This window comes from Streptomyces sp. NPDC001858, from assembly GCF_053594615.1.
In genome coordinates this window covers 1-223,404 of sequence record NZ_JBSFEV010000001.1, presented here as the reverse complement: position 1 = coordinate 223,404, position 223,404 = coordinate 1, and the positions used below count along the sequence as shown (strand labels likewise).

219 protein-coding genes, 4 tRNA genes, 1 rRNA gene, 4 pseudogenes and 1 riboswitch (1 of these 229 only partly in view) are annotated in these 223,404 nt (G+C 70.5%); of the genes and pseudogenes, 92 read left to right on the top strand and 136 right to left on the bottom strand.

What is annotated here, in order from left to right; all coding sequences use genetic code 11:
* The 10 genes from rpoB to ACWCPF_RS01095 form a co-directional block, all read right to left on the bottom strand.
* Positions 1–1,953 carry the 5' portion of a DNA-directed RNA polymerase subunit beta gene (gene rpoB, locus ACWCPF_RS01140; RefSeq protein ID WP_451042864.1) on the bottom strand. The gene continues 1,533 nt to the left of window position 1, outside the view, so the window shows 1,953 of its 3,486 coding nt (coding positions 1–1,953); it begins with the start codon at positions 1,951–1,953; its stop codon lies off the left edge, out of view.
* A 576-nt stretch (positions 1,954–2,529) separates the two neighbouring features.
* The gene (gene rplL, locus ACWCPF_RS01135; RefSeq protein WP_451043108.1) at positions 2,530–2,913 is read right to left on the bottom strand and encodes a 50S ribosomal protein L7/L12; all 384 of its coding nucleotides are present in this window, start codon (positions 2,911–2,913) and stop codon (positions 2,530–2,532) included.
* A 108-nt stretch (positions 2,914–3,021) separates the two neighbouring features.
* Entirely contained in the window at positions 3,022–3,552 is a 531-nt protein-coding gene (gene rplJ, locus ACWCPF_RS01130) for a 50S ribosomal protein L10 (protein ID WP_450946110.1), read from the bottom strand.
* 281 nt (positions 3,553–3,833) lie between these two features.
* Positions 3,834–4,865 carry a hypothetical protein gene (locus tag ACWCPF_RS01125; RefSeq protein ID WP_451042863.1) on the bottom strand — a complete coding sequence of 344 codons (1,032 nt, stop codon included), beginning with the start codon at positions 4,863–4,865 and terminating at the stop codon, positions 3,834–3,836.
* A 129-nt stretch (positions 4,866–4,994) separates the two neighbouring features.
* Positions 4,995–5,900 (bottom strand): hypothetical protein, encoded by a 906-nt coding sequence (locus ACWCPF_RS01120; RefSeq protein WP_451042862.1) that lies wholly within the window; start codon positions 5,898–5,900, stop codon positions 4,995–4,997.
* A 164-nt stretch (positions 5,901–6,064) separates the two neighbouring features.
* Positions 6,065–6,790 carry a 50S ribosomal protein L1 gene (gene rplA / locus ACWCPF_RS01115; protein WP_451042861.1) on the bottom strand — a complete coding sequence of 242 codons (726 nt, stop codon included), beginning with the start codon at positions 6,788–6,790 and terminating at the stop codon, positions 6,065–6,067.
* 89 nt (positions 6,791–6,879) lie between these two features.
* Positions 6,880–7,314 carry a 50S ribosomal protein L11 gene (gene rplK / locus ACWCPF_RS01110; RefSeq protein ID WP_019072313.1) on the bottom strand — a complete coding sequence of 145 codons (435 nt, stop codon included), beginning with the start codon at positions 7,312–7,314 and terminating at the stop codon, positions 6,880–6,882.
* 170 nt (positions 7,315–7,484) lie between these two features.
* Positions 7,485–8,330, bottom strand: coding sequence for a transcription termination/antitermination protein NusG (gene nusG, locus ACWCPF_RS01105; RefSeq protein ID WP_351903908.1), 846 nt, complete (start codon positions 8,328–8,330; stop codon positions 7,485–7,487).
* A gap of 80 nt (positions 8,331–8,410) precedes the next feature.
* A complete protein-coding gene (gene secE, locus ACWCPF_RS01100) occupies positions 8,411–8,698 on the bottom strand; it encodes a preprotein translocase subunit SecE (RefSeq protein ID WP_451042860.1) in 288 nt (95 codons plus the stop codon).
* 113 nt (positions 8,699–8,811) lie between these two features.
* Positions 8,812–8,884: transfer RNA gene (locus ACWCPF_RS01095), tRNA-Trp, on the bottom strand.
* Between the two features lie 272 nt (positions 8,885–9,156).
* Between ACWCPF_RS01095 and ACWCPF_RS01090 the strand changes: the two genes are divergently transcribed.
* Both ACWCPF_RS01090 and ACWCPF_RS01085 read left to right on the top strand, forming a co-directional pair.
* A complete protein-coding gene (locus tag ACWCPF_RS01090; protein ID WP_451042859.1) occupies positions 9,157–10,383 on the top strand; it encodes a pyridoxal phosphate-dependent aminotransferase in 1,227 nt (408 codons plus the stop codon).
* 123 nt (positions 10,384–10,506) lie between these two features.
* Positions 10,507–11,538 carry an adenosine deaminase gene (locus tag ACWCPF_RS01085; RefSeq protein WP_451042858.1) on the top strand — a complete coding sequence of 344 codons (1,032 nt, stop codon included), beginning with the start codon at positions 10,507–10,509 and terminating at the stop codon, positions 11,536–11,538.
* Position 11,539: 1 nt separating this feature from the next.
* On the opposite strand, the gene ACWCPF_RS01080 is transcribed toward ACWCPF_RS01085, so the two are convergent.
* On the bottom strand, positions 11,540–12,130 hold the full coding sequence (locus ACWCPF_RS01080) for a TetR/AcrR family transcriptional regulator (protein ID WP_451042857.1): 591 nt from the start codon (positions 12,128–12,130) through the stop codon (positions 11,540–11,542).
* A 99-nt stretch (positions 12,131–12,229) separates the two neighbouring features.
* On the opposite strand from ACWCPF_RS01080, the gene ACWCPF_RS01075 reads away from it, so the two are divergent.
* The gene (locus ACWCPF_RS01075) at positions 12,230–12,862 is read left to right on the top strand and encodes an NAD(P)-dependent oxidoreductase (protein ID WP_451042856.1); all 633 of its coding nucleotides are present in this window, start codon (positions 12,230–12,232) and stop codon (positions 12,860–12,862) included.
* A 107-nt stretch (positions 12,863–12,969) separates the two neighbouring features.
* Here ACWCPF_RS01075 and ACWCPF_RS01070 read toward each other — a convergent pair whose 3' ends face one another.
* The 8 genes from ACWCPF_RS01070 to ACWCPF_RS01035 form a co-directional block, all read right to left on the bottom strand.
* On the bottom strand, positions 12,970–14,025 hold the full coding sequence (locus ACWCPF_RS01070) for a UDP-N-acetylmuramate dehydrogenase (protein WP_451042855.1): 1,056 nt from the start codon (positions 14,023–14,025) through the stop codon (positions 12,970–12,972).
* A 128-nt stretch (positions 14,026–14,153) separates the two neighbouring features.
* Positions 14,154–15,659: a DHA2 family efflux MFS transporter permease subunit gene (locus tag ACWCPF_RS01065; RefSeq protein ID WP_451042854.1), complete on the bottom strand. Its 1,506-nt coding sequence runs from the start codon at positions 15,657–15,659 to the stop codon at positions 14,154–14,156.
* Positions 15,660–15,773: 114 nt separating this feature from the next.
* Positions 15,774–16,343: a TetR/AcrR family transcriptional regulator gene (locus ACWCPF_RS01060; protein ID WP_451042853.1), complete on the bottom strand. Its 570-nt coding sequence runs from the start codon at positions 16,341–16,343 to the stop codon at positions 15,774–15,776.
* 124 nt (positions 16,344–16,467) lie between these two features.
* A complete protein-coding gene (locus ACWCPF_RS01055; RefSeq protein ID WP_451042852.1) occupies positions 16,468–16,896 on the bottom strand; it encodes a MaoC family dehydratase in 429 nt (142 codons plus the stop codon).
* Between the two features lie 7 nt (positions 16,897–16,903).
* Complete coding sequence (locus ACWCPF_RS01050; protein WP_451042851.1) at positions 16,904–17,374, bottom strand: FAS1-like dehydratase domain-containing protein; 471 nt, start codon at positions 17,372–17,374, stop codon at positions 16,904–16,906.
* A 128-nt stretch (positions 17,375–17,502) separates the two neighbouring features.
* A complete protein-coding gene (rpmG, locus tag ACWCPF_RS01045) occupies positions 17,503–17,667 on the bottom strand; it encodes a 50S ribosomal protein L33 (protein WP_018834916.1) in 165 nt (54 codons plus the stop codon).
* Between the two features lie 88 nt (positions 17,668–17,755).
* Positions 17,756–17,828: transfer RNA gene (locus tag ACWCPF_RS01040), tRNA-Met, on the bottom strand.
* Between the two features lie 46 nt (positions 17,829–17,874).
* Positions 17,875–17,947: transfer RNA gene (locus ACWCPF_RS01035), tRNA-Thr, on the bottom strand.
* A gap of 267 nt (positions 17,948–18,214) precedes the next feature.
* On the opposite strand from ACWCPF_RS01035, the gene ACWCPF_RS01030 reads away from it, so the two are divergent.
* Both ACWCPF_RS01030 and ACWCPF_RS01025 read left to right on the top strand, forming a co-directional pair.
* Complete coding sequence (locus ACWCPF_RS01030; RefSeq protein WP_451042850.1) at positions 18,215–19,570, top strand: hydrolase; 1,356 nt, start codon at positions 18,215–18,217, stop codon at positions 19,568–19,570.
* Positions 19,571–19,702: 132 nt separating this feature from the next.
* Positions 19,703–20,359 carry an SDR family oxidoreductase gene (locus tag ACWCPF_RS01025; RefSeq protein WP_451042849.1) on the top strand — a complete coding sequence of 219 codons (657 nt, stop codon included), beginning with the start codon at positions 19,703–19,705 and terminating at the stop codon, positions 20,357–20,359.
* Positions 20,360–20,426: 67 nt separating this feature from the next.
* Here the strand turns inward: ACWCPF_RS01025 and ACWCPF_RS01020 are convergent, their stop codons facing one another.
* A complete protein-coding gene (locus ACWCPF_RS01020) occupies positions 20,427–20,648 on the bottom strand; it encodes a hypothetical protein (RefSeq protein ID WP_451042848.1) in 222 nt (73 codons plus the stop codon).
* 98 nt (positions 20,649–20,746) lie between these two features.
* On the opposite strand from ACWCPF_RS01020, the gene ACWCPF_RS01015 reads away from it, so the two are divergent.
* Both ACWCPF_RS01015 and ACWCPF_RS01010 read left to right on the top strand, forming a co-directional pair.
* Positions 20,747–21,025: a hypothetical protein gene (locus ACWCPF_RS01015; protein WP_358800749.1), complete on the top strand. Its 279-nt coding sequence runs from the start codon at positions 20,747–20,749 to the stop codon at positions 21,023–21,025.
* 266 nt (positions 21,026–21,291) lie between these two features.
* Positions 21,292–22,077, top strand: coding sequence for an NUDIX domain-containing protein (locus ACWCPF_RS01010; protein WP_451042847.1), 786 nt, complete (start codon positions 21,292–21,294; stop codon positions 22,075–22,077).
* Here the strand turns inward: ACWCPF_RS01010 and ACWCPF_RS01005 are convergent.
* Positions 22,061–23,068, bottom strand: coding sequence for an XRE family transcriptional regulator (locus tag ACWCPF_RS01005; protein ID WP_451043107.1), 1,008 nt, complete (start codon positions 23,066–23,068; stop codon positions 22,061–22,063). The two genes, ACWCPF_RS01010 and ACWCPF_RS01005, sit on opposite strands and share 17 nt — an antisense overlap.
* A 1,176-nt stretch (positions 23,069–24,244) precedes the next feature.
* On the opposite strand from ACWCPF_RS01005, the gene ACWCPF_RS01000 reads away from it, so the two are divergent.
* From ACWCPF_RS01000 to ACWCPF_RS00975, 6 genes and pseudogenes are all read left to right on the top strand, one after another.
* Entirely contained in the window at positions 24,245–24,502 is a 258-nt protein-coding gene (locus tag ACWCPF_RS01000; protein ID WP_451042846.1) for a DUF6284 family protein, read from the top strand.
* A complete protein-coding gene (locus ACWCPF_RS00995; RefSeq protein ID WP_451042845.1) occupies positions 24,499–25,098 on the top strand; it encodes a hypothetical protein in 600 nt (199 codons plus the stop codon). Before ACWCPF_RS01000 ends, ACWCPF_RS00995 begins: the two co-directional genes overlap by 4 nt.
* Entirely contained in the window at positions 25,095–25,406 is a 312-nt protein-coding gene (locus tag ACWCPF_RS00990; RefSeq protein WP_451042844.1) for a hypothetical protein, read from the top strand. The genes ACWCPF_RS00995 and ACWCPF_RS00990 overlap by 4 nt, the downstream gene beginning before the upstream one ends.
* Entirely contained in the window at positions 25,403–26,434 is a 1,032-nt protein-coding gene (locus ACWCPF_RS00985; protein ID WP_451042843.1) for a DUF2637 domain-containing protein, read from the top strand. Before ACWCPF_RS00990 ends, ACWCPF_RS00985 begins: the two co-directional genes overlap by 4 nt.
* Positions 26,431–27,081, top strand: a complete 651-nt coding sequence (locus ACWCPF_RS00980; RefSeq protein WP_451042842.1) for a GGDEF domain-containing protein — start codon at positions 26,431–26,433, stop codon at positions 27,079–27,081. The genes ACWCPF_RS00985 and ACWCPF_RS00980 overlap by 4 nt, the downstream gene beginning before the upstream one ends.
* Before the next feature lie 47 nt (positions 27,082–27,128).
* A pseudogene (locus ACWCPF_RS00975) lies at positions 27,129–27,503 on the top strand (DNA cytosine methyltransferase); the annotation flags it as partial.
* On the opposite strand, the gene ACWCPF_RS00970 reads toward ACWCPF_RS00975, so the two are convergent.
* Complete coding sequence (locus tag ACWCPF_RS00970; protein ID WP_451043125.1) at positions 27,387–27,662, bottom strand: hypothetical protein; 276 nt, start codon at positions 27,660–27,662, stop codon at positions 27,387–27,389. The pseudogene ACWCPF_RS00975 and the gene ACWCPF_RS00970 sit on opposite strands and share 117 nt — an antisense overlap.
* Positions 27,663–27,690: 28 nt before the next feature.
* Between ACWCPF_RS00970 and ACWCPF_RS00965 the strand changes: the two genes are divergently transcribed.
* From ACWCPF_RS00965 to ACWCPF_RS00915, 11 genes are all read left to right on the top strand, one after another.
* Entirely contained in the window at positions 27,691–27,969 is a 279-nt protein-coding gene (locus ACWCPF_RS00965; protein WP_451043124.1) for a hypothetical protein, read from the top strand.
* A 23-nt stretch (positions 27,970–27,992) separates the two neighbouring features.
* The gene (locus ACWCPF_RS00960; protein WP_451043123.1) at positions 27,993–28,154 is read left to right on the top strand and encodes a hypothetical protein; all 162 of its coding nucleotides are present in this window, start codon (positions 27,993–27,995) and stop codon (positions 28,152–28,154) included.
* Complete coding sequence (locus ACWCPF_RS00955; protein ID WP_451042841.1) at positions 28,151–28,486, top strand: hypothetical protein; 336 nt, start codon at positions 28,151–28,153, stop codon at positions 28,484–28,486. The genes ACWCPF_RS00960 and ACWCPF_RS00955 overlap by 4 nt, the downstream gene beginning before the upstream one ends.
* 156 nt (positions 28,487–28,642) lie before the next feature.
* The gene (locus ACWCPF_RS00950; RefSeq protein WP_451042840.1) at positions 28,643–30,871 is read left to right on the top strand and encodes a cell division protein FtsK; all 2,229 of its coding nucleotides are present in this window, start codon (positions 28,643–28,645) and stop codon (positions 30,869–30,871) included.
* 141 nt (positions 30,872–31,012) lie between these two features.
* Positions 31,013–31,294 (top strand): hypothetical protein, encoded by a 282-nt coding sequence (locus ACWCPF_RS00945; RefSeq protein WP_451042839.1) that lies wholly within the window; start codon positions 31,013–31,015, stop codon positions 31,292–31,294.
* A complete protein-coding gene (locus ACWCPF_RS00940) occupies positions 31,291–31,485 on the top strand; it encodes a hypothetical protein (RefSeq protein ID WP_361704448.1) in 195 nt (64 codons plus the stop codon). Before ACWCPF_RS00945 ends, ACWCPF_RS00940 begins: the two co-directional genes overlap by 4 nt.
* A 15-nt stretch (positions 31,486–31,500) precedes the next feature.
* Positions 31,501–31,968 carry a hypothetical protein gene (locus ACWCPF_RS00935; RefSeq protein ID WP_451042838.1) on the top strand — a complete coding sequence of 156 codons (468 nt, stop codon included), beginning with the start codon at positions 31,501–31,503 and terminating at the stop codon, positions 31,966–31,968.
* Between the two features lie 18 nt (positions 31,969–31,986).
* Complete coding sequence (locus ACWCPF_RS00930; protein WP_451042837.1) at positions 31,987–32,280, top strand: hypothetical protein; 294 nt, start codon at positions 31,987–31,989, stop codon at positions 32,278–32,280.
* Positions 32,281–32,367: 87 nt separating this feature from the next.
* Positions 32,368–33,273 carry a bifunctional DNA primase/polymerase gene (locus tag ACWCPF_RS00925; RefSeq protein WP_451042836.1) on the top strand — a complete coding sequence of 302 codons (906 nt, stop codon included), beginning with the start codon at positions 32,368–32,370 and terminating at the stop codon, positions 33,271–33,273.
* Positions 33,270–34,781: a DNA primase family protein gene (locus ACWCPF_RS00920; protein ID WP_451042835.1), complete on the top strand. Its 1,512-nt coding sequence runs from the start codon at positions 33,270–33,272 to the stop codon at positions 34,779–34,781. The genes ACWCPF_RS00925 and ACWCPF_RS00920 overlap by 4 nt, the downstream gene beginning before the upstream one ends.
* 451 nt (positions 34,782–35,232) lie before the next feature.
* A complete protein-coding gene (locus ACWCPF_RS00915) occupies positions 35,233–36,597 on the top strand; it encodes a tyrosine-type recombinase/integrase (protein ID WP_451042834.1) in 1,365 nt (454 codons plus the stop codon).
* Positions 36,598–36,751: 154 nt separating this feature from the next.
* Here ACWCPF_RS00915 and ACWCPF_RS00910 read toward each other — a convergent pair.
* Positions 36,752–36,833, bottom strand: a tRNA-Tyr gene (locus tag ACWCPF_RS00910).
* A gap of 225 nt (positions 36,834–37,058) precedes the next feature.
* On the opposite strand from ACWCPF_RS00910, the gene ACWCPF_RS00905 reads away from it, so the two are divergent.
* A complete protein-coding gene (locus ACWCPF_RS00905; protein ID WP_451042833.1) occupies positions 37,059–37,547 on the top strand; it encodes a YajQ family cyclic di-GMP-binding protein in 489 nt (162 codons plus the stop codon).
* 46 nt (positions 37,548–37,593) lie between these two features.
* Here the strand turns inward: ACWCPF_RS00905 and ACWCPF_RS00900 are convergent, their stop codons facing one another.
* Positions 37,594–37,860 carry a GlsB/YeaQ/YmgE family stress response membrane protein gene (locus ACWCPF_RS00900; RefSeq protein WP_363168845.1) on the bottom strand — a complete coding sequence of 89 codons (267 nt, stop codon included), beginning with the start codon at positions 37,858–37,860 and terminating at the stop codon, positions 37,594–37,596.
* Between the two features lie 130 nt (positions 37,861–37,990).
* Entirely contained in the window at positions 37,991–38,563 is a 573-nt protein-coding gene (locus tag ACWCPF_RS00895; RefSeq protein ID WP_451042832.1) for an SMI1/KNR4 family protein, read from the bottom strand.
* A 283-nt stretch (positions 38,564–38,846) separates the two neighbouring features.
* On the opposite strand from ACWCPF_RS00895, the gene ACWCPF_RS00890 reads away from it, so the two are divergent.
* On the top strand, positions 38,847–39,248 hold the full coding sequence (locus tag ACWCPF_RS00890; protein WP_451042831.1) for a YccF domain-containing protein: 402 nt from the start codon (positions 38,847–38,849) through the stop codon (positions 39,246–39,248).
* A 128-nt stretch (positions 39,249–39,376) separates the two neighbouring features.
* Here the strand turns inward: ACWCPF_RS00890 and ACWCPF_RS00885 are convergent, their stop codons facing one another.
* The 4 genes from ACWCPF_RS00885 to ACWCPF_RS00870 all read right to left on the bottom strand — a co-directional run bounded on the left by ACWCPF_RS00885 (position 39,377) and on the right by ACWCPF_RS00870 (position 42,903).
* Positions 39,377–40,513: a transglycosylase family protein gene (locus tag ACWCPF_RS00885; RefSeq protein WP_451042830.1), complete on the bottom strand. Its 1,137-nt coding sequence runs from the start codon at positions 40,511–40,513 to the stop codon at positions 39,377–39,379.
* Positions 40,514–40,619: 106 nt separating this feature from the next.
* Positions 40,620–42,029 (bottom strand): FG-GAP repeat domain-containing protein, encoded by a 1,410-nt coding sequence (locus ACWCPF_RS00880; RefSeq protein ID WP_451042829.1) that lies wholly within the window; start codon positions 42,027–42,029, stop codon positions 40,620–40,622.
* 217 nt (positions 42,030–42,246) lie between these two features.
* Positions 42,247–42,444: a hypothetical protein gene (locus tag ACWCPF_RS00875; protein WP_451042828.1), complete on the bottom strand. Its 198-nt coding sequence runs from the start codon at positions 42,442–42,444 to the stop codon at positions 42,247–42,249.
* Between the two features lie 111 nt (positions 42,445–42,555).
* A complete protein-coding gene (locus ACWCPF_RS00870) occupies positions 42,556–42,903 on the bottom strand; it encodes a hypothetical protein (protein ID WP_451042827.1) in 348 nt (115 codons plus the stop codon).
* Positions 42,904–43,058: 155 nt separating this feature from the next.
* Here ACWCPF_RS00870 and ACWCPF_RS00865 point away from each other — a divergent pair, with 155 nt between their 5' ends.
* A complete protein-coding gene (locus ACWCPF_RS00865; RefSeq protein WP_451042826.1) occupies positions 43,059–44,045 on the top strand; it encodes a helix-turn-helix domain-containing protein in 987 nt (328 codons plus the stop codon).
* A 231-nt stretch (positions 44,046–44,276) separates the two neighbouring features.
* On the opposite strand, the gene htpX is transcribed toward ACWCPF_RS00865, so the two are convergent.
* The 11 genes from htpX to ACWCPF_RS00810 all read right to left on the bottom strand — a co-directional run bounded on the left by htpX (position 44,277) and on the right by ACWCPF_RS00810 (position 55,468).
* The gene (gene htpX / locus ACWCPF_RS00860; RefSeq protein ID WP_451042825.1) at positions 44,277–45,140 is read right to left on the bottom strand and encodes a zinc metalloprotease HtpX; all 864 of its coding nucleotides are present in this window, start codon (positions 45,138–45,140) and stop codon (positions 44,277–44,279) included.
* Positions 45,141–45,342: 202 nt separating this feature from the next.
* Entirely contained in the window at positions 45,343–46,890 is a 1,548-nt protein-coding gene (locus ACWCPF_RS00855; protein WP_451042824.1) for an NADH-quinone oxidoreductase subunit N, read from the bottom strand.
* A complete protein-coding gene (locus tag ACWCPF_RS00850; RefSeq protein ID WP_451042823.1) occupies positions 46,887–48,461 on the bottom strand; it encodes an NADH-quinone oxidoreductase subunit M in 1,575 nt (524 codons plus the stop codon). The genes ACWCPF_RS00855 and ACWCPF_RS00850 overlap by 4 nt, the downstream gene beginning before the upstream one ends.
* Positions 48,462–48,467: 6 nt before the next feature.
* The gene (locus ACWCPF_RS00845; RefSeq protein ID WP_451042822.1) at positions 48,468–50,462 is read right to left on the bottom strand and encodes an NADH-quinone oxidoreductase subunit 5 family protein; all 1,995 of its coding nucleotides are present in this window, start codon (positions 50,460–50,462) and stop codon (positions 48,468–48,470) included.
* Entirely contained in the window at positions 50,459–50,860 is a 402-nt protein-coding gene (nuoK, locus tag ACWCPF_RS00840) for an NADH-quinone oxidoreductase subunit NuoK (RefSeq protein ID WP_451042821.1), read from the bottom strand. Before nuoK (ACWCPF_RS00840) ends, ACWCPF_RS00845 begins: the two co-directional genes overlap by 4 nt.
* Positions 50,860–51,573 carry an NADH-quinone oxidoreductase subunit J family protein gene (locus ACWCPF_RS00835; protein WP_451042820.1) on the bottom strand — a complete coding sequence of 238 codons (714 nt, stop codon included), beginning with the start codon at positions 51,571–51,573 and terminating at the stop codon, positions 50,860–50,862. The genes nuoK (ACWCPF_RS00840) and ACWCPF_RS00835 overlap by 1 nt, the downstream gene beginning before the upstream one ends.
* Positions 51,570–52,142 carry a NuoI/complex I 23 kDa subunit family protein gene (locus tag ACWCPF_RS00830; RefSeq protein ID WP_451042819.1) on the bottom strand — a complete coding sequence of 191 codons (573 nt, stop codon included), beginning with the start codon at positions 52,140–52,142 and terminating at the stop codon, positions 51,570–51,572. Before ACWCPF_RS00830 ends, ACWCPF_RS00835 begins: the two co-directional genes overlap by 4 nt.
* A gap of 2 nt (positions 52,143–52,144) precedes the next feature.
* A complete protein-coding gene (locus ACWCPF_RS00825) occupies positions 52,145–53,113 on the bottom strand; it encodes a complex I subunit 1/NuoH family protein (protein ID WP_451042818.1) in 969 nt (322 codons plus the stop codon).
* A complete protein-coding gene (locus tag ACWCPF_RS00820) occupies positions 53,110–54,459 on the bottom strand; it encodes an NADH-quinone oxidoreductase subunit C (RefSeq protein WP_451042817.1) in 1,350 nt (449 codons plus the stop codon). The genes ACWCPF_RS00825 and ACWCPF_RS00820 overlap by 4 nt, the downstream gene beginning before the upstream one ends.
* Positions 54,456–55,064 carry an NADH-quinone oxidoreductase subunit B gene (locus ACWCPF_RS00815; protein ID WP_451042816.1) on the bottom strand — a complete coding sequence of 203 codons (609 nt, stop codon included), beginning with the start codon at positions 55,062–55,064 and terminating at the stop codon, positions 54,456–54,458. The genes ACWCPF_RS00820 and ACWCPF_RS00815 overlap by 4 nt, the downstream gene beginning before the upstream one ends.
* Complete coding sequence (locus ACWCPF_RS00810) at positions 55,055–55,468, bottom strand: NADH-quinone oxidoreductase subunit A (protein ID WP_451042815.1); 414 nt, start codon at positions 55,466–55,468, stop codon at positions 55,055–55,057. Before ACWCPF_RS00810 ends, ACWCPF_RS00815 begins: the two co-directional genes overlap by 10 nt.
* A 172-nt stretch (positions 55,469–55,640) precedes the next feature.
* On the opposite strand from ACWCPF_RS00810, the gene ACWCPF_RS00805 reads away from it, so the two are divergent.
* From ACWCPF_RS00805 to ACWCPF_RS00785, 5 genes are all read left to right on the top strand, one after another.
* A complete protein-coding gene (locus tag ACWCPF_RS00805; RefSeq protein ID WP_451042814.1) occupies positions 55,641–56,846 on the top strand; it encodes a sensor histidine kinase in 1,206 nt (401 codons plus the stop codon).
* Between the two features lie 134 nt (positions 56,847–56,980).
* The gene (locus ACWCPF_RS00800) at positions 56,981–58,375 is read left to right on the top strand and encodes a sensor histidine kinase (protein ID WP_451042813.1); all 1,395 of its coding nucleotides are present in this window, start codon (positions 56,981–56,983) and stop codon (positions 58,373–58,375) included.
* A 197-nt stretch (positions 58,376–58,572) separates the two neighbouring features.
* Positions 58,573–59,244, top strand: a complete 672-nt coding sequence (locus ACWCPF_RS00795) for a LuxR C-terminal-related transcriptional regulator (RefSeq protein WP_451042812.1) — start codon at positions 58,573–58,575, stop codon at positions 59,242–59,244.
* 251 nt (positions 59,245–59,495) lie between these two features.
* Positions 59,496–61,445, top strand: coding sequence for a 2-oxoacid:acceptor oxidoreductase subunit alpha (locus tag ACWCPF_RS00790; protein WP_451042811.1), 1,950 nt, complete (start codon positions 59,496–59,498; stop codon positions 61,443–61,445).
* Positions 61,438–62,499, top strand: coding sequence for a 2-oxoacid:ferredoxin oxidoreductase subunit beta (locus ACWCPF_RS00785; RefSeq protein WP_451042810.1), 1,062 nt, complete (start codon positions 61,438–61,440; stop codon positions 62,497–62,499). Before ACWCPF_RS00790 ends, ACWCPF_RS00785 begins: the two co-directional genes overlap by 8 nt.
* 31 nt (positions 62,500–62,530) lie before the next feature.
* Here the strand turns inward: ACWCPF_RS00785 and ACWCPF_RS00780 are convergent, their stop codons facing one another.
* On the bottom strand, positions 62,531–62,884 hold the full coding sequence (locus tag ACWCPF_RS00780) for a winged helix-turn-helix transcriptional regulator (protein WP_451043106.1): 354 nt from the start codon (positions 62,882–62,884) through the stop codon (positions 62,531–62,533).
* A 190-nt stretch (positions 62,885–63,074) separates the two neighbouring features.
* Here ACWCPF_RS00780 and ACWCPF_RS00775 point away from each other — a divergent pair, with 190 nt between their 5' ends.
* From ACWCPF_RS00775 to ACWCPF_RS00765, 3 genes are all read left to right on the top strand, one after another.
* A complete protein-coding gene (locus ACWCPF_RS00775) occupies positions 63,075–63,929 on the top strand; it encodes an SDR family oxidoreductase (protein WP_451042809.1) in 855 nt (284 codons plus the stop codon).
* Between the two features lie 158 nt (positions 63,930–64,087).
* The gene (gene rarD / locus ACWCPF_RS00770) at positions 64,088–65,092 is read left to right on the top strand and encodes an EamA family transporter RarD (RefSeq protein ID WP_451042808.1); all 1,005 of its coding nucleotides are present in this window, start codon (positions 64,088–64,090) and stop codon (positions 65,090–65,092) included.
* A 179-nt stretch (positions 65,093–65,271) separates the two neighbouring features.
* Entirely contained in the window at positions 65,272–66,240 is a 969-nt protein-coding gene (locus ACWCPF_RS00765; protein WP_451042807.1) for a M28 family metallopeptidase, read from the top strand.
* A gap of 61 nt (positions 66,241–66,301) precedes the next feature.
* Here the strand turns inward: ACWCPF_RS00765 and ACWCPF_RS00760 are convergent, their stop codons facing one another.
* The gene (locus ACWCPF_RS00760) at positions 66,302–67,684 is read right to left on the bottom strand and encodes a tetratricopeptide repeat protein (RefSeq protein ID WP_451042806.1); all 1,383 of its coding nucleotides are present in this window, start codon (positions 67,682–67,684) and stop codon (positions 66,302–66,304) included.
* A 215-nt stretch (positions 67,685–67,899) separates the two neighbouring features.
* Between ACWCPF_RS00760 and ACWCPF_RS00755 the strand changes: the two genes are divergently transcribed.
* From ACWCPF_RS00755 to ACWCPF_RS00745, 3 genes are all read left to right on the top strand, one after another.
* On the top strand, positions 67,900–68,445 hold the full coding sequence (locus ACWCPF_RS00755) for a DUF6668 family protein (RefSeq protein WP_451042805.1): 546 nt from the start codon (positions 67,900–67,902) through the stop codon (positions 68,443–68,445).
* 23 nt (positions 68,446–68,468) lie between these two features.
* Positions 68,469–69,659, top strand: coding sequence for an amidase family protein (locus ACWCPF_RS00750; RefSeq protein WP_451042804.1), 1,191 nt, complete (start codon positions 68,469–68,471; stop codon positions 69,657–69,659).
* A gap of 72 nt (positions 69,660–69,731) precedes the next feature.
* Entirely contained in the window at positions 69,732–70,322 is a 591-nt protein-coding gene (locus ACWCPF_RS00745; protein ID WP_451042803.1) for a flavodoxin family protein, read from the top strand.
* A gap of 9 nt (positions 70,323–70,331) precedes the next feature.
* Here the strand turns inward: ACWCPF_RS00745 and ACWCPF_RS00740 are convergent, their stop codons facing one another.
* The 4 genes from ACWCPF_RS00740 to ACWCPF_RS00725 form a co-directional block, all read right to left on the bottom strand.
* Entirely contained in the window at positions 70,332–71,267 is a 936-nt protein-coding gene (locus ACWCPF_RS00740; RefSeq protein ID WP_451042802.1) for an ABC transporter permease, read from the bottom strand.
* Positions 71,254–72,240, bottom strand: coding sequence for an ABC transporter ATP-binding protein (locus tag ACWCPF_RS00735; RefSeq protein WP_451042801.1), 987 nt, complete (start codon positions 72,238–72,240; stop codon positions 71,254–71,256). The genes ACWCPF_RS00740 and ACWCPF_RS00735 overlap by 14 nt, the downstream gene beginning before the upstream one ends.
* Positions 72,241–72,246: 6 nt before the next feature.
* Positions 72,247–73,581 (bottom strand): LolA family protein, encoded by a 1,335-nt coding sequence (locus ACWCPF_RS00730; protein WP_451042800.1) that lies wholly within the window; start codon positions 73,579–73,581, stop codon positions 72,247–72,249.
* A gap of 281 nt (positions 73,582–73,862) precedes the next feature.
* Positions 73,863–74,873: a polyprenyl synthetase family protein gene (locus tag ACWCPF_RS00725; protein ID WP_451042799.1), complete on the bottom strand. Its 1,011-nt coding sequence runs from the start codon at positions 74,871–74,873 to the stop codon at positions 73,863–73,865.
* A gap of 752 nt (positions 74,874–75,625) precedes the next feature.
* Positions 75,626–75,839: riboswitch (cyclic di-AMP (ydaO/yuaA leader) on the top strand.
* A 3-nt stretch (positions 75,840–75,842) separates the two neighbouring features.
* Here ACWCPF_RS00725 and ACWCPF_RS00720 point away from each other — a divergent pair.
* Positions 75,843–76,325, top strand: coding sequence for a transglycosylase SLT domain-containing protein (locus tag ACWCPF_RS00720; RefSeq protein WP_451042798.1), 483 nt, complete (start codon positions 75,843–75,845; stop codon positions 76,323–76,325).
* Positions 76,326–76,364: 39 nt separating this feature from the next.
* Here the strand turns inward: ACWCPF_RS00720 and ACWCPF_RS00715 are convergent, their stop codons facing one another.
* A complete protein-coding gene (locus tag ACWCPF_RS00715) occupies positions 76,365–77,198 on the bottom strand; it encodes an HAD family hydrolase (protein WP_451042797.1) in 834 nt (277 codons plus the stop codon).
* A 258-nt stretch (positions 77,199–77,456) separates the two neighbouring features.
* Between ACWCPF_RS00715 and ACWCPF_RS00710 the strand changes: the two genes are divergently transcribed.
* From ACWCPF_RS00710 to ACWCPF_RS00685, 6 genes are all read left to right on the top strand, one after another.
* Complete coding sequence (locus ACWCPF_RS00710; protein ID WP_451042796.1) at positions 77,457–78,521, top strand: GNAT family N-acetyltransferase; 1,065 nt, start codon at positions 77,457–77,459, stop codon at positions 78,519–78,521.
* A gap of 5 nt (positions 78,522–78,526) precedes the next feature.
* The gene (locus ACWCPF_RS00705; RefSeq protein ID WP_451042795.1) at positions 78,527–80,065 is read left to right on the top strand and encodes a glycosyltransferase; all 1,539 of its coding nucleotides are present in this window, start codon (positions 78,527–78,529) and stop codon (positions 80,063–80,065) included.
* Between the two features lie 137 nt (positions 80,066–80,202).
* The gene (locus ACWCPF_RS00700; RefSeq protein WP_451042794.1) at positions 80,203–80,958 is read left to right on the top strand and encodes a polysaccharide deacetylase family protein; all 756 of its coding nucleotides are present in this window, start codon (positions 80,203–80,205) and stop codon (positions 80,956–80,958) included.
* A 73-nt stretch (positions 80,959–81,031) separates the two neighbouring features.
* Positions 81,032–82,972 (top strand): hypothetical protein, encoded by a 1,941-nt coding sequence (locus ACWCPF_RS00695; RefSeq protein WP_451042793.1) that lies wholly within the window; start codon positions 81,032–81,034, stop codon positions 82,970–82,972.
* 141 nt (positions 82,973–83,113) lie between these two features.
* The gene (locus tag ACWCPF_RS00690; protein WP_451042792.1) at positions 83,114–83,530 is read left to right on the top strand and encodes a hypothetical protein; all 417 of its coding nucleotides are present in this window, start codon (positions 83,114–83,116) and stop codon (positions 83,528–83,530) included.
* 86 nt (positions 83,531–83,616) lie between these two features.
* Entirely contained in the window at positions 83,617–84,720 is a 1,104-nt protein-coding gene (locus ACWCPF_RS00685) for a glycoside hydrolase family 26 protein (RefSeq protein WP_451042791.1), read from the top strand.
* A gap of 27 nt (positions 84,721–84,747) precedes the next feature.
* Here ACWCPF_RS00685 and ACWCPF_RS00680 read toward each other — a convergent pair whose 3' ends face one another.
* Complete coding sequence (locus tag ACWCPF_RS00680) at positions 84,748–87,240, bottom strand: lipopolysaccharide biosynthesis protein (RefSeq protein ID WP_451042790.1); 2,493 nt, start codon at positions 87,238–87,240, stop codon at positions 84,748–84,750.
* Positions 87,233–88,486 (bottom strand): DegT/DnrJ/EryC1/StrS family aminotransferase, encoded by a 1,254-nt coding sequence (locus ACWCPF_RS00675; RefSeq protein WP_451042789.1) that lies wholly within the window; start codon positions 88,484–88,486, stop codon positions 87,233–87,235. Before ACWCPF_RS00675 ends, ACWCPF_RS00680 begins: the two co-directional genes overlap by 8 nt.
* Before the next feature lie 301 nt (positions 88,487–88,787).
* Here ACWCPF_RS00675 and fahA point away from each other — a divergent pair, with 301 nt between their 5' ends.
* The 8 genes from fahA to ACWCPF_RS00635 all read left to right on the top strand — a co-directional run bounded on the left by fahA (position 88,788) and on the right by ACWCPF_RS00635 (position 98,573).
* Complete coding sequence (fahA, locus tag ACWCPF_RS00670; RefSeq protein WP_451042788.1) at positions 88,788–89,999, top strand: fumarylacetoacetase; 1,212 nt, start codon at positions 88,788–88,790, stop codon at positions 89,997–89,999.
* 301 nt (positions 90,000–90,300) lie between these two features.
* Positions 90,301–91,239: a M56 family metallopeptidase gene (locus ACWCPF_RS00665; protein ID WP_451042787.1), complete on the top strand. Its 939-nt coding sequence runs from the start codon at positions 90,301–90,303 to the stop codon at positions 91,237–91,239.
* 122 nt (positions 91,240–91,361) lie between these two features.
* Positions 91,362–92,150, top strand: a complete 789-nt coding sequence (locus ACWCPF_RS00660) for a GntR family transcriptional regulator (RefSeq protein ID WP_451042786.1) — start codon at positions 91,362–91,364, stop codon at positions 92,148–92,150.
* A gap of 198 nt (positions 92,151–92,348) precedes the next feature.
* Entirely contained in the window at positions 92,349–92,576 is a 228-nt protein-coding gene (locus tag ACWCPF_RS00655; RefSeq protein ID WP_351904079.1) for a 4Fe-4S dicluster domain-containing protein, read from the top strand.
* A 70-nt stretch (positions 92,577–92,646) separates the two neighbouring features.
* A complete protein-coding gene (locus tag ACWCPF_RS00650) occupies positions 92,647–93,987 on the top strand; it encodes an ABC transporter substrate-binding protein (protein ID WP_451043105.1) in 1,341 nt (446 codons plus the stop codon).
* The gene (locus tag ACWCPF_RS00645; protein ID WP_451042785.1) at positions 93,984–94,865 is read left to right on the top strand and encodes an ABC transporter permease; all 882 of its coding nucleotides are present in this window, start codon (positions 93,984–93,986) and stop codon (positions 94,863–94,865) included. Before ACWCPF_RS00650 ends, ACWCPF_RS00645 begins: the two co-directional genes overlap by 4 nt.
* The gene (locus ACWCPF_RS00640) at positions 94,849–95,703 is read left to right on the top strand and encodes an ABC transporter ATP-binding protein (RefSeq protein ID WP_451042784.1); all 855 of its coding nucleotides are present in this window, start codon (positions 94,849–94,851) and stop codon (positions 95,701–95,703) included. Before ACWCPF_RS00645 ends, ACWCPF_RS00640 begins: the two co-directional genes overlap by 17 nt.
* 11 nt (positions 95,704–95,714) lie before the next feature.
* The gene (locus ACWCPF_RS00635; RefSeq protein ID WP_451042783.1) at positions 95,715–98,573 is read left to right on the top strand and encodes a fumarate reductase/succinate dehydrogenase flavoprotein subunit; all 2,859 of its coding nucleotides are present in this window, start codon (positions 95,715–95,717) and stop codon (positions 98,571–98,573) included.
* Positions 98,574–98,662: 89 nt separating this feature from the next.
* On the opposite strand, the gene recQ is transcribed toward ACWCPF_RS00635, so the two are convergent.
* From recQ to ACWCPF_RS00560, 15 genes are all read right to left on the bottom strand, one after another.
* Positions 98,663–100,726, bottom strand: coding sequence for a DNA helicase RecQ (gene recQ, locus ACWCPF_RS00630; protein WP_451043104.1), 2,064 nt, complete (start codon positions 100,724–100,726; stop codon positions 98,663–98,665).
* Between the two features lie 203 nt (positions 100,727–100,929).
* Positions 100,930–102,588, bottom strand: a complete 1,659-nt coding sequence (nuoN, locus tag ACWCPF_RS00625; RefSeq protein ID WP_451042782.1) for an NADH-quinone oxidoreductase subunit NuoN — start codon at positions 102,586–102,588, stop codon at positions 100,930–100,932.
* Positions 102,585–104,156, bottom strand: coding sequence for an NADH-quinone oxidoreductase subunit M (locus ACWCPF_RS00620; protein ID WP_451042781.1), 1,572 nt, complete (start codon positions 104,154–104,156; stop codon positions 102,585–102,587). The genes nuoN and ACWCPF_RS00620 overlap by 4 nt, the downstream gene beginning before the upstream one ends.
* Positions 104,157–104,161: 5 nt before the next feature.
* Positions 104,162–106,075, bottom strand: a complete 1,914-nt coding sequence (gene nuoL, locus ACWCPF_RS00615; RefSeq protein WP_451042780.1) for an NADH-quinone oxidoreductase subunit L — start codon at positions 106,073–106,075, stop codon at positions 104,162–104,164.
* A gap of 15 nt (positions 106,076–106,090) precedes the next feature.
* On the bottom strand, positions 106,091–106,390 hold the full coding sequence (gene nuoK / locus ACWCPF_RS00610) for an NADH-quinone oxidoreductase subunit NuoK (protein ID WP_020130147.1): 300 nt from the start codon (positions 106,388–106,390) through the stop codon (positions 106,091–106,093).
* Positions 106,387–107,241 (bottom strand): NADH-quinone oxidoreductase subunit J, encoded by an 855-nt coding sequence (locus tag ACWCPF_RS00605; RefSeq protein ID WP_451042779.1) that lies wholly within the window; start codon positions 107,239–107,241, stop codon positions 106,387–106,389. Before ACWCPF_RS00605 ends, nuoK (ACWCPF_RS00610) begins: the two co-directional genes overlap by 4 nt.
* Entirely contained in the window at positions 107,238–107,840 is a 603-nt protein-coding gene (nuoI, locus tag ACWCPF_RS00600) for an NADH-quinone oxidoreductase subunit NuoI (RefSeq protein ID WP_451042778.1), read from the bottom strand. Before nuoI ends, ACWCPF_RS00605 begins: the two co-directional genes overlap by 4 nt.
* A complete protein-coding gene (gene nuoH / locus ACWCPF_RS00595; protein ID WP_451042777.1) occupies positions 107,833–109,194 on the bottom strand; it encodes an NADH-quinone oxidoreductase subunit NuoH in 1,362 nt (453 codons plus the stop codon). Before nuoH ends, nuoI begins: the two co-directional genes overlap by 8 nt.
* The gene (locus ACWCPF_RS00590; RefSeq protein WP_451042776.1) at positions 109,191–111,695 is read right to left on the bottom strand and encodes an NADH-quinone oxidoreductase subunit G; all 2,505 of its coding nucleotides are present in this window, start codon (positions 111,693–111,695) and stop codon (positions 109,191–109,193) included. The genes nuoH and ACWCPF_RS00590 overlap by 4 nt, the downstream gene beginning before the upstream one ends.
* The gene (gene nuoF, locus ACWCPF_RS00585) at positions 111,692–113,044 is read right to left on the bottom strand and encodes an NADH-quinone oxidoreductase subunit NuoF (RefSeq protein WP_451042775.1); all 1,353 of its coding nucleotides are present in this window, start codon (positions 113,042–113,044) and stop codon (positions 111,692–111,694) included. The genes ACWCPF_RS00590 and nuoF overlap by 4 nt, the downstream gene beginning before the upstream one ends.
* On the bottom strand, positions 113,041–113,913 hold the full coding sequence (nuoE, locus tag ACWCPF_RS00580) for an NADH-quinone oxidoreductase subunit NuoE (protein ID WP_451042774.1): 873 nt from the start codon (positions 113,911–113,913) through the stop codon (positions 113,041–113,043). Before nuoE ends, nuoF begins: the two co-directional genes overlap by 4 nt.
* Positions 113,910–115,247: an NADH-quinone oxidoreductase subunit D gene (locus tag ACWCPF_RS00575; RefSeq protein WP_451042773.1), complete on the bottom strand. Its 1,338-nt coding sequence runs from the start codon at positions 115,245–115,247 to the stop codon at positions 113,910–113,912. Before ACWCPF_RS00575 ends, nuoE begins: the two co-directional genes overlap by 4 nt.
* A complete protein-coding gene (locus tag ACWCPF_RS00570) occupies positions 115,244–116,008 on the bottom strand; it encodes an NADH-quinone oxidoreductase subunit C (RefSeq protein ID WP_451042772.1) in 765 nt (254 codons plus the stop codon). The genes ACWCPF_RS00575 and ACWCPF_RS00570 overlap by 4 nt, the downstream gene beginning before the upstream one ends.
* Positions 116,005–116,559, bottom strand: coding sequence for a NuoB/complex I 20 kDa subunit family protein (locus ACWCPF_RS00565; protein ID WP_451042771.1), 555 nt, complete (start codon positions 116,557–116,559; stop codon positions 116,005–116,007). Before ACWCPF_RS00565 ends, ACWCPF_RS00570 begins: the two co-directional genes overlap by 4 nt.
* Positions 116,560–116,572: 13 nt before the next feature.
* Positions 116,573–116,932, bottom strand: coding sequence for an NADH-quinone oxidoreductase subunit A (locus ACWCPF_RS00560; RefSeq protein ID WP_129307483.1), 360 nt, complete (start codon positions 116,930–116,932; stop codon positions 116,573–116,575).
* Between the two features lie 743 nt (positions 116,933–117,675).
* Here ACWCPF_RS00560 and ACWCPF_RS00555 point away from each other — a divergent pair.
* Positions 117,676–118,485: a C40 family peptidase gene (locus ACWCPF_RS00555; protein ID WP_451042770.1), complete on the top strand. Its 810-nt coding sequence runs from the start codon at positions 117,676–117,678 to the stop codon at positions 118,483–118,485.
* 360 nt (positions 118,486–118,845) lie between these two features.
* Here the strand turns inward: ACWCPF_RS00555 and ACWCPF_RS00550 are convergent, their stop codons facing one another.
* Positions 118,846–120,153, bottom strand: coding sequence for a geranylgeranyl reductase family protein (locus ACWCPF_RS00550; protein WP_451042769.1), 1,308 nt, complete (start codon positions 120,151–120,153; stop codon positions 118,846–118,848).
* Between the two features lie 97 nt (positions 120,154–120,250).
* On the opposite strand from ACWCPF_RS00550, the gene ACWCPF_RS00545 reads away from it, so the two are divergent.
* Together ACWCPF_RS00545 and ACWCPF_RS00540 are read left to right on the top strand one after the other, a co-directional pair.
* Entirely contained in the window at positions 120,251–120,757 is a 507-nt protein-coding gene (locus ACWCPF_RS00545) for a GNAT family N-acetyltransferase (protein ID WP_451042768.1), read from the top strand.
* A 133-nt stretch (positions 120,758–120,890) separates the two neighbouring features.
* A complete protein-coding gene (locus ACWCPF_RS00540; RefSeq protein WP_451042767.1) occupies positions 120,891–121,214 on the top strand; it encodes a PASTA domain-containing protein in 324 nt (107 codons plus the stop codon).
* A 38-nt stretch (positions 121,215–121,252) separates the two neighbouring features.
* Here the strand turns inward: ACWCPF_RS00540 and ACWCPF_RS00535 are convergent, their stop codons facing one another.
* The 4 genes from ACWCPF_RS00535 to ACWCPF_RS00520 are packed head-to-tail and all read right to left on the bottom strand — an operon-like array spanning position 121,253 to position 126,339.
* The gene (locus ACWCPF_RS00535; RefSeq protein WP_451042766.1) at positions 121,253–121,948 is read right to left on the bottom strand and encodes a demethylmenaquinone methyltransferase; all 696 of its coding nucleotides are present in this window, start codon (positions 121,946–121,948) and stop codon (positions 121,253–121,255) included.
* Positions 121,949–121,980: 32 nt separating this feature from the next.
* The gene (locus ACWCPF_RS00530) at positions 121,981–123,519 is read right to left on the bottom strand and encodes an acyltransferase family protein (protein WP_451042765.1); all 1,539 of its coding nucleotides are present in this window, start codon (positions 123,517–123,519) and stop codon (positions 121,981–121,983) included.
* A complete protein-coding gene (locus tag ACWCPF_RS00525) occupies positions 123,519–125,990 on the bottom strand; it encodes a bifunctional polysaccharide deacetylase/glycosyltransferase family 2 protein (protein ID WP_451042764.1) in 2,472 nt (823 codons plus the stop codon). The genes ACWCPF_RS00530 and ACWCPF_RS00525 overlap by 1 nt, the downstream gene beginning before the upstream one ends.
* A gap of 19 nt (positions 125,991–126,009) precedes the next feature.
* Positions 126,010–126,339 carry a hypothetical protein gene (locus ACWCPF_RS00520; protein ID WP_451042763.1) on the bottom strand — a complete coding sequence of 110 codons (330 nt, stop codon included), beginning with the start codon at positions 126,337–126,339 and terminating at the stop codon, positions 126,010–126,012.
* 398 nt (positions 126,340–126,737) lie between these two features.
* Here ACWCPF_RS00520 and ACWCPF_RS00515 point away from each other — a divergent pair, with 398 nt between their 5' ends.
* On the top strand, positions 126,738–127,778 hold the full coding sequence (locus ACWCPF_RS00515; protein ID WP_451042762.1) for a chitinase: 1,041 nt from the start codon (positions 126,738–126,740) through the stop codon (positions 127,776–127,778).
* A 39-nt stretch (positions 127,779–127,817) separates the two neighbouring features.
* Here the strand turns inward: ACWCPF_RS00515 and ACWCPF_RS00510 are convergent, their stop codons facing one another.
* The 6 genes from ACWCPF_RS00510 to ACWCPF_RS00485 form a co-directional block, all read right to left on the bottom strand.
* Complete coding sequence (locus ACWCPF_RS00510; RefSeq protein ID WP_451042761.1) at positions 127,818–128,429, bottom strand: hypothetical protein; 612 nt, start codon at positions 128,427–128,429, stop codon at positions 127,818–127,820.
* Between the two features lie 46 nt (positions 128,430–128,475).
* The gene (gene mqnC, locus ACWCPF_RS00505) at positions 128,476–129,675 is read right to left on the bottom strand and encodes a cyclic dehypoxanthinyl futalosine synthase (protein WP_451042760.1); all 1,200 of its coding nucleotides are present in this window, start codon (positions 129,673–129,675) and stop codon (positions 128,476–128,478) included.
* A 126-nt stretch (positions 129,676–129,801) separates the two neighbouring features.
* The gene (locus tag ACWCPF_RS00500) at positions 129,802–130,617 is read right to left on the bottom strand and encodes a prepilin peptidase (protein ID WP_451042759.1); all 816 of its coding nucleotides are present in this window, start codon (positions 130,615–130,617) and stop codon (positions 129,802–129,804) included.
* The gene (locus ACWCPF_RS00495) at positions 130,614–131,219 is read right to left on the bottom strand and encodes a hypothetical protein (RefSeq protein ID WP_451042758.1); all 606 of its coding nucleotides are present in this window, start codon (positions 131,217–131,219) and stop codon (positions 130,614–130,616) included. The genes ACWCPF_RS00500 and ACWCPF_RS00495 overlap by 4 nt, the downstream gene beginning before the upstream one ends.
* Positions 131,220–131,224: 5 nt before the next feature.
* Entirely contained in the window at positions 131,225–133,150 is a 1,926-nt protein-coding gene (locus tag ACWCPF_RS00490) for a protein kinase domain-containing protein (protein ID WP_451042757.1), read from the bottom strand.
* A gap of 40 nt (positions 133,151–133,190) precedes the next feature.
* The gene (locus ACWCPF_RS00485) at positions 133,191–134,048 is read right to left on the bottom strand and encodes a menaquinone biosynthetic enzyme MqnA/MqnD family protein (protein ID WP_451042756.1); all 858 of its coding nucleotides are present in this window, start codon (positions 134,046–134,048) and stop codon (positions 133,191–133,193) included.
* Positions 134,049–134,407: 359 nt separating this feature from the next.
* Between ACWCPF_RS00485 and ACWCPF_RS00480 the strand changes: the two genes are divergently transcribed.
* Positions 134,408–134,611 carry a cold-shock protein gene (locus tag ACWCPF_RS00480; RefSeq protein ID WP_003974443.1) on the top strand — a complete coding sequence of 68 codons (204 nt, stop codon included), beginning with the start codon at positions 134,408–134,410 and terminating at the stop codon, positions 134,609–134,611.
* Positions 134,612–134,713: 102 nt separating this feature from the next.
* Here ACWCPF_RS00480 and ACWCPF_RS00475 read toward each other — a convergent pair whose 3' ends face one another.
* Complete coding sequence (locus ACWCPF_RS00475; protein WP_451043103.1) at positions 134,714–135,286, bottom strand: helix-turn-helix domain-containing protein; 573 nt, start codon at positions 135,284–135,286, stop codon at positions 134,714–134,716.
* Between the two features lie 68 nt (positions 135,287–135,354).
* On the opposite strand from ACWCPF_RS00475, the gene ACWCPF_RS00470 reads away from it, so the two are divergent.
* The 4 genes from ACWCPF_RS00470 to ACWCPF_RS00455 all read left to right on the top strand — a co-directional run bounded on the left by ACWCPF_RS00470 (position 135,355) and on the right by ACWCPF_RS00455 (position 138,492).
* Positions 135,355–136,122 (top strand): AzlC family ABC transporter permease, encoded by a 768-nt coding sequence (locus ACWCPF_RS00470; RefSeq protein ID WP_451042755.1) that lies wholly within the window; start codon positions 135,355–135,357, stop codon positions 136,120–136,122.
* On the top strand, positions 136,119–136,433 hold the full coding sequence (locus ACWCPF_RS00465; protein WP_451042754.1) for an AzlD domain-containing protein: 315 nt from the start codon (positions 136,119–136,121) through the stop codon (positions 136,431–136,433). The genes ACWCPF_RS00470 and ACWCPF_RS00465 overlap by 4 nt, the downstream gene beginning before the upstream one ends.
* A gap of 115 nt (positions 136,434–136,548) precedes the next feature.
* The gene (locus ACWCPF_RS00460) at positions 136,549–137,262 is read left to right on the top strand and encodes a class I SAM-dependent DNA methyltransferase (RefSeq protein ID WP_451042753.1); all 714 of its coding nucleotides are present in this window, start codon (positions 136,549–136,551) and stop codon (positions 137,260–137,262) included.
* Positions 137,263–137,466: 204 nt separating this feature from the next.
* The gene (locus tag ACWCPF_RS00455; RefSeq protein ID WP_451042752.1) at positions 137,467–138,492 is read left to right on the top strand and encodes a hypothetical protein; all 1,026 of its coding nucleotides are present in this window, start codon (positions 137,467–137,469) and stop codon (positions 138,490–138,492) included.
* 23 nt (positions 138,493–138,515) lie between these two features.
* Here the strand turns inward: ACWCPF_RS00455 and kstD are convergent, their stop codons facing one another.
* Positions 138,516–140,288, bottom strand: a complete 1,773-nt coding sequence (gene kstD, locus ACWCPF_RS00450; RefSeq protein ID WP_451042751.1) for a 3-oxosteroid 1-dehydrogenase — start codon at positions 140,286–140,288, stop codon at positions 138,516–138,518.
* A 135-nt stretch (positions 140,289–140,423) separates the two neighbouring features.
* Between kstD and ACWCPF_RS00445 the strand changes: the two genes are divergently transcribed.
* Positions 140,424–140,927: a hypothetical protein gene (locus ACWCPF_RS00445; RefSeq protein ID WP_451042750.1), complete on the top strand. Its 504-nt coding sequence runs from the start codon at positions 140,424–140,426 to the stop codon at positions 140,925–140,927.
* On the opposite strand, the gene ACWCPF_RS00440 is transcribed toward ACWCPF_RS00445, so the two are convergent.
* Both ACWCPF_RS00440 and ACWCPF_RS00435 read right to left on the bottom strand, forming a co-directional pair.
* A complete protein-coding gene (locus ACWCPF_RS00440; protein ID WP_451042749.1) occupies positions 140,924–142,861 on the bottom strand; it encodes an AMP-dependent synthetase/ligase in 1,938 nt (645 codons plus the stop codon). The genes ACWCPF_RS00445 and ACWCPF_RS00440 overlap by 4 nt on opposite strands.
* A gap of 211 nt (positions 142,862–143,072) precedes the next feature.
* On the bottom strand, positions 143,073–144,359 hold the full coding sequence (locus tag ACWCPF_RS00435; RefSeq protein ID WP_451043102.1) for an acetyl-CoA C-acetyltransferase: 1,287 nt from the start codon (positions 144,357–144,359) through the stop codon (positions 143,073–143,075).
* A 170-nt stretch (positions 144,360–144,529) separates the two neighbouring features.
* Here ACWCPF_RS00435 and ACWCPF_RS00430 point away from each other — a divergent pair, with 170 nt between their 5' ends.
* Entirely contained in the window at positions 144,530–145,849 is a 1,320-nt protein-coding gene (locus tag ACWCPF_RS00430) for a 3-oxoacyl-ACP reductase (protein ID WP_451042748.1), read from the top strand.
* Complete coding sequence (locus ACWCPF_RS00425) at positions 145,849–146,712, top strand: MaoC family dehydratase (protein WP_451043101.1); 864 nt, start codon at positions 145,849–145,851, stop codon at positions 146,710–146,712. The genes ACWCPF_RS00430 and ACWCPF_RS00425 overlap by 1 nt, the downstream gene beginning before the upstream one ends.
* Here ACWCPF_RS00425 and ACWCPF_RS00420 read toward each other — a convergent pair.
* The 8 genes from ACWCPF_RS00420 to ACWCPF_RS00385 form a co-directional block, all read right to left on the bottom strand.
* A complete protein-coding gene (locus ACWCPF_RS00420; RefSeq protein ID WP_451042747.1) occupies positions 146,709–147,365 on the bottom strand; it encodes a TetR/AcrR family transcriptional regulator in 657 nt (218 codons plus the stop codon). The two genes, ACWCPF_RS00425 and ACWCPF_RS00420, sit on opposite strands and share 4 nt — an antisense overlap.
* A 38-nt stretch (positions 147,366–147,403) precedes the next feature.
* Positions 147,404–147,703, bottom strand: coding sequence for a DUF4229 domain-containing protein (locus ACWCPF_RS00415; RefSeq protein ID WP_451042746.1), 300 nt, complete (start codon positions 147,701–147,703; stop codon positions 147,404–147,406).
* A gap of 76 nt (positions 147,704–147,779) precedes the next feature.
* Entirely contained in the window at positions 147,780–148,304 is a 525-nt protein-coding gene (locus ACWCPF_RS00410; protein ID WP_451042745.1) for an N-acetyltransferase family protein, read from the bottom strand.
* 81 nt (positions 148,305–148,385) lie between these two features.
* Positions 148,386–149,549 (bottom strand): aminofutalosine synthase MqnE, encoded by a 1,164-nt coding sequence (mqnE, locus tag ACWCPF_RS00405; protein ID WP_451042744.1) that lies wholly within the window; start codon positions 149,547–149,549, stop codon positions 148,386–148,388.
* A gap of 50 nt (positions 149,550–149,599) precedes the next feature.
* Complete coding sequence (locus tag ACWCPF_RS00400) at positions 149,600–150,055, bottom strand: Lrp/AsnC family transcriptional regulator (protein WP_319672767.1); 456 nt, start codon at positions 150,053–150,055, stop codon at positions 149,600–149,602.
* A 94-nt stretch (positions 150,056–150,149) separates the two neighbouring features.
* The gene (locus ACWCPF_RS00395) at positions 150,150–150,806 is read right to left on the bottom strand and encodes a UbiX family flavin prenyltransferase (RefSeq protein ID WP_451043100.1); all 657 of its coding nucleotides are present in this window, start codon (positions 150,804–150,806) and stop codon (positions 150,150–150,152) included.
* 225 nt (positions 150,807–151,031) lie between these two features.
* Positions 151,032–151,934, bottom strand: coding sequence for a menaquinone biosynthesis prenyltransferase MqnP (gene mqnP, locus ACWCPF_RS00390; protein WP_451042743.1), 903 nt, complete (start codon positions 151,932–151,934; stop codon positions 151,032–151,034).
* Positions 151,931–153,388: a menaquinone biosynthesis decarboxylase gene (locus tag ACWCPF_RS00385; RefSeq protein ID WP_451042742.1), complete on the bottom strand. Its 1,458-nt coding sequence runs from the start codon at positions 153,386–153,388 to the stop codon at positions 151,931–151,933. The genes mqnP and ACWCPF_RS00385 overlap by 4 nt, the downstream gene beginning before the upstream one ends.
* A gap of 88 nt (positions 153,389–153,476) precedes the next feature.
* On the opposite strand from ACWCPF_RS00385, the gene ACWCPF_RS00380 reads away from it, so the two are divergent.
* Positions 153,477–153,902 carry a PLD nuclease N-terminal domain-containing protein gene (locus ACWCPF_RS00380; RefSeq protein WP_451042741.1) on the top strand — a complete coding sequence of 142 codons (426 nt, stop codon included), beginning with the start codon at positions 153,477–153,479 and terminating at the stop codon, positions 153,900–153,902.
* 9 nt (positions 153,903–153,911) lie between these two features.
* Here ACWCPF_RS00380 and ACWCPF_RS00375 read toward each other — a convergent pair whose 3' ends face one another.
* Entirely contained in the window at positions 153,912–154,607 is a 696-nt protein-coding gene (locus ACWCPF_RS00375) for an LppU/SCO3897 family protein (RefSeq protein ID WP_451042740.1), read from the bottom strand.
* Positions 154,608–154,723: 116 nt separating this feature from the next.
* Here ACWCPF_RS00375 and ACWCPF_RS00370 point away from each other — a divergent pair, with 116 nt between their 5' ends.
* Positions 154,724–155,278 carry a TetR/AcrR family transcriptional regulator gene (locus ACWCPF_RS00370; RefSeq protein ID WP_451042739.1) on the top strand — a complete coding sequence of 185 codons (555 nt, stop codon included), beginning with the start codon at positions 154,724–154,726 and terminating at the stop codon, positions 155,276–155,278.
* Between the two features lie 10 nt (positions 155,279–155,288).
* Positions 155,289–156,062 (top strand): MerR family transcriptional regulator, encoded by a 774-nt coding sequence (locus ACWCPF_RS00365; protein WP_451042738.1) that lies wholly within the window; start codon positions 155,289–155,291, stop codon positions 156,060–156,062.
* On the opposite strand, the gene ACWCPF_RS00360 is transcribed toward ACWCPF_RS00365, so the two are convergent.
* Entirely contained in the window at positions 156,001–156,786 is a 786-nt protein-coding gene (locus ACWCPF_RS00360) for a CDP-alcohol phosphatidyltransferase family protein (protein WP_451042737.1), read from the bottom strand. The two genes, ACWCPF_RS00365 and ACWCPF_RS00360, sit on opposite strands and share 62 nt — an antisense overlap.
* Before the next feature lie 96 nt (positions 156,787–156,882).
* Here ACWCPF_RS00360 and ACWCPF_RS00355 point away from each other — a divergent pair, with 96 nt between their 5' ends.
* Positions 156,883–157,350 carry a nucleoside deaminase gene (locus tag ACWCPF_RS00355; RefSeq protein WP_451042736.1) on the top strand — a complete coding sequence of 156 codons (468 nt, stop codon included), beginning with the start codon at positions 156,883–156,885 and terminating at the stop codon, positions 157,348–157,350.
* Entirely contained in the window at positions 157,334–158,317 is a 984-nt protein-coding gene (locus ACWCPF_RS00350) for an isopenicillin N synthase family dioxygenase (RefSeq protein ID WP_451042735.1), read from the top strand. Before ACWCPF_RS00355 ends, ACWCPF_RS00350 begins: the two co-directional genes overlap by 17 nt.
* Here ACWCPF_RS00350 and ACWCPF_RS00345 read toward each other — a convergent pair whose 3' ends face one another.
* On the bottom strand, positions 158,318–158,710 hold the full coding sequence (locus ACWCPF_RS00345; RefSeq protein ID WP_451042734.1) for a hypothetical protein: 393 nt from the start codon (positions 158,708–158,710) through the stop codon (positions 158,318–158,320).
* 141 nt (positions 158,711–158,851) lie between these two features.
* Between ACWCPF_RS00345 and ACWCPF_RS00340 the strand changes: the two genes are divergently transcribed.
* The 4 genes and pseudogenes from ACWCPF_RS00340 to ACWCPF_RS00325 all read left to right on the top strand — a co-directional run bounded on the left by ACWCPF_RS00340 (position 158,852) and on the right by ACWCPF_RS00325 (position 160,527).
* Positions 158,852–159,766 carry a helix-turn-helix domain-containing protein gene (locus ACWCPF_RS00340; RefSeq protein ID WP_451043099.1) on the top strand — a complete coding sequence of 305 codons (915 nt, stop codon included), beginning with the start codon at positions 158,852–158,854 and terminating at the stop codon, positions 159,764–159,766.
* Positions 159,720–159,830 (top strand): annotated as a pseudogene (locus ACWCPF_RS00335) (DUF397 domain-containing protein); the annotation flags it as partial. The gene ACWCPF_RS00340 and the pseudogene ACWCPF_RS00335, both read left to right, overlap by 47 nt.
* A 59-nt stretch (positions 159,831–159,889) precedes the next feature.
* Positions 159,890–160,114, top strand: a complete 225-nt coding sequence (locus ACWCPF_RS00330; protein ID WP_451042733.1) for a type II toxin-antitoxin system VapB family antitoxin — start codon at positions 159,890–159,892, stop codon at positions 160,112–160,114.
* Positions 160,111–160,527: a PIN domain-containing protein gene (locus ACWCPF_RS00325; protein ID WP_451042732.1), complete on the top strand. Its 417-nt coding sequence runs from the start codon at positions 160,111–160,113 to the stop codon at positions 160,525–160,527. Before ACWCPF_RS00330 ends, ACWCPF_RS00325 begins: the two co-directional genes overlap by 4 nt.
* An 85-nt stretch (positions 160,528–160,612) precedes the next feature.
* On the opposite strand, the gene ACWCPF_RS00320 is transcribed toward ACWCPF_RS00325, so the two are convergent.
* The 12 genes from ACWCPF_RS00320 to hemL form a co-directional block, all read right to left on the bottom strand.
* Positions 160,613–161,629, bottom strand: coding sequence for a hypothetical protein (locus ACWCPF_RS00320; protein WP_451042731.1), 1,017 nt, complete (start codon positions 161,627–161,629; stop codon positions 160,613–160,615).
* A 134-nt stretch (positions 161,630–161,763) separates the two neighbouring features.
* Positions 161,764–162,126, bottom strand: a complete 363-nt coding sequence (locus ACWCPF_RS00315) for a hypothetical protein (RefSeq protein ID WP_451042730.1) — start codon at positions 162,124–162,126, stop codon at positions 161,764–161,766.
* Between the two features lie 306 nt (positions 162,127–162,432).
* The gene (locus tag ACWCPF_RS00310; RefSeq protein WP_451042729.1) at positions 162,433–162,867 is read right to left on the bottom strand and encodes an SRPBCC domain-containing protein; all 435 of its coding nucleotides are present in this window, start codon (positions 162,865–162,867) and stop codon (positions 162,433–162,435) included.
* A 37-nt stretch (positions 162,868–162,904) separates the two neighbouring features.
* Positions 162,905–163,852 carry a CU044_5270 family protein gene (locus ACWCPF_RS00305; RefSeq protein ID WP_451042728.1) on the bottom strand — a complete coding sequence of 316 codons (948 nt, stop codon included), beginning with the start codon at positions 163,850–163,852 and terminating at the stop codon, positions 162,905–162,907.
* Positions 163,849–164,460: an RNA polymerase sigma factor gene (locus tag ACWCPF_RS00300; RefSeq protein ID WP_451042727.1), complete on the bottom strand. Its 612-nt coding sequence runs from the start codon at positions 164,458–164,460 to the stop codon at positions 163,849–163,851. The genes ACWCPF_RS00305 and ACWCPF_RS00300 overlap by 4 nt, the downstream gene beginning before the upstream one ends.
* A gap of 86 nt (positions 164,461–164,546) precedes the next feature.
* A complete protein-coding gene (gene ccsB, locus ACWCPF_RS00295) occupies positions 164,547–165,647 on the bottom strand; it encodes a c-type cytochrome biogenesis protein CcsB (protein WP_451042726.1) in 1,101 nt (366 codons plus the stop codon).
* On the bottom strand, positions 165,644–167,428 hold the full coding sequence (gene resB, locus ACWCPF_RS00290) for a cytochrome c biogenesis protein ResB (protein WP_451042725.1): 1,785 nt from the start codon (positions 167,426–167,428) through the stop codon (positions 165,644–165,646). Before resB ends, ccsB begins: the two co-directional genes overlap by 4 nt.
* 3 nt (positions 167,429–167,431) lie before the next feature.
* On the bottom strand, positions 167,432–168,202 hold the full coding sequence (locus tag ACWCPF_RS00285; protein ID WP_451042724.1) for a cytochrome c biogenesis CcdA family protein: 771 nt from the start codon (positions 168,200–168,202) through the stop codon (positions 167,432–167,434).
* 1 nt (position 168,203) lies between these two features.
* The gene (locus tag ACWCPF_RS00280; protein WP_451042723.1) at positions 168,204–168,836 is read right to left on the bottom strand and encodes a TlpA family protein disulfide reductase; all 633 of its coding nucleotides are present in this window, start codon (positions 168,834–168,836) and stop codon (positions 168,204–168,206) included.
* Between the two features lie 66 nt (positions 168,837–168,902).
* Entirely contained in the window at positions 168,903–170,216 is a 1,314-nt protein-coding gene (locus ACWCPF_RS00275) for a hypothetical protein (RefSeq protein ID WP_451042722.1), read from the bottom strand.
* A gap of 253 nt (positions 170,217–170,469) precedes the next feature.
* Complete coding sequence (locus tag ACWCPF_RS00270) at positions 170,470–171,183, bottom strand: histidine phosphatase family protein (protein ID WP_451042721.1); 714 nt, start codon at positions 171,181–171,183, stop codon at positions 170,470–170,472.
* The gene (hemL, locus tag ACWCPF_RS00265; RefSeq protein WP_451042720.1) at positions 171,180–172,499 is read right to left on the bottom strand and encodes a glutamate-1-semialdehyde 2,1-aminomutase; all 1,320 of its coding nucleotides are present in this window, start codon (positions 172,497–172,499) and stop codon (positions 171,180–171,182) included. The genes ACWCPF_RS00270 and hemL overlap by 4 nt, the downstream gene beginning before the upstream one ends.
* A 545-nt stretch (positions 172,500–173,044) precedes the next feature.
* Between hemL and ACWCPF_RS00260 the strand changes: the two genes are divergently transcribed.
* Together ACWCPF_RS00260 and ACWCPF_RS00255 are read left to right on the top strand one after the other, a co-directional pair.
* Positions 173,045–173,482, top strand: a complete 438-nt coding sequence (locus ACWCPF_RS00260; protein WP_451042719.1) for a hypothetical protein — start codon at positions 173,045–173,047, stop codon at positions 173,480–173,482.
* Positions 173,483–173,640: 158 nt separating this feature from the next.
* Complete coding sequence (locus ACWCPF_RS00255) at positions 173,641–174,459, top strand: SAM-dependent methyltransferase (protein ID WP_451042718.1); 819 nt, start codon at positions 173,641–173,643, stop codon at positions 174,457–174,459.
* 45 nt (positions 174,460–174,504) lie between these two features.
* On the opposite strand, the gene ACWCPF_RS00250 is transcribed toward ACWCPF_RS00255, so the two are convergent.
* From ACWCPF_RS00250 to ACWCPF_RS00210, 9 genes and pseudogenes are all read right to left on the bottom strand, one after another.
* Entirely contained in the window at positions 174,505–175,113 is a 609-nt protein-coding gene (locus tag ACWCPF_RS00250; protein WP_451042717.1) for a sigma-70 family RNA polymerase sigma factor, read from the bottom strand.
* A gap of 156 nt (positions 175,114–175,269) precedes the next feature.
* Entirely contained in the window at positions 175,270–175,959 is a 690-nt protein-coding gene (locus tag ACWCPF_RS00245) for a hypothetical protein (protein WP_451042716.1), read from the bottom strand.
* 91 nt (positions 175,960–176,050) lie between these two features.
* Positions 176,051–177,316 carry an ArgE/DapE family deacylase gene (locus ACWCPF_RS00240; protein WP_451042715.1) on the bottom strand — a complete coding sequence of 422 codons (1,266 nt, stop codon included), beginning with the start codon at positions 177,314–177,316 and terminating at the stop codon, positions 176,051–176,053.
* A 613-nt stretch (positions 177,317–177,929) separates the two neighbouring features.
* The gene (locus ACWCPF_RS00235; RefSeq protein ID WP_451043098.1) at positions 177,930–179,357 is read right to left on the bottom strand and encodes a HAMP domain-containing sensor histidine kinase; all 1,428 of its coding nucleotides are present in this window, start codon (positions 179,355–179,357) and stop codon (positions 177,930–177,932) included.
* 51 nt (positions 179,358–179,408) lie between these two features.
* Positions 179,409–180,113, bottom strand: coding sequence for a response regulator transcription factor (locus ACWCPF_RS00230; protein ID WP_451043097.1), 705 nt, complete (start codon positions 180,111–180,113; stop codon positions 179,409–179,411).
* Positions 180,114–180,239: 126 nt separating this feature from the next.
* On the bottom strand, positions 180,240–180,827 hold the full coding sequence (locus ACWCPF_RS00225; protein WP_451042714.1) for an FMN reductase: 588 nt from the start codon (positions 180,825–180,827) through the stop codon (positions 180,240–180,242).
* On the bottom strand, positions 180,824–181,933 hold the full coding sequence (locus ACWCPF_RS00220; RefSeq protein ID WP_451042713.1) for an LLM class flavin-dependent oxidoreductase: 1,110 nt from the start codon (positions 181,931–181,933) through the stop codon (positions 180,824–180,826). The genes ACWCPF_RS00225 and ACWCPF_RS00220 overlap by 4 nt, the downstream gene beginning before the upstream one ends.
* A 95-nt stretch (positions 181,934–182,028) precedes the next feature.
* Positions 182,029–182,145, bottom strand: a pseudogene (locus tag ACWCPF_RS00215) (TIGR03086 family metal-binding protein); the annotation flags it as partial.
* 126 nt (positions 182,146–182,271) lie between these two features.
* Positions 182,272–182,835, bottom strand: a complete 564-nt coding sequence (locus tag ACWCPF_RS00210; RefSeq protein ID WP_451042712.1) for a TIGR03086 family metal-binding protein — start codon at positions 182,833–182,835, stop codon at positions 182,272–182,274.
* Between the two features lie 109 nt (positions 182,836–182,944).
* Between ACWCPF_RS00210 and ACWCPF_RS00205 the strand changes: the two are divergent.
* Positions 182,945–183,783, top strand: a pseudogene (locus ACWCPF_RS00205) (DUF6597 domain-containing transcriptional factor).
* Here ACWCPF_RS00205 and ACWCPF_RS00200 read toward each other — a convergent pair.
* The 4 genes from ACWCPF_RS00200 to ACWCPF_RS00185 all read right to left on the bottom strand — a co-directional run bounded on the left by ACWCPF_RS00200 (position 183,780) and on the right by ACWCPF_RS00185 (position 186,939).
* Positions 183,780–184,580, bottom strand: coding sequence for a TIGR03943 family putative permease subunit (locus tag ACWCPF_RS00200; RefSeq protein WP_451042711.1), 801 nt, complete (start codon positions 184,578–184,580; stop codon positions 183,780–183,782). The pseudogene ACWCPF_RS00205 and the gene ACWCPF_RS00200 overlap by 4 nt on opposite strands.
* A complete protein-coding gene (locus ACWCPF_RS00195; RefSeq protein ID WP_451042710.1) occupies positions 184,577–185,608 on the bottom strand; it encodes a permease in 1,032 nt (343 codons plus the stop codon). Before ACWCPF_RS00195 ends, ACWCPF_RS00200 begins: the two co-directional genes overlap by 4 nt.
* A gap of 242 nt (positions 185,609–185,850) precedes the next feature.
* On the bottom strand, positions 185,851–186,324 hold the full coding sequence (locus ACWCPF_RS00190) for a MarR family winged helix-turn-helix transcriptional regulator (RefSeq protein ID WP_451042709.1): 474 nt from the start codon (positions 186,322–186,324) through the stop codon (positions 185,851–185,853).
* 105 nt (positions 186,325–186,429) lie between these two features.
* Entirely contained in the window at positions 186,430–186,939 is a 510-nt protein-coding gene (locus ACWCPF_RS00185) for a hypothetical protein (protein WP_451042708.1), read from the bottom strand.
* 166 nt (positions 186,940–187,105) lie between these two features.
* Between ACWCPF_RS00185 and ACWCPF_RS00180 the strand changes: the two genes are divergently transcribed.
* Positions 187,106–187,441 carry a YnfA family protein gene (locus tag ACWCPF_RS00180; protein ID WP_451042707.1) on the top strand — a complete coding sequence of 112 codons (336 nt, stop codon included), beginning with the start codon at positions 187,106–187,108 and terminating at the stop codon, positions 187,439–187,441.
* 52 nt (positions 187,442–187,493) lie between these two features.
* A complete protein-coding gene (locus tag ACWCPF_RS00175; RefSeq protein WP_451042706.1) occupies positions 187,494–188,270 on the top strand; it encodes an SDR family NAD(P)-dependent oxidoreductase in 777 nt (258 codons plus the stop codon).
* A gap of 67 nt (positions 188,271–188,337) precedes the next feature.
* Here the strand turns inward: ACWCPF_RS00175 and ACWCPF_RS00170 are convergent, their stop codons facing one another.
* The gene (locus tag ACWCPF_RS00170; protein WP_451042705.1) at positions 188,338–189,531 is read right to left on the bottom strand and encodes an RtcB family protein; all 1,194 of its coding nucleotides are present in this window, start codon (positions 189,529–189,531) and stop codon (positions 188,338–188,340) included.
* 230 nt (positions 189,532–189,761) lie between these two features.
* Here ACWCPF_RS00170 and ACWCPF_RS00165 point away from each other — a divergent pair, with 230 nt between their 5' ends.
* The 3 genes from ACWCPF_RS00165 to ACWCPF_RS00155 all read left to right on the top strand — a co-directional run bounded on the left by ACWCPF_RS00165 (position 189,762) and on the right by ACWCPF_RS00155 (position 193,096).
* Positions 189,762–190,610: a DUF3558 domain-containing protein gene (locus ACWCPF_RS00165; protein ID WP_451042704.1), complete on the top strand. Its 849-nt coding sequence runs from the start codon at positions 189,762–189,764 to the stop codon at positions 190,608–190,610.
* 118 nt (positions 190,611–190,728) lie between these two features.
* The gene (locus tag ACWCPF_RS00160) at positions 190,729–191,691 is read left to right on the top strand and encodes a DUF3558 domain-containing protein (protein ID WP_451042703.1); all 963 of its coding nucleotides are present in this window, start codon (positions 190,729–190,731) and stop codon (positions 191,689–191,691) included.
* 76 nt (positions 191,692–191,767) lie between these two features.
* Positions 191,768–193,096, top strand: coding sequence for a DUF2637 domain-containing protein (locus ACWCPF_RS00155; RefSeq protein WP_451042702.1), 1,329 nt, complete (start codon positions 191,768–191,770; stop codon positions 193,094–193,096).
* A gap of 57 nt (positions 193,097–193,153) precedes the next feature.
* Here ACWCPF_RS00155 and lysS read toward each other — a convergent pair whose 3' ends face one another.
* Positions 193,154–194,902, bottom strand: a complete 1,749-nt coding sequence (gene lysS, locus ACWCPF_RS00150; protein ID WP_451042701.1) for a lysine--tRNA ligase — start codon at positions 194,900–194,902, stop codon at positions 193,154–193,156.
* Between the two features lie 249 nt (positions 194,903–195,151).
* On the opposite strand from lysS, the gene argS reads away from it, so the two are divergent.
* Positions 195,152–196,921: an arginine--tRNA ligase gene (argS, locus tag ACWCPF_RS00145; RefSeq protein WP_451042700.1), complete on the top strand. Its 1,770-nt coding sequence runs from the start codon at positions 195,152–195,154 to the stop codon at positions 196,919–196,921.
* A gap of 121 nt (positions 196,922–197,042) precedes the next feature.
* Here argS and ACWCPF_RS00140 read toward each other — a convergent pair whose 3' ends face one another.
* Entirely contained in the window at positions 197,043–197,483 is a 441-nt protein-coding gene (locus ACWCPF_RS00140; RefSeq protein ID WP_451042699.1) for a peptidoglycan-binding domain-containing protein, read from the bottom strand.
* Positions 197,484–197,873: 390 nt separating this feature from the next.
* Here ACWCPF_RS00140 and ACWCPF_RS00135 point away from each other — a divergent pair, with 390 nt between their 5' ends.
* From ACWCPF_RS00135 to ACWCPF_RS00125, 3 genes are read left to right on the top strand one after another with little or no spacing between them, the layout of a single operon-like run.
* Entirely contained in the window at positions 197,874–198,728 is an 855-nt protein-coding gene (locus tag ACWCPF_RS00135; protein ID WP_451042698.1) for a peptidoglycan-binding protein, read from the top strand.
* On the top strand, positions 198,725–199,687 hold the full coding sequence (locus tag ACWCPF_RS00130) for a DUF2690 domain-containing protein (protein WP_451042697.1): 963 nt from the start codon (positions 198,725–198,727) through the stop codon (positions 199,685–199,687). Before ACWCPF_RS00135 ends, ACWCPF_RS00130 begins: the two co-directional genes overlap by 4 nt.
* Positions 199,680–199,814: a hypothetical protein gene (locus tag ACWCPF_RS00125; protein WP_451042696.1), complete on the top strand. Its 135-nt coding sequence runs from the start codon at positions 199,680–199,682 to the stop codon at positions 199,812–199,814. Before ACWCPF_RS00130 ends, ACWCPF_RS00125 begins: the two co-directional genes overlap by 8 nt.
* Here the strand turns inward: ACWCPF_RS00125 and ACWCPF_RS00120 are convergent.
* Positions 199,804–200,121 (bottom strand): type II toxin-antitoxin system PemK/MazF family toxin, encoded by a 318-nt coding sequence (locus tag ACWCPF_RS00120; RefSeq protein WP_451042695.1) that lies wholly within the window; start codon positions 200,119–200,121, stop codon positions 199,804–199,806. The two genes, ACWCPF_RS00125 and ACWCPF_RS00120, sit on opposite strands and share 11 nt — an antisense overlap.
* Before the next feature lie 92 nt (positions 200,122–200,213).
* Here ACWCPF_RS00120 and ACWCPF_RS00115 point away from each other — a divergent pair, with 92 nt between their 5' ends.
* A complete protein-coding gene (locus ACWCPF_RS00115) occupies positions 200,214–200,999 on the top strand; it encodes a DUF4253 domain-containing protein (RefSeq protein ID WP_451042694.1) in 786 nt (261 codons plus the stop codon).
* Between the two features lie 100 nt (positions 201,000–201,099).
* Here the strand turns inward: ACWCPF_RS00115 and ACWCPF_RS00110 are convergent, their stop codons facing one another.
* Positions 201,100–202,311 carry a cytochrome P450 family protein gene (locus tag ACWCPF_RS00110; protein WP_451042693.1) on the bottom strand — a complete coding sequence of 404 codons (1,212 nt, stop codon included), beginning with the start codon at positions 202,309–202,311 and terminating at the stop codon, positions 201,100–201,102.
* Positions 202,312–202,711: 400 nt separating this feature from the next.
* Between ACWCPF_RS00110 and ACWCPF_RS00105 the strand changes: the two genes are divergently transcribed.
* Positions 202,712–202,981 (top strand): hypothetical protein, encoded by a 270-nt coding sequence (locus ACWCPF_RS00105; RefSeq protein ID WP_451042692.1) that lies wholly within the window; start codon positions 202,712–202,714, stop codon positions 202,979–202,981.
* Here ACWCPF_RS00105 and ACWCPF_RS00100 read toward each other — a convergent pair.
* The gene (locus ACWCPF_RS00100; RefSeq protein ID WP_451042691.1) at positions 202,921–204,141 is read right to left on the bottom strand and encodes a helix-turn-helix domain-containing protein; all 1,221 of its coding nucleotides are present in this window, start codon (positions 204,139–204,141) and stop codon (positions 202,921–202,923) included. The two genes, ACWCPF_RS00105 and ACWCPF_RS00100, sit on opposite strands and share 61 nt — an antisense overlap.
* Positions 204,142–204,328: 187 nt before the next feature.
* Here ACWCPF_RS00100 and ACWCPF_RS00095 point away from each other — a divergent pair, with 187 nt between their 5' ends.
* Complete coding sequence (locus ACWCPF_RS00095) at positions 204,329–205,093, top strand: DUF4232 domain-containing protein (protein ID WP_451042690.1); 765 nt, start codon at positions 204,329–204,331, stop codon at positions 205,091–205,093.
* 14 nt (positions 205,094–205,107) lie between these two features.
* On the opposite strand, the gene hemB is transcribed toward ACWCPF_RS00095, so the two are convergent.
* The 6 genes from hemB to ACWCPF_RS00065 all read right to left on the bottom strand — a co-directional run bounded on the left by hemB (position 205,108) and on the right by ACWCPF_RS00065 (position 211,967).
* Positions 205,108–206,100, bottom strand: a complete 993-nt coding sequence (gene hemB / locus ACWCPF_RS00090; protein WP_451042689.1) for a porphobilinogen synthase — start codon at positions 206,098–206,100, stop codon at positions 205,108–205,110.
* A 155-nt stretch (positions 206,101–206,255) separates the two neighbouring features.
* Positions 206,256–207,962, bottom strand: coding sequence for a uroporphyrinogen-III synthase (locus tag ACWCPF_RS00085; protein WP_451042688.1), 1,707 nt, complete (start codon positions 207,960–207,962; stop codon positions 206,256–206,258).
* Complete coding sequence (gene hemC, locus ACWCPF_RS00080; protein WP_451042687.1) at positions 207,959–208,915, bottom strand: hydroxymethylbilane synthase; 957 nt, start codon at positions 208,913–208,915, stop codon at positions 207,959–207,961. The genes ACWCPF_RS00085 and hemC overlap by 4 nt, the downstream gene beginning before the upstream one ends.
* A 5-nt stretch (positions 208,916–208,920) precedes the next feature.
* A complete protein-coding gene (locus ACWCPF_RS00075) occupies positions 208,921–210,669 on the bottom strand; it encodes a glutamyl-tRNA reductase (RefSeq protein WP_451042686.1) in 1,749 nt (582 codons plus the stop codon).
* Positions 210,666–211,433 (bottom strand): redox-sensing transcriptional repressor Rex, encoded by a 768-nt coding sequence (locus ACWCPF_RS00070; protein ID WP_451042685.1) that lies wholly within the window; start codon positions 211,431–211,433, stop codon positions 210,666–210,668. Before ACWCPF_RS00070 ends, ACWCPF_RS00075 begins: the two co-directional genes overlap by 4 nt.
* A 261-nt stretch (positions 211,434–211,694) precedes the next feature.
* Complete coding sequence (locus tag ACWCPF_RS00065) at positions 211,695–211,967, bottom strand: glutaredoxin family protein (protein WP_451042684.1); 273 nt, start codon at positions 211,965–211,967, stop codon at positions 211,695–211,697.
* 102 nt (positions 211,968–212,069) lie between these two features.
* Between ACWCPF_RS00065 and ACWCPF_RS00060 the strand changes: the two genes are divergently transcribed.
* The 3 genes from ACWCPF_RS00060 to ACWCPF_RS00050 all read left to right on the top strand — a co-directional run bounded on the left by ACWCPF_RS00060 (position 212,070) and on the right by ACWCPF_RS00050 (position 215,740).
* A complete protein-coding gene (locus ACWCPF_RS00060; protein WP_451042683.1) occupies positions 212,070–213,017 on the top strand; it encodes an HAD family hydrolase in 948 nt (315 codons plus the stop codon).
* 428 nt (positions 213,018–213,445) lie between these two features.
* Positions 213,446–214,222 (top strand): ECF subfamily RNA polymerase sigma factor, BldN family, encoded by a 777-nt coding sequence (locus ACWCPF_RS00055; RefSeq protein WP_358800607.1) that lies wholly within the window; start codon positions 213,446–213,448, stop codon positions 214,220–214,222.
* A 279-nt stretch (positions 214,223–214,501) separates the two neighbouring features.
* Entirely contained in the window at positions 214,502–215,740 is a 1,239-nt protein-coding gene (locus ACWCPF_RS00050; RefSeq protein WP_451042682.1) for a DUF5667 domain-containing protein, read from the top strand.
* A 153-nt stretch (positions 215,741–215,893) separates the two neighbouring features.
* On the opposite strand, the gene ACWCPF_RS00045 is transcribed toward ACWCPF_RS00050, so the two are convergent.
* The 9 genes from ACWCPF_RS00045 to rrf all read right to left on the bottom strand — a co-directional run bounded on the left by ACWCPF_RS00045 (position 215,894) and on the right by rrf (position 223,256).
* Positions 215,894–216,955: a lysophospholipid acyltransferase family protein gene (locus ACWCPF_RS00045; protein WP_451042681.1), complete on the bottom strand. Its 1,062-nt coding sequence runs from the start codon at positions 216,953–216,955 to the stop codon at positions 215,894–215,896.
* Between the two features lie 14 nt (positions 216,956–216,969).
* Entirely contained in the window at positions 216,970–218,061 is a 1,092-nt protein-coding gene (locus ACWCPF_RS00040) for an NAD-dependent epimerase/dehydratase family protein (protein WP_451042680.1), read from the bottom strand.
* A 284-nt stretch (positions 218,062–218,345) separates the two neighbouring features.
* A complete protein-coding gene (locus tag ACWCPF_RS00035) occupies positions 218,346–218,444 on the bottom strand; it encodes a 30S ribosomal protein bS22 (protein WP_003948845.1) in 99 nt (32 codons plus the stop codon).
* Between the two features lie 188 nt (positions 218,445–218,632).
* Positions 218,633–218,845 (bottom strand): helix-turn-helix domain-containing protein, encoded by a 213-nt coding sequence (locus ACWCPF_RS00030; RefSeq protein ID WP_004984898.1) that lies wholly within the window; start codon positions 218,843–218,845, stop codon positions 218,633–218,635.
* A 134-nt stretch (positions 218,846–218,979) separates the two neighbouring features.
* Positions 218,980–219,795, bottom strand: a complete 816-nt coding sequence (locus ACWCPF_RS00025) for a phosphatase (protein ID WP_451042679.1) — start codon at positions 219,793–219,795, stop codon at positions 218,980–218,982.
* A 179-nt stretch (positions 219,796–219,974) separates the two neighbouring features.
* Entirely contained in the window at positions 219,975–221,147 is a 1,173-nt protein-coding gene (locus ACWCPF_RS00020) for an acetoin utilization protein AcuC (protein ID WP_451042678.1), read from the bottom strand.
* Entirely contained in the window at positions 221,098–222,330 is a 1,233-nt protein-coding gene (locus tag ACWCPF_RS00015; protein ID WP_451042677.1) for an MFS transporter, read from the bottom strand. Before ACWCPF_RS00015 ends, ACWCPF_RS00020 begins: the two co-directional genes overlap by 50 nt.
* A 91-nt stretch (positions 222,331–222,421) precedes the next feature.
* Positions 222,422–223,066, bottom strand: coding sequence for an HAD family hydrolase (locus ACWCPF_RS00010; protein ID WP_451042676.1), 645 nt, complete (start codon positions 223,064–223,066; stop codon positions 222,422–222,424).
* Between the two features lie 73 nt (positions 223,067–223,139).
* A 5S ribosomal RNA gene (rrf, locus tag ACWCPF_RS00005) occupies positions 223,140–223,256 on the bottom strand.
* Positions 223,257–223,404: the final 148 nt, after the last annotated feature.

The following is a 223,404-nucleotide window of genomic DNA, read 5'->3' as shown; positions in this document are numbered from 1 at the left end:
GCCGTCGTCGTTCGTCGTGGTGATGTAGTCCGCGGAGACCTCCTGGACCACACCCGCCTTCTCGGCCTTGACCACGTCACCGGCGTCGGCTGCGGAGCGGTACTCCATGCCGGTGCCGACGAGCGGGGACTCGGACTTGATGAGGGGCACGGCCTGACGCATCATGTTCGCGCCCATGAGGGCGCGGTTGGCGTCGTCGTGCTCCAGGAACGGGATCATGGCGGTCGCGACCGACACCATCTGGCGCGGCGAGACGTCCATGTAGTCGACGTCGTCACCGGGGACGTAGTCGATCTCTCCGCCACGACGGCGGACCAGGACGCGGGACTCCTCGAAGCGGAACTCCTCGGAGAGCGGCGCGTTGGCCTGCGCGATGACGAAGCGGTCCTCCTCGTCGGCGGTCAGGTAGTCGACCTCGTCGGTGACCGTGCCCTCGACGACCTTGCGGTACGGCGTCTCGATGAAACCGAACGGGTTGATCCGGCCGTAGGAGGCGAGCGAGCCGATCAGACCGATGTTCGGGCCTTCCGGCGTCTCGATCGGGCACATGCGGCCGTAGTGCGACGGGTGGACGTCACGGACCTCGAAGCCGGCCCGCTCACGGGACAGACCACCCGGGCCGAGCGCGTTGAGACGACGCTTGTGCGTCAGACCCGACAGCGGGTTGTTCTGGTCCATGAACTGCGACAGCTGGCTGGTGCCGAAGAACTCCTTGATGGAGGCGACGACCGGCCGGATGTTGATCAGGGTCTGCGGCGTGATCGCCTCGACGTCCTGGGTCGTCATCCGCTCGCGGACAACGCGCTCCATACGAGCCAGACCCGTACGGACCTGGTTCTGGATCAGCTCGCCGACGCTGCGGATACGACGGTTGCCGAAGTGGTCGATGTCGTCGGTCTCGACCATGATCGAGCGACCCGACTCGGCCACCGTCTCGGTCTCACCGGCGTGCAGCTTCACCAGGTACTTGATCGTGGCGATGATGTCGTCGGTGGTGAGCACGCCGGCGTCCAGCGGCTCGTCCGCGCCGAGCTTCTTGTTCACCTTGTAGCGGCCGACCTTCGCGAGGTCGTAGCGCTTGGGGTTGAAGTAGAGGTTCTCGAGCAGCGTCTGCGCGGCCTCACGGGTCGGCGGCTCGCCCGGACGCAGCTTGCGGTAGATGTCGAGCAGCGCGTCGTCCTGGCCCTGGGTGTGGTCCTTCTCCAGGGTGGCGCGCATGGACTCGTACTCGCCGAACTCCTCCAGGATCTGCTCGGTCGTCCAACCGAGAGCCTTCAGGAGAACGGTGACGGACTGCTTGCGCTTGCGGTCGATGCGCACACCGACCATGTCGCGCTTGTCGATCTCCATCTCCAGCCAGGCGCCCCGGGACGGGATGATCTTGGCGGAGAAGATGTCCTTGTCGGACGTCTTGTCGATGGAGGAGTCGAAGTAGACACCCGGCGAACGGACCAGCTGCGACACCACGACACGCTCGGTGCCGTTGATGACGAAGGTGCCCTTGTTGGTCATGAGCGGGAAGTCGCCCATGAAGACCGTCTGGGACTTGATCTCGCCGGTCTCGTTGTTGGTGAACTCGGCCGTCACGAAGAGCGGGGCCGCGTACGTGAAGTCGCGGTCCTTGCACTCGTCGATGCTGTTCTTCGGCGGCTCGAAACGGTGGTCGCGGAAGGTCAGCGACATCGACCCGGAGAAGTCCTCGATCGGGGAGATCTCCTCGAAGATCTCCTCCAGACCGGACTTCGTGGGGACGTCCTGACCGGACTCCAGAGCCGCCTCGACCCGACTCTGCCAGGCGGTGTTCCCGAGCAGCCAGTCAAAGCTCTCGGTCTGCAACGCGAGCAGGTTGGGAACCTCGAGGGGCTCCTTGATCTTTGCAAAGGAGATGCGCAGCGGGGCGGTGCTGGCGCCGTTGTTCGTATTCGCGGTCGAGGCGTTGCGCGAGGCGGCCAAGAGGGGGTCCTTCCGAGGGCTCGGACTCACTACGCGCGTACCGGCCCCTCTCTCGCGCACAGAGACAGACATTCTCAATCTGGCAAAAGGCCAGGTGAGACGTGGTCTGATCGTCTGGGCTAAAGGGAGGGCATGCCCCTGGTGACGGGCAGGGGACAGCTAACAGGCAGCGCAAAGGGTCAGTGTAGCCACTTGGCACACTGATGTCCAGTGCGGGTTCTTCGAGACCCTCGTGGTTCTCAACGCCCTCGGTCCGGTTAGCCCTCAACGCACGGTCATACTGCCCACTTCGTCGTCGATCCATGCCTCGGATTCGGATCCTTGTGACGACGCGTCCTGAGAATTGCGCGCTGCGTGCGGTTCGTCAAGGCCCCCCTACGCCCACCAGGGCGCTCGGAGACACGACGAAGATCACCATACCCCCCGGTCAGGGGGGTGCAAGGCAACCGTGGCCGCGCTCCCAGGAACGCCGAAGAGCGACCACCCAGATGGATGATCGCTCTTCGGTGCGTGGGCGTTACAGCCCCGGAGGGACTCTTTCAGCCGACGCGTGCGGTCGTCGCCGACCGCGTGGTGTTACTTGACCTCGACGGAGGCGCCGGCGGCCTTGAGGGACTCGGCAGCCTTCTCCGCGGCCTCCTTGGCGACCTTCTCGAGAACGGGCTTCGGGGCGCCGTCCACGAGGTCCTTGGCCTCCTTGAGGCCCAGGGAGGTCAGCTCACGCACGACCTTGATGACCTGGATCTTCTTCTCGCCGGCGCCGGTGAGGACGACGTCGAACTCGTCCTGCTCCTCGACGGCCTCGGCGGCGGCGGCCGGACCGGCCGGACCGGCGACGGCGACGGCCGCGGCGGCGGTGACGTCGAACTTCTCCTCGAACGCCTTCACGAACTCGGAAAGCTGGATGAGGGTCATCGTCTCGAACTCGGCGAGCAGTTCGTCCTGGGTGAGAGCCACGATGGCTTCCCTTCACTAATTCGGCTGGTGCCGGGTGTGTACATGTCTGGCGGGCGTACGTTCGGCCCGCGACGACCGCTGCCTCAGGCGGCGGTCATTTCGGGAGCCGAATTACTCGGCACCGCCCTGCTCTTCGAGCTTGACGCGAAGCGCCTCCGCGGTGCGGACGAACTTCGACGGAAGCGCCTGGAACAGCGAAGCAGCCTGAGACTGCTTGCCCTTGAAGGCACCCGCCAGCTTGCTGAGCAGAACCTCGCGGGACTCGAGGTCCGCAAGCTTCTTGATCTCGTCGGCGGACAGCGCCTTGCCGTCAAGGACACCGCCCTTGATGACGAGGTTCGGGTTGTCCTTGGCGAAGTCACGAAGACCCTTCGCCGACTCCACCGGGTCACCGGTGATGAAGGCGACCGCCGTCGGACCGTTGAACAGGTCGTCGAGCGTAGAGATCCCGGCCTCGTTGGCCGCAATCTTGGTCAGCGTGTTCTTCACCACGGCGTACTGGGCGTTCTCACCGAGCGAACGACGCAGCGTCTTGAGCTGCGCCACGGTGAGACCCCGGTACTCGGTCAGCACAGCGGCGTTCGAGCTGCGGAACGCGTCCGTGAGCTCGGCTACCGCGGCAGCCTTGTCGGGCCTTGCCATAGAGCGTCGGCCTCCTTCCGGGTGATGAGGACCGCTCAGAAGGGGCTGGACAAACGAAACGCCCCGGCACAGGTGCACGGGGCGTAGCTCGACCGAACGAATTCCGTGAGCGGATTCCATCCGGGAGCAATTCCACAGTCACCTGCGCGGGTCGTCCGCCTGGCAGCGGATCCTTCGGCCACCGCGCTCTCCTATGAGGGCACGGCAACGACCAGCGGTCTTTGGCTTCCTGAGGAGACTACGTGAACGGGCCACCGCCAAGCAAATCCGCCCGTACGGGCTCAGACGGCGGGTGCCGAATCGAGGTCTTCGAGACCTTCGAGGTCTTCGAGACCATCGATGCCTTCGAGGTCTTCGAGGTCCAGGTCTGCCAGCTCGTCGGCCAGCTCCTCGTCCAGCTCCGGGTCGCCGGTGCTGCCGTCCTCGCCGAAGCCGCTCCGCGCGAGCTCCTTGAACATCTCGCCCATGTCGAAGGTCTCGGCCGCGGGCGGCACCTCGACCTCGGCCTTCGTGCCGTAGTCGGAGAACGTCATGCTCATCTTGAGGTCCCCCTCGGGAGTGTCCATCCCGACGTCCATACGCACCGGGAGGTCGTCCTCGTTGACCCAGACCTCGGTGTCGTAGCCCGTGATGCCGGCCTTCTCGATCCCCTTGAGGAGCTTGTCGCGCTCCTTGGGCTTGAGCACGTCCAGGGAGTTGCCGGAGTCCAGCATCTCCTTCACCGTGAGCGTGCCCTTGTAGTGCTCGGCCTGGGTGCCGTCGATCTTCTCGCTGCCGATGCGCTTCAGGTTGGGCGAGTCGAGCAGCAGGGCGAGTTGCTCGGTCGGGTCCTGGTTCATGCTCTCCAGGCCGGACGTCATCTGCTTCTGGAGCTCCGCGTCACCGCTGGCCTCCGCCAGGGCCGCGAAGTCCATCTTCATCCAGCGCTTGCCGTCCATCTCGGCCGGGCTGTCGGCGCCCATGTCCGTGTACATCACGTTGTCCCGGAGGATCATCCGCATGCGCTCCGGGGCGTCCGGATCCGCCGCGAGGGCGGAGCCCGACATCGTGACGTCCATGACGGTCGGGTCCCAGCCCATGATCCCGGTCATCTTCATGTCGCCGCCGTCTTCGAGGGCGGCCGGCATGGACATCGTCATGGTGACCCGGGCGGACTTGGCCTCGGCCGTCTTCTCGAAGGCGGCCGTGAGGACCTGGGCAGCGGACCGCGACACGTTGTCGGCCCCGCTCTTCCCGCTGTTTCCGCAGGCCACGGCGCCGGTCAGCAGCAGTGCCGTGGTCGCGGCCGCGGCGGTCTTGTGCGTTCTGTTCATATGTCCCCCCGGGACCTCGTGACGCGCCGCGACATGCTGTGACGCGTTGTGACGCGTTTCCCCCCGCGCCCCTGCCGAGGACCGACCATATCCTGAGACGCTCTTTGCCGTCCCGTGGGTTTCCGGGTCTCAGCCCGCCGACTGCTGCTTGACCAGCTCCGTGAAGTCCGCCGTGTCGCTCGGCGGCGGCACGTCCGCAACGACCTCGGTGCCGTAGTCGCTGTAGTAGGCGGTCTGCATGTACGCGCCCGCCGTCGTCTCGCCCTTCTCGACCTTCTTGACCAGGAGGTCCTGGTCGTCGACCCAGATGTCGACGGTCTCGGTGGTGACGCCCGCCTGCTCCAGCGTCTTCTTCAGGTCGTCGAGCTGGCTCTGGCTGAGGCTGGAGTTCTTCTCGGCGAGGTCGCTCACATCGACCGTCCCCGAGTAGTGCGTGGTCTGCCGGCCCCGCACCCGCTCCTCGCCGACCTCCCGCACATCCCCGGAGGCCAGCAGCAGCTTCACCGACTGGTTCGGGGTGGTGTTCTGCATCTGGTCCTTCAGATACGCGCCGGAGCTGCCGCCGAGGCTCTCCAGGTCGTCGTACGCGTACTTGATCCAGTGCTTGCCGCCGGCCTGCTCCGCGAAGGCGTCGCCCATCTTCGCGTAGTAGGCGTCGGGCAGATAGCGGGCCTCCATCGACGTGCTGCCGATCTGCCGCATCTGCTCGGCCATGGTGCCGCCGGTGTAGGTGATGGTGAGGGTGCCGGTGAGGCCGTCGCCCCAGCCGAGGGCGCCCTCGGCCGTCATCGACATCACGGTGCCCATGCTCGTGGTCGACTCGACCTTCGCGGAGTCGGCGCCATCGGTGGACTTCTCGGCGCTGAGCAGGGCGGCGACGGGGCTGAGCCGCGGGTTGTCGTCCCCACCCTTGCCGGAACCGCCGGTCCCGCCCGAGCCGCTGGAACCGCCGGACCCGCTGCAGGCGGTCACCCCCGCCACCAGCGTCAACGCACCGATCGACAGGCCTACGCGGCGCACAGTCACACGCTTCACTCGCCCCACCCCCAAGTTTTCTCCCGTGACTGCACGCTAACGCACAGCACTGACAACCGACCGAAGACAGCTGTACGAAAAAAGAGCCGTACGACAAAAAGGGACGAGCCCCGCACCTCAAAAGGTTGCGGGGCTCGTCGCCGACCGATGGCGAACCGTCAGGTTCAGACCGCGGCCGGGTCCTCCTCGACGAGAAGGTTCCGGGTGCGGTTGGGGTCGACCGGGATGCCGGGGCCGATCGTGGTGCTGATCGCGGCCTTCTTGATGTAGCGACCCTTGGCGGCGGACGGCTTCAGACGAAGGATCTCGTCCAGGGCCGCGCCGTAGTTCTCCACCAGCTTGGTGTCGTCGAAGGACGACTTGCCGATGATGAAGTGCAGGTTCGAGTGCTTGTCGACGCGGAACTCGATCTTGCCGCCCTTGATCTCCGTGACGGCCTTGGCCACGTCGGGGGTGACCGTGCCGGTCTTCGGGTTCGGCATCAGACCACGCGGACCGAGCACGCGGCCGAGGCGGCCGACCTTGCCCATGAGGTCCGGGGTGGCGACGACGGCGTCGAAGTCCAGACGGCCCTTCGCAACCTCGTCGATCAGTTCGTCGGAGCCGACGATGTCGGCGCCCGCGGCCTCTGCGGCCGCAGCACGGTCACCGGTCGCGAAGACCAGGACCCGGGCGGTCTTGCCGGTGCCGTGCGGCAGGTTCACGGTGCCACGGACCATCTGGTCGGCCTTGCGCGGGTCGACACCCAGGCGGAAGGCGACCTCGACGGTGCCGTCGAACTTGCTCGTGGAGGTCTCCTTGGCGAGACGCACGGCCTCGAGCGGGGCGTAGAGCTTGTCCCGGTCGACCTTGGCGTCCGCAGCGCGGAGAGACTTGCTGCGCTTGCTCACTACTGCTCCTGATGTTGTTCTGAGGAGTCGTGGTAACGGGCCGAGCAGGCCCTGCCACGTACTGCTGAAGGCTTATGCGGGGTTGGGGCTCAGCCCTCGACCGTGATGCCCATGGAACGGGCGGTGCCGGCGATGATCTTCGACGCGGCGTCCAGGTCGTTGGCGTTCAGGTCGGGCAGCTTGGTCGTGGCGATCTCGCGGACCTGCGCCTGCGTGATCTTGGCGACCTTGGTCTTGTGCGGCTCGCCCGAGCCCTTCTCGACACCCGCGGCCTTGAGGATCATCTTCGCGGCCGGCGGCGTCTTGGTGACGAAGGTGAAGGAACGGTCCTCGTAGACCGTGATCTCCACCGGGATCACCCAGCCACGCTGCGACTCGGTCGCGGCGTTGTAGGCCTTGCAGAACTCCATGATGTTGACGCCGTGCTGGCCGAGCGCGGGGCCGACCGGCGGTGCGGGGTTCGCCGCACCGGCGTTGATCTGGAGCTTGATGAGCCCCGTGACCTTCTTCTTCTTGGGAGGCATTGCTCTCTCCGGGTCCTAGTGAGAGTTTTTCAGCCTTCCCATCCGGATGATCCGGATGGAGGCATACCGCACAACAATAACGGGTATCTATGCGCGGCCAAAAACCGAGCAGGTCAGGCGAGCTGTGACAGCCCGCCTGACCTGGTCGGAGGCGTGTGTTCCAGAAGGAGCTAGTTCTTCTGGATCTGGTCGAAGCTCAGCTCGACCGGGGTCTCGCGGCCGAAGATCTCGACGAGGCCCTTGACCTTCTTCGAGTCGGCGTTGATCTCGTTGATCGTGGCCTGCAGCGTGGCGAACGGGCCGTCGGTGACGGTGACCGAGTCGCCCACCTCGAAGTCCAGCACCTGGACCTCGACCTTGCGGGCCGGAGCCGGCTTGCCCTCGGCCTCGGCGGCCTCACGGGCGGCCTTCTCCTCGGCCTCCGGGGCGAGCATCTTGACGATCTCGTCCAGGGTCAGCGGGTACGGGTCGTAGGCGTTGCCCACGAAGCCGGTGACGCCGGGGGTGTTGCGGACGACGCCCCAGGACTCGTTCGTCAGGTCCATGCGCACCAGCACATAGCCGGGGAGCTTGTTCTGACGGATGGTCTTGCGGTCGCCGTTCTTGATCTGGACGACCTCTTCCTGCGGCACCTCGGCCTGGAAGATGTAGTCCTCGACGTTCAACGAGACGGCGCGCTGCTCCAGGTTGGTCTTCACGCGGTTCTCGTAGCCGGCGTACGTGTGGATCACGTACCACTCGCCGGGGAGGGTGCGCAGTTCCTCGCGCAGGGCGACGACGGGGTCGACGGGCTCGGCCGGCTCTTCTTCCTCGGCCTCTTCGACGACGTCCTCGTCGGCTTCCTCGTCCGCGGCTTCCTCGTCCTCATCCTCGACGTGGAGTGCGGCTTCCTCGGCGGGCTCGCCCGCTTCGGCCTCGGCAGCCTCGAACTCGTCCAGGTCATCGTCCGCGCCCTCGACGATGTCGAGCTCGTCGTCCACGGACTCGACGTCCTCGTTCAGGTTCTGGTCAGACACGGTGGCTGCTTCTTCCTGGATACATAGGGGTGGAACATGCGAAAGGGGCGCCGGATACCTCGGCGCCCTTCGCTCTTGGTTCAGCCGAAGACGTACTTGGCGGCGTGGCTGAGTCCATAGTCAATCACGGTCACCAGGCCGATCATGATGACCACGAAGACGATCACCACGGTCGTGTACGTAGTCAGCTGGCCACGCGTGGGCCATACGACCTTGCGGAGCTCCGCGACGATCTGGCGGTAGAACAGCGCGAGTCGCTTCAGCGGGCCCTTCTTGGCGCGCTTGCCGCCCTTACGGGTCTTCTTCGCCGCCTCAGGCACTTCGTCCTGGGCATCAGGCGTATCGATGGAGCCCACGGCGTCCGCCATTCGTCCTCACCTGTTCCCGGGTCGTGGCCGTGCCGCGCCCGGTCTGAGCCGCACGGCGAGTGCATTGCTGTACGTACATGCGCTGCGCACACATCCTGGCAAGGTGTGTGTAGCAGGGCCGGAGGGACTTGAACCCCCAACCGCTGGTTTTGGAGACCAGTGCTCTACCAATTGAGCTACGACCCTTTGTGTCTTCCCCAACTTACCGCATCCGCGCGGGTGCTCGGTGTGCACCTGTCGCGGCGCGGCTGTTGAAGGCCAACGACGTGTGAGTGTACGTGGTCTTGAGCGCCTCGTCGAACGGAAAGTGCCCGTGGGGGCTTCGTCCGCGAAAGATCGTCCGGCGCGGACGGGGAGGGACCGGCGGATCCGGACGGATGTGCGGCGCGCTGCCCGTACATGTTCAGTAGATGAAACCCGTGTGCCGCGGTGGTTTCCGGTCTGAAACCATGGGCCCCATGAGCGCTGCAACCTCTCCCACCGAGCGCCGGGTCTCCGCCCGCGTCGGCGCGATCTCCGAGTCCGCCACTCTCGCCGTGGACGCCAAGGCCAAGGCCCTGAAGGCCGCCGGGCGGCCGGTGATCGGCTTCGGCGCCGGCGAGCCCGACTTCCCGACCCCGGCCTACGTGGTCGAAGCCGCCGTCGCGGCCTGCCAGGACCCCAAGTACCACCGCTACACGCCCGCCGGCGGTCTGCCCGAGCTGAAGGCCGCGGTCGCCGCGAAGACGCTGCGCGACTCCGGCTACGAGGTCGAGACCTCGCAGATCCTGATCACCAACGGCGGCAAGCAGGCCATCTACAACGCGTTCGCCGCGATCCTCGACCCGGGTGACGAGGTCATCGTCCCGGCGCCGTACTGGACCACGTACCCGGAGTCGATCCGGCTGGCCGGCGGTGTCCCGGTGGAGGTGGTCGCCGACGAGACGACCGGCTACCGGGTCTCCGTCGAGCAGCTGGAGGCCGCGCGCACCGAGAACACCAAGGTCGTGCTCTTCGTCTCCCCCTCCAACCCGACCGGCGCGGTCTACAGCGCCGAGGACACCGAGGCGATCGGCCGCTGGGCCGTCGAGCACGGCCTCTGGGTGATGACGGACGAGATCTACGAGCACCTCGTCTACGGCGACGCCACGTTCACCTCGCTGCCCGCGGTCGTGCCCGAGCTGCGCGACAAGTGCATCGTCGTCAACGGCGTCGCCAAGACGTATGCGATGACCGGCTGGCGGGTGGGCTGGATCATCGGCCCGAAGGACGTCGTCAAGGCCGCGACGAACCTCCAGTCGCACGCCACCTCGAACGTCTCCAACGTGGCGCAGGTCGCCGCGCTGGCCGCCGTCTCCGGTGACCTGTCGGCCGTCGAGGAGATGCGCGAGGCGTTCGACCGCCGCCGCAAGACGATCGTCCGGATGCTCAACGAGATCGACGGCGTGCTCTGCCCGGAGCCCGAGGGCGCCTTCTACGTGTACCCCTCGGTGAAGGCGCTGCTCGGCAAGGAGATCCGCGGCAAGCGCCCGCAGGACTCGGTCGAGCTGGCCGCGCTCATCCTGGAGGAGGTCGAGGTCGCGGTGGTGCCGGGCGAGGCCTTCGGCACCCCGGGCTATCTGCGTCTGTCGTACGCGCTGGGCGACGAGGACCTCGTCGAGGGCGTGAGCCGCATCCAGAAGCTGCTGGCGGAGGCCAGGGACTGACATCGGCTTTTTGAACGGGGGGTGGTCCCGAATTCGGGACCACCCCCCGTTGCTGTGTGCGAGCAAGACCACGTTCGGGGAAACGGCTACCGGGAGGACATCGACGTACGGCAGGATCGCTGAATGGAGCGTGTACGTGATGTCTCTGAACTGCCGAAAGCCCATCTGCACCTGCACTTCACCGGGTCGATGCGGGCCACCACCGTGCTGGAACTGGCCGAGAAGTACGGCGTGCGCCTGCCCGAAGCGCTGATCGAGGCGCTGACGAGCGGCGAGCCGCCGAAGCTGCGGGCCACGGACGAGCGGGGCTGGTTCCGCTTCCAGCGCCTCTACGACGCGGCACGCTCGTGCGTGCGGGAGCCCGAGGACATCCAGCGGCTGGTCCGGGAGGCCGCCGAGGAGGATCTGAAGGACGGCTCGGGCTGGCTGGAGATCCAGGTCGACCCGACGTCGTACGCGCCCCGGCTGGGCGGGCTGATCCCGGCGCTGGAGATCATCCTGGACGCCGTCGAGACGGCCTCGCGCGACACCGGGCTCGGGATGCGGGTACTGGTCGCGGCGAACCGGATGAAGCACCCGCTGGACGCCCGCACCCTGGCCCGGCTGGCCGTCCGGTACGCCGACCGCGGAGTGGTCGGGTTCGGCCTGTCGAACGACGAACGGCGGGGCATGGCGCGGGACTTCGACCGCGCGTTCGCGATCGCGCGGGACGGCGGGCTGCTGTCCGCCCCGCACGGCGGCGAGTTGACCGGCCCGGCCTCCGTCCGTGACTGCCTGGACGATCTGCACGCCAATCGGCTGGGCCACGGGGTGCGGGCGGCCGAGGACCCCAGGCTGCTGAAGCAGCTCGCCGACCGGGGCGTGACCTGCGAGGTGTGCCCGGCGTCGAACGTCGCCCTGGGCGTCTACGAGAAGCCGGAGGACGTCCCGCTGCGCACCCTGTTCGACGCGGGCGTGCCGATGGCCCTGGGCGCCGACGACCCGCTGCTGTTCGGCGCCCGCCTCGCGGCCCAGTACGACATCGCGCGCCGCCACCACGCCTTCACGGACGAGGAGTTGGCGGAGCTGGCCCGCCAGTCGGTACGCGGTTCGGCGGCCCCGGAGGACGTACGCGCGAAGCTGCTGGCGGGCGTGGACGACTGGCTGGCGGTCTGAGCTATCGGCCGGCGATGCCGGCCAGCAGGGTGCGGGCCAGCCGTTCGGCGAACCCGTCCGCCTCCGGCCGCTCCTCCGCCGCGTCGTAGGCGAACGCCCGCTGCGCACAGGCCCCCATCAGCAGCGAGGCGGCGGCGAACGGGTCCGCGTCCGCCCGCACCCGGCCCACGCCCTGCTCGGCCCGCAGATACGCGGCGAGCTGCTCGATCGGCACATGGGGGCCCACGCCGAGGTCCCGCATGGCCTCGTCGTGCCGCCGCTTGAGCTGGGTCTCGGCGTACAGGGAAGCCGCGATCGGGAAGCTCTGCTCGTAGAAGTGGGCCGCCTGGCGGGCGATCTCCGTGAGGTTTCCCTCCAGCGTGCCCCGGCCCGGCTCGGCGGCCAGGCTGCTCAGCAGCGGGCCCAGCCGGGGCAGCCGTTCCGCGAGGACCCGGATGAACAGCTCCTCCTTGCTCGCGAAGTACTTGTAGAGCGCCGCCTCGGAGCAGCCGGCCGCCTTCGCGATCTGCTTGGTCGTGGCGCGGGACAGTCCGACGGTGAGCATCAGCTCGTGCGCGGCGTCGAGGATGCGCACGCGGGCCGGTCGATCCATGCGGGTTCCCCTCTTGACGGGTGAGTGAACGCTTACCCACTATAGAGGAAGCAGGGGTGAGTGAATACTCACCCACCCAACGGGGAGTGGGAGCTCGTCATGAAGTTCACCGTTTTCGGCGCCACCGGAGGCATCGGCCGGGAGATCGTCCGCCAGGCCCTGGAGGCGGGCCACGAGGTCACCGCCGTCGTACGGGACCCGGCCGGGCTCGCCGTCACCGGCGCCCGCCTGGAGGTCGTCCGCGCGGACCTGACCGATCCGGAGGCGCTGCGGCCCGCCGTGGCGGGCCGGGACGCCGTCCTGTCCGGGCTCGGCGCACGCGAGCGCAAGGCCGCCGGGGTCGCCACCCGGCTCACCCGTACGGTGCTGTCCGCCCTGGAGGCCGAGCACGTGCGCCGGCTGCTCGTGGTGAGCGCCGGCCCGGTCGGCCCCGAGCCGGCGGGCGACGGATTCCTGGACCGCACGGTGCGCGGGATCGTCTCGGCGGCCCTGAAGGACGTGTACGCCGATCTGCGCGAGATGGAGGCGGAGCTGACGCGCAGCGCCACGGAGTGGACGGTCGTCCGGCCGCCGCGGCTCCAGAACAAGCCGGTCACCGGGTCGTACCGGACGGTGGTGGGCGGCTTCCCGCCCAAGGGCCGCTTCATCGGACGCGCCGATGTGGCGCACGCGATGCTCGCCATGGTGGCGGACACGGGGACGGTGAAGCAGGGGGTGGGGGTGGCCTACTAGGGCCCGGGCCTGGAGGCCTGGAGATGCCCAAGAGGTCTCTAGGGGCTTAGGGGGTCTAAGGGTCGGGTCTAAGGGTCTAGAGGTCTCTAGAGGCTGACGCCCACTCTCTAGAGGCTGACGCCCACCATCACCGGCTCGTTGACCAGGGTGACGCCGAAGGCCTCGCGTACCCCGGCGACGACCTCGCGGGCCAGCGCCAGCAGGTCCTCCGTGGTGGCCGCTCCGCGGTTGGTGAGGGCGAGGGTGTGCTTGGTCGAGATGCGGGCGGGCCCGCTGCCGTACCCCTTGGTGAAGCCCGCCTTGTCGATCAGCCAGGCCGCCGACGTCTTCGTGTGCCCCTCGCCGGCCGGGTACGCGGGCGGCTCCACGCCGTCGCCCAGCCGCTCCCGCACGCGCGCGTGGAACAGCGCGAAGCCGGCGTCGGTGAGGATCGGGTTGGTGAAGAACGAGCCGGCCGACCAGGTGTCGTGGTCCTCGGGGTCCAGGACCATGCCCTTTCCGGCGCGCAGTGCGAGCACGGTCTCGCGGGCCTCGGCGAGCGGTACCCGGTCCCCTGGCTCGACGCCCAGCGCGCGTGCCGTCTCGGCGTACTTCAGGGGCGCCGACAGCCCGTCCGCCTCCTCCAGTTCGAACCGGACGCGCAGGACGACGTACCGCTCGGGGTCGGCCTTGAAGCGGCTGTGACGGTAGGAGAAGGCGCACTCTTCGGCGGTGAGCGCGACCGTCTCGCCCGCGCGGCGGTCGTAGGCGATGACCTCGGTGATCGTCGAGGAGACCTCCTGGCCGTACGCCCCGACGTTCTGGATCGGGGTGGCGCCCGCCGATCCGGGGATGCCGGCCAGGCACTCGATGCCGGCGAGCCCAGCCTCCACGGTGCGGGCGACGGCGTCGGTCCACACCTCACCCGCCGCCAGTTCCAGCCGGGGCCCGACGAGTTCGCACCCCCGGGTGGCGATGCGCAGGGCGGTGCCCTCGAAGCCCTTGTCGCCGACGACGAGATTCGACCCGCCGCCGACGATCAGCAGCGGTGTGCCGGCCGCGTCGGCCTCGCGCACGGCGGCGATCACCTCGGCGTCGGTCGTCGCGGTCACCAGCCTGGTGGCGGGACCGCCCAGCCGGAAGGTGGTCAGCGGGGCGAGCGGGGCGTCCTGGAGTTCCTGCACGCGCCCAAGCCTACGAGACGGCACTGACACCCCTGCCCGCCCGGACCGACAGCCGCGCCCGCCTCACCGCACGCGCGCGTACGGCCCCGCCGAGGTGGACGGGGCCGTACGCGTGCGTGCCGGGCTTCTCAGCGGGCGGCGCTCTCCAGTGCGGACGCCGACGGCTCGACCTCGGCTCCGGCTTCGACTCCAGCCTCGGCCTCGGCTCCGGCTCCGGTCTCGGCGTCGATCACGACCTGGGCCGCGCGCCGCCCGGCCGGTATCAGCAGGGCCGCGATCCCGGCGAGGGCCACCACGGCCGAGCCGGTGACCAGCGCGGGCCGCAGTCCATCGACGAAGGCCTGGCCGGACTCGTAGCCGCCCTGCGCCGAGAAGATCGACGCCATGACCGCGACGCCGAGGGCGCCGCCGACCTCTCGCAGCGCGTTGTTGGCGCCGGAGGCGATCCCTTGCTCCTGCGGGCGGACGCTGGACATCACCAGGTTGGCGGCCGGGGCGAAGAACAGCGCCATGCCGATGCCGCTGACGATCAGACCGGGCAGTTGGACGGCATAGGAGGCGTCGACGGTCGCCACGGCGGCCATCCAGCCGAGCCCGGCGGCCTGGAGGAAGAGCCCGGCGGCGACGACCGGTCGGCCTCCGACGCGGTCGGAGAGGATGCCGGCGATCGGCGCGACGAGCATCGGCATCCCGGTCCAGGGCAGCATCCTGAGGCCCGCCTCGGTGGGCGAGTAGCCGAGCACGCCCTGCATGTACTGGCTGAGCAGGAATATCGAGCCGAACATCCCCAGGAACATCAGCAGGCTCGCGGCGTTGATCCCGGCGAAGGCGCGGGAGCGGAACAGCCGCATCGGCAGCATGGGGTTCCTGGCCCGCAGCCCGTGCAGGACGAAGGCGACGAGCAGGACCCCGCCCGCGATCAGGCCGGTGAGCACGAGCGGGCTCGTCCAGCCGTCGGCGGGCCCGCGCACCAGGCCGTAGACGAGCCCGAAGAGGCCGCCGCTGGCGAGCAGCGTGCCGCGGATGTCGAGCGGGGTGCCGGCGCCGTACGACTCGGCGAGGCGCAGCCGGGCGAGCGGCAGCAGGGCGAGGCCCAGCGGAACGTTCAGCCAGAAGATCCAGTGCCAGGACACGTGTTCGGTGAGGCTGCCGCCGATGAGCGGTCCGGAGGCGACCGCGAGCCCGTTGACGGCCCCCCAGATCCCGTACGCCATCCCGCGCTTGGCGGCGGGCACGGCGGCCGTGAGCAGGGTGAGCGTCAGCGGCATCATGACGGCCGCGCCGACGCCCTGGACGGCGCGGGCGGCGATGAGGGAGCCGATCCCGGGCGCCATGGCCGCGGCGGCGGAGGCGGCGGTGAAGACGGTGAGTCCGACGAGGAACATCCGGCGGCGGCCGAACCGGTCGCCGAGCGCCGCACCGAACATGAGCAGCACGGCGAAGGTGAGCGTGTAGGCGCTCACGGTCCATTCGAGGTCGCCCAGCCCTCCGCCGAGGTCCTTGCGGATGGACGGCAGGGCGGTGGTGACGACGAGGTTGTCGAGGGCCGCCATGAATCCGGCGACGCTGGTGATGACGAGGGCCCAGACGGCTCCCCCGCGACGTTCGGTCGGACGTGCTTTCTGCTGTGACATCGCTCCCCCAGCGGTTGATCGATCTTCGGTTAGTAATTGATAACTAACTTTCGCGGTCAAAAAAATGGGCCCGAACCCACGCTCCCCGACCGCCTGCTTCCTGCTTCGCGCTTCCTACTTCTCCAGCCGGCCCTTCAGCCGAGCCGAGGGATACATCCCTTCCCAGACCCGATGCTCGGGCGCGAACCCCATGGCCACCAGGCAGTTGATGAGCATGCCGTACGCCAGGAAGACCGTCGTCCCGTTCGCATCGGCGCCGAGCGGCACATGGACGGTGTCCCACAGCCGCATCCACCCGGCCCGCACGGCCTCGCCGAAGGCGTGGTCGCCCTCCGCCTCCGCGGCGGCCACCGCGACGTACATCTGCATCTGCATCATCAGCCGCTCGGGCTGCTCCGCGATCATCCGGGTGTACGCGTTCGCCATGGCGTGCAGGGCTTCTTCGCCCTCCAGCCCCTTGCCGGCCTCCTCGAACGTACGGACGGTGTCGTCCATGCAGCGCTCGGAGGCGGCGAGGAAGATCGCCTTCTTGCCCGGGAAGAGCCGGAAGAGATACGGCTGCGAAACACCCACGCGCTTGGCGATCGTCTCGGTGGACGTGCCGTGATAGCCGCCCCGCGCGAACTCGCTCGTCGCCGCGCGGATGACGCTCTCGCGCCGCTCCTCTGCACTCATCCTGACCATGTGACTAAGTTAGTGCTCAATCACTAACTAAGTCAAGGGGTGGCCGTATGTAAGGGGCGCCTCTGCATGGAGAGCGCCCCTTACCGTGTGCTGCGATGGCCCGTGGTCGGCGGGCGCTCGGCCCTCAGGCCAGCCGTACGACCGCCCGGGACATCCCGAGCACCTTCAGCCCGCCGCTGGTGACCGTCAGGTCGACCCGCACGGTGTTGTCGTCGAGCTTGGCGCCCACCTTGCCGGTGACCTCGATCACGGCGCCCTGGTCGTCGTTCGGGACGACGACGGGCTTGGTGAAGCGCACGCCGTAGTCCACGAGCGCGCCCGGGTCGCCGGTCCAGTCGGTGACGACGCGGATCGCCTCGGCCATGGTGAACATGCCGTGCGCGATGACGTCCGGCAGGCCCACCTCCTTGGCGAACTTCTCGTTCCAGTGGATGGGATTGAAGTCCCCGGAGGCGCCCGCGTACTGCACGAGCGTGGCGCGGTTCACAGGGAAGGTCTGGGCCGGCAGCTCGGTGCCGACCTCGACGTCGTCGTAAGCGATCTTCGCCGTCATCGGTTCCTCACGCCTCTCCGTCGGCTGCCGCCGGCTCCGCGGCACGGGCGACGAGCTTGGTCCAGGCGGTCACGACGTGCTCGCCGGCCTCGTCGTGGACCTCGCCACGGATGTCCAGGATGTCGTTGCCCGCCATGGACTTGACGGCCTCGATGGTCGAGACGACCGAGAGCCGGTCACCGGCGCGCACCGGCCGCTTGTAGGCGAACTTCTGGTCGCCGTGCACGACGCGGCTGTAGTCGAGCCCGAGCTGCGGGTCGCGGACGACCACTCCCGCCGCCTTGAAGGTGATCGAGAACACGAAGGTCGGCGGCGCGATCACATCGGCGTAGCCGAGCGCCTTGGCGGCCTCCGGGTCGGTGTACACCGGGTTGGCGTCCCCCACGGCCTCGGCGAACTCGCGGATCTTCTCCCGGCCGACCTCATAGGGATCGGTGGGCGGGTAGCTCCGCCCGACGAAGGACTGGTCGAGCGCCATGGGCCTCGGCACCTCCTGATTACTGTGCGTCGCTCTGCGTCGGCGTCGCTCTACTGACCGGTACGGGTCGCTCAACGACACGAGGCCGCCCCCGATCACTCGGGGACGGCCTCGCATACGAGCCTGATTTATCGCGTTTCGCGGTGCGCGGTGTGCGCGTTGCAACGCGGGCAGTGCTTCTTCATCTCCATTCGATCCGGGTTGTTACGCCGGTTCTTCTTGGTGATGTAGTTCCGCTCCTTGCACTCCACGCAGGCCAGCGTGATCTTCGGGCGGACGTCGGTGGCAGCCACAGGAGTGCTCCTTGACGAACGGATGGGACTATTAACGCATAGAAGAGTAGCCGATCGAAGGACCGACCCCGCAATCGGCTACTGTCAGTAGCGGTGACCGGACTTGAACCGGTGACACAGCGATTATGAGCCGCTTGCTCTACCGACTGAGCTACACCGCTTTGATGAGATCGGGCCCCGCCTCGCGACGGGAACCTCACCCACCAGAGCCCCAATACGGAATCGAACCGTAGACCTTCTCCTTACCATGGAGACGCTCTGCCGACTGAGCTATTGGGGCGAGCGATGAAGACATTACACGGTCCGCAGCCGTTCACCCAAATCCGTTTGGCAAGGCCCTCCAGGGCCGTCCCCAGGCCCGATTTCCCAAGGTCCCGGCGGTCTCCCGAGCCCCTCCAGCACGGCTGACCACAGCGGTACGACTATTGCGCTCCTCCCCGCTCGCGCCGAACCGCCGCCCTAGGCTCGACTCACTCTGTGTGATCTTGCGTCCCCCGCGTGGCCCGCCCGATCTCGCAGTGGACCGTCGCCGAGCCCCGGGAGCGCGATGCCCGACAGCCAGCCGCAGCCGCCCCCGTCGTGGTCGTCCTCGTCCGGCACCCCGGGAGGCTCGCCGGACCCGGCCGCCCTCCTGCTGTGCGGGGCCCGGCTCACGGACGGCCGGACCGTGGACGTACGGCTGGGCCACGGGCGCATCGAGGCGGTCGGCACGGCCGGCAGCCTGGCGGCCGGTCCGGTCCGCGGCGGCGCGCGCGTGGACCTCGGCGGCTACCTCCTGCTCCCGGCCCCCGCGGAGCCGCACGCGCACGCCGACACGGCGCTCACGGCCGACGCCGACGGTCCCGTCTCGTACGCCCCCGAGGACGTCCAGCGCCGTGCCACGGAGGCCGTGCTGCTGCAACTGGGCCATGGCGCGACGGCGCTGCGCGCACACGTGCGCGTGGGCGACGTCCAGGGGCTCGGCGCGCTGACCGCGGTCCTGCGGGCCCGGCGTTCGCTGCACGGGCTCGCCGAGCTGACGGCCGTGGCGATGCCCCGGGTGCTGACCGGAGCGGCCGGGGCGGACGGCCTCGCCATGTTGCGGGACGCGCTGAAGATGGGCGCCTCGGCGGTGGGCGGCTGCCCGGACCTGGACCCCGACCCCACCGGTTACGTGGAGGCCGTGCTCGAGGTCGCCGCCGAACACGGCTGCCCGGTCGACCTGCACACCGACGCCACCGACCCCGCCCGGCTCGCCCGCCTGGCCGCGGTGGTCGGCGGGCTGCGTCCCGGCGTCGCCCTCAGCCCCTGCGGCGGCCTCGACCGGCTGCCCGCCGAGACGGCCGGCCGCACCGCCGACCAGCTGGCCGCGGCGGGCGTGACGGTCGTCTGCCTCCCCCAGGGCGGCTGCCGGGCCGTCGAGCACCGGGGCACGGCGCCCGTACGGCTGCTGCGCGCGGCCGGGGTGCGGGTGGCGGCGGGCAGCGGGGCGCTGCGGGACGTCTCCAACCCGGTGGGCCGCGGCGACCCCCTGGAGGCGGCCTACCTCCTCGCCTCGCGCCACGGTCTGCGTCCCGAGGACGCCTACGACGCGGTGAGCACGCACGCGCGTGCCGCCCTGGGCCTGCCCGAGGTCCGCGTGGAGGCGGGCTTCCCGGCCGACCTGCTGGCCGTCCGGGGCGACCGGCTGGCAAGCGCGCTGTCACTGGCGTACAGCCGGATCGTGATCCACCGGGGCCGCGTGGTGGCCCGCACGAGCGCGGTCCGCGAGTACTGCAACTCGGCGAGCGGGAGCGCGACCGGGACTGCGACCGCGACAGCGACAGCGACAGCGACAGCGACTGAGCTGGGACTGCCGCGACAGGGGAAGCGGGGCGAGCGGAGGGAGCGGGGCGAGCGAGGGGAGCGTGGGGAGCTCCCGTAACGCGGCGGTCGTGCTGCGAGTTGGGGCCGGCGCGACGCAGGCGGGGCGGGTGGCGGAAGTGTCTGGAGGGCGCGTCGAGGGCCGGCCGAAGTCGTGCGGCGGATGCGGCTGTCCGGGCGTACGGTCGAAGGCATGCGCATTGTCATCGCTGGTGGTCATGGTCAGATCGCGCTGCGGCTGGAGCGTCTGCTCGCCGCGCGCGGGTACGAGGTCGCGGGGATCATCCGCAAGGCCGAGCAGGGCGACGACCTGCGGGCGGCCGGCGCCGAACCGATCGTCCTCGACCTGGAGTCGGCGACCGTCGAGCAGGTCGCGGAGCGGCTGCGGGGCGCGGACGCGGCGGTGTTCGCGGCGGGCGCGGGACCGGGCAGCGGGGTGACCCGCAAGGACACCGTGGACAAGGGCGCGGCGGTGCTGTTCGCGGACGCGGCGGTCCGCGCGGGCGTACGGCGCTTCGTCGTCGTGTCGTCCATGGGCGCGAACCCCGCCCACGAGGGCGACGAGGTCTTCGACGTCTACCTGCGCGCCAAGGGCGATGCGGACGCGCACGTGCAGGGCCTGGACTCCCTCGATTGGACGATCCTGCGACCCGGGGCGCTCACGGACGACGCCGGCACCGGTCTGGTCCGCCTGGAGGCCCGTACGGGCCGCGGTCCCGTCCCTCGCGACGACGTAGCCGCCGTACTGACGGAACTGCTGGAGACCCCGGCGACGTCCGGCCTGACCCTGGAGCTGATCAGCGGCTCGGCGCCGGTGTCGGTGGCGGTGAAGGCGGTGGCGGGGAACTGAGGGAGGCCGCCGAACGGCCACCGAACGGCCGCCGGAAGGCCCCTCGGCAGGGCGCGCTGGACGTGCGCTAGAAGAGGGGCAGCTGGCCGGGGAACTCCGGGACCGCGTACCCGTCCAACGACGGCTGGACTGCGCCCAGTTGCGCCGGCCTGCGTGAGCCCGGGCAGGAGACGAGATCCCCGGTCCCCCGCGCCCCCGGTGGGTCATGCCGGGCGAACCGTCCGGCGACGACGGCGATCTCGCGACGGCACTCGGGGCACGTTCTACGACGGCTGGACACGCTGGACATGGGGCCAGTCTGCCCCAGTGGGCCACGCGGGTACCCCCGGGCAGGACGCGCCCCGCTCGCCGCGCGGAAGCGCCGCCGCCTACCTAGCATCCGTATACGTGGCACATACCTTCGAGGAACTCGTGCAGAAGCAACGCGCGGCCGACGAGGCACACGCGAGGGTCGAAGAGCTGCGGGACGCGTACGGCGCGCCCACGGCCGCCCCCTGGTCGGAACTCCAGACCGACACCTACGAAACGGCCTGGCGCGCCTGGCGCGACCTCGCCCGCGACGTCCAGTCCGCGGTGACCGAGTACGCCAAGGACGAGGGGAAGGCCCGCAACGATGTGGAGGCGGAGGTGAAGAGAACGGCGAAGGGCCCGTCACCTACTGCTTAGGTAGGTGACGGGCCCTTCGCTCTCAGCGTGGCGGCGCCAGGATTCGAACCTGGGAAGGCTGAGCCGGCAGATTTACAGTCCTCTCAAGATCGCGCCTAGGCATGCCGTCTGACCTGGGGTTTCTCACCACCTTAGAAAGGGGTAGCCACATCCCGTCCACGTCTCGTCCTGATCTTGAAAAATCCGCACGCGGAAGGACCGGGGGAAGCGTGACCCATGGCCGCTACGCTGGTACGCACCACGGCAGAACGGGGAGTGCTCCGCGCATGGGACCGAAGACGACCAAGGTCTACGAGACGCTTCGCGAACGGCTCGCCTCCGGGCAGTACACCGCCGGCGACAAGTTCCCGTCCGAACGCACCCTGACCGAGGAACTCGGCATAGGCCGAACAGCGCTGCGGCAGGTACTCGCCCGTCTGGTGTCTGAGGGCGCGCTGGAGGTTCACGGCCGCAGTTCGTACCGAGTTCCCGGTGCCGTGACGGTGAAGACGCCCGAGGGGCTTGAGCCGTGGCAGATCCATGGCGAACGCGACCTGTACGACAACCAATGGGTCAAGCTTCAACTGTGGGACGTTGAACCGCCCGGAGTCGAGCGGTTCGAGCACCACGTGGTGAAGCTTCAACATGTGGCGATTACGGCGGTGGTCGACGACCAGGACCGTGTACTCATGATGTGGCGGTATCGGTTCGTCCCGCAGCGATTCGGTTGGGAACTACCCGGCGGCATCGTGGACGCGGGGGAAGAACCGGCAGAAACCGCATTGAGGGAAGTCGTAGAGGAAACGGGTTGGCGACCGAATCCCGTTGAGCACGTCGTCACCTATCAGCCCATGGTGGGCATGGTGGACTCGCCACACGAAATCTTCATCGCGTACGGCGCGGAAAAGGTCGGCTCACCGACGGACCTCGAAGAAGCCGGCCATATCGAATGGGTCCCCTTGGCCGATATTCCGGGACTCATGGCGCGCGGCGAATTGCTGGGGTCCGGAACTCTGGTTGCCCTGCTCCACATCCTTGCGACTCGCGGCAAGGGCGTCACAGCCGCTCGCTGAGCAGATCAACACGTCGGCGCTGCCGCACCGAACCGGTGCGGCTCGCCAGCAATCGAGCCTGCCTCAGGTGGTTCTGCGCGTCGTCATACTCGGCTCGCGCCAGATGAGCCTGAGCCAAGTCGGTGTGCAAGCCGGCTCGCGCCCGCACAAAGGTGGGGTCCATTACCTTCAAGGCGTCATAGAGGCTGGTTACGGCTCCCGCGTCCCCGAGTAGGCCGAGAACGTTGCCATGCCATCGGGTGAGATGCGAGCCATTGAGAAAAATGCTGAGCATATCCGGGTCACGATCCTCAAGCCCGTCGGGTATGCACTCCATTGCCTTTTCCAAGGCACGGTGGCAATCGTCGACCATTCCAGCATGGGCGCAGAGTTCCGCTTCTGTCGCACGTAGCCATGCCCAAAGCCGGGGCGATCCATCATTCCCCAGGGTTCGCTGAGCGTCGCGAACCAACTCGACTCCGAGCGCCGGCCGCCCCGCCTCACAGAGCACGTACGCCTGTTCTCCCATGGCGTGCGCGAGATACATCGGAGCCTCAGCTTCCCGCGCGGCACGCTTTGCGAGTTCGTAATGCCGCCATGCTCGCTCGACCGCCCCTGAGTCGATTGCCTGCCATGCGGCAAGGGTCGACGCTCCGGCGAGCGCAACCGCCAGAGGGCGGCGCGCAGCTGGCAGCACGGCAAAGTTCAGCGCTTCCTCAAGAGCCGAGAGATGCCCCGTCATCTGGTCGACGAGACCAGCCGCACCCATCTGGCGGTCCATCGTGCGAAGCAACTCTGTCTGAGCGTTGAACGCGCTCACCATGGACTCACTGACGCTGGTGGCTGAATCGATCCTGCTGAGCAGGTCGTCATAACCGTCTGCCACCGGAGTCACCGGCGTACCGGGGGCATCCCTCAGCTCCGCGTCGGTGACACCGAGAAGCTTGCGCAGGATGCCCGCGTACCGGTCCGAGATCGAGCGCTTGCCGTTCTCCCACTCGGACACGTACACCCGCAAACTCGCGGTTGAGGCCACGTCAGCAAGGTTCTGCCGGGCGTACTGCTCGACCTCGCGAACCAGTCGCTCCTGAGACCAGCCACGCGCCGTCCGCGCGCTCCGAAGTCCTGAACTCACAGGCCACCACCCGACGTTGCCACCGATCACCGCTCCATCCATGGTGCCTCACATCGTCGCAGGTCAACAGGGGTTAACAGGCCGGAAGTTAAGCCCTATTGGCTACCGGCAACCCCCACTTGAAGGGTCTTCTGGAGATGCACCGCGACAAGGGATCGCCAACCAGATTGGCGAACCACCTTGACTCTGGTGCGCACCAGATGCCAACCTTCTGGTGCGCACCAGATGACGGGGATCGCATCCCATTCGCGGTGCGTAAGACCCCGCCGGACCTGCTTTCACGCGGTTCGAGCGGCAGGGGAGACGTAAAAGTCCGTCGTCTTCACGGAGTGATCGGTGTCATCGGCTAAGCCGTTGGTCTGACCCTCGGGCGTGGACCCAGGGACCGGATCGCGGGGACCCCGGTGGTTGGGCTGCACCCGGTCCATGACACCCGCAAGGGATGGGCGATCCACTCAGCGAGTGACGACTGAGGGACCGCGGTGACCGCGCGCCGACCAAGCGAAGGAGCGTAAGGCGCGTACGGAACCGCGGACGACAGTGACGGGCTTCCCCGTCACTCGTCATGCGGGCAGGACATCGGCCGTCGTGTCGGTGCCCTGCCCGTTTGATGAGGAATCAGAACGGTCCCCCGGGTTGCCCCCCGAGGGACCGCGTACAGGCACCTGAGGTGGAGGCACCTGTGGTCACCAGTCTGACAGACGCGGAACGGGCCGAACTGGCCCGGAAAGCCGCTGAAGCGAACAAGCGCAGCCAGGACAACGCCCGTGGCCGGGGCGGCCGTTGATGGCCGGCTCCGAGCACGAGAAGACGAAGGAACCCCTTCCGCAGCGTCCTCGCGGCCCGCACCCGTACCTGTGGTGACCGGCCGCTGATCGATCCGCCCCGATGGTCGTAACGCCGGGTTCGACTCCCGGCGGGGGCGCTCCGGCCGCTGATCTGCGGTCGCGCCGCGTGTCGTACGCGGCTTCACCTGCAACGGCGAGCGGTCCCCGGGGTGCCACCCGGGGACCGCGTTCGGGCCGTTCCCCCTGCATAGGAGAACCACGACCCATGAAGCACATCGGTGCTGATCAGGCGGATGTTACCGCCGACGGCGACGACCGCGAGCCGACGGCCGCGGAACTGGACGCGATCCAGAACGAGTGGCCCGCCATCGAGGCGGACGTCAAGCGGATCGACGCGCTGATCAAGACCCTGAACAACCACCCCGACGAACTGAGCGTGCGGCGGGTGCGCCGTGCGCAGCGCCGGGTGCTGGCCGTCCGGCGGGCGCTGGTCAACGGCGAGTTGAGCGGCGATGCCGCGTGACGGCCGCGTCTCTCGCCCCGCACGTGCTGAACGACCACAGCGGACGGCCCCGGCCGTTCGTCGACATCGCGCTGTCCTACGAACAGGCCCGTCTCGGCATCGCCTTCCATGAGGCGGGGCACGCGGTGTTGTCCATGGCCTACGGCATGCGGGTGATCTCGTCTGAGGTGATCGTATGGCAGTGGGAGCCGGGCCGGATGCGGCTGACGGGCAACACGGCCTGGCAAGCGCAGGGCACCTCTCCCTGGCACTTCGCCGCTCAGGCAGCTGCCGGGGAGATCGCCCACGTCACCTATCTGATGGTGGCCGGGCTGTGGACGCCGGCGCGTGCTGCGGCGTGTGCCTCCGACCACGACCGTGACCACGCCGTCGACGTCCTCGCCCAGTTCGGCTACCGGCTCGGGGCCGACCACGCCCCGGAGGGCGGGAAGTCGTGGGGAATGGTGCGGGGCATCGCCCGCCGCAAGGTCGCCCATCTGTGGCGCGAGATCCGCACCGTCGCCCACGCCATGAACGAGCACACCGTGCTCAGCGGTGACGACATCGCCGCCCTGACCGGTCTGGTCAACCCTGCGACGGCCGGGGGTGCGGCATGACCGGCACCGCCCGTTGCCCGGCCGCTCACCCCGACGACCCCACGCCGTGCGTCGGTCCGGCCGTCGTGACCGTGCTGGACCCCTACAACGCCGGGGCGGACGGCTGCGAGCACCACTGGGCCCGGCTGCTGGCGTCGTTGGAGCGCGGCAGGGTCTACGCCCTGCCCGACGCGCCGGCGGGCGCCGCCATCCGTGTGTTCAAGGCCGCGGACGGCATCCCGCCGTTCGCCTGGTACGAGGGTGCCCCGCGCACCCGGCCGAACCAGCGCAGCCGTGCCGAGAACCGCCGCCTGGGGGTGACGGAATGACCAGCGCCGAAACGACACAGACCGATGTGCGTCCGGCGGTGCCACCACTGACCCGCCCGGAAATGGGGCTCGCCGGTACCGGCGCCCTCGCCGCTGCCGGGGTCGGCGCGCTCGGTCTGATCTCCTCCTTCGACGCCGTGTCGGCAGCTGCCGCGCGGTGGGGGTTCAGCTCCCCGTGGATGCTGCCGGTCGGGATCGACACCGCCATTCCGGTGTTCACCGTGGCCAACCTGCTGTTGATCCGGATGGACATGGCGTTGGCGTGGGTGCGGTTCGTGCCCTGGATACTCACGCTGGTCACCTGCGGGCTGAACGTGGCTGCGGGTCACGGGCTGTGGGCGAAGGTGGCGCACGGCACGATGCCGCTGCTGTGGGTGGTGTTTTCCGAGATCGGCGCACACGTCTACGCCGTCCGCATCGGCGCCGCAACCGGCCGCAGGATGGAGAAGATCAGGTTCTCCCGCTGGCTGCTCGCCCCGCTGTCCACCTTCACCCTCTGGCGCCGGATGACGCTGTGGGAGGTCACGTCCTACAGTCTGGCGCTCGGCTGCGAGCGGGACCGGCTGTTGGCCCGTGCGGACCTGCACGAGCGCTACGGCTGGCGCTGGCGGTGGAAGACACCACGGCGCGAGCGGGTGATGCTGCGGATGGGCGAACTCACCCCCGCCGCCGACTCCACCCCGGTCGCCCCCACCCCGCAGCCGGAACCGGAGCCGATGGAGCCCAAGAGCGAGGCTCCCAAGCCGCCGCGAACGCGGACCGCCAAGCCCCGGAACAAGGGCAAGACCGCTTCCGCGCAGCGCACGCCTGCCGAGCTGCTCGCCGAAGCGCGCACGGTCACGGCCGACTGGCCCGACAGCCAGATCAACGGCGAGACGCTGCGCAAGGCGCTGCACTGCGGTTCCGTCCCGGCCCGGCAGGTGCGTGACGCCCTGCTCGCCGACCGGGAGCAGAACACCGCACCGCAATTCGTCGACTCCGGCGCCGTACCGGCCGGGGTCGGTGCTGCCGAGGGGGTGGCCGCGTGAACGCCCTGGTCACGATCCTGCTGTCCGTGCTGCCTCTGGCCGTCGGCTGGGCGGTACACGCCCGGTGGCTGTACGCCCGGCTGAACACCGCGCGGCGTGACCCGCTCACCGGGCTGGTCACCCGCGACGGCTTCACCCACCGCGCCACCGCGCTGTTGAAGGACCCGCGGGCGGTCGTCGTCCTCGCCGACGTCGACCGCTTCAAGCACATCAACGACGCCTACGGGCACGCGGCCGGGGACGCCCTGTTGAAGGCGACCGCCGAACGCCTCGCCCACTACACCGGCCCGTCCGGTGTGGCCGGCCGTCTCGGGGGTGACGAGTTCGCCGCCGTCCTGATCGACGACCACGACATGGCCGCGGGCGTGCTGCCGGTCCTGCACCACGTGCTCGCCCGCGCGGTCGACGGGCAGGACCCCGCCGTCCGCACCACCGTCTCGCTCGGATGGGTGCGCGCCGCGGACTTCCCCGGCGAGGACCTCTCCACCCTGCTGCGCCGGGCGGACGAAGCCATGTACGCGGCCAAACAGGCTCGCGCCGGATCCCGCCGGGCGGGTGTGGTCCGGCTGTTCGCCACGCTCGCCGGACGCCGCGCCGGACGCCCCGGTACCAACGCGGACGCGCCGGTCGTGGGGGTGGCTGCGTGAGCGGGCTGCGGATCGGGTCAGTGTGCACTGGCTACGGCGGCCTGGACATGGCCGTACAGCACGTGTTCGGCGGTGAGTTGGCGTGGGTGGCGGACAACGACCCCGGTGCCGCGCTCATCCTTGCCCACCACCACCCGACGGTGCCCAACCTCCAGGACATCACGGCTCTCGACTGGCACGGCGTCGCCCCGGTCGACATCCTCACCGGCGGCTACCCGTGCCAGCCGTTCAGCACGGCGGGCAAACGGAAGGGAACCAAGGATGCCCGGCACCTCTGGCCGCACATCGCCCGCGCCCTTGGCGCTCTACGACCCCGGCTCGCAGTCTTTGAGAACGTCGCAGGTCACGTTTCCCTCGGATTCGACACCGTCCTCGGTGACCTTGCCGCCCTCGGGTTCGATGCGGAGTGGTGTTGTGTACGCGCGTCGGACATCGGCGCCGCTCACCAGCGCAACCGGCTCTTCATCCTCGCGTGGCCTGCCGACTCCGGCGGCGAGGGACTGGCGCGGCGGTGGGCAGCGCGGACAGCTGCCCACCGCGGTCACGTCGCTGCTGCCGACTCCTTCGACGTCGGAGAGCACGGGAGCGGGGCACGCGGCGCAGGGCGGGATGAACCTGCGTCACGTCGTCTCGCTGCTGCCCACGCCCCGCGCGTCGGCGAACGAGAACCGGCAGACCAAGCGCAGTCCCTCACAGGAAGCGGGCAGGCACGGCAAGAGCCTGGCCGCCGAAGTGGGCGAGCTGCTGCCGACCGCGACCCCGGCGGCGGCCGACGGCGAGCGGAACAGCCCGACGTCGCGTGGGGCCCTTACGAGCAGGCCATCCGCAGGTGGGAAACGGTCATCGGCCGCCCCGCCCCCGGACCAACTGACGCTCTGGGACGCCTGAACCCGCCCTTCGTGGAATGGCTCATGGCTCTTCCCGCCGGGCACGTCACGGCCGTACCCGGGCTGTCGCGCACCGCACAGCTCAAAGCGCTCGGCAACGGCGTCGTCTGGCCACAGGCCGCCGCCGCCCTGCGCATCCTGCTGCACCGGGCCGAACCCGACATCTGGGGGAGGGCAGCGGCATGAGGTCACAGCCGATCGTCGGAGCGGCCGTCTTCAACACTGTGATGGAGGCGGCCGGCCACCGCTGCCAGTGCGGCGGCGAGTGCGGCAACCCCCACAACCGGGACGCCGGACGCTGCCCGCGCGAGCACGACCACTACACCAGCAAGCACGGCCGACTCGTCAGGCTCATGGCCGCGCCGGCCGACCCGCTCGCCACCGACGTTGCCGCGGCCGCACTCCCCTCGGGCGAACTGCGCGCATGGTGCCCCGACTGCCACACCGCCGCCGCCCGACTCGCCCGCAAGCAACAGGCTGCGACGCTCGCCGAACAGGGCGGACTGTTCGACCTGTAGCGCCCGTGCCGTGGGGCGAACCACGCCCGCAAAAGTGCCACAGGCTGTAGTACTTACCGCCCGGTAGGGCGCTCATCATCACAAACAGGCCCGGCCGCCCACCTCCTACAGCGACGGCCGGGCCCTTCCCTCCCACACCTTCCGGAAGGAAGTTCAGTGAAGCACCCCGACGACGACAACGAACTCTTCACCCGACTCGAAGCCGAGATGACCGCCGACTCGCACGGCGAGGTGGTCGACCTGGACAAGGCCCGGTCCGCCCGCACCGAGTCGGCCGACCCGACTGCCCGACCGTCCGCCGACCGGTCGCCCGACTCCCACCCGAGTGAGTCGGGGGCGGAGTCGGCCGACCCGAGCACGGCCGTGCTGGTCGACTCGCCGTCGCTGAAGGCGGCCGGTCCGGGCTACCTCGGTCGGCTCGCCGCCGCCCGGCTCCGTCCGGTCATCCCCGTGTGGCTGCGCTCCCTGGCAGAACTCAAGACGGCATCGGCATGGGTGGCCCGGCACTACGCCCACGCGACCGGCTACCACGCGCTTCGCGCCCCGGTCTACGCCGCCCGGCTCACCCTGCAAGCCCCGGCCGGCGCCGCCCGGTTCGTCGGGGGCACGATGCGGTGGGCGGCCGACCGCGAGGGCGAACCCGTCCGCCTGGCCGCCGTCCGCCGGGAGGACGCAGCCGAGTACCTCAAGCTGTCGCGGCAGCGCGACGGCCGCGTCCGGCTGCGCACGCTGGTCACGGTGCTGGGCATGTTCACCGGACTGGCCACGGCGCTGGCCCTGTACGTGCTCGCCCCGGCGTGGCTTCAGGCCGTGTCGGTGACCGCGCTCGTGATGGCGCTCGGGGTCGTGGGCCGCAAGGCGGACGCGCCGGTCGTCCACCGCGCGGTGGAACTGCCCAAGGCGACGAAGCTGACGAGTGACATCGTGCTGCGCGCCCTGGGCTCGCTCGGCATTCCCGCGATCAACCAGGCGCAGGCCAAGGGGCGCAACGGGTTCGAGTTCACCGCCCCGATCACCCGCGACGGGCCCGGCTGGCGAGCGGAGGGCAACCTCCCCTTCGGCGTGACCGTCACGGACGTGATCGAGCGCCGTGAGCGGCTCGCGTCCGGACTGCGCCGCCCCCTCGGGTGCGTGTGGCCGGAGGCGGTCACGCACGAGCACACCGGGCGCCTCGTGCTGTGGGTCGGCGACCAGGATCTCGCGCAGTCGAAGAAGCCTCAGTGGCCGCTGGCCAAGGCCGGGGCGGTGGACCTGTTCAAGCCCGTCGCCTACGGCACCGACCAGCGCGGACGCTGGGTCGACGTCACCCTGATGTACATCGCCGGCGTGATCGGCGCCATCCCGCGGATGGGCAAGACGTTCCTGCTCAGGCTGCTTCTGCTGATCGCGGCGCTGGATCCGCGGGCGGAGCTGCACACCTTCGACATGAAGGGCACCGGCGACCTGGACCCGGTCGGCGACGCCGTATCCCACCGGCACGCCGCCGGCGACGATGACGAATCCATCGGGTACGTGCTCGCCGACTGGCGGGCGCTGCGCGAGGAACTGCGCCGCCGCACCAAGGTGATCCGCTCCCTGCCCCGCGACATCTGCCCCGAGTCGAAGGTGACCAGCGCTCTCGCCGACAAGCGGTCGTTGGGCCTGCATCCGATCGTGGTCGGGGTGGACGAGTGCCAGGTGCTGTTCGAGCACCCCGAGCACGGCAAGGAGTTCGAGGAGATCGCCACCGACCTGGTCAAGCGCGGCCCCGCGACCGGCATCGTGATGCTGCTCGCCACGCAGCGCCCCGACGCGAAGTCGCTGCCCACCGGGATCAGCGCGAACGCCGGCGCCCGCTTCTGCCTGAAGGTCATGGGACAGACCGAGAACGACATGGTGCTCGGCACGTCCGCCTACAAGCGCGGCGTACGCGCCACCATGTTCGCCTGGGGTGACAAGGGCATCCACTACTTCGTGGGCGAAGGATCGGACGCCCGGATCGTCTACGGCACCTTCGTGGACGCCCCCGGCGCCGCCGCCATCGCCGCCCGCGCCCGCCGGGCACGCGAGACCGCCGGACTCCTCACCGGCCACGCCCTCGGGGAGACGCCGGAGACGGTGACCGGGCCGTCCTACGACCTGCTCGCCGACATCCTCGCCGTCACCCCCGCCGCACAGGCCAAGGAATGGTCCGAAACGGTCGTGGCCCGGCTCGCCGAACTGCGCCCCGACGTCTACGGCGGCTGGGACCCCGAGGGTCTCGCCGCCGCGCTCAAGCCGCACGGCATCGCCACCATCCAGGTCGGCCGCCGGGTGGACGGCAAGGTCGTCAACCGCCGCGGCATCGACCGCTCCCACATCACCACCGCGATTGCGGAGCGTGACGGAAAGCGGGACGCGGGCTGAGGCTCCGGGGCCGCTAACGATAGCGGCACACCCCGCTAACGTTAGCGGCCCCGCTAGCACCCCAAACCTGCGTTGATCAGGCCGCTAGCGGATAGCGGCCCACCTGCGGAAACCCCCGAAACTCCGCCCGGAGGGCATCTCATGACCCCCATCCTCCTCGCTATCGCCTGCCCACTCATCATCACTCTCGGTTACGGCGGGCTGTGTGCGGCCTCGCCGTTCGGCGACTGCCGCAAGTGCCGCGGCATGGGCCACACCCTCAAGACCGACCGCAAAGGACGGCTCAAGCGCGGCAAGGACTGCCGCCGCTGCAAGGCCACCGGCAAACGCATACGCGCCGGCCGCTGGCTCTACAACCGCTGGGCCCGCGTCTACCGCGCCGGCACCGACACCCCCCGCCCGGAAGGCATCCGAACCCGATGATCCTCAACATCTCCGCCGTGCTGCTCTTCGGCGCCGCATCCGCCTTCGCCGTCAAGACCAAGTCCGCCGGAGGCGGCGCCGCCCTCGTCCTGTTCATGTTCGGGTTCTTCGCCGCCGGGACCGGCGCGTACGAGCCCATCCACAACCTCGTGCAGGCGTCCGCCGACGCCCTCGCCGCACTCGGCAACTGAGAAGGGGCCACGACCGTGAACGAGCCCACCCGCTACGGGACGTCGGCCGAACCGACGGCCTTGGAAATCCACCACCCCACCCCGCTCACGCCCATGCCCGCGCACACGGTGCAGCTCGCGCCCGTGCAGCCCGGCGGCATCCCGGCCGTGGCGAGCGTCGTCCTCCCGGACGGCCGTGTCGTCACCGGCTACGCCGTCCACCCCGCACAGCCCGAACCGCTCGCCCACAAGCCGGCCGTCTCCCGCGCGGCGGTGAACGTCGCCCTCGGGGGCGTCGGGTTCCTCGCCCTGTGCGGCGGACTGTTCCTGCTGACCGCGTTCATCACCGCCCTCACCGCGCTGGTCACCCAGCTGGTCATCCTCGCCGCCGTCGCCTTCGGCGGATGGATCGCCGTGCAGGTGTTCAGCGCGAGCGGCCACAAGGGCGGCACCACGGTCAACATCCGCAAGGCCGTCATCAAGCGCAACAAGTTCTACGGCTGACAAGGGAGACCAACACCCGTGATCCGCTTCCGCATTCAGGTCGCCGACTGGCCACGCCGCGCGCTGGTCCTGACCGACACCCCCCAACCCCACTGCCCCGACTGCCAGGGCGAGGGTTGGATCCCCTACCACTACGGCGACGAACACGGCGAGTACGCCGACACCGGATGGGACCCCTGCGACTGCTGGGACGACACCCGCCGCTTCACCTTGCTGCCCCTCCCGCACCTTCTCCGTCGGCTGCGCCGCCACACCTACGACGGCCGCGACCCGTGGGGCCCGGGCGGCTACAGCGACGAACCCCCGTTCTAGCTGCGCCAAGGGCGGCCCCCGTCTCGGCAAAAGTCCGGGGCCGCCCTTGTCCCCCAGCACCCTGCAACAGGACTGGAGACCCCCAGCATGACCCAACCCACCCCCCTTCGGCGAGCCCGAACCGCCGCGCCCGAAGCCCTGCGCATCGCGCTGGCACTCGCCGCGCACGGCGTACCGGCGTTCCCCCTGCGGGCGGGAAAGCGGCCGTTCGGCAACTGCCCCGACTGCAAGAACAGCGCATGCGGCGACCGGCCCCACATGAAGAACACGGGCCCCTGCCAGTGCCCCGCGCCGTGCCACGGATGGGCCGCCGCCACCACAGACCCCCACGTCCTCACCTCCCCCGCGTGGGCTCCCGCCTGGCACCGGGCGCACGGCGTCGGCTACCACCCCGGCGGCGCCGACGTGACCGTCGTCGACCTGGACAACCCCGCCGCCATCGCTTGGGCCCGCGCGCAGCTGCCCGCCACCCGCACCGTGCCGACCACCCGCGGCGAACACTGGATCTACCGCGGCGTAATGCGCTCAGCCAACGCCGTCCGGCCCGGCGTCGACATCAAGTCGCACATGCAGTACGCCCGCTGGCTCGGCACCGGCACCGGCCGCACGCTCGAACTCCCGTCGGCCGTGCGCGCCCTGACTGTGAAGGAAGACACCACCCCCGCCCGCGCGAAGGTGGTGTCTTCCCACCCGCGCGCCCCCTGGGACCGCAGCACGGCCACCGGATGCCGCCACAACGAACGCTTCGTCCGCACCGGCCTGGAACGCGGTCTGACCCTCGTACGAGCCCGCGCCGAATCCGGCGCCGGATCACAGGCGTTCGGCGCCGCTCGGTTCCTCGCCGTACAGCACACCGCCTGCCCCGGACCCTGCGGACTCGCGGCGCTCGCCGAAGAGATCGTGGCCGCCGCCGTCGCCGTGGGCGTCCCGAAGGCGTACGCCCGCCGCGCAGTCGCCAACGGCCTCAACACCGGCCAGGGAGCCACCGCATGACGCAAAGGCCCCACACCCCCGCAGACGGCCCGCAGGACGCCGAACAGCCCGCACCGGGCACGGCCGCAGGCGAGCCCGCAGGCGCCGCCCGCAAGGGCGTCCCCTCTGCCCTTCGCCCTGAGCCGCGCGCGGAAGAGCTGCCCTCTCCGTCCCACCCGATGGCCGTCGCCCGCCGACTGCTGCCGGACTGGCAGACCGAGGACGGACAGCTCATCTACCGGCGCTGGCGCGCATCGTGGATGCGGTGGACCGGTACCTGTTGGCGCGAGATCGACGAAGCCCAGATCCGCAAAGCCATGTACGAGCGGCTTGAGCACGTCGTCTACCAGGTCCCCGGCAAGGACGGCGAGACCGAGGAACGCGACTGGGCACCGACAAAACCGAAAATCAGCAACCTGCTCGACGCGTTGGGCGCCGTCACACTGCTGCCGACCGACACCGACGCCCCGACATGGCTCGACAGCGACGGCGAGCAGGACAGCAGCCCGATCGTGGCATGTCAGAACGGGCTGCTCAGAATCCGTGACCGGGCCCTGCTGCCGCACACCCCCGGGTTCTTCAACTTCGTCTCCGTCCCGTTCGCCTACGACCCGACCGCCACGGCACCGGCGTGGGAACACTTCCTGTCCCAGCTCTGGCCCGACGACCCCGACGCCATCCACGCCATACAGGAGTGGTTCGGCTACGTCCTGTCCGGCCGCACCGACCAACAGAAGATCCTGCTCATGGTCGGCCCGACGCGTTCCGGCAAAGGCACCATCGCCCGCGTCCTCAAAGCCCTGGTCGGCAAGGAGAACCTTGCCGGGCCCACCCTGGCCGGACTCGGCACGAACTTCGGACTGTCCACCCTGCTCGGCAAGCCCCTCGCGGTCATCTCCGACGCCCGCCTGTCCGGCAACGACAACAGCCAGGTGGTTGAGCGGCTGCTGACGATCTCCGGTGAGGACACGATCGACGTCGACCGCAAGCACCGCGAGCACTGGACCGGAAAACTCCCCACCCGGCTCGTGATCCTGTCCAACGAGCTGCCGCACTTCGGCGACGCATCCGGCGTCATCGCCAACCGGTTCGTCCTGCTCACCATGCGCACGTCGTGGCTGGGCAAGGAAGACCACACCCTCACCGACCGGCTCACGGCAGAGATGCCCGGCATTCTCAACTGGGCATTGGAGGGACTCGCCCGCCTCCAGAGGACAGGGCGGATCACAGAACCCAAGTCCAGCCGTGAAGCGGTCACCACCATGCGCGACACCGCATCCCCCACCAGCGCGTTCGTCCGTGAGCGCTGCATCACCGGGCCGTCATGCGCCATTCCCGTGGACAACCTGTGGGCCGTCTGGCGCGAGTGGGCCGAAGACAACAACGTCCGCCCCGGAACGAAACAGATCTTCGGCCGCAACCTCCTCTCCGTCATCCCACAACTCACGCTCGCCCGCCCCCGCGACGGCGACACCCGCATCCGCACCTACGTCGGAATCACGCGGCGCCCCGCCCACGCACCCGAGTAGCCCTCCAACCACATTTCGCCGGGTCGCGGACCATCGCGGACCACCCTGCCTGACCTGCGCATTCACCAGCCATAGAAACGGGACCACCGCGGACCACGCCCGCACCGGCGGTCCGCGATGGTCCGCACACCGACCCCATCAAAACCGCAGGTCAACAGGGGTGGTCCGCGATGGTCCGCGACCCGCGACATTGTGACGCCAACCACGCCCCGCCCGTCCTCTCCCAACCACACGGAGATCCCGTCATGAGCACCCCGCCCCGTCGGCGCCGTGCGCCGAAGGACGAACTCTTGCCCCTGAGTGACGTCCTTGTGGAACTCGGCATAAGCCGTCCCACCTGGTACCGCTGGCGCGATCGTGGATACGGCCCGGAGGCACGTCGTACGCCATCCGGTCGCATCTGCGTGCGCCGAAGCGTCCTGGACTCCTTCAAAGACGAAATGGAAGCCGCTTGACCGAGTGGAGCTACACCGTCAAGATCTGGGCCATCCGGAAGCGTGACTATCGGAAGCCCTACCAACTTCGATGGAAGGTGGGCACCCGCCCGCATTCGGAGTCGTTCCTCACTCAGGGCCTGGCGGAAAGTCGCCGGGCCCAACTTATTACGGCGGCGCGCGGGGGTGAGCCATTCGACGTCGACAGCGGACTCCCGAAGTCCATGGTCGACAAGAAGCGGGACATCTCGTGGTACGAGCACGCCCGCACCTACATAGCGATGAAGTGGGACAACGCCCCCGGCAACACTCGGAGGACGTTGGCGGAGGCCATGGCCACCGTGACGCCCGCCTTCGTAAAGGACACCAAGGGGATGCCGGACGCGAAAACCGTCCGCCACGCGCTCTACAGCTGGGCCTTCAACAAAAACCGATGGGAGAAAGAGACACCCCCCGATGTTGCCAAGGTGCTGGACTGGTTCAAGCGGAAGTCGCTCCCCATGTCCGCGCTCTCCGATCGGCTCACGATGCGGGCGGCGCTTACCGCCCTATCCAAGAAGTTGGACGGCAAGACAGCCGCAGCGGGAACAATCAGTAGGAAGCGAGCGATTCTTTACAATTCACTTGAATTCGCGGTCGACGCTGAACTACTCAGTGACAATCCGTTGGACCGGATCAAGTGGAAAGCACCTGAGCAGGTCGTAGAGGAAGTGGATCCGGCGTGCGTGCCGAATCCCGCTCAAGCGGCAAAGCTCCTGGCGGCGGTGCGAGACCAGGGCAAGCGCGGCAGACGGCTCGCAGCATTCTTCGGCTGTATGTATTACGCGGCGGCACGACCGGCGGAAGTCATTGGGCTCCGCACTGGTGATTGCGACCTCCCGCGTCACGGTTGGGGCCTGCTCAGGCTTCACGAGACTCGCCCGCGATCCGGTACCGCCTGGACTGACAGCGGCGAAGCGCACGAGAAGAAGGGGCTCAAGCACCGACCGCGAAAGACGGTCCGACGAGTGCCGATTCCCCCGGAGCTGGTTGCCCTGCTGAGGTGGCACCTCACCGCATACGGCACCGCAACTGACGGCCGAGTCTTCCAATCGCTGCGCGGCGGGTTGGTCCAAGACACGGGGTACGGAGAAGCCTGGGCTGAGGCTCGCACGCGGGCCCTTACTCCGGCGGAGCACGGATCGGCGCTCGCCAAGCGGCCGTATGACCTTCGTCACGCGGCCGTGTCCACGTGGCTTAGCTCCGGCGTGGAACCTCAGCTCGTGGCGGAGCGCGCCGGCCACAGCGTGGCGGTGCTCTTCCGGGCGTACGCCAAGTTCCTGAAAGATGGGGACGACGCCGCAAACGCCAAGATTTCCGCCCGGTTGGGTCAGGGCGGGTGACGGGCCCGAAATCCCGTCCACGCCCCGTCCACGCGCTTCGAGACGGGGCGTTCGAACGCGAGACAGAGTGAGACAGTCGGCTGATTACCGGGGCGCATGACGAAGGGCCCGTGACCAGCTGTTGCAGCAGGTCACGGACCCTTCGTTCTCAGCGTGGCGGCGCCAGGATTCGAACCTGGGAAGGCTGAGCCGGCAGATTTACAGTCTGCTCCCTTTGGCCGCTCGGGCACACCGCCGGGGTCGCTGCCTGTTCGAACCGCTTTTCGGCGGTGTTCCCTGGCAACGACGTAAACGATACCCGATGCCCAGGGGTGCTTCGCCACCTGATTCCGCACCGCCCGGGGGGAGCGGGGTGGCTAGGCTTGTCCGGATGCGGCCCGGGATCACGCCGGGCTCGGCGGCCACGCCCACGTACGCCGAGACGCATCCGACACACCCCCCGATACAAGGAGCCACAGGACATGGCCGACTCCAGTTTCGACATCGTCTCGAAGGTCGAGCGGCAGGAGGTCGACAACGCCCTCAACCAGGCCGCCAAGGAGATCTCCCAGCGCTACGACTTCAAGGGCGTCGGCGCCTCCATTTCGTGGTCCGGTGACAAGATCCTGATGGAGGCGAACTCCGAGGACCGGGTGAACGCCGTCCTCGACGTCTTCCAGTCCAAGCTGATCAAGCGCGGGATCTCGCTGAAGGCGCTGGAGGCGGGCGAGCCCCAGCTCTCCGGCAAGGAGTACAAGCTCTTCGCGGAGATCAAGGAGGGCATCTCCCAGGACAACGCGAAGAAGGTCGCGAAGCTCATCCGCGACGAGGGCCCCAAGGGTGTGAAGGCCCAGGTGCAGGGCGAGGAACTGCGCGTCAGCTCCAAGAGCCGCGACGACCTCCAGGCCGTCATCACACTGCTCAAGGGCCAGGACTTCGACTTCGCCCTGCAGTTCGTGAACTACCGGTAGTCGGACGACGGTCGGCCGACTGACCAGTCGGCCGACCCGCCGGCGCTCAGTCGCGCGAGTTGCCGAACAGCAGGCGGTAGGCGATCAGGAGGACGAGCGATCCGCCGATCGCCGCGGCCCAGGTCGCGCCGTCGTAGAAGTCCTTGGTGACCGGGTGGTCGAGCCAGCGGGCCGATATCCAGCCGCCGATGAACGCGCCCGCGATGCCGATGAAGGTCGTGCCGATGAAGCCGCCCGGGTCACGACCCGGCAGCAGGACCTTGGCGATGACTCCGGCCAACAGCCCCAGGATGATCCAGCTGATGATGCTCATGCCGTGAACCTGCCCTTCCGTGCTGTGCCCGCACTGTCCGGGCAGTGTGATGTCCCTCGCAGGGTGATCAGCAGGGTGCGGCGCGGCGTGGCGGACGGTCGCGCGGTTGCGCCCCCCGATGGCCCTGGCCCTACTGCGTCGGCAGCCGATTCACCGCCGTGCGTATGCGGTACTCGGTCCAAGGGGTCAGTCTCAGGTCCTCGTCCATGACGTCGTACCAGCCCGTGCCGTCGAGCCAGGCGTGCAGCCAGTCCGCGAGGCTGGGGGCGTCCACGAACCAGGCTTGGTCGGGGTCGCCCGGGTTCGGCTCGAAGAGCAGGACCCTCGCCTGTGGAGAGTGGCAGTCCACGCACGCGTACATGGCACAGCCCCAGTGGGATATCGGCAGGACGCCGTCCGGCCAGGGCCAGTCGGGATCCTCGCGAACGCTCTCGCGGTTCACGAGGTACTGGGTCACGGCGGCGGGTTCGCCGGCCGGAGTGCTGTCGAACAGGGGCAGCAGTCCGTACTCCGGGCCGAATCCACCGTCCCCCACGCGCAGGTAGAGGTCGGCGAGCAGCCGGGGCAGGCGAAAACCGAGGGCGGTCTCGGCCCGGGCCAGGGTGTCCTCGTCCACGGGATCGGGGAGCGAAGGCCAGCCCCAGGGGCGGGTGGCCGCCGCCTTGACCGCCACCCTTGCCAGCAACTGCTCGTTCTCGGTCATGCGTTCATGATGGAGCCCGCCACTGACAATCGGGTCGGCCTGTGGACAACCTGCCCGTTGTGGAAACCGGTGACGATGTGCGCGATGGCCGGCCACCAGCGACCAGCCGCCTGCTGCCTGCCGCCCGCCGCCCGCCGCCCGCCGCCCGCCGGCGAGGACCGGCCCGAGTCTCCGCGGGTTCTCGATCACGCCACAAGGGCGCTGCGGTTCCGCCTGAACGCCTGACCGGCTGATACTGGTGGTAGCAGGCATGCCGATGGACCTACCTGGAGAGGTACCGACCATGAAGCTCTTCAACCTGCTGTTGAACATCATCTGGCTCGTCTTCTGCGGCATCTGGATGGCGATCGGCTACCTGATCGCGGCGCTGATCTGCTTCATCTTGATCATCACCATCCCCTTCGGCATCGCGTCGCTGCGCATCGCCGGCTTCGTCATCTGGCCGTTCGGCCGCACCACCGTGGATCGGCCGGGGGCTGGGGCAGGATCGTTCATCGGGAACGTGATCTGGGTGATCTTCGCCGGGTGGTGGCTGGCTCTGGCCCACCTGGTCACCAGCATCCCGCTGTTCCTGTCGATCATCGGGATCCCGTTCGGGTGGGCGAACCTGAAGCTGATCCCGATCTCTCTCATGCCGCTGGGCCGTGAGGTAGTGCCGACGGATCAGCAGTTCGGAGGGCGCTAGGAGTGTCGACCGACCGCTTACGGGGTTGTCGACGCTTCATCGAGGGCGGTTGTGCGCTGGTCGTGGACCGCGTGAGGTGAGGGGGCGGCCCCCTCACCTCCCCCTCACCTCACGCGAGACCGCTGGTCTCAGATCAGGTGCTTGAAGCCGCCCCAGCCGTGCCCGATCTCCACGCCGGAGTTGAGGCTGTTGCTCTTGCTCGTGTAAAGCAGCAGATCCCCGGTGCTGCCGCTGACGGCGACGACGTCCGCACGGCCGTCGCTGTTGATGTCCGTCAGCGTCAGCTTGCTCATCAGGTTGAAGCTGGTACCGATCTGGATGCCGCTGCCGACGCCCCCGCCCGAAGTACCCGGGTACAGCAGCAGAGCCCCCGAATCCTCCTGCGTGCCGATCAGGTCGGCGCGGTTGTCACCGTTGAAGTCACCCGCCGCCAGGTTCGTCATCTTCCCCCAGCCGGTGCCGATCTGCTTCGTGAAGGCGACCCCGCTGCCGGTGCCCGTGTACAAGTTCAGCGAAGCGTCCGACTTGTTCACCGCCACGATGTCGGCCTTGCCGTCACCCGTGAAATCACCGGCCGCCAACTGCTCCACACCCGTCCAGCCATGCCCGACCTCCGTCGTCGACCGGAACCCGCCGTCGCCGTTGCCGATGTACAGATACAAGTCACCGGACGTCTTGTTGGCAGCGACGAGATCGCCGTCACCGTCACCGTTGAAGTCGGCCGCGGCCACCTTGTCCATCGCCGCCCAACCACCGCCCACCTCACGGGTGAAGCCGACACCCGAGGAACCGTTGCCGGAATACAGCCGCAACGTCCCCAGCGAGTCCACACCCAACAGGTCGTCCTTCAAATCACCGGTGTAGTCGTGGTCGCGGTGCACCTCGACGGGCGGGTACGGGTCGGCGTGGTCGTTCGCCAGCCCGGCGATCGCGCCGCAGCGGGGCCAGGCGCCGGCGCCCTGGCCCGCCAGGATCTTTTCGGCTATGAGGATCTGTTGCTTCTTGGTCGCCAGATGGGCGTTGGAGGCGTAGTCGTGGCCACCGTATGCGGCCCATGTGCTCGCCGAGATCTGGAGGCCACCGTAATAGTCGTTGCCTGAGTTGATGGACCAGTTGCCGCTGCTCTCGCACTCGGCGACCTTCTCCCAGGTGGCCACGGAGGCGGCCGAGGCGGGCTGGGTCAGGAGCAGCGGGCAGGCGAGGCCGGCGGTGATCGCGGTGACGAGCGCGAGGCTGGAGCGGAGGGCGGTGGCGGGGCGCGGCATGACGGATTCCGTTTCGGGTGAGGAGGTGTCAGAGGGATCGGGGAGGGGCCCGCCCTCGGTGGGAACGGGCCCCTCATGGGTGCTCAGGAGTGGTGGGTCGGCGGTCTCAGATCAGGTGCTTGAAGCCGCCCCAGCCGTGCCCGATCTCGACGCCGGAGTTGAGGCTGTTGCTCTTGCTGGTGTAGAGGTACAGGTCCCCGGTGGTGCCGCTGACGGCGACGACGTCCGCGCGGCCGTCGCTGTTGATGTCCGTCAGCGTCAGCTTGCTCATCAGGTTGAAGCTGGTACCGATCTGGATCGCGCTCCCGACGCCCCCGCCCGAAGTACCCGGGTACAGCAGCAGAGCCCCCGAGTCCTCCTGCGTGCCGATCAGGTCGGCGCGGTTGTCACCGTTGAAGTCACCCGCCGCCAGGTTCGTCATCTTCCCCCAGCCGGTGCCGATCTGCTTCGTGAAGGCGACCCCGCTGCCGGTGCCCGTGTACAGGTTCAAGGAAGCGTCCGACTTGTTCACCGCCACGATGTCGGCCTTGCCGTCACCCGTGAAATCACCGGCCGCCAACTGCTCCACACCCGTCCAGCCATGCCCGACCTCGGTCGTCGACTCGAAGCCGCCGTCACCGTTGCCGATGTACAGATACAAGTCACCGGACGTCTTGTTGGCAGCGACGAGATCGCCGTCACCGTCACCGTTGAAGTCGGCCGCGGCCACCTTGTCCATCGCCGCCCAACCACCGCCCACCTCACGGGTGAAGCCGACGCCCGAAGTACCGTTGCCGGAATACAGCCGCAACGTCCCCAGCGAGTCCACACCCAACAGGTCGTCCTTCAAATCACCGGTGTAGTCGTGGTCGCGGGTGACGGGGACGTCGTCGACGATGTTGTTGTAGCGGTACGGCACGTAGGAGCCGGAGTTGCTGAAGTAGGCGTACGGGATGGTGCGGCGCAGGGTGTGCGGCGGAGTCTGCTCGATGCCGACGTACGAGGTCATCGATGAGTCGGTCCAGCGCTCGAAGAGGACGACGTGCGAGCCGTTCGTGGGGTTCGCGGTGTTGTGGAAGAGGAGCATGTCGCCCTTGCGCAGCTCACTCTTGGAGATCCGCGTGGCGTAGGTGTCGAGGTCGCCGGTCCAGGCGTTGGTCCCGAGGTTCCAGGCCATGGACACCATCCCGGAGCAGTCTGTGCGGTAGCCGTCGCGGTAGCCGTTCTGGTCGTACGGCACCTGCGCGTCGACCCAGGTCTTGGCGCGGGCGATGACCGCGCTCCGGGTGATCGGGGCGGCGGCCGCGGTGGCGGCCGGAGCCGAGAACTCGCTCCCGGCGGACGTGCTCTTCAGCGGACCGACCGGGCCCTGGGGGCGCTGGACGTCCTCGGTGGCCGTGCTGCTTTCGGAGACGGGGCTGCTCGGCGCAGCCGTCGCTGCGGGGGTGATGGTGAGGGTGCTCAGGACGGTCGCGGAGGCGAGGACGACCGTGAGGACGGCGGTGCGCGACGTACGTGACGTTCGTGACGTGGACATGACGCGTAGCTCCTTGTGGCGGTGCGGTCGGAGACGACGGCCGCCGGGGCGTAGGCCCGCCGTGCGGCGTCGGGAGGTACGGGTGACGTACGGGTGACGTACGGGTGACGTACGGGTGACGTACGGGGTGACGTACGGGTGAACTCGTGCGCTTGGAAGAGAGGTTGACGGCGCGCCCGAGGAGGAGGTGCAGCCCTGGGTGGGGCGAGCGGTCCGGCTACTGCCAGCCGAAGTCGTCGACGACTGCTCCCGGCCCGCCGAGGTTGCCGGGCAGGGCGGCACCGGCGACGCTCCGCACCCCGGCGTCCCGGGCGCCGATGCCCACGTCTCCCGCGGTCACCCCGAACCCGAGGAGGAGGAAGCCGGCGGCGAGGACGGTGACCGCGGTGGCCTGGGCGATACCGGTGGCGTGCATGGTGGTTGACCCTTCGGCAGAGGACTTTGTCGGACCGTTCCGGTCGCACGTCCCGCGGTGACGTGGTGTCGGTTTCCCGTGTCCGCCGGTCGGGGTCCCGTCCGGCAAGAACTACTTTCGTCGCAGGTCGGAGGGGTTGGAAGGGCTTTCAGCTGGCCCCAATGGTCCATGTCCCAATGTGGCCAGCAGGGGCGCCTCCGCCCGGCGGAGGCCCCAACCGGCCAGCCCCGCGTGGGAATCCAGCAGCCGACGGCACAGCGCCGCCGCCAGCGACTCGGCCTCGACGAGGGACTCCGCCCGCAGGAAGACCCCGAGGACCGGGACGGGCAGGGCGTACGGGTGCGCGGTGACGTGTTCCACCCGTTCACCAGGACGTGCGAGACCGAGGGCACACCGGGCCGCGTCGGCCGGCAGGGCGCTGCCGGGCGGAGCCGAGAGGTGAGCGTGAATCAGGTACATACCTACGAAGTGTGAGACCGGGACGACCGACGAACAGGCCCGATGAGTGGCCCCTTGAGGCTCTGGACGGAACAGGCCATCCCGCCCCCCGGCACTCCGCACGTCCCCATCTACGTGCGAATATCGGTATGAAGATCACTTCATAGGGGGCGCACATGTTGACCCTGTTGGGACTGGACAGACACACAGAAGCCGTCTACCGCACGATGCTGGCACATCCGGACGACGGCGTGACAGAACTCTGCCTCCGGCTGGGGATGTCTGAGGAGGAGGTCCGCGCCGGCCTCGACGGCCTGAGTGAACTGGCCCTGGTGCGGCCCTCGTACGACGAGCCGGGCCGGCTCCATGCGGTCAGCCCCGACATCGGCATGGAGATCCTGCTCACCCGCCAACAGGCCGAACTCACCGCGCATCAGAACCGGATCGAGGCTTCCCGGGCGGCCGCGGCGCAGCTCATCTCCGAGTACGCGGGCCTGCGGCCCACGACCACCGAGCCCGGAGTGGAGCACCTGGTCGGCCTGGACCGCATCCGGGAACGACTGAAGCTGCTCCACCGGGAGGTGCGGGAGGAGGTCATGATCTTCGCCCCGGACGGGGAGCAGACGGCGGAGAACCTGGAAGCGTCCAAGCCGCTGGACGAGTCACTGCTGGGCAGGGGCATCCGGATGCGCACCATCTACCTCGACAGCGTGCGCAACAGCCCGCACACCGTGGCCTACGCGCAATGGCTGAGCGGCCTGGGCCGACAGGCCCGGACCGCACCCACCCTGCCCATCCGCCTGATCATCATGGACCGCAGCACCGCCGTGATCCCGGTCAACAGCGACGACACCGCCGCCGGAGCGGTGGTGCTCACCGGGCAGGGCACGCTGACCGCCCTGTGCGCGCTCTTCGATTCGACCTGGGAGACGGCGAAACCGCTCGAGGAGAGCACCCGGCGGGACGAGAACGGACTGACGGACACCGAGGCGGCGGCCCTGAAACTGCTGGCCGACGGCTTCACCGACGAGGCCATCGCCAAACGGCTCGGAGTGTCCCACCGGACGGCCCGCCGGGTGGCGACCGGCCTGATGGACCGCCTTGGAGCGCGCAGCCGCTTCGAGGCGGGCGTCCGCGCCGTGCACCAGGGCTGGCTGCGCTGAACACCGGAGGGGACCGGCCGGCCGCGGTTGGTCCCCTCCGGCCGGGGCCGGGGCCGGGGCCGGGGCCGGGGCCGGGGCCGGGGCCGGTCCGCTCCGGCCGCGCCTGGTCGCCTCCGGCCGCCAAGAGCTGAGGCCCCGCGACCGTTGGACCGTCCGGGCCGTCCGAGCCGTCCCCCGTGCCCTTCTTCGCGAACAGGGCTTACACGCGGCGGTCCTTGCCGGGACATGTCTTCACTGGTGTCGACCTGCCATTTTCTCGAGCCGGGCGATGCGCTCCGCCATCGGCGGATGTGTCGAGAACATCTTGGAGAGCCCCTGGCCCGGGCGGAAGGGGTTGGCGATCATCATGTGGCTCGCGGTCTCGATGCGGGGCTCCGGAGGCAGTGGGAGCTGCTTGGTGCCTGTCTCGAGCTTGCGCAGGGCGCTCGCGAGGGCCAGTGGGTCGCCGGTGAGCTGCGCGCCGGAGGCGTCGGCCTGGTACTCCCGGGAGCGGCTGATGGCGAGTTGGATGAGGCCGGCGGCCAGCGGTCCCAGGATCATGATCAGGAGCATGCCGAGGATGCCGGGGCCGTCATCGTCGTCGGAGCGGCCGATCGGGATCAGCCAGGCGAAGTTGACCAGGAACATGATCACGGAGGCCAGTGCGCCGGCGACCGAGGAGATGAGGATGTCGCGGTTGTAGACGTGGCTGAGCTCGTGGCCGATGACTCCGCGCAGTTCGCGCTCGTCGAGCAGGCGCAGGATGCCGTCCGTGCAGCACACGGCGGCGTTGCGCGGGTTGCGGCCGGTCGCGAAGGCGTTGGGCGCCTCGGTCGGGGAGATGTACAGGCGGGGCATGGGCTGGCGGGCCTGGGTGGAGAGCTCGCGGACCATCCGGTACAGGGCGGGGGCTTCGAACTCGCTCACCGGGCGGGCGCGCATCGCGCGTAGCGCGAGCTTGTCGCTGTTCCAGTACGCGTACGCGTTGGTGCCGAGTGCGATCAGGACCGCGACGACGAGCCCCATGCGGCCGAAGAAGCTGCCGATGACGATGATGAGTGCCGACAGTCCTCCGAGGAGTACTGCGGTCCTGAGCCCGTTGTGCCGGCGGTGCACGGTACGCCCTCCAAGTCGTGCAGCAGGGGAACCCTTTGCTTGCGGATCTTGCTGTTCTCCGGTGGCACTGGTGTCGTGGTGTCTCTCCAGTGCACCTTCCCGTACTGGTCAACGCCAGGCGGGAGGCACTAGTTCCCTTGTGCCTTCGGGCAGGCGTGTGGGCCGTCCGGGTGAGGACGGAGGTGTACGCGCGCGTGAAGGCTCAGAAGAGGCCGGTGTCGGCGAAGCGCAGGACCAGCTGGGGTGCTCCGGACAGGACGATGCCGAGGGCCGCGGTGAGGGTGATCGCGGCCGTCAGGGGGGCGGGGACGCGGTGTTTCTCCGTCCGGCCCTCAGGAGCGCGGAAGAGCAGTGCCGTCCACTGGAGGTAGTAGTACAGGGCGATGACGACGTTGACGGCCATGACGACCGCGAGCCAGCCGAGGCCCGCGTCGACGGCCGCCGAGAAGACGGTGACCTTCGCGAAGAGGCCGATGATGCCCGGCGGCAGTCCGGCGAGGCAGAGCAGGAAGAAGGCCAGGACGAGGGCCGACAGGGGGTTTCTGGCGTACAGGCCTCGGTAGTCCGCGATCCGGTTCGTCGTGCTGGTACGGCCCACGAGGGCGGCCACCGCGAAGGCGCCGAGGTTCACGGCGGCGTACATGAGGGCGTACGCGACGGTGGAGCCGATGGCGTGGTCGGCGTCGTCGGAGTACGCGGCGGCGGCGATCGGTACGAGGAGGTAGCCGGCCTGGCCCACGGAGGACCAGGCGAGGAGCCGTACGGCGCTGTACGCGCGTGTGGCCTGTTGGCGCAGGGCTCCGACGTTGCCGACGGTCATGGTGAGGGCGGCCAGCGCGGCCAGGGCCGGGCCCCAGACGTCGGCGTACGAGGGGAAGCCGATGACGGTGACGAGGATGAGGCCGGAGAAGCCGACCGCCTTGCCGACGACCGACAGGTAGGCCGCGATGGGCAGGGGCGCGCCGACGTAGGTGTCGGGGACCCAGAAGTGGAAGGGGACGGCGGCCGTCTTGAAGGCGAAGCCGATGAGGGTGAGGACCACGCCGGTCTGGGCGAGGGTGTGCAGTTGGCCGTCGACGTCCTGGATGCGGTCGGCTACCTGGGTGAGGTAGAGCGTGCCGGTCGTCGCGTACACGAAGCTGATGCCCAGGAGGCTGACGGTGGTCGCGGTGACCGACGACAGGAAGAACTTCAGGGCCGCCTCGGAGGACCTGCGGTCGCCGTGCCGGATTCCGACGAGGGCGAAGGCGGGCAGGGAGGCGACCTCCAGGGCGACGACGAGGGTGGCGAGGTCGCGGGAGGCGGGCAGCAGTGCGGCGCCCGCGGCGGAGGACAGCAGCAGGAACCAGAACTCCCCTTCGGGGAGTCTCCCGCGCGCGTCCTTCAGCGCGGTGACCGACAGCAGGGCTGCCAGCAGGGCTCCGCCGAGCACCAGGAACTGGATGACGAGGGTGAAGCGGTCGGCCGTGTAGCTGCACACGCGTGTGTCGCCGGTCAGGCAGAAGGTGGAGCGGTCGCCGTCCAGGAGGGGCAGCAGGAGAGCGGTGGAGGCCGCGAGGCCCGCGACCGAGAGCCAGCCGAGGAGCGGTTTGCGGGCGTCGGCGACGAAGAGGTCGGCGACGAGCACGACGAGGGCGACGACCGCAGCGAGGGTGGGCGGTGCGATCGCCAGCCAGTCGACGGACTGGATGACCGACTCGGCGACGGGTTGAGCCAGGGGCTCGGCCAGGGGCGGGGCCAGGGCGCTCATCGGGTGCCTCCTGCGAGGAGCTGCTGCACGGCCGGGTCGGTCAGGCCGAGGAGGGCCTTCGGCCACAGGCCCGCGACGACGGTGAGGGCGACGAGCGGGGTCCAGGCCGCGAACTCGTAGGTCTGCACGTCGGCGAGGTGCGGGGCGTCCTGTGGGACGGCGCCCATGCAGACTCGGCGGACCACGACGAGCAGGTACGCGGCCGTCAGCAGGGTGCCGAACGCGGCGATCGCCGTGAAGGTGAGGAAGGCGGGGCGGCTGAGGTCGTCGGCGGGGTCGAAAGCTCCGAACAGGGCCAGCATCTCGCCCCAGAACCCGGCGAGGCCCGGCAGGCCGAGCGAGGCGACGGCGGCGAAGGCGAGGAGGCCGCCGAGGCGGGGTGTCCTGCCGTACAGGGCGGCGCCGGTCTGCTCGGCGAGGGTGTCCAGGTCGGTCGTGCCGGTTCGGTCCTTCAGGGCTCCGACCAGGAAGAAGAGCAGGCCGGTGATGAGGCCGTGGGCGATGTTGGCGAACAGCGCGCCGTTCACGCCGGTCGGGGTCATGGTCGCGATGCCGAGGAGGACGAAGCCCATGTGACCGACGGAGGAGTAGGCGATCAGCCGCTTGAGGTCGCCCTTCGCGCCCTGTTTGGCGAGTGCCAGGCAGGCCAGGGATCCGTAGATGATCCCGACGACGGCGAAGGCGCCGAGGTAGGGCGCGAAGACCCGGAAGCCGTCGGGCGCGACCGGCAGCAGAATCCGGACGAACCCGTACGTGCCCATCTTCAGCAGTACGCCGGCCAGCAGGACCGAGCCGACGGTCGGGGCGGCGGTGTGGGCGTCGGGCAGCCAGCTGTGCAGGGGCCACATCGGGGTCTTGACCGCGAGCCCGAGCCCGATCGCCAGAACGGCGATGACCTGCACGGATGTGGTCAGCGACCGGCCGTTGTCAGTGGCGAGTGCCACCATGTCAAAGGTGCCCGCCTTGATTCCGATCAGGAGCAGGCCGAGCAGCATGACCACGGATCCGAGGAGCGTGAAGAGGATGAACTTCCAGGCCGCCTGGGTCCGGCCCGCTCCGCCCCAGCGGGCGATGAGGAAGTACATCGGGATGAGGACCATCTCGAAGGCGAGGAAGAACAGCAGCAGGTCGAGGACGGCGAAGGACGCGAGAGTGCCGGACTCGAGGACGAGCACGAGCGCCACGAATGCCTTCGGGGACGGGCCCGCCGGCATCTTGAAGTAGGAGTAGAGCGCGCAGAGGAAGGTCAGCAGCGCGGTCAGGAGCAACAGGGGGAGGGAGATGCCGTCGATGCCGAGGTGGATGCGCACGTCGAGTGCGGGGATCCAGCTGATGTCCGTGCTGGCCTGCATCTTCGACGGATGGTCGTGGTCGAAGCCGAGCGCGAGGGCGATCGCGGCGATGAGGATCACGCCGGTCACGGTCACGCCGTGCCGCAGCACGGCCTGCTCGGGTGACTTCCCCTTCAGTCCGGGCGGGGCGGGCAGGAGAGCGGCGACGGCCCCGAGGAGCGGGCCGACCACGATGAACGCCAGAAGGAACTGCATCACGGACTCGTTGATATCGATCACGCCTGCTCACGCTCCCGAAGCGACGAGAAGGGCGGCGACCGCCAGGACGACGGTGCCGGCGAGCAGCGCGCTCACATAGGTCTGAAGGTTGCCGGTCTGGGCACGCCGTACGGCGGCTCCGAGCCAGCGGGGCAGCGCTCCCGCGCCGCGCACGTAGGTCTCGACGACCTCTCGGTCGAGGAACCGCACGAGGCTTGCGGCGGCCTGGACCGGGCGGACGAACAGCGCCTGGTAGACGGCGTCCAGGTGGAAGCCGGCGGCCGCATGGCGGTGCAACGGGCCGAGCAGGAGCCGCCCGGGGTCCGCCGGGTCCTGGGCCGAGGCCACATCTCCGTAGGCGGGCGCGTGCGTCGCGATGGCCTCGGCCTCGACCCGGGCCGCGTCGCCCTCCGGGTGGGCGGCGACCGCCCCGAGCGGCACGCGCGCGGCGAGCCCGGCGAGATGACGCCAGGCGGCGTACGTGAAGAGTCCGCCGGCCAGCGCCACGCCGGTGCCGAGGACCGAGGTGGTCAGGGTCGGCGCGAGGTCGCTGCCGTCGAACCAGTCGGGGAGCGTGCTGTAGGCGAACCCGCCGAGGGCGAGGGAGGGCACGGCCAGGACCCACAGCACCACGGTCATGGTCAGCGGCTGGCGGCCGTGGTCGGGGGCCTCGACACCCCGGCCGCGGAAGGTCAGCAGCCACAGACGGGTCGCGTAGGCGGCCGTGAGGAGGGCGGCGATCAGGCCGGCGACGAGGATGAGCCAGCCCGCCGCGCCGGGGGCGTGCTCGGTGTGGCCGGCGGTCACGTGCTCGGCGGCGCCGAGGACGGACTCCTTGGAGAAGAAGCCGCTGAACGGCGGGATCGCGGCGAGCGCGAGGAGCGCCACGGTCATCGTCCAGTAGGCGTCGGGGACACGGTCGCGCAGGTGGCTCATGCGGGACATGGCGGCCAGCGAGTTGGTGCCGGCGGCGTGGATGATCACGCCCGCCGCGAGGAACAGCAGTGCCTTGAACGCGCCGTGCGAGAGGAGGTGGAAGACGGCGGCCCCGCGGTCGCCGACGGCCAGGGCGCCGGTCATGTAGCCGAGCTGGCCGATCGTCGAGTAGGCGAGGACGCGCTTGATGTCGTCCTGGGCGAGCGCGGCCAGGCCCGAGCCGACCATCGTGACGGCGGCCATCGCGGCGAGGACGACCATCGCGGCCGCGGAGGCCTCGAAGACCGGGAGGAGGCGGGCGACGAAGTAGACGCCGGCGGCGACCATCGTCGCCGCATGGATCAGCGCGGAGACTGGCGTGGGGCCGGCCATGGCGTCGGGGAGCCAGGTGTGCAGCGGGAACTGCGCGGACTTGCCTGCCACACCCGCGAGGAGCAGCAGGGCGACGAGGGTCGGGTGGTCGAGTCCGCCGTGGGCGACGGTGGCGAGGACCTTCGTGATCCGGAAGGACCCGGCGTCGGTGGCGAGGGCGAACAGGCCGATGAGGAAGGGGACGTCGCCGAGTTTGGTGACGAGGAAGGCCTTGATGGAGGCGGCGCGGGCCTCCGGGGTCTCCCAGTAGTGGCCGACCAGGAAGTAGGAGCAGATGCCCATGACTTCCCAGCCGACCAGCAGCACGATCAGATCACCGGAGTAGACGACGAGGAACATCGCGGAGGTGAAGAGGGAGACGAGCGCGGCGTACGAGGGGTAGCGCGGGTCCTCGCGCAGATAGCCGGTCGAGTAGATCTGCACGCAGGTCGCGACGAGGCCGACCAGGACGGCGACGAGGGCGGCGAAGCCGTCGATGTAGAGGGCCAGTTCGATCGGGATCGAGCCGGTGGGGGTCAGTTCGGTGGCCGCGGTGACGGAGGCTTCTCCGCCCTGGCGTACGGCGACGATCGCGGCCAGGACGAGCGCGGCGAGGGTCGGCAGGACGGCGAGCGGCCGCACGTAGCCGGGGGCGGTGCGGCCGAGGAGCAGTCCGGCGGCCGCGCCCAGGAACGGGAGGAGGGGGACGAGGACGGCGAGGGTGGTCGTGGTCACGCGGTGGCCTCAGCCTTCTCGGCGGCCGTTCCGGTGGCGGCGGCGTCGCTGTCGGTGCCGTCGGTCGCGGGGCTCTCGTGGCCCTCGGCGGTGTCGCGGAGCCGGTCGATGTCCGCGGTGCCGCGATTGCGGTGGACGGCGAGGACGATCGCCAGGCCGATGCCGATCTCGGCGGCGGCGATGGCGATGGTGAACAGGGTCAGGGCCTGGCCGGAGTGCAGGGTCTCCACGGCGGCCTTGCTGAGCCAGACGTCGAAGGCGACCAGGTTGAGGTTGACGGCGTTGAGCATCAGCTCGACCGACATCAGGATCAGGATCGCGTTGCGGCGGGCGAGGACGCCGTACAGGCCGGTGCAGAAAAGGAGAGCGGAGAGGACGGCGGGATAGGCGAGGTGCATCAGCGGGTGCCTTCCTGCTCGGCCGGGTTCGTCCTGGCGTCCGGGGCGGACGACGAACTCCCGGAACTCCCGGAGCTAACGGAACTCCCGGAGCTCCCAGAAATTTCGGAACTCTCTGTGACCGATCGGGAACTCTTGGTGGCGGTCCGTGAGTTCAATGGGGGAGAGCTCGCCTCCGTCTTCGCCTTGCGGGACAGGACGATCGCGCCGACCAGGGCCGCGAGGAGAAGCACGGAGAGGGCCTCGAAGGGGAGGACCCAGTTCTGGAAGAGGCTCGCCCCGGTGACCTCGGTCGAGCCGGCGGCCGGGCCGTCCAGGTCGATCCAGGTGGCACGGAAGGCGTCGACGACCACCCAGATCAGGGCGGCGGCCGCGGCGACGGCGACCGTGAGCGCGGCCCAGCGGTTGCCGGAGTCCGCGTCGGGCGAGCGGCCGATGGGGGCCTTGGTGAGCATCAGACCGAAGAGGAGGAGCACGACGACGGAACCGACATAGATGAGGACCTGCACCCAGGCGATGAACTCGGCGGTGAGCAGGAGGTACTCGACGGCGAGACCGCCGAGGGCGACCACCAGCCACAGGGCCGCGTGCACCAGCTGCTTGGTGGTCACGGTGACGAGGGCGGCGCCGAAGGTGACCAGGCCGACGAGCAGGAACGCGATCTCGACGCCCGTCGGGGAGAGGAAGCCGTGCGCGGCCTCGGCGAGGATCACGACTCTCCTCCCTGCGGGTCGGTGGGCTCGGCCTGGGCGGCGGCCTGGGCGGCCGCCAGCTTCTCGGCGGTCTTGCGGGCGGCCGCGATCTCCTTCGGCTCCTCGGCGGCGGGGTCGAGGGCGGGCGGTGCCGGCACGGTCCACATCCACTCGCGGAGCTTGTCGCGTTCGTGGGTGAGCTCGTGGATGTCGGTCTCGGCGTACTCGAACTCCGGGGACCAGAACAGGGCGTCGAAAGGACAGACCTCGATGCAGATACCGCAGTACATGCACAGCGAGAAGTCGATGGCGAAGCGGTCGAGGACGTTGCGGCTGCGCTCGCGGCCACCGGGGGCGGCGGCCGGCACCGTCTCCTTGTGGGAGTCGATGTAGATGCACCAGTCGGGGCACTCACGGGCGCAGAGCATGCAGACCGTGCAGTTCTCCTCGAACAGACCGATGACGCCACGCGTGCGGGGCGGGAGATCGGGCTGGGCGTCCGGGTACTGCTCGGTGACGGTCTTCCGCGTCATCGTGCGCAGGGTGACGGCCAGGCCCTTGGCGAGGCCACTACCGGGAATGGGGGCCATGGTTACTGGATCACCACCTTGACGACGCCGGTGAGGGCGATCTGGGCGAGGGAGAGGGGGACGAGGAGAGTCCAGGACAGCTTCTGGAGCTGGTCCTCGCGCATCCGGGGGTAAGTGACGCGCAGCCAGATCACGACGAAGGCGAGGACGGCGGACTTGAGCAGGGTCCAGACCCAGCCGAGGCCGTCCGCGCCCCAGGGGCCGTGCCAGCCGCCCAGGAAGAGGACGGTGGTCAGGCCGCACAGGACGACGATTCCGGCGTACTCGGCAAGGAGGAAAAGAGCGAAGCGCAGGCCGGTGTACTCGGTGTACGCGCCGAAGATGATCTCCGAGTCGGCGACGGGCATGTCGAACGGGGGCCGCTGGAGTTCGGCGAGACCGGCGACGAAGAAGACGATCGCGCCGGTGATCTGCCAGGGCAGCCACCACCACTCGAAGGCGTCGACGATGCCCGGCAGGGAGACCGTGCCGGCCGCCATCGCCACCGAGGCGGCGGTGAGCAGCATCGGGAGTTCGTAGGCGAGGAGTTGAGCGGCGGTGCGCAGGCCGCCGAGAAGGGAGAACTTGTTGGCGCTGGCCCAGCCGGCCATCAGAGAGCCGAGTACGCCGACGCCCATCACGGCGAGCACGAAGAAGATGCCCGCGTCCACGACCTGACCGACGGCTCCCTCGCCCGGGCCGACGGGGATGGCGAGGACGACGAGCAGATACGGCAGGAGGGCCACGGCCGGCGCGAGCTGGAAGATACGGCGGTCCGCGCCCGCGGGGACGATGTCCTCCTTCTGCGCGAACTTCACGCCGTCCGCGATGAGCTGGGCCCAGCCGTGGAAGCCGCCCGCGTACATCGGGCCGAGGCGGCCCTGCATATGGGCCATCACCTTGTGCTCGGTCTGACCGACGATCAAGGGGAAGGTGAGGAAGACGACGAAGACGACCAGAAGTCGCAGGGCGACGTCGAGAGCGTCGTTCACTGCGGACCTCCTGCGGGGTCTTCGGGGGCGGGGTCGGGCTGACCCGGGGCAGGCTTACCCGAGGCGGGCTGACCAGAGGGCGGCTGCTCGGGCTCTTGCTGCTCGGGCTCGGGCTCCAGCTGCTCGGGCTCCGGCTGCTGCTGCGGTTCCGACTCCGGCGCCGGCTGCGACTTCTGCTCCGGCTCCGGCTGCTGCGTCTGCTCCGGCTGCTCCGGCTGGTCCGGGGTGTCGAATGCCGGGCGGGCGTGGTGCCATGGGGCGTCTGCACTGCGGGGGGCTGTGGAGGGGCGGGTGGGGGTGTCGGGGGATGCCGTCGGAGGTTGGGTGCGCTGGGAGGCCGAGCCCTGGGAGGCGCTGCGGGCGCGGCGCGGGCCTGCTGGGGGCTGCGGGGTCGGCTCGGTCGTCGCACCGGCCTCGCGTCCGGAGGCTCCCTCGGAACCCACAGCTCCAGTCGCTCCCGTCGGTCCCGTTGCTCCCGTCGCTCCCGTCGCTCCCGTTGAATCCGAGGGTGCCGTGGCCTGCGCGGACTCCGTGTTCTCTGCCCGTTGTCGCTGGGTCGCCGAGCCGGCGCTCGCGCTGCGGGCGCGGCGCGGGCCGGCCGGAGGCGAGGGCGTCGCGGCGGCACCGGATTCCGCGGCGGCCGGCGTCGCCGGCGGCGGGGTTTCTGTCGGTGGCTGGCTGGCGGAGCCCTCTGCTGTGGTGCGGGTGCGGCGGGGTGGGCGGTCGGCTGCGGCTCGGCCTGCTGCTGCTCGGGCCGGGCGGGTCGGGGCCGGGGGGAGTTGGCCCTTCAGGGGGCCCCATTCGTTGGGGTCGGGGACTCCTGGGGGGAGCATCTGGCGGCGCTTGGGGCCGCCGTGCTCGGACTCGCCGGGCTCCTTCGCGCCGGGCCAGGCCTTGGCGACGCGGGCTGCGAGGACGAAGTCCTTGCGCAGGGGGTGGCCTTCGAAGGTCTCCGGGAGAAGGAGGTGGTTCAGGCCGGGGTGGCCTTCGAAGGTGACGCCGAACATTTCGTGCGTCTCGCGTTCGTGCCAGGCCGCGCCGGCGTAGACGTCGACGGCGGAGGCGAGGGTGGGTGCCTCGTGCGGGATCGTCGTGCGCAGGAGGAGACGGCGGACCGGGGACAGGGCGACGACATGGGCGGAGACGCGGAAGCCGGTGCCGGGTTCGTCGACCGCGCTCAGCCAGTCGAAGTAGGTGCAGGAGAGGCGGTCGCGGGCGATGCGCAGGGCGTCGGTCCAGAGGGCCGGGGGGACGTCCACCGTCAGGACGTCGTACGACTCCTCGGCCGTGGCCTCGAGGCCGAAGAGTTCCTCGGCGGGGGCGGGGAGCCAGCCGATCGTGGTCATCGGGCTTCCTCCGCCGGGGACCCGGGGGCCGGGGGCCGCACCAGGCCGCTCTGGAGGGCCGCTGCCGACGGGCGGGGGGCGGGGGTGCCGTAGCGCTCGTCCAGGGACTCGCGGGCGATCTTCTCCTGGAGCTTGAGGATGCCCTGGAGCAGTGCTTCCGGGCGCGGCGGGCAGCCGGGCACGTACACGTCCACCGGGATGATCTGGTCGACGCCCTTGGTCACGGAGTACGAGTCCCAGTAGGGGCCGCCGCAGTTGCTGCACGCGCCGAAGGAGATGACGTACTTCGGCTCGGGCATCTGCTCGTACAGGCGCTTCACGGCCGGGGCCATCTTGTCCGTGACCGTGCCGGAGACGACCATCAGGTCGGCCTGGCGCGGACCCGGCGCGAAGGGGATGACACCGAGGCGGATGAAGTCGTGGCGGGCCATCGACGCGGCGATGAACTCGATCGCGCAGCAGGCGAGGCCGAAGTTGAAGACCCAGAGCGAGTAGCGGCGGCCCCAGTTCAGGATGACCTTCATCGGTTCGGGGGCGAGGCGGGCCAGGGTGCCCAGCCGCTGAGGCTCCGGGAGGAAAACTGGCTCCGACGGCGTCACGTCCATGTCAGGACGCCCTTCTTGTATGCGTACAGCAGGCCCACGGCCAGGAAGCCGAGGAAGATGAACATCTCTACGAGGGTGGCCGCGCCGTAGCCGGGGGCCGCGAAGACCGTCGCCCAGGGGAAGAGGAAGATCGAGTCGACCGCGAAGATCACGTACAGGAAGGCGTAGACGTAGTAGCGGACCTGGGTGTGGGCCCAGCCCTCGCCGACCGGGTCCACTCCGCACTCGTAGGTCAGCAGCTTCTCCGGGGTGGGGACCACCGGGCGCAGCAGGCGTCCCGCGCCGAACGCGACGGCGACGAACAGCACGCCGAGGACGGCGAGCAGTCCGACGACGGAGTAGGACTCGAAGTAGTCCGCCGCGAAGTGGTGGTCGGCCGCGACATCGACGGTCGGTTCCCGCACGTCCGTCCCTCGCTCCCCTTCGACGATCTGTACGCACGGGAAGTCTAGGCCCTGATAAAGGGACGGTAAGCAGCCCGTCAGAGGTCGGGATGCGGGACGGGGGTTTTCCCCCGGTCGAGGAAGGCAGCAGACCTCATGGCGCGCCACCTCGCGGCGCGGCAGGCTAGCCCATATGACCGCTTCAGCCAGCCACTCGGCCGCCCCCGGCGACGATCGTCCGCCGCCGGCCCGCTTCGCCTACGACCGGCAGACCTGGAAGGAGATCGCTCATCTTCTGATGAATCTGCCGATGTCGTTGATCGGGTTCACCTATGTGATGACCGTGATCGTCACGGGGGCCGCGCTGACCGTCACCGTGGTCGGGTTTCCGTTGCTCGCGCTCGGGCTGGCCGGATCGCGTCTGCTGGGCCGGTTCGAGCGGGCGCGGGCACGCCGGCTGCTGGGGGTGCGCATCGACGAGCCGAGCCCGTTGCCGCTGCGCAGGGCGGGCGGCCTGTTCGCGCGGATGTGGCTGGCGCTGAAGGACCCGGTGGCGTGGCGGGCGGTGCTGTACGACCTCGTCCGGCTGCCCTGGGGGGTGCTGACGTTCGGTGTGGTGGTGCCGTCGCTGTTCGTGCTGTGGCCGGTGCTGCCGTTCCTGGCGCGCGGGCTGGCCAACGCGGACCGGGCGATGGTGCGCGGGCTGCTGTCCCCTTCTGACGAGTTGGAGCGGCGGATCGCGGAGCTGGAGTCGGACCGCGGGATCGTGGTCGACACGGCCGCCGCCGACCTGCGGCGCATCGAGCGCGATCTGCACGACGGCGCGCAGGCCCGGCTGGTGAACCTGGCCATGGGGCTGGGCCTGGCGAAGGAGAAGCTGCTGGAGGGGCAGGCCGACGACGTCGTGGCGGCGATGGTGGAAGAGGCGCACGGCGAGGTGAAGCTGGCGCTGCAGGAGCTGCGGGACCTGGCGCGCGGGATCCACCCTGCCGTCCTGACCGACCGGGGGCTGGACGCGGCGCTGTCCTCGGTGGCCACCCGCTGCACGGTGCCGGTGAAGGTGACCGCCGATCTGACGTCCAGACCGGCGCAGGCCATCGAGGGCATCGCCTATTTCACGGTCTCGGAGCTGCTGCAGAACATCAGCAAGCACAGCGGGGCCCGGTCGGCGTCGGTCGATGTGTGGCGGACGGACGACCGGCTGCTCATCCAGGTCTGGGACGACGGCCGCGGCGGCGCTCGGATCGACGGCGGGACGGGCATGCGGGGGCTCTCGGAGCGGCTGGACGCGGTCGACGGGCTGTTCGTCGTGGAGTCGCCGGTGGGCGGTCCGACGACGGTGACCGCGGAACTGCCCTGGCGGGACCGGGGGCAGGACCGGGGACGGGACCGGGGGTAGGGAAAACCCCCCTTCCAGGACGCCGACGGACTCCATGGTCCCCGTGCCCGCCGCCGAGGAGGGTGGAAGGCACGGATCGACAGCTGCGCGAGTCGTGACGAGACGAGTAGCGACGAGTAGGACGGACGACGCCGATGGCCACGCAGTACGGGCAATCCGACCGGTACGACCGGTACGAGACGTACGAGAAGTACGACGAGTACGGCGGCTCTGAGGAGAAGCGCGAGCGCCGGCCGCTGCTGCCGGCGGGGCTGCGGGAGCCGCTCACCGCGCGTCACCTGGGTGAGTTCGTGTACGTCCTGCTCGGTCTGCCGATCGGCGTCGTCCTGTTCACCTTCGCGGTCACCATGCTGTCGCTGGGGGCGGGGCTGCTGGTGACGTTCCTCGGCATCCCGGTGCTGGCGGCGGGGCTCGCCGCGTGCCGGGGCTTCGGGGCGATGGAGCGGGCCCGGGCGCGCGGGCTGCTCGGCCTGGACGTGGCCGCCCCCGAGCCGCTGCGGCCGCGCGGCAGCGGTGCGATGGCCTGGATGGGGGCCGTTCTCAAGAGCGGCACGTCGTGGCGGAGCGTGCTGTACGCGGTGCTGCAGTTCCCGTGGGCGGTGTTCTCGTTCGGCGTCGCGGTCACCGTGTGGACGTGCGGCTGGGCCATGCTGACGTATCCGCTGTGGTTCTGGCTCTTCCCGATGTACGGCGGTCAGGGCGGGCTGCAGCTGTACGGCGACGAGCAGCACAGCGTCTATCTCGACAATCCTTTCGAGATCACCGTGACGGCGCTGGTGGGGCTGCTGATCACGCTGGCCACGCCGTGGATCGTGCGGGCGCTGACGACGGTGGACCGGCTGCTGGTGCACGGGCTGCTCGGGCCGTCGTCGCTGGGCGCGCGGGTGGTGGAGCTGGAGTCGGACCGCGGGGTCGTGGTGGACACGGCGGCCGCCGATCTGCGGCGCATCGAGCGCGATCTGCACGACGGCGCGCAGGCCCGGCTGGTGAACCTGGCCATGGATCTGGGGCTGGCGAAGGAGAAGCTGCGGGAGGATCCGCAGGCGGCGGCGCGGATGGTCGGCGAGGCGCACGGCGAGGTGAAGACGGCGCTGCAGGAGCTGCGGGACCTGGCGCGCGGGATCCATCCGGCCGTCCTGACCGACCGGGGGCTGGACGCGGCGCTGTCCTCGGTGGCGTCGCGGTGCACGGTGCCGGTGCGGGTGGACGTGGATCTGGTGGAGCGTCCGGCTCCGGCGATCGAGGGGATCGCGTACTTCACCGTCTCGGAGCTGCTGCAGAACATCAGCAAGCACAGCCGGGCCCGGTCGGCGTCGGTCGATGTGTGGCGGGTGGAGAACCGGCTGCTGCTGCAGGTGGTGGACGACGGTGTCGGCGGGGCCGATGCCTCCGCCGGGGAGTCCTCGGGGCTGGCCGGGCTCGCCGGGCGGCTGGACGCGGTGGACGGGATTCTCGTCGTCGACTCGCCGGTGGGCGGGCCGACGCGGATCACCGCGGAGCTGCCCTGGCGGGGCAGCGACCGAATCTGAGCGTCCGCCCCCCACCCACCCGTCCGCCCCCGCCCACCCGTCCGCCCGGTTGCCTCCTCTTCGCGCCGTCTTCCCGCTTCTTCCCGCCTTCCTGACCCTCGACCCGCCCGATGCCGGGTGCAGACCAGCCAGATGCTGGAATGCTTGACTCGTTGACTGGTTCGACCAACGGGTGGACGGCTGGGGGGCCGAGGATCGTGGAGGACAGGGTGCGGGTGGTCATCGCCGAGGATTCGGTGCTGTTGCGGGAGGGACTGACCCGGTTGCTGACGGACCGGGGGCACGAGGTCGTCGCGGGAGTGGGGGACGCGGAGGCGCTGGTCAAGACCATCACCGAGCTCGACGACGAGGGTGCGCTGCCCGACGTCGTCGTCGCGGACGTGCGGATGCCGCCCACCCATACGGACGAAGGGGTGCGGGCCGCCGTGCAGCTGCGCAGGGCGCATCCGGGGCTCGGGGTGCTGGTGCTGTCGCAGTATGTGGAGGAGAGGTACGCCACCGAACTGTTGGCCGGTTCCAGCCGCGGGGTCGGGTATCTGCTCAAGGATCGCGTGGCCGAGGTGCGGGAGTTCGTGGACGCCGTGGTGCGGGTCGCCCAGGGCGGCACGGCCCTCGATCCGGAGGTCGTCGCGCAGCTGCTCGGGCGGAGCCGGAAGCAGGATGTGCTGGCGGGGCTCACGCCACGGGAGCGGGAGGTCCTGGGGCTGATGGCCGAGGGGCGGACGAACTCGGCGGTCGCCCGGCAGCTGGTCGTCAGCGACGGGGCGGTGGAGAAGCACGTCAGCAACATCTTCCTGAAGCTCGGACTGTCACCCAGTGACGGGGATCACCGTCGCGTTCTCGCGGTCCTCACCTACCTCAATTCCTGACGGGATGGCACTGTGCCAGGCGTCAGGTCGTCGACAGGCGTCGCCACTCTCGTGGGCGGCGGCCGGTGCGTCTGCCGGGGCGGCATGGTGGGACGGGAAATCATGACAAGTCCGGGTGCCGGGCCGTCTCGGAGGCAGTGACGTCTTGCGAACGGCCGAGGGAAGGCGACCCTTACAGACGTAGGGTTGATCCGGGAGGGCCGTGGGGAAGGCCGTTCCCGGGACAGCCGCCTCGAAGGAGGTCAAGTTCAGTGACCAGTCAGGTCAGCAGCGCAGCGGAACAGGCCGGGCAGGACGAGCAGGCCGACGGAACCGTAGTGGGAGAACAGCGCAAACCGGGCGGTGCGACGAAGGACGTACGTCGTCTCGACCGGGTGATCATCAGGTTCGCGGGGGACTCGGGTGACGGTATGCAGCTCACCGGTGACCGTTTCACCTCGGAGACGGCGTCGTTCGGCAACGATCTGTCCACCCTGCCGAACTTTCCCGCCGAGATCCGTGCGCCTGCCGGAACCCTGCCCGGCGTCTCCTCGTTCCAGCTGCACTTCGCCGACCACGACATCCTGACGCCGGGTGATGCGCCGAATGTGCTGGTCGCGATGAACCCGGCGGCGCTGAAGGCGAACATCGCCGATGTGCCGCGCGGCGCGGAGATCATCGTCAACACGGACGAATTCACGAAACGCGCGATGCAGAAGGTGGGGTACGCGGCCTCGCCGCTGGAGGACGGTTCCCTCGACGGTTACCAGCTCCATCCGGTCCCGCTGACCACCCTGACCGTCGAGGCTCTCAAAGATTTCGACCTCACCCGCAAAGAGGCCGAGCGCAGCAAGAACATGTTCGCGCTCGGCCTCTTGTCGTGGATGTACCACCGGCCGACCGAGGGCACCGAGAAGTTCCTGAAGTCGAAGTTCGCGCGGAAGCCGGACATCGCGGCCGCCAACATCGCGGCCTTCCGGGCGGGCTGGAACTTCGGCGAGACGACCGAGGACTTCGCCGTCTCCTACGAGGTGGCGCCGGCGTCGAAGGCGTTCCCCGTCGGCACGTACCGGAACATCACCGGGAACCTGGCGCTGGCGTACGGGCTGGTCGCCGCGTCCCGGCAGGCGGATCTGCCGCTGTTCCTGGGCTCGTACCCGATCACGCCGGCCTCGGACATCCTGCACGAGCTGAGCCGGCACAAGAACTTCGGTGTGCGCACCTTCCAGGCGGAGGACGAGATCGCCGGCATCGGGGCGGCGCTGGGCGCGGCCTTCGGCGGCTCACTGGCGGTGACCACGACGAGCGGCCCCGGGGTGGCGCTCAAGTCGGAGACCATCGGGCTGGCGGTCTCGCTGGAGCTGCCGCTGCTGGTGATCGACATCCAGCGCGGCGGGCCGTCTACCGGGCTGCCGACCAAGACCGAGCAGGCCGATCTGCTGCAGGCGATGTTCGGGCGCAACGGCGAGGCCCCGGTGCCGATCGTGGCCGCCCGCACGCCCGCCGACTGCTTCGACGCGGCGCTGGAGGCGGCCCGGATCGCCCTCACCTACCGCACCCCCGTGATGCTGCTCTCCGACGGCTATCTGGCCAGCGGCTCCGAGCCCTGGCGGATCCCGGAGGTCGCGGAGCTGCCCGACCTGACCGTGCAGTTCGCCCAGGGCCCCAACCACACCCTGGACGACGGGAGCGAGGTGTTCTGGCCGTACAAACGCGACCCGCAGACCCTCGCCCGGCCGTGGGCGGTCCCGGGCACGCCGGGCCTCGAACACCGCATCGGCGGGATCGAGAAGGAGGACGGGACGGGGAACATCTCCTACGCCCCGGCCAACCACGACTTCATGGTCCGCACCCGGCAGGCCAAGATCGACGGCATCGACGTGCCCGACCTCGTGGTGGACGACCCGCACGGGGCGAGCACGCTGGTCCTGGGCTGGGGCTCCACCTACGGGCCCATCACCGCGGCGGTACGGCGGCTGCGGACGGCGGGAGAGGCCATCGCGCAGGCCCATCTGCGGCACCTCAACCCCTTCCCGCGCAACCTCGGCACGGTGCTGGGGAGCTACGACAAGGTCGTCGTCCCCGAGATGAACCTCGGCCAGCTCGCCACCCTCGTCCGGGCGAAGTACCTGGTCGACGCCCACTCCTACAACCAGGTCAACGGCATGCCGTTCAAGGCGGAACAGCTCGCCGCAGCGCTCAAGGAGGCCATCGATGACTGACCCCACGAACGGTCTGCTGCAGCTCGTCCCCAAGGCCGAGGCCAAGCAGTCCATGAAGGACTTCAAGTCCGATCAGGAAGTGCGCTGGTGCCCCGGCTGCGGTGACTACGCGATCCTGGCGGCCGTCCAGAGCTTCATGCCGGAGCTGGGGCTGGCCAAGGAGAACATCGTCTTCGTCTCGGGCATCGGCTGCTCCTCGCGCTTCCCCTACTACATGAACACCTACGGCATGCACTCCATCCACGGGCGCGCGCCGGCGATCGCGACCGGGCTGGCCGCCTCCCGGCGGGACCTGAGCGTGTGGGTGGTGACCGGGGACGGCGACGCGCTCTCCATCGGCGGCAACCACCTCATCCACGCCCTGCGGCGCAATGTCAACCTGAAGATCCTGTTGTTCAACAACCGTATCTACGGACTGACCAAGGGCCAGTACTCCCCCACCTCCGAGGTCGGCAAGATCACCAAGTCGACGCCGATGGGGTCGCTGGACGCGCCGTTCAACCCCGTCTCGCTGGCCCTCGGGGCCGAGGCCTCGTTCGTGGCGCGGACCATCGACTCCGACCGCAAGCATCTGACGGAAGTGCTGCGCCAGGCCGCCGCCCACCCCGGTACGGCGCTGATCGAGATCTACCAGAACTGCAACATCTTCAACGACGGCGCGTTCGAGGCCCTGAAGGACCGGCACTCGGCCGAGGAGGCGTTGATCCGTCTGGAGCACGGACAGCCGATCCGCTTCGGGGCGGACGGCGCGCGCGGCGTCGTCCGCGACCGGCGGACGGGGGATCTACAGGTCGTCACGGTGACCGCCGAGAACGAGGCGGACATCCTGGTCCACGACGCGCACGCGGAATCGCCGACGACCGCGTTCGCGCTGTCCCGGCTCGCCGATCCGGACACCCTGCACCACACGCCGATCGGCGTGCTGCGCTCGGTCCGGCGGCCGGTCTACGACACCCAGTTGGCCGAGCAGCTCGACGCGGCCGTCGAACAGCACGGCAAGGGCGATCTCGCCGCGCTGCTGGCGGGCGGGGACACCTGGACGGTCGTCGGCTGAGACGGTCGGCGGGGCGAGGATCCTCTGCGGTTCACGAGGCCCGGGACTGGATTCCCCGGGCCTCGTCGTATGCCTGGCGGGCCTTCTCCACGTCGGGCAGGCGGGTGTACGTCCAGCCGGCCAGTCCTCGCACCTGCTCCGCGGCCTCGCGGCCGAGGTCGGTGAGCGAGTAGTCGACGCGCGGCGGGATCACCGGCTTGGCGTCGCGGTGGACCAGGCCGTCGCGCTCCAGGGTCTGCAGGGTCTGGGTCAGCATCTTCTCGCTGACCTGCCCGATCGCCCTGCGCAGTTCGCTGAAGCGGTGCGGGCGGCCGAGCAGATGGATCAGGACGAGGACGCCCCAGCGGCTCGTCACGTGTTCCAGGACGAGGCGGGACGGGCACATCACGTCGACGACCGGTGGCGCGACCGCCGCCGTGGCTTCCGTGGATGTGGTGGCTGCCGCGGCTACCGTGGTGGTGTCTTCGCTTACCGACATGCCAGTACCTTACTTCAAAGTGGGTACTTTCGGTGAGTTAGTGCCGCCCGTAGGGTTAGTACCAGACCCGCTGACCCCCACTAGGAGTTCCAGAGCCATGAGCATCGTCGTCACCGGAGCCACCGGACACCTCGGCCGTCACGTCGTGGAGCAGTTGCTGGAGAAGGTTCCGGCGGAACAGATCACGGCCGTCGTACGCGACGAGGCCAAGGCCGCCGACTTCGCGGCCAAGGGCGTGAAGATCGCCGTCGCGGACTACAACGCCCCCGAGACCTTCGACGGCGTGCTCGCGGCCGGCGACAAGGTGCTGCTGATCTCGGGCAACGAGTTCGACAAGGGCCGCCCGGCGCAGCACCAGGTCGTCATCGACGCCGCGAAGGCGGCCGGGGTCGCGCTGCTCGCGTACACCAGTGCGCCGGGCTCGCTGACCGCGGCGCTGGCCGACGACCACCGCGCCACCGAGCAGGCGCTGACCGCCTCGGGCGTGCCGTACGCGCTGCTGCGCAACGGCTGGTACCACGAGAACTACACCGAGCAGCTCGCCCCGGTGCTGGAGCACAATGCGGTCGTGTCCGCCGCCGGCGAGGGCCGCCTCTCCTCCGCCTCCCGCGCGGACTACGCGGCCGCCGCCGTCGCCGTGCTGACCGGCGAGGGCCACGAGAACAAGACGTACGAACTGGGCGGCGACGAGGCGTGGGGCTTCGCCGAGTACGCGGCCGAGCTGAGCCGGCAGACCGGCAAGGAGATCGTCTACAACGCCGTTCCGGCCGAGGCGCTCATCGGCATCCTGACCGGCGCGGGCCTGCCCGAGCACTTCGCCGTGATCCTGGCCGGCGTGGACGCGTCCATCGCGAAGGGCGAGCTGGTCGTGTCGAGCGGTGACCTGTCCCGGCTCGCGGGCCGCCCGACCACCCCGCTGGCCGAGGCGATCACGGCGGCGCTGAAGGCCTGACGGACCGAAGCACTGGAGGGCTGAAAGGCCCCCGTGACGGGCCTTGTTCCACCCCGCCCCTGTCTGTCATGACCGTATAGCGATACGGACATGACAGGCAGGGGCGCTCGGCGTTACCGTCGTCCACGCATGCCTGACGGTGAAGAGGGAGGGGCCCCATGGCCGGGACGTCGAGGAGTGAAGGCCGGACGGGCCTGCTGAACGGCATCGCGGCGTACGGGATGTGGGGCCTGGTACCCCTCTACTGGCCCCTGCTGAAGCCGGCCGGCGCGACCGAGATCCTCGCCCACCGCATGGTGTGGTCCCTCGCCTTCGTCGCCGTCGCGCTGTTCGTCGTACGGCGCTGGGCGTGGGCCGGTGAGCTGCTGCGGCAGCCGCGCCGGCTCGGTCTGATAGTGATCGCCGCGGCCCTCATCACCGTGAACTGGGGCGTCTACATCTGGGCCGTGAACAGCGGCCATGTCATCGAGGCGTCGCTCGGCTACTTCATCAACCCGCTGGTCACCATCGCGATGGGCGTGCTGATCCTCAAGGAGCGGCTGCGGCCCGTGCAGTGGGCGGCGGTCGGCGTGGGCTTCGGCGCGGTGCTGGTCCTGACCGTCGCCTACGGCCGCCCGCCATGGATCTCGCTCTGTCTCGCCTTGTCCTTCGCCACCTACGGGCTGGTGAAGAAGAAGGTCAACCTCGGCGGGGTCGAGTCGCTGACCGCCGAGACCGCCGTCCAGTTCCTGCCCGCGCTGGGCTATCTGCTGTGGCTGTCCGCGCACGGCGACGCCACGTTCACGACCGAGGGCCTCGGACACGCGGCCCTGCTCGCCTCCACTGGCATCGTCACCGCGCTCCCCCTCGTCTGCTTCGGCGCGGCGGCGATCCGCGTGCCGCTGTCCACGCTGGGCCTGCTGCAGTACATGACCCCGGTGTTCCAGTTCCTGCTCGGCGTCGTCTACTTCGGCGAGGCCATGCCGGCCGAGCGCTGGGCCGGGTTCGCGCTGGTGTGGCTGGCGCTGGTGCTGCTCACGGGGGATGCGTGGCGCTCCGCTCGGCGGCCGAAGGGGGTTGGGGCGCTGGAGCCGGTGGGGACAGCGAGGAAGGCTGAGCCTGTGGGGACGGCGGGGACGGTTCCGGTCGCGGCCTCGACGCCGCCCGCCGCGGTGGACGTGTGACCTCGGTGGCTCCGGATTCCTTGTTGTCCGGAGTCCCGTCCGAATCTGTCCGGAATGTGAACCCCGTGTCCTGATAGCGCTCTTGACGTGGCGTCAGTGACGAGTTCACCATCCTGGAACCCCATTCACTGTGGAGTCCCTGTGATCCGGAGACTCCCGAGGAATTCGGAGCCCCCCACATGCAGTCACCCAAGCTCCCCGGACTCGCCAAGCGTCCCGTTTCCGGGCGTACGGCGGCCGTCGGCATCGTTTCGCTTGTCATGCTCCTGACTGGCGGATCGATAGCGGGCGCGGCCCCCGCGCCGCTGGCCGCCGCCCCCGACGTCCCGCTGGCCAACGTCAAGGCCCATCTGACCCAGCTGCAGTCCATCGCCACCGCCAACGGCGGCAACCGCGCCCACGGCCGGACCGGCTACAAGGCCTCGCTCGACTATGTGAAGGCCAAGCTGGACGCCGCCGGGTTCACCACGACCATCCAGCAGTTCACCTCGTCCGGCCGCGTCGGCTACAACCTGATCGCCGACTGGCCCGGCGGCGACGCCAACCAGGTGGTCATGGCCGGATCGCACCTCGACAGCGTCACGTCGGGGGCCGGAATCAACGACAACGGCTCCGGCTCGGCCGCCGTGCTGGAGACGGCGCTGGCCGTGGCCCGGGCCGGCTACGTCCCCACCAAGCATCTGCGATTCGCCTGGTGGGGCGCGGAGGAACTGGGCCTGGTCGGGTCCAGGTACTACGTCAACAACCTGTCCGCCGCGAACCGCGCCCGCATCAGCGGCTACCTCAACCTCGACATGGTCGGCTCGCCGAACCCCGGCTACTTCGTCTACGACGACGCCCCGGCCATCGAGCAGACCTTCAAGGACTACTTCGCCGGCCTCGGCGTCCCGACGGAGATCGAGACCGAGGGCGACGGCCGCTCCGACCACGCCCCCTTCAAGAACGTGGGCGTGCCCGTGGGCGGCCTGTTCAGCGGGGCCGACTACATCAAGACGGCGGCGCAGGCGGCCAAGTGGGGCGGCACGGCCGGGCTGGCCTTCGACCGCTGCTACCACTCCTCCTGCGACACCACCGCCAACATCAACGACACCGCCCTGGACCGCAACGCGGACGCGCTCGCCTACGCGATCTGGAACCTGTCCGCCTGACCGCCCAGGCGGACAGGCGGTGAGGCAGTCAGGCGGCCAGGCGTGATGGCGGACACGGCTGCTACGCGCCTGCCTTGCGGGCGCGTTCCGCCAGGCGGAGCATGCGCGCGCGGGCCGACTCCAGCTGCTCGACGTCGTCGGCGGCCGGGCCGTCCTCGGTGCTGAGCTCCGTCCACAGGCCGAGGAGCTCGGTCCCCAGGTTCAGCCCCTGCAGGGGGTCCCGTACGGCACGCCAGGCCGCCGCCGCGCTCTGGACGTTGCCGTACGCGGCCTCCGCGTCCCGGGCCCGGCGGCGGATGCGGGCCAGGTCGAGGGAGCTGTGGAAGGCGCGCAGCGGGTCGCCTGCCAGGTAGGCGATGTACGCGGTGAGTTCGCGTAGCCGGAGCACTTCGGGGTGCTCCGGCCCGAGCGTCCCGGACGCGTCCAGCACGGTCCGCTCCGCGAGACCGGCCGCGACGTCTATCCGGCCCGCCCGCACGGCCTCGTTGATCTGCGCCACCGGTTCCCCGAGGAGCGTGGCGACGCCGCTGTCGCCGTGCAGCGCACGGGGATCGTCCCCCAGCACCGCCTCCGCGACGGCGTCGAAGCCGCGGGCGGGGGTGTGCTTGAGGTCGATGTCGGCGGCGGAGACCGAGTCGGAGACGACCTCGTCGGGGACGAAGGGGGTGGGAGCGGAGGGGGCAGGGGCCGAGGCGGGGGTCGGGAGTGGAAGTGGCAGTGGGATCGGGGTTGAGATGGGGGTCGAGGTAGGGGTGGTGTCCGGGTTCGGGCGCTCGTCCATCTGCGGGGGCGGGCCGAACACGCCCGTCGGAGCGCTGACCGTGCCGAGGGCCGGGACGGCGTCCCGGGGTTCCGGCTTCACCTCCGGCTCCGGCTCCGGCTCCGGCACCGCGCGCAGCGGGAACGTCGGGGCCGTGTCGCGCACCGGCTCGGACGTCGGGCGCAGGAAGTGCGTGGGCTTGTCGTCCCGCGGGTGGGACGGCGGCTGTTCGTCGTCGAGCGGCGCGGGGGTTTCCGCGACGGGAACGGGAACGGGCGCGGGGACGGGGATGGGCGCAGGCGCGAGGACGGGCGCGGGCTCCTCCCGTACCGCTGCCGCTGCCGCCGTCGCTGCCGTCGCCGCCGTCGCTGCCACCGCCGGTGTGCGCAGGGGCTCCCCCGTGAAGTGGCTGGAGCCGTCCGGCTCCACGCGCAGGGGGACGACGTAACCGATGCGTTCGTCGTGGACCGTGGCGAGGACCGGGTGGCCGGTGGCGAGCGCGATGCGGTGGAGGTGGCTCAGGACGGCGCGCTGGATCTCCTCACCGTCGACCGTCGTGACCGGTACGCCGCCTATCGTCGCCGTCCCACCCCCGCGGACATGGACATCGAGCGGGGCGACCACGGCGGCCGGGCGGCCGGGGTGCTGCTGTTCCCGCTTCTTCTCGCGGCTGAGTCGAGACATCGGTTCCTCACTCGGATGCGTCGTCACGATCCGGTCGTCCAGGTACGCGTGCGTGACACGTACTGTTGAGTCTCTCCGAGCGCTCCCGGTCCGCGCGTCACCACGACGTCACAGCATCGTTCCAGGAATCCACGCCCCGCTCCCGGGGCCGCCCCGGGACCACCGGGATCAGGGTGCGTCCCGGAGGGACGGCGACGACTGGGAGGAACACGGGGATGCGGACGACGGACGGGCAGCCGGGGCCGGAGATCTGGATCCGCGGACCGGTGGCCGCACCGGATCCGGCGTCGGTTCCGGTACCGGTGCCCGTGCCCATGCCCTACGCGTCCACCGCCTCGCCCCGGCGCTTCTCGTGGGTCGCCACGCACGGCGGGGCCGGCAGCTCCACCCTCGCCGCGGTCTACGGCGGCCACGACTGCGGACGGGAATGGCCCGGCGCCGGTGATCCCCCGTCCGTGTTGCTCGTCGGCCGTACGCACGCGGCCGGGCTGGAGTCCGTCCTGCGGACCCTGGAGGTCTTCCGGCGCGGGACGGCTCCCCAGGGGCTCGACCTCGACGCCGTCGTCCTCGTCGCGGACGCGCCGGGCCGGCTGCCGCGCCCGCTCGTGCAGCGGGTGCGGATGATCGAATCGGTGATCGACGTGTACCGCGTCCCGTGGGTGACGAACTGGCGCCTCGGCGACCTCGCCGGCAGCCCGCCGAGGGACACGGAACCGCTGTCCCGGCTCACGGGGGCGGCGGTGAGCGGGAGGGTCCGCTGAGGCCGGACAGGGCGGGCGGGCCGGTGGAGTGGCCCCCGGCCGTCGAGATCGCCGCGGACGTGCGGGCGGGGCGGCTGCGGGCCGTGGACGTCGTCGGCGAGGCGCTCGGACGGATCGCCCGCGTCGACCGTTCGCTGTGCGCCTTCGCCGAGGTGTGGGAGGAGCGGGCGCAGGGGTGGGCGCGGGCGGTCGACAAGCGGGTCGGCTCGGACGGGTCGCCGCGGTTGCAGCAGCGGCTGCCGCTGGCCGGGGTCCCGATCGGGGTGAAGGGACGTCATGGGCTGCGTGCGGCGGCACCGTTGATCGCCGCCGGATGCGTGCCCGTGGGGGCGACCGCCGTACCCGGACCCGGCACCCCCTGGCAGACCTGGGGCCTCGGCGCCCACGGCCGTACCGTCAACCCCTGGCGCGCCGACCGCACGCCCGGCGGCTCCTCGGCCGGCTCCGCGGCGGCGGTGGCCGCCGGACTCGTCCCCCTCGCGACCGGCAGCGACGGCGCGGGCTCGGTGCGCATCCCGGCCGCGTGGTGCGGCGTGATCGGCCTCAAGACGACCAACCGACGAGCGTTGCCCGGGGACCGTACGGGGCTGACCGCACCCGGGGTCCTCGTGCGGTACGCGGCGGACGCCGATGCGTGGTGGCGGGTGATGAACCCGGAGGCCGACTCCGCAGCCGGCTTCGTCGCGGGCGGCGGGGTGGTTCCGGTGTCGGCGCCGACCGCCGTCTTCTCCCCCGACCTCGGCTTCGCCGACCCCGATCCCGAGCCGCTCGCCCTGGCCCGCGCCGCCGCCGAGCGCCTCGCCGCGGCCGGCGCCGTCCGGCTGCTGTCGTCCGACGCGCCCCTGCGGCTGGCAGACCCCGCCCCGGCCTGGCTCGCGCTGCGCACCCCGGGCTCGGACCTCCGCGCGGCCGAACGCGTCCGGGAGGCGAACGACCTGCTGCTGGCCGACCTGTTCTCCCGCGCCGACCTGCTGCTGACGCCCACGACCCCCAACGCGGCGCACGGTCACGAAGGCCCCGGCGACCGCTACTCGACGGCGCTGACCTGGGCGTTCAACCTGAGCGGGCACCCGGCGATCAGCCTCCCGGCGGGGGTCGGCACGGACGGCTGTCCGGTGGGGTTGCAGGTGGTCGCGGCGCACGGCGGGGAGATGTCACTGCTGGCAGCCGCGCGAGCGTCCCGAGCCTGCATCCTCCCGAGCCGACCGCGCTGAATAAATAATTGCGCGCACATTTAATGCAGAGGCATACTATCGTCGTACGCCGACTACCTGGGGGATCGGATCATGACGACGCACCGCAGCTTCCTGTTCGTGCTGGGCAGCAGCCGGCCGGACGGCAACACCGAGTCACTGGCCCGCAAGGCCGCCGAGCAGCTGCCCTCCGACGTCGACCAGACGTGGATCAGCCTGGCCGCACACCCGTTGCCCGACTTCGCCGACCTGCGGCACGACAGCGACCACGTCCGCCCCACCGAGGGCAGCACGGCGCTGCTGCTCGACGCCACGCTCGCCGCGACGGACATCGTGATCGTCTCCCCGCTGTACTGGTACTCGGTCTCCGCGCAGACCAAGCGCTACCTGGACCACTGGTCGGGCTGGCTGCGCACGCCCGGCGTCGACTTCAAGGCGACGCTCGCCGGGCGCACCCTCTGGGGCGTCACCGTGCTCGCGGACGACCAGCCGGTGGTCGCCGACCCGCTCGTCGGCACGCTCAACAATTCGGCCGCGTACCTGAGGATGCGGTTCGGCGGGGTGCTGCTGGGCAACGGCAGCAAGCCCGGCGACGTCCTCAGGGACACGGAGGCGCTGTCGCGCGCGAAGACGTTCTTCGCCCAGGAGCCGCCGACGGCCCGCTTCCTGTACGAGACCGAGTGAGACCCGCGGTCAGGTCGTGACGTCCTTCGTCGTGAAGCGCGCCCAGGCCGCCGAGCCGAAGACGGCCGCGTAGAGGGCCTGGAGGCCGAGGTTCTTCTGCAGGTCGTCCCAGTAGACCGGCTCGCGCATGAGGTCGGCGAAGGACAGCCAGTAGTGCGAGAAGAAGTACGGCTGGAGCGCGTCGAGCTGGGGGATCTGGTCGAGGATCTGGACCGTGATCAGCAGACCCACCGTCGTGGCCATCGCCGCGATGCCGCTGGTCGTGAGCGTGGAGACGAAGAGGCCGAGCGCCGCCACGCCCATCAGGGACGCGGCGACGACCAGGGCGATCAGCAGCGCCCGGAGGAGTCCGTCGGCGAAGCCGATCCGGGTGCCGGAGATCGTCGTCAGATCGCCCAGCGGGAAGAGCAACGCGCCGACCGTCAGGGCCGACAGCGCGACCACGAGTGTGGCCGCCAGACAGAAGGTCATGACGGTCGTGTACTTGGCCAGCAGGAGGCGGGTGCGGCCGGCGGGGGCGACGAGGAGGTAGCGGAGCGTCCCCGCGTTCGCCTCTCCGGCGATGGAGTCGCCCGCGACGACGCCGATCGCCATCGGCAGGAAGAACGGCAGCGTCACGGCCAGCGCGGTGAAGACCAGGAACAGGCCGTTGTTGGTGACCTGTGAGATGAACGCCGGTCCCCCGCCGCCCCCGCCTCCTCCGCCGCCGCCACCGGGCCCGGCGGACGAGCCGTCGCTCGTCTCGATCTTCACCGCGATCCCGATCAGGATCGGCACCGCCGCCAGCACGCCCAGCAGCGCGAGCGTGCGCCAGCGTCTGAAGGTGGTCAGCAGTTCGTTGCGGAGGATTCCGAAGGTCCAGGTCCAGGTCCAGGTCCGCGTCTGGGACTGGCTCTGGGTCTGGGGCGCCGTTTCAGCCGTTTCAGCCGTTTCAGCCTGCGACATCGAAGCCCTCCCCCGTGAGTGCCACGAACGCGTCCTCCAGGGAGGCCCGTTCCACGGCGAAGCCGCGGACGCGGACGCCCGCCGTCACCAACGCGGTGTTCAGGTCGGCGAGATCGCGGTCCGGCGGCGGAGCCTCCGCGCTCACGAGATCCTCGCCGACGACGACGTCGCTCACGCCCTGCTCCTTCAGCACCCGGGCCGCGTCCGCGGGGTCCGGGGTCGTCACGACCAGCCGGCCGCGTGTCCCCGCCGCGAGGTCCGCCACCGGTCCCTGGACGATCAGCCGGCCCTGCGCCATCACCGCCGCGTGGGTGCACACCTGCTCGATCTCGTCGAGCAGGTGGGAGGAGAGGAAGACGGTCGTGCCTTCCGCGGCCAGCTCCCGGATCAGCGAGCGGATTTCGCGCATCCCCTGGGGATCGAGGCCGTTGGTCGGCTCGTCGAGGACGAGCAGTCGGCGGGGCTGGAGGAGGGCGGCGGCGAGGCCCAGACGCTGTTTCATGCCGAGCGAGTACGCCTTCGCCTTCTTGCCGGCGGCGGCCGTCAGCCCGACCCGCTCCAGCGTCGCCGTGACGCGCGCCCGCCGGGTGCGCGGGTCGGCGGTCGGGTCGGCGGCGTCGTAGCGGAGCAGGTTGTCGCGGCCGGAGAGGAAGCCGTACAGGGCGGGGCCCTCGATGAGGGCCCCGACGTGCGGCAGCACCGTGCGCGCGGCCCGCGGCATGGGTTGCCCCAGGACGCGGGCCGAGCCGGCCGTGGGCTCGATGAGGCCCATCAGCATGCGGATGGTGGTGGTCTTGCCGGAGCCGTTGGGACCGAGGAAGCCGAAGACGCTGCCGGCGGGGACGGTCAGGTCGAGGCCGTCCACCGCGAGCTGGCCGCCGCGGTAGCGCTTGGTGAGGGCGCGGGTGTGGATGACGGCGTCACCCACACCCACGCTCACGCCGTCGCCGTCGCTGTCCACGGACTCCTTCACGCCCTTCTACTTCGCCGCGTTCGCCGCGTTCACCAGGGCGTCCTTGGTGACCGCGCCGACGTAGACCTTTCCGTCGTCCGTCATCAGGGCGTTGATCAGGCGGGTGGAGTAGACGGTTCCGGAACCGAACTTGCCGGTCACCTTGTCGCCGAAGGAGTCGAGGAAGCCGCCGAAGTCGCCGCCGGCCTCGGAGCCCGAGGGCACGCCCTCGCCGCCGGTGTCGAAGGTGGTGATGGAGGTCCAGCCCTCGCCGATGACGGTGGGACCGTCGGCGCCGCCGAGATCCGACTCGAGATCCGAACCGAGGTCGTCCCCAAGGTCCTTCCCAAGGTCCTTCCCGGGGTCGTCCCCGAGGTGCTTGCCGAGGTCGTCGGGCTTGCCGGAGTGCCCGGGGGCCGGCTCCGCCGCGCCGCCTTCGTCCCAGCCGCCGGCCTCGTCGGCCTCGGTGACCTTCGCGCCCTTGGGGACGGTGAAGTCGAAGGTGTAAGCGGCGGGCTTGGCGAAGCTGATCTGGGTGAAGCCCGCGTCCACGACGGCCGCGCCGCCGCTCGCCGGGGTCAGCGTGAACTTCAGCGGCAGGCCCGTCTTCGCGTCCACGGCCACGCTGACGGCGCCGACCGTGGAACCGGACTGCTTCGGCTTGACCAGCAGCTTGTACGCGTCGCGGCCGGCGACGTGGACGGTGCCGTCGACCGTGACGGACGTCGTGTCGTCGACCGCCTTCAGGGCGTCCTCGGTGAGGTCCTTGGGCGTGGTGGGAACGGGGGTCTCGGCCTCGCCGGAGCTCTCGTCGACGTTGGCGTGGTAGACCTCGTTGGAGCCGCTGTCGTACCCCCACACGTCCTTGCCGTTGTGGATGAGGCTGTATTCGGCGGCGTTCTCCAGCAGCGAGACCTTCTGCTTGTCCGGGCCGTCGGCGGCGACGCGCAGGGTGTGCGTGCCGGAGGCGAGCTCGGTGAGCTTGGCGGACGGATCGGCGGACGATCCGTCACCGCCCTGCTCCGCGAGGCCGGAGAGAAGACCGCTCTCCAGCCCGCCGAGGTCGGGCAGCCCGAGATCCGTGCTGATCTTCACCGTCCCGGACAGCTGCTGTACGTCCGAGGCGGCGATCTTGTCGAGGAGCTGTTGTGCGGTGATCTTCGGCAGGTCGGGGTCGCCGGAGTCGGCGAGCGCCGGGACCAGTCCGATCGTCGCCGCCGCGACACCGATCACGGTGACCGGGACGACGTACCGCACTGCCTTGCGCCGGCCGAGGCGCAGCTCGTCGGCGTCCCCAGCGGTCGCGTCCCCACCCGTCGCGTCCCTGCCGGTCGTGGTGTCGTCGGATGCCTTCGGTGCCATGTGTGCCTTACCTCCGTCGTCGGCGGCGGCTGGTCATCTCGCGCTGAAGTTCCCCACCCCGAGCCGCCATTCTCACCCGAATCGGTGAGGAGTGGTGATTTCCGTGGTTCCCATCTGACCAAATCCACGCGCCGGAAGCGTCAACCCGAGGACTCAACTCCACGTACACCTCCGGTATGACACAACCCCGCCGAGACCACGCCTGCCCCGTAGGGGTCGGCAGGGTGGAGGGCAGGGTTGGCCGGGGGGAGGGCGGGGTCGGCAACCGGGAAGGGTGGGGGTCAGCCGGCTCGGTGGACCACGGCGTCGCAGAGTTCCATCAGCGCCGCCTTCGAGTCGCACTCCCGCAGCGGCGCCAGCGCGGCCCGCGCGTCCTTCGCGTAGCGCACCGTGTCCCGGCGGGCCTGCTCCAGCGCCGGGTGGGCCCGGAGCGCCTCCAGGGCCTCGGCGAGCCGGGCGTCGTCGCTCAGGTCGGAGTCCAGCAGCTCGCACAGCGCGATGTCCTCGGGCAGCGACAACCGCGCCGCCCGCTCCCGCAGCCGCAGCACCGGCAGCGTGGGAACGCCCTCGCGAAGGTCCGTCCCGGGCGTCTTTCCCGACTCGTGCGAGTCGGAGGCGATGTCCAGGACGTCGTCCGCCAGCTGGAAGGCGACGCCCAGCCGCTCGCCGTACTGCGTCAGCACGTCGACGACCGTCTCGTCGGCGCCCGACATCATCGCCCCGAAGCGGCAGGCGACCGCGACCAGCGAGCCCGTCTTGCCGCCGAGCACGTCGAGGTAGTGCTCGACCGGGTCGCGCCCGTCCGTGGGCCCGGCCGTCTCCAGGATCTGTCCGGTGACCAGCCGCTCGAACGCCTCCGCCTGCACCCGGACGGCCTCCGGCCCGAGGTCGGCCAGGATGTGGGAGGCGCGCGCGAAGAGGAAGTCACCCGTGAGGACGGCGACGGAGTTCCCCCAGCGGGCGTTCGCGCTGGACACCCCGCGCCGCACCTCGGCCTCGTCCATCACGTCGTCGTGGTACAGCGTGGCCAGATGGGTGAGCTCGACGACCACGGCCGACGGCACGATCCCCGGCGCGTACGGGTCCCCGAACTGCGAGGCGAGCACCACGAGCAGCGGCCGGAACCGCTTCCCGCCCGCCCGTACGAGGTGCTGGGCGGCCTCCGTGATGAACGGGACCTCACTCTTGGTGGCCTCGAGCAAGCCTTCCTCGACAGCCGCCAATCCGGCCTGGACATCGGCTTCCAGAGCCTGGTCCCGCACGCTCAGCCCGAACGGCCCGACGACGGTCACGAGGGGTCTCCTGTCTGGTGGTGTCTACTGGCGATTACGCGGTTTGTCGATAGGTCGCTGCCATCACTCAAGTCAGCGTATCCGGTCACGTTTCGATCACCGATAGCCCCCACGTCCCGCAGGCTCGAATGGGCCCGCCGGAGAGGCGTCCCGCCGGGCCGGCCGACGCCGGATCCGGCCCGTTATGTTTCTGATCAGCCCATATGAACGAACACCTATCGAGTTACCAGGTAGTAGTGATTCATGTCCGTCGGGTGATCCAGGGGCGCCCCACGACCGTTTCCCGCCACGCCCGCCGCGCCCGCCGCGCCCGCCGCGCCCGGCCCGCACCCCCGCACCCACCCTCGCGCGCCCACCCCCACACCCGCTCCCGCGCCACTTGTGTCGCCGGACCGCTGGAGTTCGTGAGCGACAAAATGGACAGACAGGAACACAAAGGAGCAAAGTGCGGCGGATTTCAAGCCCGCCCCTTTGCTGCTCCTTTAACTATGACTTGGGATTAATGCCCGATTCGCCAGTCTTGTGATTGCCGGTGAGTTGGCTCACTCTCGACGCCGACCCGACGCCGGGGCGACCCCCGCGCGCCATGCGCCGTTCCCCGCACCCCTCAAGCAAGTTGAGGCTTTGCACCCACAAAGGATCAAGCGCCCCATAGGCCACAGATCAAGGTCAATAGGGGTGATCTATGAATTCGCTACTTGTTTCGGACATGTGCTCTCGCATACGTTCCCGGCCTGTCGGGCGGACGCCGAATCCTGCCGCCGCCCGTTACATCCATCGAGAACCGCACGGCAGGAGCGGGGGAACCAGGTAGGCCGCCGAACCGCAATTCAGGACGTCTTGGATTTTCAGGATGTTCTGGACACATCGGTACGGCTTGGGGTGAAGTCGCGTCCGTCAGGACGCGGCCGGGCAACTCCCGCCCGAACCCGACAGCTCACCTCGCAGGCGCCGGAGAGGAAATTCGTCATGTCCGCTGCCGCTCAGCCGCGCCGCGCCCGCCGTACCCGTCTCGCCCGCACGCTCGCCGTCGCCGCCACCGGCGCGGCCGTGCTCGCCCTCCCGATCATCGGCTCCACCACCGCCTCCGCGGCGACGCCGACCGTCACCACCGCCTCCAGCCTCGGCTACGCCAACAACCTCGACGGCTGGATCCGCGCCTCGCTCCACGTCATGGCGCAGCACGACATCCCGGGCACGTACAACGGCATCTACCGCAACGTCATCCGCGAGTCCTCCGGCAACCCCAACGCCATCAACCTCTGGGACTCCAACGCGGCCGCGGGCATCCCGTCCAAGGGGCTGCTCCAGGTCATCGACCCGACCTTCCGCGCCTACCACGTCCCGGGCACGTCGTGGAACTCCTACGACCCGGTCGCCAACATCACCGCCGCCTGCAACTACGCGGCCGCGCGCTACGGCTCGATCGACAACGTGTTCGGCGCGTACTGACAGCACCGTTCACCTGCGGTCGCATAGCGGCACCCCGACTTACGGGAACATTCGTTCGAGGACGACGGCCACGCCGTCGTCCTCGTTCGACGTCGTCACCTCGTCGGCCACGGCCTGGAGCTCGGGGTGGGCGTTGGCCATGGCCACACCGTGCGCGGCCCAGTCGAACATCGGGATGTCGTTGGGCATGTCCCCGAACGCGACCGTGTCCTCGGGACGCAGACCGAGGTGTTCGGCGGCCAGGGCCAGGCCCGTGGCCTTCGTGATCCCGCAGGGCTGCAGCTCTACCGTGCCCGGCCCCGACATCGTGACGGTGGCGAGCGAGCCGACCACCGAGCGGGCCGTCGCCGCCAACTCGTCGTCGGACAGGGTGGGATGGCGCAGCAGCACCTTGCTGATCGGCTCGCACCACAGGTCGTCGCGGCGGCCGACGCGCAGGGCGGGCAGCGTCGGGTGCGGCATCCGGTAGCCCGGCTCGATGAGCGTCAGTCCGTCGACGCCGTCCTGGTCGACGGCCGCGTACAGCTGCCCGACCTCCGCCTCGATCTTGCCGAGCGCGGTCTCCGCCAGCTCCCGGTCCAGGGTGACCGACCACAGCAGCCGGTCCGCGCCGGCGTCGTACAACTGCGCGCCCTGTCCGCACACCGCGAGCCCCCTGCTGTGGAGGCGGTCGAGCAGCGGCCGCACCCGGGGCGCGGGCCGTCCCGTCACCACCAGGTGGCGTGCGCCGGCGGCCGCCACCCGCGCGAGCGCGTCGAGCGACCGGTCGGAGAAGGTGTCGTCGCCGCGGAGCAGCGTTCCGTCCAGGTCGGTGGCGATCAGGGAGTACGCGGGGTACGCGGAGCGCGCGGGAGATGCGATGGGTGCGGCCATGATCAGAGAATACGGATCCCGCGCCCCTCGGGTTCGACGCAAACCGAACGACGGCCAGGTCCTGTCGTGTTCTGCCAACTCCCCTTTAAAAGAAACGGCTTTCTGCCACGTTGCCAGGTAGCGGACGGTTAAAGGCCTCTGCACCGGTTGGCAACAACATGGGACGCTACCTACCGCGACGCCCGGGTGGAGCGGTACCGTCCAGGTGTCCAGGGGGGACTTGATCGGGGGGTCAGGTTGAGCAGTGGGCGCATTCGTGTGCTGAGGCCGCAGGACCTCGGCGAGGGGGAGAGGGAGCGGTGGCGCGCGCTGCGTGCCGCGTCGACGCTGCCGCGAAACCCCTTCATGGAACCGGAGTTCACCGACGCCGTGGGCCTGGTGCGGCCACGCGCACGTGTGGCGGTGGTGTACGAGGGGCGCGAGCCGGTCGGCTTCCTGCCCCACGAGCGGGGCAGGCTCGGCCAGGGCCAGACCCTCGCGTACGGCGTCTCGGACGCCCAGGGCGCGGTGCTGGCCCCGGGCCTCGGACTGAACGCCGCCGAACTGATGCGGGCGTGCTCCCTGACGAGCTTCGCCTTCGACAACCTGGAGGCGGAGCAGGGGCTGTTCCTGCCGCACGCGGCGGCGGAGTACGCCGCCTATGTCATCGACGTCGAAAAGGGTTACGAGACCTATGAGTCCGTACTGCGCGCGCAGTCGCCGAAGTTCCTGAAGACGACCCTCGCCAAGGAGCGCAAGCTCGGCCGGCAGGTCGGGGAGCTGCGGTTCGTGTTCGACGAACGCGACCCGGCCGCGCTGCGCACGCTCATGGCGTGGAAGTCCGCGCAGTACCGCAGGACCGGCCGCCGGGACCGGTTCGCCCAGGAGTGGATCACCCGGCTCGTGGACGTGCTGGCCGAGACGCGCGCGCCGGAGTGCGCCGGCACGCTGTCCGTCCTCTACGCGGGTGAGCGGCCCGTGGCCGCGCACTTCGGACTGCGTTCGTCGACGGTCCTGGCCTGCTGGTTCCCGTCGTACGACCCGGAGTTCGCGAAGTTCTCGCCCGGTCTCGTGCTGCATCTGCGGATGGCCGAGTCGGCCGCCGCGGAGGGGATCGGCCTGCTCGACCTGGGGCGCGGCGCGGCCGAGTACAAGGACTCGCTGAAGACCGGGGAGATACCCGTGTTCGAGGGAGCGTGGACGCGTCCGGGGGTGGGCGCCGCGCTCTACTGGCTCAGCCGTGAACCGTCCCGCCGCGCGCACCACTTCGTGCGCAACCGGCCGAGGCTCGCCGCGACGGCCGCACGGACCTTGAAGAGCGCGGGCCGGCTGCGCCGGTCGTGACGATCATGGAACCAGGGGGGCTCGTGTTCCGCGCAAGAGGTGTGCCGCACGCGGTCGTGCGGCAGGAGATAGAGAAGTTCCTCGACATCCGGCCGGTGCAGATCGCCGAGCTCGAACTGGACGACGGGGGCGTGCTCAAACCCGGCCCGGGCAGCCCGCCCCTCACGCACGGCGAGGTGTTCGTGCTGGTCAGGAGGGGCGGACGGCCGGTCGGGACGCTTCTCGGGCACGTCTCGGAGGGCGCCGACCCGAAGGCCGTGCTCATGGATCTCGCCGCTCGCGCAGTGGCCGCGGCGGTGCCGGGGCCCGCGGATCCGCCCGCGCCGGTACCGGGGCCGATGCCGATACCCACGTCGGTGCCGATACCCACGTCGGTGCCGACGCTCGTGCCGTCCACGACCGTCGTCGTCGCCACGCGCGAACGCACCGAGAAGCTCGCCCACGCGCTCGACTCGCTCCTCGCCCAGGACCACCCCGACTTCGAGATCCTCGTCGTCGACAACGCGCCCGTCACGGACTCCACCCGGGAGCTGATCGAACACAAGTACGCCGAGCGCGTGCGGTACGTGGCCGAGCCGGTGCCCGGTCTCGCCGTCGCGCACAACAAGGGCGTCGAGGCCGCGCACGGCGAGGTGATCGCCTTCACGGACGACGACGTCGTCGCGGACCCGCGCTGGCTCACCGAGCTCACCGCGCCCTTCGTCGCCGATCCCGGGCTCGGCTGCACCACCGGCCTGATCCTGCCGGCCCGGCTGCGCACCCCCGCCCAGGTCCTCCTGGAGAGCCACGGCGGCTTCGCCAAGGGGTTCACGGCACGCACCTACGACCCGCACGACCCGCCCGCCGACGAGCCGCTGTTCCCCTTCACCGCGGGCCGCTTCGGCTCCGGCGCCAGCATGGCCTTCCGTACGGAGGTGCTGCGGGCGGTCGGTGGCTTCGACCCGGCGACGGGCGCCGGCACGCGCGCGCGTGGCGGCGACGACCTCTACGGGTTCGTCCGCGTCCTGGCCGCGGGCCACCGGCTGCACTACACGCCGCAGGCCCTGGTCTGGCACCACCACCGGGAGACCTGGCGGGACCTGGAGACCCAGGCGTACGGGTACGGCGCCGGCCTCACCGCCTACCTCACGGCGATCCTCGTCAACCGCCCCGGCCTGCTGCCCGCCTTCCTGGCCCGGCTGCCCCGCGGCCTGGCACACGCCCGCACACTGACGGCAAGCCGGGAGGCGGGGGGCGGGTCGGAGCGGGTGGAGGGTGCGCCGGGAGGCGTGGAAGGTGCGTCCGGGGGCGTGGAGGGTGTGTCGGGAGGCGTGAAAGGTGCGTCCGGGGGCGTGGAGGGTGTGTCGGGAGGCGTGGAACGTGCCTCGGGGGGCGTGGAGGGTGCCTCGGGGGGCGCGCCCGGCGGCCACGACGACCGGACGCACGCCTGGCCCGGACGGCTGTCCCGACTCCAACGGCGCGGCATGCTCTACGGCCCGCTGGGCTACCTACGGGCCCGGCTCGCGCTGCGGGGCGCTGCCCGATCGAGCGGTGCCGCGCGATGACGGGGGGCGCGCACAGAGCTGACGCGGGCCGCGGGGGCGGCAGGGGCCGCGCGGGAGGCGCGGGCAGCGCGAAGGGGGGTGCAGGCGGGGTCGGCGGGGTCGGCGGCAGTATCCCCGTGTTGCTGTATCACGCCGTGATGGAGGATCCGCCTGGCTGGATCGCCGAGTTCACCGTCAGCCCGAAGCAGTTCGGCGCGCATCTGGACGCCGTCGTCGACAGCGGACGTACACCCGTCACGATCACCGCGCTCGCCGACCACCTCGCCGGGCGGGCGCCGCTGCCGCCCCGGCCGGTGCTGCTCACCTTCGACGACGGCTTCGCCGACCTGCCCGGCGCGACCGCCGAGGCGCTGGCGGGTCGGGGGCTCTCCGCCACCGCCTATCTCACGACCGGCGCCATCGCCCCGGGCGGGCGCAGCCTGCTGCCGCCCGCCCCGATGATGACGCTGGCGCAGGCCGCGCGGCTGGAGCAGTACGGCATGGAGGTCGGCAGCCACACCGTCACGCACGCGCAGTTGGACACGCTCGCGTCCCGGGCGCTCACGCACGAGCTGCGGGCGTCGCGCTCGGTGCTGGAGGACGCCCTCGGCCACCCCGTCCGCCATCTCGCCTACCCGCACGGCTACAACAGCGGCCGGGTGCGGCGCATGGCAGCCGCCGCGGGCTACGAGACGGCCACCGCCGTGCGGCACGCGCTCAGTTCGGACCGCGACGAGCTCTACCGCATCGCCCGGCTCATCGTGCGCCGCGGCCACACCCTCGCCGACGTCGAGGGCTGGCTGGCCGGCTCCGGCGCCCGGGTCGCCCCGTATCGCGACGGGCCGAAGACGGTCGGCTGGCGGTGGTACCGCCGCGCCCGCGCCGTCGCGCGGGGGCCGATGTTCGCAGGTTGAGCAGGGTTCGACGATTTTGATGTGAAAAGAAGAGAAAATTCCTATAGTTAATGCGAGGGAGGGGAGCCTCGACGTGCCATCACACGTGCCTGTACCGAGCACCGAGAGCAGCGAGCTGCCCACCCCCGAGCTCTCCACCGGACCGGGCGGTCCGTCCCCGGCCGAACGCGACGAACGTGACGGCCGCGACGACCGCAACGACCACGGCTCGCGGCGGAGGTGGCGGATCCCGCGCCGTCCGCCGGTCGCGGCCCCGCTGACCCTGCTGCTCGCCACCGGGCTCTGGGTGTACGCGCTGCCCCGCGTCGGCTTCCGGGAGATGGGCGACTACGGTCTGCTGGACCGTCTCCCGGCCGCCTACTACCTCTCGCTGCTGGTCCTCACGGCGGGCTTCGTCCTGAGTCTGCGGCGGGCGGGCACCGCGCCCTGGTGGCCGGCCGCGCACTGCGCCGCGCTGCTGTTCGCGCTCAAGGCGCCCCCGGCGGTGCTTTACGACGCGGTGCGCTACCCGTGGGCCTCCAAGCACGACGCGATCGTCAACACGCTGCTCGCCAACGGCGAACTGCGGCCCGGCGCGTCGCTCTCGGGCAACATGTCCGCCTACGACCAGTGGCCGGGGTTCTTCACCCTCAACGCGGGCCTGGTGCGGGCCTTCGGCGTGCAGAGCGCCGCCGCCTACGCCAACTGGGCGCCGATCGTCGTCGGCCTGCTGATGATGCCGGTGCTGGTCCTGATCTACCGCACCTTCTGCGAGGACTGGCGGCTGATCTGGACCGCCGTCTGGATCTTCCAGCTCGCCAACTGGGTGGGCCAGGACTACTTCGCCCCGCAGGCGCTCGCCTACCTGCTCCATCTGACGGTCCTCGCAGTGGTGCTGCGGCACTTCGTGCGGCCGGGCTCCGCCGGACGGCTGCGGGACCGCACCTACCTCGACCCGGTGGCCGCCCCCGTCCCACCGCCCACGGGGCCCAGGCAGCGCGCGGTGTGCGTGGTGATCCTGGCCCCGCTGATCGCCGCCATCAACGCCACGCACCAGCTCACGCCGGTGATGCTCACGATCTCGCTGCTCGCGCTCAGCTTCACCCGCCGCTACCGCAACTACGGGCTGCTGGTCGTCACCGCGCTGCTGATGCTCACCTGGGACCTGACCATGGGGCGGCCGCTGTTCGTCGAGACGCTCTCCACCATCAAGAAGTCGATCGGCGAGCTGACGGAGAACTCCCGCGCGGGCTACGCGGGGCAGCTCACCGGCCCCGGCCCCGAACTCGCGGGCACCGCCAACGTGGCGATGGTGCTCGCCGTCGCCGTCCTCGCCGGGGCCGCCGTGGTGCTGCGACGCCGGCTGACCCGCAGCGCGCTGCCGCTACTGCTGGTCTCCGTCGCCCCGGTGCCGCTGTTCGCCGTCAACGACTACGGCGGCGAGATGCTCTTCCGCGTCTATCTGTTCGCCCTGCCCGGTGGTGCCTTCTTCGCCGCGGCCGCGCTGGTGCCGGCCGTCGCGGGGACCCGCCGCAGCCGGGCGAGGGCGCTGCGGCGCAAGGTCGCGGCCGTCGCCCTGCCTGCCGTCCTGCTGGTGCTGCTGGCCGGCTTCCTGCCGTCGTACTACGGCAAGGAGAAGATGTTCTACACGCCGCCCGAGGAGACCGCGCTGGTCACCAAGACCCTGGACGACGCACCGGACGGCTCGCTGATCCTCGCCACCAGCGGTTCCTTCCCGCAGGCCCTCCACCGCTACGACCGACTCGATCACTGGTTCTTCGCCGAACAGGCGCTGCCGGAGAACGAGAAGATGCTGGAGGATCCGGCCGCCTACCTCGCCGAAGGGATCCCGCCGGGCGAGAAGGCGTATGTCGTCCTCACCCGCACCCAGGACATCTACACCGCCGGAGAGGGTCTGCTGCCGCCCGGCGGCTTCGAGACGCTGCGATGGAAGCTGTCCGTCTCGCCGCTCTTCCGGACCATCGAGAGCCATCCGTACGGCGTCGTCCTGGAGTACCGCCCAGCCACTCCGTGACCGACCCCGATGACTGATCCCCAGGTGATCGAAGTGACGACCACGAACTCCGCGGACACCGACAGCCTCGACAGCGCCGAAGGGAACGCGGGCGCAGGAAGCGCAGGGGGCGCAAGAGATGCCACGGGCACAAGGGGCGCCATGGGCAGAAGGGTCACCTCGACTCACCTCAGGGTCCTCGTCGCGCTCTCCGGCTGGCTCGCGCTGGCCGCCACCGCCGTTCCCGGCCCCTCTCCGCTGCGCTGGATCCCGGTCCTGCTGTTCATCCTGTTCGGCCCGGGCTGCGCGGCGCTGTATCCACAGCCCGGCGGACTGGCCTCGGGCGCCCGGCTGGAGGCCATCGCGCTCGCCGCGCCCGTCAGCCTCTCGCTCGGCGTGCTGACCGCCACCTCGCTGTTCCTGGTGCAGGGCTTCTCGATGACCGCTTTCCTCGTCTCGCTCGCCGGTTTCACCACGATCACCGCGGCCCTGCCGGGGCTGCCGCTGCCTGCCGCCCGGCGCGGCGCGGTCGAACGGGCCAAGGTCAGGCGCCGGCCGTCCGGCGGTAGTGACATATGACGGGCCGGCACCGGCAGCGCGGACCACGCCAGCAGCCGTCCGACTTATACGAGGTGGGAGACAGCGAGGTGAGGGAGGTGCGGGAGATGGGAGGCGCGAGGCGCGGCTACACGGCCGTGGTGCTGGTGGCGGTGGCCGCGCTGATCGCCGGGCTCGGCATCTGGGCCAGCCGGCCCCAGGATCCGGAGACGAACGCGGACGCCCTGCCCGACAACGCCGCCTCGGGCGAGCTGCCCACCGGTCCCTGCGCCCCCACCGACGCGCTGATCCCGCCCTGCGGCGCCTGGTGGGGCGCCGCCGTGCCGTACGCCGAGAACGGCTCGCTCAAGGACGCCGTGCTCGGCTTCGAGAAGAGGATCGGCCGCAAGCTCGACCTCGTCTACAACTACCACGACATGTCGGGCACCAAGCTCGACGGGGAACTGCTCACCCCCGAGGAACAGGAACTCGGCGAGGACCGGCTGCTGATGCTCGCCTGGGAATCCACCGTCTGGACCGAGCCGCACCACGAGAACTGGACCGAGACCCAACTCGGCTGGAAGAACATCGCCTCCGGGAAGCTCGACAAGAAGGTCCTGGATCCGCAGATCCAACGCATCAAGGCCTACGGCAAACGGATCTTCCTCTCCTTCGACCAGGAGACCGACGCCCGCATCAAGGAGGGCGCCGGCACCCCGGCGGAATTCGTCGCGGCCTACCGCCATGTGCGCGACCGGTTCCGTGAACTGGGCGCCGACAACGTCGTCTGGGTGTGGACCGTCTCCGGCTACCTCGGCAGCGCGGCCGACATGAAGGCGCTCTACCCCGGCGACGAGTACGTCGACTGGATCGCCATGGACCAGTACAACTACTACCAGTGCCACGGCACCACCGACTGGAAGGACTTCCTGCGCAGTCAACAGCCCAGCTACGAGTGGCTGCGCGCGAACATCAGCGACGAAAAGCCCGTGATGCTCGCGGAGTTCGCCACCGCGCCGGACGCCGACGCCCCGCAGCGCCAGCGCGACTGGTACACCCAGATCCCCGCCGCCGTGAAGAAGCTCCCCGAGGTGAAGGCGCTGGTGCACTGGAACCAGCCGACCTCCGAGCGCGCCGCGTGCGACCTGACCGTCAACAAGGGCCCGGGGCTTGAGGGCTACCGCGAAGCGGGCAAGAACGGCTACTTCCACCAGCCGATCCCCTCCCGCTGACAACAGCCATAGCCCGCTTGAGGCGCGTCACGTCGGCGGCCGTCCTGCCGACAGCCGTCGCGTCGGCAGCTCTTCCGCGGTCTCCTTCCTGCTCCCGCTGCCGTTCCCGTCGGCGGCTTTTCCGTCAGCAGCAGCGGCAGCGGCGGCGGCAGCTCTCCTGGCGGTAGCGCTCCGCGCCCGGTCGGCTGCGGCCGCCTTCGCACGGGCTCGGGCGGAAAGCGATGCGACGACCGCCGCGACCACTGCCGCAAGGACCAGGACGACGAACACGGGCACGGCGATCGGCGCAAGCTCCTGCCGCCACACCCAGCCGCCCAGCGCGAGGAGATAGAGGACCCCCCAGCGCCCCGGCCACGTCAAACGCCTGCCCACGCGCGTGAGGAGCAGCCACAGCGGTATGAGGGACAGCAGCTGCGCGACCGGCGGTGCCCAGCGCAGCAGCGGCTCGGGCCCGTCCAGCCCCACCCCGTCCGCGAGGAGACGGGCCGTCTGCGTGTACAACGTCCCACCCACCGGCGTCGGTTCCCAGCCGAACGCGACGGGTACGGCGTACAGGGCGAGCAGGGCCGAGCCCAGCGCCGTCCCCGGCAGCCACGCGCCGCGCGCGGACCGCAGCGTCACCGAGCCGACGAACACCACCAGCAGCAGGCCCCCCGCGACGAGCCCCGCGAGCGGCAGCGCCGCCAGCAGTTGACGCCCGGTCAGTACGTCCGCGGACGGGCCGTCGAACCACGGCAGATCGCGCAGCGCCGCCCAGTAGACGCCGGTGGCCACGGCGAGCAGCCCCCACAGGACGCCCGCCGTCCACCGCTCCCTGGCCGATGTCCTGGTCGGGGTCCTGGCTGGTCTCCCGGCCGGAGCCGCGACCCGGGCCTCGGCCGACGCGTCTCGGTCCACCGCACCTTCCCCGATCAGCGCGGCCTGCCCCTTGCTCTCCTCCTCCGCCCCGGATCCGTGCGGCGGGCGCACGATCAGCGCCAGGGTGTCCGCCTGGAGCGCCTCGCGTTCGTACCCCGGCCGTCCTATGAACAGCGTGACCGTGTCCTCGTCGATGCCCTCACGCTCGTATGCCGCCCGGCGGGCCCAGTTCGTGCCGTAACCGGCCGTGCCATACCCGGCGGTGGCGTTCAGCCGCGCCCAGCGGGTGCCGTAGGCCGGGGCGACGTCGGACCGGCCGGCGGGCAGACGGTCGGTCCGGCGCAGCGCCGAGCGCAGACCGAAGGCGGACACGACGGCGATCAGGGTCATGCTGAGCAGCACCGCCCAGCCCGCGCCCGCGATCCCGGTCGGCGCGAACAGCACGGCCGCGCTGCCCAGCACCAGCGTGCACATGGCGCCCTGGAGCGCGGCGAGCATCCCGGTCCGGCCCTGCACGCGCAGCACCCCGATGTAGAGCTCGACGACGACCCGGGGCAGCGCCCCCGCCGCCAGCAGTCTCAGGACGGTGGTGCCGTGTTCCGCGTAGTCCTCGTTGAACGGCAGCAGGATCTGCGGGGCGAACAGCACCAGCACCAGCACCACCGGCACCAGCAGCAACGTCATCCGGCGCAGCGCCCCCCGCACCCCGTCGGCGAGATGGCGCGGGTCGTGCGAGGCGTGCGCGGTGAGCGAGGAGGCCATGTTGATGGCCATGAACTCCATCGTGCCGCCGACGGTGTACGCCACGTAGAAGTAGCCGTTCTCCGCCGCGCTGAAGCGCACGGCGACCATCACCGGCAGCAGGTTGATCATCGCGAGGCTGAACAGCGCGCCCAGCGAGTCCCCGGCCAGGAAGCGGCCCATCTCGCGCAGTTGCGGAGGTTCCAGCTCGCGGTCGGCGGCGGCCTGGCGCGGAATCAGCCGACGGAAGATCAACCAGCCCAGCGGCAGCGTCGAGAACGCGATCGCGACGGCCCACGACACGAAGATGCCGAGCACCGGCAGCGCGGTCGCGAAGAAGATCAGCAGGATCAGCTTGCCGATCGAGAACACCGCGTTGCCGACGGGCACCCACCCCGATCTGCGCAGCCCGGTGAGCACCCCGTCCTGCAGCGTGAGCAGCGCCCATGCCACGCACGCGACGACGAACGTCGCCCCGGCGGCCGCCGTGCCGAGCGGCGCGTACGTCGCCCCCCACAGATCGAGAGTCAGCAGGAAGACGAACGCGGCGACGGCGACGACCACCGAACTGACCGCGTAGGCCCGCCACACCAGCGAGCCGGTGGCCCGGCCGGCCCGCGGCACGAAACGGACGACGGCCCCGATCATCGTCGTCGCCGTGATGCTGGCGAGCAGCCGCATCGCCGCGATCGCGGCCGAGCCCTGGCCGACCGCCTCCTCGGAGTAGTAGCGCGCGGCCACCAGCCAGAAGCCCAGGCCCAGCACGGCGGAGACGCCCGTGCTGAGCATCAGGAAGTAGGCGTTGCGGAACAGCGAGTCGGAGCCGCGGCCGGCGTCGGCCGACGTCGGGCCGGTCGTCTCCTTTCCGGCGGCCGGCGCCGACGGCTCGGGCGCCTGGATCTCGGCCTGTGTCTCAGCCACGGGTCGGCTCCAGCCCTCCCGGCGCCTCGGCCGGCCGTATACCGGATTCCTGGAGCACCTCGACGACCTGTCTTGCCCGCAGCGGATCCACGGGCAGCGCGTGCCGGGCGAACCAGCGGGCGCCGGCGGGATCGGGCGAGGGGTCGGTGAAGGCGGGACCGGCGTAGTCGTCCAGGGGCGGGTCATAGAGATACCCGACGACGATGCCCCGCCGTGCGAGCGCCGCCCTCGCGGCATCCCGGTCGGCGACGAACAGGGGCACCCGGAACAGGGGTTGGACGCGATCGGCACGGGGTGGGCCGGGCTGTGCCCACGGTGCGGACGACAGCAGTTCCGTGCCCGCCCGGCAGGCGGCCAGCACCTCGTCCAGCCGGTCGAGCCTGCGGGCGATGCGGCCCGCTCTCAGCGGTCCTGAACGCAGCCGGTAGTCGTGCATGTCGACGCGGATCCACGCATCGTGCGCGGCGAGGTCCGGCGCGGCCTCGACTGCCGCGGTCAGCTCGGCCGGCCGCAGCGGCATCCGGATCCCGTCCCGTTCCATCAGCCCGAGCAGTCGCATCGTGGCCCAGGCGGCCCGCCGCAGCCGAAGCCCCCGCACGGTCGCCTCCGCGTACGGCCGGACGGTGTAGGCGAGTTCCGCCGTGAACCGCCCCGGCAGCAGCAGGTCCTCGCAGGTCTTCTCCAGGGCCTCGCGCAGCCCCGGGTCGGCACAGGCCAGGAAGCCCCCGGCCTTGGCGCCGACATGCTTGGACAGGCTGAAGACGGAGGCGTCGCCCCAGGCCCCGACCGGGCGGCCACCCACCTCGCTGCCGATCGCGTGCGCCCCGTCCTCGAACAACGGGATGCCCAGCGCGTCGCACTTCTCCCGCAGGCGCGGCGTGTCGTCCGGATTGCCGTACAGATTCGTCGTGAGCACGCCGGACAGCGAGCCCCAGACCTCGTCGGGCACCGCATCGACGTCGATCGACGCGTCCAGCGGGTTCAACGGCGCCTGCACGGGCCGCAGTCCGGCCGCGAGCACGACGAAGAAGATGACGTCGTCGTTGACCGGCGACATCAACACGCGTCCGCCGGGCGGGCACCAGTGGCGCAAGGCCACGAAGAGCCCGAATCTGCACGACGGCACGTACACGCATTCCCGGCCGAGTCTGTCGCGCATGGCTGCTTCCAGCCGCATGACTGCTTCCAGCCGCTTCGGCCGTGAGCCACGCCGCGCCGACCCGAGGCCGGCCTCCCCTATGGCCATCCGCCCCCCAGTTGTGCCCGAGGAAGGCCCCCTCCCCGAGGCCTTCCAGCGCCCGCCCAGAGTCTCCCCTTTCGCACCGCTCCGTCAAGAATGCGACCCGGCCCGTGGCCGGCCCCGGGCGAGCGGGCGAACGTGGAGCGCCGCGGGCCGAATCGCCTCGCCGGTCCTGCGCCCATGTCACTCCCACCAGGTCAGCCGTAACCTGTGGCGCGGCTCGGCGCACCCGCGCGACATCCGTTCGGCGTCCGGCGAGCACGACCTGGCGAGCTTCAGAGAGCGCACGAAAGAGAGGCAGTACCCGATGCCCCCCTTCGACCTTCCCGAGGGTGATCCCTTCGGTCCGCACAATCTCCCCTACGGCGTCTTCTCCCTCCCGGGCTCCGCGGAGCGGACCGTCGGCGTCCGGCTCGGCGACCATGTCCTGGACGTGGGCGCGGCAGCCCGCGCGCTCGGCTCGCCCCACGCCGGGCTGCTCACGGCGCCGACCCTCAACCCGCTCCTGGCGGCGGGCCGCACGGTCTGGTCGCAGGTGCGCGGCGACCTGACGGAGTGGGTGACGGACCCGGCCCACCGGCCCACCGTCGAGCCCTTCTTCCGCCCTCTCTCCTCGGTGACCCTGCACCTCCCCTTCGAGGTCGCCGACTACGTCGACTTCTACTCCTCCGAGCATCACGCCCGGAACGCGGGCGCGATCTTCCGCCCGGACGCCGGGGACACGCTCCTGCCCAACTGGAAGCACCTGCCGATCGGCTACCACGGCCGGGCCGGCACGGTCGTCGTCTCCGGCACGGACGTCGTCCGCCCGTCGGGCCAGCGCAAGGCGGCGACCGACCCGGTCCCCGTCTTCGGCCCGTCCGTGCGGCTCGACATCGAGGCCGAGGTCGGCTTCGTCGTCGGCGTGCCCTCGCGCCAGGGCGCGCCGGTCGCGCTGGCCGACTTCCGCGACCACGTCTTCGGACTGTGCCTGCTCAACGACTGGTCGGCCCGTGACATCCAGGCCTGGGAGTACGTGCCCCTCGGCCCGTTCCTCGCCAAGTCGTTCGCCACGTCGGTCTCGGCCTGGATCACCCCGCTCGACGCCCTGGAGAACGCGCGGGTGACGCCCCCGGAGCGGACCCACCCCCTGCTCCCCTACCTGGACGACGCGGCCGCCGAACCCGCCGGCTACGACCTGCGCATCTCCATCGCGCTCAACGGTCACGTCGTCTCCGAGCCGCCCTTCTCCAGCATGTACTGGACGGCCGCGCAGCAACTCGCCCACCTCACGGTCAACGGAGCCTCGCTGCGCACCGGCGACCTGTACGGCTCGGGCACGGTGAGCGGACCGAACCCCGGCGAACTGGGCTCCCTCCTGGAACTGACCTGGAACGGCCGTGACCCGCTGGAGCTCCCCGACGGGAAGAGGACCTTCCTGGAGGACGGCGACCTGGTGACCCTGTCGGCGTGGGCCCCCGGCCCGGGCGGCGCTCGGGTGGGCCTGGGCGAGGTGAGCGGGCGCGTGACCGCCAGGTGACACGACGGGAGACGCGACAGGAGACGGCGAGCGGAACTCGGCCGGGAGCCGGGCGGGAAACCCGGCAGGGCTGCCGGGGCTGAATCGGAGCGTCGTCGTGGGCTGACTCCCGGAGCAACCCCCGTCATACTGGCGGCGGGCACGGTCCTCCTGCCGAGCCCGCCGCCCACGGCAGGCCGCAAGCAAGCGGGTACGCGACACGCACCCCGCGCGCATGCGGCGCATGTGGCCCACGTGACCCATGTGGCACACAGTCCTTTCCCGACCAGGATTTTCCCGACCAGGATCCGGAGCCCATGGCATGACCGTCTGCCTGCTCCTGCTGAGCGTCGTCGCCCTGACGGCCGCCGTCCCGGCCCCGCGTGCGCTGACCCGCTCCGCCTGGCCGGAGCGGGAGCCCGTGGTCGCGCTGTGGGTGTGGCAGTGCCTGGTCGCCACCGTCCTGCTGTGCTGTTTGACCGCCCTGACGCTCGGTGCCGCGGCCGTCTTCCACACCGTCCGCGCGCAGGTCTTCGCACCCGCGCCGCGCGCTGTCACCGAGGCGTACGACCTCTCCGCCGCCCCGCTGTGGGCCGCGACCCTGACCCTGCTGCTGGCTTGCGGGGCCGGCTGGACCACCGCAATGCTGGCCCGCGAACTCGTCGACGCGCGCCGGCGCCGCGGCCAGGCCAGGGCCCACCTGCGGGAACGCGCCCCCGACCTGCCGGCGGGCCTCCCGTCCGCCCGGGGCCCGCTGCTCGTGCTGGAGGACGAGTATCCCGACGCCTGGTGGATGCCCGGCAACCCACCCCAGTTGATCGTGACCACCGGTGCCCTGCACCGCCTGACCTCCCACCAGCTGGACGCCGTCCTCACCCACGAGCGTGGCCATGCCCGCGCCCACCACGACTGGCTGCTCCACCTCTCGACCGCCCTTGCCACCGGATTCCCCCGCATTCCGCTCTTCTCCCATTTCTGCGACCAGACCCACCGCCTGGTCGAACTCGCCGCCGACGACACCGCGTCGCGCCGCTGCGGTCACCTGACCACGGCGCTGGCCCTGATCGAGCTGAACCAACACCGGGGCGTCCTGTCCTGCGCCTCCAGTCACCGTCTCCTGGGCGAGCGCGTCGACCGCCTGCTCGCGCCGCCCCCACGCCTGCTCCGCAGACACCGGGCGCTGACGTCGACCGTGGCCGCGCTGGTCCCCCTGCTGCCGCTGCTGATCACCTTCGCCCCGGGGCTCACAGCGTTGTCCTGAACTGGCAGATCTTGCTCAAGAACCGCTGGTTTCCCCAGGTCAACGCCTCATCTGACGTTCCGGTAGGTGGCGCAACACTCTGGCAACACCGGTTTTCCTACCGACTCGCTATGGTTCGAAACATGCCACCCACCGATCGCATCCGAGAGCACGCCGGCCAGGGCGCGACCACCGTCGCCGCCCACCGAGCACGCCGCCGGCTGCGCGCGGACCAGGCCCGTCAGCTCGCCGACCTCCTGCGCCGTCAGCTGCTCACCGGCGCATTCCCGGCCGGCGCGCTGCCCCACGAGTCGGCCCTCGCCACCGACTACCGAGCCTCGCGCAACACCGTCCGCGAGGCACTGGACCTCCTCCGGGCCGAGGGCCTGGTGGAACGCCTGCCGGGCGTGGGCACGGTCGTCGTGGCGCAGAAGTACCCGCACGGTCTGGACCGCCTGATGGGCCTCGCGGAGACCCTGCACGAGCACGGCCACGTCACCAACGAGGTCCGCACGATGGGCCCCGTGGCCGCACCCACCCCAGTGGCCGACCGTCTCCACGTCCCACCCGGCACCGACGTCCTCTACATCGAACGGCTGCGCCGGCTGGGTGGCATCCCCCTCTCACTGGACCTGACCTACATCCCGCTCGACCTCGGCACCGCCTTGCTCGGCGCCGACCTGGAGAACACCGACGTCTTCCGGCTCCTGGAGGCCGTCACCGGGCAGCGCCTCGGCCACGCCGAGATCACCCTCGAGGCGGTGACCGCGGACGCCCACTCCGCCGTCGTGCTGGAGGCACCGCGCGGCGCGGCCGTGCTGATGCTGGAACGCCTCACCCACCTCGCCGACGGACGCCCGGTGGACCTGGAGTTCATCCGCTTCCGCGGCGACCGCATCTCGATGAGCGGCCTGCTGCACCGCTCCCTCTGACGACTCCCACCGGCCTCCCCCTCGGCCCCGTCTTCACGCTCACCTCTGCCCTCGCCTCCGGCCTCGCTTCCGCCCTGGCTTCCGCGCTCTTCGCTGCCCTCTTTTCCGCTCTCACCCCTTCATCGTTCGGCAACGCCTCACCGGTTCACTGCCGCTCGGGATTTCTCAGAATTTCTCGGGACTTTTCTGGAGACAGCCATGACCTTGGCGCCCCAGCGGGCCGACGTGCCCGTGACCATCGACGAGTCGAAGTGCATCGACGGCTGCACCCTCTGTGTGGACATGTGCCCGCTGGACTCCCTCGCCATCGACGAGACCAACGGCAAGGCCTACATGCACGTCGACGAGTGCTGGTACTGCGGCCCCTGCGCGGCCCGCTGTCCCACCGGAGCCGTCACGGTCAACATGCCCTACCTGCTCCGGTGAAAGGCGCGAACCCCCGATGAAACCGATAAACCCGATAAAACCAATGGCATCGATGACATCGACGAAACCGATCAAACGCACAGCGGTCGCCGCGGCGGCCGTCCTCCTGCTGCTCCCCCTCACCGGATGCGGCAGCGCCGAGGCCGGTAGCGGATCCACGGTCACCGTGACCGTCGGCTACCAGTCCAAGACCATCAACACGGTCACCGCCGGCACCCTCCTCCGCTCGCTCGGCTACTTCGAGAAACAGCTCAACGCCCTCGGCGACGGCACCACCTACAAGGTGGACTGGCAGGACTACGCCACCGGCGCGCCCATCACCGCGCAGATGACCGCCGGGAAGATCGACATCGGCTCGATGGGCGACTTCCCGCTCCTCATCAACGCCTCCCGCGGCAAGCAGCTCGGCAAGCCCACCCACCTGGTCTCGGTCACCGGCTACAACCTCCGCGGCGGCCTCAACACCATCGTCACCGCACCCGACTCCAAGCTCGCCTCCATCGAGGACCTCCAGGGCAAGAAGGTCTCCACCAGCGTGGGCTCCGCCGCCGACGGCACCCTCGTACGGGCCCTGCAGCGGGCCGGAATCGACCCGAACAAGGGCATCGAGAAGCTCAACCAGCAGCCGGCCGTCGGTGCCTCGGCGCTCACCGCAGGCAGCGCGGACGCGCTCTCGCAGTTCGTCGCCTGGCCCGGCCTGCTCGCCTACCAGGGCAAGGCGAAGGCCCTCTACGACGGCGCCCAGCTGGACCTGCCCACCTTCCACGGCGTCACCACGCGCGAGGACTTCGCAAAGAAGCGCCCGGCCGTGCTGGAGGCGTTCCTGAAGGCGCAGGCGGAAGCCACCTCCTACCTGAACGACCACCCCGTGGCCGCCGCCGAGAGCGTCGCGAAGGCCACGAGCCTGCCCGCCGAGGTCGTCTACCTCTACAACGGCGCCCACGGCATCTCCACCTTCGACCCGGCCGTCAAGCCCCAGCTCGTCTCCGCCCTCGAAGAGGACGTGTCGATCCTCAAGGCGGCGAAGCTGACCGGGGACATCGACGTGGACTCCTTCGTCGACGACCGGTACGTGAAGAAGGCGCTCGGCTCGTCGTACACCGAGCAGCTCGCCGCCGCGCCCGCCCCCGCCGCGAGCGAGGTGTGGCCGAAGGGCGCCCAGGAGACCCGTGCCTTCAAGACGCCCGTTGAGCTGCTGACCTACGTCGCGCAGCACAAGGACGCGATCCGCGCCGCCTATGTCCCCGACGCCACGACCGGCACCCTGTGGTTCGCCGACAAGGCGATCTGGGTGGCCGACGGCGCGACCCTGCTGCCGTTCGTCGCCCCCGCGACCGCGCAGGCCCACGTCGACGCCCACGGCGGCGCCCGGGTCGTCACATACGCCGACGCGCTGGGGCTGGCGTCGTGACCCGGTATGCGCTCAGGGTGGCCTCGGTGGCGGCCGCCCTCGGCCTGTGGCAGCTGCTGACCAGCCTGAACGTCGACCTGTGGCTGCGCTTCTCGCAGTTCCCCACGGTCGCCGACGTGGCCCGCGCCTTCGCCGACCGACTGGCCGGCGACGACTACTGGACGGACCTCACGGACAGCCTCACCCGCATCCTCACCGGCTTCTTCCTGGCCGCCGTCCTGGGTGTGGCCACGGGCGTGCTCGTGGCGCGCTCGCGGCTCGCCGAGGACGTGCTCGGACCGATCCTGGAAGTCGTCCGCCCGATCCCCGCGATCGCCCTCGTCCCCGTCGCGATCCTGCTCTTCCCGTCCAACGAACAAGGCATCGTCTTCATCACCTTCACCGCCGCCTTCTTCCCCGTCCTCGTCTCCACCCGGCACGCGGTCCGCGCGCTGGCCCCCGGGTGGGAGGAGGCGGTGCGCACCATGGGCGGCGGCCGGTGGCGGATCCTCGGCTCGGTCGTCCTGCCGGGCGCGCTGCCCGGCATCTTCGGCGGCCTGTCCGTCGGCATCGGCGTGTCGTGGATCTGCGTGATCTCCGCCGAGATGATCTCCGGCCAGTACGGCGTCGGCTACCGCACCTGGCAGGACTACACGGTCGTCGACTACCCGGGCGTGTTCGTCGGCATGGTCACGATCGGCGTGCTCGGCTGGGCCACCTCCACCGCCGTGGAGCTGCTCGGCCGCCGCCTGACCCGCTGGCTGCCCCGCACGTCGTACGTCCCCGCGGCCCGGCCCCGGGCGAGGAGCCTCCGGCCGGCCGCACCGGCACCGGCCGCCCCCGCCGCCGTCCGCACCGGACCCGAACCCGAGGAGGCGCGCGATGAGCACCTCGTCTGAGACCCGCGAGACCACCGGCAAAGCCACCACCACCGACACAACCGCCGACACAACCGCCGATACGACCGCCGACGCAGCCATCGCCACGGCCGTCGGCGCGACCGCACGCGGCACGCGGCTCACCCTCCGGGCCGCCACCCTCGGCCGCCCCGACGCCGCCGCCCTGGACGCCGTCGACCTGGAAGTCGCACCCGGCGAGATCCTCACCGTCGTCGGCCCCTCGGGCTGCGGGAAGTCCACGCTGTTGCGCACACTGGCCGGGCTGCTGCCCCCGCTGGCCGGGGCCGTGGAGCAGGACGGCCGGCCGATCGCCGGGCCAGCGGCGGACCGCGCCCTGGTCTTCCAGGAGGACGCCCTGCTCCCCTGGCGCACCCTGCTGGACAACGTCGAACTGCCCCTCGCCATCCAGGGCTCACCGCGCGCGGAGCGCAGAAAGCAGGCCCACGCCTGGCTCGAACGGGTCGGCCTCGCCGACCGCGCGCGGCAGCTGCCGCACTGCGTCTCGGGTGGCCAGCGCCAGCGGGCGCAACTGGCCCGGGCCCTCGCCGCGGGTCCGCGCGCCGTCCTCATGGACGAGCCCTTCGGCGCCCTCGACGCCCAGACCCGCGCCGGCATGCAAGACCTGCTGGTCGAGGTGCTGCACGGCACGGGAGCGACCGTCGCGTTCGTGACCCACGACGTGGACGAGGCCCTGTTCCTCGGCGACCGTGTGGCGCTGCTCGGCGCGGGCCGCCTCCTCTGCGTCCGGGACGTGCCCCGCCCGCGCGATCGCGCCGCCCGTGACGACCCCGCGCGCGTGGCCCTGCGACGCGACGTCCTGACCTCACTGAGCATCTGAAAGGCACCCCGGTGGACACCCCCCTGGAGATCCCCGCGCTCGGCGACGCCGAGGAGCTGACCTGCGACGTCCTCGTCATCGGAGGCGGCACCGCCGGCACCATGGCGGCCCTGACCGCCGCCGAACACGGCGCGGACGTACTGCTCCTGGAGAAGGCCCACGTCCGCCACTCCGGGGCACTCGCTATGGGCATGGACGGCGTCAACAACGCGGTCGTCCCCGGCCGCGCCGAGCCCGACGACTACGTCGCCGAGATCACCCGCGCCAACGACGGCATCGTCGACCAGTCCACCGTCCGCCAGACCGCCACCCGCGGCTTCGCCATGGTGCAGCGCCTGGAGTCGTACGGCGTGAAGTTCGAGAAGGACGAGCACGGCGACTACGCGGTCCGCCAGGTCCACCGCTCCGGTTCGTACGTGCTGCCGATGCCGGAGGGCAAGGACATCAAGAAGGTCCTGTACCGGCAGCTGCGGCGGCGCGAGATGCGGGAGCGGATCCGCATCGAGAACCGGGTGATGCCGGTGCGCGTGCTGACGTCCCCGGAGGACGGGCGCGCCGTGGGAGCGGCCGGCTTCAACACCCGGACGGGGCAGTTCGTCACCGTCCGCGCGGGCGGCGTCATCCTCGCCACCGGTGCCTGCGGCCGCCTCGGCCTGCCCGCCTCGGGCTACCTGTACGGCACGTACGAGAACCCCACCAACGCGGGCGACGGCTATGCCATGGCCTACCACGCGGGCGCCGAGCTGACCGGCATCGAGTGCTTCCAGATCAACCCGCTGATCAAGGACTACAACGGCCCGGCCTGCGCTTATGTCGCCAACCCCTTCGGCGGCTACCAGGTCAACCGGCACGGCGAACGCTTCGTCGACTCCGACTACTGGTCGGGCCAGATGATGGCCGAGTTCGCGGCGGAGGTCGCGAGCGACCGGGGCCCGGTGTACCTGAAGCTGAGTCACCTCCCCGAGGAGTCGATCTCCGCCCTCGAGTCGATCCTGCACTCCACCGAGCGCCCGACCCGGGGCACCTTCCACTCCGGCCGCGGCCACGACTACCGCACCCACGACATCGAGATGCACATCTCGGAGATCGGCCTGTGCGGCGGCCATTCGGCCTCGGGCGTACGGGTGGACGACCACGCGCGCACGACCGTCCCCCGGCTGTACGCCGCCGGCGACCTGGCCTGCGTCCCGCACAACTACATGATCGGCGCGTTCGTCTTCGGCGACCTCGCCGGTGCGGACGCGGCCCGGTACACGGCGTACAGCGGTCAACTTCCCGTTGACCAACTGCGCGAGGCGCACGAGCTCGTCTACCGCCCGCTGCGCAACCCGGACGGCCCGCCGCAGCCCCAGGTCGAGTACAAGCTGCGCCGCTTCGTGAACGACTACGTGGCGCCGCCGAAGTCCGGCGCACGGCTGTCGTTGGCCCTGGAGGCCTTCGAACGGATGCGTGACGACATCGCCGAGATGGGGGCCCGCACCCCGCACGAGCTCATGCGCTGCGCCGAGGTCGGCTTCATCCGTGACTGCGCGGAGATGGCCGCGCGCGCCTCCCTGGCCCGTACGGAGTCCCGCTGGGGCCTCTACCACGACCGTCTCGACCACCCTCATCGGGACGACGCCTCCTGGTTCCACCACCTCGATCTGCACAAGTCCCCCTCTGGTGCGATGGAGTTCACGGCCCGACCCGTGGCTCCGTATCTGGTTCCGGTCGACGAGTTCACCCCCGTCGGCGGTCCTTCTCGGCATCTCGGCGAGGTCCACCCCGAGGACGTGGCCACGGCCGGTTCACGGGATCTGGCACCCGTCGCCACCGGAACCGAGACCACCGCCGTCCCACAGCCGACGGACCCTTCCGTGCCTTCGACGCCCGAGCCCGGCAGCGAGCGCGGCTCCGAGTCCGCCCTCGATCAGTCCTCCTCAGGTCGGTCCTCCTCCCGTCTCCTCGAACTCGTCGCGCTCGCCGAGGAGGAGCCCGAACTCGCCGCCCTGCTTCCCTACTTGACGGACCCGACGCCCGCCGTCCGGCGCGAGGCCGTCACCGTCCTCACCGAAACCGTGCCCGCGGGCACCGGCCCCGCCCTCGCCGACGCACTGCGCGACCCGGCCGCCGAGGTCCGCGCCGCCGCCGCGGCCTCACTGCGCGAGCTGGTCGAGACCCTGCCGGCGGAGCCCGCCCTGCGGGACGGCCTCGCCGACGCCCTCGCCGAGTCCGACCGCGTGGTCCGCGCCGCGGCCCTGGACGTACTGCGCGCCCTGCGCCTCGGTGACGCCGCCCTGTTCGCGGGCTCCCTCACCGACGCCGACATCGCCGTCCGCATCGAGGCCGTCCGCGCCCTCGTCTCCGTCGACGCCGCCGACGAGCTGGCCCGGGCGGCGACCACCGACCCGTCCCGCGAGGTCCGCGTCACGATCGCCAAGTCCCTGGCCACGGTGGCGGCCGGCCGCCTGAACGCCTCCGGGCCCGGCGCGACGTCGTCCGGTTCCGGCGTCGCGCCGGAGCACGACGCCGTCTATACGGCCCTGGTCGGCCTCATCGGCGACCAGGACGCGTTGGTGCGCGGTGCCGCCTACGCGGCGTTGGGCGCCACCGGCTGCCCGGTGCCGCTCGCCGCCCGGGCCGTGACCGCGCTGGCCGACCCGGCCTGGCAGGTGCGTGCAGGCGCCGCGACAGCGCTGTCCGTGGCCCACCCGGAGACGGCCGTCCCGGTCCTGGCCAAGACGCTGGCCGACCCGAACGCCGACGTCCGCAAAGCCGCCGTCCTGGCCCTGACCCGCCACCGCGCCTCGCAGACGGCCCGCGCGGCCCTGGCCACGGCCACGACGGACTCGGACGCGGACGTCAGGGCGTACGCGACGCGCGCCCTATGAGACGCGCGAGGCGCGACGGTCTGGGGAGGGTGACCGACGGCAGGCCGAGGACGGTGACCGCCCGCGTCCGCTCCCGCCTCCCTCCGCGTCTATATCCAGTCCTCGGGCTCCGGCTCCGCATCCATCTCGGGCCAGTAGTCCGGGTCACTCGGATCCGTCCGGACCGTCTGGGCCGTCCGTGCCTCCCGAGCGGCGCCGGGAGCGGTGCCCGCCGCCGGCACGGGATCGGGCGTAGCCGGTGTTGCGGCGGGTGCCCCGCCCAGTGCGGCCAGGACCTCGATCACGCCCTCGCCGTACGTCACCAGCTTCTTCTCGCCGACGCCGCTGATGCCGCCGAGCTGCTGCACCGAGGTCGGCCACGCCGTGGCGATCTCCCGGAGCGTCGCGTCGTGGAAGATGACGTACGCCGGGACGCCCTGCTCACGGGCCTGTTCGGCACGCCAGGCGCGCAGGGCCTCGAAGGCGGGCAGCAGTTCCTCGGGCAGCTCGGCCGCGGCGGCCTTGGGCTTGCTGCGGCCGGAGGAGGACGAGCCCGACGCCTTCGACGTCACGGGCTTCTTCGGCTCCTTGCGCAGCGGTACGTCCCGCTCGCGGCGCAGTACCGCCCCGCTTGCCTCCGTGAGCACCAGCGTGCCGTACTCCCCCTCGACGGCGAGCAGCCCCTGCGCCAGCAACTGCCGTACGACGCCCCGCCATTCGCCTTCGGCGAGATCCTCGCCGATGCCGAAGACCGACAGCTGGTCGTGGTCGAACTGGATCACCTTGGCCGTGCGCTTGCCCATCAGGATGTCGACGATCTGCACGGCGCCGAACTTCTGCCCGCGTTCCCGCTGGAGACGCACCACCGTCGACAGCACCTTCTGGGCGGCGACCGTGCCGTCCCAGGTCTCCGGTGGCGTCAGGCAGGTGTCGCAGTTGCCGCAGCCCGCCGGGGCCGGTTCCTGGCCGAAGTAGGCGAGCAGTTGTCCGCGGCGGCACTGAGCGGTCTCGCAGAGCGCCAGCATCGAGTCCAGGTGGGCGCCTGCCCGCCGTCGGAAGGCCTCGTCGCCCTCGCCGGACTGGATCAGTTTGCGCTGCTGTATGACGTCGTTGAGGCCGTAGGCCATCCATGCCGTGGAGGGCAGGCCGTCGCGGCCGCCTCGCCCCGTCTCCTGGTAGTAGCCCTCGATCGACTTGGGCAGGTCGAGGTGGGCCACGAACCGCACGTCCGGCTTGTCGATGCCCATGCCGAAGGCGATCGTCGCGCACACCACCAGGCCGTCCTCCCGCAGGAACCGGGACTGGTGCGCCGCGCGCGTGCCCGCGTCCAGACCCGCGTGGTACGGCACCGCTTCGACGCCGTTCTTGGAGAGGAACTCGGCTGTTTTGTCGACCGAGTTGCGCGAGAGGCAGTACACGATGCCCGCGTCGCCCGCGTGTTCCTCGCGCAGGAAGCTCAGCAGCTGTTTCTTGGGGTCGGCCTTCGGCACGATCCGGTACTGGATGTTGGGCCGGTCGAAGCTCGCCACGAAGTGCCGGGCCGACGGCATGTTCAGCCGCTGGGTGATCTCCTGGTGCGTCGCGTGGGTGGCCGTCGCCGTGAGGGCGATCCGCGGGACGTCCGGCCAGCGCTCGCCCAGCAGGGAGAGGGACAGGTAGTCGGGGCGGAAGTCGTGGCCCCACTGGGACACGCAGTGCGCCTCGTCGATCGCGAACACGGCGATCTTGCCGCGGGAGAGGAGGTCCAGGGTGGACTCCAGGCGCAGTCGCTCGGGCGCGAGGTACAGCAGATCCAGCTCGCCGGCGAGGAACTCGGCCTCGACGACGCGCCGCTCGTCGAAGTCCTGCGTGGAGTTCATGAACCCGGCGTTCACGCCGAGTGCCCGCAGCGCGTCGACCTGGTCCTGCATCAGTGCGATCAGCGGGGAGACGACGATTCCCGTGCCGGGTCTGACCAGGGCGGGGATCTGATAGCACAGCGACTTGCCGCCGCCGGTCGGCATCAGGACGACCGCGTCCCCACCGGCCACCACGTGCTCGATGACGGCTTCCTGTTCGCCGCGGAAGGCGTCGTACCCGAAGACCCGGTGCAACGCGGCCAGCGCCTCGCTGTCGGTCTGCTCCGGTGTCCCGGTGATCCCTGTCATCTCGCTGATCCCGCCCGTCGCGCCCATCGTCTGGTCCCCCGTACGTCGTCTCTCGACCACTGCCTCCACGATAGGGGTCCGCACTGACACCGCCGGAGTTATCCACAGACCCGATCCGGTGACTCTGTGTGACGGTGGAGCGGAGAACCCTCGAACTCGATCACCTGTACGACGCCAGTGGGCCCGGCCCCCGCCTGGGGAACCGGGCCCACTGCGCTCACACCCGCAGGTCAGCGCACGAACACTCCCGCCTGGTTCGCCAGGTCCAGGAAGTACTGCGGCGCCACACCGAGCACCAGCGTGACCGCGACGCCGACGCCGATCGCCGCCGTCGTCAGCGGCGACGGAACGGCGACGGTCGGGCCCTCGGGCCGCGGCTCGCTGAAGAACATCAGCACGATCACGCGGATGTAGAAGAATGCCGCGATCGCCGAGGAGATCACACCGACCACGACCAGCGGTGCCGCGCCGCCCTCCGCCGCCGCCTTGAACACGGCGAACTTTCCGGAGAATCCGCTGGTCAGCGGGATACCCGCGAACGCGAGCAGGAACACCGCGAACACGGCCGCCACCAGCGGCGAGCGCCGGCCGAGCCCCGCCCACTTGGACAGGTGCGTCGCCTCGCCGCCTGCGTCGCGTACGAGGGTGACCACCGCGAACGCGCCGATCGTCACGAACGAGTACGCGGCCAGGTAGAAGAGGACGGACGAGACGCCGTCAGGGGTGGTCGCGATGACACCCGCGAGGATGAATCCGGCGTGCGCGATGGACGAGTAGGCCAGCAGGCGCTTGATGTCGGTCTGCGTGATCGCGACGATCGCGCCGCCGAGCATGGTGACGATCGCGACGCCCCACATGACCGGCCGCCAGTCCCAGCGCAGTCCGGGCAGGACGACGTAGAGCAGCCGCAGCAGCGCTCCGAACGCGGCCACCTTGGTCGCCGCCGCCATGAAGCCGGTGACCGGGGTCGGTGCGCCCTGGTAGACGTCGGGCGTCCACATGTGGAACGGCACCGCGCCCACCTTGAACAGCAGCCCCATGACGATCATCGCCGCGCCGACGAGCAGCAACGCGTCGTTGCCCATGGTGTCGGCGAGCGCCGGGTTCACGTTCTGGACGGTGCCGTCGACGACCTGCGCGATGGTGCCGTACGACACCGACCCCGCATACCCGTACAGCAGTGCGATGCCGAAGAGGGTGAACGCGGAGGCGAACGCGCCGAGGAGGAAGTACTTGACCGCGGCCTCCTGCGACATGAGCCGCTTGCGGCGGGCCAGTGCGCACAGGAGGTACAGCGGCAGCGAGAAGACTTCCAGGGCGATGAAGAGGGTCAGCAGATCGTTGGCCGAGGGGAAGACCAGCATTCCGGCGACCGCGAACAGCAGCAGCGGGAAGACCTCGGTGGTGGTGAAACCGGCCTTGACCGCGGCTTTCTCGCTGTCGCTTCCGGGTACGGACGCCGCCTGGGCGGCGAAGGAGTCGACCCGGTTGCCGTGCGCCTCGGGGTCGAGCCGCCGTTCGGCGAAGGTGAACAGGCCGACCATGGCGGCCAGCAGGATCGTGCCCTGGAGGAAGAGGGCCGGTCCGTCGACCGCGATCGCGCCCATGGCCGCGATGCGCGCCTTCGTGGTGCCGTACCCGCCCTCGGCCAGCGCGACCACCGCGGCGAACGCGGCGGCCAGCGCCACGACGGACACGAACAGTTGTGCGTAGTAGCGGTGCTTGCGCGGCACGAACGCCTCGACCAGCACTCCGATGATCGCCGCGCCCACGACGATCAAGGTGGGCGACAATTGCCCGTATTCGATCTTCGGCGAGTCGATCTTCGAAATCGGTTCGGTCGCGGCTGCCGCCGTTGTCCACAGGCTGTGGACGGCTGATGCGCTCACTTGGCCGCCTCCACCTCGGGCTGGGGGTCCTTCTTCTGGACGTCGGACAGGGTCTGCTTGACCGCCGGGTTCACGATGTCCGTGACGGGCTTCGGGTAGACGCCCAGGAAGATCAGCAGCACGATCAGCGGGGCGACGACGACGAGCTCACGCGCGCGTAGGTCCGGCATCGTGGAGACCTCGGACTTCACCGGACCCGTCATCGTCCGCTGGTAGAGGACGAGCGTGTACAGCGCGGCGAGGACGATGCCGAAGGTGGCGATGATGCCGATCGCCGGGTAGCGCTCGAACGTGCCGACCAGGACGAGGAATTCGCTCACGAAGGGGGCGAGTCCCGGCAGCGACAGCGTCGCCAGGCCGCCGATCAGGAAGGTGCCGGCGAGCACCGGGGCGACCTTCTGCACTCCGCCGTAGTCGGCGATGAGCCGCGAGCCGCGCCGCGAGATCAGGAAGCCGGCGACCAGCATCAGGGCGGCCGTCGAGATGCCGTGGTTGAGCATGTAGAGCGTCGCGCCGGACTGGCCCTGGCTGGTCATCGCGAAGATGCCCAGGATGATGAACCCGAAGTGCGAGATCGACGCGTAGGCGACCAGCCGCTTGATGTCCCGCTGGCCCACGGCGAGCAGCGCCCCGTAGATGATGCTGATCACCGCGAGGACGAGGATGACGGGCGTCGCCCACTTGCTCGCCTCCGGGAAGAGCTGGAGGCAGAAGCGGAGCATCGCGAAGGTGCCCACCTTGTCGACGACCGCCGTGATGAGGACGGCGACGGGGGCGGTGGCCTCGCCCATGGCGTTGGGCAGCCAGGTGTGCAGCGGCCACAGCGGCGCCTTCACCGCGAAGGCGAAGAAGAAGCCGAGGAACAGCCAGCGTTCGGTGTTCGTCGCCATGTCGAGCGTTCCGTTGGCGCGGGCCTCGGCGATCTCCGCGAGGGAGAAGTTCCCGGCGACGACATAGAGGCCGATCACCGCGGCCAGCATGATCAGACCGCCGGCCAGGTTGTACAGGAGGAACTTCACGGCCGCGTACGACCGTTGGGTGGACGCCGTCTCCTCGCCGTGCTCGTGGGCCCGGTCCCCGAAGCCTCCGATGAGGAAGTACATCGGGATGAGCATGGCTTCGAAGAAGATGTAGAACAGGAAGACGTCGGTCGCCTCGAAGGAGATGATCACCATCGCCTCGACGGCCAGGATCAGGGCGAAGAAGCCCTGCGTCGGCCGCCAGCGCTTGTTCCCCGTCTCCAGCGGGTCGGCGTCGTGCCAGCCCGCGAGGATGATGAACGGGATCAGCAGCGCGGTCAGTGCGACGAGCGCGACCCCGATGCCGTCCACGCCCAGCTCGTACCTGACCCCGAAGTCCGCGATCCAGGAGTGGGATTCGGTGAGCTGGTAGCGGGCGCCGTCCGGGTCGAACCGGACCAGGACGACGATCGCCAGGACGAGCGTCGCGAGGGAGAACAGCAGCGCGAGCGCTTTGGCGGCGTTGCGCCGGGCGGCCGGGACGGCGGCCGTGGCGACCGCCCCGATCGCCGGGAGCGCCGCCGTCGCTGTCAGCAGAGGAAAGGACATCGGTATCAGACCGCCCTCATCAGCAGGGTCGCGGCGATGAGGACCGCCGCACCGCCGAACATCGAGACCGCGTACGACCGCGCGAAGCCGTTCTGCAGCTGGCGCAGCCGCCCGGAGAGGCCGCCGACCGAGGCCGCCGTGCCGTTGACGACGCCGTCGACCAGGGTGTGGTCGACGTAGACCAGGGAGCGCGTGAGGTGCTCGCCGCCGCGGACCAGCACGACGTGGTTGAAGTCGTCCTGGAGCAGGTCGCGCCGGGCGGCCCGGGTGAGCAGCGACCCGCGCGGGGCGACGACCGGGATGGGGCTGCGGCCGTACTGGGCGTAGGCGATGCCCACGCCGATCACCAGGACGACCATCGTGGAGAGGGTCACGGTGAGGGCGCTGACCGGGGAGTCGCCGTGGGAGTGCCCGGTGACCGGCTCCAGCCAGTGCAGGAAGCGGTCGCCGATGCTGAAGAACCCGCCCGCGAAGACCGATCCGAACGCCAGCACGATCATCGGGATCGTCATGGTTTTCGGGGACTCGTGCGGATGCGGCTCGTGGCCCTCCGCGTCCGGCTGCCAGCGCTTCTCGCCGAAGAACGTCATCAGCATCACGCGCGTCATGTAGTACGCGGTGATGGCCGCGCCGAGCAGGGCGCAGCCGCCGAGGATCCAGCCCTCGGTGCCGCCCTTGGCGAACGCCGCCTCGATGATCTTGTCCTTGGAGAAGAAGCCGGACAGACCCGGGAAGCCGATGATGGCGAGGTAGCCGAGGCCGAAGGTGACGAAGGTGATCGGCATGTATTTCCGCAGGCCGCCGTACTTGCGCATGTCGACCTCGTCGTTCATGCCGTGCATGACCGAGCCCGCGCCGAGGAACAGCCCGGCCTTGAAGAAGCCGTGCGTCACCAGGTGCATGATCGCGAAGACGTAGCCGATGGGGCCGAGGCCCGCGGCCAGCACCATGTAGCCGATCTGCGACATGGTCGAGCCGGCCAGCGCCTTCTTGATGTCGTCCTTCGCGCAACCGACGATCGCACCGAACAGGAGCGTGACGGCGCCGACGATCGTGACGACCAGCTGCGCGTCGGGAGCGCCGTTGAAGATGGCCGCCGAGCGGACGATCAGGTACACGCCGGCGGTGACCATCGTGGCCGCGTGGATGAGGGCGGAGACCGGGGTCGGGCCCTCCATCGCGTCCCCGAGCCAGGACTGCAGCGGCACCTGGGCGGACTTGCCGCAGGCGGCGAGCAGCAGCATCAGGGCGATGGCGGTCAGCCGGCCCTCGCTCGCGTCACCCGCGATGCCGGGCTCACCTTCCGCCCCGAGGAGCGGGCCGAAGGCGAACGTCCCGAAGGTGGTGAACATCAGCATGATGGCGATCGACAGGCCCATGTCGCCGACGCGGTTGACCAGGAAGGCCTTCTTCGCGGCGGTGGCGGCGCTGGGCTTGTGCTGCCAGAAGCCGATGAGCAGGTAGGAGGCGAGACCGACGCCCTCCCAGCCGACGTACAGCAGCAGGTAGTTGTCGGCGAGGACGAGGATCAGCATCGCCGCGAGGAACAGGTTCAGGTAGCCGAAGAAGCGGCGGCGCCGCTCGTCGTGCTCCATGTACCCGATCGAGTACAGGTGGATCAGCGAGCCGACGCCCGTGATCAGCAGCACGAACGTCATCGACAGCTGGTCGAGGCGGAACGCGACGTCCGCCTGGAAGCCCTCGACCGGGATCCAGCTGAACAGGTGCTGGGTCAGCGTCCGGTGTTCGGCGTCCTTGCTCAGCAGGTCGCCGAAGAGGACGACGCCGAGCACGAAGGAGACGGTCGACAGCAGTGTGCCGATCCAGTGGCCCACGGCGTCGAGCCGACGGCCGCCGACCAGGAGGACGGCCGCTCCGAGCAGGGGCGCCGCGATGAGCAGCGCAATCAGGTTCTCCACGTTTCTTCCGACCCCTTACAGCTTCATCAGGCTGGCGTCGTCGACCGAGGCCGAGTGGCGGGAACGGAACAGCGACACGATGATCGCGAGTCCGACCACGACCTCGGCGGCGGCGACGACCATCGTGAAGAAGGCGATGATCTGGCCGTCGAGATTGCCGTGCATCCGGGAGAAGGTGACGAACGCGAGGTTGCAGGCGTTGAGCATGAGCTCGATGCACATGAAGACGACGATCGCGTTGCGCCTGATCAGTACTCCCGTCGCACCGATCGTGAACAGCAGGGCCGCGAGGTAGAGGTAGTTGACGGGGTTCACTTCGACGCCTCCTCGGTCCGCCGGGAGTTCGGCTTGAGGTGCGGCGGCTCGATCGCGGCCCGATCCAGACGCTCCTCGGCGCGCCGCTCCAGCGCCTTGAGGTCGTTGAGCGCCTCGGTGGACACGTCCCGGATCTGGCCGCGCTCGCGCAGGGTCTTGCTGACCGTGAGCTCCGACGGGGTGCCGTCCGGCAGCAGACCTTGGACGTCGACGGCGTTGTGCCGCGCGTACACGCCCGGCGCCGGCAGCGGCGGTACGTGCCTGCCCTCGCGGACGCGCTCTTCGGACAGCTCCCGCTGGGTCTTGGCCCGCTCGGTGCGCTCGCGGTGGGTGAGCACCATGGCGCCGACGGCCGCTGTGATGAGCAGGGCGCCGGTGATTTCGAACGCGAAGACGTACTTGGTGAAGATGAGGGCCGCGAGGCCCTCCACATTGCCGTTCGCGTTCGCCTCGGCGAGGCCGTTGAACTCGGTCAGGGAGGCGTTGCCGATGCCGGCGACCAGGAGGATGCCGAAGCCGAGCCCGCTGACCAGGGCCAGCCAGCGCTGCCCCTTGATGGTCTCCTTCAGGGAGTCCGCCGCGGTGACGCCGACGAGCATCACCACGAACAGGAACAGCATCATGATCGCGCCGGTGTAGACGACGATCTGCACGATGCCCAGGAAGTAGGCGCCGTTGGCGAGGTAGAAGACCGCCAGGATGATCATGGTGCCGGCGAGACACAGCGCGCTGTGCACGGCCCGCTTCATGAAGACGGTGCACAGGGCGCCGATCACCGCGACGGTGCCCAGCGTCCAGAACTGGAAGGCCTCGCCGGTGGAGGTGGAGTAGGCGGCGAGCTGCGCGGTCATGCCTCCACCCCCTGGTCCTCGGGCTTCTCGCCCTTGGAGACGGCCACCTGCTGTTCCGTGCCGGGCGCCGCCTCGGTCACCAGGCCCCGGTAGTAGTCCTGCTCGTCCGTGCCCGGGTAGATGGCGTGAGGCGAGTCGACCATGCCTTCCTCGAGGCCGGCGAGCAGCTGCTCCTTGGTGTAGATCAGGTTGGCGCGGCTGGAGTCGGCGAGCTCGAACTCGTTGGTCATCGTCAACGCGCGCGTGGGGCACGCCTCGATGCACAGACCGCACAGGATGCAGCGGGCGTAGTTGATCTGGTACACGCGCCCGTACCGCTCGCCCGGCGAGTAACGCTCCTCGTCGGTGTTGTCCGCGCCCTCCACATAGATGGCGTCGGCGGGACAGGCCCAGGCGCACAGCTCGCAGCCGACGCACTTCTCCAGGCCGTCCGGATGGCGGTTGAGCTGGTGCCGTCCGTGGAACCGGGGAGCTGTGGTCTTCTCCTGCTCCGGGTACTGCTCGGTCAGCCGCTTCTTGAACATGGCCTTGAAGGTCACGCCGAAGCCGGCCACGGGGTTCTGGAAACCGGGGTCGGTCTCCTTGGGCTCCTCAGCCATCGGACGCCTCCTTTCCATCCATTGATCCGTCACTCACAGTGTCCACCCCACCACTGACAATGAGCTCCCGCTCCCGGCGCGGACCGCGCCTGGGCACCGGCGGCAGCTCCTGTCCCGGCAGCGGCGGGACGGGGAATCCGCCCGCCATCGGGTCGAAGCCGGCGGGCTCCGCGGGAGCCGCCGCGTCCTTCCCTCCGCTGCGGAACATGTCCACCAGGAAGGAGAGCAACAACAGGACCAGGACGCCGCCTCCGACGTAGAGGGCGATGTCGGCGAAGTCGTAGTTCTCGTTGCGCAGGGTCCGTACGGTCGCGACGAGCATCAGCCACGTGACGGAGACCGGGATCAGGACCTTCCAGCCGAGCTTCATCAGCTGGTCGTAGCGGACGCGGGGCAGCGTGCCGCGCAGCCAGATGAAGAAGAACAGCAGCAACTGCACCTTGACGACGAACCAGAGCATCGGCCACCAGCCGTGGTTCGCGCCCTCCCAGAAGGTGCTGATCGGCCAGGGAGCCCGCCAGCCGCCGAGGAAGAGGGTGGTCGACACCGCGGAGACCGTCACCATGTTCACGTACTCGGCGAGCATGAACAGCGCGAACTTGATCGACGAGTACTCGGTGTTGAAACCGCCGACCAGGTCGCCCTCGGACTCCGGCATGTCGAACGGGGCGCGGTTGGTCTCGCCGACCATCGTGACGATGTAGAGGATGAACGAGACCGGCAGCAGCAGGATGTACCAGCGGTCCTGCTGCTGCTCGACGATCGTCGACGTCGACATCGACCCCGAGTAGAGGAACACCGAGGCGAACGCGGCGCCCATGGCGATCTCGTAGGAGATCATCTGCGCGCAGGACCGCAGGCCGCCCAGCAGCGGGTACGTGGAACCGGAACTCCAGCCCGCCAGCACGATGCCGTAGATGCCGACCGACGCGACCGCGAGGATGTAGAGCATCGCGATCGGCAGGTCGGTCAGCTGCATCGTGGTGCGCTGGCCGAAGATCGAGATCTCGTTGCCGGCCGGGCCGAAGGGGATCACCGCGATCGCCATGAAGGCCGGGATGGCCGCGATGATCGGTGCGAGGACGTACACCACCTTGTCCGCGCGTTTGACGATCAGGTCTTCCTTCAGCATCAGCTTCACGCCGTCGGCGAGCGACTGGAGCATGCCCCACGGGCCGTGCCGGTTGGGGCCGATGCGCAGCTGCATCCAGGCGACGACCTTGCGCTCCCAGACGATGGAGAACAGCACGGTCACCATGAGGAAGGCGAAGCAGAAGACCGCCTTGACGACGACGAGCCACCAGGGGTCGCGGCCGAACATCGAGAGGTCTTCAGCGGCGAAGTACGGGCTCATGCCTCCACCTCCTTGGGGGCGTCGGCGGCGAGCGTCGCCGGGCCGATACGGACGAGGGAGCCGGGCGTGGCCCCGGCGTCGGAGGCGACGCCCCTGCCGGTGGAGTTCAGCGGGAGCCAGACCACTCGGTCGGGCATCTCGGTGATCCGCAGCGGGAGTTCGACGACCCCGGCGGGCCCGGTCACGGCGAGCACGTCGCCGTCCTTGACGCCCGCCTCAGCGGCCGTGGCGGGCGACACGCGCGCGTGTGCGGCGTGCCGCGTCCCGGCGAGCGCCTCGTCGCCCTGCTGGAGGACCCCCTGGTCGAGCAGCAGCCGGTGCCCGGCGAGGACGGCCTCCCCGGCAGCGGGTCGCGGCAACTGGGCTGCTGCTTCCAGCGGTTCGGTGGCCCGGGGGCCGTCCCAGGAGCCGAGTCGGTCGAGCTCCGCGCGCGCGGTGCGCAGATCCGGCAGACCGAGGTGGACGTCCATGGCGTCGGCGAGCATCTGCAGCACGCGCGCGTCGCCGGGCGCCAGGCGGCGGGCCATCTGGTCGGGCTTCAGCGCCGCCTCGAAGAAGCGGACCCGGCCCTCCCAGTTGAGGAAGGCGCCCGCCTTCTCGGCGACCGCCGCCACCGGAAGGACGACGTCCGCGTGCTCGGTGACCTCGCCGGGCCGCAGCTCCAAAGACACCACGAAGCCGGCCTCGGCAAGCGCCTCACGCGCGCGTGCCGGGTCGGGCAGATCCGCGACCTCCACGCCCGCGACGAGCAGCGCCTGGAGTTCGCCGGACGCGGCGGCCTCGACGATCTGCCCGGTGTCCCGGCCGTAGCGGTGCGGGAGGGCGGCGAGGCCCCAGGCCGCGGCGACCTCCTCACGCGCGCGTGGGTCGGTGGCCGGACGACCGCCCGGCAGCAGCGACGGCAGTGCGCCCGCCTCGATCGCGCCCCGCTCCCCCGCCCGGCGCGGAATCCACACCAGGCGGGCGCCGGTCGCCGAGGCGGCCCGGGCGGCGGCCGTGAGACCACCGGCCACGCCGGCCAGCCGCTCGCCGACGACGATCACCGCGCCCTCGGCCCGCAGCGCCTCGGCGGCCTTGCCGCCCGCGTCCTCCAGGCCGACACCGCTCGCCAGCGCGTCCAGCCACTCCGTCTCGGTGCCCGGTGCGGCCGGCAGCAGCGTGCCGCCCGCCTTCTCCAGGCCCCGGGTGGCGTGCGTGGCCAGGGAGAACACCCGCTGCCCGTGCTGCCGCCAGGCCTTGCGCAGCCTCAGGAAGACGCCGGGCGCCTCCTCCTCCGACTCGAACCCGACCAGCAGAACGGCGGGCGCCTTCTCCAGGAAGGTGTACGTGACCCCCGTACCGTCGAGGTCACGGCCGCGGCCGGCGATGTGGGCGGCCAGGAAGTCGGCCTCCTCGCTGCTGTGCACGCGCGCGCGGAAGTCGATGTCGTTGGTGTCGAGCGCCACGCGCGCGAACTTGCTGTACGCGTAGGCGTCCTCGATGGTGAGGCGGCCTCCGGTCAGGACACCGGTCTGGCCGCGCGAGGCCAGCAGACCCTGGGCGGCGATCTGCAAGGCCTCCGGCCAGGACGCCGGCACGAGGTCTCCCTCGGCGTTGCGCACCAGAGGCGTCTCGAGCCGGTCGCGCTGCTGGGCGTAGCGGAACCCGAACCGTCCCTTGTCGCAGATCCACTCCTCGTTGACCTCGGGGTCGTTGGCGGCCAGCCGCCGCATGACCTTGCCGCGCCGGTGGTCGGTGCGCGTGGCGCAGCCGCCGGAGCAGTGCTCGCACACGGAGTGCGAGGAGACGAGGTCGAAGGGGCGGGAGCGGAATCGGTACGCCGCCGAGGTCAGCGCGCCGACCGGGCAGATCTGGATGGTGTTGCCGGAGAAGTACGACTCGAACGGGTCGCCCTCGCCGGTCCCCACCTGCTGCAGCGCGCCCCGCTCGAGCAGCTCGATCATCGGGTCGCCCGCCACCTGGTTGGAGAACCGGGTGCAGCGGGCGCACAGCACACACCGCTCACGGTCGAGCAGCACCTGGGTGGAGATCGGGACGGGCTTCTCGTACGTCCGCTTGCGGCCCTCGAAACGGGACTCGGACTGGCCGTGCGACATGGCCTGGTTCTGCAGGGGGCACTCGCCGCCCTTGTCGCAGACCGGGCAGTCCAGCGGGTGGTTGATGAGGAGTAGCTCCATCACACCGTGCTGCGCCTTCTCGGCCACGGGCGAGGTGAGCTGAGTCTTCACCACCATGCCGTCCGTACACGTGATCGTGCAGGACGCCATGGGCTTGCGCTGGCCCTCGACCTCGACGATGCACTGGCGGCAGGCGCCGACCGGGTCGAGGAGGGGATGGTCGCAGAAGCGGGGGATCTCGATGCCGAGCTGCTCGGCGGCCCGGATGACCAGGGTGCCCTTGGGCACGCTGATCTCGGCGCCGTCGATCGTCAGCGTCACGAGATCTTCCGGCGGGACCGCCGCTTCGCCGCCTCCGGAGGGAGCGCTGGTGGTCACCGTCATGCGTTCACCTCCGTGTGCTTGTCGGCCCAGGCCGTCGACTTGGCGGGGTCGAAGGGGCAGCCGCGGCCCGTGATGTGCTGCTCGTACTCCTCGCGGAAGTACTTGAGCGAGGAGAAGATCGGCGAGGCGGCGCCGTCGCCGAGGGCGCAGAACGACTTGCCGTTGATGTTGTCGGCGATGTCGTTGAGTTTGTCGAGGTCGGAGAGGGCGCCCTTGCCGGCCTCGATGTCACGCAGCAACTGCACGAGCCAGTACGTGCCTTCGCGGCACGGGGTGCACTTGCCGCAGGACTCGTGGGCGTAGAACTCGGTCCAGCGGGTCACGGCGCGCACGACGCAGGTCGTCTCGTCGAAACACTGCAGAGCTTTTGTGCCGAGCATGGAACCCGCGGCGCCCACTCCTTCGTAATCAAGAGGGACGTCGAGGTGCTCGTCGGTGAACATCGGCGTCGAGGAGCCGCCCGGCGTCCAGAACTTGAGCCGGTGCCCGGGTCGCATGCCGCCGCTCATCTCGAGGAGCTGGCGGAGGGTGATGCCGAGCGGGGCCTCGAACTGGCCGGGGTTGGCGACATGCCCGCTCAGCGAGTACAGCGTGAAGCCCGGGGACTTCTCGCTCCCCATCGACCGGAACCATTCTTTGCCGTTTTGCAGGATCGCGGGAACTGACGCGATCGACTCGACGTTATTCACCACAGTCGGGCACGCATAGAGGCCCGCGACCGCAGGAAAGGGGGGACGGAGCCGCGGTTGACCACGGCGGCCTTCGAGCGAGTCGAGCAGTGCGGTCTCCTCACCGCAGATGTACGCGCCGGCGCCGGCGTGCACGGTGAGTTCGAGGTCGAGTCCGCTGCCCAGGATGTTCTCGCCGAGGTAGCCCGCCGCGTAGGCCTCGCGCACGGCCTCGTGCAACCGCCGCAGAACGGGAACGACTTCACCCCGCAGATAGATGAAGGCATGAGACGACCTGATGGCATAGCACGCGATCACAATGCCCTCGATGAGGCTGTGCGGGTTCGCGAAGAGGAGCGGGATGTCCTTGCAGGTCCCGGGCTCCGATTCGTCGGCGTTGACAACTAGATAGTGCGGCTTTCCATCCCCCTGCGGAATGAACTGCCATTTCATTCCGGTCGGGAATCCCGCGCCGCCCCGCCCTCGCAGACCGGAGTCCTTGACGTACGCGATCAGGTCGTCCGGCGACATGGCGAGCGCCTTGCGCAGGCCCTCGTATCCTTCGTGCCTTCGGTAGACGTCCAGACTCCAGGACCGGTCCTCGTCCCAGAAGGCCGACAGCACGGGTGCGAGCAGCTTCTCGGGGCTGCTGCCTTTCAGCTCGGGTGCCAAGGTCATCACTCCCCCTCCTCGGCGGTAGGCCCTGCCGGGTGGGCTGGGTCGGAGGCCGATGTGTCCTGCGGCGCGTCGTGCGAACTCAGGTGCTCGGTGGGCGACGGCTTGTGCACCGCCCGGTCCTGCGGCTCGTCGTGCGGCCCGCCGTCCCGCGGGTGGACCACGCGCGCGGGTGCGGTCTCTCCCCTTGCCAGGCGAAGACCCACCAGCGACGCCGGTCCGGCACTGCCGCTCGCCTCGACGGCCCCGTCCCGCTCGTCGGGGAAGCCCGCCAGGATCCGGGCGGTCTCCTTGAAGGTGCACAGCGGCGCACCGCGGGTCGGCGACACCGTGCGGCCGATGCGCAGGTCGTCCACCATGCGCTTCGCGCTCTGCACGGTCTGGTTGTCGAAGAACTCCCAGTTGACCATCACGACCGGCGCGAAGTCACAGGCCGCGTTGCACTCGATGTGCTCCAGAGTGATCTTTCCGTCGTCGGTGGTCTCACCGTTGCCGACACCCAAGTACTCCTGGAGCTCCTCGAAGATCGCGTCGCCGCCCATCACCGCGCACAGCGTGTTGGTGCAGACGCCCACCTGGTAGTCGCCGCTGGGGCGGCGCCGGTACATGCTGTAGAAGGTGGCGACGGCGGTGACCTCGGCCGTCGTCAGGTCCAGCACGTCCGCGCAGAACCGCATCCCGGTGCGCGTGACGTGTCCCTCCTCCGACTGCACGAGGTGCAGCAACGGCAGGAGCGCGGACCGGGAGTCGGGGTAGCGGGCGATGATCTCGCGCGCGTCCGCCTCCAGCCGGGCTCGGACGTCGTCCGGGTAGGCGGGCGCAGGCAGTTCGGGCATGCCCAGGCTGACGCCCTGCTCGGAAGAAGAGGTGGTCACCGGTCGACGCCTCCCATCACGGGGTCGATGGATGCGACGGCGACGATGACGTCGGCGACCTGGCCGCCTTCGCACATCGCCGCCATGGCCTGCAGGTTGGTGAAGGACGGGTCCCGGAAGTGGACCCGGTAGGGGCGGGTGCCTCCGTCGGAGACGGCGTGCACCCCGAGTTCGCCCTTGGGCGACTCGACGGCCGCGTACGCCTGGCCCGGCGGCACGCGGAAGCCCTCGGTGACCAGCTTGAAGTGGTGGATCAGGGCCTCCATGGAGGTGCCCATGATCTTCTTGATGTGGTCGAGGGAGTTGCCGAGACCGTCGGGGCCCAGGGCGAGCTGGGCGGGCCAGGCGATCTTCCGGTCGGCGACCATGACCGGGCCGGGCTGCAGCCGGTCCAGGCACTGCTCGACGATCCTGAGCGACTGGCGCATCTCTTCCAGGCGGATCAGGAAGCGGCCGTAGGAGTCGCAGGAGTCGGCGGTCGGGACGCCGAAGTCGTACGTCTCGTAGTCGCAGTACGGCTGCGTCTTGCGCAGGTCGTGCGGCAGGCCGGTGGAGCGCAGGATCGGGCCGGTGGCCCCGAGGGCCATGCAGCCGGCGAGGTCGAGATAGCCGACGTCCTGCATGCGGGCCTTGAAGATGGGGTTCCCGGTGGCGAGCTTGTCGTACTCCGGGAGGTTCTTCTTCATCTTCTTCACGAACTCGCGGATCTGGTCCACCGCGCCGGGCGGCAGGTCCTGGGCGAGTCCGCCGGGGCGGATGTACGCGTGGTTCATCCGCAGGCCCGTGATGAGCTCGTAGATGTCGAGAATCATTTCACGATCACGGAATCCGTAGATCATGATCGTGGTGGCGCCGAGTTCCATGCCACCGGTGGCGATGCACACCAGGTGGGAGGACATCCGGTTCAGCTCCATCAGGAGCACCCGGATGATCTTGGCTCGCTCGGTGATCTGGTCCTCGATGCCGAGGAGCTTCTCGACGGCGAGACAGTAGGCGGTCTCGTTGAAGAAGGACGTCAGGTAATCCATGCGCGTCACGAACGTGGTGCCCTGCGTCCACGTGCGGTATTCGAGGTTCTTCTCGATGCCGGTGTGGAGGTAGCCGATGCCGCAGCGGGCCTCGGTGACCGTCTCGCCCTCGATCTCCAGGATCAGGCGGAGCACTCCGTGGGTGGAGGGGTGCTGGGGGCCCATGTTGACGACGATGCGCTCGTCGTCGGCCCGGGCCGCGGACTGGACGACCTCGTCCCAGTCGCCACCGGTGACCGTATATACGGTGCCCTCGGTGGTCTCGCGCGCCGAGGCGGACGCGGCTGCTGACTGCGTGTTGCTCACGAGTACGACCTCCGCTGGTCCGGAGCCGGGATCTGGGCGCCCTTGTACTCGACGGGGATGCCGCCGAGGGGGTAGTCCTTGCGCTGCGGATGGCCCTGCCAGTCGTCCGGCATCATGATCCGCGTCAGGGCCGGGTGGCCGTCGAAGACGATTCCGAAGAAGTCGTAGGTCTCGCGCTCGTGCCAGTCGTTGGTCGGATACACCGAGACCAGGGACGGGATGTGCGGGTCGGCGTCCGGGGCGCTGACCTCCAGGCGGATCAACCGGTTGTGGGTGATCGAGCGCAGGTGGTAGACGGCGTGCAGCTCGCGGCCCTTGTCGTTCGGGTAGTGCACGGCGCTGACGCCGGTGCAGAGCTCGAAGCGCAGGGCCGGGTCGTCGCGCAGGGTGCGGGCCACCCGGAGCAGGTGCTCGCGCTCGATATGGAAGGTGAGCTCGCCGCGGTCGACGACCGTCTTCTCGATCGCGTTCTCGGGCAGGAGGCCCTGCTCCTCCAGGGCGCCCTCGAGCTCGTCGGCGACCTCGTCGAACCAGCCGCCGTAGGGCCGGCTCGCCGCCCCGGGGAGGCGGACCGAGCGGACCAGACCGCCGTAGCCGGAGGTGTCGCCGCCGTTGTTCGCGCCGAACATTCCGCGCTGGACGCGGACCTCCTCGCCGCCCTGGCCACGCTGGCCGGGGAGGTTGGAGGCGGAGAGGTCCTTCTCGGGGTTCACCCCGTCCGAGGAGCCGTTCACGCCATGGGTGCCGTTCGCGTCGCTCACCGCAGCAGCCCCTTCATCTCGATCATGGGCAGGGCCTTGAGCGCCGCCTCCTCCGCCTCGCGGGCCGCGTCCTCCGCGTTCACGCCCAGCTTGGAGTTCTGGATCTTGTGGTGGAGCTTGAGGATGGCGTCCATGAGCATCTCGGGGCGCGGCGGGCAGCCCGGCAGATAGATGTCGACCGGAACGATGTGGTCGACGCCCTGGACGATGGCGTAGTTGTTGAACATGCCTCCCGAGGAGGCGCACACGCCCATCGAGATGACCCACTTCGGGTTCGGCATCTGGTCGTAGACCTGCCGCAGCACCGGCGCCATCTTCTGGCTCACCCGGCCCGCGACGATCATCAGGTCCGCCTGGCGGGGCGAACCTCGGAAGACCTCCATGCCGAAGCGCGCCAGGTCGTAGCGGCCGGCACCGGTGGTCATCATCTCGATGGCGCAGCAGGCGAGGCCGAACGTCGCGGGGAAGACGGACGCCTTGCGCACCCAGCCCGCGGCCTGCTCGACGGTGGTCAGCAGGAAGCCGCTCGGCAGCTTTTCTTCGAGTCCCATGGCTAAAGGCCCCTCAGTCCCATTCCAGGCCGCCGCGCCGCCATACGTACGCGTACGCGACGAAGACGGTGAGCACGAAGAGCAGCATCTCCACGAGCCCGAAAACACCCAGGGCGTCGAAGGTGACGGCCCAGGGGTAGAGGAAGACGATCTCGATGTCGAAGACGATGAAGAGCATCGCCGTCAGGTAGTACTTGATGGGGAAGCGCCCGCCGCCCGCCGGCGTGGGGGTCGGCTCGATCCCGCACTCGTAGGCGTCGAGCTTGGCCCGGTTGTACCGCTTCGGACCGATCAGCGTGGCCATGACCACGGAGAAGATCGCAAAGCCTGCCCCGAGGGCTCCCAGTACGAGGATGGGCGCATATGCGTTCACCGCTCCTCGCTCCTCTCAGTCGGCACTGACTGCTGGCGATGGCGTCGGACTCACATCAGCCCCACCGGCCCCACGAACCCCGCCCTTCTCGACGAAGATCGCGAACATGTGAAGCAGGTCACAAGCCCAACTGCCTCGCATCTTATGCCCGCCGCTCTGTGATCTGCGACACGGGGTATTACACAAGCTTTGTGATCTCCACCACCTGACGAAGGATCATGAAGTCATATCAGCAGTGATCTTCGTACGCGAAGCGTCAGAGTGATCACAAGAAGTGACATTTGCACTCGTCGCCGCAGGCCACAGGGGGAGTCTCAATATCAAGAAGCTTCCCTTGCATGCAAATTGGAGATGGACTCGGTGTCCTGATAGTGGGGCGCATTCACACATGAGAGGGAGCCGTGCGCGAGGTGTGGACGCGTGCACGCGTTCACGAGCGGAATCAACCGCACCGCACGCGCGAGACACGGCCGCCCCGGTAACCGTTCCGTGACCTCCGCCACATTCATGAGAGGCCCATAAGAAGGGGGCTTGGCCAACGGTCTCAACCGGTGGTAGGCGGCGGGCAATCCGGGCGTAACGACGAAAGCCCATGATCACAGGCTTGATCACTTGAGTCCGCAATGTCCGTTACGGCGTCAATAAAGAACTCGGGGCAGGGAATTTGGGACACCCGTTGAACAACTGTGGCGCAGCACACGTTTCTTGTAGGTATGGAGGAGCCCCTGATACCGGTTGGACTCATGTCCCACACCGCTCACATACGCAGCCACCGGAAACCCCGCCGCAGCGCGTCGACGATCGCGATGCGGGCCGGAGTCGCCAGTGGTGTCCTCGGTACGCTGGCCGTCGCCACGGCGGCCGGTTCGGCCAACGCCGCCGAGCCGGTGACGCAGACGCTCGAACTGCCTGTGCTCACAGGCGACCTGGCCGCTCAGGTCGCGCAGTCCGCTCAGGCCACGCAGCAGGCCGCGGCGAACTACCAGTTGCAGGCCGAGCGCGACGCGGCCGCCACAGCAGCAGCCAAGGAGGCCAAGAAGGACCTCGCCGACGCCAAGGCCGAGGCGAAGAAGAAGGCCGAGGCCGCCCGTAAGGCCGCCGCCGAGCGCGCCACGCGCGCCGCCGAGCGGACCGTGCTCTCCACGTCGGCGAGCGACAACAGCAGCAGTTCCAGCAGCACGAGCACGTCCAACGCGACGGGTTCGGCCGCGGCCGTCATCGCCTTCGTGAAGGCGCAGATCGGGGACGCCTACGTCTCCGGCGGCACCGGCCCGAACTCGTGGGACTGCTCCGGGCTCATGCAGACGGCCTTCAAGCAGGTCGGCGTCGACCTGCCGCGCGTCTCGCAGGACCAGTCGACCTTCGGCACCCAGGTGTCCCTGGACAACCTGCAGCCGGGCGACATCCTCTACTGGGGCAGCGCGGGCAGCGCGTACCACGTTGCCGTGTACGTCGGCGACGGCATGTTCGTCGGCGCGCAGAACCCGTCCACCGGCGTGGCCGAGAAGCCGCTGTCGTACGACCCGCCGACCGGAGCGGTGCGGGTGCTCTGACACCCCCCAGGCGTCCCTGAAGGCGCCTCACGCACGCAAGGGCCGCAGCCGCTCGGGGGCAGCGGCCCTTCGGGCTCTCTCCTGCCACGCCCGACCCCGCCGGAGCTCCCCTGCCACCCCCGGCCCTGCGGGCTGCCCCCAGCGCCTCCAGAAAGGGCCGTAGGGAGCCCCTGCGGCGGGTGGCGGACCCGGCGGGTGGCGGACCGGCGGGAAGAGGTCTTCGCGCGCCGGGCCCGCCGAAGCCGAGGCCCTCAACAGGAACCAGGACCCGGCCCGGACCCGACCCAGCCAGGACCCGACCAGGTGGGACCTGTCCTCGCTGGGCCCCGTACCGGCCCGTTCGAGCCTCAGGCAGGTCCGTCAGGCCTTCGGGGCCACCTTGCTCAGGCCGTTGATGATGCGGTCCATCGCGTCGCCGCCCGTGGGGTCCGTCAGGTTGGCGAGCATCTTCAGGGTGAACTTCATCAGCAGCGGGTGGGTCAGTCCGCGCTGGGCCGCGATCTTCATGACCTTCGGGTTGCCGATGAGCTTCACGAAGGCGCGGCCGAGCGTGTAGTACCCGCCGTAGGTGTCCGCGAGGATCTGCGGGTAGCGCTGCAGGGCGAGTTCGCGCTGGCCGGGGGTGGCGCGGGCGTGGGCCTGGACGATGACGTCGGCGGCGATCTGGCCGGACTCCATGGCGTAGGCGATGCCCTCGCCGTTGAAGGGGTTCACCAGGCCGCCGGCGTCGCCGACCAGGAGCAGCCCCTTGGTGTAGTGGGGCTTGCGGTTGAAGGCCATGGGGAGGGCGGCGCCGCGGATCGGGCCGGTCATGTTCTCGGGGGTGTAGCCCCAGTCCTGAGGCATGGAGGCGCACCAGGCCTTGAGGACCTCGCGCCAGTCGAGTTCCTTGAAGGAGTCGGAGGTGTTGAGGACCCCGAGGCCGACATTGCTCGTGCCGTCGCCCATGCCGAAGATCCAGCCGTAGCCGGGGAGCAGCCGGTCCTCGCCCGGGCCGCGGCGGTCCCACAGCTCCAGCCAGGACTCCAGGTAGTCGTCCTCGTGGCGCGGGGAGGTGAAGTAGGTGCGGACGGCGACGCCCATCGGGCGGTCCTCGCGGCGGTGCAGGCCCATCGCCAGCGACAGGCGGGTGGAGTTGCCGTCGGCGGCGACCACGAGCGGGGCGCGGAAGGTGACTTCGCGTTTCTCCTCGCCCAGCTTGGCGTGCACGCCGGTGATGCGGCCGGTGCGGTCGTCGATGATCGGGGCGCCGACGTTGCAGCGCTCGTAGAGGCGGGCGCCGGCCTTCTGGGCCTGGCGGGCGAGCTGCTCGTCGAAGTCGTCGCGCTTGCGGACGAGCCCGTAGTCCGGGTAGGAGGCGAGATCCGGCCAGTCCAGCTGGAGGCGGACACCGCCGCCGATGATGCGCAGGCCCTTGTTGCGCAGCCAGCCGGCCTCCTCGGAGATGTCGATGCCCATGGCCACCAGCTGCTTGGTGGCGCGCGGGGTGAGGCCGTCGCCGCACACCTTCTCGCGCGGGAACTCGGTCTTCTCCAGGAGAAGTACGTCGAGGCCGGCCTTGGCGAGGTAGTAGGCGGTCGTGGAGCCGGCCGGCCCCGCGCCGACGACGATCACGTCGGCGCTGTGCTCGGAGAAGGGCTCGGCGTGGGGCTCGTTCACGGCGGTCACGGCGGGATCTCCCCAAGTTCGGAATCTACGTGCCGACCGGCACTGGACATGGGCAGTCTATTCAGCAGTATTGATCACCCGGCTGAAGGGCTGCCCCGTGAACCGAACTCTCCCCGTAGTACGGCTGCGTGTTCCCACGGACGAGGACGCGGTCACGTGGCACCGGGTCTTCGACGACCCTGACGTCATGGAGTTCCACGGCGGCAGATCCGCGGAGCTGTCGGTCTACGAGGAGCTCACCGCCCGCCAGCGTCGGCACGACGCCGAGCGCGGCTTCTGTCTGTGGACGATGCTGGACCACGACGACCGGGTCATCGGGTTCACCGGCGCCCAGCCGTGGCCCGGCGAGTGGGGGCCCAAGGGGGAGATCGAGATCGGCTGGCGGCTCGGGCGGGAGCACTGGGGCCAGGGGTATGTGACGGCGGCCGCGCAGATGACGCTGGAGCGGGTGCGGGCGGCCGGGGTGCCGGGGGTGGTGGCGATGGTCGACGCGCGCAACGCGCGGTCCGTCGCCGTCACGCAGCGGCTGGGCATGCAGCTCGCGGAGGTGTTCACGACTCCCGAGTCGCAGCGCGAGGGGCGCTGCTACCGGCTGAGTTGGTGATCCACAAAAGTCACTCTATGTAGTCGTCGGCTACAGAAAGACACCTGGCGCTTCCGGACGCCACCCCCGGGCGGTTACGCTTCCAGTACCGCTGGGGGTGACATCTGTGCTCATACCACCCAAAACACCCGAAGTGCGCGTGCCCAGGTTCATCGGCCTGATGGCCATGGACGCGCGCGAGGCGGCCGCGGCGCAAGGCGTGCTGCTGGCCGCACCGGACCGGCCCGATTTCCACCGCGCGGTCGTCGACTACGTCGTACGGCAGTACCCGCCGCCGGGTGTGGAGGTGCCGCGCGGCTCGGTCGTCAGCGTGTGGTTCGACTTCTCCGAGGGAGAGGGCGGCGGAGGCGCGGGCGTGCGGGAGCCGCGCGTGCCGAGACCGGGCGGCGGCGGAATGCAGCGCGAGCTGGACCGGTCCGGGGATCGGGATCGCCCCTTCGAGGCGATCACCGGTTGACGGCCGGGCACCGAGCCCGCCCGCCCCGGGGGTCTCTCTCAGGCCTCCTTGAAGCCTCGGTGGAGGGTCACCACGCCGCCCGTCAGGTTGCGCCAGGCGACCTTCGACCAGCCGGCCTTGCGCAGGTGCTCGGCGAGGGCGGGCTGGTCGGGCCAGGCGCGGATGGACTCGGCGAGGTAGACGTAGGCGTCCGGGTTGGAGGAGACCGCGCGGGCCACCGGGGGCAGGGCGCGCATCAGGTACTCGGTGTAGACGGTCCGGAAGGGCGCCCAGGTCGGGTGCGAGAACTCGCAGATCACGACGCGTCCGCCCGGCCGGGTCACCCGGTGCATCTCCCGCAGGGCGGTGTCGAAGTCCTGCACGTTGCGCAGGCCGAAGGAGATGGTGACGGCGTCGAAGGTGTCGTCCTTGAAGGGCAGCCGTGTCGCGTCCCCGGCCGTGAACGGCAGCCAGGTGTGCTTCCGCTTGCCGACCTGGAGCATGCCGAGGGAGAAGTCGCAGGGGACGACGTAGGCGCCGGTCTGCGCGAAGGGGAGGGAGGAGGTGGCGGTGCCCGCGGCGAGGTCCAGGACCTTCTGGGCGGGGCGCGCGTCGACCGCCTTCGCGACCTCCTTGCGCCACCTGCGGTCCTGGCCGAGCGACAGGACGTCGTTGGTCACGTCGTACCGTTCCGCCACGCGGTCGAACATCGAGGCGACTTCATTGGGCTGCTTGTTCAGGGAAGCGCGAGTCACCCGCCCATTGTGGCAGCCCCGCCCTCACCGGTTCACGGCAGGAGCCTCGGCTTCTTCCGCGCCGCCACGTCCTCGACCCACCCGCACAGCAGCACGAAGACGCCGATCAGCAGCCAGCCGATGCCGAACATGAACCACTGGCTGTCGAGCGGCAGGTACTTCTCGAACGCGGGGACGTTCCAGAACTGGTCGACCAGCGGCACGGCCAGGATCAGGGCGATCTCGTGCCAGAGGTAGATCGTCACCGCGCGCGCGTTGAAGACGGTGACGATCCGGTTCGTGCGCCGGAAGCGGGTGAGCCAGGCGAAGTCGATCCCGAAGTACGCCTTCGCCCACATCAGCAGCATGACGAAGCCGGCCGACCAGAAGGCCTGCGCGAGGGGGTTCTCGTCCAGGTCGTAGGTGCCGAACTCGGCCTGGTGCGTGACGGCGTACCAGCCGCCGAAGGCGATCGCCGCCAGCGACACCACGACCACCAGGGCGGGCTTCATCCGCTGCAGGACGCCGTCGCGGTGGGCGAAGCCGAGCATCCAGCAGAAGAGGTACGTCGAGAGGTCCCACATCGCGGTGCCGACGCGGTTGTCCGGGCCGGCCCAGACGAAGGTCAGGACCAGGATCGGCGCGAGGGACAGCGCCAGCACGGGGATCGGGGCGAGCCGGAACAGTCGCAGCAGGAGCGGCGAGAGCAGCACGAACCAGAGGTAGGTCCGCAGGTACCAGAGGATCTCCCAGGCCTGCTCGCCCCAGGCGTTGCCGGGCGGGTCGCCCAGCGGCACGATCCAGTAGACGATCTCCCAGTTCGGCATCCAGTCGTGGATCAGCATCGCCAGGACGACGAAGACGCCCCAGAACCAGAACGGCGGCAGGAGCCGGCGCAGGCGGCTCTTCACCACCTTCGCCGCCGGACGCTCCAGGGACTTCGCCATCAGGGTGCCGGCCAGTCCGAACATGACCCCCATGGACGGGAAGACCATGCCGGCCCAGGCCCAGCCGAACGTGTGATACGCCACGACTCTTATCAGGGCGAGGGCGCGGAGCGTGTCGAAGTAGCGGTCCCGCTGGGGAGCGGCGGGCTTGGGCGGGGACGCCTCCGGCACATCCTCGGCGGCGGCAGCCTCCGACTGCGGAGCGGGCGCCGACTCCGGCTCCGGCACCGCCACCGGCATCGGCTCCGGCTCCGCGCGCGGAGGCTCCACGGTGGGCAGGATCGCCGTCCCGTCGACGGCGACGCCCTGCCCGTGCTCGACGTACTCCCCGTGCTCCCCGTACCCCCCGTACTCCGAGTGCTGCGCATACTGGGTGCTCTGCGCATATTGGGCGTACTGCGTGTACTGGGCGTACCGGGAGTGCTCCGAATGCTCCCCGTACTCCCCGTACCCCTCGTACCCCCCGTACTCCGGCGGGTACTGCTGGGGAGACGGCTGCTGCACGTACTGCTGCGGCTGCCCGTTCCCGTCGTAGCCCCGGTAGCCCCCGTAGCCCTCGTGCCCCTCGTAGCCTTCGTACCCGGACGGGTACTGCCCGTGTCTCTGTCCGTGCTCCTGCTGCTGCTCCTGCTGCTCCCAGCTCATCAGCTCACCCCGGCCGGGGTGCCGACCTCGCCCGTGCGCTTCAGCTTCTGCCAGCGCAGGCGGCCGCCGGTGAGGGCGGTGATGCAGGAGTGGATGAGGACGAGGTACATCATCTGGCGGTAGGCCAGCTGCTGGAGCGGCATCATCAGCAGGTACCGGTACTTCTCCCGGTCCAGGCGGAACGCGTAGGCCGCGCAGCCCAGCTGGATGCCGAGGACGGCCAGCCAGGCCAGCAGGGCGGCCTGGAAGTCGATGAAGATCATCGAGTAGACGGTGAAGACGTCGATGAGCGGGGCGAAGACCGGTGTGATGATCTGGAAGAGCACGACCAGCGGCATCCCGACCCGGCCGAAGCGGCCCGAGGGACCCTTGTCCGTCAGGGACTTGCGGTGCTTCCACAGGGCCTGCATGGTGCCGTAGGACCAGCGGTAGCGCTGGGACCACAGCTGCTTCAGGGAGCCCGGCGCCTCCGTCCAGGCCTTGGCGTGCTCCTGATAGACGACCTGCCAGCCGCCGCGGTGCATGGCGATGGTGATGTCGGTGTCCTCGGCGAGGGTGTCCTCGCTCATGCCGCCTACCTCCAGCACCGCGTCGCGGCGGAACGCGCCGATCGCGCCGGGGATGGTCGGCATGCAGCGCAGCAGGTCGTACATGCGGCGGTCGAGGTTGAAGCCCATCACGTACTCGATGTGCTGCCAGGCGCCGATGATCGTGTTGCGGTTGCCGACCTTGGCGTTGCCGGCGACCGCGCCGACCTTCGGGTCGGCGAAGGGCTGCACGAGGTGGTGCACGGCCTCCGGCTCGAAGACCGTGTCGCCGTCCATCATCACGACGATGTCGTAACTGGCGTTGCGGACGCCGTTGTTGAGGGCGGCCGGCTTGCCCGCGTTCTCCTGGCGGATGACGCGGACGTTGGTCATGCCCAGGGACCTCGCGGCCTCGCGGGAGATCTCGGACGTGCCGTCGGTCGAGCCGTCGTCCACGACGATGATCTCGATCGGGTGGGTGCTCTTCGCCAGCGACTTGAGGGTGTTGGCGATGCACTCCTTCTCGTTGTACGCCGGGACGATCACGCTCACCGGGCGGGTGATGGTCGGTCCCCAGCTGAAGCGGCGCTTGTTGCGCAGCCGGTAGTGGCGGCGGGCCAGGATCAGCATCATCCCGAAGCGGCCCATGACGGCCACGCCGACGACCATCAGCCCCACCGACAGCGTCGGCACGGTCCACTCGGCGAGGGTGACGGCCGCGATGAGGGCCTTGCCCTCGTAGAGGGTCACGCCGGTGGCCTCGCGGTGCGCGGCCTGCAAGGGGTCGATGTTCCCGCCCGCCCCGCCGTTCCCGCCCGCCCCGCCGTTCCCGCCCGCCCCGCCGTTTCCGCCCTCGGCCCCGACGCCGTTCCCTGCGCCGTTCCCTGCGCCGTTGCCGTTACCGGCACCGTTGCCGCCGGGTATGTTGCCGGGCTGCTCGCCGGTCGCCCCGCCCGCGGCTGCCGCGCCGTCCGCCGCGGCCGTCGCGCCCGCCGACGGCGTCGCGGTGGCGCCCGCGGACTGCTGCTGGCCCGTGCCGGAGGCCTCGCGAGCCGCTGTGTTCTGCTCCTGGATCACACCGCTGATGGTGGTGAAGGTGTAGCCCTCGGCCTTCATCTTCTTGATGTAGGTCGGCAGCGCTTTGATCGTCTGCGAGCGCTCGCCGCCGGCGTCGTGGAAGAGGACCGACGCGCCCTTGCCGTCCTCGGGCGTGGCGCCCTCGATGATCTTCGAGACGCCCGGCTTCTTCCAGTCGTCGCTGTCGGTGTCGACGAAGACGCTGGTGTAACCGTCGGCGCCGAGCTCCTTGTAGACGGGCCAGCTGTAGTTGTCGATGGCGTCCGTCTCGGAGGAGTACGGGGCGCGGAAGAGCGTCGTCGTGATGCCGGCCGCGCCGGCGAGGGCGAGCTGGGTCTGCTCCATCTCACGGTCGACGCGGCTGGTCGACTGGTAGGAGAGATCGACGTGGGTGAAGGTGTGGATGCCCACCTCGTTGCCCTGCTCGACCATGTCGTTCACGATGCCCGGGTAGCGCGACACCATCGAGCCGACCACGAAGAACGTGGCGGGCACGTCGTACTCCTGGAGGATCTCCAGCACCTGCGGCGTCCAGGTCGGGTTCGGGCCGTCGTCGAAGGTCAGCGCGATGGTCTTGTCGGGCACCGAGACGGTGGTGGCCTGGCCGCCCTGGAAGGACAGGATGGGCCCGCCGTCGAGGATGTCCTCGGGCACCTCGCTGGCGCTGGCGTCGGTGCGCACGCGCTGGTCGCCGCCGACCTCGGCGCGCAGATAGCCGTCGAGGAGCATGACCATGGTCAGCGCGAGCAGAAGCAGCAGGGCGAGGATGACACGCGGTTTCTGCAGCGCCGCGGCCTTGCCCGCGGCCCGCTCGATGCGGCTCGGGGCACGGCGGCGGCCGCCGCGGGGGGAAGTGGTCGTCGTCATGGCAGTGGCTGCGCTCCGGTCAGTTGGCGGCCGCGGAGGCGCTCGCGGTCGCGGTCGGGGCGGAGCTCGGCGGCTCGCCGGTGGCGACGCCCGACGGCGGGGCGCCGGTGGGCTTCGAGGGCTGACTGCCGTAGCCGCCCTGCGGCTGGAAGCCGGCGGGGCCGGAGTTCTGGGAACCCCCCGGGCCGCCTCTGCCGCCGAAGGGCAGCAGCGAGGACGGGGTCAGCGAGGTGCCCCAGCCCATGAAGGCGGCTCCCAGGACGACGGCGTACACGAGGCACCCCACGCCCATGAGAAGACCGATCCGGCGCAGCAGCTTCGACCTGCGTCCGGAGTTGTCAACGAACACGGGCCCCTCGGCGGAGGCGACGTCACGTTTGCGGCCGCGACGGCTGCCGCGAGAGGCGGCACGGCTTTCGATGGCAGGCTCGGATTGCATATCCCGGGATATTAGAGAGCGTTTATGTGGCGCCGACTCTGAACCACTTGTGAGAGACCAATGAGAAACGCGTGAACCTGTCTCTTCCCTGAGAGAACCTTGAAAGCCCTGCGCAACATCAGCCCCACATGCGAGGGTTGATTGTCCCTTTTGAGTGGGTGGTTATCACCTTTTGCGCGCTTGCGTCCATGACTTGTCTGTGTGTCCACTGTTCCCGCGCGATCCACCCACATGTGAGACATTTCCAATTCGGAAACGCCTTTTGTTTCCGTCCTGAGACAGAAATCACGAGAGCGGGTGCATACGCAATGAGGAGTTTCCTGATGCCGACGGCTGGGGTCACCTGCCTGTTTGCCCTGGCCGTATCGGGATGCTCCGCGGGCTCCGACAGCACGTCGGACGCGGCGCCCGCGGCCACCGAACGGGCGAGCAGCAGCCCCTCCCCATCGGAGAGCGCGAGCTCATCCAGTACCAGCACCTCCTACGCGCCGTACGTGAGCGCGGGGGAGGCGTCGGAGAACGACTCCGCCGGTTCGCCGACGACGTTCAACCTGGCGTTCGTCATCGGCAGCGGCAGCGGCTGTACGCCGAAGTGGAACGGCACACAGGCCATCGACGACACGACCGTGACGTCGCGGATCGCGGCCCTGACGGAGTCGGGCGCCACGGTGCGCGTCTCCTTCGGCGGGGCGTCCGGCGACGAGCTGGCGGCCACCTGCGACAGCGCGTCCGCACTCGCCGAGGCGTACGGCGCGGCGCTCGACGCGGCCGGCTCCACCCAGGCCGACTTCGACATCGAGGGCGACGAACTGACCGACTCCGCCTCGGTCGCCCTGCGTTCCGAGGCCATCGCCGCCCTGCAGAAGGAGCGCACGGACCTGGAGGTCTCCTTCACGCTCCCGGTGATGCCAGCCGGGCTGGACGCGGACAGCCTGGCGCTGCTGGCGTCCGCGAACAAGTACGACGTCCAGGTCTCCACCGTCAACCTCATGACGATGAACTACGGCGAGTCGTACTCCGGCGACATGGGCGGGTACGCGATCACCGCGGCGACGGCCGCGCAGGCACAGCTCAAGGAGGTCTTCGGCACGACGGACACCGACGCGTGGAAGGCGATGGCGCTGACCTCGATGATCGGCACGAACGACGTCGACAACGAGACGTTCACGCTCGAGGACGCGGCGCAGGTGCGGACGTTCGCCAAGGAGAAGGGCATCTCGTGGGTGTCCATGTGGTCGACGTTCCGCGACCAGCAGTGTGAGGAGGGCACCGACACGGACGACGCGCTGACCAACTGCAGCGGCGTCGACCAGGAGGCCGGCGCCTTCGCGGAGGCCTTCTCGGAGTAAGCCCCCGAAACTCCGCTACAAAACTCCGCTACGGATCGGCTACCGCCGTCGGTACACCAGGCGGCCCTCGACCACCGTCGCCACGCAGGCGCTCGCGCCGGCGGTCGCGAGGGCCGTCTCGTCCGGGACGTCGAAGACGGCGAACCGGGCGGCGGAGCCGCGCTGTCTGGGCGAGGCGAACTCCACCGGCAGACCGCACGCGTACGGGTCCAGCGAGGGCGTCCCGCCGGGCTGCCCGAGCCGGCCGATCGTCGCCAGCCCGGACCGGCGGACGGCGTCCCGCACCGCGCGGCGGCCCGGTTCGCCGTCCGCGCAGGCCGCCGCGACCGTGCCGTGGGCCAGCATGCGCTGCACCCCGCGCCGGGCGCTCGCGCCCCAGCGCGCGTCGTCCGGGGCGAGCGCCGTGAGCGCGTCGCCGGTCAGCGGCGCGGTGCCCAGTTCGTCTGCCTCGCGCGGATCGGGGTGGTAGGCCCCGTCCAGCAGTTCCGTGCCGTGCAGATTGATCAGACCGGGCGTCAGGATCCCGGGCCACCGGCGCACCCTGGCGCCCGCAAACGCGTCGACGAGCTGCTCCAACGGACCGGCCTCGGCGATCCAGGCGCCTTCGACGGCGAGCGCCCGGCCCCTGGAGTCGGAGTGAATCGTCAGCACGGCAGCCCTAGTCGGAAACTCATCGAAAGCCAATGGGAGGCGAAGGCTAATTGGAGGCGAGCAGCTTCAGTTCCGGGTGGGCCGTGCCGCCCGCGATCGCCGTGGACGAGATGTGGGACATGACGCGCTCGTCGACGGGGTCGTTCGCCGGGTCGTCGTGGACCAGGAGGTGCTCGTACGTCGTGGCGCGCTGGGCGGGGACGCGGCCCGCCTTCCTGATCAGGTCGATGATCTCGAGCCGGTTGGAGCGGTGCTTGGCGCCGGCCGACGAGACGACGTTCTCCTCCAGCATGATCGAGCCGAGGTCGTCCGCGCCGTAGTGCAGGGAGAGTTGGCCGACCTCCTTGCCCGTGGTCAGCCAGGAGCCCTGGATGTGCCGGATGTTGTCCATGAACAGCCGGGCGATCGCGATCATCCGCAGGTACTCGAAGAGCGTCGCCTGGGTGCGGCCCTTCAGGTGGTTGTTCTCGGGCTGGTAGGTGTACGGGATGAAGGCGCGGAAGCCGCCCGTCCGGTCCTGTACGTCACGGATCATCCGCAGGTGCTCGATGCGCTCGGCGTTGGTCTCGCCGGTGCCCATCAGCATGGTGGACGTCGACTCGACGCCCAGCCCGTGCGCGGTCTCCATGATCTCCAGCCAGCGCTCGCCGGACTCCTTCAGCGGGGCGATGGCCTTGCGGGGACGCGCGGGGAGCAGCTCGGCGCCCGCGCCCGCGAAGGAGTCGAGACCGGCCGCGTGGATACGCGTGATCGCCTCTTCGACCGACACCTTGGAGATCCGCGCCATGTGCTCGACCTCGGACGCGCCCAGGGAGTGGATCACCAGCTGCGGGTACGCCTGCTTGATGGCGGCGAAGTGCTTCTCGTAGTACTCGACGCCGAAGTCCGGGTGGTGCCCGCCCTGGAACATGACCTGGGTGCCGCCGAGCTCGACGGTCTCCGCGCAGCGGCGCAGGATGTCGTCCAGATCGCGCGTCCAGCCCTTCGCGGTGTCCTTCGGCGGCGCGTAGAAGGCGCAGAACTTGCACGCCGTGACGCACACGTTCGTGTAGTTGATGTTCCGCTCGATGATGTACGTCGCGATGTGCTCGGTGCCGGCGTACATCCGGCGGCGTACGGCGTCGGCGGCGGCGCCGAGTGCGTGCAGCGGGGCGTCGCGGTAGAGGTCGAGGGCCTCTTCCGGCGTGATCCGCCCACCGGCCGCGGCACGGTCGAGCACGGACTGAAGGTCGGCCTTCTCGGTCACCGGGGGCGTCCCTTTCGTCAAGGTCGAGCGTCGAGGATCTGATGAGGATCAGCTGAGGATCGGTTGTGGATCAAGCGTGGTGGGCGGACCGAACCAGCCTACGCCAGCGCTCCGACAAGCCCGACTTCAGGCCGCGTACGCGCCGATCAGCAGACCCGTGAAGGTCCCCGCGAGCATGAACGGCCCGAACGCGATCAGCGTCTTGCGTCCCGCCCGCCCGGCGACGACCAGCGCGCCCCCGTACAGCGCGCCGAACAGGAACGCGGCGAACGTGCCCAGCATGACCGTCGCCCAGCCGTACCAGCCGAGGACGGCGCCCGTCCCGAGCGCCAGCTTCACGTCGCCGAAGGCCATCCCGGCCGGGTTGACGAGGTGCAGCACGAGATACGCGCCGCCGAGCGCGAGCGCGCCCAACAGGGCCGTCGTCCAGTCGCCGGCGTGCTCGGGCAGCAGCGCGGCCCCGCCCAGCAGGGCGAGGGCGGCGGCGGCGAGCGGCAGGGTGAGCGGATCGGGCAGCCGCCGCACCCGCACGTCGACGACGCCCAGCAGCACCCCGACGGGCGCGAGCAGCAGCCAGACGGCCAGCTCGGGCCGGGTACCGGTGGCGAGGGCGAGCGCGGCGCACAGGACCGCGGTGAGGACGGGCAGCAGAAGCGCACCGGAAGCGTACGAGCCCTCCCCGACCGGCCCGGACTCCGCCTCCGCCTCCGCCTCCACCCGCCCCACCCGCTCGGCGCACCGCGCGCAGTGCGCACGCCCGAGCCAGCCGCCGAGGGGGTGGCCGGCCGGGCAGCTGTCCCGCCAGTCGCCGTCCCGCTCCTCCCACGGAGTGGCGAAGCGGTACGCGGCGCGCGGCAGCAGCGCGCCCGCCGCGGCGCCCCAGAGCGCGGCGACGGCGGCCAGGGCCAGGTCGCTGGGAGGCGTGCTCAGCGCAGCGATCACCGACTCCCCCGCGCGGTCCGGCTCTTCCCCTTGCCCTTCTTGCGGAGCCGCTTCAACCGGGCCTGCTCCTGCGCGCGCCGCTCCGACGTCACCGCGCCGCGGCGGCGGTACCAGAGCCAGCCGAGCGCGGCGGCCGTGACCGCGTAGGCCAGCAGGGCGCTGCCGGTGCCCGGGATGTAGTCGCACATCGCGCTGCCCGAACCGCAGTTCCTGCCGGGCAGCGCGCCGAGGACGTACATCATCGCGCCGAACGCGGCCGTCCAGCAGACGGCGCCTCCGATCGAACGTCCGATCCGGGCCGGCCGGGTGCGGCCCCGGTGGCGTTCCGGGGCGGAGAACCACGCGCCGCCGATCCAGCCGGCCACCGTCAGCAGCCCGAGCCCGGCGCCGACCGTCCAGCCGCCGCCGGGCACGTCCACCAGCACCGGCGCGGTCGCCCGCACGAACCACTTCCACAGGCCCATCCCGGTGAGGAGGACGGCGAGGAGGGCCACCAGGAGGAGAACGCCTCCGGCGATGCCCCAGCCGTCACGGGCCCGGAACCGCTTCCCGCCGCCGTCGCTTCTCCCTGTTCTTTCCACTCTTTCCAGCTGTTCCCCCATGTGGGCTACTCGACCTTCGACATCCGCGCCTCCGGGTTGCCCTCGGCCGCGCTGTCGGAGGCGTACGTCAGGTCGTCGCCGGTCGGGGTGAGCGTGATCGTGTGGGCCTGCGGATTGCAGCCGCCGTGGTTGCTCTGCGCCCCCACCGACTCGGCGACGACCTGCGTCCGCGTCACCTGCTTCAGCGTCAGCAGGTCGACGCAGACTCCGCCGAGCACGTCCGTCTGCCGCAGCTCGCCCAGTTCCTCCCCCACATCCGCCTGGCGGACCGTCACTCGGAAGGTGCCCATCGGCAGGGCGCCGTCGAGGCCGTTGCCCTCGCCCTGCCAAGTGCCGACGTAGTTCGCCGGGAGGGCAGCGGGTGACGCGCCGTCGGCGGGACCGCCGCTCGCGGCGGCCGTCGGCTGTGACGGCCCCGCCGTGGAGGAGTCGCTGCCCGCGGCGGAGTCCTGGTCGCCGTCGCCCGGGAGCAGGTCGAACAGGAACGTCGAGCCGACCGTCACCGCCGCCAGCGCTCCCGCGACCGCCAGGGCCACGGTGCAGCTGAGCCGACGGCCGCGGCCGCCCTCGCCCGCCGTCGAGGAGGCGGCCACGGTGACGGAGACCTTGCCGGGGGCGGCCGGCGGCTCGGCGTCCCGCGGCTCGGGCACCGGCACCGGCACTGAGGCCGGTGCGTCCATCACCGGCGGCGGGCCGAACTCCCCGGAGGTCACCGCCGCGCTGCTGAACGCCACCGGCCCGGACGCCACGGGCGCCGCACCCGCCGCCGTCGCCTCCAGGTTCAGCAGTTGGACGGCGCTGCGCCCCACCTGCTGCACCAGCGCGCCCGGCAGCCACCCGTCCGCCACCAGCCGGGCCGCGCCCTCGGGGGCGAGCCGTCGGGCCAGTTCGGCGGGGGCCGGCCGGGCGGCCGGGTCCTTGGCGAGGCAGGCCTCGACCGCCGCCCGCAGGTCACCACGGAGCGCGCCCTGCGGCTCGCCCAGCTCCGGCGGTTCGTGGACGACCCGGTAGAGGAGGGCGGCCGAGGAGTCCCCGGGGAACGGGGGCCGCCCGGTCGCCGCATAGGCCAGCACCGCGCCGAGGGAGAACACGTCGGCCGCGCCGGACACGCCCTGGCCGAGGATCTGTTCGGGGGCCATGTAGCCGGGCGAGCCGACCGAGACGCCGGTGGAGGTGAGCGAGGCGGTGCCGTCGGTGGCGCGGGCGATGCCGAAGTCGATGAGCAGCGGCCCGTCGACCGTCAGCAGGACGTTGGACGGCTTCACGTCCCGGTGCACCAGGCCCAGTTCGTGGACGGCGGCCAGCGCCTCGGCCAGGCCCGCGCCCAACACCCGCACGGAGTGCTCGGGAAGCGGCCCACCACGGGACCCGCCTCCGGACCCACGACCGGATCCGGCGTCGGACCCGCCTCCGGACCCATCACCGGATCCGCCTCCGGACCCACCACCGGACCCACCACCGGATCCGCCTCCGGACCCGCCACCGGATCCGGCGTCGGACCCGCCTCCGGACCTACCCCCAGACCCGGACCCAACCTCAGACCCGGCCCCACCCCCAGACCCGGACCCAACCTCAGACCCGGACCCGCCGCCCGACCCGCCGCCCGACCCGCCGCCGGAGGCGACCGCCGCGGCCAGGGACGGGCCCGCCACGTAACCGGTGGCCACCCAGGGGACGGTGGCGTCGGGGTCGGCGTCCAGGACCGGCGCGGTCCACGCTCCGCCGACCCGTCTCGCGGCCTCGACCTCGCGCCGGAAACGGGCGCGGAACTCCTCGTCGAGCGCGAGGTGCGGGTGCACGATCTTGACGGCGACCGTGCGGCCGCCGGGGCTGCGGCCGAGGAAGACACGGCCCATCCCGCCGGAGCCGAGTCGGCCGAGCAGCCGGTAGGGCCCCACGGTCGTGGGTTCGTCGTCGCCGAGCGGCTGCATGGCCGTCCACCCTCCCCCGCACTGCACGTTGTGCAGCAGATTACGCAGATCGGGGCCGGAGCAGTTCCACCTTCACGTCGGCCGGGAAGCCCGTCGTCGGGCCGACGCGGCGGGCGAACTCGGCCACGGCCGCCAGTTGGGCCTCGCCGAAGCGGAAGTCGAGGGTGGTGAAGTACTGCTCCAGGACGTGTTCGTCGAACTCCTCCCAGCGGGCGGCCTGCTCGGCGACCTTGCCGACCTCGTCCAGGGAGAGGTTGCGGGAGTCTAGGAAGGCCTGGTGGACCTGACGGGTGATGACCGGCTCGCGCTCCAGGTACTCGCGCCGGGCCGCCCACACCGCGAAGACGAAGGGCAGGCCGGTCCACTCCTTCCAGAGCGTGCCGAGGTCGTGCACCTCCAGGCCGAGCCGCGGTCCGTCCAGCAGGTTGGCCCGCAGCGCCGCGTCGCCGATGAGGACGGCGGCCTCGGCCTCCTGCATCATCAGGCTGAGGTCGGGCGGGCAGGTGTAGTAGTCCGGCCGGACCCCGAAGCGGTCGGCGAGGAGCAGCTGGGCCAGGCGCACGGAGGTGCGGGAGGTGGAGCCGAGTGCGACCCGTGCGCCGTCCAGCTCCTCCAGCGGGACCTGCGAGACGATCACGCAGGACATCACCGGGCCGTCGCAGCCGACGGCGATGTCGGGGAAGGCGACCAGGTCGTCGGCGTTCCTGAGGAACTCGACGAGGGTGATCGGACCGACGTCGAGGTCGCCGTGCACCAGCCGTTCGCTCAGCTTCTCGGGGGTGTCCTTGGTGAGCTCGAAGTCGAGGAGGGTGCCGGTTCTCGCGAGCCCCCAGTAGAGGGGCAGGCAGTTGAGGAACTGGATGTGGCCGACGCGCGGCCGGGTGCGAGAATTGTCCACATCGCGAGGCTAGACCCCGCCCCGGGCGCGCCGGACTCCGACCCCCGAGGGCGACCCGGACTCCGACCCCCGAGGGCGGCCCGGAGGGCGGCCCCCGAGGGGTTCCCGAGGGCCTCCGGGTCAACCTCTTTCGTGGATCTTCAAACATCCGGGTGACGTGATCTTGACCTCTATTGCATTCGGCGGCCTGCGTGCTAGGCTCGCCGCAAGTTGCAGTTTGGTTTCCCTTGCAGTACAGAGCCTGCGGAGCATGTAACCGCGGGCTCTCGTCATTTTCAGACGTATGCAGTTGTGCGGCACTTGCTTTCACGCTTGCAGGGTTCTGGAGCAGGGCAACCCTTTGGGCCCAAGGAGGGCTTATGGCTACCGGAACCGTGAAGTGGTTCAACGCCGAAAAGGGCTTTGGCTTCATCGCCCAGGAAGGCGGCGGCCCCGACGTCTTCGTCCACTACTCCGCGATCAACGCGCAGGGTTTCCGTTCGCTCGAGGAGAACCAGCAGGTCTCCTTCGACGTGACGCAGGGCCCGAAGGGTCCGCAGGCGGAGAATGTCACTCCCGTCTGAACCTCCCTCACACCCGTGAGATCGCAAGTCTGAGAGCAGTACCCAAGGAGCCCTGTGCCTTTCGGCACGGGGCTCCTGCCTTTTCCCCGCCCTTTCCGACGGTCAGACGTGCTGCATGACGAGGATGAACGTGGTGCCCGGCGCGAGCGCCTCGTAGGAATGCGGCACATCCCCGCGGTAGGTCATGTAGTCGCCGGGGTCGAGCTCCACCGTCTCCCCCGCCGGTCCGGCCTTCACTCTTCCCGTGCTCACGATCAGATGCTCGACCGTGCCCGGAATATGCGGCTCCGAATCCCGGACGGCCCCGGGCTCGACCCGCAGGTGATAGATGTCCCGCCGCGCGCCGGGCGGGCTGGCGGAGAGCAGGGTGGCCGCGAACTCGGCCTTCTCGGAGGCGACCGTCGGCCCCTTGCCCGCCCGGACCACCTGCACGGACGGCGCCGGCGGCTCGACGAGCACGCTGAAGGGCACGCCGAGCGCCACGCCCAGCGCCCACAGCGTCTCGACGCTCGGGTTTCCGCTCGCCGCCTCCAGCTGGGACAGCGTGGACTTGGCGATTCCGGCCCGCTTGGCCAGCTCGGACAGGGACAGCCCGGCGCGGGTGCGCTCGCGCCGCAGGGACGCGGCGATCCAGTCCAGGGGGAGTCTGGGGGGACTTCCGGCCACCTCGGGCATGTCGTTCGCTCCGTCGGTACGATCGTTCGCCTTGACGAACATGGATGCTTCTGTCCATTGTAGAGAACATGCGTACGGCAGAACGAACACCCCGGTGGCGGCGGCCCAAGCGGTCGGACCGGTCGGACCAGCCAGATGATTCGGATCGGCCGGGCGGCTCGGATCGGTCCGGGCTGGTCCGGCTGACCCGGGACGCCTCCCTCGTCTGGCTCGCCAGCGGCGTCGTCGGGCTGTCCTTCGGTGCGATCTCCGTGGCCGGCGGGCTGCCGGTCTGGGCGCCCGTCGTGATGTCCCTGGTCGTGTACGCGGGCTCTGCCCAGTTCAGCGCGGTCGGCATCCTGATCGCCGGGGGCGGTCCGCTCGCCGCCGCCGCGACCGGGCTTCTGCTCAACACCCGCAACGCCGCGTTCAGCCTCGCGGTCGCCGACCTCCTCGGCCCCGGCCGGGCGACCCGGCTCCTCGGCGCACACCTGGTGACCGACGAGACGGTCGCCTTCGCCCTCGCCCAGCCGGACCCCGCCCGCCGCCGCGCCGCGTTCTGGATCTCCGGCCTCGGCCTGTTCGCCGTCTGGAACACGGGCGTGCTCGTCGGGGCCCTCGCGGGCGGCGCCCTCGGGGACACGGCCGTCTACGGGCTGGACGCCGCGTTCCCGGCCGTCCTCGTCGCCCTGGTCCTGCCCGCCCTCCGCAAGGACGCGCGGCTGCGCCGTCCGGCGGCCCTCGGCGCGGTACTGGCGCTCGCGGCGACGCCCTTCGTCCCGGCCGGGGCGCCGGTCCTGCTCGCGCTGGCCGGCCTGATCCTGTACGGGTACGGCCGCAAGGAGGTCTCGGCATGAGTGCGACGGTGGCCGTGATCCTGATGCTGGCCGTCGGGACGTACGCCCTGCGGCTGGTCGGCCCCGCGCTGCACGGGCGGCTGGAACTGCCTGCCCGGGTTCAGGAGTTGCTCTCCGCCGGGGCGGTCATCCTGCTGGTCGCGCTGCTGGCGACGGGCGCGCTGACCGAGGACGGCGGCTTCGCCGGGTGGGCGCGTCCGGCCGGGGTGCTGGTCGCCGGGGTCCTGGCGTGGCGACGAGCGCCGTTCGCGGTGGTGGTGCTTGCGGCCGCGGCGACGGCCGGGGGGCTGCGGGCGCTGGGGGTGGCTTAAGAAGGGACGCGTTGTCGGTAGGCGCGGCTTGGATGGGCGCGGCTTGAGGGGCGGGCTTGGCAGCGTGGCTTGGAAGGGACCTGTTTGTCAGTGGGGGCGGCTAGGGTCCCCGCCCATGACGGACACCGACGCCACAGCCGCAAGCCCTGCCTCCACCTCCACCTCGTCCTCGTCCGGGACCACCCCGGCTCCGGACTTCCTCAGCGCCACCCGCACCTTCTACGACGCCATCGCCGACGACTACGCCGACCGGTTCCGTGACCAGGTCGCGGCGCAGCCGGTGGAGCGGGCCCTGATGCGGGCGTACTCCGAACTCGTCGGCGCCGGTGGCCGGGTGGTCGATCTCGGGTGCGGGCCCGGCCGGGTCACCGGATTCCTCGCCGCCCTGGGGCTGTCCGTGTCGGGGCTCGACCTCTCGGAGTCGATGCTGGCGATCGCGCGGCGCGAGAACCCGGGGATCCGGTTCGAGCAGGGCTCGATGCTGAAGCTGGACGGCCATGCGGACGGCTCCCTCGACGGCGTCGTCTGCTGGTACTCCTCCATCCACACCCCTGTGGACGAACTCCCCGCCCTCTTCGCCGAGTTCCACCGGGTCCTCGCGCCCGGCGGCCACCTTCTCCTCGGCTTCCAGGTCGGCGACGTGCCCCGCCGCCACGACCGCCCCTGGGGCCACCCGGTCGCCCTCGACTTCCTGCGGCGCCGTCCGGAGCGGATGGTCGAGCTGCTGACGGCGGCCGGCTTCGCCGAGCAGTCCCGCACGGTACGGGAGCCGAACACCGACCGCGGCGAGGCGGTCCCGCAGGCCTTCCTGATCCTGCACAAGCCTTAAGGCCTGACGGGTCCGGCGGGTCCGGCGGGTCCGTCCGGCCTGAGGCGGCAGGGCCTCAACTACAGCGTTCTCAAAGCAACTTGGCGACAACATTGCAGCGGCGGTTCGACTCGGGATCCCATTCGAACCCCGGTACGATCGGGCGCCTCAGGGCTGCCGACGTGTTCGGCAGCCCTCTCCCGGAAGCTGGAAGGACGCGAAACAGTGCAGTCTCCGCTGCCACGCCGGTCGAAGGGACCGTCGGCGATCGCCGCGGCGTCGGCTGCCGTCGCCCCACCCGGCCGTACCGGCGCCGGCGCCGAGGACGACTCAGCGCCCTCCCCGGAGTCCGAGGCGGCCGCGCCCCCGATGTCCGAGGCGGCCGCCGCGTTCGTGGGCGAGGCCACCGCGACGCCCCGGGCCACCCCTCGATCCCGGGCGGCCGAGGCCAAGAGCGCGCCCACGCCTCCCTCCCCGGACCGGCAGCGGCGGCTGTCGCGCCCGGTGCTGCTCTCCGGGGCCGCCGTGCTCGCGGCCGCGCTGATCGGCGGCGCGGCCTTCGTGGTGACCGACGACGGTGGTGACGGGGGCTCCCGGTCGGCGACGTCGATGCCGGGCGGCGGCCTACCGGACAACGCCCGCCGCACCGGGCCGAAGGCGACCGCGCCGAGCGGTTCCGGCTCGGCATCGGCGTCCGCATCGGCATCGACCGCACCGTCCGCGTCGCCGTCGCCCGGCGGCACGAGCGCGTCCCCGAAGGCGTCGGCCACCGGGTCCGCGAAGGAGCCAGGCGCCGGAGCGCCCTCGAAGCCCGGGCCGACCACCGACGCGGGCACAGAACTGGCCGACGGCCCCTCCTGCACCTCGGCCGCGGGTTCCGGCCCGCTCACCGACTACTCGGCGTGCGTGTCCGCCGGGACCGTCACGTTCAAGGTGACCTTCCACGCGGCGAAGCCCTTCTACCACGTGTTCATCGACACCGACGGCAACACCGGGACCGGCTATCAGCTCCCCTACCCCTCGCCCTCCGCCCTCGGCGCCGACTACATGATCGAGAACGGCGGCCTCTACCGGAGCAGGTCGACGGACTGGAGCTGGACGGAGGCCTCGGCCCGCCCCACGAGGACGGTCAGCGGCGGCACGCACACCTGGGTCCTGCCGCTGAGCAGGATCGGCTCGCCGACCCGTGCCCAGCGGGTGGAGTTCCACGCCGGTTCCGACTACACCGCAGTCCTCACCTTCACCCCGTAGCCGCGGTCAGCCCGTGGCGGCAGTCAGCCTGCGGCGGCGAGATCGAGGGCCGCGAGGTAGCCGAAGGTCATCGCGGGACCGATCGTCGAACCGGCGCCCGCGTAGCTGTGGCCCATGACGGCCGCGCTGGCGTTCCCGGCGGCGTACAGCCCGGGGACGACGGAGCCGTCCGCCCGCAGGACCCGCGCCCGGGCGTCCGTGCGCAGGCCGCCCTTGGTGCCGAGGTCGCCGGGGACGATCCGGAAGGCGTGGTACGGGGGCAGCCAGAGCGGTGCGAGGCAGGAGTTGGGCAGGACGGACGGGTCCGTGTAGTAGTGGTCGTAGGCGCTGTCGCCGCGCTTGAAGTCGGTGTCCTTGCCGCGCACGGCGAGGGTGTTGAACCGGTCGACGGAGGCGCGCAGGGCGGCGGCCGGGACGCCGATGGAGGCCGCGAGGGCGTCCAGGGTCCAGGCCTTGTGGGCGGCGCCCGAGCTGTACCAGTCGGCGGGGAACGGGAAGGTCGGGGCGACGTCCTTGAAGAGGTACCGGTTGCGGTAGTTCTGGTCGACGACCAGCCAGGCCGGGATGTCCGGGTCGGTCGGATTCCGGTCGTACATGGTGTGGACGACGTCGCTGTAGGGCGCCGCCTCGTTGACGAAGCGGGCGCCGGCCTGGTTGACCAACAGGCCGCCGGGGAGGGTGCGTTCGGCGAGGCAGAAGTACGGCTCGCCGGGGAGCGGGATGGCGGGTCCCCACCAGGCGTCGTCCATCAACGCGAGGGCTCCGCCGGCCCGTTGACCGGCCCGGATGCCGTCCCCGGTGTTCTCCTTCGCCCCGACCGTCCACGCGGTCCCGATCGGCTGGCGCTGGTACTGCGCCCGCATCGCCGCGTTGTGCTCGAACCCGCCCGAGCCGACGACGACGCCTCGCCGTGCGCGCACCAGCCCCGGCACCCCGTTGCGGGTGACGACGGCGCCGGTGACCACGCCCCCTTCCACGAGCAGGTCGGTGAGCGGGGTGTTGAGCCACACCGGCACCTGGGCGGCGAGCAGTCCGGCGCGCAGGCCGGCGGCCAGTGACTGGCCCATGGTGAGCGGCTTCTGCCCGAGCAGGGCGGCTTTCGTCCCCCGCGCGAGACACTCGGTGGCGACGGCGGCCCCCTTGACGCTGACGGCGGCCAGCGCGAGCCACTTGTAGTCGGCGCTGAACACGACCATGCCGGCCGGGACCGCGAGGTACGGCGGGTTGAGCCGGGCGAGTTCGGCGCCGAGGAGGTTGCCGTCGAGCTGATCGGGCTCGACGGACCGCCCGCCCGGCAGTCCACCGGACAGTTCGGGGTAGTAGTCGCTGTACCCCTCCATCCAGCGGAACCGCAGCGGGCTGTTGGCCATGACGAAGGAGAGCATGGCGGGCCCGTGCGCGAGGAAGGCGGCCTGCCGGTCGGCGGGCACGTCCGCCCCGACGACGGCGGCGAGATAGGCGGCCGCCTTGGCGGGGGTGTCCGGCACCCCGGCGGCGAGGATGACGGAGTTGTTCGGGATCCAGATCCCGGCCCCCGACCGGGCGGCGGACCCGCCGAAGGTCGGCGCCTTCTCGACGACGACACACGTCAGTTGCCGCTTGGCCGCCGTCAACGCGGCGGTCATCCCGGCGGCCCCGGACCCGATGACGACGACGTCATAGGTGCCGAGAAGCGGAAGATCGGCCGCCCGCGCCCCGCTCACGAGGGCAAGCCCGGCACCGGCGGTCGCCGCCCCGAGCACGGCCCTACGGGTGGGCACTCCGACAGGTCTCGCAGGATCCGCGCTCGTGTTCATGGCCCACTCCAGCCCACAGGGAACGAATGGATGACTGAATACCGGGTGCGGAGCCCGAAATGTCCCGCGACGCTCTTGCAAAGTCAATGCCCACGGGAAGTTGAACACGTTCAAAACACCTGCGAGGGTGTGACCATGAGATGGCCTCTCGCAGGTGCGTCACTCGCGTCGTCCGTCGCGTTGATCGCCGTACTGAGCGCATGCACCGCCGGCCTCGCCGGCCCCTACCAGCACTACGACGGCACCGGGCTGCACGACGCCAAGGCGGCCGAGGCCGCCGGGTCCTGGGAGTGCGTCGAAGGAACACGGCTCACCCTCCGCCCGGACGGGACCGCAGCCTTCCGGCAACTCGACGGCCAGGACTTCGACTTCGACGACGCCTGGCGCGTGACCGGCACGGGGACCTGGAAACTGGCCGACCACTTCGGAGGCCAGCGGATCAACCTCACCATGACCACCCGGACGGCGGTCGACACACGCGCCGCCACACCGGCCCCCCTGGAGTCGCCCGAGGTGCCCTCGGCCTACACCTGGCGGTTCTTCGTGGACCGCGATGCCCACGACAAGCTCGTGCTGTTCTTCTTCTACGGCGACCCCGACATCGGAAACAAGTACGTCATGCAGCGCGCGCCCGGCTAAAGCTGCGCCTCGTACATCCCCTCCACCTGGGTCGTGAAGTCGCGCATGATTGTTTCTCGGCGGAGTTTCATCGAGGGGGTGAGGTGGCCGGAGGACTCGGTGAAGTCTGTGGGGAGGATGGCGAAGCGGCGGATCGACTCCGGGCGGGAGACCAGTTTGTTGGACTCGTCGATCGCTCGTTGGAGTACCGCGTTCAAGTCGGCGTCGTCGATGAGGAGTTCCGCCGGGACCGGGTGTTTGCCGTTCATCTGGCGCCAGTGGGTGAGGCCGTCGGGGTCGAGGGTGAGGAGGGCGGAGACGTAGGGGCGGCCGTCGCCGAGGACCATCGCCTGGGAGATCAGGGGGTGTGAGCGCAGCCAGTTCTCCAGGGGTGCGGGGGCCACGCTCTTGCCGCCCGCGGTGATGATCATTTCTTTCTTGCGGCCGGTGATGGTGAGGTAGCCCTCGTCGTCCAGTTCGCCCAGGTCGCCCGTGGGCAGCCAGCCGTCGGGGGCCGCCGGGACGACTCCGCCGGCCGCCGGGTCCCAGTAGCCGCGCAGCACGTGGTCGCCGGCGATGAGGATCTCGCCGTCCGCGGCTATGCGGATCTTGGTGCCGGGCAGGGGCCAGCCCACCGTGCCCAGGCGGGGTTTCATGGGGGGCGTGACCGTCGACGCGCCGGTCGTCTCCGTCAGGCCGTAGCCCTCGTAGATCTCGATTCCCGCGCCCAGGTAGAAGGAGGACAGGCGGCGGCCGAGCGGTGAGCCGCCGCAGATCGCGTGGCGGACCCGGCCGCCCATGGCGTTGCGGATGCGGCGGTAGACCAGCGGGTCGTAGAAGGTGCGGGCGGCGCGCAGGGTGGCAGCCGGGCCGGAGCCGTCGCCGGTCTTCTGGGCTTCGACCGCCTCGCCGTAGCGGCGGGCCACGCCGACCGCGCGGTCGAAGGAGGACAGCCGGCCGCCCGACTCCGCGCGGGCGCGGGCCGTGTTGAAGACCTTCTCCAGCATGTAGGGGATGGCCAGCAGACAGGTGGGTCTGAAGGCCGCCATGTCGGGGAGGAGTTCGTCCGCCTTCAGGCTCGGGGCGTGGCCCAGGCGGACCCGGGCGCGGATGCAGGCGATGGCGACCATCCGGCCGAAGACGTGGGACATGGGGAGGAAGAGGAGGACGGAGAGTTCGTCGTCGTTCTTCGATCTGAAGACCGGGTTGAGGAGTTCGATCGCGTTGTCGACCTCGGCGAAGAAATTGCCGTGGGTGAGCGCGCAGCCTTTGGGGCGGCCGGTGGTGCCGGAGGTGTAGACGAGGGTGGCGAGCGTGTCGGGGACGAGCATCCCGCGACGGATCTCGACCTCGGCGTCCGGGACGTGCTCGCCCGCGTCGATCAGCCGGTCCACATGGCCCTTCTCCATGACCCACAGGTGGTGCAGGTCGGGCAGCCGGTCGAGTTCCGGGCCGAGGGCCGCGGCCTGGCCGGCCGTCTCGGTGACGAGGGCGACCGCGCCGGAGTCGTGGAGGATCCAGCGGGTCTGGAAGACCGAGGAGGTGGGGTAGATGGGGACGGTGACCAGCCCGGCGGCCCAGGCGGCGAAGTCGAGCAGCGTCCACTCGTATCGCGTCCGGGCCATGATCGCGAGCCGGTCGCCGGGGGCGAGGCCCTCCGCGATGAGCCCCTTCGCCACCGCGTGGACCTCGGCGGCGAATCGTTCCGCCGTGACGTCCGCCCACTGGCCGTCCTGCGCCTTGCGGCTGAGCACCACCGCCGCGGGGGCGGCGGCCGCGTTGTCGTAGGGCAGGTCGGCGAGCGAGCCGTACGTCACCGGGCGCGCGAGCGCCGGGACGGACGCCTCGCGCACGGCGCCGTCGAGTCGTCGCGTCTCGGGTGCGACGAGCGTGGGGGGAGCGTCGAAGTCGGCGAAGACCGACCCTGCGGCTGAAGCTGAAGACGGGGTGGACACGGGCGGCTCCCTGGGCGTGCAGCTACGAAACTGCTTGCTGCATTTACGTACGTGCTTCGCGCACCGACGCGTTCAACCGGTGTGCCCCCTAAGACAGGGGTTACCCCCGGTTAGGTAGGGGATCGTACGGCGCTCACGTGTGGGGCCTGTGCGTGTTCCGGGATGTTTCGGGGCTAGGGCTGTGCAATCTCGGGGGTTATGTGAGGATCCTTCACGTTCGTTCCAGAATCGCGGTGACGCCCTGTCCGCCCGCCGCGCAGATCGAGATCAACCCCCGTGCGGGGCCGTCCTGTTCGGCGAGCAGCTTGGCCAGCGTGGCGACGATGCGGGCGCCGGTCGCGGCGAACGGGTGGCCGGTCGCGAGGGAGGACCCGGCGACGTTCAGCCGGTCCCGGTCCACCGGCCCGAGGCCGCGCTTCTCCCAGGCCGCGAGCGTCGCCAACACCTGGGAGGCGAAGGCCTCGTGGACCTCGACGAGGTCGAAGTCGGCCAGCGTCAGACCGGTCCGCTCCAGCATCCGCGGGACGGCGTAGGCGGGGGCCATCAGCAGCCCGTCCTCGCCGCCGGCCACATCGCCGCGCACGAAGTCCACGGCCGCCGTCTCGTACGCGGTCAGGTAGGCGAGCGGCTCCAGGCCCCGGGCCTCGGCCCATTCCTCGGAGGCGAGGAGCACGACGGCCGCGCCGTCCGTCAGCGGGGTCGAATTACCGGCCGTCATGGTCGGGTTGGGGCCGTCGACCCCGAACACCGGCTTCAGGCGGGCGAGTTGTTCGGGCGTCGAGTCCGGGCGCAGGTTCTGGTCGCGGGCCAGATCGCGGAACGGGACGACCAAGTCGCCGAAGAAGCCCCGCTCGTAGGCGGCGGCGAGCCGCTGGTGGCTGGCAGCCGCCAGTTCGTCCTGGGCCTCGCGTTCGACGCCCCAGGCGCGGGCGGTGATCGCCGCGTGCTCGCCCATGGACAGGCCGGTGCGCGGTTCGGCGTTGCGCGGGATCTCGGGGATCAGCTGGGCGGGGCGGAGCTGCGCGAGGGCCTTGAGGCGGGCGCCGGTGGACTTCGCCCGGCGGGCCTCCAGCAGGATGCGGCGCAGCCGGTCGTTGACGCCGAGCGGGGCGTCGCTCGCGGTGTCCGCGCCGCCCGCGATCGCGGAGTCGGTCTGACCGAGGGCGATCTTGTTGGCGGCGGCGATCACGGCCTGGAGACCGGTGCCGCAGGCCTGCTGGATGTCGTAGGCGGGGGTGCGGGCGTCCAGCTTCGAGCCGAGGAGGGTCTCGCGGGCCAGGTTGAAGTCCCGGCTGTGCTTGAGGACGGCGCCGGCGACGAACTCGCCCACCACGCCCGGGACATCGAGGGCATAACGGTTCACCAGCCCGTTCACCGCGGCCGTCAGCATCTCCTGGTTGGAGGCGGTGGCGTAGGGGCCGTCGGAGCGGGCGAAGGGGATGCGCGTGCCGGCGACGACGGCGACGCGGCGGGCCCTCGGGGGCTCGATGGGGGTCAGCTGCTTCGGCGTCGACCCCACCAGTCTGAGCCGCGAAGGCTCCGACGGCTTCGAAGGATCCGACGGTTCCTGGGCACTCATCTCGACCTGCTCCTCGCCCTTGACCTAGACTTACCCAGGGTAACCTTACTCCGGAGTAAGCAAGTGTGCCGAGCCCGTGGGAGACGAACATGGCCGACCGCTATCTGAGCTTCACCGCCACCGCGCCCGGCCGCTTCCTCACTCGGCGGCTCGGCCTTCCGCAGCCGGCGGCGCTCAGGCGCTGGTCGCCCGAACACCCGTCCCTCACAGGCAGTCTGGTCCACCTTACGGCCGGGACGACGGCCCTCGATCTCGCACCCGTCCTGGCCCGCACCGGGCTGCCCCTCGACGGCTCCGCCGACCCCGCCGCGGTCGTCCTGGACGCGACCGGCGTCCGGGACGTCGACACGCTCGCCGAGGTGCACGCGGCCCTGCACCCGGTCGTGCGGTCGATCGCGCCGAGCGGGCGCGTCGTGGTCCTCGGCGCGCCCCTCGACGCCGGCTCGACGACCGCCGACGACCACCACCGGGCGGCCGTGCAGCAGGCCCTGGAGGGGTTCGTGCGCTCTCTCGGCAAGGAGATCGGGCGGGGCAGGACCGTGAACCTGGTCCGGCTGACCGACGCGTCCGCCGCCGAGTCCACCCTGCGCTTCCTCCTCTCCCCCAGGTCGGCGTACGTCAGCGGCCAGGTGATCGGAGTAGGCACCGAGCGGCCGGAGGCCGCCGTCGAATGGGCGCTGCCCCTCGCCGGCCGCACCGCGCTCGTCACCGGCGGTGCGCGGGGCATCGGCGCGGCGGTCGCCGAGACCCTCGCCCGGGACGGCGCGCACGTCGTCGTGCTCGACGTACCGCAGGCCGAGGCGGACGCCCGCCGGGTCGCCGAGCGGCTGGGCGGCAGCGCCCTCGCCCTCGACATCACCGCCGCCGACGCGGGCGAGCGCATCGCCGCCGAACTCCCCGACGGACTCGACGTGTTGATCCACAACGCGGGGATCACCCGGGACCGGCGACTGGTCAACATGCCCGCCGAGCGCTGGAGTTCGGTGCTCGACGTCAACCTGGCGAGCGTGCTGCGCACCACGGACGCGCTGCTCGCCAAGGGGGCCCTGCGGCCCGGCGGCCGGATCGTGGCCACCGCGTCCATCGCCGGGCTCGCGGGCAACGCCGGGCAGACGAACTACGGCGCGAGCAAGGCGGGGATCGCCGGGCTGGTCCGCTCCCTCGCGCCGCGCGCGCTCGCCGAGCACGGGATCACGGTGAACGCGGTGGCACCGGGCTTCATCGAGACGAAGATGACGGCCGCCGTCCCGCTGTTCATCCGCGAGGCCGGCCGCCGGATGAACTCCCTGGCGCAAGGAGGGCTGCCCGCCGACGTCGCCGAGACCACCGCCTGGCTCGCCCATCCCGCGTCCGGCGCGGTGCACGGGCAGGTCGTGCGGGTGTGCGGCCAGAGTCTGCTGGGGGCGTGATGACCGCACTGCTGCGCAGCACGCCGTCGCTCGGGCCGCTGCTCGCGCGGGGCGCGCTGCTCTCGCCGTTCAAGAGACCCCGCCCGGGGGCCGCGTTCGCCGGGGACCGGCTCGTCCTGCCCGGACTGCGCGTCGACGTCGACCGGCTGTCCCGCTACGAGCGGGTGTGCGGGTTCGCCACCGGCGCGGACGGCCTGCCGGTCACCTACCCCCACGTCCTGGGTTTCCCGCTGGCCATGGCCCTCATGAGCGGCCGCGCCTTCCCGCTGCCGCTGCTGGGCCTCGTCCACACGTCGATCGACATCACCCGCCACCGCGCGCTCGCGTCCGCGGACGCCTACGAACTCTCCGTGCACGTCGCCGAGTTGGCACCGCATCGACGCGGGACGGAGGCGGTCGTCGTCACGGAGCTGAGGGAGGCGGGGGACGGCGGCGGGGCCGTCGTGTGGGAGTCGACGAGCACCTATCTGGCCCGGCATCGCACCGAGCCCACCCCTGCGGCCGAGTCCCTGCCGCGCCAGGAGCCCCTGCCCGTCCTGGACGAGTGGCGGCTCGCCGCGGATGTCGGACGGCGCTACGCGGCCGTCTCCGGCGACCGCAACCCCATCCATCTGCACCCGCTCACCGCCCGCCTCTTCGGCTTCCCCCGCGCCATCGCGCACGGCATGTGGACCGTCGCCCGCTGCCTCGCCGCGCACGGCACTCCGCCGGCCGTCCACACCCACGCCGAGTTCCGGGCCCCGGTCCTGCTGCCGGGGACGGTGGCGTTCGCGTCGGACGGCGAGCGGTTCGAACTGCGCGGCACGGAGGAGGCGGGCCGCCTCCACGTGACCGGCCACGTGGACCCACTCACCCTGGGTTAGCCCTCCTGTGGGGGCTCCTGGGGGGACCAGGGGTGGCCTTCCATCAGGTTGCCCAGGCCTGCCCAGGCGAAGTTCATCAGGGTCGTCGCCGCCTGCCGGGCCGTGACGCCGTCGGCGGTGTTGGCCCAGGTGGCGAGGGACTCGGCCGCGCCGACCAGGGCCTCGGCGAGACCGGCGACCTCACGCTCGGGGAGGTCGGGATCGCGGTGAGCTTCCCGCGCGGCGACGGCGATCAGCTGCGTCACGAACGCGACGATCTCCTCGCGCATCGCGGCGGCCTCGACGGCGAAGGTCTCGCCGTGGGTACGGGCCTGGAGGTGTACGACGGACCAGGCGTGCGGATGCGCCGCGGTGTGCGCGAAGAAGGCGATCAGCCCGTCCCACAGCTGCCGGTCGGCGGGCAGCTCGGTGCGCACGCCGGCTCGCACCGCGGCCACCAGCGCCGCCGCCTCCCGACGGATGCAGGCGGTGAAGAGCTCGTCCTTGGAGTTCAGGTACAGATACACCAACGGCTTGGACACGCCCGCGAGTTCGGCGATCTCGTCCATGGACGCGGCCATGTACCCGCGCCGCCCGAAGATCTCCACGGCGGCATCCAGCATCTGCTGCTCACGGACCGCACGCGGCATCCGCTTGGTCTTCACGGCACCCATGGGACCAGCGTAGTTGGGCCCGGACGGGAGCAACTCCCCTACGACGCCTGGCCCTGCGCGTGGGTCGAGTCGATCGTCTCGTCCTCCTGGGAGCGGTTGGCCTCCAGGTTGGCCTTCATGCGGTCCACCCGCTCCACGACCGTCACCGAGGCGCGGTCGCGCTCCTTGCGCAGGACGACGAAGCTGATCGGCGCGGAGATCACCAGCGAGAGCAGGATGACCCACATGCCGTTGGAGTCGCCGAGGCCGCGCGGGAAGACACCCGAGTAGACAAGGCCCCCGACGACCACGAGGCAGCCGGCGAGGACACCGAGACGCATCAGTGTGTAGCGGAGCATGTCAATCCACTCTTCCGAATCCAAAAGGGGCCGTCGTCCAGTGAAGCATGCCCGGCGGTCGATCTCGCAGCGGGGTTCAGCCCAACGGCAGCAGCATGATGACGTCGTCGCGGTGGTCGTCGGGAGCGACCCTGATCGCGCCGGGTATGCGGCCGACCTCCTTGTAGCCGCAGGAGCCGTAGAAGCTCTCCAGGCCGAGTCCGCCGCGGCAGGAGAGCCGTATCGCGTCGACGCCGTCGAAGCCGCGGGCCGCGTCGGCGGCGGCCGCCAGCAGGGCGCGGCCGTGTCCCTGGCCCTGCCGCCGGGGGTGCACCATCACCGTGTACAGCCAGACCCAGTGCGTCTGGAGCCGGTGCGTGTTGAAGGCGAAGAACGCGGCCGCGACGACCTCGCCGGCCGCGTCCTGTCCGACGAGCAGCCGATGGCGGCCCTCGGCCATCGCCGCGAAGTGTTTGACGAGTTCCGGGCGGACGGTCTCCCGCTCGACGGGGGCCACGAATCCGATGGCTCCGCCGGCGTTGGAGGCGTCCGTCCAGACGTCTAGGAGACCGTCGCGCAGCTCGGGGGTGAGGGCGGGGTCGAGGGTGAAGGTAAGGGTCATAGGCGCAGGCTAGCCATTACCGCACCCGCGCCTCAACCAACTTTCACCGCCTCGGCCGACTTTCACCGACCCGGCCGGCTTTCACACCCGCATCGGCTGCGGTGACTCGCGGCGGGCCGGGTCCGGGCCGTCGTACTCGCGGATGATCTCGTAGCGCGTGTTGCGCTCCACCGGGCGGAAGCCGGCGTCCCGGATGAGGTCCAGCAGGTCGTCGCGGGTCAGCTTGTTGGGCGTGCCGTAGTTGTCCGCGTCATGCGTGATCTTGTACTCGACGACCGAGCCGTCCATGTCGTCCGCGCCGTGCTGCAGCGCCAGCTGCGCCGTCTGCACGCCGTGCATGACCCAGAACACCTTGACGTGCGGGACGTTGTCGAAGAGCAGCCGGGAGACCGCGAAGGTCTTCAGAGCCTCCGCGCCCGTCGCCATCTGGGTCCGGGCCTGCAGCCGGTTCCGTACCTTCCCGTCCTTCATGTCCACGAAGTCGTGCTGGTAGCGCAGCGGGATGAAGACCTGGAAGCCGCCGGTCTCGTCCTGGAGCTCGCGCAGCCGCAGGACGTGGTCGACCCGGTGCTTCGGCTCCTCGATGTGGCCGTACAGCATGGTGCACGGGGTCTTGAGACCCTTCTCGTGCGCCAGGCGGTGGATGCGCGACCAGTCCTCCCAGTGGGTGCGGTGGTCGACGATGTGCTGGCGGACCTCCCAGTCGAAGATCTCCGCGCCGCCGCCGGTCAGCGACTCCAGGCCCGCGTCGATCAGCTCGTCCAGGATCTCCGACGCCGACAGCCCGCTGATCGTCTCGAAGTGGTGGATCTCGGTGGCCGTGAAGGCCTTCAGCGAGACGTCCGGCAGCGCGGCCTTCAGCTCGCGCAGCGAGCGCGGGTAGTAGCGCCACGGCAGGCTGGGGTGCAGGCCGTTGACGATGTGCAGCTCGGTGAGGTTCTCGCCCTCCATCGCCTTGGCGAGCTTGACCGCCTCCTCGATGCGCATCGTGTACGCGTCCTTCTCGCCCGGCTTGCGCTGGAACGAGCAGTAGGCGCAGGACGCGGTGCACACGTTCGTCATGTTGAGGTGACGGTTGACGTTGAAGTGCACGACGTCGCCGTTCTTGCGGGTGCGCACCTGGTGGGCGAGACCCCCGAGCCAGGCGAGGTCGTCCGACTCGTACAGCGCGATGCCGTCCTCACGGGTCAGCCGCTCACCGGCCCCGACCTTCTCCTCCAGCTCGCGCTTCAGCCCGACGTCCATGCCCGCACCACACCTTTCTCCGACGACATCACCACCGTACGTGCCCACGGCTACACCTCTTCGGGCAGCTCTCCGACCCGGTTCTCCCACTTCGTGGAGAGCACGATCGTGGTACGGGTCCGGGACACGCCCTTGGTCCCGCTGAGCCGCCTGATGATCTTCTCCAGGCCGTCCACGTCGTTCGCCCGCACCTTGAGCATGAACGAGTCGTCGCCGGCGATGAACCAGCAGTCCTCGATCTCGCTCAGGTCCTTCATCCGGTTCGCCACGTCCTCGTGGTCGGCGGCGTCGGAGAGGGAGATGCCGATGAGGGCGGTGACGCCGAGGCCGAGCTGAGCCGCGTTCACCGTGGCGCGGTAGCCGGTGATGACACCGGCCGCCTCCAGCCGGTTGATGCGGTCGGTGACGCTGGGTCCCGACAGTCCGACGAGGCGCCCCAGCTCGGCGTAGGAGGCCCGGCCGTTCTCCCTCAGGGCCTGGATGAGCTGCCTGTCCACCGCGTCCATGCGAATCGAAGCCTTCCGATCAAAGTTCCTGAGGAGTTGAGCTCTACTGCGAAGCACTCATGCGAAGCACTCGTGCGAAGTACTCAGACGGTGCTCAGTCGGTCCGCGTTCCGCCCAGTTCGCCGTTCCAGCGGCGGTACAGCCCGTGCGCGACCCCCGCCGCGTCGAGCACCCGGCCCGCGACGAAGTCGACCAGGTCCTGGATGTGGGTCGCCCCCGCGTAGAAGGCCGGGGAGGCGGGCACCACGCTCGCGCCCGCGTCGTCCAGGGCGACGAGATGACGCAGCGTCTGCCCGTTCAACGGCGTCTCGCGGACGGCGACGACGAGTGTCCGGCGTTCCTTGAGCGTCACGCTCGCGGCCCGCTGGAGCAGATCCTTCGACAGCCCGAGGGCGACCCCGGCGACGCAGGCGGTCGAGGCGGGGACGATCAGCATCCCCCGCGCGGGATACGACCCCGAGGACGGTCCGGCGGCGAGATCCCCCGCGCCCCAGTACCGCACCCGGTCGAGCGCCGCGTCGGTCACGTCGAACACGCCGGGCTTTCCGTCCGCCCCGCGCGCCAGCCATTCCCGCAGGTCGTCCCGCCAGTGCGCGTCCCGGAAGGAGATCCCCGTCTCGTCGAGCAGCGTGAGCCGCGAGGCCCGGCTGACCACCAGGTCCACGCTCTCGCCCCCGGCGAGCAGCGCACGCAGCACGGCGGCGGCATAGGGCGTACCGGACGCCCCGGACACCCCCACGATCCAAGGCACGCGCTGCGTTTCTCCTGCGTTCACACCTTGAGCGTACCGGTGAGCGCGGAGGTCTTCAGGACCGGTGGGCGCTAAGCGGGTCGGGCGAATTCGGCTCCGGTTCGGCAGCGCCCTGAAGGGGCGCGGGGCTCTGACATATGCGGCTCCGCCGCGCGGGCGCGACCAGCCACGACGGTGCCGCAGCGGAAGGACGGCCCATCGCGGCACTTCCCGCAGAGCGCACCGCTATACCGTGAGCCCCCGTACCAGGAGGTCCAGCAGCGCGCACCCGAACAGGGCGATGCCGATGAAGCCGTTGACGGAGAAGAACGCCCTGTTCAGACGGGACAGGTCGTGCGGGCGCACGATCGTGTGCTCGTAGAGGAACGCGCCGGCGACGACGACCAGGCCCAGCCAGAAGAACGCGCCCGCGTCGGTCAGCAGCGCGTACCAGACCAGCAGGGCCGTGGTGAGCGCGTGGCAGACGCGCGCGCCGCTGATCGCCGCCGGGATGCCGAAGCGGGCCGGCACCGACATGACGCCGGTCTCCCGGTCGGTCTCGATGTCCTGGCAGGCGTAGATCAGGTCGAAGCCGCCGATCCAGATGCCGACGGCGAGCCCGAGGACGACCGCGTCCCAGGACCACTCGCCGGTGATCGCCAGCCAGCCGCCGATCGGCCCCATCGCCTGGGCGAGTCCCAGGATGGCCTGCGGGAAGTTCGTGAACCGCTTGCCGTAGGGGTAAACCACCATCGGGATGACCGCGACGGGGGCCAGGGCCAGGCACAGCGGGTTGAGCAGCGCCGCCGAGCCGAGGAAGATCACGACGGCGATCAGCGCGCCGGTCCAGGCGTGGCGGACGGACATCGCGCCCGTGACCAGCTCGCGGTGGGCCGTCCGGGGGTTCCGGGCGTCGATCTCGCGGTCGATGATCCGGTTGACGGCCATCGCGAAGGTGCGCAGGCCCACCATGCAGATCGTGACGAGCAGCAGCCGTCCCCAGTGGATGTTCTCGTCCAGCTGGAACATCGCCGTCAGGGCGGCGATGTAGGCGAAGGGCAGCGCGAAGACGGAGTGCTCGATCATCACCAGGCGCAGGAACGCCTTGGTGCGCCCCGGCTGCGGAAGGGCGGCGGAGGCGGAGCTCACAGGCCGTACTCCTTCCAGCGGCGGTCGACCGTGGCCGCCGTCTCCGGGTCGGACAGGACCATCTCCGGCCAGCCGCCGTCGCGGGTGTAGCCCTCCTCGGGCCACTTCCGGGTCGCGTCGATGCCTGCCTTGCCGCCCCAGAACTGCTGGTAGGAGGCGTGGTCGAGATGGTCGACCGGGCCCTCGACCACCGTCAGGTCGCGGGCGTAGTCCGTGTTGCCGAGGGCCCGCCAGGCGACCTCGTGCAGGTCGTGGACGTCGCAGTCGGCGTCGACGACCACGATCAGCTTGGTCAGGGACATCATGTGCGCGCCCCAGACCGCGTGCATGACCTTCTGCGCGTGCTTGGGGTACTTCTTGTCGATCGAGACGATCGCGCAGTTGTGGAAGCCGCCGGCCTCGGGCAGGTGGTAGTCCACGATGTCCGGGACGATGATCTTCAGCAGCGGCAGGAAGAAGCGTTCCGTCGCGCGGCCCAGCGGGCCGTCCTCCGTCGGCGGGCGGCCGACGACGATCGACTGGAGCAGCGGCCGCTTCCGCATCGTCACGCAGTCGATCTTCAGGGCCGGGAACGGCTCCTGCGGGGTGTAGAAGCCGGTGTGGTCGCCGAAGGGGCCCTCGGGCAGCATCTCGCCGGGCTCCAGCCAGCCCTCGATGACGACCTCCGCCTGCGCCGGCACCTGCAGCGGCACGGTCTTGCAGTCGACCATCTCGATCCGCTTGCCGGCGATGAACCCGGCGAAGAGGTACTCGTCGATGTCGCCGGGGAGGGGGGCGGTGGAGGCGTAGGTGACGGCGGGCGGGCAGCCGAAGGCGATGGCGACCGGCAGCCGCTCGCCGCGGCGCGCCGCGACCTGGTAGTGGTTGCGGCTGTCCTTGTGGATCTGCCAGTGCATGCCGATCGTGCGCTTGTCGTGGCGCTGGAGCCGGTAGAGGCCGAGGTTGCGGATGCCGCTCTCGGGGTCCCTGGTGTGGGTGAGCCCGAGGTTGAAGAAGGAGCCGCCGTCCTGCGGCCAGGTGAACAGGGCGGGGAGCTGGTCCAGATCCACGTCGTCGCCGTGCAGGACGACCTCCTGCACCGGCGCGTCGCCCGACTTCACCTTCTTCGGCGGGACGTGCGTCATCGCGCCGAGCTTGCCGAACGCCTCGCGCACGCCGACGAAGCCGTGCGGCAGCTCGGGCCGCAGCAGACCGCCGATCTTCTCGCTGATCTCGGCGTACGACTTGAGCCCGAGGGCCTTCAGCAGCCGCCGGTCGGTGCCGAACACGTTCATCGCGAGGGGCATGCTCGACCCCTTCACGTTCTCGAAGAGGAGCGCGGGGCCACCGGACTTCTGGACCCGGTCGACGATCTCCCCGACCTCCAGATACGGATCGACCTCGGCCTTGACGCGCTTGAGGTCGCCTTCGCGTTCCAGTGCCCTGAGCAGGGAACGAAGATCGTCGTAAGCCATGTGTCCCAGTATCGGCCACCGGCTACCCTGGCCCCGTCACCGGGGCCGTCCCAAGCCCTGCCGCCGTCACTTGGGGGAACCCGCCACCATGCTCAGGTATCTGCCGTTCCTGCTGGTCCTGGCGCTGTGGATCTATGCCTTCATCGACTGCCTGAACACCCCCGAGGAAGAGGTGCGCGGGCTGCCGAAGGTGGTCTGGGTCATCATCATCCTGCTCTTCGGCGAGGTGCTCGTCGGCCCGGTCGCCTGGCTGGTGGCCGGAAAGGTGCGGCACGCCCCGGCGGGCGGCGGCGCGGGCGGCACGTCCAAGGCCGCCCGCACCGAGTGGGTCGCCCCGGACGACAACCCCGAGTTCCTGAAGTCCCTGAAGGGCGAGAAGGGCGAGAAGGGGGACGAGGAGAGCGAGAAGGACGAGGACGCGCTCCTCAAGGACTGGGAGGCCGATCTGCGCCGCCGCGAGGAGGAGCTGAAGCGCCGCGAGTCCGGTGAGGACCCGCAGCCGCCCCAGAGCTGAGAACAGAGCTCAGCGTGCGTACGAACCCAGGCCGATCAGGCAGTACACGTACTCGTTGATGGCCGCTCCGTTGAGTGTGTAGCTGTACGAGAACGCGTACTGCGTACGGGGGTTGGCGTCGCACATGCTCATGTCCGACGTGAACGAAAACCTCTGGATCACCTTGTAGTGCGCGTCGGACGCCGAGCAGGACACCTCGTCCACGTTGTAGACCGGCTGCGCGACCGTGGAGTCCGGCAGGGTCCCGTTGAGACAGGTCCCGGACTCGAAGGGGTCGGGGGCCACGGTCTCCTCCGCGAAGGGGTCCTGGGTGTACGGATCGTCGGTGTACGGATCGTCGGTGGAGGGGTCCTCGGTATACGGGTAGTAGGTGGGGTCGGGGCTGTAGGGCTCGTAGGACGACGTGCTGCCCGGGGAGCCGACGGTGTCGCCGTCCCCGCCGCCCGAGTCGATCAGGACCACCACGAACACGAGCGCGGCGACGGCCCCGAGCACGGTGAGCACCTTGCGCACGGGGCGATCCGCGCCGATGACCCGGATGCGCAGCAGCACCTCCTGGCCGTCGACCCAGGCCCGGACGAGGTCGCCGTCCCGGGTGGGCGGGATACGTACTTGGACGGAGCCGACCGCGAGCGGGACGGTGAGGACGACACCGGCCGCGGCCTGCTGTCGCGTGAGCGATATGGGAATCTCCGGCAAGGACACGCGCCCAGTGTGAACCGGCTTGCGCCGCAATCGAAGTCCTTTTCTAGAAATCGGCTCTAGAAATCCGGGTGCTCTACTCTGGCTGGGACAGCAGATCGATCAAGGACACCTGTTCGATGAGCACCAAGCAGCGCCCGAAGCAGCAACGCGGCGAGGTCACCGTCGAGTTGCTCCTGGACGCCGCCTTGCGCGTGTACGCCGCCGAAGGGGAACAGGGCTTCACGGTCAGCGCCGTCACCAAGGCCAGCGGGGTCAGTCTCGGCAGCCTCTACCACCACTTCGGCAGCCTCGACGGTCTGCTGTCCGCACTGGCGCAACGCTGGCTGGACCGGCTGGTGGACGAGCTGACCGCGGCCCTCGCGGGCGCGCGCACGGCCCGCTCGGGCATCCGGGCGATCGTGCGGACGTATCTGGCGTTCGTCCGCGACCACCCGGACGCGGCGCGGCTCCTGCCCCGGGAGGCCCGGCTGGCGGCGTTCGCCACCTGGATCCGGCCCCGCGTCGAAGCCGGGGAGCTGGCCCCGCTCCCGCTGCCCCTCGTCGAGTCCCTGGTGCTCGGTCCGGTCATCGGGGTGGCGCGCCGGTGGCTGTCCGGCGTCGACGACGACGTCGACCTCGACGCGGCGGCCCGGCTGCTGCCCGACCGCATCTGGCGGTCGCTGAGCCCATGACACGACGAACATGCCGCCGCAGCCCATGAAGCGTCTGCGCTCCGTCGACCTCGCCCGGCTCGCCGGGCTCTCCACCCAGCAGATCCGCAACTACGAGGACGCGGGCGTCCTCCCGCCGGCCGAGCGCACGGCGTCCGGCTACCGCACGTTCACGGAGCTGCACCGGCAGGCGCTGCTGGCCTACCGCGCGCTGGTGGCGAGCTACGGCCCGGTGGCGGCGGCCAGGATCATGCGGACCGTGCACGAGGGCGACGTCCCGGCCGCGCTCGCGCTGGTCGACGCGGCCCACGCCGCCCTGCACGAGGAGCGTCTCGCGCTACGGGTGACGGGCGAGGCGCTGGAGGCGCTGCGGGCGGAGCCCGCGTCGGCGCCGCACGCGGGGGCAGGGCTGCGCATCGGGGAGGTGGCCCGGCTGCTCGGCGTGCGGACGTCCGCGTTGCGGGTGTGGGAGGCGGCCGGGCTGATCGGCCCGCCGCGCGAACGCGGGACGCGCTACCGGCGCTACGGCCCCGCCGACGTCCGGGACGCCCGGATCGTGCACAGTCTGCGCCGCGCCGGCCATCTGTTCGCGCAGATCGGGCCGGTGCTGGCGGAGCTGCGCCGGGAGGGCGGCAGCGAGACGGCGCTGCGGGCGGCGCTCGCGGCCCGCGCGCACACGCTGACGGCCCGCACCCGCGCGATGCTGGCGGGGGCGGGCCGTCTGCACGCGTACCTGGAGGTCGTCAGCGCAGCCGGGACGACGACAGGATCGACAGCAGATGCGCCGGAACCATCAGCCAGGTGATCACGGCGATGGCGGCCAGCGCCCAGCGGGTCGGCTCGATGCCGCCGGTGGCCACGTCGGCGAACGCGACGACGAGGAGGACCAGCGAGGCCTCGATGCCGTTGGTCACCCGATGGATCTTGAAGGCGGCGGCGAGCCGGCGCACCGAGGCGACGCCCTGCGAACGCGGCGCGGCGGCCTCGTCGTCGGCGACGGGGAGCCCGCGCCGGGCGCGGGCCACGTCCACGAGGTCGGTCGAGGCCTTCAGCAGCACCACGCCGAGCGCGGTCACGAGGCCGAGCGACACCCACCCGTTGAACCCGTTCCACTCCCCGAGCCCGGACTCGGCGGCCCGGAAGCCGAAGCCGATCATCAGGGCCGCGTCGGCCAGATACGCGCCGAGCCGGTCGACGTAGATGCCGGTCGCGCTGTTCTGCCCCTTCCAGCGGGCGACCTCGCCGTCCACGCAGTCGAAGAGCAGGAACAGCTGCATGAGAAGCGCGGCGAGGACGGCCCCGGCCAGGCCCGGGATCAGCAGGGCCGCGCCGGACAGCACCCCGCAGGCCACCATCGTCCAGGTCAGCTGGTCCGGGGTGACGCGGGTGCGCACGAGCTGGCGGGTGAAGCGCAGGGAGATCCGCCGCATGTAGAGCCGGCCCGCCCAGTGTTCGCCGTTGCGGCTGGCCAGTTTGGCGTGCGGCTGGCAGACCTCCCGCAGCTCCTCCAGCACCGGAGCAGCAACCATGAACGTTCCTTCCACAAGCCGTCGACGATCGGGCCAGGCTACAGATCGCTCAAGAGGCCGACGCGGCGGGGCCGTTGCGTTCGGGAGAGTAGGCGCATGAACCCTTTGGATCAGGCGACGGCCCGGCGCTGGCTGGCCGCGGCCGTGGCGGAGGCCCGCGCCGGGCTCGCGGAGGGCGGCATCCCGATCGGGGCCGCGCTCTACGGCCCGGACGGCACGCTGCTGGGCCGCGGCCACAACCGCCGCGTGCAGGACGACGACCCGTCCACGCACGCCGAGACGGCCGCGTTCCGCGCGGCGGGACGGCAGCGCTCTTACCGCGGCACGACGATGGTGACGACCCTCTCGCCGTGCTGGTACTGCTCCGGGCTGGTCCGGCAGTTCGGCATCTCCCGGGTGGTCGTCGGCGAGGCGGTCACGTTCCACGGCGGGCACGACTGGCTGGCGGAACACGGCGTGGAGATCGTGCTTGTCGACGACCGTGAATGCGTAGAGATGATGCGCGACTTCATCGAGAACAACCCGGCCCTGTGGAACGAGGACATCGGTGACCAGCCCAAGTAGCCCCGGCAGCCCGCGCATCCCGACCATCGACCTGCGGCCGTGGCTGGCGGGCGACCCCGCCACGCGCGCCGCCATCGCCCGCACCGTCGACGACGCCCTGCAGTCCGCCGGGTTCCTGCTCGTCACCGGCCACGGCGTCGACCCCGCCCTGCGCGACCGCATCCGGGCCGCGTCCCGCGCGTTCTTCACGCTCCCCGCCGAGGTCAAGCAGCGGTACACCGCCAAGGTCGGCGGACGCGGCTGGCTGGGGCCCGGCGCGGAGGCCAACGGCTACTCGGAGGGGACGGAGACCCCGCCGGACCTCAAGGAGTCCCTGACCTTCGCCACGCACGAGCCGTTCGACGACCCCGTCGTCAACGCCGAGTGGTACGCGCCCAACGTCTGGCCGACGGAGGTGCCGGAGCTGCGCGCGCTCTGCGAGGAGTACCTGGACCGGATGGCCGAGCTGGAGAAGCGGCTGCTCTCCCTGCTCGGCGAGGCCCTCGGCCTCGAACCCGACTTCTTCTCCCGGCACATGGACCATCCGACCTACGGCTTCAACATCAACTGGTACCCCGGGACGGACGTCGTCGGCGCACCGCAGCCCGGCCAGTTCCGCATCGGTCCCCACACCGACTTCGGCACGGTGACGATCCTCGACCGGCAGGCCGGCAAGGGCGGGCTCCAGGTCTGGACGGACGACGGCGGCTGGGAGGACGCACCCTTCGACCCGGACGCGTTCACCATCAACCTCGGTGATCTGATGGCCCGTTGGACCGGCGACCGCTGGCGCTCCGGACGGCACCGCGTGCTGCCTCCGCACGCCGACGCGCCCACCGAGGAGCTGATGTCCCTCGTCTACTTCGGCGAGTGCACCCCGGGGACGCTCGTGGAGTCCGTCCCGGCCCCGGTCGGGCGGGTGGCGTACGAGGCGGTCAGCTCGCACGTGTACCTGAGGGAGAAGCTGGACTCGATCACCGTCGACTGATCACTGCGTGAGCCCCAAGAAGGCCGCGTGGTAACGCCGTTGGTGACGGCCCAGCAGCACGTTCGCGTCGGTCTCGGCGCTGCCGTCGTGCCGGGCACGGGCCTGCGCGCGGAGCGCGGCCAGATCCGCGCAGGCGGCGCAGTCCCGGACGGGCACGGGCACGTCCGGCGGGTACAGGGAACGGGAGTTGGCGGCGCGGACGCCTGCGGCGAGGCGTTCGGCGGGGGTGGCGGGGCGGAGCGCCTCGGGGCGGGCCTCCCACTCCCGTCCGCCGCCGAGCGGGCGCAGCAACGCGTAGGGGCCGGCCTTGCCCCGGTACTCGCCGACCGTGTCCGACCTGGGGTCATAGACGACCGTTCCTGTTTCGAACTGACTCTCGGCGTGTTCGATCATGCCCCGTCCATGCCCTCTCCGTACCGACTGCGTGACTCTGGGTGTATAGAGCGTCGCCTGCGGGCACCGTGCGTATCAATGCACGACGCGTGCCAGGGTGCGCTTGTCACGGAGGGGGCCTGACCTGTGACCACCAACGCCATGCTGTTCGGCGAGCTGTTACGACACTTTCGCGAGGGTGCGCTGCTGACGCAGGACGCCCTGGCGGGCGCGATCCCCTGCGACCGTTCACTGGTGGCGAGGGTGGAGGCGGGAACGCGGGTCCCGCAGGAGTCGTTCGCGAAGAAGGCGGATGAAGTCCTGGGTACGGGTGGGGCGTTGATGCGACTCTGGGGGCGCGTCGACTGGTATCCACAGGTGGAGCATCCGGATTGGTTCAGGCGCTGGGTGGACATGGAGGCGCAAGCTGTCGCGCTGCACCAGTACCAGACCATGCTCATGCCTGGCTTGCTCCAGACGCCGGACTACGCGCGGGCGCTGCTCTCCCAGCGAGCCAGTGGCGAACTGCTGGAAAATCGAGTCAGGGCCCGCCTGAGCCGACAGCCGCGCTATCTCACCGAAGGCGGGCCCACATTCATCGCCGTGATGGACGAGAGCTGCCTGCGCCGCGTGGTGGGCAGTCCCGCCGTGATGCGGGACCAGTGCGCACATCTGCTCAGCGTGGGACAACTCCCAAACGTTCGCCTCCAGATCGCTCCTGCCGGTCTCTACGGCATCCAGCGCCCCACCCGCCCGGTGTCACTGATCGCGCTGCCCGACGGCGAACGCTGGATCTACACGGAATCGCTGACTCGCGGCCACTTCCTCAACGATCCGGACGCCTACGCCGAGCAGAGCCGAATCTATGATGTGCTCAGGGCAGACACCTTGTCGGCTCGCGAATCCGCAGCCCTGATCGGCCAGTTGATGGAGGAGTACGGGGACGATGAACGAGAAGCAGTTGAGCGCAGCAACGTGGATCAAGAGCAGCCACAGCGACACCAACGCCGGCGAGTGCCTCGAATTCGCCCCCGAGTTCACCTCCGTGGTCCCCGTCCGCGACAGCAAGAACCCTGACGGCCCCGTCCTGCTGATCCAGCGGAGCGCCTGGGCCGCGTTCGTGGCAGCCGTCAACCTCTGATATCAACTTTCGAGTTTCTTGATATCGTGAGGGTGGATGCCCCGGCCCAAGGAGGACCCGTGACTCGAACAGTCATCGACGTCGACGACGAAATGCTCGCCGAGGCGGCCGCGATCTTCGGCACGACGACCAAGGTCGCCACGGTGAACGCCGCCCTGGAGGACGCGATCAAACGCAGGAAGCGCGCGTCTTTCCTGGGCTGGCTCGCTGAAGGCGGGCTGCCTGACCTGACCGGCCCCGTCGAGACCTCGGAGACCGCGGACAACCCGCACCAGGCCGCATGAACGACCGCTATCTCATCAACAAGTCCGCGCTCGCCCGCTACCCGAAACCGGCGGTTCGCGCCGTGATCGATCCGCTGCACAACGCGGGTCTGCTGGCGGTGTGCGGCGCTGTCGAACTCGAAATTCTGCACAGCGCCCGCTCCAAGGCGGACGCGGAGCGGATCCGCGACGAGATGCGAGGCTTCGACTGGTTGCCCACGCCCGACGAGGCGTGGGACCGCGCGCTGGACGTGCAGACACGGCTCATCGCGGCAGGCAACTGGAAGGCCCTGTCGGTAGCCGACCTGGTCATCGCGGCGACGGCCGAGCGCGCCGGTGCGACGGTCCTGCACTACGACGGCGACTACGACATGATCGCGGGCGTAACGGGCCAGCCGACCCGCTGGGTCGTCCCGCCGGGTACCGCCGACTGACGTCGCCAGCCGTGCCCCTCCTTAGGGCGCGTATCGAGTCGTGCTCAATGGGTGGTCCGGGTGAGGTCTTTGATCAAAGGGCCTCTCAGTAGCTGAAGGCCAGGCCGTGTGTGCGGGCGAGGGGGCCGGGGACGTGGCCCGCGTGGATCAGTACCGGGTTGCCCCAGGTGTGCTTGACCTTGAGGGACACCCGGAACTGGGTGCAGCCGCCGAGGTCGGTGGTGGTGAGATTGAGCGTGTTGACCGCCGCCTGGTGGTTCTTGGTGTTCGAGATGAGCCAGGTTGTGACCGTGCTCGTTTTCGCAGAGCCGCACAGGGTGCCGTCCGGGTTCTGGGACTGGGCCTCGATCCAGGTCTGGACGTGGGTGCCGTTGTACGCGCTGGTGCCGCCCGAACAGGTCTCGTAGGGCGAGTTGGCTTTGCACGTGGTGAGGTTGGCGTCCTGCACGACGGCAATCCGGTCGGCGGCGCCGGTCGGCGTGACCGTGGACCCGAGGGTTGTGACGGTGCTGCCGGCACCCACCACTCGTTCGCTCTCCTGCAGGAGCGTCCAGCGTGCGGTGTACGGGTATGTGGCCCGGGCAAGTTCCGCGTCGGCACCGACCCGCATGGTCACGTGGCGGTCGGACGTGACGAGGCTGGAGTAACTGGTAACCGACAGGCGACAGGTGTACGTGCCTTGCTCGGGTGCGATGAACACCCACCGCACGACGGGCGACTGCGAGGTCTCGTCCGACAGGAAGTTGGCCGCCCAGTACGCGCCGGCTTCCACACCGGCGGGCAGCGGGGCGGTCTCCGGGGTGCCGCCGGCGTACGCGCAGCGGATGGAGAAGGTGGTACCGAGCCAGTCGCCCGACGCCAGCGGCGTGACGTTCGACAGGACGACCTTGCGCGACCACAGGTATGACCGCTCCCCGGCCGCCGCCGCGAACGTCACCTCCGTGCCTGGGATATCGCGATATGGGCCGGCCGTGGGGGTCACTTCGTAGTCGAACGGCGCCGCCTGGGCGGGGGTGGCCGCGCCCAGCAGGCCGGCGAGAGCGAGAACGAACGCGGCGAGCGTGCCGCCGAGGCGGGCGGCAAGTCGGCTTCTGAGACGCATGCGGGACATACCCCTGTGATGGTCGTTGATTTCGACGGCACGTTTTATTTCCTGACCGTATTGCCCGCCGAGTGCACAGCAAAGAAGCCACTCAGGTTGCCCCGAGCGGCTTCTCGCCTCAACAATAGGAGGCCTTACAGCCCCCAGATACAGAATGCATATACGGCGCTGGGGGTATAGTCAATGGTTTCGCCCGGGTCGAGCCTGCTCAGGGCTGCTCCACTTTCGGAGTACACACTGAGGGCCCGGTTCGATCGATTGTAGGCCTTGTCGATCCCATTCATAAATATAAGGCCACCGCTGCTGCATTTAAAGAAGAACGCGTCAGGATCAATATTTTTGATCGTGCCGTCAGGTTCATAGAAGCACACTCGGGTGCTGTTGCAGGAATCTGCGGCATGAGCCGGTGCAGCGGCGACGGTGCCGGTCATCGCGCCGACCGCAGCAGTGACCAGGAGAGCTCGCAGGCCTGTGCGGCCTTTGGATATGTTCATCATGCCCCCAAGAGACGGATCCGTGACCGCTTTTTGAGCGGTCTGTTTCAACCTGACGAAAGCCCCGCAAAGGTGCCGCGAGGGCTCGACATCGGTGAGCTTAGTGAACTTATCCTGCGATTGACTAGTAGGCATTATGCGCCACGGGCCGAAAACGACACCAACTCATTAGCGGCGCTGAATGCACCGGGCCTGGCTCACCGGCTGCGCTGCTGCCACAAACGCAAGGCCGCCCGCTTCCTCGCGTTCTCAATCATTTATAGACTGACTCCCGGAGGGTGGAGCTGTCGGCGTGGGACCACCCATTGATCACGACTCGATGCGCGCCCCTGAGGAGGACCCTTCCAGGATTTCGATCAGGCGTTCGAAGCGGGCGCGCCAGCCGGGTTCGGTGCCGCCGTCTCCCAGGCGGCCCTCGAACTCGTGAGTGAAGCGCAGGAGGGCGCCGTCGGCTCCGTCCGGCTCCAGATGGAACCGGATCCGGCCGCCGCCCTCCAGGGTGTACTCGGCGACGCGGTCCACGTCCCACGCGGTGACCTGGCCCGCCCCCAGGCCCCGCAGGGCGACCACGCCGCCGAGCCGGTGTTCGAGGACGTCCACGGGCGTCCACCAGCGTGCGAGCCCCTCTGCCGTGGTCAGCGCGGGCCAGACCGTCGCCATGGCCCCCGGGAGCCGCACCAGGAAGTGCAGGATGTGCGTGTTCCCATGGGTCTGGCTGGTGCCCTGTTCGACGGAACCGGTCATGACACCAGCCTGACCCGTGGGAACGGGTTTCGCACGGTTACGAGCGCTCGCCCGGCTTGTCGACGACGACGCGGCTCTGGACGGTGGCGGAGCTGATCACTGTCCCCTTCTTCAGCCCCTTGTAGTCCTGGGTGAGAATCGACCGCTTCCCGAGAAGTGCGTACGTCTTCTTGTCGAGGGTCCACTCGATGCGGACGGGCAGCTTGGTGTCCGTGCGCGCGATCCCGAGGCCGTGCCGCCCTCGGGCGTCGACCGAGTCCTTGGTCAAGGTCACGCCGGGGATGCGGGCGACGGCCTGGTAGAGCGCGGCACCCTGCGCCGTCGGTACGAGCGAGCCCTTCAGGAGTATTCCGGCCTGCAACAGCCGGGCCTGGTGCTGGTCGTACTCCTCGCCCGTGAACACCGGGCTGTCGATCCCTGCCAGGTCGAGGAGCCGAGGGATGTATTTCATCAGATGCTTGTACATCCCGTCCGCGTCGGTGGGCAGGGACTTCAGGTAGCTGTAGCTGATGTAGTTGCCGTACAGCTCCTGTCCCGGCGTTTCAGGCCCGGTGAAGAACCCGCTGCCGTCGCCGTAGTCGTCCATCCCGGAGCGCACCAGGGTCTTGCCCTTGCCGTCCGCGGCGATCCAGACCTCGTCGAGGAACGGGGGCAAGAAGACCCTCTTCCCTTTCCCATCGGCCTTGTAGAAGGATTTCTCGGTCGCGACATACACGTACTGGTCGTTGCGGATCTTGCCGTAGCCGTCCTGGCCCTTGGCCGCCGACGTGGTGCGCGGTTTCGCGTCCGCGCCGTCGGACGAGGGCAGCACCGTGAACGTGACGGCCGCGACGGTCACGACGGCCGCCGCCGCGAACGCGGGTCGCACCCACCGCTTCCGCGGTTTCGCGACGGCTTCGCCGGTGGGCCGGATCTCGCTCATCAGATGCTCCTTGAGGAGTTGGTGACGGCCCGGCGGAAAGTCCTGTTCAGGCATCTGGATCATCGACTTCCCTCCCTGATGGGCCTGACCGCCGAGGTGCGGTCTTCACCATTCATCTGTCCGCGCACGGCGGCCGGTTCCATATATTTCGCGAGCTTTGCCCGCGCCCGCGAGAGCCGCGATCGCACGGTGCCCACGGGCACCCCCAGCGCCTCGGCGGCCGCCTCGTAGCCGAGGCCCGACCACACGCACAGCGCCAGCACCTCGCGCTCGGCGCGCCGCAGCCGCGCCAGCGCGGTGCGCACGGCGGCCAGTTGCGCGGCGTCGTCCACCCGGCCGGCCACCTCGTCGGCGAAGTCCCGCAGCGTCTCCTCGCGCGGCAGCCGTGCCATCGCGGCCGAGTGTCTTCGGGCCGCGCGGCGGACGTTGCGGGTGACGTTGGTGGCGATGCCGAGCAGCCAGGGGCGCGGGGAGCCGCCGTCCGCGTCCAGCCGCTCGCGCAGCCGCCACGCGTCCAGGAAGGTCAGCGAGACGATCTCTTCGGCGGTCGTCCACTCCCCCGTGAGCCGATAGGCATGGTTGTAGACGGAGCGCGCGTAAGTGTCGAAGAGCACGCCGAAGGCATGATGGTCCCCCGCGCGGACGCCTTCCCTCAACAGGCTCAGATGCATATCCACACCCCTCTACCTGTCCGTACGACGAAGGCCGGTTCCTGTGACCTGAGTCACCGGAACCGGCCTGGGCCGAAAGGGCGTCGTCAGACGCCGGCGTACGAGTGCTTGCCGGAGACGAAGATGTTGACGCCGTAGTAGTTGAACAGCCAGCAGCCGAAGGCGAGCAGGGCCAGATAGGCGGCCTTGCGGCCCTTCCAGCCGGCCGTGGCGCGGGCGTGCAGGTAGCAGGCGTAGGCGACCCAGGTGATGAACGCCCAGGTCTCCTTGGGGTCCCAGCCCCAGTAGCGGCCCCACGCGTCGCCCGCCCAGATCGCGCCCGCGATGATCGTGAACGTCCACAGCGGGAACACGGCCGCGTTGACCCGGTAGGCGAACTTGTCGAGCGAGGCCGACGCGGGCAGCCGGTCCAGCACCGAGTTCGCGATCTTGCCGGGCTTGCCGCCGGTGGCGAGCTTGTTCTCGTACGAGTCCTTGAACAGGTACAGAACCGTGCTGACCGCGCCCACGTAGAACACCGCTCCGCACAGGATCGCGGTGGAGACGTGGATGTACAGCCAGTACGAGTGCAGCGCCGGGACCAGCTGGTCGCTCGCGGTGTAGAGGACGGTGACCGCGAGACCGAGGTCGAGCAGGACCGAGGTGGTCAGGAACAGCCCGAGCCAGCGCACGTTCTTCTTCAGCGCCAGCAGCGTGAGGTACACGCCGACGGCCACCGTGGAGAGGGTGATGTTGAACTCGTACATGTTGCCCCAGGGGGCCCGCTCCACCGAGGCCGAACGGGCGATCACGCCGCCCAGCTCGACCAGGAACGCGAGCACCGTGAGGGAGACGGCGATCCGGCCGTACATGTCGCCCTGCTCGTCGCCGCCGTGCGCGCCGGGCCCGTCGGGCACGTCCCGCGCGCCGGCCGCGGCGCGCACCACGACCTTCGGGCGCTCCAGCACGGCGGTGCCGCCGTTCTTCTTGACGGTGACGGCCGGACCCTTGGCCTTGGCCTTCGCCCCGGGCGTGAGCGCGGCGGCGGTGCGGCCGACCTTGCTGCGGCTGCCGAGGAGCCATTCCGCGATGTACGCGAAGAAGGCCAGGGTGTAGACGGCCATCGAGGAGTAGATCAGCGTGTTGCTGATGCTCGCGAGGTTCTCGTTGGTGGCGGCGGCGAGCTCCGTCGTGGCGGCGAGACTCATTTCTCAGCCCCTTCGGCAGGTACGGCTTGAGGATCGGAGGAATCGGTGGGGTCAGCTGTCCCCGGGGCCTGGTCGTAGAGGATCCCGGCGAGGTCGCCGAGCTCCTCGGGCACCTTCGCGGACTCGCTGCGGCCCAGACCGGCCATCTCGACGACGGTCACCCCGTCGTCGCCGCGCACGGCACGCACCCACACCCGGCGGCGCTGGATGAACAGGGAACCGGCGAGGCCGAAGATCGCGACGGTCGCGCCGCCCAGCGCCCACCCGCTCGCGGGCTGCTGGGTGACCTGGAAGTTCGCCCACTGCCGGGTGCCCTCGTAGGTGATCGAGCCGGCCCCGTTCGGCAGGGTCATGGTCTCGCCGGGCTTGAGGTTCTCCCGCAGCTCCGCGCCCTTGGAGTCCTTGAAGTCCTTCATCTTGGTCTTGTTGAGCTGGTACACGCTCTGCGGGATGCCCGAGTTGACGCCGAGATCGCCGTGGAACGGGGTCAGGTTCAGCACCGGGTTGTTCAGCGCCGGGAACGTCGAGGAGGTCTCCAGGCCCTTCGTGTACGTCGGCAGGAAGAAGGCCGAGATGCCCAGTTGCTCGCTGACCCCCTTGGCGTCCTTGTAGCCGTCGAGGACCTTGATGACACCGGTGGACGTCACGTTGGAGTCGAGCGGCAGCAGCGGTACGGCGTCGCTGTAGACGACCTTGCCCTTGCCGTCGCGGACGGTGACGAAGGGCGCGTAGCCGTGCGCGGTGAGATAGACCTTCGAGTCGCCGATCTCCAGCGGCTCGTTGACCTTGACGAGGGTTTTCTTGTCCTTGCCGTACGCGCCGACGTTGTAGGTGAGAGCGGCCTGGTAGATGCGCGGGGTGCCGGTGTTCGGGCCGCTCTTCTCGTAGGTGCCGGTGAACTTGTCCAGGGTGAAGCTGAACGGGTTCAGGTCGTCGGTGCTGAAGAGGGTGCCGGACTTGAAGTCGTTGTACTGGGTGAGGGTGTTGGAGAAGCCGTCGCCCTCGACGACCAGCTTGTTCCCCTCGGACTTGTAGAGCTGGCCGCAGGCGAAGGCGACCAGCATCACGATCAGCGAGATGTGGAAGGCGAGGTTGCCGACCTCGCGGAGGTAGCCCTTCTCGGCGGCGACGGCGTCCCCGGCGAGCTGCGCGCGGAAGCGGCGCTTCTTCAGCAGGGCGAGCGCGGCCTCACGGACCTGTTCCGGCTCGGCGTCGGTGCGCCAGGTGGTGTACGCGGGCAGCCGGGTCAGCCGCTTGGGCGCACCCGGCGGGCGGCCGCGCAGCTGGCCCACGAACTGCCAGGTGCGGGGCACGATGCAGCCGATGAGGGAGACGAACAGCAGGATGTAGACCGCGGAGAACCAGGCCGAGCTGTAGACGTTGAAGAGGCCGAGCCGGTCGTAGAGCGGCGCGAGCGTCTCGTGCGCCTTGCGGAAGTCGGCGACCTTGGTGTCGTCGGTGCCCGACTGCGGGATCAGCGAACCGGGGATCGCGCCCAGCGCCAGCAGCAGCAGGAGCAGCAGCGCGACCCGCATCGAGGTGAGCTGCCGCCAGAACCAGCGCGCCCAGCCGAGCACGCCCAGACCGGGCATGTTCGCGAGCGAGTCGACGGGCGCGGTGGACAGCTGGGAGCCGGCGGCCCCGAGATCCTGGTCGTCGGACTGCGTGACGTCAGGCTGCGTCCCGTCGGCCGGGGTCGTCCCGTCGGCCGGGGTCGTCCCGTCGGCCGGGGTCGTCCCGTCGGCCGGGGTCGTCTCGTCGGTCGTCGTGGTCTTGCTCATCGATCAGATCCCCACAGTGAAGCCGGCGGACCAGGACTGGATGTCCTGTACGAGGCGGTCCCACGCACCCGTCAGCAGCAGCAGACCGGTCACGATCATCATCGTGCCCCCGATCCGCATCACCCAGGCGTAGTGACGCTTGACCCAGCCGAAGGCGCCGAGCGCCTTGCGGAAGGCGACCGCGGCGAGCACGAAGGGCAGGCCGAGGCCGAGGCAGTAGGCGACGGTCAGTATGGCACCGCGGCCCGCGCTTCCCTGCTGGGAGGAGAGGGCGATCACGGACGCGAGGGTCGGGCCGATGCACGGGGTCCAGCCGATGCCGAACAGCGCGCCGAGCAGCGGGGCCCCGGCCAGTCCGGCGACGGGCCGCTTGTGGAAGCGGAACTCCCGCTGGGTCATCCAGGGCATCAGCCCCATGAAGAAGACGCCCATGACGATCATGAGCACCCCCAGCACCTTGGACAGGACGTCCTGGTTGGTCTGGAGGTTCTCGCCGAAGTAACCGAACAGGGCCCCGCTGGAGACGAACACGGCGGTGAAGCCGAGGACGAAGAGCGAGGCGCCGGCCACCATCCGCCCGCGGCGGGCCTCGGCCAGGTCGGTGCCGGCGACCCCGGTGACGTACGACAGATAGCCGGGGACAAGCGGCAGGACGCACGGCGAGAAGAACGAGACGAGCCCGCCGAGCAGCGCGATCGGCAGCGCGACCAGCAACGCGCCGTTGAGCACGGTGTCGTTGTAGCCGGTCGCGGCGAGCGTGGTGACCGCGCTCACGTCACTTCTCCGCGAGGACGGGCGCGATCATCTTGCGCAGCCTCTCCTCGCTGAGCGCGGCCAGCGACCGGGCGGCGATCTTGCCCTCCCGGTCGATGACCAGCGTGGAGGGGATGGCCTGGAGGCTGAGCGTGCCCTTCTTGAAGCGCAGCAGCAGCTTGCCCTTCGGGTCGGACAGGCTGGGGTAGGTCACGCCCTGCTGCTTCTCGAAGGCGAGGGCGTTGGAGTTGCTGGTGTCGAGGGTGTTGATGCCGACGAACTGCACGCCCTGGCCCTGGAGGTCCTGGTAGACCTTCTGGAAGCCCGGCGCCTCCGCCCGGCACGGGGAGCACCAGGAGCCCCACACGTTGAGGACGACGACCTTGCCCTTGAAGGAGGCGATGTCGAGCTGTCCTCCGGCGACGGTCTCGCCGGACAGATCCGGGGCCGCGGCGCGCGTCCCCTTCTCCGCGGTGGAGATGCCGTCCTTGCCCATCACGAAGTTGGTGTCACCGCCTCCCCCGGCGGTGCCGCCGGAGGTGCAGGCGGAGAGCAGCAGTGCGGCGACGGCTCCGCCGACGGCCGTGGTCACGGCGGCGCGGCGCGAGCGGATCCGGGAGGTCGAGCACAGGGGGGCGCGACTGGCGGCAGTCATGTGAAAAGTTTCGCATGCCCGTTCTGGGGATCTTGCGCACCCCCCTTGCGGGCCGAAACCCGCATTTCAGGCGGCAGATGCGGAGGAGCTGGGAGCGCCGGAGGAGCTGGGGGTGTTGCCGTCCTTGAGGAACGTCTTCCAGCCGCCGGCCGGCTGCTGTCCGACGTCGAGGGTGCGCAGCTGCTCCAGCACCTCCGGCTTCTGGACGTCCATCCAGTCCACGAACTGCCGGAAGGAGACCAGCCGGACGTCCGCGCCCTTCTCCTTCTCGGCCGCGATGTACTTGAAGGACTCCTCGACGGCGTCCATGTAGATGCCGCCGTTCCACTGCTCGAAGTGGTTGCCGACGAAGAACGGCGCACGATTCGACTCGTATGCCCGCTTGAATCCCTGTATGTACGCCTGTGCGGACTGCTTGCGCCAGCCCGGGTAGTTGTGGCTGGGCGCCTTCGTCGAGTTGATCGACTGGTTGGCGAGCATGTTGTAGTCCATCGACAGGACCTCGAAGCTACGGCCGGGGAAAGGTATCTGCTGCAACGGCAGATCCCAGATGCCGTCCTTCTTCTGCGGCCACACCTGACGCCCGCCCGGCGAGGAGGCGTCGTAGCGCCAGCCGAGGGCGCGGGCGGTGGGCAGCAGATTGTCCTGGCCGAGGAGACAGGGCGTGCGGCCGCCGACGAGTTCCTTGTCGTAGTCGAAGGGCAGCGCCGCCTCCTCCGTCCAGCCGGTGTTGGTCCGCCAGTTCTTCACGAACGACTTCGCCTGGTCGATCTCGCTGCGCCACTGCTTGGCCGTCCAGTTGCCGACCGTGCCGTGCCCGGAGCAGAAGTGCCCGTTGAAGTGGGTGCCTATCTCGTGGCCCTCCAGCCAGGCGCGGCGGATGCCGGTGAGCGTCATCCGGACGTGCTCGTCGGTGAGGTAGCCGATGTCGGAGGCGCCGCGCGGGTTGTTCGGCGGGTCGTAGAGCCGCTTCTTCGACTCGGGCAGCAGATACAGCCCGGAGAGGAAGAAGGTCATGCTCGCGTCGTGCTGCTTGGCGAGGTCCAGGAAGCGCGAGAAGAGGCCGTTGCCGACCTCGCCGGCGCCGTCCCAGGAGAAGACGACGAACTGCGGCGGATCCTGGCCCGCCTCCAGCGGCACGGGCGCGTCCGGCTGGTGGGGCTGCTTGCCGGTGAAGGAGGTGGAGCCGTCGCCGAGGGGACGCGCGGTGGCTGTGGGGCTACTGGAGGGACCCTTGCCCGATCCACCCGATCCGGGCGACTTCGAGCCGTCGGCGGGGCCGTGGCCCGAGTTCGTGAGACTGCCGCAGCCGGTCAGTCCGGCAGCGGCGGCGGCTCCGGCGCCGAGCCCCAGTGCTCCCCTTCGCGTGATCGTGCGCATGGCTTTCCTCGTTCGTCAGTTCTTCCGAATGGTCACCCATTCAGAGGACATGGCGAACGAGGGGGTTCCGACGGTTGTTCCGGATTCGGTAACAGACAATCCGATTTAAGCCACAAGGTAGGAGACCTGGTGAAGCCCGTGAAGAAAGCGCCCCAAAGGCGCGCGGGGAACTGCGCGACCAGCCCCGACGGCGCCGCACCGAAACGACGACCCATCGCGGCACAGCGCCATCGCGGCACCCCCAGCGGAGCGCTTACGCTCCGAAGGCCTTGCTCTTGCCCTTCACCGGCTTAGCGCCGGCCCGCAGATGGACCGGCACAAGATCGATCGCGGGCTCGGCGTAGCCGACGGACACGATCCGGTCGCCCTGGTACGTGAAGGTCGTCACGGAGGCGAGCGTGCACTGCCGCTTGCGCGGGTCGTGCCACAGCCGCCGCCGCTCGACATAGGACCGCACGATCCAGATCGGCAGCTGATGGCTGACCAGCACGGCCTCATGACCGCGGGCCGCGTCCTTCGCCGCGTCGAGCGCGCCCATCATGCGGACGACCTGGTCCACATACGGCTCGCCCCAGGACGGCCTGAACGGGTTGACGAGATGCTTCCAGTTCTCCGGGTTCTTCAGGGCGCCGTCGCCCACCCCGAAGGTCTTGCCCTGGAAGACGTTGTCGGCCTCGATGAGCCGCGGGTCGGTGGCCAGGTCGAGACCGTGCGCCTTGGCGATCGGCGTCGCCGTCTCCTGCGCCCGCTCCAGCGGGGAGGCGACGACGTAGGTCACGTCGCGGGGCGCGAGGTGCTCGGCGACCCGGTCGGCCATCTGCCGGCCCAGCTCGGAGAGGTGGTAACCGCCGAGCCGGCCGTAGAGGACGCCGTCGGGGTTGTCGACCTCGCCGTGCCGCATCAGGTGGACGACGGTGAGGTCGCCGTTGCTCTGGGGGCCGGCGCTCTGGGGGCTGGTGCTGGTCATGCTGCTGTGGCCTCCGCAGCCGCTCGGGCCGCCGCCGGAAGGGCGTCGGCGATTCTCTGGACGGCCGCGTCGTCGTGGGCCGTGGACACGAACCAGGACTCGAAGGACGACGGCGGCAGATAGACGCCGTTCGCCAGCAGCGAGTGGAAGAAGGCGTTGAAGCGGAACGACTCCTGCGTCTTCGCGTCCGCGTAGTTGCGCACGGGCCGGTCCGTGAAGAAGACGGAGAACATGTTGGAGGCGCTCTGCAGCGTGTGCGCGACGCTCTCCTTGGTCAGCGCCTCCGACACCAGCGCCTGGATCCGGGTGGAGACGGCGTCGACCTTGGCGTACGCGTCCTCGTCGAGCAGCCGCAGCTGGGCGAGCCCGGCGGCGGTGGCGATCGGGTTCCCCGAGAGCGTGCCGGCCTGGTAGACGGGCCCGGCGGGCGCGAGGTGCGCCATCACGTCGGCGCGCCCGCCGAACGCGGCGGCGGGGAAGCCCCCGCCCATGACCTTCCCGAAGGTCATGAGATCCGGCCGCACCCCGTCGATCCCGAACCAGCCGCTGCGGCTGGTCCGGAACCCGGTCATGACCTCGTCGGAGATGAACAGCGCGCCGTTGTTCGCGCAGGCGTCCTTGAGCCCCTGGTTGAACCCGGGCAGCGGCGGCACGACGCCCATGTTGCCCGGCGAGGCCTCGGTGATCAGACAGGCGATCTCACCGGGATGCCGGTGGAAGGCCTCCTGCACGGCTTCCAGGTCGTTGTACGGCAGGACGATCGTGTCGGCGGCCTGGGCTCCCGTGACACCGGGGGTGTCGGGCAGCGCGAAGGTGGCCACCCCGCTCCCGGCCGAGGCGAGCAGCGCGTCCACGTGCCCGTGGTAGCAGCCGGCGAACTTGATCACCTTGGAGCGCCGGGTGAAGCCGCGGGCGAGCCGGATGGCCGACATGGTGGCCTCGGTCCCGCTGGAGACGAGCCGCACCTGGTCGACGGGTCCGACCCGGTCGACGATCTCCTCGGCGAGCGTGACCTCGCCCTCACCGGGAGTGCCGAAGGAGGTGCCGCGCGAGACGGCGTCCTGAACGGCGGCGATGACCTCGGGGTGGGAGTGCCCGAGGATCATCGGACCCCAGGAACAGACCAGGTCGACGTACTCCCGCCCATCGGCGTCGGTCAGATACGGCCCCGTGCCGGACACCATGAACCGGGGCGTTCCGCCCACGGCGCGGAAGGCGCGCACCGGGGAGTTCACCCCGCCGGGCGTGACGACGGACGCGCGGTCGAACAGCGCCTGCGAGACAGGCGCATCGTATGAATAGGGCAGTTCGCTCATGACCTGCGGCTTCTCCGACCTTCTCCGACTTGCTGGGCTCCGGTGCCAATGACCTCCCAGGGTAGGCCAGCGGCTCCGAAGGCAGCCGAACCCGCCCCTGGGCCGGGGGGCGGCTGGGGTCCCTTCCCCACCATCCTCCACTCGGCCATCTGCGAAACTGAGTCAGAACGGGCCTGATAGACGTAGCTCACACCGACCGTGTGTCGAGGGGCTGCGAAGATCCTGCGGACAGGTGTTTCAACGCACGTTTCGGCGAGCGGCCGTGGGGGAGGTCACTGACACGATGATCGGGTTGCGCGGCGGGACCACGCGGCCTAGAAAAGCAGTCGGGTGGAGATATGCATCGCGGTGGCGGACTGGGCGAGGGGACTGACGATCTGGGTCCTCGACGTGCCCAGCGGGGAAGGCACCGGCGCGACGCGGAGGAAGCAGGCGAAGCGCGTCGGACACAGGCACAAGATGTACCGAACGAGCCCGAACGGATCGACCGGCGCGTTGACCAGCGGGTCGACCGCCTCCGGGCGGGGAGCAGGAATGGTGGTCGGGTGGGGGTGACGTACAAGTACTTCGGCGCGCCGGACGGCGCGACCGCGGCCCGCGTGCCGATCTCGATGCGCCCCGAGGAACTCGGCGGCGACGAACTCGGCATGAACGGCATGTTCACCAAGATCAAGCCGGAGACGATGGCCGCGATGGTCCTGACCGGCATCCAAGGCGTCCCGCTGAACAAGGTGCCCCCACTGGAACTGGTCGTCCTGCACCCCGACTACGCGGTCGTGAAGCTCCCCATGACGGTGGTCGACCCGCTCCGCGACATCGGCGAGGAGGCGGTCGGCGCGGCCGCCTTCATCTGGTCCACGGTCCCGGACCGCGGCGGCCCCCGAGACGCGTTCAACGTCTACCAGCTGCTCCACGAATGGCAGGACTTCTCCCACCGCCTCCACGAGGCAGGCCACCAGCCTTACTGCTTGGTGTGGCCCTGAGTCGAGGTGCTGTGCGGTAGCGGGCGGGGTTCTCGAACCCCGCCCTTGTCATGTGACGATCCCGTTCGAACAACACCGCACAATGAACGATGATCTGATGGTCACTCACGACAGTTCCTCCAGTGGTGGGACGCGAGTCCAGGACGGAGTCAGGGATCATGAGCTCTTCCCACGACGAGGGCAGCGGCGCCTCTTTCAAGATCGACACGACGAAGCCCCATCCGGCCCGGATGTACGACTACTTCCTGGGCGGGAAGGACAACTACGAGGTCGATCAGGAAGCCGCCGAGCAGTTCATCAAGGCGGCCCCGGAGGTGCGGGTGGGCGTGCGGGCCAACCGGAGCTTCATGCACCGCGCCGTCCGGCACGTCGTCGCCGAGGACGGCATCCGGCAGATCCTCGACATAGGCACCGGCCTGCCGACCGAGCCCAACGTGCACCAGATCGCGCGGGCCATCGCCCCCGAGACCCGCATCGCCTACGTCGACAACGACCCGATCGTCAGCACCCACTCGATGGCCCTCATCGACGACGACACGGACACCTCCGTCGTCCTGGCCGACCTGCGCGACCCCCGCGCGATCCTCGACCACCCCGACGTGCGCAAGCTCATCGACTTCGACCAGCCCGTCGCCCTGCTGCTGGTGGCGATCATGCACTTCATCACCGAGGCGGAGGACCCGGACGGCCTCCTCGCCACCTACCGCGACGCGCTGCCCACCGGCTCCTACCTGGTCCTGTCGCATGCGACGGGCGACCTCCACGAGGACGGGCGCAAGGACGCGGCCGCCGTCTACAAGGGTGCCACCGCCAGCATGAACACCCGGCCCCGCGCCCGCGTCCTGGACTTCTTCGGCGACTTCACCCTGATCGATCCTGGCCTGGTCCTGGTCCCGGACTGGCGTCCCGAGGAGCCGCCCCGGCCCGACACCCCGCCGATCGGCATCTACGGCGGAGTGGCCCGCAAGAACGGCTGAGACCCGGGGGCGATGGCCGCCTGCCACCGCCCCCGGCAATGGTTCCTACAGCAGATCCACCAGCGTCGCCCGCGCCCGCGCCACGCGTGAACGGACCGTGCCGACCGGGCAGTCGCCGGCCCGCGCCGCCTCCGCGTAGGGCAGGCCGGCCAGTTGCGTGAGGACGAACGCCTCCCGCCGCTCGTCCGGCAGCGAGGCCAGCAGATCCAGCAGGACGACGCCGTCGTCGAAGCCGGGCAGATCGCGCGGCTGGACGCGCTCCGCGGCGACCTGCCAGTCCGGGACGTCGGACAGCCGGGGGCGGGCGGCGGCGTACCGATGGCTGTCGACCACCGCCCGGCGGGCGATGGACAGCAGCCAGGACCGCGCCGAGGAACGGCCCTCGAACCGGTGCAGGCTGCCGAGGGCCCGCAGGAAGGTGTCCTGGGCGAGGTCGTCGACGGCGTTGGGGTCGGCGCACAGATGGGCGACATAGCGCAGGACGTCGCGCTGCAGAGCGCGGACGAACTGCTCGACGGCGTCGGCGTCACCGGCACGGGCGGCGAGCGCCCACGCCGTGATCGACTCGTCCCGGGAGGCGTTTGAGGCGTGGGAGGCGTCGGATGCCTGGGGCGGCTCGGTCGCCCGGCACGGCTTTGTGGCAGTACTGATCACCTGGTGTCCTTCTCGGATCATCCATGAGGGCACGCCCGAGGGCATGTGTCAGGACATGTGTCAGGACATGCGTCAGGGCGTGTGTGAGGGCATGAGGAAGGGACAGCCGTCGTCGGACGTGTGGCGCCAGACATGTGTGGCGTCAGGCGTGTGGCGTCAGACGGCGGCTGCGGTCCTCAGGGGTGGGCCCCTCGTGGTGATCGCGTAGGTGAGAAGGAGAAGCCGCGGCGTCCGCTCCGATCCGCGGCGGCTGAACCGGACGCGCGGACGCTCCGCGGGGACGGGCAGCGCGAGCAGCAGTCGCAGCGGCGCGGCCAGCCATCCGGCCACGGCCCGCAGGATCCGGAACGCGGCCCTCTCGCCGTGGGCCAGCCACAGTCCGGACAGCAGGGCGGCGAGCAGGTGGGCGGCGAGCATGCCGAACGAGGACGAGCCGATGGCCTCACTCAGGTGGTCCATGGAACCGGCGGTACCGATGTGCGTCATGTGTTCCATGTGGCCCATGTGGCCCATGTGCGCGGCGTGGCTCATGCCGCTCATGCCGTCCATGTCCATGCCGGTCATGCCGCTCATGTCCATGGGGTCGGCCGGTTCCCGGCCGGTCGCTGAGAACGTCATGTGCAGGACCGTCTGGGCGGCGAGCACGACCGTCACGATGAGCGGGAGTCCGCGTTCCCGGCCCGCCAGGCACCAGCCGACGGCGCCGGTGACGGCCAGGCTCGCGGCCAGCACCCACGCGGGCGCCTCGGAGCCGGACATCATCACGTGTCCCAGGGCGGCGAGCAGCACACAGACGGCCGCGAACAGCGCGGCCCGTAGCGTGCGAGAACACCACCCAGCGGCCATGGCGACTCATCCTCGCATCCGGGCAACGGTCGTCGTGCGAGGGTACGGAATTCACCCCGGCACGCAACTCAATCGGCGGGTGTGACCTGCCTCACTTCACACCCGCCGTGCGCACCGCCGTCAACGCCAGCGCCCGCGCCGTCTCCACCACCTCCCGCAGGGACACGTGTTCGCGGGCGCTGTGCGCGACGCCGATGTCCCCCGGCCCGAACTGCACCGTCGGGATTCCGGCCCCGGCGTAGAGCCGCAGGTCGCTCCCGTACGTCGCCCCGCGTTCGCGGGCGCGCGCCGTCCCGGTCGCGTCGGCGTACGCGTCCGCGACGACATCCCGCAGCGGGTGCCCGGCGGCCAGCCGGCCGCTCGCGAACTGGCCGCCGGGCCAGGTCACGGTGGCCGGATGGGCGTGCAGCCAGTCGTCCTGCGCGCACGCCTCGGCCACGCACCGCTCCAGCGCGGCCCGCGCCGCCGCCGGGTCCTCGCCGAGCCGCACCCCGAGCCGTCCCTCCGCGACCAGCAGATCGGGCACGCTGCTCGCCCAGTCCCCGGCGCGCACGGTGCCGACGGACAGGGAGTACGGGATCGGGTACTCGGCGAGCAGCGGGTCGGGGTCCCGGTTGCGTTCGTCCTCCAGCCGGGCCAGCGCCGCGTGCAGCGGCAGGTAGGCGTCGATCGCGCTGACCCCGGCCTCCCGCGAACTGGCGTGGGCGGCCTTGCCGGGCACGGTGATCCGGAAGGTCAGCGCGCCGGCGTTGGCGGTGATCACCGTCCGCGAGGTGGGTTCGGCGATGACGCACGCGTCGCCGCGGTAGCCGCGCCGCAGGGTGCCGAAGGCGCCGAGTCCGCCGTCCTCCTCGCCGACGACGACGTGGACGGCGAGCCGTCCGCGCAGCCGCACCCCGGCCGCCCGGATCGCGGCCAGCGCGGCCAGCTGGGCCGCGAGCCCGGCCTTCATGTCGCACGCGCCGCGCCCGTGCACGAGATCCCCGGTGACCCGGGGCACGAACGGATCGCCGTCCCAGGCGGCCGGGTCGCCGGGCGGGACGACGTCCACATGCCCCTGGAGGATCAGAGTCGGCCCGTCCCCGCCCTGGGCGGTATGGGCGACCAGGCCCCAGGCCTCCTCGCGCGGGGCCTCGGTGCCGGGGAAGTCGGGGTCGGCGCGCAGGGCGGGCAGGTCCATGGACCACAGGTCGACGTCGAGCCCGAGCCGCTCCAGCCGTCCGGCGAGGTGATGCTGGATCTCGGACTCGGCCGGACTCCCGCCGACGCTGGGTATCGCGATCAGCTCCGCCAGCGTCCGCCCGACGGCCTCCTCGTCCACCGCCGCCAGCACCGCGGCCTCCCACTCACCGAGCACACCCCACTCCCTCCGCTCCCACAACTCCAAAAGACATACCTGCTCACCCGTGCCCACGGCTACGCCGGGGGGTGCGCTAAGCGGGTCCGGCGAAGTCGGCGACGGTGCGGCAGCGCCCCCTAAGGGGCGCGGGGAACTGCGCGACCAGCCACGACGGCCCCGCAGCAAAACGACGGCACATCGCAGCACATCCCGCGGAGCGCTCCGCTACGCCCTGTCCGGCGGCCCGCCGCCGCGCGAGAGGGCGCGATGCCATCTCCGGTGGTCCGCCGCCGCGCGAGGCGCGCTAAGCGGGTCCGGCGAAGTCGGCGACGGTGCGGCAGCGCCCCCTAAGGGGCGCGGGGAACTGCGCGACCAGCCACGACGGCACCGCAGCAAAACGACGGCACAGCGCGGCACCTCCAGCGGCGCTATACCGTGTCCGGCGGCCCGCCGCCACGCGAGAGGGCGCGACGCCATCTCCGGTGGCCCGCCGCCGCGCGAGGCGCGCTAAGCGGGTCCAGCGAAGTCGGCGACGGTGCGGCAGCGCCCCTTAAAGGGCGCGGGGAACTGCGCGACCAGCCACGACGGCACCGCAGCAGAACGACGGCACTTCGTGGCACCTCCAGCGGCGCTATGCCGTGTCCGGCGGCCCGCCGCCCACCGTGAAGCCGATCACCGAGCCGCCGCCCGCCCGGCGGAAGGCGAACGGGCCTCCGCCATGGGCCAGGGCCACCTCGCGGACGATCGACAGGCCGAGGCCGGAGCCGGGCAGCGAGCGGGCATCGGCGGCGCGGTAGAAGCGGTCGAAGACCCGGGTCAGGTCGGCCTCGGCGATGCCGGGCCCGCGGTCGAGGACCTCGACGCGGACGACGCCCGGCCGCGCGGGCCCGGTCACCGCGATCTCGACCGGCGCCCCGCCGTCACGGTCGAACTTGGTCGCGTTCTCCACCAGGTTGGACACCGCCCGCTGCAGCATCCCCGGCCGCCCGTAGGTCGTGGTGGCGCCGCTCACCCGGAGCACCACCTGCCGTCCGGTGCGGCGCCGGGCGAGGCCCGCGACCTCCTCCGCGATGTCGGCGAGGTCCAGCTTGCGCGGCGGCTCGTTGTCGGACTGCCCGGCCGCGAGATCGACCAACTCGTTGACCAGATCGGTCAGTTCACGGGCCTCCTGGCCCAGATCCGCCACCAGCTCGGCGCGGGCGTCGGGCGGCAGCTCGTCGATGCGGTGCAGCAGCGAGATGTTCGTCCGCAACGACGTCAGCGGCGTACGCAGTTCGTGGCCCGCGTCCTGGACGAGCCGCCGCTGGTCCTCCTCCGACTGGGCGAGCCGGCCCAGCATGCGGTCGAAGGCGCGGCCCAGCCGGCCCACCTCGTCGTAGCCGGTGACCGGCACCTGCACGCCGAGCCGGCGCGTGCGGGCGACGTCCTCGGCGGCGGTCGTCAGGATGACGAGCCGGTGGGTGATGCGCCGGGCCAGCCACCAGCCGAACAGCCCGGCGGCCGTCACGACCGCGGTCATCAGGAGCAGCGTGCGCTGCTGGAGCGCCCGCAGCAGGTCCTCGGTGTCGCTGAACTCCTGCGCCACCTGCACCGCGCCCCGGCCGCCGCCCAGCGAGACCGTCGCGATGCGGTAGACGTCGCTGCCGACGTCCACGTCCTTGTGCTCGACGATCTGCCCGGAGAGCACGGCGGCGGCGATCGTGCGGTCGGCGGCCACGACCGGCAGGCCGGGGGTGCCGTGGTCCACGACCGTGCCGGCCGGGCCCAGCACCTGCACGTCCGTCCGGGCCGGTCGCACCAGGTCGTGGCCCGGCGCGGCCGAGGAGAAGTCCTCCGGCGCCATCCGGGTGTCGCGCACCTCGTCCCGCAGGTCCTGCACGATCTCGTCGAACACCGACTCCTGGTCGACCCGGACCAGCCGGGCGGCCGCCGAGTACGACAGGACGCCGATCAGGACCGTGACCGCGGCGGTGACGGCCGCGAAGGACACCGCGAAGGTGGTCCGCAGCGACACCAGCTTCGGCCTCGGCCGGGCCACGAACCGCCGCAGCCGGCTCAGCAGACGCATCAGGCCCGGACCGCTCACCCGCTCGCCCCCCGTTCCGAGTCCTCAGTCCTCGCGCAGCACGTAACCCACCCCGCGCACGGTGTGGATCAGCTGCGGGGCGCCCGGCTGGTCGAGCTTGCGGCGCAGGTAGCCGACGTAGACGGCGAGATTCTTGGAGCCGGGCCCGAAATCGTAGCCCCAGATCCGGTCGTAGATCGTGGAGTGGTCCAGGACGATCCCGGCGTTGCGCACGAGCAGCTCCAGCAGCTCGAACTCGGTCCGGGTCAGCTCCAGCTCCCGCCCGCCCCGCCAGACCCGCCGCGCCTGCGGGTCCATCCGCAGCCCGGCCGCCTCCAGATCCCGCTGCTCGGGCAGCTGCTTGGGGACGTCCGGCACCACGAGCGCGGCGTCGGGGTTGGTCCGGCGCAGCAGCGCCCGCAGCCGCGCGAAGACCTCCTCGACGTCGAACGGCTTGACGACGTAGTCGTCCGCGCCCGCGTCGAGACCGGCGATCCGGTCGGCGGTCTCCACCAGCGCGGTCAGCATCAGGATGGGCGTGCGGTCCCCTTCGGCGCGCAGCACCCGGCAGACCTGGAGGCCGTCGATCCCGGGCATCATCACGTCGAGGAGGAGCACGTCCGGCGGATTCTTGTGGGCCTGCGCCAGCGCCTCGACCCCGTCGGCGACCGCGATCACCCGGTAGCCCTCCAGGGACAGGGCGCGTTCCAGGGCGTTGCGGATGGCACGGTCGTCTTCGGCGAGCAGCACGGTGGGAGGCACGGTGGGAGGCACCGACCCAGTCTGCCAAGGCCTGCGGCGGTCGGGCGGTGCGGACGGTCCTACGATCAGCCTTCTTACTCGGCTCTCACCGTCCGGACCCGCCCGTCTTCGTCCTCAGACCCCGGACGGGCTGCTCAGTGCCGCCAGCTGGTCCGCGAACGGCACCACCGTGAACTGCTCCCGCACCGGTGCCGACGGGGTCATCTGTCCCGCCAGCTCCCCCGCCGCCCGCTCGATCCGCTCGGGCAGGCCCTCGGCGCCCCAGTCCTCCGAGGCCGCGTAGACGGCCGTCGGCATGACGACGGCCCGCAGGTAGGAGAAGAGCGGCCGCAGCGCGTGTTCCAGGACCAGCGAGTGCCGCGCCGAGCCGCCGGTCGCGGCGATCAGCACCGGCTTGCCCGCCAGCGCGTCCGGGTCGAGCACGTCGAAGAAGGACTTGAACAGTCCGCTGTACGACGCGCTGAACACCGGCGTGACGACGATCAGCCCGTCCGCCGCCGTCACCGCCTCCAGCGCGGCCGCGAGCTTCCGTCCGGGGAAGCCGTTGGTCAGGTTGTGGGCGATCTCCACGGCGAGGTCGCGCAGCTCCACGACCTCCACCTCCGCGTGCGTCCGCCCGGCGGTGGCCGCCGCCAGCCGGTCGGCCAGCAGCCGGGTCGACGACGGGACGCTCAGCCCCGCCGAGACGACGACGAGCCTCATGCGACGTCCACCCCTTCCGGGGATGCCTGGGATGCCTGGGCGGCCTGGAGCAGCGAGGCGTGGGTCGGGGCCTCCGGGACGTCCGCCGGCCGTCCGACGGCGAACTCCTTGCGCAGCACCGGCACGACCTCCTCGCCCAGCAGGTCGAGCTGCTCCAGCACCGTCTTCAGCGGCAGCCCCGCGTGGTCCAGGAGGAACAGCTGACGCTGGTAGTCGCCCGCGTACTCGCGGAAGGCGAGCGTCTTCTCGATGACCTGCTCGGGCGTGCCGACGGTCAGCGGGGTCTGGTCGGTGAAGTCCTCCAGGGACGGCCCGTGACCGTAGACCGGCGCGTTGTCGAAGTACGGCCGGAACTCACGGACGGCGTCCTGCGAGTTCTTCCGCATGAACACCTGGCCGCCGAGCCCGACGATGGCCTGCTCGGGCGTGCCGTGCCCGTAGTGCGCGTACCGGGCCCGGTACAGCTCGACCATCCGCTTGGTGTGGTCGGCGGGCCAGAAGATGTTGTTGTGGAAGAAGCCGTCACCGTAGAACGCGGCCTGCTCGGCGATCTCGGGGGACCGGATGGACCCGTGCCAGACGAACGGCGGCACGTCGTCCAGCGGCCGGGGCGTCGAGGTGAACCCCTGCAGCGCGGTCCGGAACTTCCCCTCCCAGTCCACGACGTCCTCGCGCCACAGCCGGCGCAGCAGGGCGTAGTTCTCGACGGCGAGGTTGATGCCCTGCCGGATGTCCTGCCCGAACCAGGGGTAGACGGGCCCGGTGTTGCCGCGCCCCATCATCAGGTCCACCCGGCCGTCGGCCAGGTGCTGAAGCATCGCGTAGTCCTCGGCGATCTTCACCGGGTCGTTGGTGGTGATGAGGGTGGTGGAGGTGGAGAGGATCAGCTTCTCCGTCTGCGCGGCTATGTAGCCGAGCATGGTCGTCGGCGACGACGGCACGAACGGCGGGTTGTGGTGCTCGCCGGTGGCGAAGACGTCGAGGCCGACCTCCTCGGCCTTCAGGGCGATGGCGACCATGGCCTTGATCCGCTCACGCTCGCTCGGCGTACGGCCCGTCGTGGGGTCCGGCGTGACATCGCCGACGCTGAAGATCCCGAACTGCATGGTCGCTCACCCTCCAGGTTGTTTACGCTTCAACTATACCTGCAGAACGGCGCGCCATGCGCAGCTATTCCCCACCGGCGACAGACGACCGAACGTCACCTCCAGTAGGGATCCCGGCCGGTCCGCGCGAGCAGCCGCTCGAACTCCGACGCCCCCTCCGCCACCGGCACCGGCTCCCCGAACACCCCCATCTTCCGGGCCGTCGGCCCTAGGGCCTGCCCGGCCGATCATGCCCCAGACGCGGGGTCTGGCACGCACACCTGCGGCGTTGTCGTCGGTTGCCGACGCTCCGCGTCGACGCCCTCCTCCGCCTTGCAGTCGCACGCACCAGACCCCGCTCACCCGTGTTCCAAGGCCCCGCCGGTTTCCTGTGACTTGATCGGCCGGACAGGCCCCAGCTCCGCGACCGCGCCCGCCAGCTCGGCCACCACCGCGTCGTCGGCCGCCCGGTACTCCTGGCCCGTGGCCCGCGCCAGATCCCACACATGCACCGTGAGATCCAGCAACGCCATCGAGCCGACCAACCGGGCCGGCATGTCCATCGCCCCGGTCGTGCCCTCCTCGGCCCCGGGCACGGACCACGCGGCCACCAGCCGGTCCGCCTCCGCGAGCAGCTCCGCCCGCCACTCGGGGCCCTCGCCCACCCGGTCCGGGGCCTCGCCGAAGTCCGACGCCTCCTTCGCCGCCAGCCGCTGGAACTGCACGACCACCTGGAAGACATGGTTGACCAGGGCCTTCACGTCGTACTCCGCACAGGGCGTGGGAGCGGCCAGCGTCGCGTCCGCGATGCCCCGCACCACCGGCACGGCCCGCTCCCGCGCCATGCCCAGCAACTCACCGATGCCGTACGCCTGCGCACGGCCCGCGTTCGTGTTCGCGTTCGTGTTCGCGTTCGTGTCCATGCCTCGACCGTACGGACGCCGGACCCCGCCCCTCTTGAAGAAACGCGACGGAGAAGGACGGAGAAGGACGGAGAAACGCGACGGGAGCAACTCGACGTACGATCCGGACATGGCCGCCCCCCGCCGCGACACCCGCGGGATCGTCGACCCGGCCGGTCTGCTGACCCGTGTGCGGTTCCGCCGTCACCGGCCCGCCGAGCCGCTGCGCCGCCATGTCGAGACGTACTGGTTCATCGACTGGGACCTGCCCGAGCCCTACGCCTCCCACGTCGTCCCGCACCCCTCCGTCAACCTCACCTTCCAGTGGGACGTCGACGAGGGTCCGCCCTACGGCGAGCTGACCGGCGTCGCGCTCGGCCTGTTCACCCGCAAGCTGACCGGACGGGGCCGGGTGTGCGGGGCGAAGTTCCGGCCCGGCGGCTTCCGGCCCTACGCCCCCGACGTGCCCGTCTCGCACTGGACCGGCCGCGCGCTGCCCGCCCGGGACGTCTTCCCGCGAGCCGACGACGCCACCGCGCGGTCGGTCGTCACCCCGGCCGACGACCTCGACCGGATCGCCGCGCTCGACGCCTTCCTGCTCTCCCTCGACCCCGCGCCGGACCCCCGGGCCGACCACGCCATGGGCCTCGTCGAGCGGGTCCGCACCGACCGCGACCTGCGCAGGGTCACCGACCTGGCCGACCAGGAGGGCGTCTCGGTACGACTCCTCCAACGCCTCTTCGCCACGCACGTGGGCGTCAGCCCTGGGGGTACCCCCTCTGGGGGAGGGTCATCCTCCGCTACCGGATCCATGAGGCCCTGGAAGCCGCCGCCACCCGGGACGACCTCGACTGGGCCGCGCTCGCCGCCGACCTCGGCTACGCCGACCAGGCCCACCTGACCCGGGACTTCACCACGACGGTCGGCGTGTCACCGACCGCCTACGCCCAGGCCGCCGCCACCGGCTAGGGGGTGAGCGGCAGGGCGTCCATGTACGAGTTGGTCGGCTTGCGCACCTTCTCCACGCTCCGCACGTCCAGCGCCACCTCCGCCGACGAGGTGCCCAGCGCGCCGGCCGCGTGCCAGGTCCCGGTGATCGTGACCCAGGTGTCGGCCTTCGGCACGGCGCCCCCGTAGACCCGCACCTTCAGCGTCGTCGCGTCCGCCGCACAGCAACTGATCAGGATCCGCGTCAGATACCAGCCGTCCCCGTCCCCGTCGGCCGGCAGGACGAACCCCGTCAACTGCACCGCACGGCCCTTGATCGCCCGGCTGCGGTCCTGCTGCACCCGCCGGGTGAAGTCCGTCAGCGTGATCGGCAGCGGCGAGGTCGCCGACAGCGGATCGAAGTCGTCCTCCTGCACGGCGACGGCCTTCGCCGGCTCCCGCGAGGCGGTGTACGAGCCGAGCGCGGGCGGCGCGTAGAACAGCAGGCTCAGCACCGGCAGGAACAGCAGCCAGGCGACCCGGGGCACCCGAGAGTGATCGTGCCCATGGCCACCCTCATGGCCATTCTCATAGCCGCCCTCATGGCCCTCCTCATAGCCGCCCTCATGGCCCTGCTCATGGCCCTCCCCGCCCCGGGCCGGTCGGCGAGCCGCCCACACCTCCGCCGCCGCCAGCCCCACCAGCACCACCCCGGCCGCGACCAGCAGCGGCCGCATCCCCGGCTTCACGTACCGGAGGTACTCCTCGGTGAACAGCGAGGTCCGCAGCAACCCGGCCCCGCTCAGCACCAGCAACACGACCTGCACCAACCGCTTCACAGCAGCACCCCTCCCACGACCACGCTGCACACCACCGCGACCACCGCCGTGGCCGCCGAGAATCGCCACGCGAAGGCCCGTCCGAACGTCCCCGCCTGGAGCGCGATCAGCTTCAGGTCGACCATCGGCCCCACCACCATGAACGCCAGCCGCGCCGTCGGGGAGAACCCGCTCAGCGAGGCCGCCACGAACGCGTCCGCCTCGCTGCACACCGCCAGCACGATCGCCAGCGCCGCCAGGAACAGCACCGACAGCCACGGCGAGCCGGAGAACGTGTCCAGCACCGACCGCGGCATCGCCACATTGAAGGTCGCCGCCGCCATCGCGCCGACCACCAGGAAACCGCCCGCGTGCAGGAAGTCGTGCTGGAAGCCCTCCCGGAACTCCGTCCACCGGCTGTGCCCGGCCTGATGCCCGGTGTGCCGCACGGCCGGCCGCAGCCACTCCGACTTGCCCAGCCAGAGCCACAGCCAGCCCATCGCCGCCGCGGTGACCAGCGAGGCGACCAGCCGGGCCAGCACCATCTCCGGACTGCCCGGAAACGCCACGGCCGTCGCCGTCAGCACGATCGGATTGATGGCCGGAGCGGACAGCAGGAAAGCGAACGCGGCCGCCGGCGTGACCCCCCGCCCGATCAGACTGTTGGCCACCGGCACCGACGCGCACTCGCAGCCCGGCAGCACCACCCCCGCGAGCCCCGCCACCGGCACCGCCAGCGCCGGCCGCTTCGGCAGCAGCCGTTGGAACACACTCGTCGGCACGAACGCGTTGATCGCCCCCGACAGCGCCGTGCCGAGCAGCAGGAACGGCAGCGCCTGCACGATCACGGCCAGACACACCGTCCGCCACGCCTGTCCCGCCGGCTCGTCCAGCGACCGCCCCACGAGCACCAGCAGCACACCCGGCACCACGGCCGCACCCAGCAGCAACAGCAGCCAGTACCGCGGCAGTTCACGCCCCGGACGGCCACCGCCCCGCACCTCCTCGGCCACCCCCGCCGAGGACGCCCGTATCTCCGTCTCCTGCATCCCGCCCCCAGAAGTCCCCTGCGTCACTCGTACACCCCGGCCGCAGGACCACCCCGACCCTAAGGGCTCCGCTGGAAGTGGCGCGAGGTGCCGTCGTTCCGCTGCGGCGCCGTCGTGGCCGGTCGCGCAGTTCCCCGCGCCCCTTCACGGCGCTGCCGAACCGCAGCCGACTTCGCCCGACCTGCCGAGACGGCCAACCCAGCCTCGACGCCCCCACCTCGACGCCGCGGGCCTGTCAGGCCCTAAACCCGGCCCTCCCGCAGTCGCACGACCTGCTCCGCGCCGAACTCCACCGTCCGCCGCATGTGCCCCACGATCACGGCGAGTTCGGTGTCCGCGAGCTCGTCGAAGAGGGGCATCCAGTCGCCGCCCAGCCGCTCCCACATCCGCCCGAACTCCGCGATCCGCTCCGGCACCGTCGCCACCAGCACCCGCCGCCGATCCGCCGCGTCCCGCTCCCGGACGACGTAGCCCGCCCGCTCCAACCGGTCCACCAGCCGGGTCGCCGACCCGGTGGTCAGCCCCGTCAGCTCGGCGACGCGGCCCGTCGTCACCGGCTCCCGCTCCAGCGTGAGCAGGTTCAGACACTGCAGATCGGTCGGATGCAGCCCCAGACGGTCGGCGAGCGCCTGGTTGAACAGGGCATACGCGGCCATGTACCGGCGGGAGACCACGGACAGTTCGTCCAGCAGCCGCGACCGCGCGTTCCCCGACATCGCTTCCCTTCGCCGGCGCCGCCGTCGGCTGCCGTCCGCAGATGGTACGACGACGCCCCGACCCCACGGGCGTCAGAAGAAGTCCGAGGAAGTCGTCCGAGGAAGTCAGAAGAAGTAGGCGTCCCCGGTGTCCAGCACCAGCACCTGCTGGCGGTCGTTGGACCGATTGCGGTCCACGGCCCCACCGCCCCACAAGGTGTCGACCTCCATCGTCACCTCCGTCGGCCGCCCCCGCAGCCACACCCGCAACGCCAGTTGCTCCCCCAGCCCGTCCGCGGCCAGCGCGCCCGTGCGGCACGCCACTTCCTGGCGGCCCGTGCGCGCGCACCCGGCGGGCAGCCACTGCTCCCCGGCCGCCAACGGCGCCGACCAGCGCAGCCGCACCGTCGAGTCGACGACGTCCCCCGGACCGTGGTTGCGCGGAGTCAGCCGCACGTCGACCCGGCCGCCGTCCATGACCGCGAAACCGTGATACGACAGATCGGCCTCGGTCTCCTCCCCCACCGCGGTCTCCTCCCCCACCGCGGGCCCCACCGCCTGCGCGGGCACGACACCCGCGCCCACCGCCAGCACGGCACCCGCACCCCACACCACGAGACCCCGCAACCTGCGCATGCCACCACTCCTAGATCAGAAACCGCCGACAACCACCGGAAACAGCAGGAAACAGCAGGAAACAGCCAGAAACGGCCGGGCCCCACGCAGGGGATGTATCCCACGCCCGGCGCCCCGCAGGCGCCCTCCAACAGGTGACAGCGCACGACCGTGCAAAGCTGCGGCCATGCTCATCCTCCGGTCGGCCGCCCTCTTCGTCGTGGCCGCGCTCTTCGAGATCGGCGGAGCCTGGCTCGTCTGGCAGGGCGTGCGCGAACACCGCGGCTGGATGTGGACCCTGGGCGGAGTCCTCTCCCTCGGCGCCTACGGATTCGTCGCCACCTTCCAGCCGGACGCCCACTTCGGCCGCATCCTCGCCGCGTACGGCGGAATCTTCGTGGCCGGCTCGATCCTCTGGGGCATGGCCGCCGACGGCTACCGCCCCGACCGCTGGGACATCACCGGCGCGCTGATCTGCCTCGTCGGCATGGCAGTCATCATGTACACGCCCCGAGGCAACTGAGCTGCGGCTTATCCTGGCGAAGGCCAGCCGCACGCACGTCCGAGGAGCGCTCATGTCCGCCGCCGCCCCGTCCGCACCCTCCCGCATCGCGATCGTCACCGGTGCGAGCAGCGGGATCGGCGCCGCCACCGCCCGGCAACTGGCCGCGGCCGGCTACCGCGTGGTCCTGACCGCCCGCCGCAAGGACCGCATCGAGGCGCTGGCGGAGGAGATCAACGCGGCCGGCCACCAGGCGACCGCCTACCCGCTCGACGTCACCGACCGCGCCGCCGTGGACGAGTTCGCCACCGCCTTCAACACCGTCGGCGTCCTCGTCAACAACGCGGGCGGCGCACTCGGCGCGGACCCCGTCGCCACCGGCGACCCCGCCGACTGGCGCACGATGTACGAGACGAACGTCCTGGGCACCCTGAACATCACCCAGGCCCTGCTGCCCAAGCTGGTCGCGAGCGGCGACGGCACGGTGGTCGTCGTCTCCTCCACCGCCGGCCACGGCACGTACGAGGGCGGCGCGGGCTACGTCGCCGCCAAGCACGGCGCGCATGTCCTCGCCGAGACCCTCCGCCTGGAGATCGTCGGCCTGCCGGTGCGCGTCATCGAGATCGCCCCCGGCATGGTCAAGACCGACGAGTTCGCCCTCACCCGCTTCAACGGCGACGAGGACAAGGCGGCCAAGGTCTACGAGGGCGTCGCCGAACCCCTCACCGCCTCCGACGTCGCCGAGACGATCACCTGGGCGGTGACCCGCCCCAGCCACGTCAACGTCGACCTGCTGATCCTGCGCCCCCGCGCCCAGGCCTCGAACACCAAGGTCCACCGGGACCTGTGACGAACCGTTTCGCCCATCAGGACCGTTTCGCCCGCCTGGACCGTTTCGCCCGTCAGCCCTTCGTCCGTCAGCCCTTCACACAGACGACCTGCTTCAGCTTCGCGACGACCTCCACCAGGTCCCGCTGCTGATCGATGACCTGCTCGATCGGCTTGTAGGCACTCGGGATCTCGTCCACGACACCGGAGTCCTTGCGGCACTCCACGCCCTGCGTCTGCTCCTCCAGGTCCTTCGTCGTGAAGCGGCGCTTGGCCGCGTTGCGGCTCATGCGCCGGCCGGCGCCGTGCGACGCCGAGTTGAAGGACTTCTCGTTGCCGAGACCCTTCACGATGTACGAACCCGTGCCCATGGAGCCCGGGATGATCCCGTACTCGCCGGAACCGGCCCGGATCGCGCCCTTGCGGGTCACGAGCAGGTCCATGCCGTCGTAGCGCTCCTCGGCCACGTAGTTGTGATGCGCGCTGATCTCCGGCTCGAAGGTCGGCTTCGCCTTCTTGAACTCCCTGGCGACCACGTCCTTCAGGAGCGCCATCATGATCGTGCGGTTGTACTTCGCGTACTCCTGCGCCCAGAACAGGTCGTTGCGGTAGGCCGCCATCTGCGGGGTGTCCGCCACGAAGACGGCGAGGTCCCGATCGATCAGCCCCTGGTTGTGCGGAAGCTTCTGCGCCACCCCGATGTGGAACTCGGCGAGCTCCTTGCCGATGTTCCGGGAGCCGGAGTGAAGCATCAGCCAGACAGAACCGGTCATATCCGTACACACCTCGACAAAGTGATTGCCACTTCCAAGCGTTCCCATCTGCTTCGTGGCGCGCTCCTGACGGAATTTGACCGCCTCGGCGATCCCGTCGAAACGGCCCCAGAAGTCGTCCCAGCCGCGGGTCGCGAAGCCGTGCATGCGTCCCGGCTCGACGGCGGAGTCGTGCATCCCCCGCCCCACCGGAATGGCCTGCTCGATCTTCGACCGCAGGCGCGACAGATCCCCCGGCAGATCGTTCGCCGTCAACGACGTCCTGACCGCCGACATCCCGCAGCCGATGTCCACGCCCACCGCCGCAGGACACACCGCGCCCTGCATCGCGATGACCGAGCCGACCGTCGCGCCCTTCCCGTAGTGGACGTCCGGCATGACCGCCAGGCCCTTGATCCACGGCAGGGTCGCCACATTGCGCAGCTGCTGGAGCGCACCCTCCTCGACCGACGTCGGGTCGGCCCACATACGGATGGGCACTTTCGCGCCCGGCATTTCCACGTACGACATATCGTCCTCATTCCCCCGGAACAACCACAGAAGTCACTCATCGCAAAACCGGCGCCAAGATCCACTAAATCGGACGGCGGACCGGCATCCACGGTGTTGCGTGCGATACACATTGTCTGCAGGGGCCGCCCCCGCCCGGCAAGCGAATAACCAGCGGGGACACTGGACCCAGCCACCCACCACCGAAAAAGCGACGCACCGTCGAACCTGACCCTCGAGAGGAGCCGACCGTGCAGCGGAAGGCGTACGTACCCGGTGTCGTCGCGCTCCTCGCGGCGCTGCTGGCCGGCTGCACCGGCGGTACGGAGGAGGGCGGCTCGACGGACAACTCCAACCCGGGCGAGGCCGGCACCGCCACCTCCGCCGCGCAGCCCGGCAAGTACGCCACGCTCCCCGAGGCCTGCGGCGTCGTCGAGCGGTCCACGCTCGACGCCCTGCTCCCCGGCGTCAAGCAGCTCACCGACGAGACCCAGCGCGAGACGGCCTACGCGGGCGAGGCGACGCTGACCTACGACACGGACCGCAAGGTGGGCTGCCGTTGGAAGGTGGAGTCGACGGCCGCCACCGACCATCTCTTCGTCGATTTCGAGCGCGTCGTCTCCTACGACAACGCCGTCAGCGACGACAGCCAGGCCGAGACGCTGTTCGCGACGAAGGTGACGGCCGCCGACCTCCCGGCCCCCGTCGCCTCCTCCCCGACGGGAGCGACCGGCGCCACCACCGGGTCCCCGGCCGCGACCACGGGCCCCTCCCCCGCCGCCACCCTCTCGCCCACCGCCCCCACCGCCTCCGGGTCCCCCTCCTCCTCCGCCTCGCCCTCCGCCTCCTCCTCCGCCGACATCCAGCCCCGGCTGCTGGACGATCTGGGCGACGAGGCGTTCGTCGACGACGCCCTCAGCAGTTCCGGCTCGACGGCCAAGCAGCGCACCGTGACTGTGGCGTTCCGCACGTCGAACGTGATTGTCACCATCGAATACGAGGAGCAGCCGGCGACCGTCGGAGTGGCGCCCGACAGCGAGGAAATGCAGGACAAGGCCCGGAAACTGGCCGCGCAACTGGCCGACTCCCTGGCCGGCTGAGGCCACTTCGGTCCCGTCCGCACCCCCCTCGTAAAGGCCTCGAAGGGGAACCGCACAGCTTCTTCACCGCGTACCGTGGCCCCTCGGACCCGATCCGACCGCAGGAACCACGAGCGTCATGAGTGAAGGAACCATGCAGCGACGAGCCCAGCGTGACGGCCAGTTTGACCAGTGCGAGCAGCGTGCCGAGCGAGTGAGGCGGGCCGGGAGGCGTGCCGGAGGGCGCGGCAGCAGCCGCCTTCTCGCCGCAGCCGTGGCCGTCCCGGTGATGCTGTTCGCCGCGGGCTGCTCCTCGGATTCCGGTTCCGGCTCCGAGGACGCCGCGCAGGACACGAGCGCCTCGGCCGGCTCCGGCACGGATTCGACCCCGAACGCCGCGCCGACCGTGCAGGCGGCGGCGTACAAGACGCTGCCGGAGTCATGCGCGGTGCTGTCGAAGAAGACGCTGACCGAGCTGGTGCCCAAGGGCGCGACCTCGGGCAAGGAGGGCACGTCCAGCGACACCGCGGCCCGGACCAGCTGCTCCTGGTCGAGCCTGGCGAACAACGGGGTGAAGGGCTCCCAGTTCCGCTGGCTGAACGTGTCCTTGCTGCGCTTCGAGTCGGACGCGACGACGGGCGACGGCGAGTCGCAGGCCAAGGCGTACTACGCGAAGCAGGTCAAGGAAGCCCAGGCGGTGTCGGGCGCGAAGAACGCGAAGTCGCAGGCGGTCGCGGCCACGGGCGACGAGGCGACGCTGGTGGCGTACGACCTGAAGAAGACGGAGGGCGCCTTCAAGCAGCAGACGGTCGTGGCGCGGGTCGAGAACGTTGTGGTCACGCTCGACTACAACGGCGCCGGTCTGGCGGGCGAGAAGAGCCCGAGCGCGGACACGCTGACGAAGTCGGCGGAGAAGGCGGCGAAGGAGGCGGTGGCCTCGGTGCAGTCGGCCAACGGCGAGGGCTCCGGCGGCGGTTCGGGCGCGTCGACGTCGACCCCGGCCCCCACGCCTTCGAAGACGGCCTCGCCGGGAGCGTCGTCCCCGACGACCCCGAAGGCCACGCCGACGGCCCCGAAGGCTTCCGCTTCCGCCAAGAGCTGACGGACCGGCAACGCGTTCGCCGCACACATGTGCCACCCTGTTGCGCGCAAGAAGACGCAAGGGGAGGGGAGTACGGGTGTCCGAGCGAATAGAGCTGACCCGGACGCACCGCGTTCTCATCGGCGTGGTCGTGACCGGCGCCGTGATCATCGCCGGCATCGGCTTCGCCGGTTCGTACGCGGCGGTCCGGGAACTCGCTCTGGAGAAGGGCTTCGGGAAGTTCTCCTATGTGTTCCCGATCGGCATCGACGCGGGCATCTGCGTCCTGCTGGCCCTGGATCTGCTGCTGACCTGGATCCGCATCCCCTTCCCGCTGCTACGGCAGACAGCGTGGCTGCTGACCGCGGCGACGATCGCGTTCAACGGCGCGGCCGCCTGGCCGGACCCGCTGGGCACGGGCATGCATGCGGTGATCCCGATCCTGTTCGTGGTCGCCGTCGAGGCGGCCCGGCACGCGATCGGCCGGATCGCGGACATCACGGCGGACAAGCACATGGAGGGCGTGCGCATCACGCGCTGGCTGCTCTCCCCGGGGCCGACGTTCCTGCTGTGGCGCCGGATGAAGCTGTGGGAGCTGCGCTCCTACGAGCAGGTGATCAAGCTGGAGCAGGAACGTCTCGTCTATCAGGCGAGGCTGCGTTCCCGGTTCGGCCGCGCCTGGCGCCGCAAGGCCCCGGTGGAGTCGCTGATGCCGCTGCGCCTGGCCCGGTACGGCGTCCCGCTGGCGGAGACGGCCCCCGCGGGTCTGGCGGCGGCGGGCATCGAACCGGCCGTGCTGCCCCCGGCCCCCGTGCCGGCGCAGGCACCGGCGCCGACGCCGATCGCGGTGTCCGCATCCGCGCCGCAGCCGGAACTGGCGGCGGCCCCCGCACCCCAGCAGCAGCAACAGCCGCAGCAGCTCCAGCAGCCGCAGGCCCAGCGGGCCCAGCAGGTCGGTTACGCGCCCCCCGCGCCGGAGGAGGAGCAGAGCCCCTGGTTCCAGGCGCCCCCGAGCGAGATGCAGTACCAGGGCGGCTACGACCCGTCCTACGACCCCACCGAGCAGTACGCCCAGTGGTACGAGGAGCAGCGGCGGGCCGAGCAGTACCAGGACCAGTACCAGGAGGAGCCCCCGGTCCAGGAACCCTCCCCGGAGGAGACGGGCAGCTTCCCCATCCCGGTGGGCCCGGGCCGCAGCCGCGAACTGGGCGAGGGCGGCGGCCCGCCCGAGCCGGACGAGGACGACTATTACCAGGTCTTCCGTGAGTCGACGAAGGGCGGGAACGGAGCGCCGAGCCCCAAGGGGTTCATCTTCGATGTCGAGGCGACGTACGGCATCACCCTTCCCGAGGCCGAGGCCAAGCGGATGGTGAACCGCTTCTCCAACCGTCTCAACGCCGAAATGGCGGACGAGCACATCGCATGAGAGCGCGCATGAGAAAGCGCCCGGTGCCGAACGGCACCGGGCGCTTTCCTCACGGCGTCACTCCCCGAGCAGGGCCCGCACCCGCTCCTGCCCCACCGCGAGCAGCAGCGTGGGCAGCCGCGGACCGGTGTCCCGACCGACCAGCAGGTGGTAGAGCAGGGCGAAGAACGTCCGCTGGGCGGTCTTGATCTCCGGCGGGAGTTCCTTGGGCGTGGCGTCCGCGGAGAACCCGGCCTGCACCTTCGGGACGCCGTAGACGAGGTGGGTGAGCCCGTCCAGCGACCAGTTCTCGGCCAGCCCGTCGGCCAGCAGCCGCAGGGACTGCCGGGAGGCCTCGTCGAGGGACTTCAGCAGTTCGCCGTCCGTCTCCTCGCGCACGATGGTCCGCTGGTCGGCGGGGACGTGCGTGTTGATCCAGGCCTCGGCCTTGTCGTAGCGCGGCCGGGCCTCGTCCAGGGCGGCGAGCGGGTTCTCGGGGTCGAGCTCGCTCAGGATCCGCAGGGCCTGCTCCTGCTGCCCGGCGGTGATGTCGGCGACCGAGGCGAGCGTGCGGTACGGCAGCGGACGCGGGGTGCGCGGCAGCTCACCGCCGGCCGTGCCCACCGCACGCGCGTGTGCCGCGACGTCGGCCGGAAGCGCGGCCCCCTCCGCGACCTTGGCGTCGAGCTTGTCCCACTCGTCGTAGAGCCGCTGGATCTCCTGGTCGAAGGCGATCTTGAAGGACTGGTTGGGCCGGCGGCGGGCGTAGAGCCAGCGCAGGATCTGCGGCTCCATGATCTTCAGCGCGTCGCCGGGGGTGGGCACCCCGCCCTTGGACGACGACATCTTGGCCATGCCGCTGATGCCGACGAAGGCGTACATCGGCCCGATGGGCTGCTCGCCGCCGAAGATCCCGACGATCTGGCCGCCGACCTGGAAGCTGGAGCCCGGCGAGGAGTGGTCGACGCCGGAGGGCTCGAAGACGACGCCCTCGTACGCCCAGCGCATCGGCCAGTCGACCTTCCACACCAGCTTGCCGCGGTTGAACTCGCTGAGCCGGACGGTCTCGGCGAAGCCGCAGGCAGTGCAGGTGTAGGACAGCTCGGTGGTGTCGTCGACGTAGGAGGTGACCGTGGTCAGGTCCTTCTCGCAGTTGCCGCAGTACGGCTTGTACGGGAAGTAGCCGACGGATCCGGCCCCGGACGAGCCGTCGTCCTCGGCCGCCGCGCCCGAGCCCTCGGCGGCCTCGACCTCGGCCTCGTCGAGCGGCTTCTGCTGCTGCTTCTTCGCCGCGGCGGCCGGGGCCTTCTTGGTGCGGTACTGGTCGAGGATCGCGTCGATGTCGCCGCGGTGCTTGATCGCGTGCAGGATCTGCTCGCGGTAGACCCCGGAGGTGTACTGCGCGGTCTGGCTGATCCCGTCGAACTCCACGCCGAGTTCGGCCAGCGACTCGATCATCGCGGCCTTGAAGTGCTCGGCCCAGTTCGGGTACGCGGAGCCCCGCGGCGCCGGGACGGAGGTCAGCGGCTTGCCGATGTGCTCGGCCCATGTGTCGTCGACGCCGTCCAGGCCGGCCGGCACCTTGCGGTAGCGGTCGTAGTCGTCCCAGGAGATCAGGTGACGGACCTGGCGGCCGCGGCGGCGGATCTCGTCGGCGACGAGGTGCGGGGTCATGACCTCGCGCAGGTTGCCCAGGTGAATGGGACCGGACGGGGAGAGTCCGGACGCGACGACGACAGGTTTGCCGGGGGCTCGGCGCTCCGACTCCTCGATGACCTCATCCGCGAAACGGGAGACCCAGTCGGTGGTCTCGGTGCTCTGAGCCACGGGGCACGTCCTTCTTTCTCCTGAAGCAGCCGATACGGTCTACGGCGGCGCCGCCCATTCTCCCAGACCTGATAAGCGGCGCAGCCGCTTATCAGGGGCGCGGGGCTGTTTCGATATGCGGCTACCGCCGCGTGTGCGCGACCAGCCCCCACCGCCCCGCACCCGGCAACGAGACCGAAAAACCCCTTTGCGACCCCGTGGGATACTGACCACGTCTATCAACCCCACGAGGAGAACGGCTCCCACTCCATGACCTCGGTCCCGTCGCTCACCGACCAAGTCCACCAGCGCCTCGCCGACGCCCTCGCTTCCACCCTCCCGGAAGCCGACGGAGTCGACCCGCTGCTGCGACGAAGCGACCGGGCCGACTTCCAGGCCAACGGCATCCTCGCGCTGGCCAAGAAGGCGAAGGCGAACCCGCGGGAGCTCGCGACCCAGGTCGTGGCGAACGTGACGACCGGTGACGTGATCGCGGAGATCGAGGTCTCGGGCCCCGGCTTCCTGAATGTCACGATCACCGACCGGGCGATCACCGAGAACCTGGCCGCGCGGTACGCGGACGAGACCCGCCTCGGCGTCCCGCCCGCCGCGCACGCCGGCACCACGGTGATCGACTACGCGCAGCCGAACGTCGCGAAGGAGATGCACGTCGGCCATCTGCGGTCGGCGGTCATCGGCGACGCGATGGTGCAGATCCTGGAGTTCACCGGCGAGAGCGTGGTCCGCAGGCACCACATCGGCGACTGGGGCACCCAGTTCGGCATGCTCATCCAATACCTGGACGAGCACCCGCACGAGCTGGACCACAAGGAGTCGCAGGTCAGCGGCGAGGAGGCGATGTCGAACCTCGACCGCCTCTACAAGTCCGCGCGGGGGCTGTTCGACGCCGACGACGAGTTCAAGACGCGGGCGCGTCGCCGGGTGGTCGACCTCCAGGCCGGCGACCCGCACACGCTGGCGACCTGGCAGAAGTTCGTCGACGAGTCGAAGATCTACTTCTTCTCGGTCTTCGAGAAGCTGGACATGGAGATCCGCGACGCGGACATCGTCGGCGAGTCGGGTTACAACGACATGCTCGCGGAGACCTGCCGGCTGCTGGAGGAGTCCGGGGTCGCGGTCCGCTCCGAGGGCGCGCTGTGCGTGTTCTTCGACGACGTCAAGGGCCCGGACGGCAATCCGGTCCCGCTGATCGTCCAGAAGTCGGACGGCGGCTACGGCTACGCGGCGACGGACCTGTCGGCGATCCGCGACCGCGTCTTCCAGCTCAAGGCGAACTCGCTCATCTACGTCGTGGACGCGCGCCAGTCGCTGCACTTCAAGATGGTGTTCGAGACGGCGCGCAGGGCGGGCTGGCTGAACGAGGACGTGAAGGCGCACCAGTTGGCGTTCGGCACGGTCCTCGGCAAGGACGGCAAGCCGTTCAAGACGCGTGAGGGCGAGACGGTCAAGCTGGTCGACCTCCTCGACGAGGCGGTGGGCCGGGCGACGTCCGTGGTCCGGGAGAAGGCGGAGAAGGTCGGCCTGACCGAGCCGGAGATCGTGGAGAACGGCCGGTACGTGGGCATCGGCGCGGTGAAGTACGCCGACCTGTCGACGTCCGCCGTGCGGGACTACAAGTTCGACCTGGACCAGATGGTCTCGCTCAACGGCGACACGTCCGTGTACCTGCAGTACGCGTACGCCCGTATCCAGTCGATCCTGCGCAAGGCCGGCGAGACCCGCCCGGTCGCCCACCCGGAGCTGGAACTGGCCCCGGCGGAGCGGGCGTTGGGCCTGCACCTGGACCAGTTCGCGGAGACGGTGTCGGAGGTCGCGGCGGCGTACGAGCCGCACAAGCTGGCGGCGTACCTGTACCAGCTGGCCTCGCACCTGACGACGTTCTACGACCAGTGCCACGTGCTGTCGCCCGACAACGCGCCGGAGGTCGTGGAGAACCGTCTCTTCCTGGTGGACCTGACGGCCCGCACCCTCCACCTGGGCATGGCCCTGCTGGGCATCAGGACCCCCGAAAAGCTCTGACGCACCGACCCACCCGACAACACCGTGGCCCGTCCTCCACCCCCGAGGAGAACGGGCCACGGCTGCTCGGTGACGCGCGCCCGCCGGACGGTGCGTCAGGCGGGGCGGGTCGGACGGCAGGTCAGACGGCGAACCGCTTGAACGCCGCGCGGGTGCCGTCGCCGGCGATGCCGTCGATGGCGCCGGTGTAGCCCCAGTGGGCCTTCAGAAGCCGCTGGAGCGCCTTGATCGTGTTGGGGCCGGGGTCGCCGTCGATCTCGCCGGTGTAGCCCCAGTACTCCGTGAGGCAGCGCTGGAACGCCTTCCAGCTGTTGGTGCCCAGCTTTCCGTCGATCTCGCCGGTGTAGTCCCAGACCTCCAGCCACTCCTGGACCTTCTTGGCCTCGGCGACGGTGAGCCCGAAGTTCTCCGTCGCGAGGATGGCGGCGTCGGCGCTCACCGCGGTCTTGGCGGCGGGTGCGGGGGCCGCGTAGCCGGCGCTCGCGGTCGCCAGCGTTCCGGCGGCGATGCCGACGACGGCGGTGAGGCTGACGATGGTCCTGGCCAAGACGTTCGGTCGCATGTGTTCCTCTTTCTGCTTGCAGCTTGCGGCTATGCGGGTCAGGGCGAAGTCGGCTGCGGTTCGGCAGCGCCCGGAAGGGGCGCGGGGAACTGCGCGACCAGCCACGACGGCGCCGCACCGGAACGACGGCACATCGCCGCACCTCCAGCGGAGCGCCTAGCGCGTTCGGTTCGTCGGTGACGACAAGAGACTGCGGGGCGGCCGACGACGACCGCCACAGCCGCCGCCGAAGTGACGGCTTCCCGGGACGTCCCACCCCCTGACCTGCGCGAACACCACCGCCGGGGACGGTCTGCCGGGACGGCTGTGACAGACGTGGTTCCGCTCATGCAGAATTCGACGAAGCGGGGGGCCGCCGATCATGGCCATGACCATCTCTGGGGGGAACCCATGGCGCGCCGCGCAGCGCTGCCCGACGAACTCGACCCGACTGCCCGGCAGTTGGTGGAGCAGTTACGCCGACTGAAGGACCACAGCGAGCTGAGCATGCGTCAGCTGGCGACGAAGACGGGGTACAGCCAGAAGTCGTGGGAGCGGTATCTGGGCGGCAGGGCGCTGCCGCCCCGCGAGGCCGTGGAGGCCCTGGCCCGGATCTGCGGCGACGACCCGGTCCGCCTGCTCGCCCTGCACGAGGTGGCCGCCGACACCTGGCCCACCCCACGCCCGACCACATCCCCGTCGTCCCCGTCATCCCCGTCATCCCCGTCGTCCCATTCCTCCCACTCCTCCCCGTCCTCCCCCGCCGAACCGGAGCCGCCCGCCACTGCCGAGATGCCTGCCACTGCCGAGATGTCGGCCGCCGCCGTGCGCACCCGCGTCCCCGGACGCTCGCTGCGCATAGCGCTCGGGGCGGGCGCGGTCGCCCTCGTCCTGGCCGTCTCCTCGACCGTGCTGCTCGTCATGCGTCTCAACGACGACGGCGACCCGCACGCGGCCGTCGCCGTCCCGCCCGCCGCCTCGACGTCCCCGCCGGCTCCGGTGTACACCTGCGCGATCGAGCAGACCGACGGCCTCTGGTACGCGGGCATCAGCCGCACGCAGAACACCGAGATCTTCTACGGCAGCGTCGGCCCCGAGGTGGCCGAGGCGCAGTGCCTGCTGCGCCGGGCGGGCATCTCGCCGGGCGGCATCGACGGGCAGTTCGGCCCGCTGACGCAACGCGCGGTCAAGGCCATGCAGCAGCGGGCCGGCCTGATCATGGACGGCATCGTCGGACCGAACACCTGGAAGGCACTGCGCGGATGACGCCCGCACCGGGAGGCGCGCGACTGACGGCGGCGCTGAAGGAGCTGAAGGACCGCACCGGCCTCAGCCTGGCCCGCCTCGCCGCCGGGACCACGTTCAGCAAATCCTCCTGGGAGCGCTACCTGAACGGCAGGTCGCTGCCGCCCCGCCAGGCGGTGCAGGAGCTGTGCCGCCTGGCCGGAGAGCCGGACGGGCGCTGCCTGGCGCTGTGGGAGATCGCGAAGTCGGAGCTCTCGGCGACCCCGCAGGGCGGCGGCCCGAAGGAACCGCCCCCGCAGGCGCCGCCCCCGCTCCCCTCCCCGCCGGCATCTCCCACCCCTCCCCCGGAGGAGAGCACTCCGGTTCCGGTCGGGCATCGGGGTGCGGCAGCCGCGGCGATCCTGGCGTCGGTGTGCGCGGTGGCGTTCGGGGCCGTCGCCCTGACGCTTCTCCTCCTCCCGGAGAGGAACCCCGCGCCCCGGCCGTCGGCGACCCCGTCCGCCGGCGGCCCGCAGTGCCGGGCGACCGCGTGCGAGGGCAAGAGTCCGGCGGCCATGAACTGCGGGGCCTCGCCGGACACCCTCGCCGAGCACGTCACCGCCACCGGAGCCTCGATCCAGCTGCGCTACAGCAGGGTGTGCGGCACGAGTTGGGCGCGGATGTGGGGTGCGCGGATCGGCGACCGCGTCGAGTCACGGGCGGCCGGGAGCGCCGTCCGCCCCCATGTCGCGCGGGTCGAGAACCAGGTGCAGGCGGACACGTACGTCACCACGGCCATGACGGCGACCGTGCTCGGCACGGTCGTCGAGGCCTGCTTCATGCCGGTGGCGGGCGACGGAAAGGAGTGCTTCGAGGCCCGGGCGGTGCATGCCACGACGGAACCGACTCCAGGCGCTCACACGTCCTCCGAGCGACGGACATCGGGAACACAGGTGGGAGGAGGGCCAGTTGGGCAGCCTGCACGACCCGTCGATGGGTGACGTACTGATCGGCTTCCTGCTGATCGGAGGGATGGGCGTACTCATCCCGGCCGCAGTCGTGCTCCCCCTCGTCGGCCTGGGAATCTGGCTGTCGCACCGCTGGCGCGGGCGGCGCGTCAGAGACTGAGCACGGCCCGCAGCGCGGTGTCGACGCTCTCCATCTCGTCCGCGGGGACGTCGCCGTGGTACTTGCCGTCCTCGAAGCGGGTCAGCCGGAAGTTGTACAGATCCGGGGCGACGACCATCCCGCGCAGCGGCATCGACACGCGCACGGTGACCAGCGACTCCGGCCGCTCCCCCGAGGTGTCGAGCAGGGCGCACAGGACAGCGCCCGAATGCAGCTCGGCCACATGGTCGTTCTGCACGACGACGACCGTGCGATCCCGGCCCACGGTGGAGACCGTCCACACCTGTCCACGCTTCAGTTCTCCCACCCCGTGAGCTTACTGGCCGAACCGCACGACCTCGCACCACGCCCGCTCGCCCGCTCATGCCGATGTCAGTGCCGCCCCTTACAGTCACCACCATGGCGACTCTTCCCAACCCGCTGCCCAAGCTGGCGTCCGACCCGAGCGGGCGTTCCCTCGGGCTTCAACTCCCGCCCGGGAGACTGATCGACGAGACGGGCGACGGTCCGTGGCACGAGCCGTTGCTGTGGCACTCGGAGCAATCCGCGTCCTCCGGCAACTGGACGGCCCTGGGCGCGCCGGCGGGGCGGGCGGGGCTGCTTCCGGTCCTGGTCGACCTCGGCGGCTCCCAAGGCGGCCCGCAGGAATGGGAGTTGATGCCGGACGAGGTCTCCTATCCGGGGGATCACGACGCGGAGGAGGTCCTCGCGGAGTACTGGGAGGAGTGCGCGGCGCAGGGCGAGGAGTGGCCGGGCCTCGCCGCCTCCCCCGCCCTGACGGCGGACCCCGACGCGCGCGCCGCGCAGATCGCCGACTCCCTCGCGGAGCAGGGGCCTTCCTGGTTCAGGTCGCCGTATCTGGCGCTGGTGCCCGCCCGGCGCAGCGCGGACGTCCCGGCGGCGCTCGGCTGGTCCGGCCCGGTCAACCACGAGAGCGACACGGCACGGCTGAGCGCCGTCCTGCGCTCCTGGGAGGACCGCTTCGGCATACGCGTCGTCGGCCTCGGCTTCGACGTCCTCGCCGTGTCCGTGGCCGCCCCGCCCACCACGGTCGAGGAAGCGGAGCAGATCGCCGCCGAGCACTTCGCGTTCTGCCCGGACAACATCCTCCAGGGCCCGGGCACCCTGGCGGCCTACGCCCAGCAGCTCGTCGGCGAACCCACCTGGACCTTCTGGTGGGACTGACCCGCGCTCAGGCGGGCGGCACGGCCGTCCCGGGCGACTCCGGCGACTCTGGCCCTCGAAGCGTTCCGAGGGCCAGGCGCCGCAGGACGAACAGCCGGCTTCAGTGCAGGTGCACGGGCAGCGTGGACACGCCGTTCATGAGCCATCCGGGGATGCGCGTCAGGTCCTCCGCGGGCACCGCCAGTCGCAGCTGCGGGTATCGCTCGATCAGCGTGCTGAACACAACGTGAGCCTCGGCCCGGGCCAGCGGTGCGCCCAGGCAGTAGTGGATGCCGTGGCCGAAGGCGAGATGGCTGTTCGACTCGCGGGTGATGTCCAGCGTGTCACCCGCGGGGAACTGCTCCTCTTCCCGGTTGATGCCCATCAGCGCGAAGTGCACCAGATCGCCCTCGGCGAGCGTCACATCGCCCACCTCGATCGGCTTCGCGACGCGGTACGGCAGGGTGATCTGGACGGGGCCGTCGAAGCGCAGGACCTCCTCGATCGCGGAGTCCATGAGCTCGGGGCGCTCGCGGAGGAGTTCGAGCTGATCGCGGTGGGTGAGCAGGGCCCGCATGCCGTTGCTGAGCAGGTGAACCGTGGTCTCGTAGCCGGCGAGCAGCAGGACGACGACCATCGAGGTGAGTTCGTCCTCGGTGAGCGCGTCGTCGCCGTCACGTGCGGCGACGAGATCCGACAGCAGGTCGTCCTCAGGCTTGAGCCGCCTCAAGTTGATCAGTTCCCGGCTGTACTCGAGGATGGCGGTCGCGCCCTTCTCGAACTCCTCGAAGCTGTACATGCCGGGATTCACGACCACGTTGGTCCACTCGCGGAACTGGGCGTGATCGTTCTCCGGGATGCCGAGCAGCTCGCGGATCACGTTGAACGGCAGCGGAGACGCCAGCGCGGTGACCAGGTCGATGGGTTCCCCCTGATCGGCGGCGGCGAGGAGTTCGTCGGTCAGCTCCTGGATGCGAGCAGTCAGCTTCTCGACCTTGCGCCGGGTGAACACCGGGACCACCAGCTTCCGCAGGCGGGTGTGCTCCGGCGGGTCGCTGAACAGCACGATCGTGTGCAGGCCGCGCGCCACGTCCTCGGGAAGTTGGTCGGCGTAGGGGCCGATGCGCCAACCACCCCTCATCAGTCGCGGATCGGCCAGCAGCGCGCGCGTCTCCGCATAACCGGTCACCATCCAGGCCGGCATTCCGGTGGGATGCGCAAAAGAATGGACCGGCCCCTGGGCTACCAGGGCGGCGTACATGGCGTGCCGCTCGTCGCCCAGGACGGCAGTGAACGGACTGGGTTCGGCTTCAGTGTTCGTGGGGTCAGACACGGTGGCTCTTTTCGCAGGGGCAGTTACGTGGCATCTGCAACTAGCAGACGCGTCGGATGTCGACGGTTCCGCCGTCCGCGTCACGGTCAGACCCCTGCATGCGCCAAGTTCAGATACGTCTGGGGCACGCGGACTCTGTGCGTCGCCAGACCATCCGGCTCCGTCAAACTCCTCACGCAGTAACCAAGTTGGTTGGGTACCGGGCATGAAGACACCGGCCACCCGCCCGCTGTAACAGCCCGCGACTGAGACGTGGACCACACCGGGTGTCACGGACCGTCCCACAACCCGTCCCAGGCGAGCACTGTTTCCGCAGGTCAAACACCCTGGGACCGAACCGGCGTCCCAACCTTCCCGCCGACCATGGCGGTCCACGGGCGATCCGGCACAGGCTGGTCCCATGCCCACACGCCGTACCCGCCGCCGCACCCGCCGTCGCGTCCGTCCGCTGGCCGCCGCCCTGACCGTCGCCGCCGCGCTCACCCTGACGGCGTGCCACGACGGCCAGGGCCTGCGCGACGAGGGCCCGTCGAGCGCCGTCACCCTGAACGGCTCCGGCCCCCTGCCCGGCGGCTCCTACGGCTACGGCTACGGCTCCTACGGCTACGACTACGGCGTGTCGAACGACCCCGCCGGCCCCCACGCGGAGCCGCCGAGCGGGAACTCGTAGCCGGGCCGCCCGTTGTTGCCGCTGGTGCGGAACGGCTTGCCGTCGTCGTCGAGGGTCAGCGTGCCGTGCCGTGACCCGCTGGACCAGGTCAGCTCCAGCTGCCAGCGCACGTCGTACGCGGAGGCGTCGGCGCTCACGTAGTAGATCTCCGGGTCGAACGCGCTCACCTTGAACGGGAAGTCGGGGTGCCCCGCCTCGGGCACCAGCGCGGGCCGTGCCGCGTCGAGGGCGACGGTGAAGTACCGCGTCGGCACCCCGCCGCCGCAGCCGACCCCGGGATAGCCCATCGCGAAGTCGCTCCACGCCGGCGGCGAACGCTTCGCCACCGTACGGACCTTGACGTCCTCCACGACGACGGTCTCCGCGCCGGTCCCCTGCACGGTGAACTCCAGAAGCTGGTTCCCCGACGACACGGCCCCGTGCGCGGCCACCCAGGCGGGCGCGTCCTGTTCGAGGGGCGGCGGGGCGACCTGCCCCGGCTCCCGGTCGATCAGATAGTGCTGCGAACAGGGATCCGCCCAGGCGTAGGGCCGGGCCCGCACGGTCAGCGGGGCGGCCTCGGAGTCCTGCACACCGCCGCTCGCCGCCCCCTTCCCCTGCACGGACGCCGCCGCGCCCACGGGAGCGCCGTCGGAGTCCCCGTCCCGCCCCGAGCCACCGGACGGCAGACTCAGCGAGAGCGCGAGGGCGACGGACCCGAGCCCGGCCACGACCCCGACCCCGGCCAGCAACAACGGCCGACGCCGCCACCCCCGCGCGCCGCGCTCCTCCGGGACGACCCCGACGTTCACGACACCGACGTCCACGACACCGAAATCCACAACGTCGGCATCCGCCTCCGCCTCCACGGTGGAATCGGAACCGTCGGTCTTGTCCCCCTCACCACCGCCGCCGCCACCCCCGTCGGCGGCCGGCTTCCGCCCCCGGACCGCATCCGCCAGCACCCACCGCCGGTGCAGTTCGACGAGCTCCTGCGGGGACGCCTTGCAGAGCCGGGCCAGCCGCTCGACGGGGGCGTAGTCCGTCGGGACGGCGTCCCCGTTGCAGTAGCGGTGCAGCGTCGACGTACTCATGTGGAGCCGCTTCGCGAGCGTCCCGTAACTGAGCCCGGACCGCTCCTTCAACTCCCGCAGCAACTCCGCGAACTCGGCCGTAGACACCGTTCCCCACTCCCCATGTCCCATCCCGGCGTTCCAGGGATGGCGTGTTTGCCCAGGTCAGACCCGTTGCCGGCGTTCCAGCATCCCGGATCGTCGGCCAGGCATGGCAGCTGGGACGGATCCCCTCCCAAGCTGTGGCCATCCAAGCACGTCGCTCCAACCCGCCATCCCTGAAGAGGACTTGACCATGCGCATCCGCCGCACCCGCCACCTGCTCGCCCTCACCGCCCTGGCGGCCCTCGCCCTCACGGCCTGCGAGAACGGGACGGACGTCCAGGACGAGGGCGCGTCGAAGCCGACATCGTCGGCGCAGACGCCCACCGCCACCCAGCCGACCCCCACCACGGACGCGACCACCGACGCCGACGCGACGCCCGGCACGGGCACCGGAACAGGGACCGGGACGGGCACGTCGACCGGAACGGGATCGGGCACCGCCTCCACCCCGGCGCAGAACCCGCCGGCCCAGGCGCCGGCCGCGGCCGCCGAGGCGACGCTGCCCGCCGACCCGGGGGACCCCGCGAACCGGGTCACGTGCAACGGCTCGAACACCAAGGTCACCGCGCAGACCCTGACCCGTCCCCTGAACCACATGCTGCTCACGGTCACCAACACCGGCAGCAAGATCTGCGACCTCCACTACTACCCGGTCCTGAAGTTCGACGGCGCGCAGTCGGTGCCGCCGGTGGACGAGGACACGCAGCCGCAGGCCGTGACGACCCTCGCGCCCGGCGAGTCCGGCTACGCGGGCGTGCGGCTGTCCGCCGCCGACGGCAGCGGCGAGGGCGGCACGACCTCCAAGAACCTGACGATCTACTTCAAGGGCAGGAACCCGAGCAGCGACGGCGGCGCGCCCGCGAAGCCGTCGCTGCCCGCGGGCGGCGTCTACTACGACAACTCGCTGACCGTGACGTACTGGCAGCAGAGCATGGAGGACGTCCTGTCCTGGTGAAGGGCGTGAGGGGGCTACCGCAGCTTCTGGGCCGCCTCCGTGGCCCAGTAGGTGAGGATGTTCCGCGCCCCGGCCCGCTTGATGCCGGTCAGCGTCTCGAAGATCGCCCGGTCCCGGTCGACCCAGCCCTTCTCGGCGGCGGCCTCGATCATCGAGTACTCGCCGGAGATCTGGTAGGCGGCCACGGGCACGTCCACCGCGTCCGCGACCCGCGCCAGGATGTCGAGGTAGGGCCCGGCCGGCTTGACCATGACCATGTCGGCGCCCTCTTCGAGATCGAGCGCGAGCTCGCGCAGCGACTCCCGGACATTGGCCGGATCCTGCTGGTAGGTCTTCCGGTCCCCCTGCAACGAGGACCCGACGGCCTCCCGGAACGGTCCGTAGAACGCGGACGAATACTTTGCGGTGTAGGCGAGGATCGCGACATCCTCCCGCCCGATCTGGTCGAGGGCGTCGCGGACGACGCCGATCTGGCCGTCCATCATCCCGCTGGGCCCCACCACATGCGCCCCGGCATCGGCCTGGACCTGGGCCATCTCGGCATACCGCTCCAGGGTGGCGTCGTTGTCGACGCGCCCTTCGGAGTCCAGCACCCCGCAGTGGCCGTGATCGGTGGTCTCGTCGAGGCACAGATCGGACATCACCAGCAGCTCGTCGCCGACCTCGGCGCGGACGTCGCGAAGGGCGACCTGAAGGATCCCGTCCGGATCGGTCCCGGCGGTCCCGAGCGCGTCCTTCTTGGACTCCTCCGGCACCCCGAAGAGCATGATCCCGGAGACCCCCGCCTGCACGGCCTCCAGCGCGGCCTTCTTCAGACTGTCGCGGGTGTGCTGCACGACCCCGGGCATGGCCTGGATCGGCACCGGCTCGCTCACGCCCTCCCGCACGAACGCGGGGAGGATGAAATCAGCCGGGTGCAGCCGGGTCTCCGCGACCATGCGCCGCATGACAGGAGTGCTCCGCAGCCGCCGAGGCCGCGACCCGGGAAAAGAACCGTACGTCGTCATAGGCCTAACGCTACGCCTGCTTTCCAGCCCGTCCGGCGCTTGAGGACGAGGCCGTCCAGGCCGAAGGGGGTCTGGGGGCGCAGCCCCCAGGGACGGGAACGGGAAGGGGCGGCGGGGGCGAAAAACCCCTCACCGCCCCACCCCGCTCCACTACGTCAGGTGGCCCTGCGTCGCCGAGCCCCCGGCCGCCGCTCACTCGGCCGGCTCACCTGGTCGCCCGCCTCCTGCGCAGCCGCCCGCCGCCGCAGGCCGTAGTCGGCCAGCGCCTCCGCGAGCTTGTGCACGGACGGCTCCGGAGCCATCACGTCCACCCGCAGACCGTGCTCCTGCGCGGTCTTGGCGGTGGCCGGCCCGATGCACGCGATGACCGTCACGTTGTGCGGCTTGCCGGCGATCCCGACCAGGTTGCGCACCGTGGAGGACGACGTGAACAGAACGGCGTCGAACCCGCCCCCCTTGATCGCCTCCCGGGTCTCCGCCGGCGGCGGCGAGGCCCGCACGGTCCGGTAGGCGGTGACGTCGTCGACCTCCCAGCCCAGCTCGATCAGCCCGGCGACCAGCGTCTCCGTGGCGATGTCGGCCCGCGGCAGGAACACCCGGTCGATCGGGTCGAAGACCGGGTCGTAAGGCGGCCAGTCCTCCAACAGGCCCGCCGCGGACTGCTCCCCGCTCGGCACCAGATCCGGCTTCACGCCGAAGGCGACCAGCGCCTTGGCGGTCTGCTCGCCCACGGCCGCGACCTTGATGCCCGCGAAGGCACGCGCGTCGAGCCCGTACTCCTCGAACTTCTCCCGCACGGCTTTCACCGCGTTCACCGAGGTGAAGGCGATCCACTCGTACCGGCCCGTCACCAGGCCCTTGACCGCCCGCTCCATCTGCTGCGGGGTCCGCGGCGGCTCGACGGCGATCGTCGGCACCTCGTGCGGCACGGCTCCGTACGACCGCAGTTGGTCGGAGAGCGACACCGCCTGCTCCTTCGTCCGCGGCACGAGCACCTTCCAGCCGAACAGCGGCTTGGACTCGAACCATGACAACTGGGCGCGCTGGGCGGGTGCGGAACGCTCGCCGACCACCACTATCACCGGCCGGCCGCCCTCGGGCGAGGGCAGCGCCTTCGCCTGCTTCAGGGTCTGCGCGATCGTGCCGAGGGTCGCCGTCCACGTGCGCTGCCGGGTCGTCGTCCCGGCCACCGTGACCGTCATCGGCGTATCGGGCTTGCGCCCCGCCGACACCAGTTCCCCGGCGGCCGAGGCCACGGAGTCCAGCGTCGTCGACACGACGACGGTGCCGTCCGACGCCCCGACCTCCGTCCAGCAACGGTCCGAAGCGGTCCGCGCGTCGACGAAGCGGACGTCCGCGCCCTGCGCGTCGCGCAGCGGCACACCGGCGTACGCGGGCACGCCGACGGCGGCCGCGACACCGGGTACGACCTCGAAGGGGACGCCGGCCGCCGCGCACGCGAGCATTTCCTCCGCCGCGTACGTATCCAGTCCCGGGTCCCCGGACACCGCACGGACGACCCGCCTGCCGCCCCGCGCGGCCTCCATGACAAGATGTGCGGCATCGCGCACAGCGGGTACCTCAACGGTTGTTGACTTACCGTCAACAATGGTCGGGAGGGGCGCGCCCGTGCCCGGAAGAGGGTCCGACGAAGGACCCGCTTCCGCGTTCACGACGGCGACGCCCGGCCTCGCGTGCGACCGTACGACGTCGAGCACCTCGTGCTCGGCGACGAGGACGTCCGCGTGCGCCAGCGCCTCCACGGCGCGCAGAGTCAGTAGTCCCGGATCCCCGGGTCCGGCACCCAGAAAGGTGACGTGCCCGTGTTCAGGACCAGCGGCTGGAAGGGTGGTGGGGCTCACTGTGCTCGCTCCCCCATCAGACCGGCCGCGCCCTGGGCAAGCATCTCGGCGGCGAGTTCGCGACCGAGCGCCATTGCCCCGTCGTGCGTCTCGGGCACGGGACCGGTGGTGGACAGCTGCACCGTACGAGTGCCGTCGGTCGTGCCGACGACGCCGCGCAGGCGCATTTCTTTGACAATCTGCCCGTCGGCCAGCAGGTCGGCCAGCGCGCCCACAGGGGCGCTGCAACCGGCCTCCAGGGCGGCGAGCAGGGACCGTTCGGCGGTCACGGCGGCCCGGGTGAACGGGTCGTCGAGCTCACCGAGAGCGGCGACGAGGTCCGCGTTGGCCGCGGCGCATTCGATCGCCAGTGCTCCCTGGCCGGGAGCGGGCAAAACCGTGTCTATCGACAGGAAGTCGGTGACCTCGTCGAGGCGGCCCATGCGGCTCAGGCCGGCTGCGGCCAGCACGACCGCGTCCAGCTCGCCCTCGTGCACGTACCGGATCCGCGTGTCGACGTTCCCGCGGATCGGCACCGTCTCGATGTCCAGCCCGTGGGTGCGCGCGTACGCGTTCAGCTGCGCCATGCGGCGCGGCGAACCGGTGCCTATGCGCGCCCCGCGCGGCAGATCGGTGAACTTCAGCGCGTCCCGGGCGACGATCACGTCGCGGGGGTCCTCGCGCACCGGTACGGCGGCCAGGACGAGGTCCTCGGGCTGCGCGGTCGGCAGGTCCTTCAGCGAGTGAACCGCGAAGTCGACCTCGCCTTTGGCCAGCGCCTCGCGCAGCGCGGTCACGAAGACTCCCGTGCCGCCGATCTGTGCGAGCTGCTCGCGGGAGACATCGCCGTAGGTGGTGATCTCGACGAGCTCCACGGGCCGTCCGGTCACCTGGCTCACGGCGTCCGCGACCTGCCCGGACTGGGCCATGGCGAGTCTGCTTCGCCTCGTCCCCAGTCTCAGTGCCTTACTCATGCCGTTCATGCCGGCCCTCGGTTCTCTGCGTTCTTCTCGGTGCTTTCCTCGGCCCGGGACACGGCGGCCACCGATTCCGGGTCGAGGTCGAACAGGGTCCGCAGCGCGTCCGCGTACCCGGCGCCGCCGGGCTCGGCCGCGAGCTGCTTGACCCGTACGGTCGGCGCGTGCAACAGCTTGTCGACGACCCGCTTCACGGTCTGCGTGATCTCGGCGCGGTGCTTGTCGTCCAGCCCGGGCAGCCGCCCGTCGAGCCGGGCGATCTCGTTCGCCACCACATCGGCGGCCATGGCGCGCAGGGCGACCACGGTCGGCGTGATGTGCGCGGCCCGCTGCGCGGCGCCGAACGCGGCGACCTCGTCGGCGACGATCCGCCGCACCTGGTCGACGTCGGTGGCCATCGGAGCGTCGGCCGAGGCCTCCGCCAGCGACTCGATGTCGACCAGCCGCACCCCGGCGAGCCGGTGCGCGGCCGCGTCGACGTCCCGCGGCATCGCGAGGTCGAGCAGGAAGAGGACGGGCTGCGGGCGGACGGCCGTGGGCACCGACTCGGGCCGACGGCGCTCGGGGATCCGGCCGACGGTGGCGGCGGTCGCGGCGAGCGCGGTGATCAGCTCGGCGTCGGTCTCGGGGCTGCGGCGGGCGGCGAGCCGCCGGTCCACGGTCGCGTTGTCGACCCAGGCGGCGTGCTGCTCCAGCGTGGCCGCGTCCATGCCGGCCACGGCGGCCTCCCCCATCACGGAGAAGCCGGACGTCGGCTGCACGGGGGCCTGCTGGACGGCGGCCAGGTCGAGCGGACAGCCCTCGTCGGCCCCGATGGAGGTGGGCGGCAACGACCGCACACCGTCCGGGGCCTCGGCGTCGAAGGCGACGGAGGCGGCGGAGGCATCGAAGGCGGCGGCGGGCACGCCCGTGCGGCCCTCGACGGCCGCGGCGATCGCCTCCGCCGTCAGGACCAGGCCCGTAGCCCCGGTACAGGAGACGGCCACATCGGCACGTGTCAGCTCGGCCGGCACCGATTCCATCGGTACCGCACGGGCCGACACGCCCGAGCCGTCGGCTTCGACGAGTATCTGGGCGAGCCGCTCGGCGCGGTCGAAGGTCCGGTTGGCGACGACGATCTCGGCGACCCCGGCGCGCGCGAGCGTGGCGGCGGCCAGCGAGGACATCGAGCCGGCGCCGATGACCAGCGCCCGCTTGCCCCGCGCCCACTCCTGCACGTCCCCGCCCGCGGCCAACTGCTCCAGGCCGAACGTGACCAGGGACTGCCCGGCGCGGTCGATGCCGGTCTCGGAGTGAGCGCGCTTGCCGACCCGCAGCGCCTGCTGGAACAGGTCGTTCATCAGCCGCCCGGCGGTGTGCAGCTCCTGCGTCCGGGCCAGCGAGTCCTTGATCTGCCCGAGGATCTGCCCCTCGCCGACGACCATCGAGTCCAGCCCGCAGGCCACCGAGAAGAAGTGGTGGACGGCCCGGTCCTCGTAATGCACATAGAGGTAGGGGGTGAGCTCCTCCAGGCCGACGCCGCTGTGCTGGGCGAGCAGCGTGGACAGCTCGGCGACGCCCGCGTGGAACTTGTCCACGTCGGCGTACAGCTCGATCCGGTTGCAGGTGGCGAGGACGCCGGCCTCGGCGGCCGGTTCGGCGGCGACCGTGTCCTGGAGCAGCTTGAGCTGGGCGTCCGTGGACAGCGAGGCCCGCTCCAGCACGCTCACGGGTGCGCTGCGGTGGCTCAGTCCGACGACGAGGAGACTCATGCCGGCATCACGGCGGGTACGTCCCCGTCGGGTCCCTGGTCGGGGGCGGAGGCGCCCTGGCCGACGGGCGCGGCCAGGGCGGCTTCGTTCGCCGCGGCCTCCTCGCCGGCCTTGCGCTGCTCGTGGAAGGCGAGGATCTGCAGCTCGATGGAGAGGTCGACCTTGCGCACGTCGACGCCGTCCGGCACGGCCAGCACGGTCGGCGCGAAGTTCAGGATGGAGGTGACCCCGGCGGCCACGAGCCGGTCGCAGACCTGCTGGGCGACGGACGGCGGAGTGGTGATCACGCCGATCGACACGCCGTTGTCGGAGATGATCTTCTCCAGGCCGTCGCTGTGCTGCACGGAGATCCCGGCGACCTGCTTGCCGGCCATCGTGGGATCGGCGTCGATGAGCGCCGCGACCCGGAATCCACGCGAGGCGAACCCCCCGTAATTGGCGAGGGCCGCGCCGAGGTTGCCGATGCCGACGATGACGACCGGCCAGTCCTGGGTGAGACCCAGCTCACGGGAGATCTGGTAGACGAGATATTCGACGTCGTAGCCGACACCGCGCGTTCCGTAGGAACCCAGGTAGGAGAAATCCTTGCGCAGCTTGGCGGAGTTGACGCCCGCCGCGGCCGCGAGCTCCTCGGAGGAGACCGTGGGTACCGAGCGCTCCGACAGTGCGGTCAGCGCGCGAAGGTACAGCGGAAGCCGGGCGACGGTGGCCTCGGGAATCCCTCGGCTACGGGTCGCCGGTCGGTGAGTTCGGCCAGTTGCCACGGTGCTCCTGCGGGTAGAGCGGGGCTGCAGGCGGTCACACGTACCCGGACCGCCCCGTCGACAGCAGGCTATGTCTTTGTGAACGCGTGCACAAAGATGGTGTCCGATTTGCCCGCCCAACGTGACCGGGGTCACGCGTGTCATTCCAGGGGGCAAAACCGCCACTCTCCTCGTGAATCCCGCCCCCGAGACAAAGCCGCCATCGATCCTAAACGACGATCGGTACAGCCTTGTACTACATGGTCAGTTCGGCCGACCCGATCACCCGGTCAGCTCCTTGCGCAACCGCCCCTCGTCCACCCGCCAGAACGTGTGCTGACGGCCGTCCACCAGGACCACCGGAATCTGCTCCCAGTACTGGTCGTAGAGGTCCCGGTCCTCGGCGATGTCTTTCTGCTCCCAGGGCACGCCGAGTTCCGCGCAGACCTTTTCGATCACGAGCTCCGCGTCGTCGCACAGATGACAACCGGACTTGCGAATGAGCGTGACCGACCGCTCGCGGGGGTCGGCCTTACGTCGAAAGAGGGGAGTCATACCGCCATTCTCGCGCTTCTTTAACGGCCCGGTCGCGGAGAGTTCACACCCTGCGAACCTCGTGCCTGCGGAACCACCGAACAGACTGGCTATGCTCACGCCATGGCCGCTCTAGGATGGCTCACTCCCCGTAGGCGCTCCGCCACGGCGCGGAGCGTGTTGGCAGGCGAGGCCTCGGCGGAGGCAGCCCGCAAGTCCACTCAGGAAGCACAGGACGCGCTCGACGCCCAGGACAGCCTGGACGCTTCCGACCGGGAACCGCAGTTCCCCGTGCACGGCGACGCGCTGGCCGCCGCCTTCTTCGACCTCGACAACACCGTGATGCAGGGCGCCGCGCTCTTCCACTTCGGCCGCGGCCTGTACAAACGGAAGTTCTTCGAGACCCGCGACCTGGCCCGCTTCGCCTGGCAGCAGGCGTGGTTCCGGCTGGCCGGCGTCGAGGACCCCGAACACATGCAGGAGGCCCGCGACTCGGCGCTGTCGATCGTCCAGGGCCACCGCGTCGCCGAGCTGATGTCCATCGGCGAGGAGATCTACGACGAGTACATGGCCGAGCGCATCTGGCCGGGCACCCGCGCCCTCGCCCAGGCCCACCTGGACGCCGGCCAGAAGGTGTGGCTCGTCACAGCCGCCCCGGTCGAGATCGCCCAGGTGATCGCCCGCCGCCTCGGCCTCACCGGCGCGCTGGGCACGGTCGCGGAGTCGGTCGACGGCGTCTACACCGGCAAGCTGGTCGGCGAGCCCCTGCACGGCCCCGCGAAGGCGGAGGCGGTGCGCGCGCTGGCGGCGGCGGAGGACCTGGACCTCGCCCGCTGCGCCGCCTACAGCGACTCCCACAACGACATCCCGATGCTGTCGCTCGTCGGCCACCCCTACGCCATCAACCCCGACAGCAAGCTCCGCAAGCACGCCCGCAAGCTCGACTGGCGGCTGCGCGACTACCGCACGGGCCGCAAGGCGGCGAAGGTCGGCATCCCGGCGGCGGCCGGCGTGGGCGCGGTGGCGGGCGGCACGGCGGCGGCGATCGCCCTGTCCCGCCGCCGGCGCTGACCCGAGGCACACCGGACACACGAGAACACACGCGTCACACAAGAAGCGGCCGAGGCGGTTGTAGTACCGCCTCGGCCGCTTTCGTCATGCCGCCCGACAACACCCCACACTCACGAGCAAACCCGGCCAATCCAACGGTCGTACCCCCGTAACCGCACATCCAGTCCTGTTGTCCGCGCACAGCCACAACACGCCCCGTACCGACCCGAAACTCGAACCGTTTCGATCAACAATCTCTCACCCTGTGCAACTTGATCGAGCGTCAATAGGCCACAGAAGCGACGTAATCGATGATTTGAGCAACTCGGTGTAGCAGGGCCTGCACGAAGCGTTATTCTCCTCAAACGCAATCCGGTGCCCCTCCTGTCGCTACGACGGGTGAACGGTTCCGTACTGCACGTGATGGAAGCTCTGCCTCTGGGAGTCCCGTGTACCCACACGTCGGGGTTGACACCTCGGGCCTGGCTACGCTGCGCGCAACGGTCGCTACGGTCCAGGACCTGTTGCGCGGCTTCGTCCCCACCGCGTACGCCGTCCCCGCCTTCGCCGCCGCACCCGTCGGTCCGTGCTACGCACTGGCCGACGGCACCGCCGCGGTCGGCAGACGAGGACGCACGGCCGGCGCGCCCGCGGCCCGTCGGCCCGCCGCCGACAGCGACAGCGCCCGGATGATGGACCTCGTCGAACGCGCCCAGGCCGGCGAGGCCGACGCGTTCGGACGCCTGTACGACCAGTACAGCGACACGGTCTACCGCTACATCTACTACCGAGTGGGCGGCAAGGCGACCGCCGAAGATCTCACCAGCGAGACGTTCCTGCGCGCCCTGCGCCGCATCGGCACGTTCACCTGGCAGGGCCGCGACTTCGGCGCCTGGCTCGTCACCATCGCCCGCAACCTCGTCGCCGACCACTTCAAGTCGAGCCGCTTCCGGCTCGAGGTGACGACCGGCGAGATGCTCGACGCCAACGAGGTCGAGCGCTCCCCCGAGGACTCCGTCCTGGAGTCCCTCTCCAACGCCGCGCTGCTGGACGCCGTGCGCCGGCTCAACCCCCAGCAACAGGAGTGCGTGACCCTGCGCTTCCTCCAGGGCCTGTCCGTCGCCGAGACCGCGCGCGTGATGGGCAAGAACGAGGGCGCGATCAAGACCCTCCAGTACCGGGCCGTCCGCACCCTCGCCCGTCTCCTCCCGGAAGACGCCCGCTGACCCCGCCCGCCCCTCTCTCCTCCCGCATTCCTCTCCCCCGTCCCCGACGCCACACACTCCGTGACGCCAACTCACCTTCAGTGAAAGTCCGTTGCCTTCCCGATCCGATCATCCGCAGTCCGTAACCCAAGTGCCGCGCCAGTCGTTGTGCGGGATACAGGCTCCCTGTGGTCACCTCCCGGCCGACCCCGATCACTCGATCGTGTGGACCCGGCCGGGAGCGTGCAACCCTCAGGACCCCCGGGGAGTCGACCGTCATGACGAGAGGAGGTGCCGCCAGTGATCGCGAACGTATCGGCGCACCGGCGGGCGAACGCCTTCGCCCAGGCCCTGGAGGAGCAGTCCGACCAGGGCACGGCGGCCGAGCAGACCGAAGGATCACCGCCGGCACCGGCCGCTGCGGACCAGACCGGGCAGGGCCAGCTGCTGGCCCTCGCCACGAGTCTCGCCGAGCTGCCCAAGCCGGAGATGGACCCCGAGGTCAAGGTCGTCCAGCGGGCCCAGTTGGTCGCCGCAATGGAGGCCATGCTGCAGGCGGGTGCCGCGGGAGGCGAAGCGTCGGACCCTTCGGTGCCGGAGCAACGCTCCCACCGGGCCAGGGGCACTCACCGGGCCGGTCCCCTGGGCAAGTTCCGACCACGTTCCCGCCTCGCCAAGGGCCTCACCGCGGGCGGCCTCAGCGTCGGCGTCGCGGCGGGCGCCTTCGGCGGCGTGGCCGCCGCGAGCTCCGACGCCCTCCCGGGCGACGGGCTCTACGGGCTGAAGCGCGGCATCGAGGACTTCAAGCTCAACTACCTGGCCGACGGGGACGGCGAGCGCGGACGCACATATCTCGACCAGGCCTCCACCCGGCTCAGCGAAGCCCGCCGGCTCATGGAACGGGGCCGCAGCGGCGACCTCGACCACGAGTCCCTCGGCGAGATCCGCCGCGCCCTGAACGGCATGCAGCACGACGCCTCGGAAGGCCATCGCCTGCTCCACGAGGCGTACGAACGCGACCCGAACTCCCTCGGCCCCATCCAGGCCCTGGAAGCCTTCTCCCGCTCGCACCGCGAGGTCTGGGGCGCCCTGCGCGACCGCCTGCCGGTCCAGCTCGGCGACGTCAGTCAGCAGGTCTCGTCCGTCTTCGAGGCCATAGACGAAGAGGTCGCCCCGCTGCAGTCCCTGCTCCCGCAACCCCCGGCCCAGGGCGGCGGCGGCACCCGCCAGGGCGGTCCCGGCTCGACGTCCACCGGCACCTCGGACACCGACCACTCGACCACCCCCGGCACCGGCGCCGACACCTCCGAGGGCACCGGCAGCAGCGCCGGCAGCCCCAGCAAGTCGTCCACCTCGGGCAGCACCGGCGAGGACGGCCTCCTCGGCGGCAACACGGGCGGCCTGCTCGACCCCCCGAAGGACACCGGCGTCACCGCCCCGACGACCACCCTCCCCACAACCCAACCCGACGTCACCCTCCCCCCCCTCCTCCCCGGCCTCCTCCCAGGCCTGGGCATCGACAGCGAGGACGAGCAGTAACACCCAACACAACGGCGGTGGGGGTGCCCTTCTCAAGAAGGGCACCCCCACCGCCGTACTACTGACCTCGCACCGCTCCGCGGGCTTCGCCCGGCTGCGCCGGACTCCGTCCGCCGGCTCACCGGAGCGCCAGCCCCGGCACACGGCCACCCGTCAGAAGAACACCGACCGCCGCTGCACCAGCAGTTTGTAGAGCGTGTGCTGGATCTGTTCTCTCACCTGGTCCGTCAGGTTGAACATCAGCATGGGGTCCTCCGCCGCCTCCGGCGGGTAGCCGTCCGTGGGGATCGGTTCGCCGAACTGGATCGTCCACTTGGTCGGCAACGGGATGCCGCCCAGGGGGCCCAGCCAGGGGAACGTCGGCGTCAGCGGGAAGTACGGGAAGCCCAGCACCCGCGCCAACGTCTTGGCGTTGCCGATCATCGGGTAGATCTCCTCCGCCCCGACGATCGAGCACGGGATGATCGGAGCCCCCTGCCGCAGGGCCGTGGAGACGAAGCCGCCCCGGCCGAACCGCTGCAGCTTGTACCGCTCGCTGAAGGGCTTCCCGATGCCCTTGAAGCCCTCCGGCATCACCCCGACCACCTCGCCCTGCGCCAGCAGCCGTTCGGCGTCCTCCGCGCAGGCAAGGGTGTGACCGAGCTTGCGGGCCAGCTCGTTGACCACCGGCAGCATGAACACGAGGTCGGCCGCGAGGAGCCGCAGATGCCGTCCCGCCGGGTGATGGTCGTGGACGGCGACCTGCATCATCAGGCCGTCCATCGGAACCGTCCCGGAGTGGTTGGCGACGATCAGCGCGCCACCCTCCGCCGGGATGTTCTCGACGCCCTTCACCTCGACCCGGAAGTACTTCTCGTACACCGGCCGCAGCAGGGACATCAGGACCTGGTCGGTCAGTTCCTCGTCATAGCCGAAGTCGTCGACCTCGTAGTCGCCCGTGAGGCGCCGGCGCAGGAAGGCCAGCCCGCCCGCGATCCGCCGCTCAAGGCCGCCCCCGTCCTCGCCCGACCGTTCCTCACCCGTCACAGGAACATCATCCTGCCCGATCGCCCTGGTGGGCAGGGGCTGGACCTCACCGACCTCGCCGATCTCCCGGACCGGCGCGGGCTCGCCGTTCCTGCGCCGGCTCCCCGCACCCCGGCGCCGGGGCGGCCGCGCCACGGCGCTCCCCCGGGTCCGGTCGTCGTCGAACGGAATGACCTTGGCGTCCGCCATCGTTGATGCGCTCCTCAGTTGGCGCTCTGCGTCGGGGGGTGGGCCGGCCGCCCGGCCGGGGACCGGCCGCCGCCCGACAGCGGCAGCGGCACCGCGGCGATCCGGTCGACGGCCGCGGCGACGGCCTCGGGCGGCAGCAGTCCCGGCCCGTGACTGCGCGCGAACTCCGCGAACGTCTCGGCCGTGGTGTACCGGGGTGTGAACCCCAGCGTCTCGCGCATCTGGACCGTCGACACGACCCGGCCGTGGGTGAGCAGCCGGATCTGCTCGGGCGAGAAGTCCGTCATGCCGAGCGTACGCACCAGGGACCCCGCCCAGGTGACGGCCGGCAGCAGCAGCGGCACCGTGGGCCGCCCGAGCCGCCGCGAACACTGCGACAGCAACAGCACGCCGTCCCCGGCGATGTTGAAGGTGCCGCTGTTCAGCGTGCCCCGCTCCGGATCGTGCGAGGCGATCCGCAGCACCTCGATCACATCGTCCTCGTGCACGAACTGCAGCCGGGGGTCGTAGCCGAACACGGTCGGCAGCACGGGCAGCGAGAAGTACGAGGCGAGCGGCGTCTCGGCGGTGGGCCCGAGGATGTTCGCGAACCGCAGCACGCACACGGCGACATCGGGCCGCCGCCGGGCGAAGCCCCGCACATACCCCTCCACCTCGACCGTGTCCTTCGCGAAGCCGCCGCTCGGCAACGACTTGGCCGGCGTGGTCTCGGTGAACACGGCGGGATCCCGCGGCGCGGACCCGTACACGTTCGTGCTGGACTTCACGACGAGCCGCTTCACCTGCGGCGACTTCTGACACGCCCCGAGCAGCTGCATGGTCCCGATGACGTTGGTCTCCTTGACCGTCGTCCGGCTGCCACTGCCGAGCGCGGTCGCCGTCACGTCCAGGTGGACGACCGTGTCCGCACCGCTCTCGGCGAGCACCCGCGCGATGGTGGGCTGCCGGATGTCGGCCTGGATGAAGTCGGCGCCCCCGAGATGGTGCTCGGGCCGCACGGCGTCCACGGCGACCACCCGGTCGACCTGTGGGTCACGCTGGATCCGTCGTACGAACCGGCCCCCCAGCTGACGGGCCACTCCGGTAACGAGCACGACCTTCCCCAAGATCAGCGCCTTCCTTCCGTCCTGGAACCGCTGCCGCCCTGCCGAGTTCCCCGTCTGCGGGCCAACTTAGCGGGTCGGTGTTGCGCTGTGATGACCGCGCGATGCGCGAGGTGACCAGAACGTGCGGTCGTACGCCCGGATCGGCCATGATGCCCGTCCAGGCATACGCACGGCGTTCAGCCGACCGCACGACCCGTGCACATACGTGTGGCCCCCCACCGATAACACGGTGGGGGGCCACACGACGCCAACGCGGCTCGCGTCGCGCGAAGTAAGACCAGTGCTTACTTCTTGTTGCGACGCTGAACGCGGGTGCGCTTCAGCAGCTTGCGGTGCTTCTTCTTGGCCATCCGCTTGCGCCGCTTCTTGATAACAGAGCCCACGACTACCCTCGCTCACTTCTCATCACTCGGTGCTGGGCGCCATGGGCCCATACGACCTACGAGGGGCTAGCCTACCCGCCCACGGGCTGAGGTCGTAATCGAGGGGCCGGAGGGGCCCGAGACGGCCCTGAGGCCGGCCCCCTCCAGCCTGAGGTCTGCCCTGCGGACAGACCTCGGGACCTCGGCCGTCAGGCGGTTTCCACCCCCACATAGCTCTCGCGGAGGTACTCGTGAACCGCTTGCTCGGGGACGCGGAAGGACCGCCCCACCCGAATCGCGGGCAGATGACCACTGTGCACCAGCCGGTACACGGTCATCTTCGACACTCGCATCACCGAGGCGACTTCCGCCACGGTAAGGAACTGAACCTCGTTCAGAGGCCTCTCGCCAGCTGCAGCCATGACACACCTGAACCTTCCGCACTCGACTCTTCGGCCACCGGCTTCCCCTTCCGGTGACTCTTCGTCGCTGCGTGCTCACTCCCCAATGTAGGGGCGGGTGATGCGAGTGGGGAAGAGGTGCACCCATCAGCGGCCTACTGTGACAGACACGCTCGATTGAGTACGTAGCGGGTCAGCGGCCTGTAGTAACCGGACCGCACAGCGTCATCAAGTGGAACGACGACGGACACGACCCCCTCGGCCTCCCCCACGAACAGCGCGGGGTCATCGGTGTCCGCCAGCCCGATGGCCTCGAACCCCAGCTGACCTGCCCCGCAGACCCATCCGTGGTCCCCGATCACCAGCTCCGGCAGCGGCCCACCACCCTCGGCGGCCGCGGCCAGAGCGACCCGAACCGGCAGCGGAGAATGACTGTGGACACCGGTCGCACAACCGGCGCGTTCACCCCCGGCCTCCCGGACGACCGCGACCCCCCGTACGTAATCAAGGTTGTGCGTACGTAGACCGAACCGGGTCGTTATGTCGACACAGTGACCCTGCGCCGGGGTGAGGACATCACATCCCGCCGCCGACAAAGCGTCTGCAAGACCGGCGTAGAACCCCAGCAGCCGATGGGGATGCCCGGTGCCGAGGAGCACGGGAGCACCACGCTGGGCAACCGAGGCGAGCCGCGCCGCGAACGCGTCCAGCGCGGCGACCGTCCGCTCGGGATCGATCACATCATGCCCGGACACGCATCCAGGATCGGCCGAAACCCCACACTTGTCCGCCATCAACGCGATCAGATCCCGCTGCCCCCAACTCCATTCAGGATCAAGCCCGATCAACACCCGAGGATCCCGAGCAGCGAACAGCCGATAACTCCGCAGACTCTCCTCCCGCGAGGTGGCCACCACCCCGGCCAGCCGCGCAGCAAGCAGATGCGCCCGAAGGGCCTCGGAACTCAACACACGTCGATGCTGACGCCTGAAAGGCAGCTACAGGACGGAAACGGCACCAACACAGCACCCTTGGCCTAACCGACTCAGCCCGTCCGGCGCTTGAGGACGAGGCCCTTTCAGGGCCGAACGGGGGTCTGGGGGCAGAGCCCCCAGGGTCGGGAATGGGAAGGGGCGGCGGGGGCGAGAAACTACGCCAGGAGCCCCCGCAACGGAAACACCGCCCGCCGAGTGGCCAGCACCGCCTGATCCAAGCGATCAGCGGGGTCGTACCCCGCGTCCCACGCCGCCCACCCCACCGGCCACCGCCCATCGGTCATCCGCCCCGGCCCCAACTGCCGCGTACGAGCGAACACCTCCTGCCGCCAGCTCTCCGGAATCACCGTCTCCGGAGCCACCGGCGCCCCCGCCGCCACCCCCACCAGATGCGCCCACGACCGCGGCACCACCTCCACCACCGCATAGCCGCCCCCGCCCAACGCGACCCACTTCCCCCCGGCGTACTCGTGCGCCAGCTCATGACAGGCCACCTGCACAGCCCGCTGGGCATCGAGCGACACCGCGAGATGGGCCAGCGGATCCTCGAAGTGCGTATCGGCCCCGTGCTGCGTCACCAGCACATCCGGCCGGAAGTCGGCGATCAGCTCCGGCACCACCGCGTGGAACGCCCGCAACCACCCCGCGTCCCCGGTCCCCGCCGGCAGCGCGACGTTCACCGCGGACCCCTCCCCCGCCCCGGCCCCGGTCTCCTCGGGCCACCCCGTCTGCGGGAACAACGTCCGAGGATGCTCGTGCAACGAGATCGTCAGCACGCGCGGATCCTCCCAGAACGCCGCCTGCACCCCGTCCCCGTGATGCACGTCCACGTCCACATACGCGACCCGCTCGGCCCCCAGCTCCAACAACCGCGCAATGGCCAGCGACGCGTCGTTGTAGATGCAGAACCCCGACGCGCCCCCCGGCATCGCATGATGCAACCCGCCCGAGAAGTTCACCGCGTGCAGCGCGTCCCCCCGCCACACGGCCTCCGCAGCGCCCACAGAGAGCCCGGCGATGAGAGCGGACACCTCGTGCATCCCGGCGAAGGCCGGATCGTCCATCGTCCCCAGCCCGTACGACTGATCCGCCGCCCCCGGCTCCACCGACGCCGCCTTGACGGCCGCGACGTAGTCCTCCCGGTGCACCAGCCGCAACGTCGACTCCCCGGCGGGCTTCGCCGCGACGACGTCCAGCTCCCGGTCGAGCCCCAGGGCGCCGACCAGCCTCCGGGTCAGCTCCAGCCGGACCGGATCCATCGGATGCTCGGGCCCGAAGTCATAGCCCGTTACTGCCTCGTCCCACATCAGCTGTGCGCGGCCGCTCATGCCCGCCACCGTATCGGTCCGGTTGAGCGGCGAACGACCGGGCGTACACCAACGTCACCAGCACCAACACCATCGGCACCACCATCGCCCCCCGGTAGCTCCAAGCGTCCCCGAGCGCCCCCACCAACGGCGAACCGACCAGGAAACCGACGTAATTGAAGATATTGAGACGAGCGATCGCCGCATCCGAAGCCCCCGGGAACAACCGCCCCGCCGCCGCGAACGTCTGCGGCACCAGCACGCACAACCCGAACCCCACCAACGTGAACCCCAGCATCCCCACCCACGCCCCGGGCGCGACCGCCACCACCGCGAACCCCGCAGCCGCCACCACAGCCCCCAGCCGCACCACCGCCGCGGCCCCGAACCGCCGCACCCCGACATCCCCGATGGCCCGCCCGAGCAGCGTGGTCACCATATAGACGTTGTACGGGACGGTCGCCAGCTGCTCCGAACTCCCCAGCACGTCCTGCAGATACTTCGCACTCCAGTTGGAGACCGTCGAGTCCCCGATATAGGCGAAGGCCATCACCAGACACAGCGGCAGCAGCACCTTGAAGGCGACACCCGACGCGTCCCCCTCACCGCTCCCCCCGCCACTCCCCTCAGCCGCCCCGGCCTCCGCCTCCCCGTCGACATACCAACGGCTCCCCACCAGAGCGACCGGCAGCAACACCGCCACCACCGGCAGATACGACACCCAGAGCGCGAGATGCCAGTGCGCCCCCGCCCACGCCAGCGAGGCCCCCACGATGCCGCCGAGGCTGAACACCGCATGGAAACTCAGCATGATGCTGCGCCCGTACGTCCGCTGCAGACTCACCCCGAGCATGTTCATCGAGGCGTCCAGCGCCCCCACGGCGAGCCCGAAGACGGCCAGGGCGATCCCCAGCGCGGCCAGCCCCTGCCCCGCCCCGACCCCGAGCAGCGCCAGCAGCACCACCGGCTGGGCCCAGCGCAGCACCCGGCTCGGCGGTATCCGCTTCACCAACTGCTCGGTCGTCACGCTCCCGACGCCGGCCAGGATGGGCACGGCGGCGAGAAAGACGGGCAGCAGCGCGTCCGACACCCCGTACCTGTTCTGGATGGCCGGGATCCGGGTCACGAGCAGAGCGAAGGCGACGCCCTGCGCGAAGAAGCTGAACGCCAACGAAGCCCTACCGCGCCGCAGCACATCTGTCATGGCGGCGAGCGTAGGGCCCCGGCGTACTCGTGGGTAGATCCAGCCAAAGATGAATTCTCCTCAGCTTTGCCGAGCACCCCGCAGAGCCGGCTCAGATCAGCAGGTCGGCCAGCTCCCCCATCCGGGAGAAGAGTCGCGTGGCCCCCGTGAGCCTCGCCGCCGGCGTCATCGCGGTGAACCCGTACACGTCCATCCCGGCCGCCACAGCCGCCTGCACCCCCAGCGGACTGTCCTCGACGACCACACACCGCTGCGGCGCCACCCCCATCCGCTCCGCCGCGTACAGGAAGAGATCCGGAGCCGGCTTGCCCTTGCCGACATCCTGCGAACTGAAGATCCGCGCGTCGTCGAACCACCGGTCGAGCCCCGTCGTCCGATGCCCCACCCGAATCCGCTCATGACTCCCGGACGAGGCCACGCAGTACGGCACCCCGTCCGCGGCCAGTTTCGCGAGGACGTCCACGGCCCCCGCCACGGGCTCCAACTCCCGCTCGAAGGCCGCGAACACCCGCCGGTGAAAGACGTCGTCGAACTCCGCCGGCAACCGCTCCCCCGTGCTCTCCTCGACCAGGTCGTGGACCCGATGCATCGCAGAGCCCATGTAGTCCCGGATGGAGTCCTCGTAGGAGGTGGGGTGCCCGAGCTCGGTCAGATAGTCGGCCAGCAGCCGGTTGGAGATCGGCTCGCTGTCCACGAGGACACCGTCGTTGTCGAAGATCACCAAGTCGTAGCGCATGCCTAGACCCTAAACGAGCCCCAAACGCAGAAAACCCCCGCACCTGACGGTGCGGGGGTTTTCTATAATATTTGTTCGGCGGTGTCCTACTCTCCCACAGGGTCCCCCCTGCAGTACCATCGGCGCTGTAAGGCTTAGCTTCCGGGTTCGGAATGTAACCGGGCGTTTCCCTCACGCTATGACCACCGAAACACTATGAAACTGTGAATCTGCCGCACCATACCGTGACCATGGCATGGGGCCGTTCGTGGTTTCAGAACCAACACAGTGGACGCGAGCAACTGAGGACAAGCCCTCGGCCTATTAGTACCAGTCAGCTTCACCCATTACTGGGCTTC

Bases quoted from the DNA above. Each gene is read 5' to 3' on its own strand.
- rplJ (WP_450946110.1), bottom strand. From the start codon at position 3,552: ATGGCAAGGCCCGACAAGGCTGCCGCGGTAGCCGAGCTCACGGACGCG.
- ACWCPF_RS01125 (WP_451042863.1), bottom strand. From the start codon at position 4,865: ATGAACAGAACGCACAAGACCGCCGCGGCCGCGACCACGGCACTGCTG.
- rplK (WP_019072313.1), bottom strand. From the start codon at position 7,314: ATGCCTCCCAAGAAGAAGAAGGTCACGGGGCTCATCAAGCTCCAGATC.
- secE (WP_451042860.1), bottom strand. From the start codon at position 8,698: ATGGCGGACGCCGTGGGCTCCATCGATACGCCTGATGCCCAGGACGAA.
- ACWCPF_RS01090 (WP_451042859.1), top strand. From the start codon at position 9,157: ATGAGCGCTGCAACCTCTCCCACCGAGCGCCGGGTCTCCGCCCGCGTC.
- ACWCPF_RS01085 (WP_451042858.1), top strand. From the start codon at position 10,507: ATGGAGCGTGTACGTGATGTCTCTGAACTGCCGAAAGCCCATCTGCAC.
- ACWCPF_RS01080 (WP_451042857.1), bottom strand. From the start codon at position 12,130: ATGGATCGACCGGCCCGCGTGCGCATCCTCGACGCCGCGCACGAGCTG.
- ACWCPF_RS01075 (WP_451042856.1), top strand. From the start codon at position 12,230: ATGAAGTTCACCGTTTTCGGCGCCACCGGAGGCATCGGCCGGGAGATC.
- ACWCPF_RS01065 (WP_451042854.1), bottom strand. From the start codon at position 15,659: ATGTCACAGCAGAAAGCACGTCCGACCGAACGTCGCGGGGGAGCCGTC.
- ACWCPF_RS01060 (WP_451042853.1), bottom strand. From the start codon at position 16,343: ATGGTCAGGATGAGTGCAGAGGAGCGGCGCGAGAGCGTCATCCGCGCG.
- ACWCPF_RS01055 (WP_451042852.1), bottom strand. From the start codon at position 16,896: ATGACGGCGAAGATCGCTTACGACGACGTCGAGGTCGGCACCGAGCTG.
- ACWCPF_RS01050 (WP_451042851.1), bottom strand. From the start codon at position 17,374: ATGGCGCTCGACCAGTCCTTCGTCGGGCGGAGCTACCCGCCCACCGAT.
- ACWCPF_RS01030 (WP_451042850.1), top strand. From the start codon at position 18,215: ATGCCCGACAGCCAGCCGCAGCCGCCCCCGTCGTGGTCGTCCTCGTCC.
- ACWCPF_RS01025 (WP_451042849.1), top strand. From the start codon at position 19,703: ATGCGCATTGTCATCGCTGGTGGTCATGGTCAGATCGCGCTGCGGCTG.
- ACWCPF_RS01020 (WP_451042848.1), bottom strand. From the start codon at position 20,648: ATGTCCAGCGTGTCCAGCCGTCGTAGAACGTGCCCCGAGTGCCGTCGC.
- ACWCPF_RS01010 (WP_451042847.1), top strand. From the start codon at position 21,292: ATGGGACCGAAGACGACCAAGGTCTACGAGACGCTTCGCGAACGGCTC.
- ACWCPF_RS01000 (WP_451042846.1), top strand. From the start codon at position 24,245: ATGAAGCACATCGGTGCTGATCAGGCGGATGTTACCGCCGACGGCGAC.
- ACWCPF_RS00990 (WP_451042844.1), top strand. From the start codon at position 25,095: ATGACCGGCACCGCCCGTTGCCCGGCCGCTCACCCCGACGACCCCACG.
- ACWCPF_RS00985 (WP_451042843.1), top strand. From the start codon at position 25,403: ATGACCAGCGCCGAAACGACACAGACCGATGTGCGTCCGGCGGTGCCA.
- ACWCPF_RS00965 (WP_451043124.1), top strand. From the start codon at position 27,691: ATGAACCTGCGTCACGTCGTCTCGCTGCTGCCCACGCCCCGCGCGTCG.
- ACWCPF_RS00960 (WP_451043123.1), top strand. From the start codon at position 27,993: ATGGCTCTTCCCGCCGGGCACGTCACGGCCGTACCCGGGCTGTCGCGC.
- ACWCPF_RS00955 (WP_451042841.1), top strand. From the start codon at position 28,151: ATGAGGTCACAGCCGATCGTCGGAGCGGCCGTCTTCAACACTGTGATG.
- ACWCPF_RS00945 (WP_451042839.1), top strand. From the start codon at position 31,013: ATGACCCCCATCCTCCTCGCTATCGCCTGCCCACTCATCATCACTCTC.
- ACWCPF_RS00940 (WP_361704448.1), top strand. From the start codon at position 31,291: ATGATCCTCAACATCTCCGCCGTGCTGCTCTTCGGCGCCGCATCCGCC.
- ACWCPF_RS00925 (WP_451042836.1), top strand. From the start codon at position 32,368: ATGACCCAACCCACCCCCCTTCGGCGAGCCCGAACCGCCGCGCCCGAA.
- ACWCPF_RS00920 (WP_451042835.1), top strand. From the start codon at position 33,270: ATGACGCAAAGGCCCCACACCCCCGCAGACGGCCCGCAGGACGCCGAA.
- ACWCPF_RS00905 (WP_451042833.1), top strand. From the start codon at position 37,059: ATGGCCGACTCCAGTTTCGACATCGTCTCGAAGGTCGAGCGGCAGGAG.
- ACWCPF_RS00900 (WP_363168845.1), bottom strand. From the start codon at position 37,860: ATGAGCATCATCAGCTGGATCATCCTGGGGCTGTTGGCCGGAGTCATC.
- ACWCPF_RS00895 (WP_451042832.1), bottom strand. From the start codon at position 38,563: ATGACCGAGAACGAGCAGTTGCTGGCAAGGGTGGCGGTCAAGGCGGCG.
- ACWCPF_RS00890 (WP_451042831.1), top strand. From the start codon at position 38,847: ATGAAGCTCTTCAACCTGCTGTTGAACATCATCTGGCTCGTCTTCTGC.
- ACWCPF_RS00885 (WP_451042830.1), bottom strand. From the start codon at position 40,513: ATGCCGCGCCCCGCCACCGCCCTCCGCTCCAGCCTCGCGCTCGTCACC.
- ACWCPF_RS00880 (WP_451042829.1), bottom strand. From the start codon at position 42,029: ATGTCCACGTCACGAACGTCACGTACGTCGCGCACCGCCGTCCTCACG.
- ACWCPF_RS00875 (WP_451042828.1), bottom strand. From the start codon at position 42,444: ATGCACGCCACCGGTATCGCCCAGGCCACCGCGGTCACCGTCCTCGCC.
- ACWCPF_RS00870 (WP_451042827.1), bottom strand. From the start codon at position 42,903: ATGTACCTGATTCACGCTCACCTCTCGGCTCCGCCCGGCAGCGCCCTG.
- ACWCPF_RS00865 (WP_451042826.1), top strand. From the start codon at position 43,059: ATGTTGACCCTGTTGGGACTGGACAGACACACAGAAGCCGTCTACCGC.
- ACWCPF_RS00855 (WP_451042824.1), bottom strand. From the start codon at position 46,890: ATGAGCGCCCTGGCCCCGCCCCTGGCCGAGCCCCTGGCTCAACCCGTC.
- nuoK (WP_451042821.1), bottom strand. From the start codon at position 50,860: ATGCACCTCGCCTATCCCGCCGTCCTCTCCGCTCTCCTTTTCTGCACC.
- ACWCPF_RS00830 (WP_451042819.1), bottom strand. From the start codon at position 52,142: ATGGCCCCCATTCCCGGTAGTGGCCTCGCCAAGGGCCTGGCCGTCACC.
- ACWCPF_RS00820 (WP_451042817.1), bottom strand. From the start codon at position 54,459: ATGACCACGATCGGCTGGCTCCCCGCCCCCGCCGAGGAACTCTTCGGC.
- ACWCPF_RS00815 (WP_451042816.1), bottom strand. From the start codon at position 55,064: ATGGACGTGACGCCGTCGGAGCCAGTTTTCCTCCCGGAGCCTCAGCGG.
- ACWCPF_RS00805 (WP_451042814.1), top strand. From the start codon at position 55,641: ATGACCGCTTCAGCCAGCCACTCGGCCGCCCCCGGCGACGATCGTCCG.
- ACWCPF_RS00800 (WP_451042813.1), top strand. From the start codon at position 56,981: ATGGCCACGCAGTACGGGCAATCCGACCGGTACGACCGGTACGAGACG.
- ACWCPF_RS00785 (WP_451042810.1), top strand. From the start codon at position 61,438: ATGACTGACCCCACGAACGGTCTGCTGCAGCTCGTCCCCAAGGCCGAG.
- ACWCPF_RS00780 (WP_451043106.1), bottom strand. From the start codon at position 62,884: ATGTGCCCGTCCCGCCTCGTCCTGGAACACGTGACGAGCCGCTGGGGC.
- ACWCPF_RS00775 (WP_451042809.1), top strand. From the start codon at position 63,075: ATGAGCATCGTCGTCACCGGAGCCACCGGACACCTCGGCCGTCACGTC.
- rarD (WP_451042808.1), top strand. From the start codon at position 64,088: ATGGCCGGGACGTCGAGGAGTGAAGGCCGGACGGGCCTGCTGAACGGC.
- ACWCPF_RS00765 (WP_451042807.1), top strand. From the start codon at position 65,272: ATGCAGTCACCCAAGCTCCCCGGACTCGCCAAGCGTCCCGTTTCCGGG.
- ACWCPF_RS00760 (WP_451042806.1), bottom strand. From the start codon at position 67,684: ATGTCTCGACTCAGCCGCGAGAAGAAGCGGGAACAGCAGCACCCCGGC.
- ACWCPF_RS00755 (WP_451042805.1), top strand. From the start codon at position 67,900: ATGCGGACGACGGACGGGCAGCCGGGGCCGGAGATCTGGATCCGCGGA.
- ACWCPF_RS00745 (WP_451042803.1), top strand. From the start codon at position 69,732: ATGACGACGCACCGCAGCTTCCTGTTCGTGCTGGGCAGCAGCCGGCCG.
- ACWCPF_RS00740 (WP_451042802.1), bottom strand. From the start codon at position 71,267: ATGTCGCAGGCTGAAACGGCTGAAACGGCTGAAACGGCGCCCCAGACC.
- ACWCPF_RS00730 (WP_451042800.1), bottom strand. From the start codon at position 73,581: ATGGCACCGAAGGCATCCGACGACACCACGACCGGCAGGGACGCGACG.
- ACWCPF_RS00720 (WP_451042798.1), top strand. From the start codon at position 75,843: ATGTCCGCTGCCGCTCAGCCGCGCCGCGCCCGCCGTACCCGTCTCGCC.
- ACWCPF_RS00715 (WP_451042797.1), bottom strand. From the start codon at position 77,198: ATGGCCGCACCCATCGCATCTCCCGCGCGCTCCGCGTACCCCGCGTAC.
- ACWCPF_RS00705 (WP_451042795.1), top strand. From the start codon at position 78,527: ATGGAACCAGGGGGGCTCGTGTTCCGCGCAAGAGGTGTGCCGCACGCG.
- ACWCPF_RS00700 (WP_451042794.1), top strand. From the start codon at position 80,203: ATGGAGGATCCGCCTGGCTGGATCGCCGAGTTCACCGTCAGCCCGAAG.
- ACWCPF_RS00690 (WP_451042792.1), top strand. From the start codon at position 83,114: ATGGGCAGAAGGGTCACCTCGACTCACCTCAGGGTCCTCGTCGCGCTC.
- ACWCPF_RS00685 (WP_451042791.1), top strand. From the start codon at position 83,617: ATGGGAGGCGCGAGGCGCGGCTACACGGCCGTGGTGCTGGTGGCGGTG.
- ACWCPF_RS00675 (WP_451042789.1), bottom strand. From the start codon at position 88,486: ATGGCCATAGGGGAGGCCGGCCTCGGGTCGGCGCGGCGTGGCTCACGG.
- fahA (WP_451042788.1), top strand. From the start codon at position 88,788: ATGCCCCCCTTCGACCTTCCCGAGGGTGATCCCTTCGGTCCGCACAAT.
- ACWCPF_RS00665 (WP_451042787.1), top strand. From the start codon at position 90,301: ATGACCGTCTGCCTGCTCCTGCTGAGCGTCGTCGCCCTGACGGCCGCC.
- ACWCPF_RS00660 (WP_451042786.1), top strand. From the start codon at position 91,362: ATGCCACCCACCGATCGCATCCGAGAGCACGCCGGCCAGGGCGCGACC.
- ACWCPF_RS00655 (WP_351904079.1), top strand. From the start codon at position 92,349: ATGACCTTGGCGCCCCAGCGGGCCGACGTGCCCGTGACCATCGACGAG.
- ACWCPF_RS00640 (WP_451042784.1), top strand. From the start codon at position 94,849: ATGAGCACCTCGTCTGAGACCCGCGAGACCACCGGCAAAGCCACCACC.
- recQ (WP_451043104.1), bottom strand. From the start codon at position 100,726: ATGGGCGCGACGGGCGGGATCAGCGAGATGACAGGGATCACCGGGACA.
- ACWCPF_RS00620 (WP_451042781.1), bottom strand. From the start codon at position 104,156: ATGTCCTTTCCTCTGCTGACAGCGACGGCGGCGCTCCCGGCGATCGGG.
- ACWCPF_RS00605 (WP_451042779.1), bottom strand. From the start codon at position 107,241: ATGACCGCGCAGCTCGCCGCCTACTCCACCTCCACCGGCGAGGCCTTC.
- nuoI (WP_451042778.1), bottom strand. From the start codon at position 107,840: ATGGCTGAGGAGCCCAAGGAGACCGACCCCGGTTTCCAGAACCCCGTG.
- nuoH (WP_451042777.1), bottom strand. From the start codon at position 109,194: ATGAGCCCGTACTTCGCCGCTGAAGACCTCTCGATGTTCGGCCGCGAC.
- ACWCPF_RS00590 (WP_451042776.1), bottom strand. From the start codon at position 111,695: ATGACGGTGACCACCAGCGCTCCCTCCGGAGGCGGCGAAGCGGCGGTC.
- ACWCPF_RS00565 (WP_451042771.1), bottom strand. From the start codon at position 116,559: ATGGGACTCGAAGAAAAGCTGCCGAGCGGCTTCCTGCTGACCACCGTC.
- ACWCPF_RS00555 (WP_451042770.1), top strand. From the start codon at position 117,676: ATGTCCCACACCGCTCACATACGCAGCCACCGGAAACCCCGCCGCAGC.
- ACWCPF_RS00530 (WP_451042765.1), bottom strand. From the start codon at position 123,519: ATGAGCTGGGAGCAGCAGGAGCAGCAGCAGGAGCACGGACAGAGACAC.
- ACWCPF_RS00525 (WP_451042764.1), bottom strand. From the start codon at position 125,990: ATGACGACGACCACTTCCCCCCGCGGCGGCCGCCGCCGTGCCCCGAGC.
- ACWCPF_RS00515 (WP_451042762.1), top strand. From the start codon at position 126,738: ATGAGGAGTTTCCTGATGCCGACGGCTGGGGTCACCTGCCTGTTTGCC.
- ACWCPF_RS00495 (WP_451042758.1), bottom strand. From the start codon at position 131,219: ATGGGGGAACAGCTGGAAAGAGTGGAAAGAACAGGGAGAAGCGACGGC.
- ACWCPF_RS00490 (WP_451042757.1), bottom strand. From the start codon at position 133,150: ATGCAGCCGCTCGGCGACGACGAACCCACGACCGTGGGGCCCTACCGG.
- ACWCPF_RS00480 (WP_003974443.1), top strand. From the start codon at position 134,408: ATGGCTACCGGAACCGTGAAGTGGTTCAACGCCGAAAAGGGCTTTGGC.
- ACWCPF_RS00475 (WP_451043103.1), bottom strand. From the start codon at position 135,286: ATGCCCGAGGTGGCCGGAAGTCCCCCCAGACTCCCCCTGGACTGGATC.
- ACWCPF_RS00470 (WP_451042755.1), top strand. From the start codon at position 135,355: ATGCGTACGGCAGAACGAACACCCCGGTGGCGGCGGCCCAAGCGGTCG.
- ACWCPF_RS00465 (WP_451042754.1), top strand. From the start codon at position 136,119: ATGAGTGCGACGGTGGCCGTGATCCTGATGCTGGCCGTCGGGACGTAC.
- ACWCPF_RS00460 (WP_451042753.1), top strand. From the start codon at position 136,549: ATGACGGACACCGACGCCACAGCCGCAAGCCCTGCCTCCACCTCCACC.
- kstD (WP_451042751.1), bottom strand. From the start codon at position 140,288: ATGAACACGAGCGCGGATCCTGCGAGACCTGTCGGAGTGCCCACCCGT.
- ACWCPF_RS00445 (WP_451042750.1), top strand. From the start codon at position 140,424: ATGAGATGGCCTCTCGCAGGTGCGTCACTCGCGTCGTCCGTCGCGTTG.
- ACWCPF_RS00430 (WP_451042748.1), top strand. From the start codon at position 144,530: ATGGCCGACCGCTATCTGAGCTTCACCGCCACCGCGCCCGGCCGCTTC.
- ACWCPF_RS00425 (WP_451043101.1), top strand. From the start codon at position 145,849: ATGACCGCACTGCTGCGCAGCACGCCGTCGCTCGGGCCGCTGCTCGCG.
- ACWCPF_RS00420 (WP_451042747.1), bottom strand. From the start codon at position 147,365: ATGGGTGCCGTGAAGACCAAGCGGATGCCGCGTGCGGTCCGTGAGCAG.
- ACWCPF_RS00415 (WP_451042746.1), bottom strand. From the start codon at position 147,703: ATGCTCCGCTACACACTGATGCGTCTCGGTGTCCTCGCCGGCTGCCTC.
- ACWCPF_RS00410 (WP_451042745.1), bottom strand. From the start codon at position 148,304: ATGACCCTTACCTTCACCCTCGACCCCGCCCTCACCCCCGAGCTGCGC.
- mqnE (WP_451042744.1), bottom strand. From the start codon at position 149,549: ATGGACGTCGGGCTGAAGCGCGAGCTGGAGGAGAAGGTCGGGGCCGGT.
- ACWCPF_RS00400 (WP_319672767.1), bottom strand. From the start codon at position 150,055: ATGGACGCGGTGGACAGGCAGCTCATCCAGGCCCTGAGGGAGAACGGC.
- ACWCPF_RS00385 (WP_451042742.1), bottom strand. From the start codon at position 153,388: ATGGCTTACGACGATCTTCGTTCCCTGCTCAGGGCACTGGAACGCGAA.
- ACWCPF_RS00380 (WP_451042741.1), top strand. From the start codon at position 153,477: ATGCTCAGGTATCTGCCGTTCCTGCTGGTCCTGGCGCTGTGGATCTAT.
- ACWCPF_RS00370 (WP_451042739.1), top strand. From the start codon at position 154,724: ATGAGCACCAAGCAGCGCCCGAAGCAGCAACGCGGCGAGGTCACCGTC.
- ACWCPF_RS00365 (WP_451042738.1), top strand. From the start codon at position 155,289: ATGCCGCCGCAGCCCATGAAGCGTCTGCGCTCCGTCGACCTCGCCCGG.
- ACWCPF_RS00360 (WP_451042737.1), bottom strand. From the start codon at position 156,786: ATGGTTGCTGCTCCGGTGCTGGAGGAGCTGCGGGAGGTCTGCCAGCCG.
- ACWCPF_RS00355 (WP_451042736.1), top strand. From the start codon at position 156,883: ATGAACCCTTTGGATCAGGCGACGGCCCGGCGCTGGCTGGCCGCGGCC.
- ACWCPF_RS00345 (WP_451042734.1), bottom strand. From the start codon at position 158,710: ATGATCGAACACGCCGAGAGTCAGTTCGAAACAGGAACGGTCGTCTAT.
- ACWCPF_RS00340 (WP_451043099.1), top strand. From the start codon at position 158,852: ATGCTGTTCGGCGAGCTGTTACGACACTTTCGCGAGGGTGCGCTGCTG.
- ACWCPF_RS00325 (WP_451042732.1), top strand. From the start codon at position 160,111: ATGAACGACCGCTATCTCATCAACAAGTCCGCGCTCGCCCGCTACCCG.
- ACWCPF_RS00320 (WP_451042731.1), bottom strand. From the start codon at position 161,629: ATGCGTCTCAGAAGCCGACTTGCCGCCCGCCTCGGCGGCACGCTCGCC.
- ACWCPF_RS00315 (WP_451042730.1), bottom strand. From the start codon at position 162,126: ATGATGAACATATCCAAAGGCCGCACAGGCCTGCGAGCTCTCCTGGTC.
- ACWCPF_RS00310 (WP_451042729.1), bottom strand. From the start codon at position 162,867: ATGACCGGTTCCGTCGAACAGGGCACCAGCCAGACCCATGGGAACACG.
- ACWCPF_RS00305 (WP_451042728.1), bottom strand. From the start codon at position 163,852: ATGATCCAGATGCCTGAACAGGACTTTCCGCCGGGCCGTCACCAACTC.
- ACWCPF_RS00300 (WP_451042727.1), bottom strand. From the start codon at position 164,460: ATGCATCTGAGCCTGTTGAGGGAAGGCGTCCGCGCGGGGGACCATCAT.
- ccsB (WP_451042726.1), bottom strand. From the start codon at position 165,647: ATGAGTCTCGCCGCCACGACGGAGCTCGCCGCCGCCACCAACGAGAAC.
- resB (WP_451042725.1), bottom strand. From the start codon at position 167,428: ATGAGCAAGACCACGACGACCGACGAGACGACCCCGGCCGACGGGACG.
- ACWCPF_RS00280 (WP_451042723.1), bottom strand. From the start codon at position 168,836: ATGACTGCCGCCAGTCGCGCCCCCCTGTGCTCGACCTCCCGGATCCGC.
- ACWCPF_RS00275 (WP_451042722.1), bottom strand. From the start codon at position 170,216: ATGCGCACGATCACGCGAAGGGGAGCACTGGGGCTCGGCGCCGGAGCC.
- ACWCPF_RS00270 (WP_451042721.1), bottom strand. From the start codon at position 171,183: ATGACCAGCACCAGCCCCCAGAGCGCCGGCCCCCAGAGCAACGGCGAC.
- hemL (WP_451042720.1), bottom strand. From the start codon at position 172,499: ATGAGCGAACTGCCCTATTCATACGATGCGCCTGTCTCGCAGGCGCTG.
- ACWCPF_RS00255 (WP_451042718.1), top strand. From the start codon at position 173,641: ATGAGCTCTTCCCACGACGAGGGCAGCGGCGCCTCTTTCAAGATCGAC.
- ACWCPF_RS00245 (WP_451042716.1), bottom strand. From the start codon at position 175,959: ATGGCCGCTGGGTGGTGTTCTCGCACGCTACGGGCCGCGCTGTTCGCG.
- ACWCPF_RS00225 (WP_451042714.1), bottom strand. From the start codon at position 180,827: ATGAGGCTCGTCGTCGTCTCGGCGGGGCTGAGCGTCCCGTCGTCGACC.
- ACWCPF_RS00220 (WP_451042713.1), bottom strand. From the start codon at position 181,933: ATGCAGTTCGGGATCTTCAGCGTCGGCGATGTCACGCCGGACCCCACG.
- ACWCPF_RS00210 (WP_451042712.1), bottom strand. From the start codon at position 182,835: ATGGACACGAACGCGAACACGAACGCGAACACGAACGCGGGCCGTGCG.
- ACWCPF_RS00195 (WP_451042710.1), bottom strand. From the start codon at position 185,608: ATGCAGGAGACGGAGATACGGGCGTCCTCGGCGGGGGTGGCCGAGGAG.
- ACWCPF_RS00190 (WP_451042709.1), bottom strand. From the start codon at position 186,324: ATGTCGGGGAACGCGCGGTCGCGGCTGCTGGACGAACTGTCCGTGGTC.
- ACWCPF_RS00185 (WP_451042708.1), bottom strand. From the start codon at position 186,939: ATGCGCAGGTTGCGGGGTCTCGTGGTGTGGGGTGCGGGTGCCGTGCTG.
- ACWCPF_RS00180 (WP_451042707.1), top strand. From the start codon at position 187,106: ATGCTCATCCTCCGGTCGGCCGCCCTCTTCGTCGTGGCCGCGCTCTTC.
- ACWCPF_RS00175 (WP_451042706.1), top strand. From the start codon at position 187,494: ATGTCCGCCGCCGCCCCGTCCGCACCCTCCCGCATCGCGATCGTCACC.
- ACWCPF_RS00170 (WP_451042705.1), bottom strand. From the start codon at position 189,531: ATGTCGTACGTGGAAATGCCGGGCGCGAAAGTGCCCATCCGTATGTGG.
- ACWCPF_RS00160 (WP_451042703.1), top strand. From the start codon at position 190,729: ATGAGTGAAGGAACCATGCAGCGACGAGCCCAGCGTGACGGCCAGTTT.
- argS (WP_451042700.1), top strand. From the start codon at position 195,152: ATGACCTCGGTCCCGTCGCTCACCGACCAAGTCCACCAGCGCCTCGCC.
- ACWCPF_RS00140 (WP_451042699.1), bottom strand. From the start codon at position 197,483: ATGCGACCGAACGTCTTGGCCAGGACCATCGTCAGCCTCACCGCCGTC.
- ACWCPF_RS00135 (WP_451042698.1), top strand. From the start codon at position 197,874: ATGGCGCGCCGCGCAGCGCTGCCCGACGAACTCGACCCGACTGCCCGG.
- ACWCPF_RS00130 (WP_451042697.1), top strand. From the start codon at position 198,725: ATGACGCCCGCACCGGGAGGCGCGCGACTGACGGCGGCGCTGAAGGAG.
- ACWCPF_RS00125 (WP_451042696.1), top strand. From the start codon at position 199,680: ATGGGTGACGTACTGATCGGCTTCCTGCTGATCGGAGGGATGGGCGTA.
- ACWCPF_RS00115 (WP_451042694.1), top strand. From the start codon at position 200,214: ATGGCGACTCTTCCCAACCCGCTGCCCAAGCTGGCGTCCGACCCGAGC.
- ACWCPF_RS00105 (WP_451042692.1), top strand. From the start codon at position 202,712: ATGCCCACACGCCGTACCCGCCGCCGCACCCGCCGTCGCGTCCGTCCG.
- ACWCPF_RS00095 (WP_451042690.1), top strand. From the start codon at position 204,329: ATGCGCATCCGCCGCACCCGCCACCTGCTCGCCCTCACCGCCCTGGCG.
- hemB (WP_451042689.1), bottom strand. From the start codon at position 206,100: ATGACGACGTACGGTTCTTTTCCCGGGTCGCGGCCTCGGCGGCTGCGG.
- hemC (WP_451042687.1), bottom strand. From the start codon at position 208,915: ATGAGTAAGGCACTGAGACTGGGGACGAGGCGAAGCAGACTCGCCATG.
- ACWCPF_RS00075 (WP_451042686.1), bottom strand. From the start codon at position 210,669: ATGAGTCTCCTCGTCGTCGGACTGAGCCACCGCAGCGCACCCGTGAGC.
- ACWCPF_RS00065 (WP_451042684.1), bottom strand. From the start codon at position 211,967: ATGACTCCCCTCTTTCGACGTAAGGCCGACCCCCGCGAGCGGTCGGTC.
- ACWCPF_RS00060 (WP_451042683.1), top strand. From the start codon at position 212,070: ATGGCCGCTCTAGGATGGCTCACTCCCCGTAGGCGCTCCGCCACGGCG.
- ACWCPF_RS00045 (WP_451042681.1), bottom strand. From the start codon at position 216,955: ATGGCGGACGCCAAGGTCATTCCGTTCGACGACGACCGGACCCGGGGG.
- ACWCPF_RS00030 (WP_004984898.1), bottom strand. From the start codon at position 218,845: ATGGCTGCAGCTGGCGAGAGGCCTCTGAACGAGGTTCAGTTCCTTACC.
- ACWCPF_RS00020 (WP_451042678.1), bottom strand. From the start codon at position 221,147: ATGAGCGGCCGCGCACAGCTGATGTGGGACGAGGCAGTAACGGGCTAT.
- ACWCPF_RS00015 (WP_451042677.1), bottom strand. From the start codon at position 222,330: ATGACAGATGTGCTGCGGCGCGGTAGGGCTTCGTTGGCGTTCAGCTTC.
- ACWCPF_RS00010 (WP_451042676.1), bottom strand. From the start codon at position 223,066: ATGCGCTACGACTTGGTGATCTTCGACAACGACGGTGTCCTCGTGGAC.